Source organism: Pseudomonas sp. WS 5411 (genome assembly GCF_012985595.1).
Classification (GTDB): Bacteria; Pseudomonadota; Gammaproteobacteria; order Pseudomonadales; family Pseudomonadaceae; genus Aquipseudomonas; species Aquipseudomonas shahriarae.
This window is the reverse complement of sequence record NZ_JAARMC010000005.1, coordinates 57672-255524: the sequence shown is the minus strand read 5'-3', so window position 1 is coordinate 255524 and position 197853 is coordinate 57672. Positions and strand designations below refer to the sequence as shown.

General features: G+C 61.0%; 167 protein-coding genes and 2 riboswitches (1 of these 169 cut by a window edge). Of the genes, 63 read left to right on the top strand and 104 right to left on the bottom strand.

The genetic code is table 11. The annotated features are described in order from the left end of the window. Positions 1 to 707: 707 nt before the first annotated feature. The 4 genes from cobM to HBR93_RS11525 form a co-directional block, all read right to left on the bottom strand. The gene (gene cobM, locus HBR93_RS11540; protein WP_169960358.1) at positions 708 to 1454 is read right to left on the bottom strand and encodes a precorrin-4 C(11)-methyltransferase; all 747 of its coding nucleotides are present in this window, start codon (positions 1452 to 1454) and stop codon (positions 708 to 710) included. A gap of 80 nt (positions 1455 to 1534) precedes the next feature. After that, entirely contained in the window at positions 1535 to 1948 is a 414-nt protein-coding gene (locus tag HBR93_RS11535; RefSeq protein WP_057959412.1) for a cobalamin biosynthesis protein, read from the bottom strand. Further along, positions 1945 to 2646 (bottom strand): CbtA family protein, encoded by a 702-nt coding sequence (locus HBR93_RS11530; protein ID WP_128593044.1) that lies wholly within the window; start codon positions 2644 to 2646, stop codon positions 1945 to 1947. The genes HBR93_RS11535 and HBR93_RS11530 overlap by 4 nt, the downstream gene beginning before the upstream one ends. Positions 2647 to 2657: 11 nt before the next feature. After that, positions 2658 to 2846 (bottom strand): CbtB domain-containing protein, encoded by a 189-nt coding sequence (locus HBR93_RS11525; RefSeq protein ID WP_057436758.1) that lies wholly within the window; start codon positions 2844 to 2846, stop codon positions 2658 to 2660. A 95-nt stretch (positions 2847 to 2941) separates the two neighbouring features. Then, positions 2942 to 3149, bottom strand: a riboswitch (cobalamin riboswitch). An 88-nt stretch (positions 3150 to 3237) separates the two neighbouring features. Beyond that, positions 3238 to 3438: riboswitch (cobalamin riboswitch) on the top strand. Between the two features lie 92 nt (positions 3439 to 3530). Between HBR93_RS11525 and cobW the strand changes: the two genes are divergently transcribed. The 4 genes from cobW to HBR93_RS11505 are packed head-to-tail and all read left to right on the top strand — an operon-like array spanning position 3531 to position 10010. Continuing rightward, the gene (cobW, locus tag HBR93_RS11520; RefSeq protein WP_057436756.1) at positions 3531 to 4592 is read left to right on the top strand and encodes a cobalamin biosynthesis protein CobW; all 1062 of its coding nucleotides are present in this window, start codon (positions 3531 to 3533) and stop codon (positions 4590 to 4592) included. A 2-nt stretch (positions 4593 to 4594) separates the two neighbouring features. Further along, on the top strand, positions 4595 to 8356 hold the full coding sequence (gene cobN, locus HBR93_RS11515) for a cobaltochelatase subunit CobN (protein WP_169960357.1): 3762 nt from the start codon (positions 4595 to 4597) through the stop codon (positions 8354 to 8356). After that, positions 8356 to 9354, top strand: a complete 999-nt coding sequence (locus HBR93_RS11510) for an AAA family ATPase (protein ID WP_115128301.1) — start codon at positions 8356 to 8358, stop codon at positions 9352 to 9354. The genes cobN and HBR93_RS11510 overlap by 1 nt, the downstream gene beginning before the upstream one ends. Before the next feature lie 53 nt (positions 9355 to 9407). Continuing rightward, positions 9408 to 10010, top strand: a complete 603-nt coding sequence (locus tag HBR93_RS11505) for a VWA domain-containing protein (protein WP_169960364.1) — start codon at positions 9408 to 9410, stop codon at positions 10008 to 10010. A 125-nt stretch (positions 10011 to 10135) separates the two neighbouring features. Here the strand turns inward: HBR93_RS11505 and HBR93_RS11500 are convergent, their stop codons facing one another. Beyond that, a complete protein-coding gene (locus tag HBR93_RS11500) occupies positions 10136 to 11083 on the bottom strand; it encodes a DUF1853 family protein (RefSeq protein ID WP_120733220.1) in 948 nt (315 codons plus the stop codon). A 154-nt stretch (positions 11084 to 11237) separates the two neighbouring features. Here HBR93_RS11500 and HBR93_RS11495 point away from each other — a divergent pair, with 154 nt between their 5' ends. The 8 genes from HBR93_RS11495 (at position 11238) to HBR93_RS11460 (ending at position 19498) form a co-directional block, all read left to right on the top strand. Further along, positions 11238 to 12128 carry an NAD(+) kinase gene (locus tag HBR93_RS11495; protein ID WP_010210870.1) on the top strand — a complete coding sequence of 297 codons (891 nt, stop codon included), beginning with the start codon at positions 11238 to 11240 and terminating at the stop codon, positions 12126 to 12128. Next, positions 12125 to 13102, top strand: coding sequence for a metallophosphoesterase (locus tag HBR93_RS11490; protein WP_164844814.1), 978 nt, complete (start codon positions 12125 to 12127; stop codon positions 13100 to 13102). The genes HBR93_RS11495 and HBR93_RS11490 overlap by 4 nt, the downstream gene beginning before the upstream one ends. Further along, a complete protein-coding gene (locus HBR93_RS11485; protein WP_169960356.1) occupies positions 13095 to 13964 on the top strand; it encodes a rhomboid family intramembrane serine protease in 870 nt (289 codons plus the stop codon). Before HBR93_RS11490 ends, HBR93_RS11485 begins: the two co-directional genes overlap by 8 nt. A gap of 30 nt (positions 13965 to 13994) precedes the next feature. Next, a complete protein-coding gene (locus HBR93_RS11480) occupies positions 13995 to 14255 on the top strand; it encodes a DUF1315 family protein (protein WP_057436741.1) in 261 nt (86 codons plus the stop codon). Beyond that, positions 14252 to 15082 carry a DUF2797 domain-containing protein gene (locus HBR93_RS11475; RefSeq protein ID WP_057436738.1) on the top strand — a complete coding sequence of 277 codons (831 nt, stop codon included), beginning with the start codon at positions 14252 to 14254 and terminating at the stop codon, positions 15080 to 15082. The genes HBR93_RS11480 and HBR93_RS11475 overlap by 4 nt, the downstream gene beginning before the upstream one ends. 13 nt (positions 15083 to 15095) lie before the next feature. Further along, positions 15096 to 17753, top strand: a complete 2658-nt coding sequence (pepN, locus tag HBR93_RS11470) for an aminopeptidase N (RefSeq protein WP_169960355.1) — start codon at positions 15096 to 15098, stop codon at positions 17751 to 17753. Beyond that, positions 17750 to 18856: a cell division protein ZapE gene (gene zapE / locus HBR93_RS11465; RefSeq protein ID WP_057959421.1), complete on the top strand. Its 1107-nt coding sequence runs from the start codon at positions 17750 to 17752 to the stop codon at positions 18854 to 18856. Before pepN ends, zapE begins: the two co-directional genes overlap by 4 nt. Before the next feature lie 150 nt (positions 18857 to 19006). Continuing rightward, positions 19007 to 19498, top strand: a complete 492-nt coding sequence (locus HBR93_RS11460; RefSeq protein ID WP_169960354.1) for a GNAT family N-acetyltransferase — start codon at positions 19007 to 19009, stop codon at positions 19496 to 19498. Positions 19499 to 19621: 123 nt separating this feature from the next. Here the strand turns inward: HBR93_RS11460 and HBR93_RS11455 are convergent, their stop codons facing one another. The 3 genes from HBR93_RS11455 to HBR93_RS11445 all read right to left on the bottom strand — a co-directional run bounded on the left by HBR93_RS11455 (position 19622) and on the right by HBR93_RS11445 (position 21997). Further along, the gene (locus HBR93_RS11455; RefSeq protein WP_057436731.1) at positions 19622 to 19843 is read right to left on the bottom strand and encodes a hypothetical protein; all 222 of its coding nucleotides are present in this window, start codon (positions 19841 to 19843) and stop codon (positions 19622 to 19624) included. A 150-nt stretch (positions 19844 to 19993) separates the two neighbouring features. Further along, positions 19994 to 21727 carry a phosphoethanolamine transferase CptA gene (locus HBR93_RS11450; RefSeq protein WP_169960353.1) on the bottom strand — a complete coding sequence of 578 codons (1734 nt, stop codon included), beginning with the start codon at positions 21725 to 21727 and terminating at the stop codon, positions 19994 to 19996. A gap of 105 nt (positions 21728 to 21832) precedes the next feature. Further along, positions 21833 to 21997, bottom strand: coding sequence for a DUF6026 family protein (locus tag HBR93_RS11445; RefSeq protein ID WP_157717204.1), 165 nt, complete (start codon positions 21995 to 21997; stop codon positions 21833 to 21835). Positions 21998 to 22260: 263 nt separating this feature from the next. On the opposite strand from HBR93_RS11445, the gene gnd reads away from it, so the two are divergent. Genes gnd through HBR93_RS11430 form a run of 3 tightly spaced genes read left to right on the top strand, consistent with a single transcriptional unit; the run spans position 22261 to position 25582 of the window. Next, entirely contained in the window at positions 22261 to 23241 is a 981-nt protein-coding gene (gene gnd / locus HBR93_RS11440; RefSeq protein WP_057959424.1) for a phosphogluconate dehydrogenase (NAD(+)-dependent, decarboxylating), read from the top strand. Then, positions 23238 to 24761: a glucose-6-phosphate dehydrogenase gene (zwf, locus tag HBR93_RS11435; RefSeq protein WP_115128294.1), complete on the top strand. Its 1524-nt coding sequence runs from the start codon at positions 23238 to 23240 to the stop codon at positions 24759 to 24761. Before gnd ends, zwf begins: the two co-directional genes overlap by 4 nt. Then, positions 24758 to 25582, top strand: coding sequence for an HAD family hydrolase (locus HBR93_RS11430; RefSeq protein ID WP_115128293.1), 825 nt, complete (start codon positions 24758 to 24760; stop codon positions 25580 to 25582). The genes zwf and HBR93_RS11430 overlap by 4 nt, the downstream gene beginning before the upstream one ends. Here the strand turns inward: HBR93_RS11430 and nhaB are convergent. Both nhaB and HBR93_RS11420 read right to left on the bottom strand, forming a co-directional pair. Next, entirely contained in the window at positions 25570 to 27072 is a 1503-nt protein-coding gene (gene nhaB, locus HBR93_RS11425) for a sodium/proton antiporter NhaB (protein ID WP_169960352.1), read from the bottom strand. The genes HBR93_RS11430 and nhaB overlap by 13 nt on opposite strands. Positions 27073 to 27286: 214 nt before the next feature. After that, positions 27287 to 27553 carry a hypothetical protein gene (locus tag HBR93_RS11420; protein ID WP_032861167.1) on the bottom strand — a complete coding sequence of 89 codons (267 nt, stop codon included), beginning with the start codon at positions 27551 to 27553 and terminating at the stop codon, positions 27287 to 27289. 340 nt (positions 27554 to 27893) lie between these two features. Between HBR93_RS11420 and HBR93_RS11415 the strand changes: the two genes are divergently transcribed. Next, complete coding sequence (locus HBR93_RS11415) at positions 27894 to 29219, top strand: sigma-54 dependent transcriptional regulator (protein ID WP_057436720.1); 1326 nt, start codon at positions 27894 to 27896, stop codon at positions 29217 to 29219. 83 nt (positions 29220 to 29302) lie between these two features. Here HBR93_RS11415 and HBR93_RS11410 read toward each other — a convergent pair whose 3' ends face one another. The 7 genes from HBR93_RS11410 to HBR93_RS11380 all read right to left on the bottom strand — a co-directional run bounded on the left by HBR93_RS11410 (position 29303) and on the right by HBR93_RS11380 (position 35348). Further along, the gene (locus tag HBR93_RS11410; protein WP_169960351.1) at positions 29303 to 30589 is read right to left on the bottom strand and encodes a hypothetical protein; all 1287 of its coding nucleotides are present in this window, start codon (positions 30587 to 30589) and stop codon (positions 29303 to 29305) included. A 49-nt stretch (positions 30590 to 30638) separates the two neighbouring features. Further along, complete coding sequence (locus tag HBR93_RS11405; protein WP_057436717.1) at positions 30639 to 31385, bottom strand: hypothetical protein; 747 nt, start codon at positions 31383 to 31385, stop codon at positions 30639 to 30641. 37 nt (positions 31386 to 31422) lie between these two features. Beyond that, entirely contained in the window at positions 31423 to 32103 is a 681-nt protein-coding gene (locus HBR93_RS11400; protein ID WP_057436715.1) for a C39 family peptidase, read from the bottom strand. Positions 32104 to 32168: 65 nt separating this feature from the next. Further along, positions 32169 to 32924, bottom strand: a complete 756-nt coding sequence (locus tag HBR93_RS11395) for a hypothetical protein (protein ID WP_057436713.1) — start codon at positions 32922 to 32924, stop codon at positions 32169 to 32171. Positions 32925 to 32992: 68 nt separating this feature from the next. Next, entirely contained in the window at positions 32993 to 33547 is a 555-nt protein-coding gene (locus HBR93_RS11390) for a hypothetical protein (protein ID WP_057436711.1), read from the bottom strand. Continuing rightward, positions 33544 to 34005, bottom strand: coding sequence for a hypothetical protein (locus tag HBR93_RS11385; protein ID WP_057959431.1), 462 nt, complete (start codon positions 34003 to 34005; stop codon positions 33544 to 33546). Before HBR93_RS11385 ends, HBR93_RS11390 begins: the two co-directional genes overlap by 4 nt. A gap of 344 nt (positions 34006 to 34349) precedes the next feature. Further along, positions 34350 to 35348 (bottom strand): FecR family protein, encoded by a 999-nt coding sequence (locus tag HBR93_RS11380; RefSeq protein WP_057959432.1) that lies wholly within the window; start codon positions 35346 to 35348, stop codon positions 34350 to 34352. Positions 35349 to 35499: 151 nt separating this feature from the next. Here HBR93_RS11380 and HBR93_RS11375 point away from each other — a divergent pair, with 151 nt between their 5' ends. Together HBR93_RS11375 and HBR93_RS11370 are read left to right on the top strand one after the other, a co-directional pair. Continuing rightward, positions 35500 to 35769, top strand: a complete 270-nt coding sequence (locus HBR93_RS11375) for a PepSY domain-containing protein (RefSeq protein WP_057436705.1) — start codon at positions 35500 to 35502, stop codon at positions 35767 to 35769. A 340-nt stretch (positions 35770 to 36109) separates the two neighbouring features. Beyond that, complete coding sequence (locus HBR93_RS11370; RefSeq protein ID WP_115128290.1) at positions 36110 to 37141, top strand: Ldh family oxidoreductase; 1032 nt, start codon at positions 36110 to 36112, stop codon at positions 37139 to 37141. Positions 37142 to 37180: 39 nt separating this feature from the next. Here the strand turns inward: HBR93_RS11370 and HBR93_RS11365 are convergent, their stop codons facing one another. Further along, positions 37181 to 37501: a DUF883 family protein gene (locus tag HBR93_RS11365; RefSeq protein ID WP_057436701.1), complete on the bottom strand. Its 321-nt coding sequence runs from the start codon at positions 37499 to 37501 to the stop codon at positions 37181 to 37183. 164 nt (positions 37502 to 37665) lie between these two features. On the opposite strand from HBR93_RS11365, the gene HBR93_RS11360 reads away from it, so the two are divergent. Beyond that, the gene (locus HBR93_RS11360) at positions 37666 to 37917 is read left to right on the top strand and encodes a hypothetical protein (protein WP_038441493.1); all 252 of its coding nucleotides are present in this window, start codon (positions 37666 to 37668) and stop codon (positions 37915 to 37917) included. An 18-nt stretch (positions 37918 to 37935) separates the two neighbouring features. Here the strand turns inward: HBR93_RS11360 and HBR93_RS11355 are convergent, their stop codons facing one another. From HBR93_RS11355 to HBR93_RS11345, 3 genes are read right to left on the bottom strand one after another with little or no spacing between them, the layout of a single operon-like run. After that, positions 37936 to 38484, bottom strand: coding sequence for a GNAT family N-acetyltransferase (locus tag HBR93_RS11355; RefSeq protein WP_115128289.1), 549 nt, complete (start codon positions 38482 to 38484; stop codon positions 37936 to 37938). 5 nt (positions 38485 to 38489) lie between these two features. Continuing rightward, on the bottom strand, positions 38490 to 38957 hold the full coding sequence (locus tag HBR93_RS11350) for an LEA type 2 family protein (protein ID WP_115128288.1): 468 nt from the start codon (positions 38955 to 38957) through the stop codon (positions 38490 to 38492). Positions 38958 to 38965: 8 nt separating this feature from the next. Then, the gene (locus HBR93_RS11345) at positions 38966 to 40393 is read right to left on the bottom strand and encodes a nucleobase:cation symporter-2 family protein (RefSeq protein WP_057444103.1); all 1428 of its coding nucleotides are present in this window, start codon (positions 40391 to 40393) and stop codon (positions 38966 to 38968) included. Positions 40394 to 40628: 235 nt separating this feature from the next. Here HBR93_RS11345 and HBR93_RS11340 point away from each other — a divergent pair, with 235 nt between their 5' ends. Further along, complete coding sequence (locus tag HBR93_RS11340; protein WP_120733202.1) at positions 40629 to 42254, top strand: methyl-accepting chemotaxis protein; 1626 nt, start codon at positions 40629 to 40631, stop codon at positions 42252 to 42254. A 319-nt stretch (positions 42255 to 42573) separates the two neighbouring features. Here HBR93_RS11340 and HBR93_RS11335 read toward each other — a convergent pair whose 3' ends face one another. The 5 genes from HBR93_RS11335 to HBR93_RS11315 all read right to left on the bottom strand — a co-directional run bounded on the left by HBR93_RS11335 (position 42574) and on the right by HBR93_RS11315 (position 47710). Continuing rightward, complete coding sequence (locus tag HBR93_RS11335) at positions 42574 to 43551, bottom strand: D-glycerate dehydrogenase (RefSeq protein ID WP_169960350.1); 978 nt, start codon at positions 43549 to 43551, stop codon at positions 42574 to 42576. Beyond that, entirely contained in the window at positions 43551 to 44849 is a 1299-nt protein-coding gene (locus HBR93_RS11330) for an MFS transporter (protein WP_057959438.1), read from the bottom strand. Before HBR93_RS11330 ends, HBR93_RS11335 begins: the two co-directional genes overlap by 1 nt. A gap of 57 nt (positions 44850 to 44906) precedes the next feature. Beyond that, positions 44907 to 45851: a sugar kinase gene (locus HBR93_RS11325; protein ID WP_169960349.1), complete on the bottom strand. Its 945-nt coding sequence runs from the start codon at positions 45849 to 45851 to the stop codon at positions 44907 to 44909. After that, a complete protein-coding gene (locus HBR93_RS11320; protein ID WP_115128283.1) occupies positions 45844 to 46626 on the bottom strand; it encodes a TIM barrel protein in 783 nt (260 codons plus the stop codon). The genes HBR93_RS11325 and HBR93_RS11320 overlap by 8 nt, the downstream gene beginning before the upstream one ends. A gap of 64 nt (positions 46627 to 46690) precedes the next feature. Beyond that, positions 46691 to 47710: a LacI family DNA-binding transcriptional regulator gene (locus HBR93_RS11315; RefSeq protein ID WP_115128282.1), complete on the bottom strand. Its 1020-nt coding sequence runs from the start codon at positions 47708 to 47710 to the stop codon at positions 46691 to 46693. A 257-nt stretch (positions 47711 to 47967) separates the two neighbouring features. On the opposite strand from HBR93_RS11315, the gene HBR93_RS11310 reads away from it, so the two are divergent. From HBR93_RS11310 to HBR93_RS11300, 3 genes are all read left to right on the top strand, one after another. After that, complete coding sequence (locus HBR93_RS11310; RefSeq protein ID WP_233092049.1) at positions 47968 to 49194, top strand: hypothetical protein; 1227 nt, start codon at positions 47968 to 47970, stop codon at positions 49192 to 49194. Between the two features lie 247 nt (positions 49195 to 49441). After that, on the top strand, positions 49442 to 51433 hold the full coding sequence (locus tag HBR93_RS11305; protein WP_169960348.1) for a hypothetical protein: 1992 nt from the start codon (positions 49442 to 49444) through the stop codon (positions 51431 to 51433). Positions 51434 to 51721: 288 nt separating this feature from the next. Continuing rightward, entirely contained in the window at positions 51722 to 53986 is a 2265-nt protein-coding gene (locus tag HBR93_RS11300; protein ID WP_169960347.1) for an autotransporter outer membrane beta-barrel domain-containing protein, read from the top strand. 66 nt (positions 53987 to 54052) lie between these two features. On the opposite strand, the gene HBR93_RS11295 is transcribed toward HBR93_RS11300, so the two are convergent. The 4 genes from HBR93_RS11295 to HBR93_RS11280 all read right to left on the bottom strand — a co-directional run bounded on the left by HBR93_RS11295 (position 54053) and on the right by HBR93_RS11280 (position 59765). Further along, positions 54053 to 54514 (bottom strand): hypothetical protein, encoded by a 462-nt coding sequence (locus tag HBR93_RS11295; protein ID WP_057436671.1) that lies wholly within the window; start codon positions 54512 to 54514, stop codon positions 54053 to 54055. Positions 54515 to 54774: 260 nt separating this feature from the next. Then, positions 54775 to 55416: a DUF1345 domain-containing protein gene (locus tag HBR93_RS11290; protein ID WP_057436955.1), complete on the bottom strand. Its 642-nt coding sequence runs from the start codon at positions 55414 to 55416 to the stop codon at positions 54775 to 54777. Positions 55417 to 55496: 80 nt separating this feature from the next. Then, entirely contained in the window at positions 55497 to 58589 is a 3093-nt protein-coding gene (locus HBR93_RS11285) for an efflux RND transporter permease subunit (RefSeq protein ID WP_057436669.1), read from the bottom strand. An 18-nt stretch (positions 58590 to 58607) separates the two neighbouring features. Next, positions 58608 to 59765: an efflux RND transporter periplasmic adaptor subunit gene (locus HBR93_RS11280; protein WP_057436667.1), complete on the bottom strand. Its 1158-nt coding sequence runs from the start codon at positions 59763 to 59765 to the stop codon at positions 58608 to 58610. Between the two features lie 198 nt (positions 59766 to 59963). Here HBR93_RS11280 and HBR93_RS11275 point away from each other — a divergent pair, with 198 nt between their 5' ends. The 4 genes from HBR93_RS11275 to nudC all read left to right on the top strand — a co-directional run bounded on the left by HBR93_RS11275 (position 59964) and on the right by nudC (position 63756). Beyond that, entirely contained in the window at positions 59964 to 60665 is a 702-nt protein-coding gene (locus HBR93_RS11275) for a response regulator transcription factor (protein ID WP_057436665.1), read from the top strand. A 4-nt stretch (positions 60666 to 60669) separates the two neighbouring features. Then, a complete protein-coding gene (locus tag HBR93_RS11270) occupies positions 60670 to 61965 on the top strand; it encodes an ATP-binding protein (RefSeq protein ID WP_169960346.1) in 1296 nt (431 codons plus the stop codon). Between the two features lie 138 nt (positions 61966 to 62103). Continuing rightward, the gene (locus tag HBR93_RS11265; RefSeq protein WP_057959447.1) at positions 62104 to 62916 is read left to right on the top strand and encodes a crotonase/enoyl-CoA hydratase family protein; all 813 of its coding nucleotides are present in this window, start codon (positions 62104 to 62106) and stop codon (positions 62914 to 62916) included. A 6-nt stretch (positions 62917 to 62922) separates the two neighbouring features. Beyond that, complete coding sequence (gene nudC / locus HBR93_RS11260) at positions 62923 to 63756, top strand: NAD(+) diphosphatase (RefSeq protein WP_057436654.1); 834 nt, start codon at positions 62923 to 62925, stop codon at positions 63754 to 63756. On the opposite strand, the gene HBR93_RS11255 is transcribed toward nudC, so the two are convergent. Beyond that, the gene (locus HBR93_RS11255; RefSeq protein ID WP_057436653.1) at positions 63724 to 64503 is read right to left on the bottom strand and encodes a TSUP family transporter; all 780 of its coding nucleotides are present in this window, start codon (positions 64501 to 64503) and stop codon (positions 63724 to 63726) included. The genes nudC and HBR93_RS11255 overlap by 33 nt on opposite strands. 267 nt (positions 64504 to 64770) lie before the next feature. Between HBR93_RS11255 and sfnG the strand changes: the two genes are divergently transcribed. After that, a complete protein-coding gene (sfnG, locus tag HBR93_RS11250) occupies positions 64771 to 65877 on the top strand; it encodes a dimethylsulfone monooxygenase SfnG (protein ID WP_057436652.1) in 1107 nt (368 codons plus the stop codon). On the opposite strand, the gene HBR93_RS11245 is transcribed toward sfnG, so the two are convergent. After that, complete coding sequence (locus HBR93_RS11245) at positions 65866 to 66957, bottom strand: GNAT family N-acetyltransferase/peptidase C39 family protein (protein ID WP_115128274.1); 1092 nt, start codon at positions 66955 to 66957, stop codon at positions 65866 to 65868. The two genes, sfnG and HBR93_RS11245, sit on opposite strands and share 12 nt — an antisense overlap. A 92-nt stretch (positions 66958 to 67049) precedes the next feature. On the opposite strand from HBR93_RS11245, the gene HBR93_RS11240 reads away from it, so the two are divergent. Both HBR93_RS11240 and HBR93_RS11235 read left to right on the top strand, forming a co-directional pair. After that, a complete protein-coding gene (locus HBR93_RS11240; RefSeq protein ID WP_115128273.1) occupies positions 67050 to 68636 on the top strand; it encodes a RimK family protein in 1587 nt (528 codons plus the stop codon). Further along, positions 68630 to 69571 carry a magnesium transporter CorA family protein gene (locus tag HBR93_RS11235; RefSeq protein WP_057959452.1) on the top strand — a complete coding sequence of 314 codons (942 nt, stop codon included), beginning with the start codon at positions 68630 to 68632 and terminating at the stop codon, positions 69569 to 69571. The genes HBR93_RS11240 and HBR93_RS11235 overlap by 7 nt, the downstream gene beginning before the upstream one ends. 33 nt (positions 69572 to 69604) lie before the next feature. On the opposite strand, the gene map is transcribed toward HBR93_RS11235, so the two are convergent. Continuing rightward, positions 69605 to 70360, bottom strand: a complete 756-nt coding sequence (gene map, locus HBR93_RS11230; protein ID WP_057436952.1) for a type I methionyl aminopeptidase — start codon at positions 70358 to 70360, stop codon at positions 69605 to 69607. Continuing rightward, on the bottom strand, positions 70360 to 70560 hold the full coding sequence (locus HBR93_RS11225; RefSeq protein ID WP_057436650.1) for a ParD-like family protein: 201 nt from the start codon (positions 70558 to 70560) through the stop codon (positions 70360 to 70362). Before HBR93_RS11225 ends, map begins: the two co-directional genes overlap by 1 nt. 251 nt (positions 70561 to 70811) lie before the next feature. On the opposite strand from HBR93_RS11225, the gene ilvA reads away from it, so the two are divergent. After that, positions 70812 to 71834 carry a threonine ammonia-lyase, biosynthetic gene (ilvA, locus tag HBR93_RS11220; RefSeq protein ID WP_169960345.1) on the top strand — a complete coding sequence of 341 codons (1023 nt, stop codon included), beginning with the start codon at positions 70812 to 70814 and terminating at the stop codon, positions 71832 to 71834. Between the two features lie 362 nt (positions 71835 to 72196). On the opposite strand, the gene eco is transcribed toward ilvA, so the two are convergent. Next, the gene (gene eco, locus HBR93_RS11215; RefSeq protein WP_057436648.1) at positions 72197 to 72679 is read right to left on the bottom strand and encodes a serine protease inhibitor ecotin; all 483 of its coding nucleotides are present in this window, start codon (positions 72677 to 72679) and stop codon (positions 72197 to 72199) included. Positions 72680 to 72946: 267 nt separating this feature from the next. On the opposite strand from eco, the gene HBR93_RS11210 reads away from it, so the two are divergent. After that, on the top strand, positions 72947 to 73204 hold the full coding sequence (locus HBR93_RS11210) for a DUF1652 domain-containing protein (protein WP_057436646.1): 258 nt from the start codon (positions 72947 to 72949) through the stop codon (positions 73202 to 73204). On the opposite strand, the gene HBR93_RS11205 is transcribed toward HBR93_RS11210, so the two are convergent. Then, the gene (locus HBR93_RS11205) at positions 73205 to 73585 is read right to left on the bottom strand and encodes a hypothetical protein (protein WP_057444094.1); all 381 of its coding nucleotides are present in this window, start codon (positions 73583 to 73585) and stop codon (positions 73205 to 73207) included. Positions 73586 to 73719: 134 nt separating this feature from the next. Between HBR93_RS11205 and aqpZ the strand changes: the two genes are divergently transcribed. Next, on the top strand, positions 73720 to 74406 hold the full coding sequence (gene aqpZ / locus HBR93_RS11200; protein ID WP_120733182.1) for an aquaporin Z: 687 nt from the start codon (positions 73720 to 73722) through the stop codon (positions 74404 to 74406). Positions 74407 to 74412: 6 nt separating this feature from the next. Here aqpZ and HBR93_RS11195 read toward each other — a convergent pair whose 3' ends face one another. The 10 genes from HBR93_RS11195 to HBR93_RS11145 all read right to left on the bottom strand — a co-directional run bounded on the left by HBR93_RS11195 (position 74413) and on the right by HBR93_RS11145 (position 89439). After that, entirely contained in the window at positions 74413 to 75354 is a 942-nt protein-coding gene (locus HBR93_RS11195) for a carbohydrate kinase (protein ID WP_057436644.1), read from the bottom strand. A gap of 12 nt (positions 75355 to 75366) precedes the next feature. Then, positions 75367 to 76848, bottom strand: a complete 1482-nt coding sequence (gene xylB, locus HBR93_RS11190) for a xylulokinase (RefSeq protein ID WP_057436643.1) — start codon at positions 76846 to 76848, stop codon at positions 75367 to 75369. A 51-nt stretch (positions 76849 to 76899) separates the two neighbouring features. Further along, positions 76900 to 78372, bottom strand: coding sequence for a mannitol dehydrogenase family protein (locus HBR93_RS11185; RefSeq protein ID WP_169960344.1), 1473 nt, complete (start codon positions 78370 to 78372; stop codon positions 76900 to 76902). A 17-nt stretch (positions 78373 to 78389) separates the two neighbouring features. Beyond that, positions 78390 to 79493 carry a sn-glycerol-3-phosphate ABC transporter ATP-binding protein UgpC gene (ugpC, locus tag HBR93_RS11180; protein WP_057436638.1) on the bottom strand — a complete coding sequence of 368 codons (1104 nt, stop codon included), beginning with the start codon at positions 79491 to 79493 and terminating at the stop codon, positions 78390 to 78392. A gap of 27 nt (positions 79494 to 79520) precedes the next feature. After that, positions 79521 to 80351, bottom strand: a complete 831-nt coding sequence (locus tag HBR93_RS11175; RefSeq protein ID WP_057436636.1) for a carbohydrate ABC transporter permease — start codon at positions 80349 to 80351, stop codon at positions 79521 to 79523. Positions 80352 to 80361: 10 nt separating this feature from the next. Next, on the bottom strand, positions 80362 to 81249 hold the full coding sequence (locus HBR93_RS11170; protein ID WP_057436634.1) for a sugar ABC transporter permease: 888 nt from the start codon (positions 81247 to 81249) through the stop codon (positions 80362 to 80364). Between the two features lie 100 nt (positions 81250 to 81349). Further along, the gene (locus tag HBR93_RS11165; protein ID WP_057436632.1) at positions 81350 to 82660 is read right to left on the bottom strand and encodes a sugar ABC transporter substrate-binding protein; all 1311 of its coding nucleotides are present in this window, start codon (positions 82658 to 82660) and stop codon (positions 81350 to 81352) included. Between the two features lie 631 nt (positions 82661 to 83291). Next, the gene (locus HBR93_RS11155) at positions 83292 to 87047 is read right to left on the bottom strand and encodes a hypothetical protein (RefSeq protein ID WP_169960343.1); all 3756 of its coding nucleotides are present in this window, start codon (positions 87045 to 87047) and stop codon (positions 83292 to 83294) included. A gap of 121 nt (positions 87048 to 87168) precedes the next feature. Further along, a complete protein-coding gene (locus HBR93_RS11150) occupies positions 87169 to 88074 on the bottom strand; it encodes an AraC family transcriptional regulator (RefSeq protein WP_057436628.1) in 906 nt (301 codons plus the stop codon). 72 nt (positions 88075 to 88146) lie between these two features. Then, positions 88147 to 89439: a glycosyltransferase gene (locus HBR93_RS11145; RefSeq protein ID WP_169960342.1), complete on the bottom strand. Its 1293-nt coding sequence runs from the start codon at positions 89437 to 89439 to the stop codon at positions 88147 to 88149. Between the two features lie 167 nt (positions 89440 to 89606). On the opposite strand from HBR93_RS11145, the gene tpx reads away from it, so the two are divergent. The 7 genes from tpx to HBR93_RS11110 all read left to right on the top strand — a co-directional run bounded on the left by tpx (position 89607) and on the right by HBR93_RS11110 (position 102450). Further along, the gene (tpx, locus tag HBR93_RS11140; protein ID WP_057436626.1) at positions 89607 to 90107 is read left to right on the top strand and encodes a thiol peroxidase; all 501 of its coding nucleotides are present in this window, start codon (positions 89607 to 89609) and stop codon (positions 90105 to 90107) included. 233 nt (positions 90108 to 90340) lie between these two features. Next, entirely contained in the window at positions 90341 to 91645 is a 1305-nt protein-coding gene (locus HBR93_RS11135; RefSeq protein WP_169960341.1) for an MdtA/MuxA family multidrug efflux RND transporter periplasmic adaptor subunit, read from the top strand. Continuing rightward, complete coding sequence (locus HBR93_RS11130; protein ID WP_057436624.1) at positions 91642 to 94740, top strand: MdtB/MuxB family multidrug efflux RND transporter permease subunit; 3099 nt, start codon at positions 91642 to 91644, stop codon at positions 94738 to 94740. Before HBR93_RS11135 ends, HBR93_RS11130 begins: the two co-directional genes overlap by 4 nt. Beyond that, positions 94737 to 97844, top strand: a complete 3108-nt coding sequence (locus tag HBR93_RS11125; protein ID WP_057959463.1) for an efflux RND transporter permease subunit — start codon at positions 94737 to 94739, stop codon at positions 97842 to 97844. Before HBR93_RS11130 ends, HBR93_RS11125 begins: the two co-directional genes overlap by 4 nt. Beyond that, complete coding sequence (locus tag HBR93_RS11120; RefSeq protein WP_169960340.1) at positions 97841 to 99292, top strand: efflux transporter outer membrane subunit; 1452 nt, start codon at positions 97841 to 97843, stop codon at positions 99290 to 99292. The genes HBR93_RS11125 and HBR93_RS11120 overlap by 4 nt, the downstream gene beginning before the upstream one ends. Before the next feature lie 242 nt (positions 99293 to 99534). Further along, a complete protein-coding gene (locus HBR93_RS11115; RefSeq protein WP_169960339.1) occupies positions 99535 to 101616 on the top strand; it encodes an EAL domain-containing protein in 2082 nt (693 codons plus the stop codon). 87 nt (positions 101617 to 101703) lie between these two features. Next, the gene (locus HBR93_RS11110; RefSeq protein WP_169960338.1) at positions 101704 to 102450 is read left to right on the top strand and encodes an SDR family oxidoreductase; all 747 of its coding nucleotides are present in this window, start codon (positions 101704 to 101706) and stop codon (positions 102448 to 102450) included. An 18-nt stretch (positions 102451 to 102468) separates the two neighbouring features. On the opposite strand, the gene HBR93_RS11105 is transcribed toward HBR93_RS11110, so the two are convergent. From HBR93_RS11105 to HBR93_RS11090, 4 genes are all read right to left on the bottom strand, one after another. Then, positions 102469 to 102828: a hypothetical protein gene (locus HBR93_RS11105; RefSeq protein WP_225923789.1), complete on the bottom strand. Its 360-nt coding sequence runs from the start codon at positions 102826 to 102828 to the stop codon at positions 102469 to 102471. A 198-nt stretch (positions 102829 to 103026) separates the two neighbouring features. Further along, positions 103027 to 104436 (bottom strand): GntR family transcriptional regulator MpaR, encoded by a 1410-nt coding sequence (gene mapR, locus HBR93_RS11100; RefSeq protein WP_057436622.1) that lies wholly within the window; start codon positions 104434 to 104436, stop codon positions 103027 to 103029. A 73-nt stretch (positions 104437 to 104509) separates the two neighbouring features. Continuing rightward, positions 104510 to 105925, bottom strand: a complete 1416-nt coding sequence (ccoG, locus tag HBR93_RS11095; RefSeq protein WP_057436620.1) for a cytochrome c oxidase accessory protein CcoG — start codon at positions 105923 to 105925, stop codon at positions 104510 to 104512. A gap of 195 nt (positions 105926 to 106120) precedes the next feature. Beyond that, a complete protein-coding gene (locus HBR93_RS11090; protein WP_057436618.1) occupies positions 106121 to 106360 on the bottom strand; it encodes a DUF3203 family protein in 240 nt (79 codons plus the stop codon). 119 nt (positions 106361 to 106479) lie between these two features. Here HBR93_RS11090 and HBR93_RS11085 point away from each other — a divergent pair, with 119 nt between their 5' ends. Then, complete coding sequence (locus tag HBR93_RS11085; RefSeq protein ID WP_057444089.1) at positions 106480 to 106974, top strand: MgtC/SapB family protein; 495 nt, start codon at positions 106480 to 106482, stop codon at positions 106972 to 106974. A gap of 10 nt (positions 106975 to 106984) precedes the next feature. Here the strand turns inward: HBR93_RS11085 and HBR93_RS11080 are convergent, their stop codons facing one another. Both HBR93_RS11080 and HBR93_RS11075 read right to left on the bottom strand, forming a co-directional pair. Further along, the gene (locus tag HBR93_RS11080; protein ID WP_162947732.1) at positions 106985 to 107143 is read right to left on the bottom strand and encodes a hypothetical protein; all 159 of its coding nucleotides are present in this window, start codon (positions 107141 to 107143) and stop codon (positions 106985 to 106987) included. 321 nt (positions 107144 to 107464) lie between these two features. Further along, positions 107465 to 108601 (bottom strand): M10 family metallopeptidase C-terminal domain-containing protein, encoded by a 1137-nt coding sequence (locus HBR93_RS11075; RefSeq protein ID WP_169960337.1) that lies wholly within the window; start codon positions 108599 to 108601, stop codon positions 107465 to 107467. A 501-nt stretch (positions 108602 to 109102) separates the two neighbouring features. On the opposite strand from HBR93_RS11075, the gene HBR93_RS11070 reads away from it, so the two are divergent. The 4 genes from HBR93_RS11070 to HBR93_RS11055 all read left to right on the top strand — a co-directional run bounded on the left by HBR93_RS11070 (position 109103) and on the right by HBR93_RS11055 (position 121265). Further along, a complete protein-coding gene (locus HBR93_RS11070; RefSeq protein WP_115128257.1) occupies positions 109103 to 111076 on the top strand; it encodes an alpha-1,4-glucan--maltose-1-phosphate maltosyltransferase in 1974 nt (657 codons plus the stop codon). Between the two features lie 153 nt (positions 111077 to 111229). Beyond that, positions 111230 to 114544, top strand: coding sequence for a maltose alpha-D-glucosyltransferase (treS, locus tag HBR93_RS11065; RefSeq protein ID WP_169960336.1), 3315 nt, complete (start codon positions 111230 to 111232; stop codon positions 114542 to 114544). 146 nt (positions 114545 to 114690) lie between these two features. After that, positions 114691 to 116919, top strand: coding sequence for a 1,4-alpha-glucan branching protein GlgB (gene glgB, locus HBR93_RS11060; RefSeq protein ID WP_169960335.1), 2229 nt, complete (start codon positions 114691 to 114693; stop codon positions 116917 to 116919). 608 nt (positions 116920 to 117527) lie between these two features. Next, entirely contained in the window at positions 117528 to 121265 is a 3738-nt protein-coding gene (locus HBR93_RS11055; protein WP_169960334.1) for a hypothetical protein, read from the top strand. A 9-nt stretch (positions 121266 to 121274) separates the two neighbouring features. Here HBR93_RS11055 and HBR93_RS11050 read toward each other — a convergent pair whose 3' ends face one another. From HBR93_RS11050 to HBR93_RS10975, 16 genes are all read right to left on the bottom strand, one after another. Then, positions 121275 to 123851: an autotransporter outer membrane beta-barrel domain-containing protein gene (locus HBR93_RS11050; RefSeq protein ID WP_169960333.1), complete on the bottom strand. Its 2577-nt coding sequence runs from the start codon at positions 123849 to 123851 to the stop codon at positions 121275 to 121277. A gap of 247 nt (positions 123852 to 124098) precedes the next feature. Further along, positions 124099 to 124860: a PIG-L family deacetylase gene (locus HBR93_RS11045; protein WP_169960362.1), complete on the bottom strand. Its 762-nt coding sequence runs from the start codon at positions 124858 to 124860 to the stop codon at positions 124099 to 124101. Positions 124861 to 125043: 183 nt separating this feature from the next. Continuing rightward, the gene (locus tag HBR93_RS11040) at positions 125044 to 125703 is read right to left on the bottom strand and encodes a glycosyltransferase family A protein (protein WP_057436603.1); all 660 of its coding nucleotides are present in this window, start codon (positions 125701 to 125703) and stop codon (positions 125044 to 125046) included. Continuing rightward, the gene (locus HBR93_RS11035; protein WP_169960332.1) at positions 125700 to 126299 is read right to left on the bottom strand and encodes an SAM-dependent methyltransferase; all 600 of its coding nucleotides are present in this window, start codon (positions 126297 to 126299) and stop codon (positions 125700 to 125702) included. Before HBR93_RS11035 ends, HBR93_RS11040 begins: the two co-directional genes overlap by 4 nt. Next, entirely contained in the window at positions 126296 to 127054 is a 759-nt protein-coding gene (locus HBR93_RS11030; RefSeq protein WP_057436599.1) for a PIG-L family deacetylase, read from the bottom strand. Before HBR93_RS11030 ends, HBR93_RS11035 begins: the two co-directional genes overlap by 4 nt. Continuing rightward, entirely contained in the window at positions 127051 to 128052 is a 1002-nt protein-coding gene (locus HBR93_RS11025; RefSeq protein ID WP_169960331.1) for an acyl-CoA dehydrogenase family protein, read from the bottom strand. The genes HBR93_RS11030 and HBR93_RS11025 overlap by 4 nt, the downstream gene beginning before the upstream one ends. A gap of 1 nt (position 128053) precedes the next feature. Then, entirely contained in the window at positions 128054 to 130195 is a 2142-nt protein-coding gene (gene glgX / locus HBR93_RS11020; RefSeq protein WP_057436597.1) for a glycogen debranching protein GlgX, read from the bottom strand. Between the two features lie 112 nt (positions 130196 to 130307). Further along, a complete protein-coding gene (locus HBR93_RS11015; protein WP_057444084.1) occupies positions 130308 to 130538 on the bottom strand; it encodes a DUF2934 domain-containing protein in 231 nt (76 codons plus the stop codon). A 23-nt stretch (positions 130539 to 130561) separates the two neighbouring features. Next, on the bottom strand, positions 130562 to 133315 hold the full coding sequence (locus tag HBR93_RS11010) for a malto-oligosyltrehalose synthase (RefSeq protein ID WP_169960330.1): 2754 nt from the start codon (positions 133313 to 133315) through the stop codon (positions 130562 to 130564). Further along, positions 133312 to 135396: a 4-alpha-glucanotransferase gene (gene malQ, locus HBR93_RS11005; protein ID WP_169960329.1), complete on the bottom strand. Its 2085-nt coding sequence runs from the start codon at positions 135394 to 135396 to the stop codon at positions 133312 to 133314. The genes HBR93_RS11010 and malQ overlap by 4 nt, the downstream gene beginning before the upstream one ends. After that, complete coding sequence (treZ, locus tag HBR93_RS11000) at positions 135393 to 137150, bottom strand: malto-oligosyltrehalose trehalohydrolase (RefSeq protein ID WP_169960328.1); 1758 nt, start codon at positions 137148 to 137150, stop codon at positions 135393 to 135395. The genes malQ and treZ overlap by 4 nt, the downstream gene beginning before the upstream one ends. Positions 137151 to 137164: 14 nt before the next feature. Beyond that, complete coding sequence (gene glgA, locus HBR93_RS10995; protein WP_057436591.1) at positions 137165 to 138724, bottom strand: glycogen synthase GlgA; 1560 nt, start codon at positions 138722 to 138724, stop codon at positions 137165 to 137167. A 558-nt stretch (positions 138725 to 139282) separates the two neighbouring features. After that, positions 139283 to 140236 carry a D-2-hydroxyacid dehydrogenase family protein gene (locus HBR93_RS10990; RefSeq protein WP_115128244.1) on the bottom strand — a complete coding sequence of 318 codons (954 nt, stop codon included), beginning with the start codon at positions 140234 to 140236 and terminating at the stop codon, positions 139283 to 139285. 33 nt (positions 140237 to 140269) lie between these two features. Beyond that, positions 140270 to 140698, bottom strand: a complete 429-nt coding sequence (locus HBR93_RS10985) for a YqaA family protein (RefSeq protein ID WP_057436587.1) — start codon at positions 140696 to 140698, stop codon at positions 140270 to 140272. Between the two features lie 3 nt (positions 140699 to 140701). Further along, complete coding sequence (locus HBR93_RS10980; protein WP_057959482.1) at positions 140702 to 141148, bottom strand: DUF411 domain-containing protein; 447 nt, start codon at positions 141146 to 141148, stop codon at positions 140702 to 140704. A 166-nt stretch (positions 141149 to 141314) separates the two neighbouring features. Further along, the gene (locus HBR93_RS10975; protein ID WP_057436584.1) at positions 141315 to 141764 is read right to left on the bottom strand and encodes an SRPBCC family protein; all 450 of its coding nucleotides are present in this window, start codon (positions 141762 to 141764) and stop codon (positions 141315 to 141317) included. A gap of 263 nt (positions 141765 to 142027) precedes the next feature. On the opposite strand from HBR93_RS10975, the gene HBR93_RS10970 reads away from it, so the two are divergent. After that, complete coding sequence (locus tag HBR93_RS10970) at positions 142028 to 142453, top strand: hypothetical protein (RefSeq protein ID WP_169960327.1); 426 nt, start codon at positions 142028 to 142030, stop codon at positions 142451 to 142453. A gap of 51 nt (positions 142454 to 142504) precedes the next feature. Here the strand turns inward: HBR93_RS10970 and HBR93_RS10965 are convergent, their stop codons facing one another. The 12 genes from HBR93_RS10965 to arnC form a co-directional block, all read right to left on the bottom strand. Further along, on the bottom strand, positions 142505 to 143656 hold the full coding sequence (locus tag HBR93_RS10965) for an acyl-CoA dehydrogenase family protein (protein ID WP_169960326.1): 1152 nt from the start codon (positions 143654 to 143656) through the stop codon (positions 142505 to 142507). A 3-nt stretch (positions 143657 to 143659) separates the two neighbouring features. After that, complete coding sequence (locus tag HBR93_RS10960) at positions 143660 to 144766, bottom strand: enoyl-CoA hydratase/isomerase family protein (protein WP_169960325.1); 1107 nt, start codon at positions 144764 to 144766, stop codon at positions 143660 to 143662. A gap of 158 nt (positions 144767 to 144924) precedes the next feature. Further along, positions 144925 to 145629, bottom strand: coding sequence for an HPP family protein (locus HBR93_RS10955; protein ID WP_115128242.1), 705 nt, complete (start codon positions 145627 to 145629; stop codon positions 144925 to 144927). A gap of 188 nt (positions 145630 to 145817) precedes the next feature. Continuing rightward, positions 145818 to 146036, bottom strand: coding sequence for a type VI secretion system contractile sheath small subunit (locus HBR93_RS10950; protein WP_057436575.1), 219 nt, complete (start codon positions 146034 to 146036; stop codon positions 145818 to 145820). A gap of 190 nt (positions 146037 to 146226) precedes the next feature. Next, positions 146227 to 147834, bottom strand: a complete 1608-nt coding sequence (locus HBR93_RS10945; RefSeq protein WP_115128241.1) for a glycosyltransferase family 39 protein — start codon at positions 147832 to 147834, stop codon at positions 146227 to 146229. 3 nt (positions 147835 to 147837) lie between these two features. Continuing rightward, positions 147838 to 149211 (bottom strand): UDP-glucose/GDP-mannose dehydrogenase family protein, encoded by a 1374-nt coding sequence (locus HBR93_RS10940; RefSeq protein WP_057436571.1) that lies wholly within the window; start codon positions 149209 to 149211, stop codon positions 147838 to 147840. Then, entirely contained in the window at positions 149208 to 149612 is a 405-nt protein-coding gene (arnF, locus tag HBR93_RS10935; protein ID WP_169960324.1) for a 4-amino-4-deoxy-L-arabinose-phosphoundecaprenol flippase subunit ArnF, read from the bottom strand. Before arnF ends, HBR93_RS10940 begins: the two co-directional genes overlap by 4 nt. Beyond that, positions 149609 to 149956 carry a 4-amino-4-deoxy-L-arabinose-phosphoundecaprenol flippase subunit ArnE gene (arnE, locus tag HBR93_RS10930; RefSeq protein ID WP_057959490.1) on the bottom strand — a complete coding sequence of 116 codons (348 nt, stop codon included), beginning with the start codon at positions 149954 to 149956 and terminating at the stop codon, positions 149609 to 149611. Before arnE ends, arnF begins: the two co-directional genes overlap by 4 nt. Then, positions 149953 to 151608: a lipid IV(A) 4-amino-4-deoxy-L-arabinosyltransferase gene (gene arnT, locus HBR93_RS10925; protein WP_169960323.1), complete on the bottom strand. Its 1656-nt coding sequence runs from the start codon at positions 151606 to 151608 to the stop codon at positions 149953 to 149955. The genes arnE and arnT overlap by 4 nt, the downstream gene beginning before the upstream one ends. Then, on the bottom strand, positions 151605 to 152492 hold the full coding sequence (gene arnD, locus HBR93_RS10920) for a 4-deoxy-4-formamido-L-arabinose-phosphoundecaprenol deformylase (protein ID WP_162947795.1): 888 nt from the start codon (positions 152490 to 152492) through the stop codon (positions 151605 to 151607). Before arnD ends, arnT begins: the two co-directional genes overlap by 4 nt. Beyond that, complete coding sequence (gene arnA / locus HBR93_RS10915) at positions 152489 to 154492, bottom strand: bifunctional UDP-4-amino-4-deoxy-L-arabinose formyltransferase/UDP-glucuronic acid oxidase ArnA (RefSeq protein ID WP_120733132.1); 2004 nt, start codon at positions 154490 to 154492, stop codon at positions 152489 to 152491. The genes arnD and arnA overlap by 4 nt, the downstream gene beginning before the upstream one ends. After that, the gene (arnC, locus tag HBR93_RS10910; RefSeq protein ID WP_057436554.1) at positions 154489 to 155523 is read right to left on the bottom strand and encodes an undecaprenyl-phosphate 4-deoxy-4-formamido-L-arabinose transferase; all 1035 of its coding nucleotides are present in this window, start codon (positions 155521 to 155523) and stop codon (positions 154489 to 154491) included. The genes arnA and arnC overlap by 4 nt, the downstream gene beginning before the upstream one ends. Positions 155524 to 155976: 453 nt before the next feature. On the opposite strand from arnC, the gene HBR93_RS10905 reads away from it, so the two are divergent. Both HBR93_RS10905 and HBR93_RS10900 read left to right on the top strand, forming a co-directional pair. After that, positions 155977 to 156762 (top strand): hypothetical protein, encoded by a 786-nt coding sequence (locus tag HBR93_RS10905; protein ID WP_169960322.1) that lies wholly within the window; start codon positions 155977 to 155979, stop codon positions 156760 to 156762. A 108-nt stretch (positions 156763 to 156870) separates the two neighbouring features. Further along, positions 156871 to 157785, top strand: a complete 915-nt coding sequence (locus HBR93_RS10900) for a tyrosine-type recombinase/integrase (protein WP_057436550.1) — start codon at positions 156871 to 156873, stop codon at positions 157783 to 157785. Here the strand turns inward: HBR93_RS10900 and HBR93_RS10895 are convergent, their stop codons facing one another. From HBR93_RS10895 to HBR93_RS10855, 9 genes are all read right to left on the bottom strand, one after another. Next, positions 157786 to 160251: a fimbria/pilus outer membrane usher protein gene (locus HBR93_RS10895; RefSeq protein WP_057959496.1), complete on the bottom strand. Its 2466-nt coding sequence runs from the start codon at positions 160249 to 160251 to the stop codon at positions 157786 to 157788. Between the two features lie 196 nt (positions 160252 to 160447). Further along, complete coding sequence (locus HBR93_RS10890) at positions 160448 to 161194, bottom strand: molecular chaperone (protein WP_169960320.1); 747 nt, start codon at positions 161192 to 161194, stop codon at positions 160448 to 160450. Positions 161195 to 161267: 73 nt separating this feature from the next. Beyond that, positions 161268 to 161870, bottom strand: coding sequence for a fimbrial protein (locus HBR93_RS10885; protein ID WP_057436544.1), 603 nt, complete (start codon positions 161868 to 161870; stop codon positions 161268 to 161270). A 149-nt stretch (positions 161871 to 162019) separates the two neighbouring features. After that, positions 162020 to 162667 (bottom strand): response regulator, encoded by a 648-nt coding sequence (locus HBR93_RS10880; RefSeq protein WP_057436542.1) that lies wholly within the window; start codon positions 162665 to 162667, stop codon positions 162020 to 162022. Between the two features lie 73 nt (positions 162668 to 162740). After that, positions 162741 to 165929, bottom strand: coding sequence for a hybrid sensor histidine kinase/response regulator (locus HBR93_RS10875; protein ID WP_169960319.1), 3189 nt, complete (start codon positions 165927 to 165929; stop codon positions 162741 to 162743). Positions 165930 to 166011: 82 nt separating this feature from the next. Further along, positions 166012 to 167205, bottom strand: a complete 1194-nt coding sequence (locus tag HBR93_RS10870) for an EAL domain-containing protein (RefSeq protein WP_057959499.1) — start codon at positions 167203 to 167205, stop codon at positions 166012 to 166014. Further along, entirely contained in the window at positions 167192 to 170002 is a 2811-nt protein-coding gene (locus tag HBR93_RS10865) for an ATP-binding protein (RefSeq protein WP_169960318.1), read from the bottom strand. Before HBR93_RS10865 ends, HBR93_RS10870 begins: the two co-directional genes overlap by 14 nt. 64 nt (positions 170003 to 170066) lie before the next feature. Further along, complete coding sequence (locus HBR93_RS10860; RefSeq protein ID WP_057959501.1) at positions 170067 to 171053, bottom strand: hypothetical protein; 987 nt, start codon at positions 171051 to 171053, stop codon at positions 170067 to 170069. A 23-nt stretch (positions 171054 to 171076) separates the two neighbouring features. After that, positions 171077 to 171802, bottom strand: coding sequence for a molecular chaperone (locus HBR93_RS10855; protein WP_120733122.1), 726 nt, complete (start codon positions 171800 to 171802; stop codon positions 171077 to 171079). 521 nt (positions 171803 to 172323) lie between these two features. Here HBR93_RS10855 and HBR93_RS10850 point away from each other — a divergent pair. Next, a complete protein-coding gene (locus HBR93_RS10850) occupies positions 172324 to 172728 on the top strand; it encodes a DUF2251 domain-containing protein (protein ID WP_169960317.1) in 405 nt (134 codons plus the stop codon). Positions 172729 to 173329: 601 nt separating this feature from the next. On the opposite strand, the gene HBR93_RS10845 is transcribed toward HBR93_RS10850, so the two are convergent. After that, entirely contained in the window at positions 173330 to 173854 is a 525-nt protein-coding gene (locus HBR93_RS10845; RefSeq protein WP_128593075.1) for a DUF3833 domain-containing protein, read from the bottom strand. A gap of 361 nt (positions 173855 to 174215) precedes the next feature. On the opposite strand from HBR93_RS10845, the gene folE reads away from it, so the two are divergent. The 3 genes from folE (at position 174216) to HBR93_RS10830 (ending at position 176654) form a co-directional block, all read left to right on the top strand. Continuing rightward, the gene (gene folE / locus HBR93_RS10840) at positions 174216 to 174776 is read left to right on the top strand and encodes a GTP cyclohydrolase I FolE (protein WP_057436461.1); all 561 of its coding nucleotides are present in this window, start codon (positions 174216 to 174218) and stop codon (positions 174774 to 174776) included. A gap of 202 nt (positions 174777 to 174978) precedes the next feature. Next, positions 174979 to 176517, top strand: coding sequence for a cryptochrome/photolyase family protein (locus HBR93_RS10835; protein ID WP_169960316.1), 1539 nt, complete (start codon positions 174979 to 174981; stop codon positions 176515 to 176517). Next, positions 176514 to 176654, top strand: coding sequence for a DUF2256 domain-containing protein (locus HBR93_RS10830; RefSeq protein WP_120733116.1), 141 nt, complete (start codon positions 176514 to 176516; stop codon positions 176652 to 176654). Before HBR93_RS10835 ends, HBR93_RS10830 begins: the two co-directional genes overlap by 4 nt. Positions 176655 to 176801: 147 nt before the next feature. Here HBR93_RS10830 and HBR93_RS10825 read toward each other — a convergent pair whose 3' ends face one another. Together HBR93_RS10825 and HBR93_RS10820 are read right to left on the bottom strand one after the other, a co-directional pair. Continuing rightward, on the bottom strand, positions 176802 to 177581 hold the full coding sequence (locus HBR93_RS10825) for an EAL domain-containing protein (RefSeq protein ID WP_169960315.1): 780 nt from the start codon (positions 177579 to 177581) through the stop codon (positions 176802 to 176804). Between the two features lie 319 nt (positions 177582 to 177900). After that, positions 177901 to 178461: a chalcone isomerase family protein gene (locus tag HBR93_RS10820; RefSeq protein ID WP_225923786.1), complete on the bottom strand. Its 561-nt coding sequence runs from the start codon at positions 178459 to 178461 to the stop codon at positions 177901 to 177903. Positions 178462 to 178629: 168 nt separating this feature from the next. Between HBR93_RS10820 and HBR93_RS10815 the strand changes: the two genes are divergently transcribed. Genes HBR93_RS10815 through HBR93_RS10805 form a run of 3 tightly spaced genes read left to right on the top strand, consistent with a single transcriptional unit; the run spans position 178630 to position 180135 of the window. After that, entirely contained in the window at positions 178630 to 179094 is a 465-nt protein-coding gene (locus tag HBR93_RS10815) for a DUF393 domain-containing protein (RefSeq protein WP_169960314.1), read from the top strand. 10 nt (positions 179095 to 179104) lie between these two features. Next, positions 179105 to 179815 (top strand): SDR family NAD(P)-dependent oxidoreductase, encoded by a 711-nt coding sequence (locus HBR93_RS10810; RefSeq protein ID WP_169960313.1) that lies wholly within the window; start codon positions 179105 to 179107, stop codon positions 179813 to 179815. A 14-nt stretch (positions 179816 to 179829) separates the two neighbouring features. Further along, positions 179830 to 180135, top strand: a complete 306-nt coding sequence (locus HBR93_RS10805; RefSeq protein WP_115128216.1) for a DUF6482 family protein — start codon at positions 179830 to 179832, stop codon at positions 180133 to 180135. Here HBR93_RS10805 and HBR93_RS10800 read toward each other — a convergent pair. Both HBR93_RS10800 and HBR93_RS10795 read right to left on the bottom strand, forming a co-directional pair. Then, positions 180130 to 180747 (bottom strand): dTMP kinase, encoded by a 618-nt coding sequence (locus HBR93_RS10800; protein ID WP_169960312.1) that lies wholly within the window; start codon positions 180745 to 180747, stop codon positions 180130 to 180132. The two genes, HBR93_RS10805 and HBR93_RS10800, sit on opposite strands and share 6 nt — an antisense overlap. Continuing rightward, on the bottom strand, positions 180744 to 181073 hold the full coding sequence (locus HBR93_RS10795) for a lysozyme inhibitor LprI family protein (RefSeq protein WP_057438473.1): 330 nt from the start codon (positions 181071 to 181073) through the stop codon (positions 180744 to 180746). The genes HBR93_RS10800 and HBR93_RS10795 overlap by 4 nt, the downstream gene beginning before the upstream one ends. A 112-nt stretch (positions 181074 to 181185) precedes the next feature. Here HBR93_RS10795 and HBR93_RS10790 point away from each other — a divergent pair, with 112 nt between their 5' ends. Further along, complete coding sequence (locus HBR93_RS10790) at positions 181186 to 181839, top strand: TetR/AcrR family transcriptional regulator (RefSeq protein WP_198792122.1); 654 nt, start codon at positions 181186 to 181188, stop codon at positions 181837 to 181839. 10 nt (positions 181840 to 181849) lie between these two features. On the opposite strand, the gene HBR93_RS10785 is transcribed toward HBR93_RS10790, so the two are convergent. Genes HBR93_RS10785 through HBR93_RS10775 form a run of 3 tightly spaced genes read right to left on the bottom strand, consistent with a single transcriptional unit; the run spans position 181850 to position 183714 of the window. Then, positions 181850 to 182317: an Atu1372/SO_1960 family protein gene (locus HBR93_RS10785; RefSeq protein ID WP_057438472.1), complete on the bottom strand. Its 468-nt coding sequence runs from the start codon at positions 182315 to 182317 to the stop codon at positions 181850 to 181852. Positions 182318 to 182341: 24 nt separating this feature from the next. Further along, positions 182342 to 183244 carry a glycine betaine ABC transporter substrate-binding protein gene (locus HBR93_RS10780; protein WP_169960311.1) on the bottom strand — a complete coding sequence of 301 codons (903 nt, stop codon included), beginning with the start codon at positions 183242 to 183244 and terminating at the stop codon, positions 182342 to 182344. Next, entirely contained in the window at positions 183244 to 183714 is a 471-nt protein-coding gene (locus tag HBR93_RS10775; protein ID WP_169960310.1) for a VOC family protein, read from the bottom strand. The genes HBR93_RS10780 and HBR93_RS10775 overlap by 1 nt, the downstream gene beginning before the upstream one ends. A gap of 142 nt (positions 183715 to 183856) precedes the next feature. Between HBR93_RS10775 and HBR93_RS10770 the strand changes: the two genes are divergently transcribed. Both HBR93_RS10770 and HBR93_RS10765 read left to right on the top strand, forming a co-directional pair. Next, positions 183857 to 184237, top strand: a complete 381-nt coding sequence (locus HBR93_RS10770; RefSeq protein ID WP_057438469.1) for a RidA family protein — start codon at positions 183857 to 183859, stop codon at positions 184235 to 184237. Positions 184238 to 184331: 94 nt separating this feature from the next. Further along, a complete protein-coding gene (locus tag HBR93_RS10765; RefSeq protein WP_169960309.1) occupies positions 184332 to 186335 on the top strand; it encodes a U32 family peptidase in 2004 nt (667 codons plus the stop codon). A 34-nt stretch (positions 186336 to 186369) separates the two neighbouring features. Here HBR93_RS10765 and HBR93_RS10760 read toward each other — a convergent pair whose 3' ends face one another. Beyond that, positions 186370 to 187284 (bottom strand): DMT family transporter, encoded by a 915-nt coding sequence (locus HBR93_RS10760; RefSeq protein ID WP_057959662.1) that lies wholly within the window; start codon positions 187282 to 187284, stop codon positions 186370 to 186372. A gap of 131 nt (positions 187285 to 187415) precedes the next feature. On the opposite strand from HBR93_RS10760, the gene HBR93_RS10755 reads away from it, so the two are divergent. Beyond that, complete coding sequence (locus tag HBR93_RS10755) at positions 187416 to 187859, top strand: Lrp/AsnC family transcriptional regulator (RefSeq protein ID WP_057438466.1); 444 nt, start codon at positions 187416 to 187418, stop codon at positions 187857 to 187859. 71 nt (positions 187860 to 187930) lie between these two features. Here HBR93_RS10755 and HBR93_RS26955 read toward each other — a convergent pair whose 3' ends face one another. From HBR93_RS26955 to HBR93_RS10745, 3 genes are all read right to left on the bottom strand, one after another. Continuing rightward, on the bottom strand, positions 187931 to 188062 hold the full coding sequence (locus HBR93_RS26955; RefSeq protein ID WP_258558623.1) for a hypothetical protein: 132 nt from the start codon (positions 188060 to 188062) through the stop codon (positions 187931 to 187933). 4 nt (positions 188063 to 188066) lie between these two features. After that, positions 188067 to 188294, bottom strand: a complete 228-nt coding sequence (locus HBR93_RS10750; protein ID WP_169960308.1) for a hypothetical protein — start codon at positions 188292 to 188294, stop codon at positions 188067 to 188069. 85 nt (positions 188295 to 188379) lie between these two features. Then, positions 188380 to 188925, bottom strand: a complete 546-nt coding sequence (locus tag HBR93_RS10745) for a hypothetical protein (RefSeq protein ID WP_057438464.1) — start codon at positions 188923 to 188925, stop codon at positions 188380 to 188382. A gap of 375 nt (positions 188926 to 189300) precedes the next feature. Here HBR93_RS10745 and HBR93_RS10740 point away from each other — a divergent pair, with 375 nt between their 5' ends. The 3 genes from HBR93_RS10740 (at position 189301) to HBR93_RS10730 (ending at position 192711) form a co-directional block, all read left to right on the top strand. Beyond that, the gene (locus HBR93_RS10740; protein WP_057959664.1) at positions 189301 to 190710 is read left to right on the top strand and encodes a circularly permuted type 2 ATP-grasp protein; all 1410 of its coding nucleotides are present in this window, start codon (positions 189301 to 189303) and stop codon (positions 190708 to 190710) included. Between the two features lie 2 nt (positions 190711 to 190712). After that, positions 190713 to 191663, top strand: coding sequence for an alpha-E domain-containing protein (locus tag HBR93_RS10735; protein WP_029299950.1), 951 nt, complete (start codon positions 190713 to 190715; stop codon positions 191661 to 191663). A gap of 616 nt (positions 191664 to 192279) precedes the next feature. After that, a complete protein-coding gene (locus tag HBR93_RS10730; protein WP_057444786.1) occupies positions 192280 to 192711 on the top strand; it encodes a nuclear transport factor 2 family protein in 432 nt (143 codons plus the stop codon). Positions 192712 to 192714: 3 nt separating this feature from the next. Here the strand turns inward: HBR93_RS10730 and HBR93_RS10725 are convergent, their stop codons facing one another. From HBR93_RS10725 to HBR93_RS10715, 3 genes are all read right to left on the bottom strand, one after another. Then, entirely contained in the window at positions 192715 to 193650 is a 936-nt protein-coding gene (locus HBR93_RS10725; protein WP_169960307.1) for an alpha/beta hydrolase, read from the bottom strand. 80 nt (positions 193651 to 193730) lie between these two features. Beyond that, positions 193731 to 195983 (bottom strand): ATP-dependent DNA helicase, encoded by a 2253-nt coding sequence (locus HBR93_RS10720; protein WP_169960306.1) that lies wholly within the window; start codon positions 195981 to 195983, stop codon positions 193731 to 193733. Then, positions 195980 to 197629: a VRR-NUC domain-containing protein gene (locus tag HBR93_RS10715; RefSeq protein WP_169960305.1), complete on the bottom strand. Its 1650-nt coding sequence runs from the start codon at positions 197627 to 197629 to the stop codon at positions 195980 to 195982. Before HBR93_RS10715 ends, HBR93_RS10720 begins: the two co-directional genes overlap by 4 nt. Before the next feature lie 188 nt (positions 197630 to 197817). On the opposite strand from HBR93_RS10715, the gene HBR93_RS10710 reads away from it, so the two are divergent. Then, a protein-coding gene (locus HBR93_RS10710; protein WP_057438460.1) for a YgdI/YgdR family lipoprotein crosses the window boundary here: on the top strand, positions 197818 to 197853 show its beginning. 189 nt of this gene lie beyond the right edge of the window; only the first 36 of its 225 coding nucleotides appear in the window; the start codon lies at positions 197818 to 197820; its stop codon lies off the right edge, out of view.

The following is a 197853-nucleotide window of genomic DNA, read 5'->3' as shown; positions in this document are numbered from 1 at the left end:
ATTTGGGGGGCCGCCGCGATGGGCCATCCATGGCCCAGCGCGGCTAACCCGGCGTCCTGCCGGGTTACCCCCCAAATCAATATCGGATGACGGCCAGCGTGGTTTAACGGGGCGCCTAAGATCAAAATCAAAGCGAGGCGGCCTGACAGCCGACCTGATCGTCGTGGCGTACGCGGATTCCTGTGGGAGCTGGCTTGCCTGCGAAGGCGGTGTCTCAGTCGATAAATGTATTGGCTGATACACCGCCTTCGCAGGCAAGCCAGCTCCCACAGGGGAGAATGCAGCTTCGCGCCCCGGCTTTGCTGTTGCTCTGCTTTTGATCTTGATCTTGGGCGCCCCGTTAAACCACGATGGCCGCAGGCAGGTATTGCGCAGTGGGCAACCCGGCATGGATGCCGGGGTAGCCGCGACACGGCCAGGGATGGCCGATCGCGGCGGGCCCACGGAGCAATGCCTGACTGCGGGCATGCCGAGCCTAGGCGAGGCACCGAGTGGTGGGGCAAGAGCCCTTTTGGTTACTTTTGGGGCTCTTTTCCAAAAGTGACCCGCCGTAAGGGCGGAACCCTAAGTGGCCGTGACCGCAGCAACGGATATGTATACAAACCCAGAAAAGAGTGGTGTAGATACTCATGCCGCGATGGCGGTATATCAGGTTAGGAATACTTGCCTGACACACCTCTATCGCAGGCAATCCAGCTCCCACACTGTCAGGGTCGGTAGAGGTGGGCGTGCCCTGCGCGATACAGCGAGGATTCGCTGAAGCTGTCACTGGCCAGCACCCGCCCCACCACAATCAGCGCGGTGCGCCTGAACCCCTTGGCTGCCACTTTGCTGACAATATCCGCCAAGGTGCCAATCGCCCAATCCTGATCCGGCCAGGTCGCCCGGTGTACCACGGCAATCGGGCAATCTGCACCGTAATGCGGCAGCAGCTCGGCGACGATGTTCTCCAGGTGATTGACCCCCAGATGCACGGCCATGGTAGTGCCGTGGCTGGCCAGGCTGTCGAAGGACTCCCCCGCAGGCATCGTGGTTTTATCGGCATAGCGGGTCAGGATCACGCTTTGGGCGATATCCGGTAAGGTCAGCTCCGCCTCCAGCAACGCGGCACAGGCGGCCACGGCGGTGACGCCGGGAATGATCTGGAAGGGAATCCCCAGTGCGCGCAAATGGCGGATTTGCTCGCCAATCGCGCCATACAGGCTCGGATCGCCAGAATGCACCCGCGCCACGTCCTGGCCCTGTTCATGGGCATGCTTGATCAACTCAATGATCTGCTCCAGGTGCAGTTCGGCGCTGTTGACCAGGGTTTCGGCCTGATGGCCTTCAAGCACGGCGGCCGGCACCAGAGAGCCGGCGTAGATAATTACCGGGCAACTGCGGATCAGCCGCTGGCCTTTGACGGTGATCAGTTCCGGGTCGCCGGGGCCTGCGCCGATGAAGTAGACGGTCATGGAGGATTCCTGTGAAAAAGCCGGCGAGGCGGGCTGCAGATGAAGACCGCTCATGATCAAGGAAGCGGATTATCGGGAATTCAGCCCGCGCACGCCAATGCAAAGGTGGCTTGCGGGCTTTTCTGGCGGTTGATCAACAGGCGGGCAGGGCGCTGGGCCAAGTGCTCGGCCAGGGCCAGGGCGGCGCTTTCGGCGATGCCGTGGCAGCCGGTATGGGCAAACGCGACAGCAGAGCGGTGGCTCAATTGCGCTTCGTGGATCGCCAGCTGCTCGGCACTGAAAAACTGCAGTGGCAACCTCAAGTGTTCGGCCAGGGCCAGTAACCCTGGCTCATCCTGTTTACGGTCGATACTCGCCAGTGCGCTGATGTGCCGAGGGTCGATTCCCGCGCCAGCCAAGGCTTCATTGAACAGCGCCAATAGCGCCGCGACGCTGCAGCCACGCTGACAACCCAGGCCGACCACCAGGGTCGGCGCGGTGGTGGCTGCTGTCATGCCGAGTGCTGGTCGTCGCGATTGCGCCGGAACAACCAGGCGCTGATCAGGCCCAGGGCCAGCCAGAACGCAACGTTGGTCAGCTGCGACGCGATCTTGAACTGCGCTTCCAGGGCCTGCGGGGCGAGCATCGAGTGCACTTCGGGCTGTGGCGCGCCAATCACATGGGGCACCGCCAGGATCGCCACGCCGAGGATCTTCAGCAGCCAGTTGCGACCAAACACAATCAACGCGATACCGGCGGCGGTGGAGGCTGCCGCGCCGATCCACCAGATCTGCCGTTGCGCCAGGTCCGCCGCAGCGGTGCCGGGCAGTTCCGGTGGCAGGCCGAGGGTCGGTGCCAGCACAAAGGTGGCGTAACCGGCCAGGCCCCAGAGCAGGCCCTGGGCGGTGCGGGTCGGAGCGCGCAGGGTGTACAGGCCGGCGAGCATCAGCGCAAAACCTACGGCGACCACCAGGTTAGCGCCGGTGGTGGACAGCACGCGCTGCCAGCCGTCTTCCGGTTCCCAGGCCTCGGCGTCGTGGCTGTGGGCCGCAGCACCAGGCGCATGCTCATGCACTTCGGTCGTGGCCGGGGCGTTTTCGTAGGTTTCCGCCTGCAGAATCAGCGGAGCCACCCAGAAACTTTGCAGCAGGGTCAGCAGCAGGGCGGCCAACAGGCCGGTGAAACCTGCGGTTTGCGCAATTCGCTTGATCATGGTTGCAGGTCTCAATGGCACGGGAAGGCGGCGCTGTGGCGCGTATCGTGGGCGGCGTTGTGCACGGCCTCGATATGGGAGAACCCGGCGAAATACACCAGGCACGCACCGAGGATCGACGCGCCGATAGCGGCGGTCAGGCGTTGGCTCAAGGTGGCGGAGCGGCTGGCGGTGTGTGAGGTGCTACTGATGATCGACATGGCACGTCCCTTTCGAGTGGCAGGGTGACACGAGCGCATGAAAACCCCGCGAGCCGGGCACGCAGGGTTCTGAACAGCGCCCGCCCACCGCGGGTTTGTTATTTGATTTTTCGGGCCGGTCTCCGGGCTTGCGAGGGGGCTCTTCTGAGTCCTGAAAGCATCGCCTTCCCATGCCAAAAGCACAGTGGCTGTGACGCTTCGCTCGCTTACCGTTGCGGGGGCAGCACCGGATTGGTCATGCATGCATGATTGACCGGTTTCCCGTTTCACCCTGTAAAGGGCACCCGAAACAAGATGTGTAGGAGAGCATGGGCGCGGGACGGTCGTCAATCTGTAGCTGGGCACTGCGGCTCTTCGCATGGTTTTGAATTGACCGTCCCTCAAGCACTGCGTAGCCTTGCACCTTCGAGGTTCTTCGGCTGCGGTCGAAGCTAAGAAGGGAACGCGGTCCAAGCCGCGGCTGCCCCCGCAACTGTAAAGGGTTTATCTGACTGCCACGCCACTGCCAATACGGCGGGAAGGCGCAGCCAGCGCCAGCCGCAAGGCCGGCAAGCCCCAAGCCAGGAGACCTGCCTCGCAACCGATTTTCCATTTCAACCGGGCGGGGTGATCCGGTGACGAATCCAGCACCTGCGCGCCGCCGCAGGGCCAGTCGTCCCGTATGCCCGCCCCAAAGGGCATCCGATGAAAACACTGGCCAAACTCCCCGTCACTATCGTCACCGGCTTTCTCGGCTCGGGCAAAACCACCTTGCTGCGCCACATGCTGGACAACGCCCAGGGTCGGCGCATTGCTGTGATCGTCAACGAATTCGGCGAACTGGGTATCGACGGCGAGATCCTCAAGCAGTGCTCCATCGGTTGCACCGAAGAAGAAGCCAGCGGCCGCGTGTATGAACTGGCCAACGGCTGCCTGTGCTGCACCGTGCAGGAAGAGTTCTTCCCAGTGATGCGCGAACTGGTGGCCCGTCGTGGCGACCTCGACCATATCCTCATCGAAACCTCTGGCCTGGCGCTGCCCAAGCCCCTGGTCCAGGCCTTCCAGTGGCCGGAAATCCGCAGCGCCTGCACGGTTGACGCGGTGATCACCGTGGTCGACAGCCCGGCCGTGGCCGCTGGCACCTTCGCCGCGTTCCCGGACCAGGTCGACGCCCAGCGCAAACTGGACCCGAACCTGGACCACGAATCGCCACTGCACGAGTTGTTCGCCGACCAACTGGCCAGCGCCGACCTGGTGATCCTCAACAAAACCGACCTGATCAGCCCTGAAGACCTGGCCCGTGTACGCCTGGAAGTCGCCGAAGAACTGCCGCCAGCAGTGAAAATCGTCGAAGCCAGCAGCGGCCGCCTGCCTCTGGATGTGCTGATTGGCCTGGGTGCCGGCTCCGAGGAGCATATCGACGGGCGCCATAGCCATCACGATCATCACCACGAAGGTGAAGACGACCACGATCACGATGCGTTTGACTCCATCTCCATCGACCTGCCACAGGCTGATGAAGCGCTGCTGCTGGACGCCCTGACGCAATTGGTGGTGCAGCACGGCATCCTGCGGGTCAAAGGCTTCGCCGCAATCCCCAACAAGCCGATGCGCCTGTTGATCCAAGGTGTGGGCACGCGCTTCGACAAGCATTTCGACCGGGCCTGGGGCGCCGACGAAGCGCGCATCACACGGTTGGTGCTGATCGGCCAGGACCTGGATGCGGCGGGCCTTGAAGCGCAATTGCGCGCCGCGCTCAGCGTTTAACCATGCACCTGCTCAGGACCCAGCCCGGTGGCTTCGTCTCCGATGACAACATCGCCGACCTGGGACAAACCCCCGCCGAGCTGGTGATCCTGTGCAGCGGCGATTCCAGCCTGGCGTTGCTGGCCGAAGCCGCCCAGCAACTGCCCGACGACTACCCGAGCCTGCGCCTGGCCAACCCGATGCAGGTGCAGAACCACGCCTCGGTGGACCTGTATGTGGATGAGGTGCTGCGCCACGCCAAGGTCATCCTGATATCCCTGCACGGCGGCATCGGCTATTGGCGCTACGGCATCCAACGCCTGGTGGAGCTGGCCGAGCAGGGCGTGCAGTTGATCCTGGTGCCGGGGGATGATCGCCCCGATCCCGAACTCAGCGGCCTGAGCACCGTGGGTGTGGTGGAGCGTGACCGCCTGTGGCACTTTCTGCGCCAGGGCGGGCTGGGGAATGCGCTGGATTTCTATCGTTGCCTGGCCAGTAGCTTCCTGGGCCGCGATTACCCGTGGGCCGAGCCGCAAACTCTGCCGCGCACCGCAATCTATCACCCGCGCGCCGCCAATGCGCGTCTCAATGACTGGCAGGCGGACTGGAACGCCGATTGGCCGGTGGCAGCGGTGCTGTTCTACCGCTCGCACTTGCAGGCGGCCAATACCGGTTTTATTGATGTGTTCTGCCAACGCTTGCAGGCGGCGGGCCTTAACCCGCTGCCGATGGCGGTGGCCAGCCTGAAAGAGCCCGGCTGCCTGACAGTGGTCGAGGATTTGCTGGATGAGGTCGGGGCGGCGGTGATTCTGAACACCACCGGCTTTGCCCAATCCAGCCCCGAAGCGCCCCATCTGCGGCCGTTTCGCCGCAATATCCCGGTGATCCAGGCGATCTGCGCCCAGGACAACCAGCCCGGCTGGGAAGCCAGCGAGCAGGGCCTCGGCCCGCGTGACCTGGCGATGCATATTGCTTTGCCGGAGCTGGACGGGCGCATCATCAGCCGCCCGATCAGCTTCAAGGACCTGGCCTGGCGCAGCGAGCGCAGCCAATCGGACGTGGTGTGCTACCGCGCGGCCCCCGAGCGCATGGACTTTGTCGCCGAACTGGCGCGGCGCTGGGTCGAGCTGGCACGGGTGCCGCATGCCAACAAGCGCATTGCGCTGATCCTCGCCAACTACCCGACCCGTGATGGGCGCATCGGTAATGGCGTGGGCCTGGACACCCCGGCCGCGGCCTTGAATATCCTGCGGGCCCTGCAGGCCGAGGGTTATCCGCTGCCGGATGCATTGCCGGCCAGCGGCACTGCGCTGATCCATGACCTGCTCGGCGGTGTCACCAACGACCTGGACAGCCTCGACCTGCGCCCCTGCCATCAAAGCCTGGGCCTGGACGAATACCAGGCGATGTTCAATCGCTTGCCCGAGGCCAACCGCCAGGCCGTGCTGGAACGCTGGGGCACGCCTCATAACGATCCGATGTGCCGCGACGGGCGCATGATGATCGCCGGCCTGCGCCTGGGCCTGACCTTTGTCGGCATCCAGCCGGCGCGGGGCTACCAGGTGGATGCCAGCGCGGTGTACCACGACCCGGACCTGGTGCCGCCCCACGCTTACCTGGCGTTCTATTTCTGGCTGCGCCACACCTACGGCGCCCATGGCGTGATCCACGTCGGCAAGCACGGCAACCTGGAATGGCTGCCGGGTAAAGGCGTCGGGCTGTCCGAGAACTGCTGGCCAGATGCATTGCTGGGACCGCTGCCGAACATCTATCCGTTTATCGTCAATGATCCGGGCGAGGGTGCCCAGGCCAAGCGCCGGACCCAGGCGGTGATCATCGACCATTTGATGCCGCCGCTGACCCGTGCCGAAACCTATGGCCCATTGCGCAATCTGGAACTGTTGGCGGATGAGTATTACGAGGCGCAGTTGCTCGACCCGCGCCGCGCCCTGGAGCTGCAAAAGGACATCCTCAAGCTGGTGCGCGAAACCCGCATCGATCAAGAGCTGGAACTGGATAACGAGGCTGACGCTGCCGTCTGGCTGCCGCGCCTGGACACCTACCTGTGCGATCTGAAGGAGTCGCAGATCCGCGACGGCCTGCATATCTTTGGCGAGTCGCCCGAAGGTCGCCTGCGTATCGACACCTTGCTGGCCCTGCTGCGCATTCCGCGTGGCGATGGGCGGGGTCCGCAATCAAGCCTGCTGCGGGTATTGGCCAAGGCCTTTGAGCTGGGCTTTGACCCGCTGGACTGCGCGCTGGCCGAACCCTGGACCGGGCGCCGCCCCGAGGTGCTGCAGAAGATCGACGGGCAGTTGTGGCGTACCGCTGGCGATACTCGCGAGCGCCTGGAGCTGTATGCGGCGCGGTTGATCGAACAGGCGCTGGAAGGTCCGCTCGAACAGCTTGAGGAGCCGGGCTGGGAGGAGGTGAAATCGGTGATCGAAAGCCTGCGCATCGTCGTCGCACCGCGCCTGGATGCCTGTGGCCCAGCGGAAATGCATGGCTTGCTGGAGGCGTTGAGCGGTCGTTTCGTGCCGGCGGGTCCCAGTGGTGCGCCGAGTCGTGGGCGCCTGGATGTGCTGCCGACCGGGCGCAATTTCTTCACCGTCGACGTGCGTAACCTGCCTACCACGACTGCCTGGCGTATCGGCTTCCAATCCGCAAACCTGATGCTTGAGCGGCACCTGCAGGACCATGGTGACCATCTGCGTCAGTTGGGGCTTTCCGTGTGGGGCACCGCGACCATGCGCACCGGCGGTGACGATATCGCCCAGGCCATGGCACTGATGGGCGTGCGTCCGGTGTGGGCCACGGGCAGCCAGCGTGTCGATGATTTTGAGATATTGCCCATCAGCTTGCTCGACCGCCCGCGAGTTGACGTCACGCTGCGGGTGTCGGGGTTCTTCCGCGATGCGTTCGCCAACCTGATCCGCCTGTTCGATGCTGCGGTGCAGGCGGTCGCGGCGCTGGATGAGCCGGACGACCTGAACCCCCTGGCGGCCAAGGTGCGCAGCGAGCGCGAGGCGCTGCGCAAGTCGGGCCTGGATGAAGAGGCTGCGGCCAAGCAGGCCGGCTGGCGCATTTTCGGCGCCAAGCCTGGGGCCTATGGCGCGGGTGTGCAGGGCGCGATTGACGGTCGCCTGTGGCAAAGCCGCGAAGACCTGGCCGAGGTCTACCTGAATTGGGGGGGCTACGCCTATGGCGGTGCGGATGAAGGCACCGCCGCCCGTGAACAGTTCGCCCAGCGCCTGAGCCAGGTGCAGGCCGTGCTGCAGAACCAGGATAACCACGAGCACGACTTGCTCGACTCCAATGACTATTACCAATTCCAGGGCGGTATGCTCGCCGCCGTGGAAACCCTCAGTGGCGCCAAGGCCGCCAGCTACCATGGCGATCATAGCCAGCCGGACTTGCCGAAAATCCGCACGCTGAAGGAGGAGCTGAACCGGGTGATCCGTTCCCGCGCCGCCAACCCCAAGTGGATCGAAGGGGTCAAGCGCCACGGCTATAAAGGTGCGTTCGAGATGGCGGCGACGGTGGACAATCTGTTCGCCTTCGACGCGACCACGGCGCTGATCGACGACCACCAATATGCATTGCTGGCCGATGCCTACCTGCTCGACCCCGACACCCGGGCGTTTGTGCAACAGCACAACCTCGCGGCCTTGCGCGACATGACCGAGCGCATGCTGGAAGCCCAGCAGCGCGGTATGTGGCAGGCACCGGGGGCGTACCGCGAGGCATTGGAAAACCTGTTGCTGGACATAGAAGAAGACAGTTGATGACTGACATCCCCCATTTCCCACTGTCGGCAGTGGTCGGTGCCGACGACCTGAAGCTTGCCCTGTGCCTGACCGCCATCGACCCGAAGATCGGTGGCGTGCTGATCGAAGGCCCGCGCGGCATGGCCAAGTCTACCCTGGCCCGCGGCCTGGCGGACCTGTTGGCCAGCGGGCAATTCGTCACCTTGCCGTTGGGCGCCACCGAAGAGCGTTTGGTAGGCACTCTGGACCTGGATGCGGCGCTGAGCGAAGGCCGTGCGCAGTTTTCCCCTGGGGTGCTGGCCAAGGCCGATGGCGGGGTACTGTATGTGGATGAGGTCAATCTACTGCCTGATCATCTGGTGGACCTGCTATTGGATGTAGCCGCCAGTGGCACCAACCTGATCGAGCGCGACGGTATATCCCACCGGCACTCGGCGCGTTTTGTGCTGATCGGCACGATGAACCCGGAAGAGGGTGAATTGCGTCCGCAGTTGCTGGATCGGTTCGGTTTCAACGTGGCATTGAGCGGGCAGACTTTGCCGACCGAGCGCGGGCAGATCATCCGTCGGCGCCTGGATTTCGATAGTGATCCTGGGGCGTTCTGTGCGCAGTGGGCTGACCAGCAAGCGGCGCTGCGTGCGCGTTGCACCCAGGCCCGTGCACGCCTGGAAAGCATCGCCCTGGATGACCAGGCCCTGGCGCAGATTACCGAGCGCTGCTTTGCCGCTGGTGTGGATGGCCTGCGCGCCGATCTGGTGTGGTTGCGCGGGGCGCGGGCCCATGCGGCGTGGCGTGGGGCTGCGGCCATCGCTGAAGAGGATATAGAGGCCGTTGCCGAATTTGCCCTGCGCCATCGTCGCCAGGAGCATTCATCTGCCGCCCACCCGCCGGAAAATGCGCCGGCGCCCAAACCCACTGACCCCAGCAGCGGCCAGGGACAGTGGGGTGAAATGCCTCCGTCTACACAAGTAACGGGTGCCCGCCGTGAAATACCCACCTGGCCAAAAAAGCCCTAGGCATTCGCCCCCGACCTGACGCGGGGGCGGATGCCCGGCCCAAGGCGGGTCGACTGGATCAAGGCAGGCAAGGGCGGGCGCGCAACGGCGCCGAGGGGATGGTCAATTGGCCGGGCACCTTGTTGGGCGGGCGACCACAATCGCGTAAAGACCTGGTGTACTGCAACCGCAGCCGTGCCTCCCATGAGCTGTGGCTGGTGATTGTCGATGCCTCGGCGTCCACTCGGCGGCATCAGGCGCTGAGCGATGCCAAGGGCTTGCTCGCGCAGGTGTTCGACGACGCCTATCGGCAGCGGGCGCGACTGGCGTTGTTGACCGCCAGCGGGCAAGTGCCGAGCTGGCAGGTACAAGGCTTTAAAGCGGCCAAGGGCCTGGGGCGTTGGCTGGATGGCCTGGGCGCCGGCGGAGGGACGCCGCTCCTGGCGGCGTTGACCGAGGCCGGGCATTGGCTGGCGGCGCGGCGCAAGCGCTATCCGGCTGAACAGCAGCGGTTGCTGGTGATTACCGATGGCCGGCTCAAGGATATTGGTCAATTGCCGACGTTGGATTGCCTGGGGCTGTTGGTGGATATCGAACGTGGGCCGATCCGGCTGGGGCGGGCGCGGGAGCTGGCCGCCGGGTTGCAGGTGGATTATCGGCATATTGATAGCCTGTAGCGCTGCTGCTATCGCTATCGCGAGCAAGTCCGCTCCCACATGTGGCCGCGTACATCCTTTGGAATGCGCTTGAATGTGGGAGCTGGCTTGCCTGCGATAAGGCCCTCAAACCCACCGCAAAACGATCAGCTAGCCCCCGGCACATTCGGCCAAAGATCCGCCACCAGAAACAGCCGCTCCGCTTCCTCCCAATCCCCGCCGTTCTGCATCATGCGCACCAACAACTGCGCCGGCGCCATCGGGTCCAGGTCGACCAGCCAGCGCTGCATCTGCTCTTCACTCCAGATTTCTTCCGCCGGGTAATGCGCCGGCGCCAGCCAGGCATGGCGCGGCAGGGGCTGCCAGCGGCCCGGCGGGCTGGCCTGGATAAAGTCCTGCCAATCGCGCTGATGCAACCAGCGCCCGCGCAAATGCTGGGGATGGGCGCCGAGGGGCGGGGCGGCCTCGCCGGGCCAGGGGTACAACAGGTAGCCGCCGAGCCACAGATGGGCGGTGAACTCCTGGATATCCAGCGTCGCCAGCACCTCCCGGCTTTGCGCCCTGGCCGAGATGGGCAGTTGGTGGTCTGCCAGATGCGCCAGCTTGCGATCCAGGCGGTCGTGACAACCCGGACCCAGCCATTGCGCGGTGTCCTGGCCGTTGCCGTCCTGGGGGCCGAGGTAAAGCTTGATCGCCAACTCCAGATGATGCACGCCGTCACGGTCGCGCAGCAGCATGTCCAGCTCACCCAGGGTGTGCCCGGCCTGGCGGATCGGCAGGTTGGCCGCCAGCAACTCCACGCCAGGGGCGTGCTGCACGGCAAATTGCCACAGGCGTTCGTAATACAGGCCCAGGCGCCGGGTGCGTGCCAGGCTCAGCCAATGCAGCAGGGCGCTACTGTCCTGGTCCAGGCGCCTGAGCCATTGCTCCAGGGCCGCAGGCTGCTGCACCCAGTCACTGCCGGCCAGGGGGTGACGTTGCGGCCAGGGCGTCTGCGCGAGCATCGGCGGGGCGAGGATCACCCACGCCAGGTCCCGCACTGCGGGATGACGCAATTGACGGGGCAGAGGCTGCAGGTCGGGAAACGGATTCATGGTCCGAGCATAGCTGTTTCCTACTCGCCGCGTGACCCCTGGAAGTGTTGAGAACCGTTGTCGTCTGGGGCCTGGGGCGACAAAGGATTTTGTCTAATGCGGCCTTTCGCCCATAATCGTTCTTTTTGCCAGACCCAAACCCTGCAGGAGCCCCATGGAGCAATTTCGCAATATCGGCATCATCGGTCGCCTGGGCAGTACCCAGGTTCTGGACACGGTCCGCCGGCTGAAAAAGTTTCTGCTTGAGCGCCACCTGCATGTGATCCTCGAAGACACCATCGCCGAGATTCTGCCGGGCCACGGCCTGCAGACCTCGTCGCGCAAAATGCTCGGTGAAGTCTGCGACATGGTGATTGTGGTCGGTGGCGACGGCAGCCTGCTGGGCGCCGCCCGGGCCCTGGCGCGGCATAACGTGCCGGTACTGGGGATCAACCGGGGCAGCCTGGGGTTCCTCACCGATATCCGCCCCGACGACCTGGAAGTTGAAGTGGCCAAGGTTCTGGACGGCCACTACCTGGTGGAAAACCGCTTCCTGCTGCAAGCCGAAGTGCGCCGCCATGGCGAAGCCATCGGCCAGGGCGATGCCCTCAACGATGTGGTGCTGCACCCCGGCAAGTCGACGCGGATGATCGAGTTCGAGCTGTATATCGACGGCCAGTTCGTCTGCAGCCAGAAGGCCGACGGCCTGATTGTCGCCACGCCCACCGGGTCCACGGCCTATGCGCTGTCGGCCGGCGGGCCGATCATGCATCCCAAGCTGGATGCCATTGTGATCGTGCCGATGTACCCCCATATGTTGTCTAGCCGACCGATTGTGGTCGATGGCAACAGTGAGTTGAAAATCGTGGTCTCCAAAGACATGCAGATCTACCCGCAAGTTTCCTGTGACGGGCAGAACCACTTCACCTGCGCCCCCGGTGACACCATCACCGTGAGCAAAAAGGCGCAGAAGCTGCGGTTGATCCACCCACTGGATCACAACTACTACGAAGTGTGCCGCACCAAGCTGGGCTGGGGCAGCCGCTTGGGGGGTGGAGGCGACTGATGCTCGATCCCGCGCGTAGCTACGACCTGATTGGTGACGTGCACGGTTGCGCTCATACCCTTGAGCACCTGCTCGACCAGATGGGTTACCACAAGCAGGGCGGCGTCTGGCGCCACCCATCACGCATGGCGGTGTTCCTCGGCGATATCATCGACCGTGGCCCGCGCATCCGTGAGGCGCTGCATATCGTCCACGACATGGTCGAAGCCGGCCAGGCGCTGTGCATCATGGGCAACCACGAGTTCAACGCCCTGGGCTGGAGCACCCTGGCGCCGCCCGGCAGTGGCAAGCAGTACGTGCGCGAACATTCGCCACGCCACGCGCGGCTGATCCACGAGACCCTGACCCAGTTCGAACACCACCCCGGCGACTGGCATGACTTCCTTGGCTGGTTCTACGACATGCCGTTGTTTGTCGATGCCGGGCGTTTCCGCGTGGTGCACGCCTGCTGGGATTCGGGATTGATCGAGCCGCTGCGCCGACAATTCCCCGACGGCTGCATCGACGAGCATTTCCTGCAGGCGGCGGCGGTGCCGGGCAGTTTTGCCTGCAACGCCTTCGATCGCCTGCTGCGCGGCACCGATATGCGCCTGCCGGACGGCCTGACGCTGACCGGCGGCGATGGTCTGACCCGTTCGTTCTTTCGCACCAAGTTCTGGGAAGACGACCCGAAGACCTACGGCGATATTGTGTTCCAACCGGATGCCTTGCCCGATCCGGTGGCCCGCACGCCGTTGTCTTCGACCGAGAAAAACTCCCTGTTGCGCTATGGCGTCGATGAACCCTTGCTGTTTGTCGGCCATTACTGGCGCAGCGGCAAACCGGCGCCGATCCGCTCGAACCTGGCCTGCCTGGACTACAGCGCAGTGCTCTACGGCAAGCTGGTGGCGTATCGCCTGGATCAGGAAACCTGCCTGGACCCCAACAAGTTCGTGTGGGTCGATGTCGAGCGCCCTGAGGTGATTCATGAGTAACGTGGCCGTTTTACGCTTGCCGCTGACGGTTGACCTGGCTGGCTTCGTCAAACTGTTGCAGCGCATGCAGGTGCCCCATCGCGTCAGTGAAGAGGCAGGCGAGCAGGTGCTGTGGGTGCCGGACGCGATCAGCGAAGACGTGCGCAGCCTGTATCAGCGCTTCCCGGCCGGCGATCCGGACCAGCAGCTGGATATTCCCCAGGAACCGGTAGCCAAGCGTCCCGGCTTCCTCCAGCAACTGCGCCACAGCCCGCTGACCGCGGGTGTGTTGCTGCTGAGCCTGGTCGTCGCTGCGGTCACGATGCTCGGCGACAACCTGCAAGCCATGAGCTGGCTGACGTTCCTGAATTTCCACGTGGCCGGTGAGTACCTGTATTTCACGCCCCTGGCCGACAGCCTGGCGGCAGGGCAGTGGTGGCGGTTGGTCACGCCGATGCTGATCCACTTCGGCATCCTCCACCTGGCTATGAACGGCATGTGGTACTGGGAGCTGGGGCGGCGCATCGAGGCCCGTCAGGGCAGTATCAACCTGCTGGGCCTGACGATGCTGTTCAGCCTGGCCTCCAACTATGCGCAATACACCTTTGGCGGGCCCGGCCTGTTCGGTGGCCTGTCCGGCGTGTTGTACGGCTTGCTCGGCCATTGCTGGATCTACCAATTGCTTGCGCCCAACTCGGCGTATCGCCTGCCGCGCGGCGTGCTGGTGATGATGCTGGTGTGGCTGGTGCTGTGCCTGTCGGGCCTGGTCTCGATGATCGGCTTCGGCGAAATCGCCAATGCGGCCCATGTCGGCGGCCTGGTGGCGGGTTGCATCACCGGTTTGCTCGGCGGGTTGTACAGCCGCCATAAACGTAACGCTTGAATCTCTGCCCATTATTGAAGGAAGAGTCTTATGTCCTCTTTTGCTGAAATGATCGAAAACATCACCCCGGATATCTACCAGAGCCTCAAGCTCGCCGTGGAAATCGGTAAATGGGCCGACGGCCGCAAGCTCACTGCCGAACAGCGCGAGCTGTCGTTGCAGGCCATGATCGCCTGGGAGCTGCAAAACCTGCCGGAAGACCAGCGCACCGGCTATATGGGCCCGCAGGAATGCCAATCGAAGTCGACCCCGGTGGAAAACATCCTGTTCAAGTCGGATGCCATCCATTGATTGAGATTGGCCGTGGTGCAGTCAGCAAGATGTCGGCGCAACTGGGTTCGCCGACCGTTCAATACGCTTTTCGCCTGGGCGACACCGAGGTGCCGGTCAACCCGTTGATTGGCACTCATATACGCCTGGAATACCTCGGTGCGATCCACTGCACCCATTGCGGACGCAAGACCAAGACCAGCTTCAGCCAGGGCTATTGCTACCCGTGCATGACCAAGCTGGCCCAGTGCGACCTGTGCATCATGAGCCCCGAGCGCTGCCATTTCGATGCCGGCACTTGCCGCGATCCGGCCTGGGGCGAGAAATTCTGCATGACCGACCATGTGGTGTACCTGGCGAACTCGTCGGGGATCAAGGTCGGCATCACCCGCGCCACCCAGTTGCCCACGCGCTGGCTGGACCAGGGCGCGAGCCAGGCATTGCCGATCATGCGCGTGGCCACGCGCCAGCAATCGGGCTTTGTCGAAGATGTGCTGCGCAGCCAGGTCGCCGACAAGACCAACTGGCGCGCCTTGCTCAAGGGCGACGCGGCAGCGGTAGACCTTGCGCAGGTACGCGACGAGCTGTTCGTTTCCTGCGCCGACGGCCTGCTGCAATTGCAGGAACGCTTTGGCCTGCAGGCCATCCAACCGGTAACCGATATCGAGCCCCTCGAAATCCGCTACCCGGTGGAGCAATATCCAGCCAAGATCGTCAGTTTCAACCTGGACAAGAACCCGATTGCCGAAGGCACGCTGCTGGGGATCAAGGGCCAATACCTGATCTTCGACACCGGCGTTATCAATATTCGTAAATACACGGCTTACCAGCTCGCCGTGCATCAGTAGAAGGATTTCACGCATGCGCACCGAACAACCGAAGATGATTTACCTGAAGGACTATCAGGCGCCCGAGTACCTGATCGACGAGACTCACCTGACCTTCGAGTTGTTCGAGGACCATAGCCTGGTCCACGCGCAGCTGGTGATGCGCCGCAATCCCGAGCGCGGCACCGGCCTGCCGCCGCTGGTGCTCGATGGCCAGCAGTTGGAACTGCTGAGTGTGGCCCTGGGTGACCAGGAACTGAGCGCCACCGACTACCAATTGAGCGAGAGCCACCTGACGTTGCAGCCGACCAGTGACAGCTTCACGGTCGACACCAGCGTGCGCATCCACCCGCAAACCAACACCGCTCTTGAAGGCTTGTACAAGTCCGGTGGCATGTTCTGTACCCAATGCGAGGCCGAGGGCTTCCGCAAGATCACCTACTACCTTGACCGCCCGGACGTGATGAGCACGTTCACCACCACGGTGATCGCCGAGCAGCACAGCTATCCGGTGCTGCTGTCCAACGGCAACCCGATTGCCAGCGGCCCCGGTGAAGACGGTCGGCACTGGGCGACCTGGGAAGACCCGTTCAAGAAGCCGGCCTACCTGTTCGCCCTGGTGGCCGGCGACCTGTGGTGCGTCGAAGACACGTTCACCACCATGAGCCAGCGCACCGTCGCGCTGCGCATTTATGTCGAGCCGGAAAACATCGACAAGTGCCAGCACGCCATGAACAGCCTGAAGAAGTCCATGCGCTGGGATGAAGAAGTCTATGGTCGTGAATACGACCTGGATATCTTCATGATCGTCGCCGTCAACGACTTCAATATGGGCGCCATGGAAAACAAGGGCCTGAACATCTTCAACTCCAGCGCCGTGCTTGCCCGCGCCGAAACCGCGACCGACGCCGCGCATCAGCGCGTCGAGGCCATCGTCGCCCACGAATACTTCCACAACTGGTCGGGCAACCGCGTGACCTGCCGCGACTGGTTCCAGCTGTCGCTCAAGGAAGGCTTCACGGTGTTCCGCGATTCGCACTTCTCTGCGGATATGAACTCGGCCACCGTCAAGCGTATCCAGGATGTGGCCTACCTGCGCACCCACCAATTCGCCGAAGATGCAGGGCCGATGGCCCACGCTGTGCGCCCGGACAGCTTTATCGAAATCTCCAACTTCTACACCCTGACCGTGTACGAAAAGGGTTCGGAAGTGGTCGGGATGATCCACACCTTGCTCGGCGCCGAGGGCTTTCGCAAAGGCAGTGACCTGTACTTTGAACGCCACGACGGCCAGGCCGTGACCTGTGATGACTTTATCAAGGCCATGGAAGACGCCAACGGTGCCGACCTGACCCAGTTCAAACGCTGGTACAGCCAGGCCGGCACGCCACGCCTGGTAGTGAGCGAGTCCTACGACGCTACCGCCAAGACCTACAGCCTGACCTTGCGCCAGAGCTGCCCGCAAACCCCGGACAACGTAGAAAAACTGCCATTCGTGATTCCGGTGGCCCTGGGCCTGCTGGACGCCAATGGGGCCGACCTGCCGTTGCGTCTGGCCGGTGAAGCGGCGGCGCAGGGCACTTCGCGGGTGTTGTCGGTGATTGAGGCCGAGCAGACGTTCACCTTCGTCGATATCCCTGAACAACCCTTGCCGTCGCTGCTGCGTGGCTTCTCGGCGCCGGTGAAGCTGAGCTTCCCCTACAGCCGTGACCAGTTGATGTTCCTGATGCAGCACGACAGCGATGGCTTCAATCGCTGGGAAGCGGGTCAGCAACTGGCGGTGCAGGTGTTGCAGGACCTGATCGGCCAACACCAGCAGGGCCAGGCCCTGGTGCTGGATCAACGGCTGGTCAATGCGCTGCGCAGCGTGTTGAGCGACGAAAGCCTGGACCAGGCCATGGTCGCCGAAATGTTGTCGTTGCCGGGTGAAGCCTACCTGACCGAAATCAGCGAAGTGGCTGACGTCGATGCGATCCACGCTGCCCGCGAGTTTGCGCGCAAGCAGTTGGCCGATAACCTGTTCGAAGGCCTGTGGCTGCGCTACCAGGCCAACCGCGACCTGTCGCGCAACACGCCTTACGTGGCGTCGGCCGAGCACTTCGCGCGCCGCGCCCTGCAGAACATCGCGCTGTCTTACCTGATGCTCAGCGGCAAGCCCGAAGTACTGGCGGCGACCCTGGAGCAGTTCGACGCGTGTGACAACATGACCGAACGCCTGACGGCATTGGCGGTGCTGGTCAACTCGCCGTTCGATGCCGAGAAGGCCAAGGCCCTGCAAGTGTTTGCCGAGAACTTCAAGGACAACCCCCTGGTCATGGACCAATGGTTCAGCGTCCAGGCCGGGAGCGTGTTGCCGGGCGGGCTTGCACGGGTCAAGGCCCTGATGCAGCACCCGGCGTTCAATATCAAGAACCCGAACAAGGTACGCGCGCTGGTCGGCGCCTTTGCCGGGCAGAACCTGATCAACTTCCATGCAGCCGATGGCTCGGGCTATCGCTTCCTGGCGGACCTGGTGATCGAGCTGAATGCCTTCAACCCGCAGATCGCCTCGCGGCAGTTGGCGCCACTGACCCGCTGGCGCAAATACGACAGCGCCCGTCAGGCGCTGATGAAGGCTGAGCTGGAGCGCATCCGTGGTTCGGGCGAGCTGTCCAGCGATGTGTTCGAGGTGGTCAGCAAAAGCCTCGCATGACGGCCGACTCACCACTGGCCGCCTACCAGCGGGCCCTGGCCGATGGTTTTGTGGCAGACGACGCGCAACGCCGGGCGGTCGAGGCGTTGCAGGCCTGCCATGGGGCATTGCACCAGGGCGCCGACGCACCGGTCACCGGCGTTTATCTGTGGGGGCCGGTGGGGCGGGGCAAGACCTGGCTGATGGATCAGTTCCACCAGAGCCTGCGGGTGCCCGCGCGGCGCCAGCACTTCCATCACTTCATGGGCTGGGTCCATCAACGTCTGTTCCAGTTGACCGGCACCCCGGACCCTTTGCAGGCCCTGGCCCGCGAGTTGGCCGGGGACGTGCGGGTGCTGTGTTTCGACGAACTGTTCGTCAATGACATTGGTGACGCGATCATCCTCGGGCGCCTGTTCCAGGTGATGTTCGACGAAGGGGTGGTAATGGTCTGCACCTCCAACCAGCCACCCGGGCAGTTGTACGCCGACGGTTTCAACCGCGAACGCTTCATGCCGGCTATCGAGGCGATTGAGGCCCATATGCAGGTGGTGGCGGTAGACGGCAGTGAGGATCACCGCTTGCATCCGGGCACCGCCGAGCAGCGCTACTGGGTCGATCAACCACAAGCATTGGCCGCGGTTTTCCAGCGTTTGAGCGCTGGACAAGCCTGCAGTGAGGCGCCGGTTATGGTCGGTTCGCGGCGCATTGTTACGGTGCAGTCCAGCGAAACGGTGTTGTGGTGCCGCTACGCTGATCTGTGCGAACAACCGCTGGCGGCCATGGATTTCATGCAGCTGTGTGATCGCTATAGCGCCATATTGCTCGGCGAAGTGCCCGGGCTGAGCGCCTCGACACGTCCTGGGCGGATTGCCCGTGGTACCGAGGATGGTGCCCAGCGCGTGGAGGCGGGCGACCGCGAGCTGCCGGCGTTGTCGGTGCACGATGACAGTGTGCGCCGGTTTATCGCCCTGGTGGATGAGTGCTACGACCGCAAGGTCCCGCTGTACATCGAAGCCAGGGTGCCCTTGGCCGAGTTGTACACCGAGGGTTACCTGGAGTTTGCGTTCCGCCGCACCCTCAGTCGTTTGCAAGAAATGCAGTTGCAACGCTTTGGTCAGTAGTGGCCATTGGCCCACTGACACAATCATTTGCCTGATGGCTTTTTCCCGCGCCAAGTTGTAGTTAATCTCCTTCATCTAACCCCTACACCCCGCTTACAATCGAGCTTTTGCGGGGAGCTCATCCCTGCCGGGCAGTTATCGAGGAAGGAAATGGAAGCCGCAGAAATATTGGTGCTGCAAGCCAGCTACAGCAACTCCGTGCACGCCGAGGCCATTGGCCTGTTGCTCAACCACTATGCACAAGACCCCATGGGCGGTGGCCATGCCCTGTCCGCCGACCTGCTGCAACAATTGCCGGCGGAATTGGCCAAGCGTCCCCATGCCTTCAGCGTGCTGGCCTTTGTTGGCGGCGAGCCTGCCGGGCTTGTTAACTGTTTTGAAGGGTTTTCGACCTTTGCCTGCCGGCCGCTGGTCAACGTGCATGATGTGGTGGTCAAGGAATCGTTCCGAGGCCTGGGCCTGAGCCAGAAAATGCTGCAAAAGGTCGAGGAAATCGCCCGCCAGCGCGGTTGCTGCAAGATCACCCTGGAAGTGCTGGAAGGTAATCCAGTGGCGCAGGCGTCGTACCGCAAATTTGGCTTCGATGACTCGATCTTCGACCCTGCCCATGGCCGCATGCTGTTCTGGAGCAAGGCCCTCTAAATCCTCAGGTCGTTCCCGCGCTCCCCTTGGGAAGGTTCGACCAGGCAAAAAAAAGCGCCCCGTACAGGGCGCCAAATTGACCTTCACCACCAGAGCATAATGGTGCCGGGTATTACTCGTGCATCAGCCTTTGGGTTGCTCAGCATCCCGCGTGTGTTGGGTGGATCCGGATTCAGCACCCTTGGCGTCGGCAGCCGCCGTCTGTTCGGTGTCGCTGTGGATTTGTTTCTGGGTGAAGCTGAAATTATCGAAGTGCTCCTTCACGCGCTCAGCGCCGCCTTCGGCGAAGGCGGCAGCGGAGGTCAGGCCCAGCAGGCCAGCGAGCATCAAGGTTGAAAGTTTCATCGCAGGTATTCCCATTAAAAGTGATCGTGTCTGCACCGTCCCTGGTCAGATTTATGGGAATAGTCTGTAGGAAGCTAATTAAGTGGGGGTTAACGTCAAGCACATCCAAAGTTAACCGCAGGGGTTAACTCTGGACGGGGCGCGGGTCGTTTACTTCTGGACCACATTCCGGGGTGTGGTACTGGCTTTGGGCTTGATCAGGCTGAAGTCGATCAAGGCCTTCTGCGAACGCTGGTAGGGATCGCCGATCAGCAATGGCCGTGGCTTGAAGCTGTCGCTGACCAGGCTGCGGCTGCGGTCCAGTTCGTCGAAACTCAAGCCGGCCAGGTCGGCCCAGGTATGAATCAACTGCGAGCTGCTGTAGGGCCGTTGTATATCGCCCTGCATGTTCCAGTCGTGGGTGGCGCGCCACTTCGGCGAGGCCCAGGTCATGAAGGGGATGGTGTACATCGGGGCTGTCGGCTTGCCCTCGTTGCGGCCCAGGGTGTCATGGCCCGCCGAGTCGAACACATCCTCGCCGTGGTCGGAGAGGTACAGCAGGAAACCATTGGGGTCGGTCTTGGCGTAGTCCTTGATCAGGCTCGACACCACGAAGTCGTTGTAGCGCACTGCGTTGTCATAGCTGTTGTAGGTCGGCAGTTGGTCGTCACTGACCGCGTCCGGGACACCCTGGCGGTCGGTAAAGGTGTCGAAGCTTGGCGGGTAGCGGTACTGATAGCTCATATGGGTACCCAGCAGGTGCACCACGATCAGCTTGCGCTCGGCCTTGTCGGCCAGGGCCTTGGAGAACGGCTCCAGCACGTCGCCATCGTACTGGCGGGCGTTCTGGTTACGGTTGTTGTTGAGGTACACCTGCTCGTCGGCCTGTTCGGAGAACGTGGTGAGCATGGTGTTGCGCTTGGTCATGGTCTGCTGGTTGGTGATCCAGAAGGTCTTGTAGCCGGCCTGTTTCATCATGCTGACGATGGAAGGGGTCTTCAGATACAGATCCGGATTGTCTTCATCGGCAAAGGTCAGTACCTGTTGCAGCGCCTCGATGGTGTAGGGGCGCGGGGTGATGACGTTGTCGAACACATCCAATTGGTCACGCAGCTTGTCCAGCTCCGGCGTGGTCTTGCGCGGGTAGCCGTAGAGGCTCATGCGCTGCCGGTTGGTGGACTCGCCGATCACCAGCACCAGGGTCGACGGTTGGCCGGCCATGCTGTCCTTGAAGTTGCTCAGGGGCGGGATCTTGCTGACGTTGTCGAGCATGCCCTGCATGTTGTTCAACTGCTGGGTGTAGCGGCGATAGGCAACAATCATCTGCCACGGCACGGCAGGTTCGACTCGGGTTTCGAAGCCGTCGATGGCCCGTTCCAGGGTGTCGTTGGTGGCAATCTGCTTGACCAGCGGATAGCCGACAATCGCCAGCACAATGGCCGTCGCCGCGACCATTGCCCGGCCCCGGGGCAGGTAGACCGGGCGCACACGGGTCCAGAGGAAGACGGCCAGGGCGGTGTGGGCAATAAAGGCCAGCACGATCCACCAGGCAAAGTATTGCGTTGCATACTCGCCGGCTTCAGAGATGTTCGACTCGAACATGATGAAGATGACGCTCTGGGAAAATTCCTGCTGGTAAATAAAGAAGTAGCCCAGGCTGGCCATGGAACAGGCCCACAGCACCACACCGATCAGCGCGGCGAGTAGCCGGGCGCGACGCGGGAACAGCAGCATGGGTGCCAACCACAGCGCACTCATGAAGAACGCCTGGCGGAAACCACTGAAGCCCGAGGTGCCGGTCAGTTGGATCAGCAGTTGGGTAATACCGGAGAAATACCAGAAAAACAGGAACATCCAGCCCAGGCCGGCCCAATCAAACCCTTTTGCAGACTTCGTGCTCGCCATGCAGCGCTCCAACCCGATAATTGCCGCCGCCCATGCGCGAGGCGGCGTTCTGGCGCAGGATTATCGGGAAGGGCGGGTGAAAAGTTTGTGAGTTGGACCTGGGGTTCAGCAGGTAATGGCTTGGTTTGCCAACTGAGCCTGCAACTGCGCCCGCAGACGGATCACTTCCTGCTGCAACTGCTCGCGTTCGTCCTTCAGCTGGCGCAGTTCGTCGCGACGGACGGTGACGTAGAGGGTCTGTGGCGGGCGTGTCATCTGTGCTGTGCGCATTGCTTACCTCGCAAATAGCCGGTGTATCGCGGTGCCAGAGCGCTTGAGTCGAGGCCCTCGGCAGGAGTCTGGGGCGATTCTGATTTCTTTTTGGGCTCAAGGGAACTTTTTTATTTTTCAGGGTCGCTGTGACTTTTCAGCCAGTGATGGTGAAACGATGGCCTCTTTTTGTGATGAAACTAGTGCGATTGGCGCCGGACTAATTCTTCATTGCGCTATAAACTGTGTCACACATTTTTATTTGTAGTTGGGAGCATCAATACATGCAACTGGGGATTATCGGACTAGGCCGCATGGGCGGGAATATTGCGCGCCGCTTGATGCTCAATGGGCATACCACCGTGGTCTACGACCGCAATGAAGCATTCGTCAAAGGCTTGAGTGAAGAGGGCGCGACCGGCGTTGCCGATCTGCCTGCCCTGGTCGCTGGCCTGCAAAAGCCGCGGGCTGTCTGGGTCATGTTACCGGCGGGCGAGCCCACCGAAACCACGATCAACGACCTGAGCGAACTGATGGAACCCGGCGATGTGATCATCGACGGCGGCAACACCTTCTATAAAGATGACGTACGTCGCGGCAAGGCCCTGGCGGAAAAAGGCCTGCACTACATCGACGTCGGCACTTCCGGTGGCGTGTGGGGCCTGGAGCGCGGTTACTGCATGATGATTGGCGGCGACGCCGAGACCGTCAAGCACCTGGACCCGATCTTCGCCACCCTCGCGCCGGGCCTGGGCGATATCCCGCGCACCAAGGACCGTACCGCTACCGACGACCGCGCCGAACGTGGCTATATCCACGCCGGCCCTGCCGGTTCCGGGCACTTCGTGAAGATGATCCACAACGGCATCGAGTACGGCATGATGCAGGCGTTTGCCGAAGGCTTTGACATTCTCAAGACCAAGAACTCGGAAAACCTGCCGCCAGAACAGCGTTTTGACCTGAACGTGGCCGATATCGCTGAAGTCTGGCGTCGCGGCAGCGTTGTGTCCTCCTGGCTGCTCGACCTCACAGCCGATGCCCTGGCGACCGACCCCAAGCTCGACGGTTACTCCGGTTCCGTGGCCGACAGCGGCGAAGGGCGCTGGACCATCGAAGCGGCCATGGAGCAATCGGTACCGGTACCGGTGCTGTCCAACTCGTTGTTTGCCCGGTTCCGCTCGCGCCAGCAAAGCACTTACGGTGACAAGCTGCTGTCGGCCATGCGCTTCGGCTTTGGCGGCCATGTGGAGACTTCCAAAAAATGACGGCCACCGGCAAGAAACCCAAGGCCGAACCCGCTCCACCCACTACCTTGTTCCTGTTCGGCGCCCATGGCGACCTGGTCAAGCGCCTGCTGATGCCGGCGCTGTACAACCTCAGTCGCGATGGCTTGCTGGGTGAGGGGCTGCGAATTGTCGGGGTGGATCACAACGCTATCAGCGATGCAGACTTCGCCAAGAAACTCGAAGACTTCATCCGCACCGAAGCGGCGAGCAAGGTCAAGGGGAATGCCGAACATGCACTGGACCCACAGTTGTGGGCCCAGTTGGCCAAGGGCATCAGCTACGTGCAGGGCGATTTTCTCGATGACGGCACCTATGCCGACATTGCCAGCAAAATCGCCGATAGCGGCACGGGCAACGCGGTGTTCTACCTGGCCACCGCGCCGCGCTTCTTCAGTGAAGTGGTGCAGCGCCTGGGCCGGGCCAACCTGCTGGAGGAAAGCCCCGGGGCTTTCCGCCGCGTGGTCATCGAAAAGCCGTTCGGCTCCGACCTGGCCACCGCCGAGGCGCTCAACGCCTGTCTGCTCAAGGTCATGACTGAGAAGCAGATCTATCGCATCGACCATTACCTGGGCAAGGAAACGGTGCAGAACATTCTGATCAGCCGTTTCTCCAACGTGCTGTTCGAGGCGTTCTGGAACAACCACTACATTGACCACGTGCAGATCACCGCTGCCGAAACGGTCGGTGTGGAAACCCGGGGCAGTTTCTTCGAAAACACCGGCACCCTGCGCGATATGGTGCCCAACCACCTGTTCCAGTTGCTGGCGATGATTGCCATGGAACCGCCGGCAGCCTTTGGCGCCGATGCGGTGCGTGGCGAGAAGGCCAAGGTGATCGGGGCCGTGCGCCCCTGGTCGCTGGAGGATGCACGGGCCAACTCGGTGCGCGGCCAGTACACCGCCGGCGAGATCGGCGGCAAGGCGCTGCCGGGCTATCGGCAGGAGGCCAATGTGGCCCCGGACAGCAGCACCGAAACCTTCGTTGCGCTCAAGGTGATGATTGATAACTGGCGTTGGGTCGGCGTGCCGTTCTACCTGCGCACCGGCAAGCGCATGAGCGTGCGCGACACCGAAATCGTTATCTGCTTCAAACCAGCGCCCTATGCCCAGTTTCGCGATACCGAAGTCGACGAGGTCAAGCCGACGTACCTGAAAATCCAGATCCAGCCCAATGAAGGCATGTGGTTCGACCTGCTGGCGAAAAAGCCCGGGCCGACCCTGGACATGGCCAACATCCAGCTGGGCTTTGCCTACAAGGACTTCTTCGAGATGCAGCCTTCCACCGGCTACGAGACGCTGATCTATGATTGCCTGACCGGCGATCAGACCCTGTTCCAGCGTGCCGATAACATCGAAAACGGCTGGCGTGCGGTGCAACCGTTTCTCGATGCCTGGCAGAAGGATGATGGCATCCAGGCTTACAAGGCCGGGGAAGACGGCCCGGCGGCAGCGGATGCGTTGCTGGCCCGTGATGGCCGCGCCTGGCATAGCCTCGGATGAGTGAGGAGACGATTCACCCCATCCGTTTTTTGTTGAGTGATATGGACGGCACCTTGTTGCTGCCCGATCACAGCCTCAGCCAGCGCACCATCGCTGCCGTGCGTGCGCTGCGCGAAGCCGGGGTGTTTTTCAGCCTGGCCACCGGGCGGCCGCCGAGGGCGATGTTGCAGCAGATCGAAGCCCTGGGCGTCGATGTGCCCACGGCGGGGTTCAACGGCGGCACCCTGGTGAACCCGGACGGCAGCATTCTGGTAGCCCACCACTTGCCGGCAGAGGCAGCGTTGATCACCCTGGCACTGTTGTGCGACCAGCCGGAGGTGGAAATCTGGGTGTTTGCCGATGGTGAGTGGCTGCTGCGTGACCCCTTGGGCCCGATGGTGCCTCGGGAGCAGCATGGCCTCGGTTATGCGCCGGTCGTGGTGGAGAGTTTCGAGCCGTTCCTGGGGCGGATCGACAAGATCGTCGCCGCCAGCGCCAATGCACAGTTGCTGGTCGAGCTGGAAGCGCGCTTGCAGCCCAAGGTTGCAGGCTTGGCTCAGGTTTCGCGTTCGCAGCCGGTCTATCTCGATATCACCGCAATGAAGGCCAACAAGGGCGATGCCCTGAAAACCCTGGCTGCGCACCTTGGGGTAGCGCTGGAGCAGACGGCAGCCATCGGCGATGGTGGCAATGATCCGGCGATGTTTGAAGTGGCCGGGTTGTCGATTGCCATGGGGCAGGCAGAAGAGGTGGTCAAACGTCAGGCCAACCTGGTCACCGGCAGCAATGTCGAGGACGGTGCTGCCGAAGCCATTGAACGATTGATCCTTCACAGCCAGTAACTGACCCCGTACCAGCCCAGCACGCCCATCACCACCGTGTACGGCAGCGCCATCCACACCATGCGCCCGTAGGACAGGCGAATCAGCGGCGCAATCGCCGACGTCAACAAGAACAGGAACGCTGCCTGGCCATTGGGCGTTGCCACGCTGGGCAGGTTGGTCCCGGTATTGATCGCGATGGCCAGGGTCTCGAAATGCTCGCGGCTCATATGCCCGGACACAAACGCCTGCTTGACCTCGGTGATATAGATTGTTGCTACAAACACGTTGTCGCTGATGGCTGACAGCAGGCCGTTGGCAATAAACAGCATGCCTGGCTGCTGGTCGGCGGGCAGGGCCAGCACCCACTGGATCAGTGGGTTGAACAACTGTTGATCATGTATCACCGCGACCACGGCGAAAAACACCACCAGCAGGGCAGTAAAGGGCAGGGCGTCCTTGAAGGCGTTGCCGATGCGATGTTCTTCGGTAATCCCGGTGAAGGCGGTGATCAGTACAATTACCAGCAGGCCGATCAAGCCAACCTCGGCGATATGCAAGGCCAGCCCGGCGATCAGAATCAGTGCAGCCAGGCCTTGGACAATCAGCGCTGCGCGCTGGCGCGGGGTGCGTTCGGCGTTGTCCTCATGGGCGTAGTTGGCCAGCACCTGACGCACGTTGTCCGGCAGCAGGGTGCCATAGCCAAACCAGCGCAGCTTTTCCAGCAGCACGCAGGTCACCAGGCCCGCCGCCAGCACTGGCAACGAGACCGGGGCGATCTGTTGGAAGAACTGGCTGAAGTTCCAGCCCATTTCGTGGCCGATCAACAGATTCTGCGGTTCGCCCACCAAGGTACACACGCCACCCAGAGCAGTGCCGACGGCGCCGTGCATCAACAGGCTGCGCAGGAAGGCGCGGAACTGCTCCAGGTCGGCGTGGTGCAAGGTGGGCAGGTGATGGTCGTCGCTGTACTCGCTGTCCTGGCGTGGATCATTGCCTGAAGCCACCCGGTGATATACCGAATAGAAGCCCACGGCGGCACTGATAATCACCGCAGTAACGGTCAAGGCATCGAGAAAGGCTGACAGGAAGGCCGACAAGAAGCAGAACATCAGCCCCAGCAGCGCTTTGGACCGCACGCCCAGCAGCAGGCGCGAAAACAGGTACAGCAGCAAGTCCTTCATAAAGTAAATGCCGGCCACCATAAACATCAGCAGCAGGATCACCGGGAAGTTATGCAGCAGCTCGTCGTACAGCGCCTGAGGCGTGGTCATGCGCAATAGCAGCGCCTCGACCATCAACAGCCCTCCGGGCATCAACGGGTAGCAGTGCAGCGCCATGGCCAGGGTGAAAATGAACTCTGCCACCAGCAACCAGCCGGCCGCGACCGGACCGAAAGCCCAAAGCACCAGGGGGTTGAGGATCAGGAACGTGAGGATGCTGGCCTTGTACCAACGGGGCGAGTGCCCAAGGAAATTATGGGCGAAGGCCTGGGCCATTGATCCGGACATGGGGTGCTCCTGGGGGCGAGAAGTGCGCAAGGTGCCCGAGGCTCACTAGAAGATCAAGTGATCATGGCATGGCGGCTATATAAAAAGGGCGAGACGAAAGTTTCAGGCACGCAAACCCGTGGCGAGGATCAAACTCACTCGCCACGGGTTTAATAGTCTTAACAAGTTGCAGCCGATATAAGAGGCGACGTTATGTCGCAGTAGCTGCGTTAACTTACTTGGGCATTGCCCAGGACTGTAGCTGATAGCCTTCGCCATTGAGTTCGGCGCGGGCTTGCAGCAGCAGGGTTTCCAATTGTTTTGGATCGGAATAAGTGCTGCAAGGAATCTGTTTGCGCCCGATGCGGTTTTCGGTGCGGTCGATCACGGTCAGGCTCAGCTCGCCAGTACCGTCTTGTGGGGCCCAGGCCACGCAGTGAAAGGGTTGGAAAGCACGGTCTGCGATCAAAAGAGCTTCGTTGATACGGAGCGGGGCGTTCATGGGGTCTTCTCTCTAAGTGCCCAATCAAAAGATGTGCCGTCGGTTGGGCTTACCGTTCGGCTAGTACCTGTACTGATGCACGATGACGGGGTACGGGTCACATGCTAAAACAAGAAAATTCAACTTTTCGTGATTAACGTCATGTAAGCGGCGCTTTTGAGAGGCGTAGAAAGATTCAAATCGCCGCACTAAAGCGGGTTGATCGCCAAATGCCGTATCCCGAGAGCTTTTATCGCGAAACGATACAAGCCTAGTGTCAAGATCTTGCTAGGGTTATGAGCAGCTCACCCAAACTGTTGTTTCTAAATAACTTTAATGTTTTTGACGCCAAGGAATAGTCATGGTTGTTACACCAGCCCTGCGTCGCTTGCTTGTGGTCGATCCCTGTGACGACTGCCACCAGTTATTGCCTGGTTTGCGGGCGGCCGGATGGGCAGTGGACAGCTGTGCCCTGGATGCCTTGGGCGATCGCACCTGTGACGTCGGATTATTGCGACTCCAGGCCAAACACCTGGAGCGACCCGAGGCGGTCAAGGAGCTGATCAGTCGCAGCGGTACCGAATGGATCGCCGTGCTCAGCCCCGAGATGCTGCGCCTGCAGAACGTCGGCGACTTTGTCTGTGAATGGTTTTTTGACTTCCATACCTTGCCGTTCGATGTGGCGCGCGTCCAGGTCACCCTGGGCCGGGCCTTTGGCATGGCGCGCTTGCGGGGTAAAGGCTGCGCCTATGTGGCCGAGCCCGAACATGAACTGTTGGGTGACAGCCGGCCAATCCGCGAACTGCGCAAACTGCTGGCGAAACTGGCCCCTACCGAGTCGCCGATTCTGATCCGTGGCGACAGCGGCACCGGCAAGGAACTGGTGGCCAAGACCTTGCACCGGCAATCCCAGCGGCACGCCAAGCCATTCGTGGCGATCAATTGCGGGGCTATTCCGGAACACCTGATCCAGTCCGAACTGTTTGGCCATGAAAAAGGCGCATTCACCGGCGCCCACCAACGCAAGATCGGGCGCATCGAAGCGGCCAATGGCGGCACCCTGTTCCTCGACGAGATCGGTGACCTGCCGATGGAGTTGCAAGCCAACCTGTTGCGCTTTCTCCAGGAAAAACATATCGAGCGTGTCGGTGGCAGCCAGCCGATCCCGGTGGATGTCAGGGTGTTGGCCGCGACACACGTCGATCTGGAGGCAGCCATCGAGAAGGGCACCTTCCGCGAAGACTTGTACTACCGGCTCAATGTCCTGCAAGTGGTCACCGCGCCGCTGCGTGAGCGCCATGGCGATGTGGGGATGCTGGCCAATCATTTTTCCCGGTTCTACAGCCAGGAAACCGGGCGCCGGCCGCGCAGTTTCAGCGAGGACGCCCTGCTCGCCATGGGCAAGCATGGATGGCCGGGCAATGTGCGTGAGCTGGCCAACCGGGTGCGGCGCGGCCTAGTTCTGGCCGAAGGGCGGCAAATCGAAGCGGCCGACCTGGGATTGCAAAGCCAAAAGGCAATCGCGCTGCCCATGGCTACACTGGAAGACTACAAGCACCGCGCCGAACGCCAGGCGCTGTGCGATGTGCTGAACCGCCATAGCGACAACCTGAGTGTTGCCGCCCGGGTGCTGGGGGTTTCCCGGCCTACCTTCTACCGGTTACTGCACAAGCACCAGATCCGCTAGGGCGGGTAAAAAAAGCCCCGTCGCGACCCTTATCGCGGCGGGGCTTTTCCTTATCTCAAACTCACCATTCCCTGTAGGCGCGTTTAGAAGTAGTACGGGAATTTCAGGCTGAAGGTGAAGTCCGGTGCGTCATCTGTCATGCCGATGGCCAGGTTGGGCACGATGGTCAGGTTTTCGCTGGCGGCAATGGTCATGCCGACGTTGAAGTAGCCCGCGTTGGCGTCACTGGACACAACCGACTGCCAATCGCCACCGTCGGGTTTGAGCTTACTCTTGCGCTGGATCAGGTCAGACACCGAGAACGACATACTCATACGCTCGTTCAAGGCAAATGCCACGCCGACACCGAACTGGAAGCTGTCGCCCAGGCGTACCTTGCCGCCGACTTTTTCGTTGACCGTGGAGCTGATGTCGTCAAACGAATCTTCGAAGTTGTGGGTGTAGGAGAGCGAGCCGAACAGCACGGCTGGATCGAAGGTTTTGACCAGGGAAATCCCCGGGGTCACCGACCATACGCCATTGCCGGTTGGCAGGTTCTCCGGCACATAGAGGTTGGTGTTGGACGGCGAGCGTACCAGCTTGATACCGAACGGCTCCTTGCCGGTCGGCGCCTTGACCCGTACCGAGAGTACGGCGTCCGGCAGGGTGGGGGATTCATCGAGGAACTTGTAGGCAACCCCGAAGTTGACGTCGCCGATGGTCGGGTCGCGACTGACCGACTCCTCTGAAGTCGCCGTCCCCGCGCCACCATTGGCGCCCCCGGACTGATAGGTCGATTCGCGGTACACCACGGGGACGTTGACGTCGAACTGCCAACGGTTATCGACGTTGTAGCGGCCCGTCATGTCCAGGGTCCAGTTATCCGCCTTGATGCGATCCAGGTTGATATTGCCGAGGAAGATCGAGTCCAGTGCCAGGAAGCCATTGAGGGTCAATTGCCGGGCATCGTAGCGAGCGTAGGTAATGCCCGTCTCAAAGCTGAACTTGCCATTGCCAAAGAACCCGCTGGCCTCGTTATAGAGGTTGCTGACACTCTGTGCCGGCGCCGAATCATCCTTGAGTGCCTGCCCATAGGAACTGCCGGTTGCACCGCCGGTGCCACTGGCGGCCACCGTACTGCCGCTTTGCTTGAAATCTGCAGGTGACTTGGCCAGGCGCTTGGGCGCGGGTACTGCGGGCTGGTCTTCGACCTGGCGCACCCGTTGCTCCAGGACCGCCAGGGCTTTTTGCTGTACTTCGTAGCGTTGCTTGAGTTCCAGCAGTTCCTGTTTGAGGGTTTCTATATCGGCGTCTGGCGCTGCGTACAACAAGCTCGCGGGCAAGAGCGTACTTAAACAAACAACGGCGCGTAGCGATAACGTTCGATGCATGAAATAAGCCGTCCTTTTCTAATGCGTAAGTGTCGAGGGTCAGCGTAGTTCAATAACCGAGAGTGCGTAGACCCTTGAGTTGGTCCAGGTTGCAGTTCAGTGCCACGTTGTTTAGTCCGTTGCTACCGAGCACGACATTCAGTTGGGTCATGTTATTAACGAAGTTGCTATTGCCTTGCAGAATCGTGCCTTGCAGCACATTGCCGCCGCCGATCTGCTGCACGGCGCTGCCCTGATTATGGTTGGCCTGGATCGCCATCTGCAGGCCGCCGTTATTGGCAGAAACACTCACCTTGCCAGCGGCGCTATTACCAGAGATCGAACCGCCAGCGACCAGGACCTGGCCCGACTGCACCAGATTGGCGGGCGCCAGGCCGTTCTCACTGACATTGATCCCGACGTTGTTATAGGCCGTATTGCCATCGCCCGCGGCGCGTACGGTTTGTGTCACGCCGGCGCCGGTACCCAGCCCGGAGCCGCCGATGACCGTACCGGTCCCCGTGGGGCGGTCGCTGCCTTTGCCGGTCTCGCCGGTAGTCTGCACATAGAACTGCGGCGTGATGGTGGAGGAGTCGATCTGCATGTTGGCCTTGACGGTGCTGGTATCGCCTGCGGCGTTGGTCCAGGTGGTGCTCATCACAATACCGAAGCTGACAATCCGCCCCGGCATGACGAAGCGGCCGCGCAGTTGGGCCAGTTCAGCATCATTTATTTCAATCGGCTTGAACGCCGAGGCTGCATAAGCGGGCATTGAGGCTGCCAGGCACAGGACCGTCAGCCAACGGTAAGTGTTCATCATCTGCTCCTGGAGCTTCCTGCTCCTTATGGCGCTTCTAGAAGAAGTCGCTCTGGATGAAACCGAAGTCCATCAGCTCGGCGTCGCCCACGGGCCGGAACTCGTTCATTTTGCCCTTGGCGGTCAACGGTATCGGCGGATCGAGCAGGGCGTTGGCCTTGTCGTAGCCTTCACCCAGCACCGCAAACACGATGCCGTTCCATCCGGCGAGGAAGTCGTCCCGCGAGTAGCGTTTGTTGCCCAGTACCGGGTCGCCGATATAGATCCAGTCTTTCTCTGCCCGCTGCATCACCACAAAGTGCTTGTAGCCACGGATATCCAGGAGCACCACCACCGGAATCTTCACCGTTGTCAGGGTGTCCGCCCCGATCTTGTAGCCCCTGGCCCGCATGCCAATGCTTTCGAGGTAGCGCTTCATGTCCAGCATGGAAAAGCCCTGGGTGCGTACCAGGTCCTGGTCGGCGTTGACCAGCATGCCCTTGATGACGTGTTCTTCATCAACATCCAGCCAGTAGCCCTGGCGCAGGATGGTGGCGAGTGCTGCGGCACCGCAGCTGAAATCGGTTTTCTGTTCCACCAGGTTGGCGAACCGTCGCTCGCGGATGCTCTCGACCTTCTTGAAAATCACCGCACCGCCGGGCATGGCGGAAATCGCCATTTGCCCAGCCCAGGAAGGGCCGGTGAGGGTTAACAGCAGGCACAGGGTCGCGAGGCGCATGATCGAATGACCGGGTGGGCACGGGAATAAAAAAGGGCCTTGTTGCCAAGGCCCTCTGCGTCAGGTCAGAAGCGTACGCCGCTGCCAGCTGCGCACTGGGTGCAACCGCTGCCCAGGGACAGGGAGTTGGATTGCTGGTTGCCAGAACCCGCGGACACGTTGATTCCGATGTTGCCGGAAGCATTGTTGCCCGAGTGGTTGATGGAGGCATCGTTGTTGACGTAGGTCTTGCCCCAGTTGCCGTAGCCTTTGCCAGCCGAAGCAGTGTTGAGGAAGGTGTTGTTCAACGATTCCTGGCTGGTGACGGCCGCAGCGCCAATGTTTTTGCCATCGGAGGTTACGATTGCCAGGTTGTTTTTCTGCTGGTTGCCTTGGCCTGCGGTGACGTTGACACCCACGTTACCCGAGCTGTTGTTCGCCGAGTTGTTCAGCGAAGCATCGTTTTGCGTGCCTTTGTTGGTGAACTTGTTGTCTTTGGATGTTTGCTCGACGTCTACGATCGCGAAAACCGCCAGGGCGTCCTTGGCAGCACTGCTGGTGATGGCAGCGCTGTTGTCTTGTTGGTTACCACTGCCTGCGGCAACGTTGGCGCCCAGGTTACCGTCGCTGCTGTTCAGCGAGCGGTTGGCCGAGGCGTCGTTGTTGGTTTTGGTGTCGTCGAACTTGTTGTCTTTGCTCAGTTGAGTGTCGGTCACGACGGCTGCCACGGTGCCGCTAGGGGCAGGGGTTGGCTTCCACTTATCTTCACTAGCTTGTGCAGCAACAGCCATGAGCGCAGCCAGAGCAAAAACCAGTGGTTTGAGAGCCATTGTAGGTTTCATGGTGTATCTCCTTGCTTCTAATTAGTTGGTTAAGTGTTGGTACGGCCTAACAAACACCTATCAAGCAGTTACTTGATAGTGATACCGAGGGTGTTAGCCATGCGGTTCCCCACCCCTGCACTCTGATTCACCTGTACCACTCCACGGCTGCCGGTGAAGGCCTGGTCGCTGGTAACGACCTGGCGGCTGCCAGTGGTAGAGGAGGATCGGGAGTCTGGTAGCAGCGTCATGTTCTGTTGCGACAGGACGCTGTCATCAATGCTTTGCGGGCCTGGGTTGATGCTGATCCGCACCGCATTGATTGTCTGGTTGTTGGCCCCGGCCGACTGGTTGACGCCCAGTACACCGTTGCCATTGCTGAAAGATGAACCCTGGATCGCCGCGCTGGCATTCAGGGACGGGTCGACCTGGCCATCGAGCCGCTGCACCAGTACGTCAGTGGATTGGCCACCGACCGTAATCGCACGGCTATTGATCTGTTGTTGCTGGTTGCCGGCGGCCTGGTTGATTGAAGCAACGCCGCTGTACTGCTGGCCGGAGCTGTCGATAAGCGCGTTGTTATTGCTGTCTGCCATCGCGGCGCAGCTACCCAGCACGGCGAGCATCAGCCACGAGCGCTTCATTGCTGGCCTCCCATCAGGCTGCCGATGTTGTTCAGCGGGGCCATGCCACGCTCAATCGTCCCGCTGATCTGTCCGCCGAGGCTGCTGCCACCGCTATGGCCCGCAGCCGCGCCGGCACCCAGCCCGGAGGCGCTGCTGCCATGGGTGGTGCTCAAGCCAGGGAGGGTGCCATTGGGCAGGATGGATCGAGTGATGCTGGAACCACTGCTGACCCCTGCGAAGTCGTTGTCGCTGAGTTCGCCGTTAGTCGTCGAGCGTAGAATCTGCGCGCCAGGATTGGCATTGGCCGTAGTGGGATAAGGATCCGGTCCGAAGGAAGAACGCCCGGCCATATGGCCTTGGACGTTGCGCCCGGTAACGATGACGCCGTTTTCGGCGAGGGCGGGTACGCTCACACTGGCGCTGAGTACACAGCTGATCAGCAGGAGGCTCAGTGAGCCTTGATTGAGAGTTGCCACGGCATCATTCCTTGTTCTGTGACGCTGACCCTAAACAGCGCTGTAAGGAATAGAGCAGGAGCTGTGCCGCTTTTTATATTGACTTGTTTTTCAATGGCTTGGGGCTTCTGGCGGGGCGGGCGTAGGGCGAGGTGTATCAGGCTTGAGACGGGACGTGGGGGAATGACCGGCACCTGGCATAGGCAGACTGGGGGGAAGAGGGTGTTTCAGCAATGCAACACTATTGATGACGAACCGATGAATCCACAGCCAGAGGGGCGTTGCGCGGTGATGGGTGTTTCAAAAGTGGACAGTGCGGCGCGCACAGTTGCCCGGCAATGCACGCCGTGCTGCCTTGGCGAAGGTCAGGTCTTGGGGACTTTGCGCGGTATCGAGTTGAGGACGGTGTTGCCATCCTGGTTCTGGGTCAGGTAGACCGGCAGTACCTTGGGCAAGGACGACACCAGGTGGGTGACTTCATGGATATCGTAGATCCCGCCAATACGGATATTGCCGGTACCGGTATCGGCCAGCATCACCGGTTTGCTCAGGTAACGGTTGATCAGGGGCAGGGCATCCACCAGTGCCAGGTTGTCGAGGATCAACTTGCCGGTGCGCCAGGCCAGCGCCGGATCATGGGGGTTGAATGCCTGTAGCTGTGGTTGCGCATCGCCCCCGTGGTAACTGGCCTGCATTCCGGGAGTGAGGCTCACGCCGCTGTGGCTGGCATCGCTGCTGATCTTCACCGAACCCTCCAGCAACATGACCCGCACCTGGTCGTCGTATTTCCAGACGTTGAACTGGGTACCTGTCACTCGGATCTGCCCGGTACCGGCGCGCACCACAAACGGGTGTTCGCGGTCATGGCTGACCTTAAAGAACGCTTCACCTTTTTTCAGGGTGGCCCGGCGCTCATCTTTATAGTTGCTGTAGACCAGCTCGGTACCCAGGTTCAGTTCCACTTCGCTGCCATCGGCCAGGGTCACCTGGCGCAAGCCGCCTTCGGCGAGGTAATGCTCATAGGAACTGGGCAGCCAACCCGCTTCCCAGCCCGTGAAAGCGGCCAGGGGCAGGGCCATCAACGAGATGGCGGCAGCCACTGCATAGGTGCGCCAGCGGCTGGGTGGCGGGACCTGCACCGGGGGCGGGGAGGGCACGTTGCTGCGTGGCAAATGGTCGGCCACATCCCAGATTTCCAGCATGGCCGCATATTCGAAAGCATGCAGGGGATGCGCGTCGTGCCACTCTTCGAACGCCTGGCGTTCGGCCGCCGTGCAATCAAAAGCATGCAGGCGCATACACCAATGCGCGGCAGCATCGGTGACGGCGTCATATTCGGCTTCTGAAAGGGGCTGCTGGGTCATTGGTGCTTCCTGATTTCCTACATTCTAACCTTCCGGGCAGGGTGCCGAGAACAGCCATCATGGCGAATGAGCATCAATGTGGAACTAAATCGTCCTGCAAACACCCTAAAAATCTGGATCTGTAAGTCATTCTCTATAACGGAGTAAGAAAATGCTGAAGAAAACCCTCACTGCCATGCTTGCCACTGCCACTTTGCTCGGTGCAGGCGCCGCCCTGGCCGACAAGCCGGGAGCCGGCTGGATTACCATCGAGAAAGCCATTGAAACCGCCAAGACCAAGGCCGGTTACATTGAGGTCTACCAGGCCGAAGCAGACGACAACGGTTACTGGGAAGTAAAAGGTCGCAAGGCGGACGGTGTTGTCTATGAGGTCCGCATCGACGGTGCTTCGGGCAATGTGTTGCGTGACCAGAAAGACTGACCCCCCACCGGATCAGTTCATCGAATCCCTTCGATTGAAGGCGTCGGGTCCCACTGACGTCCCGGGCGACTGATCATGAGCGCCGCCGAGTCAACATTCGCTTGCCAGGCGGCGAACTCAGCACATAGACGGAACCGTCGAGCACCCGCTTGACGGTTTCCCATCGTGCCTTTACGGCCTTTTTCCCATTGTGTGCTAACGCTCTCCGGCACTGCCCGGCGTTTGTTAAATAGCGCTGAAGCCGCGTCGGTGGTTGACAGCCCACTTGTCGCGCGTTGTTAATCAACGAGCGAAATCCAGCAGGCTGTTGCCCCCTCCAATAACAATTCCGGAGCTTCAGATGTCAGCCACACCCACCACTGCCGTGACTACTTCAATTGGCTTCACTGAGCTTGTGACGCTGCTCAAGGATATTTTCAGCCGGCATGGCGCCTCGCCTGAGGTTGCCCGCGTATTGGCCGACAACTGCGCCCGCGCCGAGCGGGATGGGGCGCACAGCCACGGGGTGTTTCGCATACCGGGCTATGTCTCGACCCTGGACAGCGGCTGGGTCAACGGCCAGGCGGTGCCAGTGGTCGAGGATGTGGCCTCGGGTTTCGTGCGTGTGGACGCCGCCAATGGTTTTGCCCAGCCGGCCCTGGCCGCCGCGCGCCCGTTATTGGTGGCCAAGGCCCGCAGCGCCGGTATCGCGGTACTGGCGATCCGTAACTCCCATCACTTTGCCGCGTTATGGCCGGATGTCGAACCGTTTGCCGAAGAAGGTCTGGTGGCCCTCAGCGTGGTCAATAGCATGACTTGCGTGGTGCCACATGGCGCCGATCGCCCGCTGTTCGGCACCAACCCCATCGCGTTCGCCGCACCACGTGCCGATGGGCCGCCGATTGTGTTTGACCTGGCCACCAGCGCCATCGCCCATGGCGATGTGCAGATTGCCGCCCGTCAGGGTGAGCGTGTGCCGCCGGGCACCGGGGTCGACAGCCTGGGGCAGCCGACCCAGGACCCCAAGGCGATCCTTGAAGGCGGCGCGCTGTTGCCGTTTGGCGGGCACAAGGGGTCGGCGTTGTCGATGATGGTGGAGTTGCTGGCGGCGGCCCTGACCGGGGGGAATTTCTCGTTTGAATTCGACTGGTCGAACCACCCGGGCGCCAAGACTCCCTGGACCGGCCAGCTACTGATTGTGATCGACCCCAGTAAAACTGCGGGGCAGGACTTTGCCCAGCGCAGCCAGGAACTGGTGCGACAGATGCATGCGGCAGGGTTGCGGCGCTTGCCCGGCGACCGGCGTCATCGCACACGGGCCAAGGCAGAACGGGAGGGGATTATGCTCGGTGGGGGCGAACTGGCCCGGTTGCGCGAATTAGCGCGGGGCTGAAGGGCGGTGCGGGCTGACCCGCACCGACCCAGGCATCCATCAGTTGCGACGGCCCAGCAGCAAGCCAACCACCAGGCCGAAGCCGGCGGAAATGGCTACGGTCTGCCAAGGGTGGCCACCGATATAGGTTTCGGTGGCATCCACCACCGGCTTGCTGCGCTCACGCACGTTGGACACCGAATCCAGGGCTTGCTTGAGTTTGATCGCGACCTGCTCGCGCAGGGTTTCACCTTCTTCTCCCACCAGCGACGCGCTGCTCTTGAGCAGTTTGTCGGACTCTTCGATCAGGGCCTGGAGTTCGCTGAACGCCTGGTCCTTGATTTGCTCTTCGACAGCTTGGGCGGCGGTTTTACGGGCCATTGAGTAGCTCCTTGCGGGTAAGTGGGCAGTGAACAATGGAGTCTTGCAGCAGGCTAAAAGTTGCAGTTTTTTTTCGCCCGGCATCGGGCCGATGAAAAATCCGAATTCGGACCTTTCGACCTACAGTGTAAGATGTCACCTATTTGTGCAGCAGGTAAATCCACATGAGCTTCAATCTGGCCAACAAGCCCCTCGCCGAGCGCGCCGCGCTTGAAGATGAAAAGTCCCGTCTGTATGACCTGTGGCAAAGCAACCTGGGCAAGGCCAAGGGCGAGGGCGCACGGTTGTTTGGCGAGCGCGCCAAGCGCAAGGGTAAATGGGCCGAATGGGTGCGTTCCGAGCTGGACGGCATGTCACCGCCGGAATTTGCCAACATGGTGCGCAGTGAAGTCAATCGCCTGATGGCCGCCAAGTAAGCACGGGCTGATCGGTGCCTACAGGGGTTGTTTCAACCATTCTTCGCGGGTGATTTCCCAGATGTCCTTGGGGAACGCCCCCTCCACGAACTGCCCTTCTTCCGTGCGGATCAAGCGCATCCCGGTTTTTTCGGAAAGCCTGCGTGAGCCCAGGTTCGGCGCTGCCTTGGGCACCCGCAGCACGGGGCGCCCAAGCACCGTGAACCAATACGCGGTCACTGCCGCGCTGGCTTCGCTCATCAGTCCCTGGCCCTGCCATTGCGGCGCGAGCCAGAAGCCCCGGTTGTTGTCCAGCTCATCCATCAGGCTCACATTGCCGATCAACTGCCCGGGGGCCTCGCGCAGGCGGATCGACCAATGCCACTCGCGGCCCTGGGCCATGGCAGGCAAGACCACCTGTTCCAGGTAACTGCGCGCACCATCGGCCGGGTAGGGCCAGGGCACCAGGGCATTGAGGTAGCGCACCACTTCCCAGTGGGGGAACTGCTGCTGTATGCCCTCGGCGTCGTCCAGGGTCAGCGGTTGCAGGATCAGGCGTTCGGTGTACAGGGTGGGCAAGGTGTCCATGCTATTTACCAGGTCACGGTGTTGGGCAGGTCCAGGGTGCCACGATCGACAAAGCGCATCGTGCCAAACAACCCGCCCGCCAGCTTGCCGCGCAATACATAGGGCAGGTTGTTCAAACCCTGGGTCTGGCTCAGGCCCAGGGTCTGACGCAACACCGAAAACGCTGAAACGCTGACCGGGACGGTCAGAACGGTCTCGGAAAAGCGCGGGATGGATCCCTGTTGATCACTCACCCCAGCCGCCAGCGGCCGGCCATTGACCTCCAGGTCCAGCGCTACGCCGTTGTAGTCGATCGCGGTTTCGTTGGGGTTCTGCACCCGCAACTTGACCGCGAAGCGCACTTCCAGATCCTGGCTTTGCAGCGGCTCGATTCCCACCACATTGATATGCAGCGGGTCGCGGTTGGGGAACAAAGCGCAGGCGCTCAGGCTGAGCAATATCAGAGACAGGGTCAGGCCGATCAATCTGCGCATAAGGGTTCCTATTTCGTGGGTTCCGGATCCTGCATGACCTTGAGGGTAGAGGCTTCCGGGTCAAATTCATCTTCTTCCAGCTCTATGAACTCTTCAGGCAGGAAAATGTTCAGCAGGATCGCACAGAACGCACCGACGGTAATCGGCGACTCGAAGATGTTGTGCAAGGCCTTGGGCAGCTCGCGCAGCACTTCCGGTACTGCCGCCACGCCCAGGCCCATCCCCAGGGAAATCGCCACGATCAGCACATTGCGCCGATGCAGGCCGGCTTCGGCAAGGATCTTGATCCCGGCCACCGCCACCGTGCCGAACATGATCAGGGTCGCGCCACCCAGCACCGGCTTGGGCATCAATTGCAGCACCGCGCCAATCATCGGAAACAGACCCAGCAATACCAGCAGCCCGGCAATGAAATACGCCACATAGCGGCTGGCCACGCCGGTCAACTGGATCACCCCGTTGTTCTGGGCGAAGGTCACCATCGGCAGGCTATTGAAAGTGGCGGCCATTACCGAGTTCAGGCCATCGGCCAGCAGGCCGGACTTGATGCGCTTGATATACAGCGGGCCCTTGACCGGTTGCTGGGAAATCATCGAGTTGGCGGTCAGGTCGCCGGCTGCTTCCAGGGGGGAAATCAGGAAGATCACCGCCACCGGAATAAACGCCACCCAGTCGAACGAGAACCCGTACTTGAATGGCACTGGTACGCTGACCAGCGGCACCTGGGGCAACGCCGCCAGATCGACACGCCCCAGCCACCAGGCCACCACAAAACCCAGGGTCAGGCCGATGACAATCGAGCCCAAACGCAGGAACGGGTTATTGAAGCGGTTAAGTACCACGATAGTCAGCAACACCAGGGCCGCCAGCCCCATATTGCCGGCCGCGCCCAGGTCTGCCGCGCCATAGCCGCCGGCCATGTCGGTCACGGCGACCTTGATCAGCGATAGCCCCATCAAGGTGATGATGGTGCCGGTGACCACCGGCGTGATCAGCTTGCGCAACTTGCCGATGAACTGGCTGAGCACCACTTCGATAAATGCGGCAAAAAAGCAGATGCCAAAGATCGTCGAGAGAATTTCATCGGTACCGCCGCCCCGGGCCTTGACCATGAAGCCGGCACTGAGGATCACGCTGATAAACGAGAAGCTCGTGCCTTGCAGGCACAGCAAGCCCGAACCCACGGGGCCGAAGCGCCGCGCCTGGACAAACGTGCCCAGGCCGGAGACGAACAGCGCCATGCTGACCAGGTAGGGCACTTCGCTTTCCAGGCCCAGCACACCACCGACGATCAGGGTCGGGGTAATGATCCCGACGAAGCTGGCGAGCACGTGCTGCAGGGCGGCAAATACCGCAGCGGTGAAGTGCGGGCGGTCTTCCAGACCGTAGATCAGGTCCGATTTATAACGGGGGCGGGGGGCTTGAGCGTCAGACAAGATACGTGCTCGGGTCAGAAAATGGACGCGCAGGATGCCAGAAAGCGTCCACTGTCAAAAGTGTGAAAAAATATTTCTCCAAGCCCCGCAAAAAAACCTCAAGTCTGCCGATACCTCCTATAGGCCCACACAACCTTTATAACAGTGGCGCCGAACCGTTATCTCCGCGCGTTGACGCTGAGTGACCGTGTCGCGGCAAGGACGCTCGCAGCCATCCCTTCTTGAGAGCTTTCCTATGTCCCTCCGTAATTTGAATATCGCACCTCGGGCGTTTCTCGGTTTTGCGTTTATTGCGTTGCTTGTGATTGTTCTGGGGGTGTTTGCCGTCAACCGTATGACGCTGATTCGCCAGGCCGCGCTGGATATGGGGGCTAACCAACTGCCGAGTGTCGGTTACCTGGCCAATATGACCGAGAACGTGTTGCGCCTGCGCATTCTGTCGTTTCGGGTCCTGGTCAATCGCGAACCGGTCGCCCTGCAGGAGGCCCAGGTGCGCATCGGGGTGCTGGTCGACAAGGCGCGCCAGGCCCAGGCGGGTTATGCCGCGCTGCCGGCCGGCGCTGAAGAAGCCGCGCTGTACAAGACTTTTGCCGCCACGCTGGACAACTACCTCAAGGCCCAGGCTGAAATGCTGACGCTGTCCCAGCAGAACAAAGTCGAGGAGATGCGGGCCCTGATCAATAGCCGGATCAAAGACGGTACGGATCAGATGGGCGAGCAACTCAATAAGCTGATTGCGATCAACGCCGCCAATGCCAAACAGGCCGGAGAAGACGCCGGGCGCAGCTACAGCGATGCCATCAGCGGAATTGTCGCGGTGTCGGTGGTGGCGGCGCTGATGACCGTATTGCTTGCCTGGTTGTTGACCCGCAGCATCGTCACACCGCTGCGCAAGGCGGTGGCCGCCGCCGAAACCATCTCCAGCGGCGACCTGAGCAAGGTCATTGCGGACGACGGCCAGGATGAGCCGGCGCGCCTGATCGGTGCCCTGGCTACCATGCAGAACAACCTGCGCCAGACCATCCAGCATATTGCCGGTTCAGCCACTCAACTGGCGTCGGCGGCCGAAGAGCTGAGCGCGGTGACCGAGGAAGCCTCCAAGGGCTTGCAGCAGCAAAACAATGAAATCGACCAGGCCGCCACTGCCGTCAATGAAATGACCGCGGCCGTGGAAGAAGTCGCGCGCAATGCGGTGTCCACCTCCGAAGCGTCGACCCAGTCGAACCAGGCCGCGCGGGAAGGGCGCGATCGTGTGGTGGAAACCGTGGGCGCGATCCAGACCATGACCCAGGACGTGCAGGATACTTCGGTGCTGATCGAAGGCCTGGCGACCCAGGGCCGGGATATCGGCAAGGTGCTGGACGTGATCCGCGCGATTGCCGAGCAGACCAACTTACTGGCCCTCAATGCCGCCATCGAAGCCGCACGTGCTGGTGAGGCCGGGCGCGGGTTTGCCGTGGTGGCCGACGAAGTGCGTGCCCTGGCCCATCGTACCCAGCAGTCGACCCAGGAGATCGAGAAAATGGTGGCCGGGATCCAGAACGGCACGGGGGAAGCGGTGCAGTCCATGCAGCAGAGCAACCAGCGCACCCAAAGCACCCTGGAAATGGCCCGCGCCGCAGGCGTGGCACTGGAGCAGATCACCCAGTCCATCAGCCTGATCAACGAGCGCAACCTGGTGATTGCCAGCGCGTCCGAAGAGCAGGCCCAAGTGTCCCGCGAAGTGGACCGCAACCTGGTGAATATCCGCGACCTGGCGACGCAGTCGGCGGCCGGAGCCAACCAGACCAGCGCCGCCAGTCATGAACTGTCGCGCCTGGCGGTGGATTTGAATGCGATGGTGGCGCGGTTTGTGATCTAAGCAGGGAGGACTTGGGTGGCTGGCATACCGCTATCGCAGGCAAGCCAGCTCCCACATTTGATTGATGGTGTGGCCCAGACTTCTGCCCCGCCGAACATCCCTGTGGGAGCGGGCTTGCCCGCGATAGCGGTGGTCCAGTCACTGTTTTCGGTGGCCGACACACGGACATTGGATCGGGCTGTCAGGCTCCCACATTTGATTGATGGTGTGGCCCAGACTTCTGCCCCGCCGAACATCCCTGTGGGAGCGGGCTTGCCCGCGATAGCGGTGGTCCGGTCACTGTTTTCGGTGGCCGACACACGGGCGTTGGGTCGGGCTGTCAGGCTTTCCATACGCTGGAATTGACCAGGTTTTTCGGCCGCTCGCCCGCCAACGCCGCCAGCAGATTATCCACCGCACACCGCGCCATCGCTTCACGGGTCTCGTGGGTGGCCGAGCCGATATGCGGGGTCGCCACCACGTTGTTCAAACGCAGCAATGGCGAGTCGTGGTTCAACGGCTCACGCTCAAACACATCCAGCCCCGCCGCGCGGATCGTGCGCTGTTGCAGGGCTTCGATCAGTGCCGCCTCATCCACTACCTTGCCCCGGGAGATATTGATGAAAATCGTCTCCGGGCCCATCTGGGCGAATTCCTTGGCGCCAATCAACCCCTGAGTCTGTGCAGTCAACGGCAACGTCAGGCAAACAAAGTCAGCGTGTTGCAGCAACTCCGGCAAGCTGCAGTACCGCGCGCCGAAACGCTGCTCCACCAAAGGTTTGGGCGAATGGCTGTGGTAAATCACCGGCATGCCAAAGCCAAAGTGCCCACGCTGGGCCAGGGCTTCACCAATGCGCCCCATGCCAATGATGCCCAGGGTCTTGCCGTGCACATCGCTGCCAAAGTGCAGGGGGCCGATGTTCTGGTTCCAGTTGCCGGCGCGCACCATATTGGCCAGCTCCACCACGCGTCGGGCGGTGGCGAGGATCAGTGCAAAGCCGGTATCGGCCGTGGTTTCGGTGAGTACATCCGGGGTGTTGCTGAGCAAAATGCCGCGTTGGGTCAGGTAGTCGATGTCGTAGTTATCGACGCCCACCGAAACACTGGCCACGGCTTCCAGGCGCGGCGCCAGGTCCAGCAGTTGCGCATCCAGGCGCAAGCTGGCCCCCAGCAGGCCGTGGGCAATGGGCAGTGCCTCACGCAGTTGCGCCAGGCCCGCGGGGTCGAGGGATTCGATCAAGGTCACCTGGGCCGCTTCATGCAAACGGGCCATCAACGGTGCGGACAGTTTCTTGTACAGCACGACATGCTTTTTCATCAGGTTCTTACCTTCAAATCCAGGGAGTGCAACGGTGCTGCCGGGGACGGCTCCCGGGCACCGGTCTTGAGGAAAATCGTCAGCACCACCGACAGCAGCAACGCGCCGCTCATCAGCAGGTACGACGCACCGGGCGAGCCGGTGCTGCTATTGAGATAGCCCACCAGGTAGGAGCCGCCAAACGAACCGAGGGCGCCCATGCTGTTGATCAAGGCCATGGCGCCGCCGGCGACGTTGGCCGGGAGAATTTCCGGGACGATGGCAAAAAACGGCCCGTAGGGCGCATACATGCAGGCGCCGGCAATCACCAGCAGGGTGTAGGACCACCAGAAATGCTCGGCCCCCAACAAGTAGGAACCATAAAACGCCACGGAGGCGATCAGCAGCGGTGGCCATACAAAGCGCTTACGCTTTTGCAGCTTGTCCGAGCCCCAGGACACCACCAGCATGCCGATCACCGCCGCCAGGTAGGGCAGCGCCGACAACCAGCCGGCTTCGACCATGTCCATTTTCAGGCCGGCCTTGAGGATCGACGGCAGCCACAGCACAAAGCCGTAGACGCCGATGCTCCAGCAAAAGAATTGCAGCGCGAGGATGATCACCTTGGGCGAACGGAAGGCTTCGGCATAGTTCTTCACAGCCTTGAGCCCGACCTGTTCGGCGGCCAGGGCGGTTTCCAGGTCGTGTTTCTCGCCAGCGCTCAGCCACTTGGCATCGGCTGGGCGCTCATCGGCCAGGCGCCACCAGATAAAGGCCCAGAACACCGCCGGCAGGCCTTCGATGATAAACATCCAGCGCCAGCTGTAATGCTGTACCAGGTAGCCGGATACCACCGACATCCACAGCATGGTCACCGGGTTGCCGAGGATCAGGAAGGTGTTGGCCCGCGAGCGTTCGGCACGGGTAAACCAGTGGCACAGGTACACCAGCATCGCCGGCATCACGGCGGCCTCGACCACCCCGAGCATAAAGCGGATGGCGATCAACATATAGGCGTTGGACACCACCCCGGTGAGGGTCGCCAGGCCGCCCCAGAGGATCAGGCTGACGAAAATCAGTTTCTTCACGCTACGCCGCTGGGCATAGATCGCCCCCGGTACCTGGAAGAAAAAGTAGCCGAGGAAGAACAGCGCACCGAGCAGCGAGGACATGCCCGGGGTGATCATCAGGTCTTCGGCCATCCCGGAGGCGGCGGCGAAGCCGTAGTTGGCACGGTCCAGGTACGCCAGGCTGTAGGTGATAAACACGATGGGCATGATGTACCACCAACGGCGGGTGGCGAGTTTCAGGTTGTTCATGGGGTTGCTCCTGAGCTTGTTGTAGTTGTGGCAACAGGTAACGGTTGTCGGTCCGGATCAGCCGGCTTTTTGCCAGGCGGGCAGGTCGGCGCGCAGGGGCAGGCCTTCCATATCGCCGCGACTCTGTACTGCGCGGCTGCCGATCCAGTTGGCGCGCTGTACCGCCTGGGCCAGGCTGAGGTTTTCCAGGAGGGCGCTGATCAGGCCCACGGCAAAGCCGTCGCCGGCTCCCACCGTATCCACCACCTTGGCCACCGGCACGGCGGCGACAAAGCCCTGGTCCAACTGGCTGCGGTAGTAGGCACCGTGGGCGCCGAGCTTGATGGCTACGGCTTCCACGCCCAGGTCGAGGTAGAAGGCGGCAATATCCCCGGGATCTTCGAAACCGGTCAGCAGCCGACCTTCGCTCAGGCCCGGCAATACCCAATGCGCCAGGCCGGCCAGGGCGTTGACTTCGCGGATCATTTTTTGCTCGCTGGGCCATAGCGAAGGGCGCAGGTTCGGGTCAAAGGACACACTGCGGCCGGCCGCGCGCATCTGACTCATCAACTCGCGCGACAGTTCGGCGGTGGCGTCCGACAGCGCCGGCGGAATCCCGGTGGCGTGCAGATGGCGCGCCGTTAGCAATTCTGGAGTGATTGCGGCGCTGGACAAGTGACTGGCCGCCGAGCCACGCCGGAAATACTCGACCTGGGGATCGTCGCCGCTCTCTTCCCGGGACTTGAGCTGAAAGCCGGTGGGGTGCGCGGGATCCACCGCCACATGCCGGCAATCCAGGCCTTCATGCTCCAGGGCCGCGACCACAAACCGCCCCAATGAGTCATGACCGACCCGGCTCAGCCAGGCGACGTTGAAGCCCAGGCGTGACAACCCGATCGCCACGTTACTGTCGGCCCCGGCGATGCGCTTTTCGAAGTGGCCGACCTGGGCCAGGTCGCCGGTTTGCTCGGCGACAAACATCGCCATGGTTTCGCCGAACGAGAGGATATCGATCTCAGACATGGGCATTCTCCACACGCGGTTGGCCAAGGTGGGCGAGGGCGGCGACCTGCTCGGCGGTGACCGCCACCAAGTCGTCGCCTTGCAGCGGGAATTCCACCGCGCGGCTGATACCTTGGGGCATCAGCTGCAGCAATTGTTCCCATAGATGCAGGTCGGCGCTGCCGGGCGGCAGGGCTACCAACTTGCCGTCGGCGCGGCGGGCCACGGCCTTGCAATGCAGGTAATCCACATGCCGGCCCAGCAAGCGTGCGGCGGTACGTGCGGACTGGTCTTGCCAGTGCCAGTTGCCGATATCGAAGGTCATTTTCACCGGCACCGCCAGGCGCTCGGCTTCATCGAAGAAGCGTTGCATCGGCTCGATGCGCCCGCCGTGCAGGGTCTGGTCGTTCTCCACCAGCAAGCGCACCGGGTGGCGGTTGAGCAGGGCGCTGAGGCTGTGCAGGTCGTTGGTGTCGGTGAAGTAACCCAGCGAAACCTTCAACCAGCGCGCACCGAACGCCTGGGCCCGGTCGAGGGTGGCGGCCAGCTCCGAATTGGCTTGGGCACGCCCGGCGACCCACAGCTCCAGGGGCGACGAAAACACACACTCCAGATCCTGCGCGGCGGCGGCCTGGGCCAGTTCGCCGGGTTGTTCGCTGGTCAGCAGTTCTTCACGCCATTCAATACGCCTGGCCCCGGCAGCGGCCAGCAGCTCGACGAAACTCAACTGGCCGCGCTGGCGAACCAGGTCGGCGCCGTAGCTGGAAAGGCTGATGGAAACGGGATATCTATGCATTTTTATTGATCTCTGAAACCGGTTTCATTTGTAGATAAAAAAATGCCCGTGCAGGCGGTTATGCCTACACGGGTTGGGTTGAGCCTCGCACGATCAGTTGCGGGGAAAAATCCAGGGAACGGGTCGCCGAGGTATCGCCGCGCAACCGCTTGAGCAAGCACTCAAAAGCGCTGGCGCCAATGGCTTCGGTCGGCTGGGCCAGGGCGGTGATGCCGCTGCCTACCAGTGGGTACCACTCCAGGTCATCCAGAGCGATCAAGCCAACGTCCTCGAACAATCGGCAACCCAACTCGCGCAGGGCTTTGCTACAGGCCAGCGCGGCAATGCCGTTGGCACAGAACAAGGCTTTAGGCCCGGCTTGGCCTGCGCCCAGAAACGTCTGCAAACGCTGGGGCAGGTCGAGGTCTATCTCCAGTACAGCGCCGTGCATTTTTTTGCGACGGCTGATCTGGGCCTGGAAACTGTCCATGCGCTCAATCCGCGAGCTGGTGCCATCGGCGGCCTCGCTGATCAGCAAAATATCCCGATAGCCCTGTTGCTCCAGGTGATCCAGGGCCATGCCCACGGCCAGTGGGTTATCCAGGCCCACCAGGTCGCTGTGCAGCGCCTCGACCTTACGGTCCACCAGCACCAGGGGCATTTCCCGTTGCAGCTCGAGTAACTGGTCGCGGTGATGGCCCAGGGTATTCACGATCAGGCCTTCGATGTTATAGGCGCGCAACGCCGCCAGGTGCTGGCGCTCCTGCTCGTCATCGCGGTCGGTGTTGCACACCACCAGGCTATAGCCGTGCTGTCGGCAGGCGGTTTCCACGCCATGCATCACGGCAATCGAATAGGGGTTGCGGATATCCGCTACCAGCATGCCGATCAGGCGCGTGCGTCCACGTTTCAGGCCACGGGCCATCTGGTTGGGGCGGTAGCCCAGGTCATCAATAGCCTGTTCGATACGTTGGGCGATGGCGTCGGACAGCAGGGCGCGGTCGTCGCCGATAAAGCGCGACACGCTGGCCTTGGATACGCCGGCGCGCTGGGCTACATCAAGCATGGTCACGCGGCTGCGCTGGGCGGCGGAGAATGAAGTCACGGCGGGGCCTTTCTTATTAGTGTGAGGTGGCAGTGCGCTGGGCATTGAAACCGGTTTCAGAAAACACCAGTCAGCCAGTCTCGTCAAGAAAATATTTGTTGGGATCGGTATGAAGTCAGGCCGCTCAAACCGACGAGCGGGGAGCGCACCTGTTAGTTCTGACAGTATCCGCAGCACCACAGGAGGTGTTCAATTGCCCCAACAGAGCCGCAAGCGCCGTGATCAGGTGATGCATAGGCGTGTAGAGGGAGGTTTGGATGAGCACCCACAATGCTGGCCAATCGAGCGCGAATGGCCCCCAAGGCCCAGGAGGCAGCCTGGCGATTGACGCGCCCATCGTCGTCGACGCGCTGCCTGATGGGTTGGTGCCGGTGCAATTTTACTTCTCTGATCTACAGCTTTTGATTCCCACTCCCTGGGCGTTTCTACCGGGTCCGGGCAGAGACCAATATGTGGTGTTCGAGTGGAGCGTCCGCGGTGCCCGCCCGGTCGACACGCCACCGGTGTTGCTGCCTAACCCGATGACGGCCGCCGACTTTCCCTACCCGATGCAGATACCCCAGGCATTTTTGCTGAACAGTGCAATTATTGATCTGACGTTTCGCATCCATAACGGCACGCCGAACAGCCCCAGCGTCGATAGCTCTGAGGTTGTGACGATCAGGATCGACCGCGATGCGCCCGGTGGCGGCGCGTTGCTGCCACCGGCCATTTTTCCCATTGATCCGATTACCGAGGCCTACCTGGTCGCCAACCCCCTGGTGCCCATGGAAATCCCGCAGGGATATTTGGGGCGTGAGGTGGGTGATCAGGTGCCGATGTATTTTTCAGACATGAATATCTTGCCAACCGGCGCGCCGACCCTGGTTTCTGCACCGTTGGCCAGCGCCACCGGCCGCATATTCGTGGACGTGCCCAGCGAGGTGTTCCGTCGTTTTCCGGGGGCGCTCTGGATCTTCTGCTTCTATCGCCTGCAAGACCGTGCCGGCAACATCAATCCGATGTTTTCACTGGTGGCGCAAGTCAGGCTGCAAACCGACCTTCCGCCCTCCAACTACCCTCGGCCCCGTTTCCCGCAATCGGAGTTGCATCCTAACGGCTACTTGACCTGCAGCACCCAGCCTCCGATCTGGTTCGGTGTCGAGGTGTTCATAGCCCCTCACGCGGACATCCGTTCTGGTGATCTGATTACGCTGCGGTTCCAGGGGTACGGGCTGTACCCGGATGTCAATCCAGACCCCAATATCGTGGAAACCCTCACGCATTACTGGGATGAGGTCAGCGATGCGTCCGGCTATGCCTTCTGGATACTCGATGTCGAGCGCTTGATTCGGCCCCTGAAAAAAAACGCCGGAGGAGAAGCTCATTACACGGTGTCCAGGGGAGGCGTGATCATTGGCCGGTCTGCTTCTAGGTATGTGCCGTTCGATCGGGTAGTGAATACCTCGCCCCCCCCCGCCAAACCCCATCTACTGCTGGATTGACGGCAATGGCCCAGAACCCTGATTGCGAGTGCTTTGCGTCATGAGTGTTGGAACACCGCGTACGTTTCACTGAACTTCTGACGGGTAAATCCAAAGTTGGTTTGTTTGGCCGCATGTCATACGGCTGGGAAGAGTGTTGCTGCGATTTCAGTCACCTGGCAGTCACTCAAGCAGCGGGGCGATGGCCGTCCGGCCACTTCATGAGTGTTTGTGCGATGCCTACATTAAGTACTAAGGAGAGACTGATATGAGCAGCACCCCTGACGTCACCATTACATCCGAACCTTTGGTTATTGATGCGCCCACGATTGCCGAGGCACTGGATAATGCAACGGGTCTTATTCCAGCGTCCGTTGCTCGTGCGGGTATCACCGTGGAGTGTCGAACCGGGCGGATCTCGGTACCGACCGACTGGCTGGGTATTCAAATTCGCACAACCACCGATCCGGTGCCCACTTGGCGACCCTTTCTGGAGCCATTCCAGATCAACTTGGACCCCGTGCCTGCAATCATCGATAGATACATTCCGGCGCCGTCTCCCGAGTTTGAGTTCCCGCATGGCTTTTATGAGATCAAAGTCGTGCAATACCGCAATTCCAATGGCGCACCAGGTGCTGCGCGGGACGAGTCCAACCCTGCCGCGTTTCGCGTCGATCTGATTGCGCCCTACGCTGTAGCGTCGTCACGTGAACAACCCACCGTTCCGATGCTGGCTAATGCGCCAGCGGGGACCATTATCGACAATGCGTTCCTGATAAATCATGGCGGCGTGGAGATTGTTATCCCCCGCAACACCTTCAGTCCCCAGCCTGGGCGATTCGAAGCGGGGGACATAGCTAACGTTTACTTCAGCCCGGTAATGGACCCACGACCAGAGTATCTGGTGAGCGGCCCAGGTGTGCCTCTGCTACCACCACCCGACAACAGCACCTTCTTCCTGCCCGCCAGCCAGATCATCTTGAGTGGGCTTTATTATTTTTTCTACACCATGGTTGACCGGGCAGGGAATATCAGTCGCCCATCGTTCAATGAGTTTCGCACGGTCTCGTTACTGACCGACCCCGTACTATTGGAGCCATTCCTACCGCTTGCACCGTCCCCACGTGACGGTAGCACTGATGATTTGCTCAGCATTGCGGACTTTGTGCTGGGCATTAATCTCCATATCGAACAGTATCTTAATTTCGCTACAGGACTGGACAAGTTCGAGACGCAATGGGAAAGCCAGCCCTTTGGCCCGCAAACCACTGAACTCACGGGCTTCCCGGTAGTTTTCAGTAATATGAATGATGCGATCAAGGCCGCCTATACCGCGACGCTAGGTCCTCAGGCGGTAAGCGTGCGTTACCGGACTGATCGCAACGGTGTGTTCTTCCTCTCACCCGCTAAAAACGTCCGGCTCGACTTGTCGGTAGAGGGGCCTGTACTGCCGGGCACACTGGAACCAGGCGATATGAACCCTGGGCTGAACCCGGCACAAGTGTTTGGCGAGGACTCACAGGAGTTGAATACCCTGCGCATTGGCGATGCGGACCGACCTGTGACTATTGTGATTCGACTCTGGACCATTGCGGCACTGCCTCACCCAGGCAATCAGTTTTACTTGTATTGGGGCGCCTCCAAAGAGCGTGTCGGGCCTTTCCCTTTAAGCACTACGGTTCCTGGCGAGGACGCGAGGTTTATCATTCCCTGGGCGGTGGTTGCCCGCCACGGGAACAATCTGCAGCCTGTCAGCTATTCTGTCATTGGCCCCGGCACTATCAATGAGAACCCGTCGCCCCTTACCACGGTCAATGTGATCGATGCCGTGACGGTGGAACTGGCGCCGGCAAGGTATGAGAATCTCATAGCTGGCGAATGGACCTGTCAGTCGCTGGTACAACGGATGCCTGGCTCGCCGCCGGTCCTGGCTGCCATGCTTTTCATTCCGGGCGATGTCAGGCTGGTAGTGGGCAATACTGTGGAGGTTACGGTCACTATCACCAACCAGTACCCACAGCTCCCACCGGGCCCCTTTGTAGAGCCTATTACAACTGCGCCCTTGACCGCTGCCGATGTGGCCAACGGTTTTTATGTCGATATCATTTACCGTCCATTCCTGGCTCAAGCGCCGTTCGGCCCTTGCGAGGTCACCTACACCACGAACGTGGCGGGTGGAGGCATCGGTCGCGGGCGGTTGGCCGAAGTATTCACGATATTCTCCAACCCTGACTCTTTCTGTGATGGCATATCTGCTTAACCTACGAATCAACGCCTCCACGTCTACAAACTGCTGAAAGCACAAAAGGGAAGCATGGCTTCCCTTTTGTGCATCTGGTAGCAATGGACTACGGCTTGTGGACGGATCAGTTTGCCAGTTGTGCAGTTTTCCATGCCACTGCGGTGCCTATACCTAAGCTTTGCTCGGATTAGTCCTACAGTCATCAGTACGTTCACTACGTAACCTCTGCGCCTTACAGGTGAGGCTTCATTCCGCGGGAACGAGCCAAGCCGTTTTTACAGGCGCTACCCAGAGAGTGAACCCCCGATGTCATTACCTACCAGATTCGAGCTCAAGCCCTTGAGCAAGATGATGCATGTTCCAGCCATTAGCGTGCTTCTGCTTGCAGCGATGCACACCAGCGTCCAAGCGGATCAACTGATCGGTGAGTCAAGGACCATTGGCCCCCATGAGATGAAAAATGATTGGCAGTTGGATCATAAGTCCGAGCTGACCGTCAACGGTGCTCGCGCCGGAAATATCCTGGCCAACGACTCGACGTTGAATGTCAATACTGGCAGCCGGATCGAAGATATCCGTGCGACGCAGGGCTCCACCGTCAACGTTGACGGCGCCACTGTTGAATCCAACCACTCGATATGGGGGGCGGTGCGCCTGGATGACAGTGCGGCCATCATTCGCAACAGTGCCATCATCAGCCACACAACTTTCGGTTTGCAGGCGTACCAGAGTTTCAATTCCGACAAGGGCGGCATTGCCCAGGTGTTCAACAGCATCATCCGGGGGGAAAAGAGCGGGGCAATAGCCACGGGCAATGCTGAGTTGCACTTCAATCAGAACACTGTGGTCGAAGGCACCGGCGCCGATAGTGATGGCGTGTGGCTCGACGGTGCAACCGCGACTGCCAGCCAAAGCAGCATCATCGGCGGCAAGAATGGCGTGTTGTTTACCAACGAAGCTGGCAGCAGCGATGCCGGCAAACTGGTGCTGGATAACTCCAGCGTCGAAGGGCGCAACGGCTCGGCCATTGTCGTGGAAGGTCACCCTGGCGAGGAGATGGAAGTTGAAATCGACGTGCGCAACGGCTCAACCCTGACCGGTGGCAATGGCGTGCTGCTGGAAGTCAACGGCGGTGCCCAGGCGAGCATGAATGTCGATAGCAGCCGGTTGAAAGGCGACGTCATTGTCGAAGATGGCAGCACGGCACATTTGAACCTGGAAAACAGCTCCGGGCTCAAAGGCCAGCTGCAGAATGTCACCAGCTTGAACGTAGGCAATGGGTCGTACTGGGAGTTGACCGCCGACAGCCAGGTGGGTGCCTTGAACCTGGTGGACGGTACGGTGATATTCGGCCACACCGATGCGTTTTATCAGTTGGACCTGGACAGTCTCGACGGCAACGGCACCTTCGTCATGGGTACCGATTTTGCCAACGGCATCACGGACTTCCTGAACATCAGCGGCGAAGCCAACGGCAGTCACAGCCTGTTGCTCGCAGCCAGCGGTACAGAGCCGGTCAACCCCGAAGCGATTCGTATCGTGCATACCGGCGGGGGTGACGCGCAGTTCTCACTGGCGGGCGATGTCGTCGACGTGGGTGCCTATTCCTATGGTCTGAAAAAGGATGGCACCGATTGGTTCCTCGACCCGAACAACCGCGTGATCAGCCCGGCTACTCGCTCGGTCATGGCGTTGTTCAATACCGCCCCCACGGTCTGGTACGGCGAGGCGACTTCCCTGCGTACGCGCATGGGCGAGCTGCGTTTCGAGCCTGGTCAGGCGGGTGTGTGGATGCGTGGTTATGGCAACAAGTACAAGGTGGCCGAGAGCACTGGGGTTGGCTACAACCAGAACCAGCAGGGCTTTACCCTGGGTGCTGACACACCGTTGGCCGACAGCCAGTGGCTGGTGGGTGTGATGGCCGGCCATAGTACTTCGGGCTTGAACCTCAAGCGCGGTACGTCGGGCACAGTGAAGAGCTACTACGTGGGTGCTTACGCAACCTGGCTGGATGAAGAGAGCGGTCTGTATTTCGACGCCGTGGCCAAGCTCAACCGTTTCCATAACGAGTCCAAGGTCGGCTTGAGTGACGGCACCAAGTCCAAGGGCAAGTACGCCAACACCGGCGGTGGCCTGTCGGCAGAGTTCGGTCGCAATATCAAGCTGGACGACGGTTACTTCGTCGAGCCGTATGCCCAGCTGTCCACCGTGGTGATCCAGGGCGCCAACTACAACATGAAAAATGGCCTGCACGCCGATGGCGAGCGCACCCGCTCGATCATGGCCAAGGCCGGTGCGACGGTGGGGCGTGACATCCAGCTCGACAGTGGCAGCGTACTCCAGCCTTACCTGCGGGCGGCGATGGTGCATGAGTTTGCCAACAACAATAAGGTCGCGGTGAACAACCATGAGTTCAACAACGACCTATCGGGTTCACGCGCCGAGTTCGGTGCGGGCGTCGCGGTTAAGTTGTCGCAAAACCTGCAACTGCACGCCGACCTAGAGCACAGCAGCGGTGGCCGGGTCGAGCAGCCATGGGGCGCCAACATAGGTGTGCGCTACAGTTGGTAAAGACTTGACGCTTATTAACGCCCGTATCGAAAGATACGGGCGTTTTTTTTGCTCTTGCATAATCGATCAACTGGTTACGTTGAAACCGACTTCCAGTGTGTGTGGGTTCCCGTTGACATCTTCATCGGTGGTGCCATTCAGCGTGCCGCTGATTTTGATGATGCCGGCTTCCAGGTTGTTAATGATCAACGTTCCTGTGGAGCAGCGCACGACGTAATGAATCGTAGGCGACTTGACGGCATACCAGACATTGACCTTATTGGACTGCCACTTATCCAGCTCTAATACCTGCCCATTGCGAATGGTGTCGGGCAGTTCAATCGTGATTTTTTCCACGGTGACTGCATTATCAGCATGTCGTGCTAGAAGGCGGTAGATGGCCGCGTCATGGTCATGCACCAGGGTCAAAGTCTGAAAGTGGACCGATATCGTATCGATAAATGCGTCGAATGTACCGGTGGCGCTGAGGGCCTTGGGGTACAGTGCTTTTTGTTGCGCAGGGGACAACTGTTGCGCTTGTACGCTCATGATCGCTTCTCCATCGCTGATGATTGTGCGAGTAACAGAGGTTTCGAGGGCTCTGTTCGAGTCATGAAATAGCAGTGCGCGTGGGCTGTAAACTGTCAGAACTAACAGTATACGAAGGCAGCGACTCATGAGTGATGCGTGGCCTGACTCGGCACCTGGCCTGAAAGCATTAGACGCCTTTGCACGGGATTTTCTACTGTGAGGAGTGACAGTCTAATAACCTGCCATTAATACGCTTTAGTTCTAAGCCCGATGCAACTTCAAGCAAAAAGCCCCGCCGCAATATTGATCGAGAACCCCAATATTGCCGTATTGAACAGAAACCCGATCAACGACTGCCCCAGCACCACTTTGCGCATGGCGCGGGTAGCCACTCCCACATCCGAGGTCTGCACGGCGACGCCGATGGTGAAGGAGAAATACAGAAAGTCCCAGTAGTTGGGGGTCAGCAGCCCCTCGGCAAAGCGCAACGCCGGCGCCTTGCCCTCCCAGGTGTAATACAGGCGAGCATAGTGCACGCTGAAAATCACCCCGATCAGCAGCCACGAACCAATCACCGTCACCCCGGTAAAACCGTAATGCAGCAGGCGTTCGGCAGTGCCCAGGTCCTTGCTGCCGGCCAGGCCAACGGCAATCGTCGCCAGGCTGGCTATCGCCGCAATACACACCATAAATAACACCAGGCCGGCGTTTTCATCCTCGACCTCGGCGATGCGCTTGACGTCCTCGGCCTTGGCACGGATGGTCAGGCGCAGCATCAGCACCAGGTAGGTCCAGACCCCGACGTTCCAGCCGATCAGGATTTTGCTGAGGATTGAATCGAAGGGCGCCAGGATGCCGATTGCCAGGCCCAGGACGGCGGCAGCGGACAGGCGAGGGTGGGTTCGGGCGAGGAAGGGCATAGTGCTCACAAATGCGGGATGTTTGAGCACCATAGCCTATTCCTGCAGGAGCCGGCTTGCCGGCTCCTGCAGGGGGCTGATCAATCTTTGCGTTTGCGCACCAGTTTCATGACGACCACAAAGAACACCGGCACAAACACCACCGCCAGTGTCGCCGTGATCATGCCGCCAATCACCCCGGTCCCAATCGCCTGCTGGCTCGCCGAACTGGCGCCGGTGGCAATCGCCAACGGCACCACGCCCAGAATGAACGCCAGCGAAGTCATGATGATCGGTCGCAGACGCAAGCGTGCGGCCTTCAATGTCGCGTCAATCAGGTCTTCGCCCTGGTCATACAGGTCCTTGGCGAACTCGATGATCAGGATCGCGTTTTTCGCCGACAGCCCGATGATCGTGATCAAGCCGACCTTGAAGAACACGTCGTTGGGCATGCCGCGCAGCGACACCGCCATGACCGCGCCCAACACGCCCAACGGCACCACCAGCAGCACCGAAGTGGGGATCGACCAGCTCTCATACAGCGCCGCCAGGCACAGGAACACCACCAGCAGCGACAGCATCAACAGCAGCGGCGCCTGGGAGCCTGACAAGCGCTCCTGCAAGGACAACCCGGTCCATTCCTGGCCCAGGCCGGCTGGCAATTGGCTGACCAGACGCTGGATTTCTTCCATCGCCTCGCCGGTGCTATGACCGGGTGAGGCTTCACCCGAAATAGCGATGGCCGGGTAACCGTTGTAACGGGTCAACTGCGCCGGGCCCTGGACCCAGCGCGCTTCGACAAATGCCGACAGCGGCACCATCTTCCCGGCGTTGTTGCGCACATGGATCTTCATCAGGTCTTCGACCTGGCTGCGCTGGTCGCCTTCGGCCTGTACCACCACGCGCTGCATGCGGCCCTGGTTGGGGAAGTCGTTGATGTAGGCCGAGCCAACGGCCGAGGACAGGATATTGCCCACATCGGCAAACGACACGCCCAGGGCATTGGCCCGCTTGCGGTCCACCTCCAACTGCACTTGCGGCGCCTCGGCCAGGGCACTTTCGCGCACATTGGCCAGGATCGGGCTTTTTTCCGCAGCCGCCAGCAGTTCGGTACGGGCTGCCATCAACGCGGCATGGCCGACGCCGCCCCGGTCCTGCAAGCGGAACTCAAAGCCGCTGGAGGTACCCAGGCCATCCACCGGTGGTGGCAGCACGGCATAGGCCATCGCATCCTTGAGTTCGGTAAAGGCCATGTTGGCGCGATCGGCAATTGAGGCCGCCGAATCATCGCTGCTGCGCTCGGACCAATCCTTGAGCGTGGTAAACGCCAGCGCCGCGTTCTGCCCGGAACCGGAGAAGCTGAACCCCATGATCATCGTCGTATCACCGACGCCCGGCTCGGTGGCGTTATGCGCTTCGATCTGCTCGGCCACCAGCACCGTACGGTTCTTGCTCGCGCCCGGCGGCAACTGGATATCGGTGATGGTGTAGCCCTGGTCTTCCACCGGCAGGAACGAGGCGGGCAGGCGGCTGAACAGGAAGCCCATGCCCACCAGCAGGACCAGGTAGATCAGCAGGTAGCGGCCGCTGCGCTTGAGGGCATAGGCAACCCAGCCTTCGTAGCGGTCGGTCAGTTGTTCAAAGCGCCGGTTGAACCAGCCGAAGAACCCACCCTTGGTATGGTGCTCGCCCTTGGCAATCGGCTTGAGCAACGTGGCGCACAGGGCCGGGGTCAAGGACAGGGCGAGAAACGCCGAGAACAGGATCGAGGTGGCCATCGACAGCGAGAACTGCTGGTAGATCACTCCCACCGAACCCGACATAAAGGCCATCGGCAGGAACACCGCCACCAGCACCAGGGTAATGCCGATGATCGCCCCGGTAATCTGGCCCATGGCCTTGCGTGTGGCTTCCTTGGGCGACAGGCCCTCAGTCACCATGATCCGCTCGACGTTCTCCACCACCACAATCGCATCGTCCACCAGGATGCCGATGGCCAGCACCATGCCGAACATGGTCAGCACGTTGATCGAGAAACCCAGCAACAGCATGGTGGCGAAGGTGCCCATCAGTGCAATCGGCACCACCAGCGTCGGGATCAGGGTGTAGCGGATGTTTTGCAGGAACAGGAACATCACCGCAAACACCAGCGCCATCGCCTCCAGCAGGGTGTAGATCACCTTGGTGATCGAGACCTTGACGAACGGCGAGGTGTCGTAAGGGATCTTGTACTCGACATTGGCCGGGAAGTAGCGCGACAGCTCATCCATCTTTGCCCGCACCAGGGTCGCGGTGCTCAAGGCATTGGCGCCGGGCGACAGTTGCACGCTGACGGCGGTGGAGGGCTTGCCGTTCAGGCGCGTGGAGAACTGGTATTCCTGGCTGCCGATCTCGACCCGCGCCACATCACCAATACGCACGGTGGAACCGTCCGGGTTGGCCTTGAGCACAATGTCGGCAAACTCGGCCGGCGTGGAGAGCTGGCCCTTGACCAGAATCGACGCGGTGATTTCCTGGGTATTGGTGCCCGGCAGATCACCGATGCTGCCGGCCGAGACCTGGGCGTTCTGCGCGGTAATCGCCGCATTGACGTCGGCCGGGGTCAGGTTGAAACCGATGAGCTTCTGCGGGTCGATCCAGATCCGCATCGCGCGCTCGGCGCCGTACAGCTGGGCCTTGCCCACGCCGTCGAGGCGCTTGAGCTCGTTCATCACGTTGCGCGCCAGGTAATCGCTGAGCGCCACGTCGTCGAGCTTGCCGTCGCTGGAGGTCAAAGTCACCAGCAGCAGGAAGCCGGCGGACACCTTCTCCACCTGCAAGCCCTGCTGGGTCACAGCTTGCGGCAGGCGCGGCTCCACGGCCTTGAGGCGGTTCTGCACATCGACCTGGGCCATTTCCGGGTCGGTGCCCGGCTGGAAGGTCGCGGTGATGGTGGCCGAGCCGAGGCTGCTCTGGGATTCGAAATACAGCAGGTGGTCGGCGCCGTTGAGCTCCTGCTCGATCAGGCTGACCACGCTTTCATCCAGGGTTTGCGCCGAAGCGCCCGGGTACACCGCGTAGATTTCCACTTTCGGCGGCGCGACGTTGGGGTACTGCGCCACCGGCAACTGCGGGATGGCGAGGGCGCCGGCCAGCAGGATAAACAGGGCGACCACCCAGGCGAAGATCGGGCGGTCAATAAAGAACTGCGGCATTGTCTCTGATCCCTTTGATTACTGGCCGGCTGCCTGGGCGACAGGCGCGACGCTGGCATCCACTTCGACTTTTTCGCCGGGGCGTGCGTGTTGCAGGCCTTCGACGATGATGCGGTCCCCGGTCTTCAGGCCGCTGTTGACCACCCAGCGATCATTGATCGCCGCGCCCAACTCCACCGGCTGCTGGCTGACGTTCTGCTCGGCGTCCACGAGCAACACCATGGGGATGCCGGCGCTGTCACGGGTGATTGCGCGCTGCGGCACGCTCAGGCCTTGCTGGTCGACCGCTTGCTCCAGGCGTACGCGGATAAAGCTACCGGGCAACAGGTCGAGGTCCGGGTTGGGGAATTCGCTGCGCAGGATGATCTGCCCGGTACCGGGGTCTACGGAAATCTCCGCGAACAGCAACTTGCCCGGCAGCGGGTAGAGGCTGCCGTCATCCTGGATCAGCGTGGCCTTGGCCTGGTCCTGGCCCACTTGCTTCAAATGCCCGGCGCGGAAAGCGCGGCGCAGGTCATTGAGTTCGCGGGTGGATTGCGTCAGGTCGGCGTGGATCGGGTCCAGTTGCTGGATCAGCGCCATGGGCGTGGCTTCGTTCTGTCCCACCAGGGCGCCTTCGGTCACCAGCGCGCGGCCGATACGCCCGGAGATCGGCGCGGTCACGGTGGCATAGCCAAGGTTGAGCTTGGCGCGTTGCACCGCTGCCTGGTTGGCCGCGACATCCGCGGCGGTTTGCCGGGCGGCGGCGCGGGCGTTGTCGTAGTCCTGGGCGCTGATGGCATTGCCTTCGACCAACTGGCTGTAGCGCTGCTCTTGCAGGCGCGCCTGGAAGGCATTGGCCTCGGCCTTGCGCAGGCTGGCCTGGGCGCTGTCGAGGTCGGCCTTGAACGGCGCCGGGTCAATACGGAACAGCACGTCGCCCTGTTTGACGTCATGGCCTTCCTTGAACACCCGTTGAAGCACCACGCCCGCAACCCGGGCGCGCACTTCGGCGATGCGCGGTGCGACGATCCGCCCACTCAGCTCGCTGCTGATGGACAGGGGCTTGGCTTCGAGGGTTTCGATCCGCACCTTGGCCAGGGGCATTTCGGGGGTGTCGCCTGCGGAGTTGCCACACGCACCCAGGGCCAGGGTCAGTGCCAGCAGGCAAAACGGCGCAAACAGATTCTTTGACATGCTCTTATCCCAATATTGACTGGCGCATCCTACGGGCGCCCCCGACTCGGTGCTGTGAAGCTGTGTAGGTGGTCTGTGAAGAAATGTAAGGTACGGCGCACGCCGAGGCGCGTGCGTATATCCTTCACGGCTGTGGATCCTAACAAGCTCTTCTGATCAATGACGATCTAATGTGAAACTGTATTATTTGGAAACACCATGCCCAACATCCTCCTGGTCGAAGACGACGCCGCGCTGTCCGAGCTGATTGCCAGTTACCTTGAGCGCAATGGCTATCACGTCAATGTGCTCAGCCGTGGCGATCATGTGCGCGAACGGGCGAGGCTCAACCCACCAGACCTGGTGATCCTCGACCTGATGCTGCCCGGCCTCGATGGCCTGCAAGTCTGCCGCCTGCTGCGCGCCGATTCGGCCGGCCTGCCGATCCTGATGCTCACCGCCCGCGATGACAGCCATGACCAGGTGCTGGGCCTGGAAATGGGCGCCGACGACTACGTGACCAAACCCTGCGAGCCACGGGTGCTGCTGGCCCGGGTGCGCACCCTGTTGCGCCGCAGCAGCCTCAGCGAGCCACAGGCGGCCAACGACCAGATCCTGATGGGCAACCTGTGCATTGACCTGTCGGAACGCGCCGTGACTTGGCGCGAGCAGACGGTGGAGCTGTCCAGCGGCGAATACAACCTGTTGGTGGTGCTGGCCCGGCATGCCGGCGAAGTACTCAGTCGCGACCAGATCCTGCAGCGCCTGCGGGGCATCGAGTTCAACGGCACCGACCGCTCGGTGGATGTGGCCATCTCCAAGCTGCGCCGCAAGTTCGACGACCATGCCGGCGAGGCGCGCAAGATCAAGACGGTATGGGGCAAAGGCTACCTGTTCAGCCGCTCCGAGTGGGAATGCTGACACCATGTTCCGCGCCCTGATCCGTCTCTACCTGCTGACCATCGTGACCTACAGCGCAGCGATCTACTTGATCCCCATGGGCATCATCGAGGTCTTCCACGACCGCTACATGAACTACAACATCGAACAGTCTCGTGGCTTGCAGAGCCTGATCGTGCGCCAGTACCACAGCCGGCCGGTGGAGCGCTGGTCCGATGTCACCGACCAATTGGCACGGGATTTTGCGCCGCTGAAGGTGCAACTGATGCATCGCCAGGACGCCCGCTACACACCCGACGAGGAGCGACTGCTGGAGCAGGGCAAGCCGGTGATCCGCCTGGGGGAGTGGGGCTTGATGGAGGAGATCAGCTCGCCGCTCAATGGGCAGTTGGCGGTTAAATTGACCATCCCCCCCGACCCGCTGGACATGAACCTGCTGTACTGGACCATGAACGTACTGATCGGCGCGGCGTTGCTGGGCGGCCTGTTGATCTGGCTGCGCCCGCATTGGCGCGACCTGGAGCGCCTCAAGGTCACCGCCGCGCAGTTGGGCCGGGGCCGCCTGGAGGAGCGTACGCATATTCCCCCCAGCTCCAACATCGGCAGCCTGGCGGCGGTATTCGACACCATGGCCAACGACATCGAGCACCTGCTCAACCAGCAGCGGGACTTGCTCAACGCGGTGTCCCACGAACTGCGCACACCGCTGACCCGCCTGGATTTCGGCCTGGCCCTGGCGTTGTCCGAAGACCAGCCGGCCGCCAGCCGCGAGCGCCTGCAAGGCCTGGTGGCGCATATCCGCGAGTTGGATGAGCTGGTGCTGGAGCTGTTGTCCTACAGCCGCCTGCAAAACCCGGCGCATCTGCCCGAGCGGGTGGAAGTGGTGCTCGATGAGTTTATCGACAGCATCCTGGGCAGCATCGACGACGAGCTGGAGAACCCGGAGATCGTGATTGATGTGGTACTGGAGTGCGCCGTGGAGCGTTTTACCCTCGACCCACGCCTCACCGCCCGCGCCCTGCAAAACCTGCTGCGCAATGCCATGCGCTATTGCGAGCGACGGATCCAGATCGGCGTCAAGGTCTGCGCCAAGGGCTGTGAAATCTGGGTGGATGACGATGGCATCGGCATCCCCGAAGAGCAGCGCGCCCGGATCTTCGAGCCGTTCTACCGCCTGGACCGCAGCCGCGACCGCGCCACCGGCGGCTTCGGCCTGGGCCTGGCGATCAGCCGCCGGGCGGTGGAAGCACAAGGCGGCACACTCACGGCCCAGGCCTCGCCACTGGGCGGCGCACGCCTGCGGCTATGGTTGCCCACCTGAAAACACCGGCAACTGTCTGTCTAGAGCGGGTTTGTGTTTTTATGCAGTCCTGCTTTTGGCACATGCACAGCCTTACCGGCCCTGATACACCCTTGCTATAGTTCGGCCCTTATCAGCCGCCAGTCAAGGATCACTGCCATGTCCGAATACCAAGCCTTTGTCGTCGAACTCCACGGCAACGTCGCCCATGTGCAGATTAATCGCCCGGAAAAGATCAACGCCATGAACGCGGCGTTCTGGAGCGAAATCGTCGAGATTTTCCAATGGATCGACGACACCGACGCTGTACGCGCCGTGGTGTTGAGCGGCGCCGGCAAGCATTTTTCCTCGGGCATCGACCTGATGATGCTGGCCTCGGTGGCCAACGAATTTGGCAAGGACGTGGGACGCAATGCGCGCCTGCTGCGGCGCAAGATCCTGCAACTGCAGGCCTCGTTCAATGCCGTGGATAATTGCCGCAAGCCGGTACTGGCGGCGATCCAGGGCTATTGCATCGGCGGCGCCATCGACCTGATCAGCGCCTGCGACATGCGTTACGCCGCTGACGACGCGCAATTCTCGATCAAGGAAATCGACATCGGTATGGCCGCCGACGTCGGCACCCTGCAACGCCTGCCACGCATCATCGGTGACGGCATGCTGCGCGAACTGGCCTATACCGGGCGCACCTTCGGCGCCGAAGAAGCGCGCAGCATCGGCCTGGTCAACCGCACCTTTGCCGACCACGCCAGCCTGCTGGCCGGGGTGATGGACCTTGCCGCGCAAATCGCCGCCAAATCGCCGATTGCCGTGACCGGCACCAAGGCCATGATCAGCTATATGCGTGACCACAGCATCAACGATGGCCTGGAATACGTTGCCACCTGGAACGCTGCTATGTTGCAATCCAACGACCTGCGCGTGGCCATTGCGGCCCATATGAGCAAGCAGAAACCCGAATTCGTGGATTGACTGAATATGACCCCAGGCTGGATCACCACAACGCTGCTGGACAACGACGCCCCCGGCGGCTGGGCTGTGGCCCGTAGTCGCGAAGGTTTTTTACTCGATGACAACGGGCCGCTGTTTCCCCGGGAATGGCTCAAGCGCCAGGACCTGTCGGTGATGGCCGAACATGGCATCGGCCATCTGGACGGCGAGCCGGTGTACCTGCTGGAGCTGAACAGCCCTGGCGATGTGCCGGGTTGCCGCTGGCAGGGCCTGCGGGCGTTTATGCTGCAGGGCGATCACCGTCTGTACAAAGTCCTGGGTTATGCCGCGCAAATCGGTACCTGGGCCCGCGAGCACCGCTTTTGCGGCAGTTGCGGCCAGGCGATGGTGCAGGTGCCCCGCGAGCGCGCAATGTTCTGCCAGGCCTGCGACCTGCGCAGTTACCCGCGTATCTCACCGAGCATGATTGTGCTGATCACCCGTGGCGATGAGATTCTGCTGGCGCGTTCGCCGCGTTTCGTCACTGGGGTCTACAGCACCCTGGCCGGGTTTGCCGAGCCTGGGGAATCTGCCGAAGACTGCCTGATCCGCGAAGTGCACGAGGAAGTGCAGGTGCAGGTGCAGAACATCCAGTACGTGGGCAGCCAGTGCTGGCCGTTCCCGCACTCCATGATGCTGGGCTTTCACGCCGAGTATGCCGGTGGCGAAATCGTGCCCCAGGCCGACGAGATTGAAGATGCGCAGTGGTTCAACATCCACCAGTTGCCACCGTTGCCGGCCTCGCGCTCGATTGCCCGCTACCTTATCGACCTGTATGTGGCGCGCCGTCTAGGCCACGCTGAACCAGTGCTGCCAGGCTAGGCGCACGGTCAGGCCGAGGACTACGGTGATAAACACCGGGCGAATGAATTTGGCGCCGCCGCTGATGGCACTGCGTGCGCCAAAGAACGCGCCCACCATCACCGACAGGCCCATGCTCAGGCCGACAATCCAGTCCACCGAACCGTTGAAGATAAACACCGACAGCGCCGCCGCGTTGCTGACGAAGTTCATGCTGCGCGCCACGCCGCTGGCCTTGACCAGGTCCACGGGGTACATCAGCAGGGTGCTGACGGTCCAGAATGCGCCGGTGCCGGGACCGGCCACGCCATCGTAGAAGCCCAGGGCCAAACCCTGGGTCGACTGCCACTTCTTCTTGATCGGCGCATCGGCGTCCAGCGGCGCCTTGGGCGTACCGCCAAACAACAGATAGATACCGCAGGCGAAGACGATCACCGGCAGCATCTTGTTCAGCCATTCGGCGGGCAGGTAATGGGCGACGATGGCCCCCAGCAGCGCGCCGACCAGGGTGCCCACGATCGCGTGGACCCACTGACGCGGATGGAACAGCTTGCGCCGGTAGAAGGTAAAACTGGCGGTGGCCGAACCGAAGGTCGAACTCAGTTTATTGGTGCCCAGTACCAAATGGGGCGGCATACCGGCGGTGAGCAGGGCCGGGGTGGTGAGCAAACCACCGCCGCCCGCAATGGCGTCGATAAAACCGGCAATAAAGGCAACCACGGCCAGAATGGCCAGGGTGGTGAGGTCAACGCTGAGTTCAAAAGGCATGGAGGCGACTTATTTTCGGCGAGGCGCAGAAGGGGCTGCGCTAAAGTCCGATAGCTTACCTATAACCGAATGTTACGGCGACTGTTGCACACGCTCCATCCCTCGCCACGGTGTTGCGCTACCAACAGTGATCCAACAAATAGCCCGCCCGGGCAACATGGCCGATAGGTCGGTCGGCACGCAAACGCCCCAGCCCAGGGGCTTTGCCAACCCTGGCACGTTTGCTGCTCTACCCCTGTACATTCCCTGTGTGCGAGGTGCCGAACGATGACTCAGCAAGCCGTGAAATTTGCCTATTGGGTGCCCAATGTCAGTGGTGGCCTGGTGGTCAGCAAGGTTGAACAACGTACCGACTGGGGCATCGACTACAACCGCAAGCTGGCCCAGTTGGCCGAGGCGGCGGGGTTTGAGTATGCCCTGACGCAAATCCGTTTCACCGCCGGCTATGGCGCCGAATACCAACATGAATCCGTGGCCTTCAGCCATGCGTTGCTGGCGGCCACGACCCAACTCAAGGTGATCGCCGCGATCCTGCCGGGGCCCTGGCAGCCGGCGCTGGCGGCCAAGCAGTTGGCGACCATTGATCAACTGACCCAAGGCCGGGTGGCGGTGAACATCGTCAGCGGCTGGTTCAAGGGCGAGTTCCAGGCCATTGGCGAGCACTGGCTGGAGCATGACGAGCGCTATCGGCGCTCCGAAGAGTTTATCCGCGCGTTAAAAGGCATCTGGACCCAGGACGATTTCACCTTCAAGGGGGATTTTTATCGGTTCAACCATTACAGCCTCAAGCCCAAGCCCCTGACTCAGCCGCACCCGGAAATTTTCCAGGGTGGCAGCTCCCGGGCTGCGCGGGATATGGCGGCGCGGGTGTCGGACTGGTATTTCACCAACGGCAACACGCCCGAGGGGATCAAGGCCCAGGTCGATGATATCCGCGCCAAGGCCGCGGCCAATCACCACTCGGTAAAAGTCGGGGTCAACGCGTTTGTGATCGCCCGCGACACCGAGCAAGAGGCCCAGGCGGTGTTGGCTGAGATCATCGACAAGGCCGACCCGCAGGCCGTCAACGCCTTTGGTGATGCCGCCAGGCAGGCGGGCAAGGCCTCGCCCGAAGGTGAGGGCAACTGGGCCAAGTCCAGCTTCGCCGACCTGGTGCAGTACAACGACGGCTTCAAGACCAACCTGATCGGCACCCCTCGGCAGATTGCCGAGCGCATCGTCGCGCTCAAGGCGGTGGGGGTGGACCTGGTGCTGGCGGGCTTCCTGCACTTCCAGGAGGAGGTGGAATATTTCGGCCAGCGCGTATTGCCCCTGGTGCGCGAGCTCGAAGCCAAGGCCGCGGCGACCGGCAGCGCCAGGGCGTTACCGGTATAGCACCACCGCCGCCCGCAGCTGACGGCTGCCAAAACGGCACATCCGCTCGAACTCCCCGTGGCTGACCGGCAAATGCTGGCAGTCCATGGGGCGGCGATGCTGGCTATGGTCCACGTCGGGATCATGCAGGTAGACAAACTCTTGATCGCAGTCGGTCACGATTACCCAGTGCGGTGACTTGGAGCGCGTCAGCCGGTAGCTGCTGATCAGCACCAGTGGCTGGCCGCCATCACCGAGGACCTGCGCCAGGTCCAACGCACCGCCGAATACCTGCTGCACATCACTGTTGGCCAAATCCTCCTCGAACCCCTCATGCACCAGGCGCATCACCTCTTTTTTATGCGGGTCGCGCACCCCATCGAGAAACAGCGGCCCGCGCACGTTGACCTGCATGCGCACCTTAAACCCCCGGCGCCAGGCAGCCAGGGCCAGGCCTTGGGGGCTGCAGCCGCCGTGGCCGGCGGTCATGAACACGGTGGTTGCTTCGCGCCAGATCTGCAGCTCTTCGCGGCGCAGAGACTCACGCCCAGGTAACAGGGCGCCCATGGCCATCAACAGGCAGGCTGCGCCGCAGGTGAAGTCGGTGGTCTGCTGGTAGTAGGGAACACTCAAGGCCCGTGCGTCAGTGTGCTGGAGGATGCGTTTTTCCAGGCGCAGGGCGTCGGTATGGTCGGCGTAATAGTCGTTGATCAGGGCAAAGCGCCGGTAGCCACTGTGTTCATACAGGGCAATAGCGCCAGGGTTGTCGGTGCGCACCTCAAGGCGCAGGTACGCACAGTCGTGCGCCACGGCGCAGGCCTCGATGCGCGCCAGCAATTGCTTGCCCAGGCCCATGCCCCGGGCCGGCGCGGCAATGGCCAGGGAGTACAGGCGCGCCAGCGAGGTGCCGCGATGGAACAGCACCAGGGCATAACCCAGCAATTGCCCGGTATTTTCGGCCACCAGCAGCTGCGCATGGGCGCGGCTGATCATCCACTGGAAACTGCGGGCAGACAGCCGGTCTGTGGTGAAACAGTGCTGTTCCAGGGCCACCAGTGCTGGCAGGTCATCCAGGGTTGCAACGCGAAAGAAAAGAGTCATATAACCGCCGTAAAAGTTGCGTAACTAAACGAGACTTCCGTGAAAGATCGTGCTTAATAGAAAAGGTCAAGTTCTCTAGCGGATCAATCAATATGTCAGCGGTACAAAGTCATTGGCGAGAAGTATCCGAGCAAACCGTCGCGGCGACAATAACTTCCGGCGGATATTTTTCTACACCGCCCAAGAGTGCAAGCCAAGTTGTGATTATTGTAGAACGCAAGGAAGACTGGGCCTCGTACTTCCCCAGTGAAGATATTGTCACTGCCCAGGAATACCTCGAACACCCCCGGGAGAACGAGGCCGGCAAACGGGTCCAGGTCATCAACCTGTGCCGCAGCTACAAGTACCTGGGGCATGGCTATTACTGCTCGCTGCTGGCCGAGGCGCGGGGGCACAAGGTGATTCCGTCGGTGCGCACCATCAGCGAATTGACGAAAAAATCCTTGTATGGCCTGGCCCTGGATGACCTGGATAAAACCCTCGACAAAGCATTGAGTCATCACCTCTACAGTAATACCGAAGGTTTTACCCTGACCCTTTATTTTGGTCGAACCAATATTGAGCCGTTGCAGGATTTGGCCCGGCAGTTGTTTGAAGCGTTTCCTTGTCCGATCTTGTTAGTTGAGTTTCGCAAGAATAACGGCTGGCATATCGAAGGCATCAAGTCCGGGGTGCTGCATAAGTTGCGCGATGATCAGGAAGATCAATTCGCCCACGCCCTGGACAACTTCAGCCGCAGGATCTGGCGTCAACCGCGCTCCCGGCGCCTGGCCCGTTATGACCTGGCAATCCTGCATGATCCCCAGGAGCAGCTGCCGCCGTCCAATGCCAAGGCCCTGGAAAATTTCGTGCGGGTGGGCAGGGGCTTGGGGATTGATGTCGAGCTGATTGAGCGCAAGGACTACGCGCGACTGGCCGAATACGACGCCTTGTTGATCCGCGAAACCACCAGTGTCGACAACCACACCTATCGCTTCGCCAAAAAGGCCGAGAGTGAAGGGCTGGTGGTGATGGACGACCCGGCGTCGATCCTGCGTTGTACCAATAAGGTCTACCTCACGGATCTGCTCAACAGCCATCAATTGGGCATGCCCGCTACCGAAATTCTGTACAAGGAACGACCGGAAGATTTCGAACGGGTTGGCGAGCGCCTGGGCTTCCCCCTGGTGCTGAAAATCCCCGACGGTTGTTTCTCCCGAGGGGTGATCAAAGTGGAAAGCCAGGAGGCGCTGCTGGCCGCCACGGCAGAGTTGTTCGAACACTCGGTGTTGCTGCTGGCCCAGGAGTTTTTCTATACCGAGTACGACTGGCGCATCGGCGTACTCAACCGCAAGCCGATCTTTGCCTGCCAATACTTTATGTCCAAGGGCCATTGGCAGATCTACAACCACAAGGCCATCGGCCAGGATATCAACGGCGAGTGCCGGACCCTGGCGGTGCACGAAGCGCCCAAGGCCGTGGTGGAACTGGCGGTCAAGACCGCTAACCTGATCGGTGATGGGTTGTACGGCGTGGACCTGAAGCAGTCCGGCGACAAGGTGGTGGTGATCGAGGTCAACGACAACCCGAACATGGACGCCGGGATCGAAGACGCCTACTTGCAGGACGACTTGTACTCCCTGGTGCTGGAGGAGTTCGTGCGCCGCCTGGAGCTCAAACGCCAGGGCCAGGTCTGGTGATCTGCTTTGAGCTCAATGAGGGCGCGCTGCGCCGCACCGAGCGCGAAAGTGCCGAGGTCCTGCTGTTCAGCAACCCCGACAGTGATGAGCGTGAATTGCTGCGCGAGCGCTACAAGGTCGATGAGCACGCGCTGGCGTCGGCACTGGATCCGGACGAGGTGTCGCGTATCGAGTTCCATCCAGACAACCTGTTTCTGATCTGGAAGCGCCCGCAAAACTACTCCGGGGGCAGCAACCTGGTGTTTGAAGTGTCGTCCTGTGGCTTGCTGTTTTCACCGGACCGCCTGCTGGTGATCGCCACCGACGACAGCCAACTGTCCGGCCTGGGCGCGCGCCGGCCGCTGCATACACCGTTGGATGTACTGCTGGACCTGCTGCTGAACAACATTCACCACTATCTGGGCCACCTCAAGGTGATCAAGCTGGTCGCCCGGGAATTGCAGCAGCAGTTCAACGCCTCCATGAGTAACCGCCACCTGATGCAAATGTTCAGCCTCAGCGAGAGCCTGATCTATTACATCAACGCGCTGCACAGCAACGGCGCGGTCTTGACGCGTTTGCGCAACCATGGCGAGAAGGAGCATTTCAGCCCGCAGACCCTGGGCTTGATCGACGACCTGATCATCGAGAACAACCAGTGCTACAAGCAGGCGGAGATTTATTCCAATGTGTTCTCCGGGCTGATCGACGCCCGGGGCAACCTGATGAACAACAGCATGAACAACCTGCTGCGCAAGCTGACACTGATCAACGTGGTGTTCCTGCCGCTGAACCTGATCGCCAGCATTGGCGGCATGTCCGAGTTCAGCATGATGACGGCCGGCACGCCGTGGTGGGTGGCGTACCCGCTGTTTTTGCTGGCGATGGCGTTGGGCGCCGCAGGGATGGTGCTGGGGCTCAGGCGGATTGCCAGGGGCGGCGACAAAGCAGGGTGACTGGGCCCCACTTTGCTGCCGGTGTGGAAGGCTTCAGGCACCCGCCTGCAGCGTCAGCACTTCAAAGCCATCCGCAGTGACCGCCACCGTATGTTCCCACTGGGCCGACAGGCTGTTGTCGCGGGTCACCACGGTCCAGCCGTCCTTGAGGCTGCGCACTTTGGCGCTGCCCTGGTTGAGCATCGGTTCGATGGTGAACACCATACCTTCGCGCAGGGTCAGGCCGGTGCCCGGGCGGCCGAAGTGCAGGATTTGTGGCTCTTCATGCATTTCCCGGCCAATCCCGTGGCCGCAATACTCGCGCACCACGCTGTAGCCATTGGCCTGGGCATGGCTTTGAATCGCATGGCCGATATCCCCCAGGCGCGCGCCGGGTTTGACCTGGCGAATACCGGCCCACATCGCCTCGAACGTCTGCTCCACCAGGCGCCGCGCCTTGGGCGCGACAGCGCCGACCATGTACATCTTGCTGGAGTCGGCGATAAACCCGCCTTTTTCCAGGGTGATGTCGATATTGACGATATCGCCGTCCTTCAACACATCCTTGGCATTTGGCATGCCGTGGCACACCACTTCATTGATGGAGGTGTTGATGCAGAAGGGGTAGTCATACTGCCCGAGGCTGGCGGGGCGGGCCTGCAGGTCCTGGCGGATAAACGCCTCGACGGCCGCATCCAGTTCCAGGGTGGTCTGGCCGGCCGCGACCCGGCTGTCGAGCATCGTGAACACCTGGCCCAGCAGGCGCCCGGCTTCGCGCATCACGGCGATCTGTGCAGGGGTCTTGATCATCAGCTGCGCCCCCGGATCAGGTCGGGCTTGTCGAGCAACAGCTTGTTGATCAGATCGTTGTAGGCCAGGTGTGGATTGAGTTCGGCCAACAGGCCGATCTTGATCCAGAACTCCGCCTGGGCGTTGATGGAACGGTCCATGGCGGCGCTGGCCAGACGCAGTTGTTCATGCAGTTGATCGGTGATCTTGACGATGCCCATGAGCTTCACTGTGTAGGATTGATATACAAAGCGTATATGTTTCGTATGTCGCCCGTAAAGCCCTGCAGTTGACTTGCCACAGAGCGCCGGTTAGTTTTGCGCCATGACCGTTCAAACCTATCGTTCCCAGCCAAGCATTATTACCGCCATTCCTCATTTGGCGGGATAGCGTTCGGCTGTACCCAAACCCGCCCTAGAGGCGGGTTTTGTTTTTCCGTCTCCAGGGCCCCGTAAAACGCCAGGAGACACCCATGAGTAGCCCCTTGCTGCTTGAGCAATACGTGAAGAAGATCCTCGCCGCGCCGGTCTACGACCTGGCGGTACGCACCCCCTTGCAGGCGGCACCGGCACTCTCGGTGCTGCTCGGCAATCAGATCCTGCTCAAGCGCGAAGATCTGCAGCCGACGTTCTCCTTCAAGATCCGTGGCGCCTACAACAAACTGGTGCAACTGAGCGATGAGCAAAAAGCCCGCGGCGTGATCACGGCCTCGGCGGGCAACCATGCCCAGGGTGTGGCGCTGGCGGCGCGTGAGTTGGGAATCAAGGCGACGATAGTCATGCCCAGCACCACGCCCGAGTTGAAAGTGCTGGGCGTGCGCTCACGAGGCGCTGAGGCGGTGTTGCAGGGCGCGAGCTTCCCGTTTGCCCTGGCCCATGCATTGCAGTTGGCTGAACAGTCGGGGGGCACCTTTGTATCGCCCTTCGATGATCCCGACGTGATCGCCGGGCAGGGTACCGTGGCCATGGAAATCCTGCGCCAGCAGCAAGGTGCGCTGGACGCGATCTTCGTCCCGGTCGGCGGGGGTGGGTTGATCGCCGGCATCGCGGCCTACATCAAGTATTTGCGCCCGCAAGTGCGGGTGATTGGCGTGGAACCTGAAGGCTCCAGCTGCCTGCTGGCGGCCCTGAATGCCGGTGATCGGGTGATACTGCCCAGCGTGGACAGCTTCGCCGATGGCACCGCAGTGGCGCAGATCGGTGCCCACGCTTTTGAAATCTGCCGTCATTATGTTGATGAGGTCATCACCGTCAGCAACGATGAACTGTGCAGTGCGATCAAGCTGATCTACGACGATACCCGCTCGATCACCGAACCCTCCGGCGCCCTGGCGGTGGCCGGTATCCGCCGCTACGTGACACGTACCGGGGCCCAGGGGCAGACACTGGTGGCGATCAACTCCGGGGCTAACATCAACTTCGACAGTTTGCGCCACGTGGCCGAGCGGGTGGCGGCGCGAGAGCACCGATTGAATGTGGAAGTTGCCGAGCTTTAGCAAAGTCGCCCCTGTGGGAGCTGGCTTGCCCGCGATGGCGGTGGTTCAGTCACTATTCTCGGCGGCTGACAGACCGCCATCGCAGGCAAGCCAGCTCCCACATTGGGTTTGTGGTGGGGCCATACTTTCCTGCTCGCAGAGCCCCCAGTGGGATGGTTCAGTCATTATTTTCGGGGGCTGACAGACCGCCATCGCAGGCTAGCCAGCTCCCACATTGGGTTTGTGGTGGGGCCATACTTTTCTGCCCGCTGAGTTCTCCCTGTGGGAGCGGGCTTGCCCGCGATGGCGGTGGTTCAGTCACAGCAACTGGTGGCTGACGCAGCGCTGTAGCAGGCAAGCCCACACATATTCAGGCTGTGGCGTTACTGCGCGCTTGCCTTCTCGACGGTAGGCGATGCCGACCAGATGCGGTAACGCACTTCGACATCTTTTGGAACATATAAAACGATGGGCAATTTGCTGTTGTAACGCAGCACAAAACCGTCACCGACCACCGGCACAAAACCCTCGTGGGTCTTGCCTTCGGGGCAGGCCATCAGGGTGCTCATGGGGCCGCTGACCTTCTCCAGGCGGTAGAACGGGTAGCCCCAGCCTTCGAGGTTTTTCTCTTCCAGCACACCACCGAGCCGTTGCTGGTTGCAGTCCACCGGCAAGGTTTTACCAGCGAGGATTTCAACCTTGAAGTCCTGTTCCTGGGGCTTTGCCGGCAAGTGGATGACCTGGCGAACCTGACCAGCATCGGCCTTGGGGTAGGGCGCGATATCTTCCAGCTTGGCGGCATTGGCCTGGGCGGCCAGCACGCTCATGGCCAAAACGGAAAACAGAGTGAAGGGCGAAGAAGTCATGGGACGTCCTTATCTTGGGGTCAATAAAACAGTCGCGGCCACGATGCACGCCAACGTCCGGCAATGCAAACCAGCAGCAACGCATATAAGGGTAGCGGGTGCTTATGAGGAAAGGATCCTACGCCGACAGGCACAAGGAGTAGGCTTTGCAGTTGAACGCGCCTGCCAGGGTTGGCAAGGCGTGCAGTCAACCGTCCTGACGCGGCGGTCAGACTATTGATAGCTATAAAAATTCATTGGCGGTCTCAAAAAAGGAGAGGTTTAGCCATGTTTTCGGAATTGGAGTTACGCGGCCTTATTGAAGGAAGCTTCCTGCCCAGACGTTGTGAATGCATCAAGGCCCAGGATGCGTCATTGACCATCAAAATCTATGACGACGATGGTACCGACCTGACTGTCACCGGCATCCAGGCCAATAAACTCGACAGCAGTCGCGCCATCTGCAATCTGATCACCGAGTTGCGTGAGGATCTCAAACACGCCCATGCACCCGCCCCGCGCAGGGCGGGCGCCAGGCTCTACTGATCAGCCGACGGTTGGTTTGCGGGCCTGGATAAACCCCAGGCCCAGCACTAACTCCGTGCCCACGGCCAGCAGAATTCCCGGGCCGGCATGGCCATTGAGCCATTCGCCAATCCCTAGCGCGGCCAATCCCAGACAACCGACAATAAACCCCGATACCAGCGCGCTGCGCGTGGGTGACGGGGCGGTATGGCGCAGGCGATAAAACATGATGCCGATTGCGAGGAACAGCATGGCATTGCGTCGCGCCACCAGGCCGCTGGCATCGGTGTATTCCACTCCCCAGAGCCACAGTAGCAGGTCGGGCCGCACTCCCCAGGCAATCGCAAGGGCCAGGCACAGCACGGCGGTGAAGGTGGAGAGTGCGTGGAAACTGATGCGCATGGCGAGTCCTTTCGGCCGTTTCAGAAGGGCCCAAGCCTACGCTGTGAGGTAAGCCTCAGACAAATCCGATACGGCAGCTTCCCTTCTCACTGCTAGTGTTTCGCCACATTTTTCGCCAGTGGCTGAGGTAGTGCGTGCAGCAAAAAATCGCAGCAGAATTTCTCGGCACCTTTTGGTTAACCTTTGGCGGCTGTGGCAGCGCCATCCTGTCGGCCGCGTTTCCGGGCCTGGGTATTGGGTTTAGCGGGGTCGCCCTGGCGTTTGGCCTGAGCGTGTTGAGCATGTCCTATGCGGTGGGCAGCATCAGTGGCGCGCATTTCAACCCGGCGGTGACTGTCGGCCTGTGGGTCGGTGGGCGGTTGCCGGGGCTGGATGTGCTGCCCTATATCATTGCCCAGGTCGCCGGGGCGACGGTGGCGGCGGCGATTCTCGCACTGGTCGCCAGTGGCCGGCCGGGCTTTGAAATCGGCGAGTTTGCCGCCAATGGCTATGGCGCGCTAAGCCCGGGGCAGTACAGCCTGTTGGCCGCCGTGGTGGTGGAGAGCGTGGGCACCTTCTTCCTGGTGTTTATCGTGATGCGGGTGACTGCCCCCGGTGTGGCGCCGGGGTTTGCGCCGATTGCCATCGGCCTGACGCTGACCCTGATTCACCTGGTGTCGATTCCCGTGACCAATACCTCGGTCAACCCGGCCCGCAGCACCGGGCCGGCATTGTTTGCCGGGCCTGATTACCTGATGCAGCTCTGGCTGTTCTGGCTCGCGCCCCTGGCTGGCGGTGTGATCGGCGCGTGGGTGGCTCGGGCAATACGGGAGCGCCCCTAATCGCGATTACCCGTGCAATTGATGGCGGTAGGGCAGGTCTGGCCCGGTCTTGCCGCAGGTCAGCGCCGCGGCGCTGATGGCAAACCTGAGCATTGTGTCGATCTGTTCCCTGGTCAGGCTGCGCACACCCTCCACGCAATCCAACTGCTGTTCGGTGAGCCAGGCAATCAGGGCGGCCTGGAAGGTATCGCCGGCGCCCACCGTATCAGCCATCACCACCTTGAGCGCCGGCGCCGACCAGTTGCCATGCTGGCGACTGAACACACTCGCGCCATCGCCGCCACGGGTCAGGAAAACCAGCTGGCAACGGTGCTGCAACCAGTCTTGCAGCACGCTTTCGGGGGCCTGGCCTGGGTAGAGCAGGTGCAGGTCTTCATCGCTGACCTTGATCAGGTCGGCATGCTGTACCCACTCGGCCACGCGCTGGCGCCATAGTTCGATATCCGGCTGCGGGTTCAGGCGCACATTCGGATCGAGGCTGATCAAGCGCTTGCCGCTTTCCCGGCGGACCAGGGCTAGCAGGCTGTCGGCGACCGGCTGCACCACCAGGGAAAACGAACCGAAATGCAGGCCGCGTACCCGAGCATCGAGGGCAGGCAGATGCTCGAGCTGCAACTGCCGATCGGCACAGCCTTCACCCCGGAAGCTGTATTGCGGCGAGCCATTGGCCCCCAGGGCGACCATCGCCAGGGTGGTCGGTGCGGCAAACTCCACCAGGTACTCGTCGCTGACCCCTTCATCCCTGAGCACCTGGCGCAGGCGTTGGCCCAGGTAGTCGCTGGACAACCCGGCGAACAGCCCGGCCTCGATCCCCAGGCGGCGCAAACCTACGGCCACATTGAACGGCGAGCCGCCGGCAATCGCCTTGAAATCGACTTTGGAAGCCTGCCCGCCGGCGTCCTCCTGGCTGAAAAAATCAAACAGCGCTTCGCCACACACCAGATACATAGTTACTCGCTCTTAAAGGGTTGCCACATGCTGTTGATAGCGTTCATAGGCCTGCTGGTAAGCCTTGACGCTGGCGGCCACAGGCTGGGTGCGGCTGGCCGGGTCGAGACTGACGCAGCGTGCACACAGTGCCTGCAGGCTTTCGCCGGACTGGCACCACGCGGCCTGGATCGCCGCGCCCAGGGCTGCCGCTTCGCTTTGTTCGGTACAGATCACTTCGGTGTCCATGATATCGGCGACCATCTGCCGCCACACCGGGCTTTTCGAGCCGCCACCGATCAGGCGGATACTGTGGCTTTGCAGGCCGGTCTGGCGCAACAGGTCCAGGCCCTGGCGCAAGCCGAAGGTGGTGCCTTCAACCACCGCGCGGCACAGGTTGGCACGGGTCAGGTTGGTCATGGTCAGGCCGTGCAGGCTGCCGGTTGCGTGGGGCAGGGCGGGCACGCGCTCGCCATTGAGAAACGGCAGCATGCTCACGCCCTCGGCGCCAATCGGCGCCTGGGCCACCAGGGCGTTGAATGCCACCAGGTCCAGCTCGAACAGTTCGCGGATGACCCCGGTGGCATTGGTCAGGTTCATGGTGCAGATCAGCGGCAGCCAACCGCCGCTGGAGGAACAGAATGTCGCTACTGCAGCCTGGGCGCTGACATTCGGTTGGTCGGCAAACGCGTACACGGTGCCCGATGAACCGAGGCTCATGGTAATCACCCCAGGAGCAATATTGCCGGTGCCAATCGCCCCCATCATATTGTCGCCGCCGCCACTGGACACAATGGCACCGGGGTTGATCCCCAGGCGCTCGGCGATCGCCGGCAGCACAGTGCCCAGTGCCTGATTGGCTTCGATCAGGGTTGGCAACGCCGCTTCCAGGCGCCCGCTGGGGTCGATATGCCGCAGCAACGGCAAATCCCATTGCCGGGTGCGCACATTGAAATAACCGGTACCCGAGGCGTCGCCATACTCGGCGCAGGCACGGCCGGTGAGCCAATAGTTGAGGTAGTCGTGGGGCAACAGGAGGTGGGCGATCCGCGCAAACACCTCCGGGTGTTGCTCCAGGGTCCATAACAGCTTGGACACGGTGTAGCCCGGTGCGATCGCTACGCCAAGCCGCTCCAGGGCGCCGCTTTCACCGCCCAGGTGTTGCAGCAGCCGGGCGTTTTCCGCGCTGGTTTCGGTGTCGCACCACAGCTTGGCCGGGCGCAACACCTGGCCCTGATCGTCGAGCAGCACCAGGCCATGTTGCTGGCCGGAAACGCCAATGCCGAGAATGTCCTGGCCGTCCACGCCGGCTTGCTGCAAGGCGCGGTGGGTGGACTCGGTCAAGGCGTCCAGCCATTCCTGGGGGTGTTGCTCGCGACGGCCGTTGGCGCCGCTGATCAGGCTGTGTGCAGCCGCGCCCAGGCCCAGCACCTTGCCGCTGGCGGCATCGAGGACGATGGCTTTGGTGCCTTGGGTGCCGCAGTCGATGCCCAGAAACAGAGATTGGCGAGTCATGGTGGTTACTCAGCAGGCAGTAGGGTGAAAACCCGATCAATGTGGGTTTCTTCAGTGGGTAAGTCGTTTCAGGGTCTCTGTGACACCGTTATCGCGCAAACTGGCAAAACACCGCTCAAACGCTGCCACAAATTCCGCCGAGTTGGGAATCGCCGTGCCAAAAATCTCTTCTACACCCAGCAACCGCTGACTGATCAATGCGTCATCCGCCACCAGCGCCCGGCAGAAATCGGCGCGGGGATCGGGGATTCGGTAGCGCACGCCGTTCTCATCCACGCCCTGCAGGTACAAGGCCCAGGCCGCCACCACCAGTGCCGCCCGCTCGGTGTCGCGGCCCTCGGCAATCAGGCGGTTGATGGTTGGTACGGTGAATTTGGGAAACTTCGACGAACCATCGGAACACACCCGCTCCAACTGATCGGCAATCGCCTGGTTGGAAAAACGCTGCACCAGGGTCTGCTTGTACTCGGTCAGGTCAATGCCCGGCACCGGCGCCAGGTGGGGGGTCACGTCCAGGTCCATGTAGGCACGCATATAGGCGACAAACAGCGGGTCGTTCATGGTCTCGTGGACAAACCGATAGCCCTTGAGAAACCCCAGGTAGGTCAGGGCCAGGTGGCTACCGTTGAGCAGGCCGATCTTCATTTCTTCATAGGGCGTGACGTCATCGGTGAACTGCACGCCCACCTGTTCCCAGGCCGGGCGGCCGTTGACGAACTTGTCTTCCAGCACCCATTGCACAAAGGGTTCGCACACCACTGGCCAGGCATCGTCGACGCCGTGTTCATCATGCAATTGCAGGCGGTGCGCGGTGCTGGTCATCGGTGTGATGCGGTCGACCATGGCGTTGGGAAAACTCACATTGGCCTGGATCCAGTCATGCAGGTCGGCGTCGCGCAACGCGGCGAAGGCCAGCAGCGCCTTGCGGGTCACGGCGCCGTTGTGCGGCAGGTTATCGCAGGACATCACCGTGAACGCCGGGATGCCTGCAGCACGGCGCTGGGTCAGGGCTGCGCAGATAAAGCCGAACACTGTGGTGGGGGTGTCGGGGTGGGCCAGGTCGTGCTGGATCTGCGGCAGATGGGCCATAAACTCGCCGTTGCTGTCGTCGATGCAGTAGCCGCCCTCGGTGATGGTCAGCGAGACGATGCGAATCTGTGGGCTGGCCAGTTTGTCGATCAGCGCCTGGGCCCCGTCTTGCGCCAGCAGCATGTCGCTGATGGCACCGATTACACGCACTTCGGTGTCGTCGGTATCGCCCAGTTCGTACAGGGTGAACAGATAGTCCTGGCCGGCCAGGTCATCCCGCGCCTTGCGGTCTTCGGCGCGCAAGCCAACGCCGCAGATGCTCCAGTCGAGGCTGACCCCGGTGTTCATCAGGGCGTCGGTGTAGTACGCCTGGTGCGCGCGATGGAAACCGCCGACGCCGATATGGGCGATGCCCTGGCGCGTATCGGCGAGGGTGTAGGCGGGCAGGCGCACTTCGGGCGCCAGTTGCGTGAGGTTTTGCTTATTGAGTTTCATCAACGGTTCTCGCGAAATCAGGCGGCGGCGCGCAGTGGGCGAGCCACGGCAACACCGTCGGTGTCGAACAGATGGCAGTGCGCCGGGTTCAGGTGCAGTTGCAGGGTCTCGCCATACTGGCTGGCCATATCGCCACGGATCCGCAGGGTCAGCGGCTCGCCATTGGCGGTGAGCACATGGCAGAAGGTGTCACTGCCCAGGCGTTCGCCAACGTCGGCGGTGACGGTCAGGGTGGTATCGCCCGGTGCCGCCAGCTCCAGGTGTTCGGGGCGAATGCCCAGGGTCACTGCGCTGCCGACGCTCAAACTGGCGCTGCTCAATGGCAGGCTGATCAGGGTCCCGGCCTCCAGTTGCACGTCGCAGCCCTGGCCGTCGACACGGGTCACCTGGCCCTTGAGAAAGCCCATTTTCGGCGTCCCCAGAAAGCCCGCGACAAACAGGTTGGCCGGCTGGTGATACAGCTCCAGCGGCGAGCCGACCTGTTCGATGCGCCCGCTATTGAGCACCACCACCTTGTCCGCCAGGGTCATGGCTTCGACCTGGTCGTGGGTCACGTAAATCATGGTGGCCTGCAGTTCTTTATGCAGGCGCGCCAGTTCCAGGCGCATTTGCACGCGCAAGGCGGCGTCGAGGTTGGACAGCGGCTCGTCGAACAGGAAGATCTTCGGGTTGCGCACAATCGCCCGACCGATGGCCACGCGCTGGCGCTGGCCGCCGGACAGCTGCTTGGGCTTGCGCTCCAGCAGCGGCCCCAGCTCGAGGATGCGTGCCGCTTCACTGACTTTGCTATCGACGATCTGCTTGTCCACACCGGCCAGGTCCAGGGCAAACGACATGTTCTTGCGCACGCTCATATGCGGGTACAGCGCGTAGGTCTGGAACACCATGGCCAGGTCGCGCTTGGCCGGGGTCACTTCGGTGATATCGCGGCCATCGAGCTCGATGGTGCCTTCAGTCACTTCCTCAAGGCCGGCAATCAGGCGCAGCAGGGTTGACTTGCCACAGCCCGACGGCCCGACGAACACCACGAACTCTTTGTCGTTCACTTGCAGGTCGATGCCCTTGATGATGGAGAAACCTTCGAAGCCTTTTTGCAGATTCTTGATTTTCAGGTTGGCCATGATGGGCCTCCTTTTTATAAGGGGTCGTTATTTCACTGCGCCAAAGGACAGGCCGCGCACCAGTTGCTTCTGGCTGATCCAGCCGAAGATCAGGATCGGCGCGCAAGCCAGGGTCGAGACGGCGGACAATTTGGCCCAGAACAAACCTTCCGGGCTGGAGTAGGAGGCGATCAATGCGGTCAACGGCGCGGCATTCGAGGAGGTCAGGTTCAGCGACCAGAACGCCTCGTTCCAGCACAGGATCAGCGACAGCAGCACAGTGGAGGCCAGGCCGCCCTTGGCGATGGGCAGCAGCACCCGCACCATTTCCTGCCACAGGGTGGCACCGTCCAGGCGGGCGGCTTCGAGGATGTCCTTGGGGATGTCCTTGAAGTAGGTGTAAACCATCCACACCACAATCGGCAGGTTGATCAGGGTGTAGATGATGATCAGCGCGATGCGCGTATCCAGAAGGCCCATGCTCTTGGCCAGCAGGTAGATGGGCATCAGCACGCCCACCGGGGGCAGCATCTTGGTCGACAGCATCCACAGCAGCGTGCCCTTGGTGCGCTGGGTTTCGTAGAACGCCATGGAGTAGGCCGCCGGCACCGCAATCAGCAGGCACAAGGCGGTGGCGCTGAAGGAAATCACCACCGAGTTCCAGGCGAAGCTTGCGTAGTTGCTGCGCTCGTTGATGTGCAGGTAGTTCTCAAGGGTGGGCGTGAATATAAATTGCGGCGGTGTGGCAAAGGCGTCGATTTCGGTCTTGAAACTGGTGAGCACCATCCAGAAGATCGGGAAGAAAATCACGATCGCGATGGCCCAGGCCAGGGTGCCGAGCAACAGGCTTTGCAGGCGGCGGGATTGTTGAAGTGTCATGGCGCGGCCCTCAAGGCTTGTCAGTCAGGTTTTTGCCGAGCATCCGCACCAGGATGATCGCCGCGATATTGGCAATGACCACGGCAATCAAGCCGCCGGCCGAGGCCATGCCCACATCGAACTGCACCAGCGCCTGGTTGTAGATCAGGTAGGCGAGGTTGGTCGAGGCGTAGCCAGGGCCGCCGTTGGTGGTGGTGAAGATTTCGGCAAACACCGAGAGCAGGAAGATGGTTTCGATCATCACCACCACGGCGATGGGCCGGGCCAGGTGCGGCAGGGTCAGGTGCCAGAAGATCGCAATCGGGCCGGCACCGTCCAGGCGTGCCGCTTCTTTCTGTTCCTGGTCCAGGGACTGCATGGCAGTCATCAGAATCAGGATGGCGAAGGGCAGCCATTGCCAGGACACGATGATGATGATCGACAGCAGCGGGTAGTGCGCCAGCCAGTCCACCGGCTGCGCGCCAAACAGCTTCCACAGCGCCGCCAGCACGCCGGAAACCGGGTGGAAAATCAGGTTCTTCCAGATCAGCGCACCGACGGTGGGCATGATGAAGAACGGCGAGATCAGCAGCACCCGCACCAGCCCGCGGCCGAAAAACTCGCTGGCCTCCAGTAAGGCACTGATCAACACCCCCAGCACCACGCTGATCAGCAGCACGCTGCCCACCAGCAACAAGGTATTGGTAGCGCCGGGCAGAAAGCCCGAGTCGGTGATGAAGTAAGTGAAGTTCTCCAGGCCCACGAATTGGTTTTCGCCGGGGTAGAGCAGGTTGTAGCGGATCAGCGAAAAGTACAGGGTCATGCCCAGCGGCACGATCATCCACAGCAGCAACAGGGCCACCGAGGGGCTGACCAGGAACCAGCCGGGGTTGCGCAGGCGGCTTTTAGACGTATTCATGACAATCAGAACCCATTGGAGGCAAACAGAATCGGCCTTGGAATGCGGTCAATGTAGGCGCTGGCTTGCCAGCTCCCACATTGACGGTGGTGAGCCTGGGCTATTTGGGGTAGCCGGCGCGCTTCATTTCCCGCTCGGTGGTGGTTTGCGCCGCCGCCAGGGCCTGGTCCACGCTCTGCTGGCCGGTCAGGGCGCCGGAGAAGAACTTGCCCACCTGGGTACCAATGGCCTGGAACTCGGGAATGGTCACCAACTGGATACCGATGTAGGGCACGGGCTTGACGGTCGGTTTGGTCGGGTCCGCGACTTTCAACGACTCCAGCGTCACCTTGGCAAAGGGGGCGGCCTGCATGTATTGCTCGCTGTAGGTCGAGGCGCGGGTGCCTGGCGGCACATTGGCGATGCCATCGGTCTTGGCCACCAGCGCGCCGTACTCCTTGGATGTCGCCCAGGCACTGAAGACCTTGGCGGCGTCCTTGGCCTTGGAGCTGGCCGGGATCGCCAGGGACCAGGAATACAGCCACGAGGTGCCTTTGTCGGTGACCTGCTGCGGGGCAAAGGTGAAGCCCACGTGGTCGGCGACTTTGCTCTGGGTCTTGTCGGTGACAAACGAGCCGGCGACGCTGGCATCCACCCAGATCGCGCATTTGCCGCTGTTGAACAGCGCCAGGTTTTCATTGAAGCCGTTACTCGAGGCGCCGGGTGGGCCGGACTTCTTCATGTTGTCGACATAGAAGTTCAGCGCGTCCTTCCACTCAGGACCATTGAATTCGGGTTGCCACTTCTCATCGAACCAACGCGCGCCATAGCCATTGGCCAGGGTGGTGATCAGGGCCATGTTCTCACCCCAGCCGGCCTTGCCGCGCAGGCACAGGCCGTATTGCTCCTTGCTCTTGTCGGTGAGCTTTTGCGCAAACTCGCCAATCTGCACCCAGGTCGGATGCGCTGGCATGTTCAGCCCGGCAGCCTTGAACAGGTCAGTGCGGTAGTAGGTGATGGAGCTTTCGGCATAGAACGGCAGGGCGTACAGCGAGCCCTTGACCGAAAGGCCGTCGCGCACCGAAGGGAACACGTCGTCCAGGTCGTAGGAGGCCGGCAGATCCTTCATCGGCTCCAGCCAGCCCTTGGCGCCCCAGAGTGCGGCTTCGTACATGCCGATGGTCAGCACATCGAACTGCCCGCCCTGGGTCGCAATGTCAGTCGTCAGGCGTTGGCGCAGCACATTCTCTTCGAGCACCACCCAGTTCAACGTGATGTCCGGATGCTCGGCCTCGAAGGTTTTCGAGAGCTTTTGCATGCGGATCATGTCGCTGTTGTTGACGGTGGCAATGGTCAGGGTTTGCGCGCCAAGGCTGACGGCGCTGAGGGTCATGCAGGTACAGGCAAGCAGAGCTTTTGCTGGGAAATTCATCGCGCACTCCATTTCTGCGCCCAGGGGCTGCAGAAGGACAGTTTTTGTTGTTGTGTCTTCCCAGGCGGCAGGAAGAGTGTGCGTCGATTACAGCCTTCTGCAGGCGCGGTGACAAATCCTTGGGAGCACTTGAAGTGATACTTTTTTGCACTGGGCTGCAAGGCGTTCAATATCTAGCAGGGGAGCGGCGACCTGTTATTTCTGACAGTAGACGGGAAAGAACAGGAGAGGGTTAATAGTTTGGTAAACCTAACCAGGAGATGTTTATGAACTGCTCTCGCGTCAATCCTCAAGGCCACACCCTCTATAAAATCGCATTGGGCTTACTTATGGCGGTTTTTATCGGGGGCTGTAAAACACCACCTCCGGAACCACGCGAACCTCCTTGTACTCAGGCGGGGTATTTTAAAAGTACTGACAGAGTCGGGGGGTTCTACCGATGTGTGTATGACAAAGAGATCCAGCGTTGGATTCAGTATCCTTTTACATGTCCCGTCGGGCTGGAGTTTGACGAGCGTGTGACCGCATGTGTGAGGCCCTGATATTTTCGGAAAGCACTGTCTGTTGGGTGAGCCAACGCATAAAAACCAGGGGATAAGTGCATTGCACCTATCCCCTGGTTTGCTGTAGCTCAACCCGGAAAGTGTCGCTGTTGGATCCAGACGTCATCTATATCGTAGACCCCGCCAGTTGTCGGATTCATAACCGCGATTGAGGCTTGAAAATTACCGCCTTTCCAATAACCCATGTACTCATCGACATAGTTCCATGTATTAAGGTTTGTTACGGTAATGTTGCGCGTCAAATTAGCCAGGTGAATATACATGCTGGTTGGCCCACCAATGCTTGCAAACTTGTTGACCCTGTATTTGAACCTGACTCGATAATACCCATAGTCGACCGGGGTATATATTTTGTAGATTCTGACACCATCCCCTGTCATGGGTCCGTGCCGCAGGTAATAGTTGCCGTCCGCCTCGCGCTGGATGCTTTTCTGTTCGGGGTACTGGCTGATCCAGCCATTCATGAACCCACCGGTAAAGGGCGTTTTGTCTGAGATCAGCAGGCTCAATATGGAATACGTAACCACGGGAAACTCAAGTGCTTGCCACTCATCAGTACTGTGATTGAGGGCCACTTTGAACTGCATTGTCAGTCGAGTGCCGTTCCCCAGGTCTCTCAGGTAGGTATTGAGTACCGTCAGCAATTGATACCCTTGATTCAACCACCCATCACTCACCCGTGCACCCTGGGTACCATCCAGCAGGGTCAAGTTGTGTGCCGTGCCGTCGGGTTTGTTACCGATCAGGCGCAGCCATACGGGCTGGTTCCTGGCAATGAACGGCCAAGTCCCCAACCTTGCTGTTGCATCACCGATCAACTCGTCCACATTGAGTACGCCGTTAGCTGCTTCATCAATACGGATCACGGTTTTGTTCAGTTCGGCCGCAGGAATAGCCTTCAGCGTAACGGTCAACACTGCAGACGAACGGAGTTCGCCATTGCGCCAGACCGTATATTTCAAGGTGAAGGTGGTGTCATGGTTGCCAATATTGGCTGCAATCAGCGCCGCCGGCAGGTCGAAGGTGACCGTTCCATCCGTTTCTCCGTCTTTTGGTCCGATCAGCCCTGAGCCTGCTCCCGGCGCGCCGACCACCTCCAGGGTGAGTCTGTCGGAGGTATACATCGGGCTATACGTCGCGTTTACCTTGGCCCCGTACTGTGCGACAAGTGGCAACAGGGTCACCGAGCTGCCAGAGCCGGTAGCCCCCACCAATTCGGGTAGCGGAAACTGCGCCGGGACGGCCTGGACGGTATACCTGCGTTCCGGGAACCACAGGGCATTGGACTTGTTGTTGGTTTGGTCGAACGTCGCGCCAAAACGCATGAGAAATTGCGAGCCATCCTTGAGCTGGCGCAGTTCAAGTACCGGTGCCGGTGACTGGATACCGTTCTGTTCGCCGGTATAGGTCACCAGGTCGCCGTCGAACAGCACAGCGTAGAACGGTGTGTCATTGGCATACGTGCCACTGAGTTCAAACCACATCCGTTGATAGCGACTGATAAAGCTCCAGCGTTCGACCATGGCGCGTTCAGTACCGATCAACCGGCTGATGTCCAGCACGCTGGTGGTATGGCCTTCGAGGTAGGGCAGGGGCAGCACAGGCGCCAGCAGGTACAGGCTCAGCACCGGCGAAGGTTTTTGATGGACACCTAACAAGACGAAGTACTGCACCTCGATGTAGCGCCCGTAGCCATTGAGGTTGGCCCCAATCACCTCTGGGGGCACCTCAAAGTGCACGGTCTTGGAGGTATTGCCATCCTTCGTTTCACAATGGGTCCCAATCTCCGGGATACCGGTCCAACACGCGAGCACCCGATGGCTGGACAGCATCTGCGGGTAGGTGACGGCAATGGTCGCCCCGTGCAGCGCGGCCTCGGGCACCAGTTGGTCGGGATAGCGCTGGGCTTGCAACACTTCCGGCCGCAGCAGGTCCAGGGCTTCACCGACGGTGACGGTCAACACTTCCGAGTAGCGCGTGGCACCGCCACTGGCAGGCACCAGCGAATAGCTGAAGCGAATTTCGCCATTCCTGCTGGCAACGATCAGCGCCTCATCCAGGTTGAACAACACGGGTTTGCCCGCCGTTGCGGAGTTGAGGGAAATCTCGTCACTGGCCGAACCGTTGCTGGTAGCCCCCAGCAAGGTCCACTTGAACACATCGCCTGGGATCGTTCGTGTGTACGGCAGGGTCGCCTGGACCAGGCCGCCTTTTATGCGCGCCGGGTCCAGATTGTTGAACTCGTCCACATATTGCATCTGCGGCGCTGGGAGATCGGCATAGCGCAGGCCAAAGGTCACTTCCAGTACCTCGGACTTGCGTATGGCCTGGATGGCGGGGTTCATGACCTGTGTCGTGCCGTTATCGACGAGGTAGAACACCCGGACGGGGCCAAGCCCGACGAAACGTTCGAATTTTTCCTGGAGGACAATCCGATACCGCTCTGGCGGCGGCTCGGCGCCTGCCAATAAGGTCTCTTCATAAAACACCAGGCCGCCTCCTGACCGCACCGCCTCCATACGCAGTGTCACGTTGTAGTTGCGGTCGTAAGGGGTGTAGCGCGGAAAGATGACTTTGATATAGGGATGTTCAGGGTCAATGTTGCCGCCTTCGTTCTGCTCGATGGTCATCGCCGGCATCGTGCTTTTCGTACCATGAACCGTAATGTTCCGGCGCTGGGAGCGGGCGAGGAACACACCACCGGCTGTTGTCAGGGTGTATTCGAACTGCATGTGCCCATTGAGCACTGCTTCGAGGTCTTTCAGGTCTATCGGGACGGTGGACGACAGCTCGATTCGCGCTGGAAACGGCGCCAGGGTCCTCTCAAAGGACGCGCCCGCAGCATCGGCCCCGCTCAACGTCACGACAATCAAGGCACCGGCCGGTGTCAGCGTGCCATCAGGCAGCCTTCTGGGCACCACCATTTCCAAGAAGAAGCCTGAACTATGTATATCGAGATTGACGTCAATGACGGAGTACCCGCCTACCACGAAGTGCGCTGCCGGGAGCAGTTTACGATCCAGATTGCTCACCACCGTGACGGCCTGCGACCACTGCTGCAGCTCACCGGAATAGTTGAACACCTTGTCATACAGCCGGAAGCGAATAATGACCTCGCCACTACCGCCCAAATAGATGGTTGACTCAGGGATCACCACGGTAATGGGCTTGATGCCGGCGACATGCTCGTCATCAATCCGCAGCTTCGTCGGATGGCCGTTCCAATGCACTTCGGCAGTGTCACCTACCGTGATGTTGGGGTAGGGGTCGATTGTCAGTTCCACGTTCTCCTTGGCGCGTTCGGGGTCAAGATCATTGCCCACCAGGTCGGGCGGCAGGTGTATCACCAGCTCGGTGTGATAGGACAATGCAGGATCTTTACTGACCCCGCCCGGGCGAGTGGTCTTGACATACCAGGTCTCACGAGGGGAAGTACTGGGGATGTCAGTACCTCTGCGAGTGACCTCGACAAAACAGGGATAGATAAAGTTTTCCGGAATAAGCTCCGGAAAGATGACCAACTGCAAAAGATGTTTGTCCAGATCCTCATCCCTGACCTGATCCGAGGCGATGGCAAAGTGATCGCTGCCCATATAGAACTTGTAGGAGTCACCTACCTCGAGTTTGGTCCAGCGCTGTAAATGCAAGGTCATCCAAGGCCGGGTCGAGCTGATGCCGAGCCCACGCGCAGCTCCCGGCAGCGGGATCACCTGGTCGCTGACAAAGGGTGGGGCCAACTCGTCTGCATCAGTCGGTTGCCCAGGTTCGGGGTTATGCGGCAGGCGAGGCAAAGCGGGCGGAATAGGTGGCGCGGGCTTCTTCATCGAGGGTGCTCCTTGTGCAGGAAAACTGGACAAAGACATCACACACCCAAGGTGGTCGTGCAGGTAACTGTCAAAATTGACAGTGGCGACGGGCGGTTGTGAATGAAGCGTTCTCAGCCGCTCAGGCCAGGTTCTGCTCGGTCAGGCGCTGTACCGCCAGGCGTCGGTAATGCGACGGCGTCATGCCTTTGAGCTGCTGGAAGCGCCGGTTGAAATTGGAGATGTTGTTGAAGCCCGACTCGAAGCACACATCGGTCACTGCCTTATCGCCATCGGCCAGCAGTTCGCAGGACTTGCTGATCCGCAGGCGATTGACGAACTCGATGAAGGTGCGGCCGGTGGCTTGCTTGAACACCCGGGAAAAGTAGGTGGGTTTCATCCCCAGGTAGTGTGCGACTTCTTCCAGGGACAATTCCCGCGCGTAATGGGCAAAAATGTAGTCCACCGCACGGTTGGTCCTGTCGATGCTGTGCTCATCGGCCAACTGCGCGGTGGCTCCTCCCGACAGCACTTGGTAGTCCTCGCAGGCACAGAGCGCCTCCAGCAGCACAAAAAAATGCCCCAGCCGCGCCATCCCATGGGTGTCTTCGATGCGCTGCATCAAGGTCAACGCCTGGGCGATGGTCTTTTGGCAGCGGAACTCAATGCCGTACTGTGCCCGCTCCAACAGCGGCGAGAGGCTCTTGAGTTCAGTGAAGACCTGGCTGCCGCCTTCCAGCAACTCATCGGTGAAATTCACCAACATGTCGCGCTTGGGCACCACTTCGTCTTCCTCCACCTGGCTGATCCAGTTGTGGGGCAAGTTGGGGCCGGTAAGGAACAGGCTTTGCGGGTGGAAGTTGCCGATATAGTCGCCGATAAACACCTTGCCGGAGCTGGCGACAATCAGGTGCAACTCGTACTCCTTGTGGAAGTGCCAGCGCACCAGCGGGCAGGGGAAGCCGTGCTGGCGATAGATGATGGACAGGCCGTTGTGATCGTCCATCAACTCGTAGGAAGGGTCGGTGATGCGCGTTGCTCGGCTCATGCTGGCGTCGCTTTTATTGTGGTTGCGCAGCCGATAATGCCCCGTTGCGCGCCACCTCGCCAGCGTCGGTGTTTAAAGAGCGCGGTTTTTTGCCTCGATCCACTGCGCCATGTACTGGGTACTTTTATGCAGGTGGTGGCGCAACATGCTGCCGGTAAAGTTGTTGCGCCGGTGCTGCGCCAGTTCGCCCAGGCAATGTTGCAGGCGTTCAACCAGTGCGGGCCCGTGGACCTGCGGGGCAAAGCGACGGGCCAGCAGCGCACGGCCATTGGCCTGGGCCTCGGTCCAGGCTTGCCGATCCTCGTATAGCGCCACGGCGGCGGCGGCCAGGGCCGTGGCGCTCTGGGCGACCGTCCCGGGCCAGGGCTGCCCGTCGGTCATGCCTTCGGCACCGATGGGGGTGGTAATGCTCGGGGTGCCGCAGAGCATGCCATCGGCCAGCTTGCCCTTGATCCCGGCACCGAAGCGCAACGGGGCCAGGCAGATGCGCGCAGCCGACATCACTTGCAGGGCGTCCTCGGCCCAGTTCATCACATGAAAACCCTGGGCCGGATTGTGCAGCGCGGTGGCCTTGGGGGGGGGGTAGGCACCATAGATGTGCAACTGGGCGCCGGGGAGCTGCTGGCGAATCAACGGCCAGAGGCTGTTTTTCATCCAGAGCACCGCATCCCAGTTGGGGGCGTGGCGGAAGTTACCGATGCTCAGGAAATGCGCGCGGTCCTCATAGGGGATAAACCCCTCGCTGGGGGCGTCGATCATCAACGGGCACCAGTGGAGCAGGGCGGCGGGCACCTTGAACTGTTCGGTGAGCAGTTGGATCTCCACATCGGAAATCATCAGGCTGATATCACAGCGGTAGATCGCCGCGATCTCGCGCTTGGCCAGGTCGGTATCGGCCATCCTCTGGAACTCTTCGTCCAGGGCCGGGGCGAACACGGGGCTGAAGTCATCCGCGTGTGGCTGCTGCTTCAGGTAGTCTTTCAGGCGCTGCTGGCGGGCATCACGCAGGCTTTGCAAGTCCGAGGTTTCCAGGACGCGCAGGGCATCCGGGCAATGCTTCTCCACCCGCCAGCCGAACTGCTCCTCCATCATAAAGCGATCGAACAACACGATATCCGGGGCCAGTTCACGGATAAAGTCGTCGAAACTGCAGTTATTGAGCTCGATGGCGCATTCGCGGATACCCAGTGCCGCCAGGTCAGCCTTGTGCTCACCGATAGCGGCCGGGCTGCTGAAGGTGATGGCCCAGCCTTGCGCCAGAAAACTTTCCAGGATCTGCATCATATGCCCGCCGGCGGCCGAGGAGCGGGGCTCCGGCCAGACGTAACCGATAACCAGGACGTGGGTGGCAGGCTGACTTTTCAACGGTGAATTCCTTCAAGGGCAGGCAAACGCGACGCAATTAAACCACAGCAGCCCGGCGCGGGCGCAGTCATGACATTTTGTGTTCGGCCATAGGTGTCATTCGCACTTTGTGGTTAACTTCCGCCTCTCGAATTCGTTTCATCTAACCCAGCATAAGGATTCCGTTCATGGCTCAAGTCACCCTCAAAGGCAACCCGGTCCAGGTTGAAGGCCAGTTGCCGCAAATCGGTAGCCAGGCCCTCGACTTTTCCCTGACCGCAGGCGATCTGTCGGACGTCACCCTGGCGACTTTCGCCGGCAAGCGCAAAGTACTGAACATCTTCCCAAGCGTTGACACCCCGACCTGCGCCACGTCGGTACGCAAGTTCAATGCCCAGGCCAACGAGCTGAACAACACCGTTGTACTGTGCATCTCCACCGACCTGCCATTTGCCCAGGCGCGTTTCTGCGGCGCCGAAGGCCTGGAAAACGTGAAGAGCCTGTCGGACTTCCGCAGCGCCGATTTTGCCGTTGACTACGGTGTATCCATTGCCGACGGCGCCCTCAAGGGCCTGACCGCCCGCGCCGTGGTGGTACTGGACGAAAACGACAAGGTGCTGCACAGCGAGCTGGTTGGCGAAATCGCCGAAGAGCCAAACTACGAAGCGGCCCTGGCTGTACTGAAGTAATTGCGGCAGCGCGTTACTGTCGCTTTGCAGTAACACGTATGATGCATGCTTGCGGCCTGGCCTAGTCCAGGCCGTTTTTATTTGTGCTTCAGCGGTTTAGGCCAAATAGCTGATGTTGCCCCACGAAAAGTAAATGTTTGTAAGCCTGAAGGTAAATAGCCGGTAAAGGCGCTTTTCTAAACGCGCCCCAGTGCTTATCTTTCAGCCTCCCACAGTAGAAGCCCTCGCCTCCAATGGTTGATCAATCCATGCAATCGTCCCCCCGTAGTTCCCGCCGCTGGCTGTTTGGCTTGCTCGTCCTGTTGGTTGTTGCCTTCCTGTGCTGGAAATTCTGGCCGACCGGCGCCGCCCAGAAGGAGGCCCCGGCAGCCAGGACCAGCAAGACCGGGATGATGCGTCCCGGCTTCGGCGGCTCGGGTGCTGCGGTGCCGGTACGCGTCGCACCCGCGGTCGCAGGGGATTTCCCGGTGTACTACAAGGCACTGGGGACGGTGACGGCTTTGAATACCATCAATGTGCGCAGCCGGGTCGGGGGAGAGCTGGTCAAGATCGCCTTTGAAGAGGGGCAGATGGTCAAGGCCGGCGACCTGCTGGCGGAAATCGACCCGCGCAGTTATCAGAATGCCTTGCTCCAGGCCCAGGGCACGCTGATGCAAAACCAGGCGCAGTTGAAAAACGCTCAGGTTGACCTTGAGCGTTATCGCGGCCTCTACGAACAGGACAGCATCGCCAAGCAGACCCTGGACACCGCTGCCGCGCTGGTCCTGCAATACCAGGGCACGGTCAAGACCAACCAGGGGGCGGTGGATGACGCCAAGCTCAACCTTGAGTTCACCAAGATCCGTGCGCCGATTTCCGGGCGCGTCGGCTTGCGCCAGTTGGACGTCGGTAACCTGGTGGCGGCTAATGACACCACCGCCCTGGCGATCATCACCCAGACCCAGCCGATCAGCGTGGCGTTCACCTTGCCGGAAAACACCCTGCAAACCGTACTGGCCCGCTATCGCGGTGGCAACAAGCTGCCGGTGCAGGCCTGGGACCGTGGCGACCTGCAACTGCAAGCCACCGGCGTGCTGCAAAGCCTGGACAACCAGATCGACGTCACCACCGGCACCCTGAAATTCAAGGCGCGCTTCGATAACCACGACCAGGTGCTGTTCCCCAACCAGTTCGTCAACGTGCGGCTGCTGGCCGACACCCTGAAAAACGTGGTGCTGGTGCCTTCGGCCGCGATTCAGTTCGGCACCAATGGCACCTTTGTCTACGCCCTGGACGGTGACAAGAAGGTCAAGATTCGCACCCTGGTGATTGGTGAGACCGATGGCCAGAACACCGTGGTCAAGGAAGGCCTGGCCGCCGGCGATCGCGTAGTGCTGGAAGGCACCGATCGCCTGAAAGATGGCACCGATGTGGAAGTGGTCAACGACAGCAACCAGGTGCCCACCGGCCCGACCGAACACTTGCAGGGCAAACCCGCGGCACAAGGCGAAGGCAGCCCGGCGGCTGACGCCGGCAAGGCGCAAAAGGCCGGCGCATGAACCTGTCACGGCTGTTTATCCTCAGGCCCGTTGCCACCACCCTGAGCATGCTGGCCATTGTCCTGGCTGGCCTGATCGCCTATCGCTTGATGCCGGTGTCGGCCTTGCCCCAGGTGGATTACCCGACCATCCGCGTCATGACCCTGTACCCCGGCGCCAGCCCGGACGTGATGACCAGCGCGGTCACCGCGCCCCTGGAACGCCAGTTCGGGCAAATGCCGGGCCTGACGCAGATGGCCTCCACCAGTTCCGGCGGGGCCTCGGTCCTGACCCTGCGCTTCAACCTCGACGTCAATATGGACGTGGCCGAGCAACAGGTGCAGGCGGCGATCAACGCGGCCAGCAACCTGTTGCCCTCGGACCTGCCGGCGCCGCCGGTGTACAACAAGGTCAACCCGGCCGATACCCCGGTACTGACCCTGGCCGTCACCTCCAAGACCATGCTGTTGCCCAAGCTCAATGACCTGGTCGATACGCGCATGGCGCAAAAGATCGCGCAGATCAGCGGCGTGGGCATGGTCAGCATCGCCGGCGGCCAGCGCCAGGCCGTGCGGATCAAGGTCAACCCCGAGGCCCTGGCGGCCAATGGCTTGAACCTGGCCGACGTACGCAGCCTGATCGCCGCCTCCAACGTCAACCAACCCAAGGGCAACTTCGACGGCCCGACACGGGTGTCGATGCTCGATGCCAACGACCAGTTGGTATCGCCCGAGCAGTACGCCGAACTGATCCTGGCCTACAGCAATGGTGCACCGCTGCGCCTCAAAGACGTCGCGCAAATCGTCGATGGCGCAGAAAACGAACGCCTAGCCGCCTGGGCCAATGAAAACCAGGCGGTATTGCTCAATATCCAGCGCCAGCCGGGCGCCAACGTGATCGAGGTGGTGGACCGGATCAAGGCGCTGCTGCCGAGCATCACCGACAACCTGCCAGCCGGCCTCGACGTGACGGTACTCACCGACCGCACCCAGACCATCCGCGCCTCGGTCACCGATGTGCAGCATGAACTGCTGATCGCCATTGCTTTGGTGGTAATGGTGACGTTCCTGTTCCTGCGCCGTTTCAGCGCCACCATCATCCCGTCGATTGCCGTGCCGTTGTCGCTGATCGGCACCTTTGGCGTGATGTACCTGGCTGGCTTCTCCATCAATAACCTGACGCTGATGGCCCTGACCATCGCCACCGGGTTTGTGGTGGACGATGCCATCGTGATGCTGGAGAACATTTCCCGCTATATCGAGGAAGGCGAGACGCCGATGGCGGCTGCGCTCAAGGGCGCCAAGCAGATCGGCTTCACCCTGATTTCCCTGACCCTGTCGCTGATCGCGGTGTTGATCCCGCTACTGTTCATGGCCGATGTGGTCGGGCGGCTGTTCCGCGAATTTGCCATCACCCTGGCGGTGGCGATCCTGATTTCCCTGGTGGTGTCCCTGACCCTGACGCCGATGATGTGCGCACGCCTGCTCAAGCGCGAACCCAAGGAAGCAGAACAAGGGCGTTTCTACAAGGCCAGTGGCGCGTGGATCGACTGGCTGGTTGCCGCCTACGGGCGCAAGCTGCAATGGGTGCTCAAGCATCAGCCGCTGACCCTGTTGGTGGCCATTGCCACCCTGGGCCTGACGGTGGTGTTGTACCTGGTGGTGCCCAAGGGCTTCTTCCCGGTGCAGGACACCGGGGTGATCCAGGGCATTTCCGAGGCACCCCAGTCGATATCCTTTGCGGCCATGAGCCAGCGCCAGCAGGAGCTGGCGAAGATCATCCTCGAAGATCCCGCAGTGGAAAGTCTTTCTTCCTACATTGGCGTCGATGGCGATAACGCCACCCTCAATAGCGGCCGCCTGCTGATCAACCTCAAGCCCCATAAAGAGCGGGACTTGAGCGCCGTCGAGGTGATTGCGCGCCTGCAACCGACACTGGACAAACTGGTGGGCATCCGCCTGTTTATGCAGCCGGTGCAGGACCTGACCATCGAAGACCGTGTCAGCCGCACCCAGTACCAATTCAGCATGTCCTCCCCGGATGCCGACCTGCTGGCCCTGTGGAGCGGCAAGCTGGTACAGGCCCTGAGCCAGTACCCGGAACTCACCGATGTGGCCAGCGACCTGCAGGACAAAGGCTTGCAGGTGTACATGGTGATCGACCGCGATGCGGCCTCGCGCCTGGGCGTGTCGGTGGCCAATATCACCGATGCCCTGTACGACGCCTTCGGCCAGCGGCAGATTTCCACGATCTACACCCAGGCCAGCCAGTACCGCGTGGTGCTGCAGGCCCAGTCCGGCGAAAGCCTGGGGCCGGACGCGCTGAACCAGATCCATGTGAAAACCACCGATGGCGGCCAGGTGCGTCTGTCCAGCCTGGCCCGCATCGAGCAGCGCCAGGCGCAGTTGGCGATTACCCATATCGGCCAGTTCCCCGCAGTAATGATGTCATTCAACCTGGCCCCCGGCGTGGCCCTGGGCAAGGGTGTGGAGCTGATCAACCAGGTGCAGAAGGATATTGGCATGCCGGTCGGCGTGCAGACCCAGTTCCAGGGCGCCGCCCAGGCGTTCGAAGCCTCGCTGTCGAGTACGTTGCTGTTGATCCTGGCGGCAGTGGTGACCATGTATATCGTGCTGGGCGTGCTGTACGAGAGCTATATCCACCCGATCACCATCCTCTCGACCTTGCCATCGGCAGCGGTGGGGGCCTTGCTGGCGTTGCTGCTCACGGGCAATGACCTGGGGATGATCGCGATCATCGGCATCATCCTGCTGATCGGCATCGTGAAGAAGAACGCGATCATGATGATCGACTTCGCCCTCGACGCCGAACGCAACCAGGGCCTGGACCCGCAGACCGCGATCTACCAGGCGGCGTTGCTGCGTTTCAGGCCGATCCTGATGACCACCCTGGCGGCGCTGTTCGGTGCGGTGCCCTTGATGCTGGCCACTGGCTCCGGCGCAGAGTTGCGCCAACCCCTGGGCCTGGTGATGGTCGGTGGCTTGCTGTTGAGTCAGATCCTCACGCTGTTTACCACGCCGGTGATCTATCTGTACTTCGACCGCCTTGGCCGTCGCTGGCGCAAGTCCGAAGCGCTGGAGCCGGTTGAGCCATGAACCTGTCCGGACCTTTTATCCGCCGGCCGGTAGCCACCATGCTGCTGAGCCTGGCGATCATGTTGCTGGGTGGTGTCAGTTTCAGCCTGCTGCCAGTGTCGCCGTTGCCGCAGATCGACTTCCCGGTGATTGTGGTCTCTGCCAGCCTGCCTGGCGCGAGTCCGGAAGTGATGGCGTCTACCGTGGCCACGCCGCTGGAACGGTCCTTTGGCGCGATTGCCGGGGTCACCACCCTCAGCAGTTCGTCCAGCCAGGGCTCGACCCGGGTGATTCTGGCGTTTGACTCCGACCGTGATATCAACGGCGCGGCGCGGGAAGTGCAGGCGGCAATCAACGCCTCGCGCAACCTGTTGCCCAGCGGCATGCGCAGCATGCCCACCTACAGGAAGATCAACCCGTCCCAGGCACCGATCATGGTGCTGTCGCTGACCTCGGACGTGTTGCCCAAGGGCCAGCTCTACGACCTGGCGTCCACCATCCTCTCGCAAAGCCTGTCCCAGGTACCGGGCGTGGGCGAAGTGCAGATCGGCGGCAGCTCCCTGCCGGCGGTGCGCATCGAGCTGGAGCCCAAGGCCCTCGACCAGTACGGCGTGTCCCTGGATGAAGTGCGCGACACCATAGCCAATGCCAACGTGCGCCGGCCCAAGGGCTCGGTGGAAGATGGCGAGCGCAACTGGCAGATCCAGGCCAATGACCAGCTGGAAAAGGCCAAGGATTATGAGCCGCTGCTGATCCGCTACCAGGACGGTGCCGCCTTGCGCCTGAGCGATGTGGCGAAGATCAGCGATGGCGTCGAAGACCGCTACAACAGCGGTTTTTTCAACAATGATGCGGCGGTGTTGCTGGTGATCAACCGCCAGTCCGGCGCCAACATCATCGAGACCGTCAAGCAGATCAAGGCCCAGTTGCCGGCGTTGCAGGCGGTGTTGCCGTCCAGCGTCAAGCTCAACCTGGCCATGGATCGTTCGCCGGTGATCACCGCCACCCTGCATGAGGCAGAAATGACCCTGCTGATTGCCGTGGCCCTGGTGATCCTGGTGGTGTACCTGTTCCTCGGCAACTTCCGCGCCTCGCTGATCCCGACCCTGGCGGTACCGGTGTCGCTGGTGGGCACCTTTGCGATCATGTACCTCTATGGGTTTTCCCTGAACAACCTGTCGCTGATGGCCCTGATCCTCGCCACCGGCCTGGTGGTGGACGATGCCATCGTGGTGCTGGAGAACATTTCCCGGCATATCGACAACGGTATCGCGCCAATGAAGGCTGCGTACCTGGGGGCCAAGGAGGTCGGTTTTACCCTGCTGTCGATGAACGTGTCGCTGGTGGCGGTGTTCCTGTCGATCCTGTTTATGGGCGGTATTGTCACCAGCCTGTTCCGTGAATTTTCCATCACCCTGGCGGCGGCGATCATTGTGTCGCTGGTGGTTTCGCTGACCCTGACCCCGATGCTCTGCGCGCGCTGGCTCAAGCCCCATGTCAAAGGGCAGGAGACCGGTTTGCAGCGCTGGAGCCAGAAGGTCAACGACCATATGGTCGCGGGTTACGCCCGTAGCCTGGACTGGGTGCTGCGGCACAAGCGCCTGACCCTGCTCAGCCTGTTCGTGACCATCGGGGTGAATATCGCGCTGTATGTGGTGGTGCCCAAAACCTTTATGCCGCAACAGGACACCGGGCAATTGATCGGTTTTGTGCGCGGCGATGACGGCCTGTCATTCAGCGTCATGCAGCCGAAGATGGAGATCTTCCGCAAAGCCGTGTTGCAAGACCCAGCAGTGGAAAGCGTGGCGGGTTTTATCGGTGGCAGCAACGGCACCAACAACGCGGTGATGCTGGTACGCCTCAAGCCGATCAAGGAACGCCAGCTGTCGGCCCAGGCGGTGATCGAGCGCTTGCGCAAGAACGTGCCCCTGGTACCCGGTGGCCGCTTGATGCTGATGGCCGACCAGGACCTGCAATTTGGTGGTGGCCGCGACCAGACGTCTTCGCAATATTCCTACATCCTGCAAAGTGGCGACCTGGCGGCCTTGCGCCTGTGGTACCCGAAAGTGGTCGCCGCGCTGCGCGAGCTGCCGGAACTGACCGCCATCGACGCCCGCGAAGGGCGGGGTGCGCAACAAGTGACGCTGATTGTCGATCGCGATCAGGCCAAGCGCCTGGGCGTGGACATGAACATGGTTACCTCGGTGCTGAACAACGCCTACAGCCAGCGGCAGATTTCCACCATTTATGACAGCCTCAACCAGTACCGGGTGGTGATGGAGGTCAATCCGAAATACGCCCAGGACCCGATCACCCTCAATCAGGTGCAGGTGATTACCGCTGACGGCGCGCGAATTCCGCTGTCGACCATTGCCCACTACGAAAACAGCCTGGCCGACGACCGCGTCAGCCACGAAGGGCAGTTTGCCTCCGAAGACATTGCTTTCGACATGGCCCCCGGGGTCACGGTGGAGCAGGGCACGGCCGCCATCGAGCGGGCGATTGCAAAGGTCGGCTTGCCGGAAGACGTGATCGCCAAGATGGCCGGCACCGCCGATGCCTTCGCCGCTACCCAGAAAAGCCAGCCGTTCATGATCCTCGGTGCATTGGTCGCGGTGTATCTGGTGCTGGGGATTCTCTATGAAAGCTACATTCACCCGCTGACCATCCTCTCGACCCTGCCCTCGGCCGGGGTCGGCGCGCTGTTGTCGATCTACGTGCTGGGCGGCGAGTTCAGCCTGATCTCGCTGTTGGGCCTGTTCCTGCTGATTGGCGTGGTGAAGAAAAACGCGATCCTGATGATCGACCTGGCCCTGCAGCTGGAGCGCAAGGAAGGCATGCAGCCCCTGGAATCCATACGCAGTGCTTGTTTGCTGCGCTTGCGGCCGATCCTGATGACCACCCTGGCGGCGATCCTCGGGGCTTTGCCGTTGCTGCTGAGCACCGCCGAAGGCGCGGAAATGCGCCAGCCCCTGGGCTTGACCATTATCGGCGGGCTGGTCTTCAGCCAGATCCTGACCCTTTACACCACCCCGGTGGTTTACCTCTATCTCGACCGCCTGCGCCACCGTTTCAACGGCTGGCGCGGGGTGCGTACCGACGCTGCCCTGGACACTCCGCTATGACCGAATCAATTGTTTTCCGGGCCCCTGCACTGACGATGATGTTTTGCGCCGTGTTCCTCAGCGCCTGCGCCATCGGCCCCGATTACCAGCGCCCGCAAGTTGCCGAGCCGGCGCAGTACAAAGAAGCCCAGGGCTGGCGCCAGGCCGCCCCTAGCGATGCCCTGGCCCGTGGCGCCTGGTGGGAGCTGTATGGCGACCAGCAACTCAACAGCCTGGTGGACAAGCTCAACAACGCCAACCAGACCGTGGCCCAGGCCGAAGCCCGCTACCGCCAGGCCCAGGCCACGGCACGCAGCTCCCGTGGCGCGTTCTTTCCGACCGTCGACCTGAGCGCCGGGAAAACCCGCGCCAGCCAGGGCACGGGTAGCAGTAATGCGAGCTTGAGCAGCTCCAGCAGTGGTATCCGCGACACCCTCAACACTCAGTTGGGGGTGAGCTGGGAAGCCGATATCTGGGGCAAATTACGCCGAGGCCTGGAAGCCAGCGACGCCAGCGCCCAAGCCAGCGCCGCCGACCTGGCGGCCATGCGCCTGAGCCAGCAGTCGGAACTGGTGCAGAACTACCTGCAATTGCGGGTCATGGACGAACAGACGCGCTTGCTGCAAACCACCGTCGAGACCTATCAGCGCTCGCTGCAAATGACCCAGAACCAGTACCGCGCCGGTGTCTCAGGCAAGGACGCCGTCGCCCAGGCCCAGACCCAGCTCAAGAGTACCCAGGCCAGCCTGATCGACCTGATCTGGCAACGGGCGCAACTGGAAAACGCCATCGCGGTGTTGATCGGCGAACCTCCCGCCATGTTCAACCTGGCGGTGAGCAAGGACATACCGGCACTGCCGCAGATTCCTGCCAACCTGCCATCGCAACTGCTGGAGCGCCGCCCGGATATTGCCTCGGCGGAGCGCGCAGTGATTGCCGCCAACGCCAATATTGGCGTGGCGAAAACCGCCTACTACCCCGACCTGACCCTGAGTCTGGCCGGTGGTTACTCCAGCAGCACCTATGCCGACTGGATCAGCCTGCCCAACCGCTTCTGGTCGGTGGGGCCGAAACTGGCGATGACCCTGTTCGACGGTGGGCAGCGCTCGGCAGAAGTTGACCGCGCCGAAGCGTCCTACGACGAAACCGTGGCCAAGTACCGCCAGACCGTACTCGACGGTTTCCGCGAGGTGGAAAACTACATGGTCCAGCTCAAGGTTCTGGAAGACGAGGCGGGCGTGAGCAACGAGGCCCTTGAGTCCGCACGGGAATCCCTGCGCCTGACCCAGAACCAGTACAAGGCCGGCCTGATTGCCTACCTGGATGTGGTCAACGTCCAGGCGACGGCGTTGAGCAACGAACGTACCGTGCTGACCTTGCTGCAAACCCGGCTGGTGGCCAGCGTGCAACTGATTGCGGCGTTGGGCGGTGGTTGGGATGGCCAGTTGGAGCCAAACAAAAAACCCTGACCCTGTCGGCGATGGTCGTCAACGATAACGGATGAACAGCTGATAAACCCTCAGGGGTTATTACTGACGCCATCGCGGGCAAGCCCGCTTCCACAGGCTGTAGTTTCGCCCCTCCCCAGGCCATACATTTTCAGTAATGGCCTTGTGACAATATTCCACCTGTACGAGAATTACTCTCGCTACAATCCCCCGACTTTTCCCCGGCACGGACGCCGTTCGCATTGTCATCCATGAGACGTCACATGCTTACCGGCAGTTATTCCCCCGCGTTGGTCCTGATCTCCCTGTTTGTGGCCATCCTGGCGTCTTATACCGCCCTGGACCTGACCGGTCGGATTGCCACCGCCAAGGGCCGGGCTGTGTACCTGTGGATGGCCGGCGGCGCCCTGGCCATGGGGATTGGCGTGTGGTCGATGCACTTTATCGGGATGTTGGCGTTTAGCCTGCCCATTGCCCTGGGCTACGACATGGGCATAACGGCGCTGTCGCTGTTGATCGCCGTCCTGTCCAGTGGCTTCGCCCTGTGGCTGGTCAACCAACCGCGTCTGCCGGCCTGGCAACTGGGGTTTGGCGCCTTGATCATGGGGGCGGGGATCAGCACCATGCACTACACCGGCATGGCCGCCATGCGCATGATGCCGGGCATCGACTACGACCCCACCTTGTTCACCGCCTCATTGCTGATTGCCGTGGGGGCCTCGGCCGCCGCCTTATGGATTGCCTTCAAACTGCGGCGCAACACCCCCTATGTACGCCTGGCACGGAGCGCTGCGGCGGTGGTGATGGGCGTGGCCATCGTCGGCATGCATTACACCGGCATGGCGGCGGCGCGTTTTGCCGATGGCAGTTTTTGCGGGGCGTCGGTGGATGGCCTGAGCGGCACCGGCCTGGACAATCTAGTGTTGGTGACCACCCTGGCAATCCTGGCCTTCGCGCTATTGACCTCCTTGCTCGATGCGCGCCTGGAAGCACGCACCGCCGTGTTGGCCGACTCCTTGAGCCTGGCCAACCAGGAACTCACCCACCTGGCCCTGCACGACACGCTGACCGGCCTGCCAAACCGTACGCTGCTGGCCGATCGCATTCAGCAGGCTACCCAGTTGGTCGCGGAGCAAGGTGGGTGTTTTGCTCTGATGTTTATCGACCTCGACGGTTTTAAACCGGTCAATGACGCCTTTGGCCATCATCTGGGTGACCAATTGCTGCGCGAGGTGGGCCTGCGCCTGCGCGAAGACCTGCGCAGCCAGGACACCCTGGCGCGGATCGGCGGCGATGAGTTCGTGTTGCTGGTGCAGTTGAGCCAGCCCGACGATGCGCTGCGTCTGGCCGAACGCCAGGTGGGATTGATCAACCAATCGTTCCGCGTAGCCGAGCATGACTTGAGCATCTCCGCCAGTGTCGGCATTGCCCTGTTCCCCGGTAACGGCGCAACGCCCCAGGAACTGTTGATGAATGCCGATGCGGCGATGTATCACGCCAAGAGCATGGGCAAGAACGGCTACAGCTTTTTTGATGTGTCAATGAACACCAATGCGCGCAAGCAACTGCAACTGTTGCAGGATTTGCGCAAGGCGGTTGAGCAACAGCAGCTGCGCCTGTACTACCAGCCCAAGTTCGACGCCCTCAGCGGTCGCGCCATCGGTGCCGAAGCCCTGTTGCGCTGGGAGCACCCACAACACGGCCTGTTGCTGCCGGACAAGTTTATCGAGTTGGCGGAAAAAACCGGGGTGATCATCGCCATCGGCGATTGGGTGCTCAACGAAGCGTGCCGGCAAATGCAGGTGTGGTTTGCCCAGGGGTACCGGGACTGGCGTATTGCGGTGAACCTGTCGGCCCTGCAGTTCTGCCATGCCGGGCTGGTCACCAGTGTGGCCAACGCCCTGCAGCGCCACCAGTTGCCGGCCAATAGCCTGACCCTGGAAATCACCGAAACCACGGCCATGAGCGATGCCGATGCGAGCATGCGGGTGTTGCAGGAACTCTCGGAAATGGGTGTGGATTTGTCCATTGACGACTTTGGCACCGGCTACTCAAGCCTGATGTACCTCAAGCGCCTGCCGGCCAATGAACTGAAAATCGACCGTGGCTTTGTGCGCGACCTGGAGCACGACAGCGACGATGCCGCCATCGTCTCGGCAATTGTCGCCCTGGGCCAGGCCCTGGGCCTGCGCATCGTTGCCGAGGGGGTCGAGACCGACATGCAGCAGGATTTCCTCACGCGCCTGGGCTGTAACTCGCTGCAAGGCTTCCTGCTGGGCCAGCCACTGCCGGCGGATACCTTTATGAGCTCCATCGTGGCCAGGGAGCGCTTGACCCCACCGTGAGATCAATTGACCCCGGTCCATGCAAAACCTGGCAGGCGCAGGTATTCTTGGATCCAACAGCTCAGGTTGAATGGGGAGTCACTACGCATGGACAAAGTCGTCATCATCACCGGTGGCAGTCGTGGGATCGGCGCCGCCACAGCCTTGCTGGCGGCCCGACAGGGCTATCGCATCTGCATCAATTTCCAGTCCGATGAAGCCGCCGCGCTGCGGGTACTGGAGCAAGTGCGCGCACTCGGTGCCCAGGCCATTGCGGTGCGCGCCGATGTCAGCATCGAAGACGAAGTGATCAGCCTGTTCAACCGCGTCGACGCCGAACTGGGGCGCGTCACCGCGCTGGTCAACAATGCCGGGACCGTCGGGCATAAATCACGGGTCGATGAGATGTCCGAATTCCGTATCCTGAAAGTCCTCAAGACCAACGTGCTGGGGCCGATCCTGTGTGCCAAGCATGCGCTGCTGCGTATGTCGCCCAAACATGGCGGGCAGGGTGGCAGCATCGTCAACGTCTCGTCGGTGGCCTCGCGCATTGGCGCGCCCGGTGAGTATGTGGACTATGCGGCGTCCAAGGGCGCGCTGGACAGCTTCACCGTTGGCCTGTCCAAGGAAGTGGCGGGCGAGGGGATTCGTGTCAATGCCGTGCGCCCCGGCTACATCTACACCGAGTTCCATGCCCTGAGCGGCGACCCGGATCGGGTCAGCAAGCTTGAGTCCGGCATTCCCATGGCCCGCGGCGGGCGCCCGGATGAAGTGGCGGAAGCGATTGTCTGGCTGTTGTCGGACAAGGCGTCCTACGCCACCGGGACGTTTATTGACCTGGGGGGCGGCCGCTAGCAGGCCTGCCGTAACGCGTCAAAAGGTGGGCAGCACCGAGTAGCCTTTGCGGGCGAACTGGTCCAGGCGGTCAGCCTCGGAGTTGTGCAGGATGACCACACCCCTTTCGGAAAAACCGTCTATCTTGCCGTTGCGCTCCTCACTACCGTCGAGCTTGCACTCGTCCAGGTTATCAATGAAGCGCAACACCTTATCCAGATCGTAGGCGGCGTTGGCGCGAGCGTCCGGGTCCGGATTGGCTTGTGTCCAGTCGCCCAGATGCCGCTTGAGATCCCGGTCCAATTGCCAGCGATCGTTACCGTCGACGTAGTCCGTCAACACTGCACTCTGTTCGATAATCCTTTCCGCCGAACGGTGATCCCCTGCAGGGCGCCCCATGGGGCCAGTCAGTCGGCGAACTGCGCGCTGTTCTGCGACCCGCATGTAGTTGGGCGGGATGGGCAATGGAAAATGAAAAAATGGTGGTAGGACATTGTTCATGGCACCTCTCTTTTTTGAGTGAAAAGAGGCGAATGCTAAACCGCGCAATCACGCGGTCCAACGGCACCGTTGAGCTGATCTATTTCAAGGCGTTTTTCAAAACGAACGCACAATCCGCCCCAGCGTCTCCATGGCCTTTTCCGCTGTTTCATCCCAGGGGCTGCCGTAATTCAGACGGATACAGTTACGAAAACGCTGGGTCGGCGAAAAGATCGGCCCCGGTGCAATGCTGATGCCCTGGGCCAGGGCCATCTGGAACAGTTTCAGCGAGTCGGTCTGTTCCGGCAGCTCCAGCCACAGGAAATACCCGCCGGCGGGCTGGCTGACCCGGGTCTGCGCCGGAAAGTAACGGGCGATGGCCGCGAGCATGGCACTTTGCTGTTCTTCCAGGGCATAACGCAATTTGCGCAGGTGGCGGTCGTAGCCGCCGTGTTGCAGGTAATCGGCAATGGCCGCCTGGGCCGGCATCGAGGCGCAGAGCGAGGTCATCAGCTTCAGACGTTCAATCTTTTGCGCGTAGCGGCCTGCCGCAACCCAGCCCACGCGATAGCCCGGGGCCAGGCTCTTGGCGAAGGAGCCGCAGTGCATCACCAGGCCTTCAGTGTCGAAGGCCTTGGCCGGCTTGGGCGCCTGTTGGCCGTAGTACAGTTCGGCGTACACATCGTCTTCAATCAGCGGCACCTGGTGCCCGCGCAACAACTCGACCAGCTCCTGCTTCTTGGCCTCGGGCATGGTCGCACCCATGGGGTTCTGGAAGCTGGTCATACACCAGCAGGCCTTGATCGGGTAGCGCTCCAGGGTCTGGGCCAGCACCTTCAGGTCAATGCCATCACGCGGATGCACCGGAATTTCCACGGCCTTGAGCTTCAAGCGCTCCAACACTTGCAGGCAGGCATAAAACGCCGGGGCTTCGATGGCCACCAGATCGCCAGGCTCAGTCACCGCTTGCAGGCACAGGTTCAGCGCTTCCAGGGCGCCGTTGGTGATCAGCAGCTCTTCCATGGGCAGCATCAAGCCACCGACCATGTAGCGCAGGGCGATTTGCCGGCGCAGTTGCGGATTGCCCGGCGACATGTCCGTGACCACCATGCGCGGGTCCATTTCGCGGCTGGCGCTGGCCATGGAGCGGGCCAGGCGTTGCAGGGGGAACAGCGTCGGGCTGGGGAAGGCCGAGCCGAAGGGCACGGTCTGCGGATCCTTGATCGAATCCAGTACCGAGAACACCAGCTCACTGACGTCCACCTCGGTGGATTCGTGAACATGGGCGCTGACTGCCGGCTCCGAAAACGGGCTGGGCGCGTGGGTGTTGACGAAATACCCGGAGCGCGGCCGCGCCCGGATCAGGCCGCGGCGCTCCAGCAGGTAATAGGCCTGGAACACCGTGGAGGGGCTGACGCCATAGGTCTGGCTGGCATAGCGCACCGACGGCACCCGCTGGCCCGGCCCGAGGACGCCGGAGCGGATCAGTTCAGCGATGTCGTCGGCAAATTTCTCGTAGCGTTTCATCGTGATCCTAATGTTCTACAGCGGTCAAAATGTGGGAGAGGGCTAGCCTGCTCCCACAGGGGGATTGCGTGGGTCAGCGGTTCAGCGGCGCGACAAAACGGCTGTCGGCGACACTATAAACACTTGGCTCGTCGATATCCGTTACCTTGAAACGGATGGTTTGCGAGCTGCTGGTCGGCTTGTCACGGGTCAGCGCCACAGACACCGGCACATCCGTGATCTCTCCGGGCGCCAGGCTGATCTCGGTCTTGCCCTGTAGCTGGAAGCCTTCACCATCCACCAGTTGCACGCGGTAATCCTGGCGCTGCTGGGTCTTGTTGATGATCTTCAAACTGTAGATGTTCTCGATCAACCCCTGGCTGTTCTCCCGGAACATGCCACGGTCCTTGGTGACGTCCAGCGAGACCATGGGCCGTTGCACCAGTGCCATCACCAGGGCGGCGATCATCACCAGCAGCACTGCACTGTAGCCGATCAGGCGTGGCCGCAGCAGGTGGGTCTTGCCACCCTGCAACTGATGTTCGGAGGTGTAACTGATCAAGCCCCGGGCATAACCCATTTTATCCATGATCGAATCGCAGGCGTCGATGCAGGCGGCGCAGCCGATGCACTCCATCTGCAGGCCATCGCGGATGTCGATGCCGGTGGGGCAGACCTGCACGCACAAGTGGCAGTCGATGCAGTCGCCCAGACCCACATCGGCCGGGTTCACATCGCGTTTGCGCGGGCCACGGCTTTCGCCACGGGCGGCGTCGTAGGAAATGGTCAGGGTGTCCTTGTCGAACATCACGCTCTGGAACCGTGCATACGGGCACATATGCATGCACACCGCTTCCCGCAGCCAGCCGGCGTTGATGTAGGTGGCGCCGGTAAAGAACAGCACCCAGAACAGGCTGACACCGCCCATCTGCCAGGTCAGCAGCTCCTCGGCCAGGGGCCGGATCGGGGTGAAATAGCCGACAAAGGTCAAGCCGGTCAGCACACTGATTGCCAGCCACAGGGTGTGTTTGGCGGCGCGGCGCGCCAGTTTATTCACGCTCCAGGGCGCGGCCTGCAGCTTGATCCGCTGGTTTCGCTCACCTTCGGTGACTTTCTCGCACCACATGAACAGCCAGGTAAACGAGCTTTGCGGGCAGGTGTAGCCACACCAGACGCGGCCGGCAAATACCGTAATGGCAAACAGCCCGAAGGCACAGATGATCAACAGCGCCGACAACAGGATGAAATCCTGGGGCCAGAAGGTTGCGCCAAAAATATGGAACTTGCTTTCAGCCAGGTCCCACAACACCGCCTGGCGTGAGTCCCAGTTCAGCCACACGGTGCCAAAAAACGCCAGGAACAGAAAGCCTGCACCGCTTATGCGCAAGGTCCGGAACAGGCCGGTGAAACTGCGGGTGTGAATCAGGTTGTCGCTGGATTTGGCCTTCATCTTCTTTGGATGTGCAGGCTCGAAATTTTCTACTAATCGGACGGGGATTCTATCGCTCATGGTCTTTCGCTCATCAGCCTCCATCAGGCGGATGAACTATGGGCCGCGATCTGTTTGCATAACAGACTCAGGTAAAACCATAAAAAGCGGATCAGATGAGTTTTTAGCGCGCCGCTGCGACAATGTGCAGCACCCCGCAAGCCGCGGGGCCGGTGCCTGGATCAACAGCACGCAAGGCATGCTGATCCAGGTCAATCAAATCACCGAATCACCGGTGCTGGCCTTGAGGTGCTTGCGCCCGTCAATGGCACCTGCGACGGTCAAGGCGTCCGCCTCGGCTTCGGTGATGTAGATCCGTTGGCCGTCGATCTCGACCGCCGACATGGATTTGTCGCTGTCGGTAATCACCGTCACCTCCAAAACGCTGCAGCGTTGTTCTTCACCGTTGTCGTCGGTCTTGAAATAGCAGGTCTGGTTTTCGATACGTACGGGCATGGTCTTCTCCTGGTTGTTCGGTGCTGTTCATTAGGTGATGCACGCGGGCCAATGGTTCGGCGCAACTGACTGGCGGTCGTTGCTGTCCATCTTCTATCTCCCATGAAAAGGACAGGACCATGGACGCCTGGTGGCAAGAAGTCTGGCAAACCCTGCAAAGCGAATTCGCCGATATCGGCGATGCGCGGCAACTGACGCAAATCACCCTACGCCTGCTGATCGCCGCGATTCTGGGTGGCATCCTGGGCTTTGAGCGCGAACAGAAAGGCAAGGCCGCCGGTGTGCGCACCCATATGCTGGTGGCGATGGGCGCAGCCTTGTTTGTGCTGGTGCCACAGATGTCCGGCTCCCAGGCAGACGCCATGAGCCGGGTGGTGCAGGGGGTGATCGCCGGTATCGGTTTCCTCGGCGCGGGGACGATTCTCAAGGGCAAGGAGGAGGACACTGGCCAGCACGTCAAGGGCTTGACCACCGCAGCCGGCCTGTGGATGACCGCCGCCATCGGGGTGGCGGCGGGGTTGGGCAAGGAGTCCACTGCGGTACTGAGCACCGTGCTGGCGCTACTGGTGTTCAGCGTGATGCCAAGGATTGTGAAACTACTAGACAAGCCTTAGCTTCGGGCTCCTACACGATAACCGGCGGCATAGTCGTAGGCGGTTCTTCCTTTGCCGGTGGCACGCTTTCCGGCGGTTCCTGTTCGGGAATCGGCGCAGGCTCGGTCGGCGGCAAGGTCGGTGTATCAATATTCGGGTCGGGTGTTTCAGCAGGAATCGGGATGTTCATCGCGGTGGCCTCGTTTGTGTTTTGCTCAATCGGTGGACAACCGCCACGGCCGATTGATTCCCGCCCGGTGGCGGCACATCCCTCTGAACGTTCCGCCGGCCATCGGGCTCGGACCTTATGTGGCCGGTTCAAGAAGAGCCCGCCTGCAGCACTGACAATCACGCACAAGAGCGTTCTACCCGGATTAGCTCATGGTCTTTCGCTCATCAGCCCCCGCAAGCCGCGGGGCCGGTGCCTGGATCAACAGCACGCAGGGCGTGCTGATCCAGGTCAGTCAAATCACCGAATCACCTGTGCGGCCCTTTAATCACCGCCGCCTGCTCAGGTCACCAGATCGCTGTAGGTCACTTCACCAAACACCTTGACCACGAACGGTGGCCTCCCGGGATCGCCGGCGATCATCACCACGCTTGTGTGGGTACCCGGCAGGTAGTGAATCTGCATTTCACCGCTGGCGCCTGAGAAGTTCTCTACCAGGTTAAGGGGTTTATTACCCAGTTGGGCACGAACTCCCGAGACATCGAGCTTGTCACGGCCGTGGGCAAAGTTCATGACTTCGCTCGGCGCTGCCAGGATCGATTCGCCAATATTGCCGAAGGTGAAGGTTTGGCTGCTGCCTTGGGCAGGTGGATTGTCCCTGGGCTGGGGTGTCTGGGTTGTCTGTATCGGCGGGTTATTCTCCGGTGTTGGCTTTGCCTGGGACGGTGTCTCATCCGTTGGCGTGTCCTGGGGGAGTGCGTTCAATGATTGGCCGAGGCCGGAAAGGGCCTTGGCGGTGCCTGCGCTATCGCGCTTGCGCTGCTTGATATTCACTTCCTCCAGACGCAACTCTTGCTCGACTTCCTGGCTGGCCCTGAAATCCGCCTCGGGGTCGCCGGTGTTCATGCGTGATCTGATTTCATTCTTACTCAACCCAGGGACCTCCACGGCTGCCGCAGTATCTTGCAGATGCTCGAGGTTTGTTTGGCTCAAGAATGTCTTGAATTCGTTGAGTTGCCTGATCGTTCCGGCGGCATTGGGGCCATTCTGCATCGTGCGGATATTGGCCGGGCTCAACAACGTGCGCAGTTCGCTGAGACGGCTCCTGGTCTCCATGGAAAACGGCTCGCGCAACATTTGTATGACACTGTCGCGGTTCAATAACTTGCCAACTTTGTCGGCTATTACAGAGCCTGCGTCAGGCGTTTGTGGGCGAGGCTTGGCCTGTGCAGTGGCGGCCTCGGACTGCCGGGAGGGATAGCCACGCTCGGCAGGCTTTGCGTCAGGCTGGCGCGTGGTTTTGAACTGTGAGGTAGGCGTTGGCTGCTGACGCGGTCTGTCAGGCGTTTTTGTTCGTGAGGGGGCACTTGGGCCGGCCTTGAGCAAGCGCAGAATCTCTTGAGAATGATTAAGTGGCACTTTTTCAGGAAGCGACGTGATAGGTCGGTACGGCTGATGATTAGCGGGTTGAATTGACATGATGAGCCCTCGCATGGGTTTGACGTGATGCATGCGCAAGTCAGCCTATCTTCGGGCGAGGGCGATCGACTTCAGTGCTTTCGGGCTGGTTGGTAGGACGTATCTCTAATGCTTGCCCGATCGCGGGCAAGCAGCGACGCTTTTCAGGCGACGACCGGTGGCGCGGTTTGCGGTGGGTCCTCCATCGGTGGTGGCTGGTTTTCAGGTGGCTCCTGCTCGGGAATCGGCACTGGCTCAGTGGGCGGCAGTGGTGGCTTGTCTATATTGGGCTCTGGGGTTCGTGCGGGATCGGGATACTCATCGGTATGGCCTCCTTTGTGCTTTGTTGTATCGGGGACAATCGGCACGACCGATTGATTCCCGCCCGGCGGGCGGCACATCCATCTGAACTTTCCGCGAGCCACCGGGCTCGGACCTTATGTGGCCGGCTCAGGAAGAGCCCGCCTGCAGCACTGACAATCAAGCACAAGAGCGTCCATGGGGCGTAAGGGGAGATGCTCGATGACGGCTGAAATACCCGGATTACCACTGTCCCAGGCACTGTTGCTGCCCAGGATCGCCATTGAAGACACGATGCCGGTGATTGATGCCGGCGCATTCGCCGTCAAGGCCGTGCAAGGGCAATCCATCCACGTTACCAGCAAGGTGTTCGCCGACGGCCATGACCAGTTGGCCGTGTTGATTCGCTGGCGGTCGCTGAGTGAAGACAACTGGCATCGCGAGGTCATGGCAGACAAGGGCAACAACACCTGGGAAGGCACTTTCGACGTCACCCTGCAGGGCCCGCACCAATATTGCATCGAGGCGTGGATCGACCATTTCGCCAGTTTCTGCTACGAACTGGGCAAGAAACACACCGCCGGGGTTCCCGTCAGCCTGGAGCTGCAGGAAGGTCGCCAGCAGGTCTTGCAAGCCGCTGAACGCAGTGAAGGTGAGCTGCAGGAGCACTTGCAGCAATTGCATCAACAATTGTCCGGGCTGCTGGAAACCGAGCAGGTCGCGTTGTTTCTGCACGAACACAGTGCACAGCTGATGGCCGAGGCCGATTTGCGCCCCTACCTGAGTATCAGCCCAGTGTATCCACTGGATGTGGAACGGCCCCAGGCGCTGTTTGCCAGTTGGTACGAGCTGTTTCCGCGCTCGATCACCGACGATGCGGCGCGTCATGGCACTTTCAATGACGTGCATGGGCGCCTGGCGATGATCCACGACATGGGCTTTGACGTGCTGTACTTCCCGCCGATCCACCCGATCGGCCGCAGTCACCGCAAGGGCAAGAACAACTCACTGACCGCCGGCCCCGAGGATCCCGGCAGCCCGTATGCCATCGGCAGCGAGGAGGGCGGCCACGACGCCATCCATTCGCAACTGGGCACCCGCGAGGATTTCCGCCGCCTGGTAGCGGCCGCCGCCGAGCACGGCCTGGAGATCGCCCTGGACTTTGCCATCCAGTGTTCCCAGGACCACCCCTGGCTCAAGCAGCATCCCGGCTGGTTCAACTGGCGCCCGGACGGCACGATCAAATATGCGGAAAACCCGCCGAAGAAATACCAGGACATCGTCAACGTCGACTTCTATGCCGCCGATGCGATCCCCAGCCTGTGGCTGGAGTTGCGTGATGTCGTGCTGGGCTGGGTCGAGGAGGGGGTCAAGACCTTCCGCGTCGACAACCCTCACACCAAGCCGCTGCCATTTTGGCAATGGTTGATCAGCGACGTACGGGCCCAGCACCCCGAAGTGATCTTCCTCGCCGAGGCCTTCACCACCCCGGCGATGATGGCGCGACTGGGCAAGGTCGGTTATTCCCAGAGCTACACCTATTTCACCTGGCGCAACACCAAGGCCGAATTGAGTGAGTACTTCACCCAGTTGAACCAGTCGCCCTGGCGTGAATGCTACCGGCCGAACTTTTTCGTCAACACGCCGGACATCAACCCGGGCTTTCTGCATGAGTCCGGGCGCCCCGGCTTTTTGATCCGTGCCGCGCTGGCCACCATGGGCTCGGGCCTATGGGGCATGTACTCGGGTTTTGAGCTGTGTGAAAGCGCGCCGGTGCCGGGCAAGGAAGAGTACCTGGACTCGGAAAAGTACGAGATCCGCCCCCGGGACTTCAGCGCCCCCGGCAACATCATTGCCGAGATTGCCCAACTCAACCGCATCCGCCGGCAAAACCCGGCGCTGCAGACACACCTGGGCCTGACGCTCTACAACGCGTTCAACGACCACATCTTGTACTTCGGCAAGCGCAGCGAGGATGGCAGCAACTTCATCCTGGTCGCCGTCAACCTCGACCCGTTCAACGCCCAGGAGGCGCATTTCGAGCTGCCGCTGTGGGAGATGGGCCTGCCGGACGATGCCCAGGTGCAGGGCGAAGACCTGATGAACGGCCATCGCTGGACCTGGTACGGCAAGACCCAATGGATGCGCATCGAGCCCCATATGCCATTTGGCATCTGGCGCGTAACCCAGCCTTGAGTCGGATGCAGATCAACTGTGGGAGCGGGCTTGCCCGCGATGGCAGTGTGCCAGTCAAGTATCCATCAACTGATCCAGCGCTATGGCGGGCAAGCCCGCATACATTGATCCAGTCCAGTCTGTAAGTTTTCTTTAATTTCCCAGGAGTTTCCAATGGCGAAGAAACCCAAGGCTGCCACCTTTATCAAAGACCCGCTCTGGTACAAGGACGCGGTGATTTACCAGGTTCACGTCAAATCCTATTTCGACTCCAATAACGACGGCATCGGGGATTTTCCCGGGCTGATCGCCAAACTCGACTACATCGCCGACCTGGGCGTGAACACCATCTGGCTGCTGCCGTTCTACCCTTCGCCACGCCGTGACGACGGCTATGACATTGCCGAATACCGTGGTGTGCACAGCGACTACGGGACCATGGCCGACGCCAAGCGTTTTATCGCCGAGGCGCACAAGCGCGGGCTGCGGGTGATTACGGAGCTGGTGATCAACCACACCTCGGACCAGCATCCGTGGTTCCAGCGCGCGCGCAAGGCCAAGCCTGGCTCCAGTGCCCGGGACTTCTACGTGTGGTCCGATGACGACCAGAAATACGACGGCACCCGCATCATTTTCCTCGACACCGAAAAGTCCAACTGGACCTGGGACCCGGTCGCCGGCCAGTACTTCTGGCACCGCTTCTATTCCCACCAGCCGGACCTCAACTTCGACAACCCGCAAGTCATGAAGGCCGTGCTGTCGGTGATGCGCTACTGGCTGGACATGGGCATCGACGGCCTGCGCCTGGACGCGATTCCTTACCTGATCGAGCGCGACGGCACCAACAACGAGAACCTTCCCGAAACCCACGATGTGCTCAAGCAGATCCGTGCCGAGATCGACGCCAACTACCCCGACCGCATGCTGCTGGCCGAAGCCAACCAATGGCCGGAAGATACCCAGCTGTACTTTGGCGACCAGAAGGGCGACGACGGCGACGAATGCCATATGGCCTTCCATTTCCCGCTGATGCCGCGCATGTACATGGCCCTGGCCCAGGAAGATCGCTTCCCGATCACCGATATTCTGCGCCAGACCCCGGAAATTCCCGCGAACTGCCAATGGGCGATTTTCCTGCGCAACCATGATGAGCTGACCCTGGAAATGGTCACCGACAAGGAACGCGATTACCTGTGGAACTACTACGCCGCCGATCGCCGCGCGCGCATCAACCTGGGGATTCGCCGACGCCTGGCGCCCTTGATGGAGCGCGACCGCCGCCGCATCGAGCTGCTCAACAGCCTGTTGCTGTCCATGCCTGGCACACCGACCCTGTATTACGGTGATGAAATTGGCATGGGCGACAATATCTACCTGGGCGACCGCGACGGCGTGCGCACGCCGATGCAATGGTCCATCGACCGTAACGGTGGTTTTTCCCGCGCCGACCCGGCCAGCCTGGTGCTGCCGCCGATCATGGACCCGCTCTACGGCTACCAGTCGGTCAACGTCGAAACCCAGGCCCAGGACCCCCATTCCCTCCTGAACTGGACGCGGCGCATGCTGGCGATCCGCAAGCAGTCCAAGGCGTTCGGGCGCGGCACCCTGAAAATGCTCTCGCCGAGCAACCGCCGGATCCTCGCTTACACCCGCGAATACACCGGCGTCGACGGCAAACAGGAAATCATCCTGTGTGTGGCCAACGTGTCGCGTACCGCCCAGGCGGCGGAGTTGGACCTGTCGGCCTTTGCCGGCATGGTTCCGGTGGAAATGCTCGGCGGCAATGCCTTCCCGCCCATCGGTCAGCTGAATTTCCTGCTGACCCTGGCGCCGTACGGCTTCTATTGGTTTGTGCTGGCCGCGGAAAACCAGATGCCCAGCTGGCATGTGGAGCCGGCCCAGAGTCTGCCGGACTTCACCACCCTGGTCCTGAAAAAACGCCTCGAAGAATTGCTCGAAGCGCCGTGCCGCACCACTCTGGAGCAGACTTCACTGCCCAGCTGGCTGGCCAATCGGCGTTGGTTCGCCAATAAGGACTCAACCATCGACCGCGTGCATATCGCTTATGGCGTGCGCTTTGGCGATGCCCAGCATCCGGTGCTGCTCAGTGAGATTGAAGTGACCAGCGGCGGGCAGACCAGCCGTTATCAGTTGCCCTTCGGCCTGCTGGGCGAAGATCAGTTCAGCAGCGCCTTGCCGCAGCAACTGGCCCTGGCACGGGTACGCCGGGTGCGCCAGGTGGGCCTGATCACCGATGCGTTCAGCCTCGACAGCTTCATCCGCGCGGTGATCGAGGGCCTGCGCGCCGAGACCGTGCTTACCAGCAGCGATGGGGAGATCCGTTTCGAGCCGACCCCACAATTGCCCGACTTGCCCCTGGGCGACCAGTTGCAAGTGCGTTACCTGGCGGCCGAGCAGTCCAACAGTTCAGTGGTGGTCGGCGAAAGCCTGGTGCTGAAGTTGATCCGCAAGGTCAGCACCGGGATTCATCCGGAACTGGAAATGGGCGCCTACCTGACCGCCGCCGGCTACGCGCATATCTCGCCGTTGCTGGGTTCGGTGATCCGCCGCGATGCCGAAGGCCAGGACAACCTGTTGATGATTGCCCAGGGCTATCTCAGCAATCAGGGCGATGCCTGGGGCTGGACCCAGAACAACCTGGAGCGGGCGATACGCGATGAATTGGCCGAAGCGATTTCCGAACAGGAACAGCACTACAACGCCCTCGGCGAACTGGCGGATTTCGCCGGGCTGCTCGGGCAACGGCTGGGGGAAATGCACAACGTGCTGGCCGCGCCAACCACCAACCCGGACTTCCAGCCCGAAGTCACTACCGTCAAGGACAGCCAGGGCTGGGCCAAGCAGGTGGGCGCGCAGATCGAGCGGGCATTGCAACTGCTCAAACAGCATCAAAACCAATTGAACCCCGCCGACCAGGGGTTGGTCACTCAACTGCTGGCACAGAAAAAGGCGATTGCCAGCCATGTGCAGGCCTTGGCAAAAGCCACGGTGGGCGGCTTGCGCATCCGGGTCCATGGGGATTTGCACCTGGGCCAGGTCCTGGTGGTCAAGGGCGATGCCTATCTGATCGACTTCGAGGGCGAGCCCGCGCGGCCGTTGCACGAGCGTCGGGGCAAGCACAGCCCGTACAAGGACGTCAGCGGCGTACTGCGTTCGTTCGACTACGCCGCCGCCATGGCCCTGAATGTGCAAGGGCAAGGGCTGGATCACTCGGCCGATACCGATGCCTCGCGCCAACGCGTGGTAGATCGCTACCTGACTGAAGCGCGTCAGGCATTTATCCAGGCGTATCAACAGGCTACGTCTACACTGGCGCATGACTGGCAGGATGCCAAAGGGGCAGAAGCGGCTCTCGCATTGTTCAGCCTGGAGAAGGCGGCGTATGAAGTGGCCTACGAGGCAGAGAACCGCCCGACCTGGCTGGCAGTGCCATTGCGCGGATTGCACGGGTTGCTGGACGGGCGTTAAAGGCGTACGTCAAAACAAAGCAGATCGAATGTAGGAGTTGTCGAGCTTTCGCCAGGCTACGATGGCGGCGTTAGCTGACACTGCGCCAGCGCTGGCAAGCCAGCTCCCACATTTGATCCTTAGTGTCACAAGCGGTGGGAGAAATCATGAGCTTTACACATAAAGAACCGCTGCAATCGAAATTCGCGGTCATGCCGGCACCCAAGGATATTGAAGCCCTGGTGCGCGCCGAACATCCGGATCCGTTTGCGCTCCTCGGCCCCCACGATGATGAGCAGGGCGGCCAGGTTATCCGCGCATTCCTGCCTGAGGCCTTGAGTGTCGAGGTGCTGGCCCGTGACAGCGGCGACGGGCTTGGCAGCCTGGATGCCACCCCGGTTCCCGGCTTGTTTGTCGGGCATTTCTCTACACGCCAAAGTTACCTGCTGAAGATCCAGTGGGCCGGCGGCGAGCAAATCACCGAAGACCCCTACAGCTTCGGCCAGTTGCTCGGGGAAATGGACCTGTACCTGTTTGCCGAAGGCAATCACCGTGAGTTGAGCAATTGCCTGGGCGCCCAAGTGACGAGCGTCGATGGCATCCAGGGCGTGCGCTTTGCCGTGTGGGCGCCGAATGCCCGGCGGGTCTCGGTGGTGGGCGACTTCAATATCTGGGACGGGCGCCGCCACCCGATGCGCCTGCGGCATCCCGCCGGGGTCTGGGAGATCTTTATCCCGCGCCTGCAACCGGGCGCGGCCTACAAATACGAAATTCTCGGCGCCACCGGGATCCTGCCGCTCAAGGCCGATCCCATGGCCCTGGCCACCCAGTTACCGCCCGACACGGCGTCGAAGGTCGCCGCGCCATTGCAAGTGGCGTGGTCGGACGAAGCCTGGATGCAGGCCCGGGGCGAACGCCAGGCGCCGAGTGCGCCCCTGTCAATCTACGAACTGCACGTCGGTTCCTGGCAATGCGAGCTGGACGAGTTGGGCGAAGTGTCGCGCCAATACGGCTGGCGCGAGCTGGGGGAGCGGCTGATTCCCTATGTGCAGCAACTGGGTTTTACCCATATCGAACTGATGCCGATCATGGAGCACCCGTTCGGTGGTTCCTGGGGGTACCAGCCGTTGTCGCAATTTGCACCCAGCGCACGCTTTGGTTCGCCCGACGAATTTGGCGCGTTCGTCAACGCCTGCCATCAGGCGGACATCGGCATCATTCTCGACTGGGTGCCGGCGCATTTTCCTACCGATACCCACGGCCTGGCCCAGTTCGACGGCACCGCGCTGTACGAATACGGCAACCCGCTGGAAGGCTTTCATCAGGACTGGGACACGCTGATCTACAACCTGGGGCGTACCGAGGTCCATGGTTTTATGCTGGCGTCGGCATTGCACTGGCTCAAGCACTTCCATATTGATGGCCTGCGGGTGGATGCGGTGGCGTCGATGCTGTATCGCGACTACTCACGCAAGGCTGGGGAGTGGGTGCCTAACCGCCACGGTGGGCGCGAAAACCTCGAAGCCATAGAGTTCCTGCGCCACCTCAACGATGTAGTGGCTCTGGAAGCTCCCGGCGCCTTGGTAATCGCCGAGGAATCCACCGCCTGGCCTGGCGTCAGCCAGCCGACCCAGCAGGGCGGCCTGGGGTTCAACTACAAGTGGAACATGGGCTGGATGCACGATTCGCTGCATTACATCCAGCAGGACCCGGTGTACCGCGCCCATCATCACAATGAGCTGAGTTTCGGCCTGGTGTATGCCTGGTCCGAGCGTTTTGTGCTGCCGATCTCCCATGATGAGGTGGTGCATGGCAAACACTCGCTGATCGACAAGATGCCCGGCGACAGGTGGCAAAAATTCGCCAACCTGCGGGCCTACCTGAGCTTTATGTGGATGCATCCGGGCAAGAAGCTGCTGTTTATGGGCTGCGAGTTTGGTCAATGGCGTGAGTGGAACCACGACCAGCAACTGGATTGGTACCTGCTGCAGTACCCGGAACACCGGGGTGTGCAGAAACTGGTGGGCGACCTCAATCGCCTGTACCGCGAAGAGCCGGCCCTGCACGAGCAAGACGACGCACCGCAAGGCTTCCAGTGGTTGATTGGCGACGATGCAATCAACAGCGTGTATGCCTGGCTGCGCTGGAGCAAGGACGGCAAGCCGGTGCTGGTGGTGGCCAACTTCACCCCGGTGCCCCGCGAGGCGTACAAGGTGGGAGTACCGTTTGCCGGCAGTTGGAAGGAGGTGATCAATAGCGATGCCGACACCTATTCCGGTTCCAACTACGGCAACGGCGGTGAAGTGTTCACCCTCGACGAGCCGCACCATGGGCAGCCGGTGTCGCTGGCGTTGAATCTGCCGCCACTGGGGGTCCTGATTCTGCGCCAGGAGTAAAGGCGCGTCGCATGGCCATCGTGGCTTGACCACGGTGGCCTGACCAACGCTGTTACCAAACCGTCTGGAACATTTTCTTACGTGTGCGCCACACAAGGATGTCAGCGATCAGGCGCAGTTTCCCAGTCCCCCTTCGTTTCGTCGCTGTGCCTGTGTATCACTGCCAGAGACGAACCATCATGACGCCTGTCCACCTCAACACACGATTTGCGCCTGCTGCTGCCACCTTGTCACGCTCCGACACGCCACCACCTAGCGAAGGCAGTGCCGGCCTGACGCTGGTGCAACCGCCTGCGCAAGCGACTCCCTCACACCAGGCGCAAGTGCGGGGAAAGCTCGGTGATCTGGACGAAATACTACGGGTGCTGCACGCGCTGCAAACCCCGAATGCCGTCGTCAATAAAAGCTTGTTTCTCAACAAAGACTCGCCGCTGATACCCGCCAATGGCTCGACCCAACCGGGGACCAATCGGCTGGATAACATGCTCGCGTTTTACGGGATAGTACCCTCCAACCCCAAGACACCCGAGCAGGTGCAAGCGGCGATTGACGCTGCGCAAGATGCGCGTAGCGAAATCAGCCTGGGCCTGGATGATCCGTACAGTGACATGGATGGCTTGCTGGACAAGCGCAATGAGCCCGCTATCCAGGCCTGGGTTGCCGAGCAAGAGGCCAAGTACAAAAAACCGTTGCTCAGCCAGCTGACCGAAGACCTCCCACCCCAGGCCCTGAAAAAAGCCCAGGGCACGCCGGCCGCCGTGCTGGAGCTGCTACTCAAATCGCCCAAGGCCAATGAACGGGTTCAGCAGTTGTTAAAAACCCTGGGCGGGGCCGAGTTCCCCCTGGATGGCGTCATAACGCCCGAAGTCAAGGTCAAGCTGTTGCTCAAGGCCCTGGCCTTGAGTCTGGACCCGCTGCAGACGCGCCAACCCGGGCAGGTTGCCGGCTTTAATCTGGCCTCGAGTGACCAGTGGGGCCAAAGCTACCCGTCGATAAAGTCCGCGTTCAGGAACCACCTGGTCGATTCACGGCAGCTTTCCGGGGATCAGGCCCATCTGGCGGCCTATATTCTGCAACCCCAGTTCCCGCCCGACTTTGCCGTGCGTGATACGCCAGCGGATCTACCTTACCGAGGGTCGGCGGTGTGGGTGAACTTCCAGCAAGGCGTCAGTCTGGCTGAAACGATCGCGCCGGGCTCGTCGCGGCGCATGGGCTTTCAACAACTGGTCGATCTGCCTGGCAAGCTCAGCGAGCAAGCTACAACGGACGGTGAGTGGGCGCTCATAACCTCGACCCGTACCCCGGCGGTTCTGGCGTGGGCGGTGACGCAAGGGGTGCTCCCACAGAAGGAAAGCTATTCGCAGGAAGATATAAATAAGGCAGCCACTGCACTGGACGCCCATATCGATAGCGTGGTCGCGGCAACCCAACAGATGGCGGCCGATGTGCCGATGCGCAAAGACTATTTCGAACGGATGCAGAAGGGCACTTCCCGGACCGAGGTGCTGAGCCTGATCAGTCCTGTTTTTGCCCTGTACAGGCACATGAGTGGTGAGAAAATCACCCCCTCGGACGTCAACTATCAATACCCTGTTTATGATGAAGGCCAGTTCCAGGGGGCGTTTGACAAATACCTGGCCGATACCAAGGTTGCCTACGGAACGCTTGTCCGCAGCCAGTTGACCCAGTTGCCGCTAAAGGACCGCGAGGCGATCGAACGGGGTGACGTAACGCTGTATGCCCTGCGGACAAAACCCGGCGGCCCCAATGAAACCGCCGAGGAGAAAAAGGCCGCTGTCACACGCCCGGCGTTTATTCTCAAAGCCAAATACAAGGGCGAGACAAGCTACTACGAAGTGAATCCGGTCAAGGGTATCGCCCGGCGGCGCGACGACTTGAAGCCGATCCTGGAGTCCTACAACCCCACCGATAAACGCTATGGCAAGGATTTCATTTCAATTGACCATTCCGCTGAGGGTGAGCCTTCTGAAGAATTGGTAGTCCGCCACACCCGCCCCGACAGCAGGGCCGAGTTCAAGCAACAGTGGGCGGATTACAAGGCCGGCAAAGGCCCCAAACCCAAGAGCTTTTCCATCGTGGTCCCGCAACAGCTCGCGCATTTTTCAGCGGCGAGCAATCCATCGACAGGTGCGGTGCCGCACACCCTGGCGTCCGAACGCTCAGTGGAGATCGCCAAGGCCATTACCACGGATCTGTTTTATGTCGATGAAACCACGCTCAAGCAGTGGGCGGAGTCGGACCCGGCCCGGGAAAGCGCGGCCCATAAAAACGACGACGCCTTTTGGGATCGGGTCAAAGGCGTCGGTCAGATGGTTGTTCCGTTCTGGAGTGGCATCGAAAACCTGGTCAAAGGCAATACCAAGGAGGGCATCAAGGATCTGGTGGTCGATGGCCTGCTGACCTTCGCCGGGCCGGCGGGCAAGTTTGCCGCGGGCTCGGTGCGCCTCCTGTCCACGGCCGGCAAGATTGGCGTAAGGGCACTGCTGCCAAAATTTCTGCCCCTGGTGAAGAAGTTCGCGGTGTCCGTGGCGCACAATCTCAACCCGCTTGACCCGGTGATGCCCGCGATCAATGGCCTGGGGGGCAGGCTCATGAAGTCTGGGCGCGCGGGCCTGAGCAATCTCCAGGCCGGTATTGCCAAGGTCAAGCAATCCGGCTTCCTTAAACTGCCCGGCAGAGGCCGCTACGACATTACCCTGAAGATCCCCCTGACCCCCAGGCCCGTCGCGCAAGGCCTGACCTTGCGGGTCCCCGAAGGCCTCTCCGGTGACCAGGTCCGAGTCCTGCATCGGCACACGTACAGCGACCTGGTTATCGGTGATGATGTCTATCGCTACAACCCGAAAAAGCCCGACAGCCTGATCAAACTGGGCGGCCCGGAGGATACCGAGCCGCTTGAAGGGTTGGTGATGACCTGTGGCGGCGGGGGCCGGCGATCCAAGCGGGACCTGAATGACCTGTGCTACACCAAACAGATCGAGCCAGGAGGCACGCCGGTCTTCCAGGACGCACAAGCACTCGAGCATCGACGACTGATTCCGCGGGCCGGCCCAGGAAAAGGGCCGCGCACGGTCATCCATGAGCACCGTCGTTACCGCGTCAATGAGGCGGGCAACCAGGAGCTACTACCGATGGCGAGTGTAGGACCTGTGACCTATAAACCTCGCACGACCGGCAGCGTGGTCAACGAAGCGGATTTTGGCTATGACGATTTTGGTGTGCCCCGGGCGATCAACCAGGAAACGGTGGTGGTCAAGATGGATGCGATCAGCGACCTGAGTAATGACCAGCGTGTCATCAGGGGGGTCAAGGTCAACCATAATGGCCACCAGTACGTGGTGGTCGAGGCTGATACCGGCGTGCACTATTACGCTGAGCTGACAGGCAACGGGCAACTGGATTTTCACCGGATGACCCGCAGTGATGCGCTGGATGTCGAATTCATCAAGTTCTACGACCAATACAAGGATATCTACGGTTTCGCGGCGCAGGGGCTCCCGGACAATCAGTTGGTGGTACTGCCCAGCCTGGAGACGCTGATCAAGAAAATCGTCGCCGACGAGCCTATGTCACCTGCCGAAATCAACCATCTTGCCAGCGTACTGCAAGGCCTGTCCCCCGAGAAACAACGCGAAGTCCTGATGGCGGTGTACGCATCGGGAAACAACCCCGGACATGTGGTAGTGGCGGCCAAACCGATCCGCCTGGCGCCGATCAACAAGCCTGCTGACTTCGCCCAGTTGCCGGCGGAACAACAGAATCGCGTGTATGCAGAAGGTGCGAGAAAAGCGGTTGACGAGCAGTTCCAGGCCACGGGCATTCGCTCAGCCAATCAACAGGTGCCCGGGCTTGCCGGCGAGGCCACGCGCAACGCCACGGCCACAGAAGTGGTGGGTTGGCTGTACACCCGCACGGGTGCGCCCAATTATTCCGAAATGGTCCTGAAGACCGGCGCCGGCAATTGTGACCAGATGGCCAAGGTCGCCGTTGATACGATCAATGCCAGTGGCGGCAATGCCCGTATCGCGCAAGTCAAAGGACATACCTTCGCGGTCGTCGGCGGGCCCCCGGGCCAGCCCCGCAGTAAAGGGTTTGTGGGGCCGGAGTGGGATCAGGCATGGGTCGTCGACCCCTGGGCCGGTATCACCTGCCGGGCGGCAGACTACCCGGCCCAGTTCAAGGCGCGGATGCAGGAGTGGAGCCAGTCTGGCAGGCGCATCCTGATCAGCGATGGAGGAACGCCGCCGCGCTCGGTGTGGAGCGACCCCATGGACCCACGCTGGATAAGCGCCACCGTCGATGGTGAAGCCCAGGTGTTCCAATAATCCGTTGCGCTAGAACTCCATCCTGAGGCCCAGGGTGCCCTTGCGCCCATCCAGTGCGTTGCTGTCGAGGTTGCGCGCATAACCCACCTCGCCATACACGCTGACGCTGTTGGAAACCTGCAGCGTTGCGCCGGCACTCAGGTCCAGGGTGGTGGATTTCTGCTCGGTATCAATGTCCGTGACGTCATTGAATCGCACACGATGGGTCCCGGATGCCCCGTGCCAGAGGTTGGTGCGGATAAAAGGCTGGACTGGCATCGCGGCCAGGGTATAGCTGCCGCGCAATCGGGCCCCGAGCCGGGTGGTGATGGCGGTGTCCGCGGAAAACCCGACCTTGGACACCCCATCATTCTGGCTATCGAGCCTGGTTTTATTGGCGATCAGTTGCACCTGCGGCTCCAACACCCAGTGTTGCCCGACCTGCAGCGGTATGCCGGCTTCCACCGAGCCCAGCACATCGTGACCTTTGGTCCTGAGCTTGAGCCCCCGATCGGATTCGCTGCTGCCATTGAGGCGGGTGCCCATCAGCACCACATCGACGTACCAGCCATACGGGTCAAGCAACGTCCAATACAGGCCCAGGCTGTCGCCGCGTAATGTGGTGTTGCCAGCATCCAGGTGCTGCCATCCGCGGTTGAACCCATCGACATTACCCCTCAGTCGGCTATGCCCGACGAAGAAGCCCAGCCGCTGGGTCTGGCCATTGCCAGTCGCCCAGGCATGGACATCGCTGCCCACCTGGAAGCCGCTGACCGAACCGTCCAACCGAGGGGCGACGGTACCGGCGTAGGCCTGGCGGCTACTGCTGCCGTAAACCCGGCCCCAGCCTGCCGGGAATGAGCCGGTGGCGGTCTGGCGACTCTGATCGCCCATGCGTTCGTGGTAGGTCCCGAGCATGGCCCGGACGGTCTGCTGCGCCGCCGGAAACAGCGTCGAATACACCGGTACCTCGGGGCGGTAGATCGGGATCGGCGGTTCACCGGGCACCGGCGCTGGCAAGTCAACCGGCGTTCCTTCGCCAGGCACCGGCAACGGCACCGGGGGCTGCTCCGGCTCGGGCAGGGGAGGCGCGACAATGGCTGAGCGCAGGTACCACTGTTGTTCGGCGCCGGCACTGACACCGCCCTTGAACAGGAAGTACTCAAAGGCTCCGGCGGACACCGAACCGCCTGCCAGGCTGAAGGCCCGGTCGCTGCCCGTCGCACCGTTGCGCGCTTCGACCACCTGGATGCCGTCGCTCAAGGTCTCGGCGCCGGCCCCGCCCAGATTGCTGACGTTGAGGGTCGTGGTGCCCAGTAGCGAGCCCTGGTTCACCACCAGTTTGTCACTGGCGGCACCATCGCCGGCCAACACACTTTGCAGCGCCATCTGCCCGTTGTTGCCGGTGTAGGTGCCATTCAGCGTCAGGCTGTCGGTGGCGCCGGTACTGCCGGTTGTCATGTCGATCAGGCCGCTGTTGTTGAGGCTCGCCAACTGGCCGGCCGTGAATGGGCTGATGGCCCCCTGGCTGACCAGCAGCACACTGCTGCCGTCGATACTCACGCTGCCGGTACCGGTGCCGCTATCCCCCAGCTTGAAATCCTGCGCCAAGGTAAAGCGCGAGCCGTTGTCGAAGTTGACCGTTTCCCAGTTGACGTAGCGTTCTGCGGTGGCTGCCTGGGTGTTATCGAAGACCAGGGTGTCGGTGCCCACGCCGCCATCGACCAGGGGCGTGGAAGAGAGCAGGGCCTGTGTCAGGTTTTGCAGCAATGCCCTGTCGTTATCCGCGCCCATATTGACCGCTGAATTGACCGTGCCTGCCTCGATCCAGTTGAACTGATCGTTGCCGAAGCTCATCAGCACCTGCCCATTGACCACGCCGCCGGTCAGGGTGAACAGGTCATCGCCACCACTGACACTGACGTTGCCGCCGATATACCCCCCGGAAACAGCGATGGTGTCCAAGCCAAAGCCAGTCACCAGGTTGCCGTTGATCCGTCCGCCGAGCAGGGTGTAGAAGTTGTTGTCGAGCTTCATATCCACCCGGCCGATGGTGCCGGCGGATTGGGTGGCCACGTCGCCATCCTCGAATGCCCCGACGATCTCGCCACCGCTCATATAGAACGTATCGCGGCCATCGCCCTGGGCCACGCTGGCCACGCGCCCGCCGCTTTGCGCATAGTTGTCGATGCCGTTGCCCTGGTTGATCGCGCCCACGGTGCCGCCGCTGATCTGCACCGTGTCGGCACCATCGCCCTGGGTCACTGCACCCACCACCGCATTGAGGTCCGCGCGGAAAATATTCGCGCCATGGCCCATGTTCAAGGCGCCCATGCTGCCTGACTGGGCTTGCACCTGATCATGGCCGTCGCCAAACGTGACAGTGCCGGTGATCGCGCCATTACCACCGCTGGGAAGACTGAGGGCGTTATTGCCATTGAGGTCGGTAAAACCGAGTGCTGTGCCACTGTCGCAGAGGGTGGTGTCGTCACCCGCAGTGATCACCGGGGTACAGGCCGCATAGGTGGCTGGCGGGAAGGTCCCCATCTGGGCCGCGCTGGTTAGCCAGGCGCCCAGGTACCGCCGCACATATCGCCGTGTGCTCATGATCTATCCTCGCTCGATGGAAGATGACGTCCCGCCGCCCCCAAGGGCAGGCACGGTCCGGACCATGACAACGCAAAAAAGCACGATAACGATAAGGGACAACCGGTTTCCTGTTTCGTAAAACATCGCCAATGCAAGGGGTTGGCATGGCTATCTCGACTGCACTTGAACCTGTGCAGTGCTTGTTCCACGTTAGCAACCGCCGGGAGGGGCCGCCACTGTCAGAGTTAACAGGTATAGACCTGTGTCACAGGAACACGATCTCATAGGGCTCACGCATACGCTCCAGCAACACCGGTGGCAGCATGGGCGCCAGGCCGATCAGCGGGTCGCCGAGCAACTGACTGGCGTAGGCGTGGGCGGCATGGCGTTTGCGCGCCACGCTCCAGGTGTCGAGGCGCACCTTGCGCGCGCACTGCCAGGGCATGCGCCCGGCTTCGCGGGCGGGCCAGTGCCAGGCCCAGATCGGCAACTCCAGCAGGCGCGCGCCCGTCAGCGCACAGGCGATGGCGGTGGCACGACCAACCGCATCGTGGTCGTCATTGCCATCATTGCGCCAGGTGGTAAACACCACATCGCCGGGTTGCAGGTAACGCGCAATAAACTGGCTCAAGGGGTGTTCGTGGGCGGCCAAAGCGTTGTCGCAAAAGCCACCACGGATCCATTTCAGGCTGTGCAAGGGCAAGCCCAGGCGGCGCAGGGCCTCGACACTTTCCTGGGGCCGGAACACGCTCAGGCGTTGCGCCGACCATTGGTTGGAGCCTGGATGGCTGGCACTGCCGTCGGTGATCGAGATCAACTTCAGAGGGTAATCCAGGGCACTGAACAGTTGCAGCAAACCGCCGCAGGCCAGCACTTCGTCCCCAGGATGCGGAGCAACTACCACCACGCGTGAGCCAGGGGGCACCAGCAGAGAAGGGCTGATGGTCGGGATTTGCGCCAGCTGCGGCGCACTGTTCCAGATTTGCGCCGGCACGCGGCGCCCGTCGTGCAGGGGGGCGGGTTTGATCAATGTCACGTCCTTGTCCGTTTGATGCAGGTCGTATCCCGTTGACGGGTCGACTCTCCTTTTTGTCGCGCAGGCGCCAGGCCCGTACGGCACGCTGGCGTTCCGAATCCTGGATTGCCATATCTGAGTATTGTTCATTGGCGGGGATTCGTCGCGCTCCGGCCGGGTAAAATCGTATTTATTTCAGGAAGGCTGCATCAGCCCCTTCAAATAGTCGCCAAATCCTCCTTGCGCACGGCACTCCAGGCGCGCACTGGTGATGACCTGGGGCGCGTGGCTCCAGGCAATGGTTGCGCCGCAACGCTCCAACTGGCGTACCAGTTGCACATCTTCATGACAGGGCAGGGGCTCGAACCCGCCAGCCCGCACATAGGCGCCGGCGCTGACCCCCAGATTGGCCCCATGGATGTGCCGATGCCCGTCACAGGCCTGGTAGGACTGGTGATAGCGGATCTGCGCCGCCTGGTCGAAACCATCGCTCCAGGCGTCCACCGTGACGGTGCCGCACACCGCATCCACGCCCAGCGCCAGTTGCGCCACCAGCCAATCGGTGGCAACACGACTGTCGGCATCGGTACAGGAGATCCAGCGGGCGCCATTGTTAAGCAGGTGCCGAGCGCCCATGCCCCGCACCTGGCCGACATTGCGCGCCTCGACGCTCAGGCTGTGTACGCCGAACGTCTCGGCAATGGCCGCACTGCGGTCGGTACAACTGTCGAGCACCACCAGTATCTGCACTTCTTCACCGAGCAACCCGGGATGGCTGGCGGCGATCAACGCGGCCTTCAGACATTCAGGCAGCAGCGCCTCTTCGTTATGCACCGGGATCAGAATGCCGATCATCGCAAGCCCTCGAGATGGGCGACCGAGGCGCTTTCGCGAGACCACAGGTCGAGTAGGAAATCACTGTCAGCCACCTGCGCCAGGCGCGACATACCCAGGCGTTGGTGCAACACCTGGTGGACCTGTTCCGCAGTTTGCGGGCAACCGTCGATAGCTGGGCGCCAGTGACAGGCCAGGACCTGGCCATCGTCGGTCAGCGCGGCCAGGATCTGTTCGACGAGCAGGCACAGGTCGTCATGGTCGAGGTAATAGCACCACTCGCTCAGCACGATCAGTTCGAACCTGCCGCCCGGCCATTGGGCAGGCAAGCGACGTTGCTCGACCTGGGCATGGGCGAACCCTTGCAGGCGCGCTTGCGCCAGGCTCACTGCGGCAGCGGCGGTGTCGCAGCACAGCAGACGCGCGCAACGTGGCGCCAGTTCGGCGCTCAACTCGCCATTGGCGCAGCCGGGTTCGAAAATCGAGGCATAGCGGGGTTTGGTCAGCAGCCCCAGGGTCAAGGCGCGCTTACGTTGCTCGTACCAGCGCTGGCGGAAGGCCCAGGGATCGTCGCTATCCACAAACAATTGGTCGAAGTAAGCCGTGGCCACACTCATACAAACACCACTTCAAAAGGTTGTAACAGCCGCTCCAGCACGTGGGGCGGCAAGACGGGCGGTAAGTCGATCTGGGGGTCGCCTTCCAGCTGGCTGGTGAAGGCGTGCAGGGCATGACGCTTGCGCGCGACGGCGGCGGGCGCCAGGGCAATCTTGCGTGCGCGCTGCCACGGCACCCGTGGGTCTTCGGGGGTTGCCCAATGCCACGTCCACACCGGCAGTTCAATCAAGCGCGCACCGACCGCCAAGGCTGCCTGGGCACTGGCACGGCCCACCGCTTCGTGGTCGCAATGCCCGTCTTCGCGCCAGGTGGTGAACACCACATCGTCCGGTTGCAGGTGCCGCTGGATAAATTCAGTCAGCGCCGATTCCCGGGCCTGCACCTGACTGTCGCTAAAACCGCCGCGCAGCCAGGTCAGGCGTTGCTGATGCCAACCCAGGCGTTGCAAGGCCTCGGCCGACTCCTGCGGGCGCACCTCGCGCAAACGCTGCTGCGGCCAACGGGGCGAGCCGGGGTGGCTGGCACAGCCATCCGTCACCGAGATCAGCAGCAGTTCGCGGCCCAGCGCGGCCAAGCCTTGCAACAGGCCGCCGCAGCCGAGCACTTCATCATCCGGATGGGGCGCGATTATCACGGCGCGGCAACCATCAGGCACCAGTTGCGCCACATTGACCTCGGGCAGGCCGGCGACCCGGGCTGAACCTTGCCAGGCCCGCAGCGGGGTGCCCTGGCCGACAATGGGGTTGGCTTTCATAATTGCCACGTCCCTCCGGACTGGATCGCCACCTTCTTGCCAAGGGCCGCCAGGTCACGCTCGGCATGGCTTTGGCGCAAGTACACCGGCAAGTCGGCCATCAACCGGGCGAAGTGTTCATCCTTGCAGTAAGGCCCGGCGCCCAAAGCCCGGCCTGTGTGATGGATGACCTGGTTGGCGGCCGCCTCAATCACCGCCCGCGCGCGGCGTGCCAGCAGTTGGGCATTGGCCTGGGGCTGATCGTCGATTTGCCGCGCAGCCGTGCGCAGCACCGTAGCGGCCGCGTACAAGGCCATGTCCACCGCGCCCAGATGCGCCAGCGCATGGGGCTCTTCGCGTTGATCGCAGTGTTCACGCAGGGCCTCGGCCAAGCGCTGCGCCGCGCCGTACCAACAGGCGGCAATACCAACCCCGCCGTGCCAGAAGCCGGGGCGTTGCAGGTAATCCCCTGGGGCGCCTACGGCCAGCGCCACGGCGTTCTCGAACGTCACATCGACACTCGCGCAAGCGCCCATGCCCACGGCGTTCCAGCCTTCGGCGGTCACTGTTACCCCCGGCTGGTCCATTGGCACCGCGACCAACTGCTGGCGCTCCTGCGCATCCCAGGCGGTCAATAACCCGTGGCTGACCACCCCGGCCCCGGAACACCAGGCCTTGCGGCCATGCAGCAGGTACTGCGAGCCCTCACGCCTGACCTGCACCCGTGCCGTCAGCGGTTCGGCGGCCCACATGCCCCAGGTGCTGCCCGCCGGCGGCGCCGCGCTGTTGAGGTCGGCCATGATTGCCAGCGCGTCGGTGTGCCCTTCGAACAGCTTGCACAGGCTCAGGTTGTGCCCGGCCACCTGGGCCAGCAGGCTGAAGCGCAGCAGGGTCTGCCCGCCACCCGGCAATGGCAATTGATCCAGGCCAGCCGCCACCATGGCACTCAGGGTCTGACCAAGGCCCTCGGTATCGGCCAGACCCTGACGATTGCGTTGCAGAAAACCGTGTAAATCCATTTCACACCTCTTCCTCGTGTTGCAGCTCGAACAGCAGCAGCGAGCGCCCGGTCACGGCATATTCATGGTCAAAATCGAAACGTTCCTGGCCGCGCACGGCCGGCTGGTTGGTATCGACCATGCAGGTCCAGAAACCGCCATCCGGCACCTGGGGCAAGCGGAAGTTCACCAGGTCATGGTGCGCATTGACCACCAACAGCAGCGTAGCATCGGCCCCCGGCCGGCGGATCCCGGTTTCCTGGGCGCGCCCATCCATCAACATGCCCAGGCAACGGCCCTGGCTGTCTTCCCATTGCTCGATGGTCATTTCATTGCCATCGGGGGCCAGCCAGGTCACGTCCTTGACCCCGATGTCCTCGTTATAGTCGCCCACCAGGAAGCGCCCGCGACGCAGGATGGGGTAGGCCAGGCGCAACTTGATCAGGCGTTTGACGAACTTGAGCAGGGACTTGCCATCCTCATCCAGCTCCCAGTTGACCCAGCCGATTTCGCTGTCCTGGCAGTAGGCGTTGTTATTGCCGTGTTGGGTGCGGGCGAACTCATCCCCGGCCACCAGCATCGGCGTGCCCTGGGCCAGCAGCAGGGTGGCGAAGAAGTTGCGCATCTGGCGCAGGCGCAGCGCGTTGATCTCCGGGTCTTCGGTCGGGCCTTCGACGCCGTGGTTCCACGACAGGTTGTTATTGCTGCCGTCCTGGTTGTTCTCGTCGTTGGCTTCGTTGTGCTTGTCGTTGTAGGACACCAGGTCATGCAGGGTGAAGCCATCGTGGGCGGTGATGAAGTTCACCGAGCTGTAGGGGCGGCGCCCGCGCTGGTTGAACATCTCGCCGGAGGCGGTCATGCGCCCGGCAAAGTCCGCCAACTGGCCGTCATCGCCTTTCCAGAACGCGCGCACGGTGTCGCGGAAACGGTCATTCCACTCCACCCAGCCCGGCGGGAAGTTGCCCACCTGATAACCGCCGGGGCCCACATCCCAAGGCTCGGCGATCATTTTTACCTGGCGCAGCACCGGGTCCTGGCGGCAGGCCACAAGGAAGCTGTGACGCTCGTCGAAACCGTCGTGATAACGCCCGAGGATGGTCGCCAGGTCAAAGCGGAAGCCATCCACATGCATCTCGGTGGCCCAGTAACGCAGGGAGTCGGTCACCATTTGCAGTACACAAGGGTGGCTCAGGTCCAGGGTGTTGCCGGTGCCCGAGTCATTGATATAGAAGCGCTTGTCGTCAGGCATCAGGCGGTAGTAGGAGGCGTTGTCGATGCCGCGCATCGACAGGGTCGGGCCTTGCTCGTTGCCTTCGGCGGTGTGGTTGTAGACCACATCGAGGATCACTTCCAGCTTGGCCTCGTGCAGGTGCGCGACCATTTCCTTGAACTCGGCGATCTTGCCGCTGGCCAGGTAGCGCGGGTCAGGGGCAAAGAAGGCGATGCTGTTGTAACCCCAGTAGTTGGTCATGCCTTTTTGCAGCAAATGCTGGTCATTGACGAAGGCATGCACCGGCAGCAACTCCACCGAGGACACCCCCAGTTGGCGGATGTGCTTGAGCACATCGTCCACCATCAACCCGGCGCAGGTACCGCGCACCGCTTCAGGGACAGAAGGATGGCGCATGCTGATGCCGCGCAGATGGGTTTCGTAGATGATCGTGCGATCCCACGGGGTGCGCACCGGCTGGTCGTTGCCCCAGGTATGGGCCGGGTCGATGACTTTGCATTTGGGCACGAAGGGCGCGCTGTCGCGCTCATCGAAACTCAGGTCGGCATCCGGGTGGCCGATGGTGTAGCCAAACAACGCTTCGGACCATTTGAGCTCGCCCACCAATTGCTTGGCATAGGGGTCGATCAGCAATTTATGGTGGTTGAAGCGATGGCCGTTGGCGGGATCGTAAGCCCCGTATACCCGGTAGCCATAGATCAGCCCGGGGTGGGCATCGGGCAAGTAGCCGTGGAAGGTCTCGTCGGTGTATTCCGGCAGTTCGATACGTTCCAGCTCGACTTCGCCGGTATCGTCGAACAGGCACAACTCAACCTTGGTGGCGTTGGCCGAGAACAGCGCGAAATTGACCCCCAGACCATCCCAGGTCGCGCCGAGGGGGAAGGGCAAGCCTTCACGAATGCGCGATGGCTCGGTAGCGGGTGTCTTGCTCATGGTGTTGCTCCTGCAGGGTTTTTCAGGCCGAACGGGGCCGTGCTGACATCAGGTCAGATCAATCGTTGAGTGTGCTGCAGGAGCCGGTGGCCGGCTCCTGTGGGAAGGTGGATCAGCCGGCAGGCTTACGCGCCGCCCGTGGTTTTTTGGCGACCGCCGGTTTTTCCGCAGCCGGCTTTGCCTTGGCCTTGGTGCCTGTCTTGGGTTTACTCGGGGTCAGGGCCTCGGCTTCGGCCAGCTTGCGGGCCATTTCCCAATGACGGGCTTCCTGGCCCTCAGGTTTACCTTCGGACTCCCATATCTGATACGCGAATTCACGAACGCGTTTGTCTTCGGTGCTCATCGCAATGCTCCTCACAGAAAATTTCAGCTTTCTTGATCGTCAGAATGGATAAAGACATTTACCGGGAGTACCCCCAGGGCAGCGCTGATCAGTAGCTCCTTGTTGGGTGTGACTGCGCCTGTTTGCAAAAGTCCCTTCCAATTTTGCTGCGTGGCGTCGAACGGTAATGTGATCCGGGTATCGCCCCAAACCTGCGCATCCACCCGGGGCTGGGCGCTGTTTTCAAGCAGAGCGTGGGTCCAGCGTGGCACCACCACCAACAGCCACTGGCCTTGATATTCGCGGCTGAAGGCGACAATCCGTTGGGCATGCCGGCCCAGCACTTGCAGCGGTACATAGCGTCCCCTGGCAAACAACAGCGGGTAGGCCTTGCGCAGGTTCAACACCTGGGCAATCAGCGCCTGCTTCAAGTGCCCGTCACGCCAGCGCTCAAGCAAGGCGCCGGGTGCTGCCGCCAATGCCTGTTGCCGGGCATTGAAATCCACCGGCCGCCGGTTGTCCGGATCCACCAGGCTCAAGTCCCAGAATTCGTCGCCCTGGTACAGGTCCGGCACGCCTGGCACGGTGTTGCGCAGCAAGGACTGCGCCAGCCCGTTCAACGCGCCAGCGGGGGCGATGGCCTCGGCCGCCGCGTGGATCGCGGTGCGCAAGGTCAGACCGGCGGGCTCGAGCAGCAAGCGCCTGAGGAAGGCTTCGACACCTTGCTCATACACATCGTTGGGGGCGCTCCAGCTGCTGTGTAGTTTGGCTTCGCGCAGGGCTTTTTGCTGCCATTGCCAGAGGCGCTGCTGATAGTCGTCGGTGTTCTCAATGCCCAGGTCCAGGGGCCAACTGCCCAGCAGCACCTGATACAGGATCAGCTCATCACCGGCCGAGGGGATGGCCGGATCATCGCGCAAGGGCGCCGCCAGCCTGCGCCACTGTTGCACCTGCTCGGCATACCAGGGCGCGCACTCGCTGAGCACCGCCAGGCGCGCACGGCTGTCTTCACCGCGTTTGTGGTCATGGGTGGCGGTGGCCAGCAGGTTATCGGGGAAGGCCTGCAGGCGCTGCTGGTTGGCGGCATGGAACTCGGCCAGGGGCGCGCTGAACTGTTCGGTACTGAAGCCCACGTCATTGCGCGAGAGCAGCACTGCCGAGCGATAGAAAGCGGTGTCTTCCACGGCCTTGGCGGCTGCCGGCGAGGTCAGTTGCTGGAAGCGCACGCAGGCATGCTTGAGGATCTTGCGCGGCTGCCCCACCGGGCGTTCGCGCCAGAGTTGGCCGCCGAGCCACTGTTGCAGGTAGTCGAGCACTGGCCAGTCGGCTTCGCTCAAAGTCCCACGGGCACCGGCCAGCGCCTGCTGGAACAGCGCCTCGTCAGCGGCGCTGCGGCCACAGGCGCTGATGTAGGTGCGGTACACCGGGAAGTGCACGATCAGCTCCTGCAAGGCGCGGCGGATCGCGCCCAGGGTCAGGTCACGGCTCATCACATCTGCGCGGGCCACTTGCAGCAGGGCCTGGGCCACGCTCTCAAAATCCCCGGCCAGGGAGCCGTTGAGGATTTGTTGCCGGGCCAGCCAGGCTTCCTCGATAAACGCCGACGGCCGCTCGCTGGCCTCGCTCCACAGCTGGGCCAACGCCTCGAACCCCTGGGGGTCGTGCTGTACCAGCGACACCTGGTTCATGAACTCATAGCCGGTGGTGCCATCCACCCGCCAGTCTTCGCGCAGGGTTTCCCCGGTGCCGAGGATTTTCTCGACAAAGATCGGCAAGTGCCGGCTCGGCGACAATCCATCCACCCGGCGCCGCAACTTGCGGCAGTAGCCACGGGGATCGGCCAGGCCGTCGATATGGTCGATGCGCAGGCCATCCACCAGGCCCTCGCGGATCAGCTGGAAAATCTTGCGGTGGGTGGCCTCGAAGACCGTGGCCCGCTCCACCCGCAGGCCGCCCAACTCGTTGACGTCGAAAAAGCGCCGCCAGTTGATGTCATCCGCCGCCGTGCGCCAACTGGCGAGGCGGTAGGCTTGCTGCTCCAGCAGTTGGTGCAACCGGGAAAACCCCTCGGGCTGGCGCGCATCAAACAGCGCCAGGATGTGCTCGATGGCTGTCAGGTTCAGGGGCTCGCGCGCCTGTACGGCCAGTTCCTGTTTCAGGCTGGCGGCCAGGGGCCAGGCATCAGCCTGATAGGCCAGGGCGCTGAAGCGGTCGGCCAGCTCTTTGAGGGGCGGATGCAGGCGCAGGATATCGCCGTAGTCCCTGGGGCAGATCGGGAAGCGGTGCTCGTAGTGCTCGACAAAGAAGCTGCCCTGGGCCGGGTCAAACCGCAGGGGCAGGTTGCCGCTTTGCAAGGCCTCGCCGTAATCGCTGCCGAGGAAGGGCATCAGCAGTTGGCCCTTGAGCAGCGGGTCGGGGGAGTGCCACTGGATATCGAAGAATTCGCAGTAAGGGCTCAGGCGCCCCCATTCCAGCAGATCCAGCCACCAGGGGTTGTCGCTGCCACCGACGGCCATGTGGTTGGACACGATATCCAGAATCAGCCCCATCTCATGGGCGCGCAGGGCCGCCACCAGGCGACGCAAGGCGGGTTCGCCGCCCAGTTCCGGGTTGACGGTGGTCGGGTCGACCACGTCGTAGCCATGCATTGAACCGGCGCGGGCCTTGAGCAGGGGCGACGCATACAGGTGGCTGATGCCCAGGCGGGCAAAATACGGCACCAGCGGCACCGCATCGTCGAGGGTAAAGCCTTTGTGAAATTGCAGGCGCTGGGTGGCTCGTAGCAAGACGCTGTTCATCGGTCACGCTCTAGGGCTTGATTACGGGCGACCGCCAGTAACTCCAGGCGGCGCGCAGCGTTTTCATCGTCGAGCAGGTGCGCGGCGTCCCCCGGCAAGCGCCGTCGCCAGTTGGGATGGGTGTCGGTGGTGCCAGGCAGGTTGGCTTGCTCTTCGACGCCCAGGGCATCTTCCAGAGGCAGCAACACCAGCGGCGCACGGGTGTGGCCGAGGTAGCGCACGCTGGCATCGAGCATGTGGTCGGTTTCGTTGCGCAGTTCATCGAGGAAGTTCTGCGGGTCTTGAACCAGGGCCTGGCGCAGTGCTTCACGCTCGCGCTGGCGGTGCTCGCTCCATTGCTCCACCGTCGGCGCGTCGATCAACCCCAGTTGCACATTCCAGTCGATATCGCGGCTGTGCCACCAGCCATTGAGCGTCGGCAGGTCATGGGTACTGGTGGTGGCCAGGGCGTTATCCGGCCAGTCGAGGATCGGCGTGAAGCGCCCGCCGTGGTCCTGTTCGAACAGCAATACGCGCATGCCCAGCATGGCCCGGGCGCTGAGCTTTTCCCGCAGGCCCTCGGGCACCGTGCCCAGGTCTTCGCCGAGCACAATCGCTTGGTGTCGGCTGGATTCCAGGGCCAGCAGGCGCAGCAGGTCGTCCACCGGGTAATACAGATAAGCGCCTTGTTTGGGCGAAGCGTCCCTGGGGATCACCCACAGCCGTTGCAGGCCCATCACATGGTCGATACGCAAGCCGCCAGCATGGGCGAAGTTGGCCCGCAGCATTTCGATAAAGGCGCGAAAACCGTTGCGTTTCAGGCCTTCGGGGGAGAACGCGGAGATGCCCCAGCCCTGGCCGGCACGGTTGAGGATATCCGGTGGCGCACCCACCGTCAGGTCGGCCAGCAGTTCATCCTGACGGCTCCAGGCCTGGCTGCCGGCGCCATCGGCACCCACGGCCAGGTCGGCAATCAGGCCGATGCCCATGCCACTGCCGCGGGCGGCTTGTTGCGCACGTTCAAGGCAGCGGGCGATCAGCCATTGGTTGAAGGCATAAAAGCCAATGGCCTCGCCTTGCTCGGCGGCGAATTGTGCCAGCGCGGCGCTGCCCGGATCGCGCCACTCCTCGGGCCACTGGCGCCAGTCGAGGCTTTCGCCGGTGGCGGCGCGCTCGGCCTGGATGGCTTCGAAGCGGCAGTGGTTTTCCAGGGCCTCACCGCCGGCTTGGCGAAAGCTCAGGAAGTCCGCCTGCTGCGGGTGCTCGCCCTGGCGGAAGTCCTCATACAGGGCACGCAGCAGGCGTTGCTTGGCCTTGGCGGCGGCAGGCCAGTCGATCAGGCTTTGTTGTTCCAGTTCGTGCAGCTCATCGGCCAACCCGGTGGACTCGATAGCGCTGCGCACTGCGCGCTCGCCGAGGATGCACCCCGGCGAGGCGTACAAGCTATTGAGGAACAGCCGGCTGGACGGCGAGTAGGGGCTGTAGCGCGTGGTATCGGCGCTGAACATCGCGTGCAGCGGGCTGATGGCCAGGGCATCGACGCCCCGTTCCGCGGCGGCGCGGGCCAGTTGTTCCAGGGCCTGGGTGTCGCCAAAACCGCCGTCGCCGCTACGGCGCAACGCATACAACTGGGCGCTCAGGCCCCACGCACGGGCAGGCTGGCTGTCCACCGCCTCGGCCACGCTGAAACAGCGCAGGGGCGCGACAGCCAGGGTGAAGGACTGGCCGCCGATCTGCACCCGCTGGTAGCCCACGGGCAGGGTACCGGGCAGGTTGGCCTCGGCGTCCAGCTCGAGGCTCTGGGTACTGCCATCCTCCAGGTAAACCTGGCACGGCGTGCCGGGAGCAAAGTATGCGGCCAGGTCGAGGCTGCTGCCGACGTCCACCGTCAGCAGTGGCGCCAGATGGCGGTCTTGTTGCACACGCTCCAGGTCTTGCAGGCTGGCAGCGATGGCTTCATCGGTGTCGGCGGGGTGGCCAAGACCATTGAGCACGGCGCGCAAGGCGTCGGCGCTGACATGTTGCGGGCGGCCATTGGCGTCGATCCAATCCACCGCTAGGCCCGCGCGGCTGGCGAGTATTTCCAATTGCGCTTCGCTCAAGGGTGCTCTCCAACAGGTGATGAGGTGTCGCCCGGCGTCAGGCTGACGCGGGCGCAGAAGGGCGTGAGTGACCCAGGGTCGCTGCTGGTGCTGAACAGCTCAGTGATGCCGGCCGGATGATGCAGGGTGGCCGCACTCAGGTTGAGGTCGATCTGCAGGATGCTGCCATTGCCCATCCGCCAGCGGGCCGATACCGCGCCCTGGCCCAGGACCTGCGCGCCGAGGGCCATGCTGCCGGGCAGGTGGGGCACGATATGTTGCCGGCGCAGGCCCAGCAGCTGGCGATACAGCGCCGCAGGCGCCTGGCTAAACTGCGGGATGCAGCGTTCGAAGGTCTGCAGCGCGTTGGGGTCGGGAATCTGCGCGCGGCGCTCGGGGTCGCTGAAGGCGGCGAAGTCAGCAAACTCATTGCGTCGGCCTTCGCGCACGGCCTCGGCCAGTTCGCCGTGATGGTCGGTAAAGAACAGGAAGGGCTGCTCGGCGGCGATCTCATCACCCATGAACAGCAGCGGGATCATCGGCGACATCAGCAGCAAGGTGGTCGCCGCCTGCAACGCCTGGGGCGAACACAGTTGATGCAAGCGCTCGCCAAGGGCGCGGTTGCCGATCTGGTCGTGGTTCTGCAAAAACAGCACAAAGGCACTGGGCGGCAAGTGCTCGCTGGATTCGCCACGCCGGGTACCGTGGCGCGTGGTCTCACCCTGATAGATAAAGCCTTCGCCCAGGCAGCGCGCCAGTTTGGCCGTGGGTTCGTCGGCAAAGTCGGCGTAATAGGCGTCGGTCTCGCCGGTTAACAGCACGTGCAGGGCGTTATGCCCGTCGTCGTTCCATTGCGCATCGAAACCCTGCTGCAACAGGCTGGCCTGGTTGAATTCGTTTTCCAGCACCAGCCATACATGGCGGTCCGGGTCCACCTGCTCACGCACCCGTCGGGCCAGCTCCTTGAGGAACGACGGGTCGTCGATGGCATGCACCGCATCCAGACGCAGGCCGTCGAAGCGGTATTCGAGGAGCCACATCAGCGCATTGTCGATAAAGAAGTCGCGCACTTCGCGGCGGCGAAAGTCGATCCCGGCGCCCCAGGGGGTGTGGGTGTCTTCGCGGAAAAAGCCTTTGGCGTACTGGCCCAGGTAGTTACCGTCGGGGCCGAAGTGGTTGTAGACCACATCCAGAATCACCGCCAGGCCATGCTCATGGGCCCTGTCGATCAGCTGTTTCAACTGATCCGGCGTGCCCAGGGACGCTTGCGGCGCGTAGGGCAGCACCCCGTCGTAGCCCCAGTTACGCTCGCCGGGGCACTGCGCCAGCGGCATCAGCTCAATGGCGGTGATGCCCAACTCGGCCAAGCGTGGCAGGTGTTGCTCTACAGCGGTGTAGCCTCCCAGGACCCCCACATGCAGCTCGTAGATCACCGCTTCATGCCAGGGTCGGCCCTGCCAGGCGCTGTGGCGCCAGGGGTAGGCCAAGGGATCGACCACCACGCTGTCGCCATGTACATCCGCGTGCTGGAGGCGCGATGCCGGGTCCGGCACATCGCGCTCGCCATCAATATTAAAGTGGTAGCGGGTACCGGCCCCACAGCGCACGTCAGCCACAAACCAGCCTGCTGCCTGGGGCAGCATGGGCACCGACTGCCCCCCTTGCAGCTCGACGCTGACATAAAACGCATCAGGCGCCCACAGGGCGAAGCGGGTGTGTTGCGCATCCTGCATGATCGCGCCGTGGGGCCATGTTTCCAGAGTCCGTGACGGCATCTATCCTAACCTCTTTATACTTTTCCTGATTTTCCCAGCGCTTTCGCTACCAGTTGTTCGTAAAGTTCGGCATAGGGCTCCACCGCCTGGCACCAGTTGAATGGCGCGGACATGGCCCGGCAACGCATGGCGTTGAGCAGGCCGGGGAAGGCAAACACCTTGAAGGCACGGGCGAGGGCGGCTTCGTAACTTTCGACGGTAGATTCGTCGAACAGAAAGCCGGTCACGCCATCTTCGATGGTGTCAGCCAGGCCGCCGGTATTGCGCGCCACCGGCAGCGAACCGAAGCGCTGGGCGTACATCTGGCTCAGGCCGCAGGGCTCGTAGCGCGAGGGCATCAATAAAAAGTCGCTGCCGGCAAACATGCGGCGCGCATCGGTCTCGTTAAAGCCGATCCGCACGCCGATGCGGCCGGGGAAGCGCAGGGCCAAAGCGCGCATGGCTTGTTCTTCTTCCGGCTCGCCACGGCCGATAATGGCAATTTGCCCACCATTTTCGACAATAAAGCCGGCGACGGCTTCGGTCAGGTCCAGACCTTTTTGGTAGACCAGGCGTGACACCACGGCAAACAGCGGGCCGCTGGACGCGTCCAGGCCGAACAGCTTGCGTACGTGGCTGGCGTTGACCGCCTTGCCTTGCCAGTCGCCGATATTGAACGGGTGGTCCAGGTGTGGGTCGGTGGACGACTCCCAGCTTTCATCAATGCCGTTGGGGATGCCACTGAGCAGGCCTTGCTGGGTCTTGCTGGCAAGGAAGCCATCCAGGCCGCAGCCGAACTCGGGGGTGGTGATCTCCCGGGCGTAGGTGGCGCTGACCGTGGTGATATGGCTGGAATAGGCCATGCCGGCCTTGAGGAACGACATCTTGCCGTAGAACTCCATGCCTTCCTGTTGCAAGGCATGTTCGGGAATCCCCAGCTCCGGGCACGAGGCCAGGCTGACCACGCCCTGATAGGCCAGGTTATGGATGGTAAACAGCGTGGGGGTGCGCGAACCCCGCCAGTGCATGTAGGCCGGCGCCAGGCCGGCTGGCCAGTCGTGGGCATGCACCAGGTCCGGGCACCAGTGGATTTGCGCGAGGTTGGCGGCGATATCGGCGGCGGCCAGGCCCAGGCGGGCGAAGCGGATATGGTTGTCGGGCCAGTCGCGGCCGTTGTTGGCGCCATAGGGCGTGCCTTCACGCTCGTACAGTTCGGGGCAGATCAGCACATAGATGACCAGGCCGTCCTTGAGGTCCATGCGCCCGATCTTGCACGGTGGCAGCGCGGCATGCCCGCCCAGTTCGCCGATGATATGGATCGGGTTGTCGCTGTCCAACACCTGGCGGTAGCCCGGAATCAGCACCCGTACATCGTGCAGGTGGGCCATGGCTCGGGGCAGGGCAGCGGACACATCCCCCAGGCCGCCGGTTTTCACCAGATCAGCCAGCTCCGAGGTCACAAACAGTACTTTCTTACGATTGGGATTTTGCGACGACACCGACCGCACTGGGCCGGGAAGGTCAACCAAGGTGGTTGGTCCATCGACCGGCTGACTAAAACGCTGTCCCTGAGTTCCCGAAGCGGCACTTATCATTGTTCTCTCCCATGTGTTGGTCAACTGAGCGCCTGAGGCCCCAGCGAAAATCAACCGCGTCCTGCGGTCACGCGCACTAGCACTGCACAGACTGGCAAGGCTTATGCCAATTGCACCGAACTGATAAATAGATTGGATGGGCGGACGTCCGGCTGGCGCCGGTGGCGTGCGTCCTACCTTAAACCTGACCTACGGCAGAGTTGGAAAGTTTCGATTTATTGCGGGGGCTTTTGTTCTGATCGTGACCCATCGGTCATCAGTCTAGGACACAGCCCAGAGCCTGCAAGGGCTGTGGGAAAAATTTGTAGGACAATATCTTTTTTGCGGCGGTGTGGTGGGTGGGCATCGTATCGATGGCTGGGTGTGTAGAGGCACGAGAGGGGGACTGCTGCGCAGTCCAACGCGGGCAAGCCCGCTCGCCACAGGGGATGGGTGCCTCTTGGCGGGGCGCCGAGGCAGTGCTGCTCGATAGTGGTGCGCGGTCGTGCTTAAAGTGATTTATTAAGAGTTAATATAGTTATATATCAATGAGTTATAGGTGATATCTAATGTTTTGTATCAGTTCAGGCCGCGCCGTATCTCCCCCGCAGCCCATGCCTGGATGTCTTCAATCATCTGCCCATAGAACTGCCGGTAGTTCTGCTCGCTGACGTAGCCGACATGGGGTGTGGCCAATACATTGGGCAGATGGCGGAATTCATGGTCCGCCGGCAATGGCTCCTGCCCGAACACATCCAGCGCTGCGCCGGCCAATCGGCCATGGCGCAGTGCATCGACCAGCGCCGCTTCATCAACGATCGGTCCGCGTGCCGTGTTGACCAGGCGTGCACTGGGCTTCATCCAGGCCAGGGCCTGGGCATCCACCAGTCCACGGCTGCGCTCGCTGAGCACCAGGTGAATCGACAGCACATCGGCTTGCTCGAACAATTGGCGCTTGCTGACCCAAGTTACCCCCACGGCGGCGGCGCGTTCCGGGGTAAGGTTTTCGCTCCAGGCAATCACACGCATGCCAAACACCTGGCCAAACTGCGCCACGCGTTGGCCAATACTGCCCAGGCCGAGGATGCCCAGGGTCTTGCCATGCAGATCGCCGCCCAGCCCTTGTTGCCACTGGCCGGCGCGCAGGGCGTTGGCTTCAGCCAGCAGATTGCGCGTGGACGCCATGATCAACGCCCAGGTCAACTCCGGCGCCGCGTGCTTGTAGCTGTCGGTGCCGCACACCTGGATGCCCAGGGCCTTGGCCGCGGCCAGGTCGATGGCCGCATTGCGCATGCCGCCGGTGACCAGCAGTTTAAGCGCCGGCAACCCTTGCAACAGCGCCTGATCGAAAAGCGTGCGCTCACGCATCACGCAAATCACCTCAAACCCCTGCAAGCGGGCGATCAGGGTGGCGGTATCGGCCGGATAGTCATGCAGGAAATGCACCTGGCCGACCGTCTCCAGCACCGACCAATCCACCACGTCCCGTGCGACGTCTTGCCAATCATCTATGACTGCGATCTGTACTGACATACACACCTGCCTTGCGTTAACTGGGGATGACCGTTACACCCAATGCACAGCCATTGCCACCACCGCGTAACGGGCCGCCTTGGCCAGGCTGACGATCAATATAAAACGCCAGAGCGGCTCCCGCATCACGCCGGCCACCAGGGTCAGTGGGTCGCCGATGATCGGCAGCCAACTGAGCAGCAGTGACCAATGGCCCCAACGACGATAATGGCCGCGGGACTTTTCCAACTGTGCAGCGCTCACAGGAAACCAGCGACGGTCCTTGAACAGCTCGACCGAACGGCCCAGCAACCAATTGACCAACGAGCCCAATACGTTGCCCAGGGTCGCGATGCCGAGCAGTAGCCACAGCGAGTAGCTGCCATTGAGCAGCAGCGCCACCAGCACCGCTTCCGATTGCAGCGGTAGCAGCGTAGCCGCCCCGAAAGCGCTGAGAAACAGCCCGGCATAGCCTGCAAACATAGATCAGTGGGCCGGGTATTCGGCTACCACCACGTCTTTGCCGGCGCGGGTCAGGCCAATGACTTGATAGGCATCGCTCATGCCCTGGGTTTCCATCCCTGGCGAGCCCATGGGCATGCCTGGTGCGGCGATGCCCAACAGATCGTCGCGCTTGCGCAGGGCCAACACTTGATCAGCCGGCACATGGCCTTCGACGAACTTGCCGTCGATCACCGCGGTATGGCAGGACGCCAGGCGCGGAGCCACGCCCAGGCGCTGCTTGACCGAACTCATGTCGGCTTCCACATGATCGTTGACCTTGAACCCGTTGGCTTCGAGGTGGCTGATCCATTTTTTGCAGCAGCCGCAGTTGGCATCGCGATGCACGTCAATCGGGATCAGTTCGGCGGCCTGGGCCAGGCTGGTCATGAACAGGGCGGACAGTAAAGTCAGGCGCAGGGTGGTTTTCATAGACAGGTCCCATCGGTTACGGAGTGCGCAAAGAGCGCGCATTGTCCGCGCTTTTGCGAAGCAGGTGAGGTGGTTATGTTTCGAAATTATACGCGCACGCGACAGTCTCGGAGCTTAGCGTCCGCTGCTGTCAGCAAACTGAGAGAAAGATGACAAGTTTGTCAGCTCAGAACGATTCCAGGCGTTGCTTGAGTTGGTCCATGGCCTGGTTCGACAGCGCCACCATGCGCGCTTGCAAGGTATCGAGCTGCAGCTCGGTCTCATAGCTGAGCACCCGGGTAAACAGGGTGCCGCTGCCGCGCGTCTGGAGAAAGTAGTGAATGCTGCCATCCACGGCGAGGGAAGTGAACACGGTCTTGAACTCCCGGGGCGGCACGGCGATCTGCACCCGGTAGCTCATGGGCACTCGTACCCCCAGCAGGTCGATCATTTCGGTGAAGCGCTGGCCAACGGGCAGTGAACCGCTGGTACCGGTGTCTGCGCTCAACGAGGTGGGGTGCCATTCGTGCCAGCGGTCGGGCTGGGTCACATAGTCGTAGACGGTTTCGATAGGGGCTTGGATGTAGCGCTCCTGGCTGATCCGCTCGGCGCGGATCCGGTGATCGACGACACTCATGACACACCTCCTGTGTGGCGAGAACGGGCACTAGGAGCTAGACAGATTAGTCGGACTTACGGGCATTGCACTGGGTGATCAATCTTATAAGCAGGCTAGCCACGGGGCATCACCCGCAGAGGGACCGTCATGCACTCATTACACGGGGTAAAAAGAAATAAAAGCCAACGTTTTAGACTGTCAGATTTGACAGTTTTTAATATTCACGACTCGTTATCTAATGAGCACACAACTTATTAATCAGTCATTTGGATGGCGAGAAAATGTCTAACAGTACGCGCACAAGAGTTGTAAAAGGCAATGCCCGCTCAACCGGCACCATGCAAGCGACAGTCACCATAGACAATACGCCCGGCACAGACTTTGTTGCGGACTTTGTTTGGTATGGCCGTCTCCAGGATTCAGTTCACCTATACGGTGACCACGGGACTGCACCCAACCCCACGGCCATCGAAGCGGCTTTGCAGGCTGGCACTCCCTCCGGTAAGTATCAGCTTGGAGACGCGGAGCTGCGCGTCCTGGACTTTTACACGCTGGATTCATCCACGCCATGGATCACAAGAGAGGGCCACGTTGATGTTACGTTTTCTCCAGACGGAAAACGTGCTGAAGGAACGATGTTTATCAAGGCCATACGAGAAAGAAAAACACTGACGGCGTCTGTGAAGTTCGACATGAAAAACCTATGACAGTCTCTTGTTTGCCGATTGCTCCCCTACAAAGGGAGCAATCGTTAGTGATCAGAGCTGATAGTGCTTCAGTTCCCGTGCAATCACCATGCGCTGGATCTCACTGGTACCCTCATAAATCTGCGTAATCCGCGCATCCCGGTAGTAGCGTTCCACCGGGTAGTCTTCCAGGTAGCCATAGCCGCCATGGATCTGCATCGCCGAAGAGCAGACTTTCTCGGCCATTTCCGAAGCAAACAGCTTGGCCTGGGAGGCTTCGGACAGGCACGGCTTGCCCGCACTGCGCAACCGTGCGGCATGCAGGATCAGCAAGCGTGCGGCATTGAGGCGGGTCTGCATGTCGGCCAGCAGGTTGGCCACGCTCTGGTGCTCAATAATGGCCTTGTCGAACTGCACCCGGTCACGGGCGTAGGCCAACGCCGCTTCAAAGGCCGCGCGGGCAATGCCCAGGGCCTGGGCGGCGATACCGATGCGCCCACCCTCCAGGTTGGACAGGGCAATGGCCAGACCCTTGCCGCGTTCGCCCAGCAGGTTGGCTTCGGGCACGCTGCACTGGCTGAGGGTCACGGCGCAGGTGTCCGAGGCGCGGATGCCCATCTTGTGTTCGGTACGGTCCACGGTAAAACCTGGGGTGTCGGTGGGCACCAGGAACGCCGAAATGCCCTTTTTGCCCAACTCCGGGTCGGTCACTGCAAATACAATCGCTAATTTGGCCCGTTTGCCATTGCTGACAAACTGCTTGGCGCCGTTGATCACCCACTGACCATCACGCAATTCGGCGCGGGTGCGCAGGTTGTGGGCTTCGGAGCCGGCCTGGGGCTCGGTCAGGCAAAAGCAGCCGATGGCCTGGCCGCTGGCCAGTTCGGCCAGCCAGGTTTCTTTCTGTGCTTGTGTGCCGTAGTTGAGGATCGGCCCGCAACCCACTGAATTATGGATACTCATCAGCGCGCCTACCGCGCCGTCACCCGCAGAAATCTCCTCGACGGCCAGGGCGTAGGCCACGTAATCCACATAGGTGCCCCCCCATTCTTCCGGCACTACCATGCCCAGCAGGCCCAGTTCTCCCATCTTGGCGACCAGGCCGTCGTCGATCCAGCCGGCCTTTTCCCAGGCCTGGGCATGGGGCGCGATTTCGCCACGGGCAAAGTCGCGCGCCATGTCGCGAATCATGACTTGTTCTTCTGTAAATTCAATATCTCGCATGAGTTAGTTCCCGTTCTTCGCGAAGTCTTGGAAGAAGCTGTCGACGTGGTGCTGGTCCAATGCCGAGAGCGTTGGCGGGTTCCAGCGCGGGGCTTTGTCCTTGTCGATCAACAACGCGCGCACGCCTTCGATCAGGTCGCCCAGGGCGAACCACTGGCGGTCCAGGTGCAGTTCCAGGGCGAAGCAATCTTCCAGTGCCAGGTGGCGACCGCGTCGCAGCATCTGCAGGGTGACGGCCATGGCCAAGGGGGAGCGGGTCTGCATCAACTGCGCGGTGCTCAGCGCCCATTCATGGCTATCGGCGACGGTCACTTGTTGCAGTTGTTCGACAATGCTCGGCACATCCGGCTGGGCAAAGAAGTGGTCGATGGCCGGGCGCAGGGCGGCCAGTGGCGCATCCGGCAATTGTTGCACCGCAAGCTTGGCCAGCAAGCCTTGCAGGTCCTTGAGTGGCGAATCGTGCCATTGCAGGTGGTCGAGTTTCTGATCCAGTTCCGCCAGCCTGGCGCTGTCCAGGTACCAGTCGGCGAGCCCGCAGTACAGGGCGTCGGCGGCGCGGATTTGCACCCCGGTCACCCCCAGGTAAATCCCCAGCTCGCCAGGAATGCGCGGCAGGAAGTAGCTGCCGCCCACATCCGGGAAGTAACCGATGGCCACTTCCGGCATGGCCAGGCGGCTGCGTTCGGTGACAACCCGCAGGTCGGCCCCCTGGACCAGGCCCATGCCGCCGCCCAGGACAAAGCCGTCCATCAGGGCGAGGACCGGCTTGCGGTAATGATGAATGGCCAGGTCGAGGGCGTATTCTTCGACGAAGAAGTCTTCATGCAGGGTGTCGCCACCCTTGAAGCTGTCGTATAGCGAGCGGATATCGCCACCGGCGCAGAAGGCTTTCTCGCCGGCGCCGCGCAACACCACGGCATGCACCTGGGCATCCTCGGCCCAGGCGCGCAAACGCGCCGAAAGGCTGCGGACCATGTCCAGGGTGATGGCATTGAGGCCGGCGGGGCGGTTGAGGGTCAGGTGGCCGATATGGTTGCGTACTTCGGCCAGGACGCTGTCCTGGGAGGACTGGGTGCTGCATGTCGCCTGGGACTGAGCCTGAGCAGTCATCTGTAACTCCCTGCTTTTATTGTTCTTTATCAAAATGTTCGCGGGCGAACCATCTCCGGATCGTACCAGTGCAAATTTGCCCAGTACAAGCCGGAATCCTGCAGGTCATCTTTGCATTTATGCAGGGGGTATTCGATAAAAAACCAGGGTGGGTGCGCCTACACCCGGCTGGCCAGCACTTGGCCAATGCTGCGGCGGCGCGCATGGTCTTCGGCGATGTGGATCAGCTCTTCCAGTTCGCTGGGGGTGACGTCGAAAAACTGCTCCATTTGCGCCAACGCCTGCTCCAGGTCCACGGCGGTGATTTTGGCGTCCACCTCCCGAGCGTGCGGTTGCACCATCACCGGCACCTCGGCGGGGCCCTTGGGGTAACGGGTGCGGGTCAGGTTGTTATAGGCCAGGGCCGAGAGCAGCAGGGTGCCAGCCCCCAGCATGACCGGCCCGACTTCCTGCCAGCCCAGGGCGATGCTGGCCGGGTCGGCAAGGACCAGGGTCATGGCCAGGCCACCCGAGGGCGGGTGCAGGCAACGCAGCCAGCACATCAGCATCAACGCCATGCCCGCCGCGAGGCAGGCGCTGCCCAGGGTCCGGCCCAAGACCCGGGCTACCAGCAAGGCCACCACACTGGCGCATAGATAGCTGCCAATAATCGACCATGGCTGGGCGAGGGCCCCCGATGACACCGCAAACAACAGCACGGCAGAGGCCCCCAGCGGACCCAGCAGGTGCATGGCCACTTCCAGGCCATACACCTGGGCGCAGAGCCATACGGTAAACAGGGTGCCCAGGGCCATGCCGATGGCGGCGCGGCTCCATTCGGCGGGACGGGTATTGATAGCAGCGGGTAACCAACGAGCGAGCATTGCGGGGCAGTCCAATCTTCAAAGGCGAGCAGGAAATAATGCGGGATCAGGCAAAAAGAAGGGCTTTGCGGTTTCCCGCAAAGCCCAACGAAAGTTCCAACATTTGGGGGAGGAACCGGCGCAGTGTGCCGATCAATCAAAACCCTCGCCAATGCATATTAATGCAGGTTAAGTGCAGTATTTTTGCATCAACACCGCTCATACCCCAGGCTGACCTTGCCCAGCACCCGCTCGTGGTTCTCGGCATTGATCAACGACTTCTGCACACTTTCCCGCAGCCGTGGGTCATTGGCCAGCGGCCCCTTGAGCGCGACCAGGGCGTCGCGCAGCTCCATCAGCCGATCAAGGGTGGGCATGGGGATATAGCCGACATGTACCTGCTCAATAGGCAATTGCTCTTTAACCATGGCGGCGATCCTCTGAGGCGTCTTTTGAACGTTTGGCGGTAACTATGCAGCACAGATGTAAAACCAGTTTAGCGCCGGGGTTATGGGGCTGATAGGGGCGCTGGTACCGGCATTTACGGATACAAACGTAGGAGCTTTCTTGATAGTGCGTGTGGCGCTTATGACCACCCCACAGGGCTTTAAATGCCTGCTATGGCCCAGCCCGCTCCAGACGCAGCAGCACATAGGTGTTTTTATCGAATGACCCCGTCAGTACCGGCGTCAACCCGCGCCAGCGTGGTTCATCGAGGCGCTGGAAATCAGCCTGGTCCATCACCAGCCACGCCGGCGTCGGCAACGAGGCCAGGTCGGCAGGTGCCTGGGTAAACAGCGGCACCCGGTCACATTCCACATTGACCATGAACTTAATGGCCTTGGCGTCTTTACCCAAGCCATGCAATACCAGCGGCGCCGGGTCCTGCTGGATCAGCGCATGGGCCTCGCGGGCAAAGGTGCGGGTGTCGTAGAGGCGGCGCTCCACGGGTTCGACCACCAGGATGTACAGGCCCCATACCGCCAGCACCGCGCAAAACGCCGGCCCCACCGGGCGCCAGCGCCACTTGAGGAGCATCCCCACACTCAGGAGCTGCAAGCCAATCAACAGGCCCAACACGCCCTGGAAATGCTCCAGCTGCGCAGCAAAGCGCTGGCGCGCCACCAGCAGCGCGCCGATTAACAGCCCCGGGGTCAGCGCCCACAGCCCCAGCATCAAGCCCCGCAGCCCCTTGAACAGCCGCCCGTCCACCCTGTGGAACGGGTACGCGGCGATAATCGCCACCATCGGCATCATCGGTAACACATAGCGGGCTTTTTTCGCCTCGGGGATCGACAGGCCAAGCAGCACGATCAAACCCGCAGCCGTGCACCCCAGCAACAACTGCCATGCGCTATCAGCGGTGCGCCGGGCACTGAACAGCACCGCCAGTAGCACCAGCAGGGCCAACGGGTAGGCCGGGGCGTAGTTGCCCAGGGAGCTGCTGAAGTAATACCAGACGCTGCTGGAGCCTTCGCGGCCGTCCATGCGCCCGAGGAACTGCATGCGGATCACGTCCTGCATAAAGCTTTCGCCACCACTGACCTTGGCCAGCAACAGCAGCAAGCCGACACACGCCAGCAGCAGCGCCAAGGCCAGCACGCCGAAGCTGAACAACCGGCGCCACTGACGGTTGAGCAGGTAATAGCTGCACAACACCCCGGTGGGGATGACCAGGCCGATGGGCCCGCGAATCGCAAAGCCGAGCAATAACAGGAGCAATAGCCAGGGCAGGCGCCGAGGGCTGGCGAAGTGATCGTGGGCGTAGCCCAGGTAAAACAGCGCCAGGGTCACCGCCGCCAGCATCTGATCCAGGGAAACCGCGCGGGTCTCGCTGATAAATGTGCTGCTGAGCAACAACAACGCGATGCTCAGCAGCGCCCAGCGCTGGGAGTAGGGCGCGGTCAGGCGGTAGACCAGGGCGACGATGACCGCCGAGGCAACGGCGGTCGGCAGCCAGGCACTGAAGCTGGTGACCCGCCCCAGGGGCAGCGACAACAGCCAGGTCAGCAGGGTTGAGGTCGACAGGTAATCGGCATACGGCTGGCCATAGGTGGTGGGGAAAAACCCCGGCCCGTGGCGCAACATCTCCTGGGCGAACAGCACAAAGCGCGAGTCAAAACCGATAATTGCCTGGTCCCAGTTGCCGGCGACAAACAGCAGCAGCGCCAGGAGCCCGACGCCCCAGGATTGGCGGTGCAGGGCCGGGCTGGCTAGCTTGTCCACGCCTCAGGCCTCCAGCAGCCGGGGTACCCACTGTTGCTGGGGGATCGGCAAGTCGCAGGACTGCCCACGCCCTATCGGGAAGTAGTGGAAGCCCTTGCGCGCCAGGCGCTCGGCGTCATACAGGTTGCGCCCGTCAAAGATCACCGGCGCCTTGAGGCGTGCGTGCAGCAGGTCGAAATCCGGGGCTTTGAACTGCTGCCACTCAGTGCAGATGATCAAGGCATCGGCGCCGCCCAGGGTCGATTCCGGGGTGCCCATCAGCATCAGGCGCGGGTCATCGCCGTACAGCTTCTGGGTTTCCTGCATGGCCTCAGGGTCGAAGGCCCGCACGTTGGCCCCGGCGGCCCACAGCGATTCCATCAGCACCCGGCTGGGGGCGTCGCGCATGTCATCGGTGTTGGGCTTGAACGCCAGGCCCCACAAGGCGAAGGTCTTGCCACGCAGTTCGCCTTTGTAGAACGCCCGGATCCGCTCGAACAGTTTGCTTTTCTGCCGCTGGTTGATGGCTTCCACCGCTTCGAGCAGGTCACTGGAGCAATTGGCTTGGCGAGCGCTGTGGATCAGCGCGCGCATGTCCTTGGGGAAGCACGAGCCGCCGTAGCCGCAGCCCGGGTAGATGAAGTGGTAGCCGATCCGCGAGTCGGCGCCGATGCCCAGGCGCACCGATTCGATATCGGCCCCCAGGTGCTCGGCCAGCTCGGCGATCTGGTTGATAAAGCTGATCTTGGTCGCCAGCATGCAGTTGGCGGCGTACTTGGTCAGCTCGGCGCTGCGCACATCCATAAAGATAATGCGGTCGTGGTTGCGATTGAACGGCGCGTACAGGTCGCGCATCACCTCACGCACTTCTTCGCGCTCGCAACCGATGATGATCCGGTCGGGGCGTCGGCAGTCGGCCACCGCAGAGCCTTCCTTGAGGAATTCCGGGTTGGAGACAATATCGAACACCAGGCTGCGACCGGCCAGGGCCTTGTCGATATGGGCGCGCAGGGTGTCGCCGGTGCCCACCGGGACCGTGGATTTTTCCACCAGGATAACCGGCTCGACGCGATGACGGGCCACCGCATCGCCCACCGACAGCACATACTTCAAGTCCGCCGAGCCGTCTTCGTCAGAAGGCGTGCCAACCGCGATAAACAACACTTCGCCATGCTCGACCGCGAGTTTTTCCTGGCTGGTAAAGGTCAACCGGCCGTTTTCCAGGTTTTCCCGGACCAGGCTGGCAAGCCCCGGCTCGAAAATGCTCACATGGCCCTGTTGCAGCAGGCGCACCTTGTTTTCGTCAACGTCCATGCAGATCACATCGTGACCGACCTCGGCCAATACGGTGGCCTGTACCAGGCCAACGTAACCACTACCAAATACGCTGATTTTCATGGGGTATTCCTGGGGCTTGTGTTGCCGATACGACGGGAGTTGATGGTCAGCACACCCAGGATGACCAGAGCCACCCCCAAGGTCCGTGACAGGGAAAAGGGTTCGTTGAAGCCCGGCAAGCTGGCCGCCAGCAGGTACACCAGGACGTAGCTGATACTCAGCAACGAATAGGCGCGACCCAGGGGCAGGTGCTGCAGCGCGCCGAGCCAGCACAGCATCGACAGGGCGTAGGCCACGATGGCCAGGGCGACCACGCCCAAGGCCACGGGATCAACCATGGGCACGGCGAGCCACTCCGCCGGCAATGGCAGGCGCGTCATGCTCCAGCGCATGCCCAACTGGGCCGCGCTGACCAGTACCACGCTGGATAACGCCAGGGTGAAACCGCGCAACCGGCTCATACCTGGCCTCCCAGCAGCAGCACGCCGGCCATCACCAGGGCCACGCCCACCCAGTGGCGGCGATCCACCGGCTCATGGAACACAAAGCGCGCCACCAGGGTGATCAATACAAAATTCAGGCTGAGCATCGGGTAGGCAATCCCCACTTCCAGGCGTTGCAGCACCAGCAGCCACACCAGCAGGCCCAGGCCCAGGCACAGCAGGGCCGACCAGAGCCAGGGCGAGCGCAGCTTCAAGGCCCAGCCCGCAGGCTGGCCGCGCCAGCCTTCCACGGCATACTTTTGCGCGATCTGGCCCATGCAGGTCAGCAGGCACGCGGCCAGGAGCAGCAGCAGGGTGATCAAGGCGCCACCTGCGGGAACAGCAGAATCACCATATTGCCTTGCTCGTAGCGCTTGCCGTCTGCGGGCAGCAATGCCAGTTCGCGTTGCTCAGATGCGCCCTTCACGCGCATTACCACGCCCACCGAACCCTGTTTGCGCGCGTCGCCCAGCCACTGCTGGACGCTTGCGAGGTCGACCCGGCGGGCGCTGCTGTCGGCATAGGCCAGGCCGTATTTGACTTCGCCGATGGTGTTGTACAGCGCCACGTCCGGGCGCTTGAGCCGCCACGCCAGGGCCGAGGCTGCGCCCAGGTCGTTGCTCAGCAGGCGCTGGGTAGCCGCCAGTTCTACGGCGTGGTCGATAATGAACTGGTCCGGAGTCTTGTTATTGACCACCGAGTGCGGCAACGCCGCCGGCACCAGGGCCACCAGTAACCAACTGCCCAGTGCCGGCGCCGCCCACAAACGCAACGGGCGTACCGCCTGCAGCAGGTTGGCGATGATCCAGCCCAGCAGCACGCTGAACACCAGCACCAGGCTCAGCAGTTCCTGCTGCGGGGCATAAATCGGCTTCTTCAACTGGAAGTACACGATTGCCAGCAGGCCCAGCACCCCGATAATCAGATTGAGCCAGCCATTGACTTGCAGCACCCGGCCACGGGCCTGGGCCAGCTTGTCGGTCAGGGTATGGCCCATCAGCAATGCCAAAGGCAGCAGGCACGGCAGGATATAGGCCGGCAGCTTGCCCTTGCTCAGGCTGAAAAACGCCAGGGGCATCAGCAGCCACAACAACAGGAAACCGATCTTGTGCGTGCGTTTTTCCTGCCACGCCTGTTTCAGGGTGGAGGGCAGCAGGGCCAGCCACGGCAAGCTGAACGCGGCCAGCAACGGCAGGTAGTACCACCAGGCTTCTTCGTGCTGGGCATCTTCACCGGCAAAACGCTGGATGTGTTCGTGCCAGAAGAAGAAGTTCCAGTAGTCGGGCTCCTGGGCATGCACCATCAGCGCCCAGGGCAGGCTGACCGCAATCGCCACCGCCACGGCAACCAGGCCATAGGCCAACAGCTCACGCAAACGCTTTTGCCAGACCATATAGGGCAGGGCGATCAATACCGGCAGCAGCCACGCCAGAAAACCCTTGGTCATGAAGCCCATGGCGCAAGCAAACCCCAGCAAGGCCCAGGCCGCCAGGCGGGCGCGTCGGGTCTGGCTGTCGATACATAGCCACAAGGCCACGCCGCTGAGGTTGACCCAGAAACTGAACTGCGGGTCGAGGTTGGCGTAGCCACCGGACATCGCCACGCTGATAAAACTCATGTACAGCACGCTGCTGACCAGGCTCTTGCGCGGATCGTTCCACAGGCGCCGGGCCATGAAGTACACCAGCAATATGCTCAAGCCCGTGGCCAGCGCAGAGGCTACGCGCACGCCGAACAGGTTCTGCCCGAACAGCGCCTGGCCGAGGGCGATCATCCAGTAGCCGGCCGCCGGTTTTTCGAAATAACGGATGCCCATAAAGTGCGGCGACGCCCATTTGCCGGTCAGCAGCATTTCCTGGCTGATCTGCGCATAGCGGGTTTCGTCCGGGATCCACAGGCCATGGGTGACCATCGGCAACAGATAGCACAGGCCGAAGACCAACAGGAGCAGGGGCAGGGCCCAACGTCGGATCATGCCTGTTGCACTCCCAGCCAGCCTTCGCGGCCGCCGAGTACGCCGCGTGTCAGATGCGCCAGGGGCAGGCTGGCCGGATCGGCCGGCAGCAGGTTGCCCAAGGGTTGGAACTGGATGCCGCGCTGTCCTGCCTGGGCGAGCAGCTGGCGAAATTCATTGGCCATCAGAATCCCTTCTACTTCTGCGTGGATCGTATAGACGTTGAGTGTCGATTCGGTGAACCGATCAAGAATGAAGCGATTGAAGTCCTTGGCCGCGACCTGTGGCCCGACCACCTCGTCGAAGGTCGGCAAGTCCACCGGGACCTGTGGCGTGCCAGCGCTGCCATCGGCGAGGACCGGGCGGAACAGGCTGGTGCCACGACAATCGCTGTTGTAGCGCAAGCCAAAGCCTTGCTTGGCCTGCACCACACGCTCATCGGCCCGCCAGCCGGCGGCGGCAGAACACTGCACCGGGGCGCCGAGGATATCGCCCAGGGTGTCGAGCCCACGGCGTACCTGCTCCACCAACTGCGTATCGCTCCAGCGCCCGGCATTGGCTTGCCAGCCATGGTGATCCCAGGCGTGCAGGCCCACTTCGTGCCCGGCGGCCTTGGCCTGGCGCATCAGGTGCCCGAGGTCGCGGCCAATCGGCTTGCCCGGCCAGGCAGTGCCGGCCAGCAGAATGTCCCAGCCATACAGCCCGGCAGCGTTGGAGCGCAGCATCTTCCACAGGAACTGCGGGCGGATCAGGCGCCACAAGTGGCGGCCCATGTTGTCCGGGCCGACACTGAAGAAGAACGTCGCCTTGATGCCGGCCTCATCCAGCAACTCCAGCAACCGTGGCACGCCATCACGGGTGCCGCGGTAGGTGTCGACGTCGATGCGCAGACCTGCCTTCATTATTTGCCTGCTTCGCTGGACTGGGCGATTTCCAGCATTGCTTCACGCAGGAAGAAGTCCAGGGTGTTGCCGATGGTTTCGCTCATCGCCACGCTCGGCTCCCAGTTCAACAGGCGCTTGGCGTTGGCAATGCTCGGCTTGCGGTGCGCCACATCCTGATAACCGGCGCCGTAGAACGCCTTGCTTTCCACTTCGCGAAAGCCCGCGAATGGCGGGAAGTTACCGCGCAACGGGTGGGCCTCGAACTGACGCAGCAGTTCTTCGCCCAACTGGCGGATGCTGGCTTCGTTGTCCGGGTTGCCGATATTGATGATCTGGCCGTTGCACGCGTCGTTATCGTTGTCGATGATCCGCGCCAGGGCCTCGATGCCGTCGGCAATGTCGGTGAAGCAGCGCTTCTGCTCGCCGCCGTCAAACAGGCGGATCGGCGTGCCTTCCACCAGGTTGAGGATCAACTGGGTAATGGCCCGGGAGCTGCCGATGCGTGCCGAGTCCAGGCGATCCAGGCGCGGGCCCATCCAGTTGAATGGGCGGAACAGGGTAAAATTCAGACCCTTGGCGCCATAGGCCCAGATCACCCGGTCCAGCAACTGCTTGGAGACCGAGTAGATCCAGCGCTGTTTGTTGATCGGGCCGACCACCAGGTTGGAGGTGTCTTCGTCGAAGTTCTGGTCCTGGCACATGCCATAGACTTCAGAGGTCGACGGGAAAATCACGCGTTTGTTGTACTTGACGCAGTAGCGCACCAGCTTGAGGTTTTCTTCGAAGTCCAGCTCGAACACGCGCAGCGGGTTGCGGGTGTATTCGATTGGCGTGGCGATGGCCACCAGCGGCAGGACCACGTCGCATTTCTTGATGTGGTACTCGATCCACTCGGAGTGAATGCTGATATCGCCTTCCACATAATGGAAGTTGGGGTGGCTGCGCAGGCGCTCGATGGCGTCGGAGCCGATATCCAGGCCGTAGACTTCGTAGCGATCGTCGCGCAACAGGCGCTCGGACAGGTGGTTGCCGATAAAGCCGTTGACCCCCAGGATCAGCACGCGGGTACGCCGTGGTTTACCGCCCGATTCGGCACCGCGCAGGATCGAGCCATCCACCAGGCCCAGCTCATCGGCCAGGGCCGGGCCGGTCAGGTACAGGCCATGGTCATTGCGCTGGCCGAAGTGGATGACCAGAGAGTCTTCACCGCAGGCAATGCGCAGCGGGTTGACGCTGATCACACGGCCGGGCGCCTGGCCTTCGTTGCCCTTGAGTACTTCGGCTTGCCATACGATCAGCTTGTGTTCGCCCACGGCACAGAAGGCGCCAGGGTACGGCTGGGTCACGGCCCGCACCAGGTTGAACAGCTGTTCTGCAGGTTTGCTCCAGACGAGCTTGCCGTCCGCCGGGGTACGGCGGCCAAAGCAGGTGGCCTGGCTTTCGTCCTGGGCGGTTTCGCTCAACGTGCCCTTGGCCAGTTGCGGCAGCGCGTCACGCAGCAACTGGGTGGCCGCCTCGCGCAGCTTGGCGTGGAGTGTCAGGCCGGTGTCGCTGCGTTCGATCATGACTTTTTGCTGGGCGAGAATCGCGCCGGCGTCGGCACGCTTGACCATACGGTGCAGGGTCACGCCGGTTTCGGTTTCGCCGTTGACCAGCACCCAGTTGGCCGGCGCGCGGCCACGGTATTTGGGCAGCAGCGAACCGTGCAGGTTGAACGCGCCCTGGCGCGCGGTGGCCAACAACGCCTCGCCCAGCAGGTTGCGGTAGTAGAACGAGAAGATGAAGTCCGGGTTCAGCTTGGCCACACGCTCGACCCACAGCGGGTGGTTGGCGTCTTCCGGCGCGTGCACCGGGATGCCGTGGCGGGCGCACAGCTGGGCGACCGAGCCGTAGAAGGTGTTTTCCTTGGGGTCATCGGCATGGGTGAACACGGCAGCAATCTGGTAGCCCGTAGCGAGCAGGGCTTCGATGCCTGCACAGCCAATGTCGTGGTAAGCAAAAACAACAGCTTTAGAACTCATGACGAAACCTGACTGGAAGAGGAAGTGGACGATTGGGAAGAGGGCAGGCCATCGACGATGACCGCTGGCGCTGGGGCTGTCGGCTCGTTGCGCAGCACCTTTTCAATAAAAAAGCGGGGGCGGGCACGCACATCGCTGTACATCCGCCCGAGGTATTCGCCCAACAGGCCCATGCCGATGAACTGCCCGCCAGTAAACACAAACAGCACGGCGAACAGTACGAACAGGCCATCGCCGGCCCAATCGGCACCAAAGGCCAGGCGCAGCACGATCAAGGCAAAGGCAAACAGCATGCCCAGGGCTGCCAGGCTGAAGCCGACGATGGACAGCAGACGCAGAGGGGTGGTGGTCATGCAGGTCAACAAGTCGAACATCAGGCTGATCAGGCGCATGGCGCTGTATTTGGACTCGCCGTGTTCGCGCTCGGCGTGGTGCACCAGAATCTCCGTGGTATGGCGCGCAAAGCCGTTGGCCAGGATCGGGATAAAGGTGCTGCGCTCACGGCAGGCGAGCATGGCATCGACGATGGTGCGCCGGTAAGCGCGCAGCATGCAGCCATAGTCGGTCATGGCCACGCCGGTGGAGCGCTGTACGGCCAGGTTGATCAGGCGCGAAGGCCAGCGGCGAAAGGCCGAGTCCTGGCGGTTGTTACGCACGGTGGCGACCACGTCGTAGCCCAGGGCGGCTTGCTCGACCAGGCGTGGAATCTCTTCGGGCGGGTTTTGCAGGTCGGCATCGAGGGTAATCACCACCTCGCCCCGGCATTGTTCGAAACCGGCCATGATTGCCGCGTGCTGGCCGTAGTTACGGTTGAGGATCACGGCCACCACATGGCTGCCGGCCTCGCTTGCCGCGTCTTCGAGCAGTTGGGCGGAACTGTCGCGGCTGCCGTCGTCTACCAGGATGATTTCATACTCATAGGCCAACTGCTCGCACGCCGCACGGGTACGGCGCAGCAGTTCGGGCAGGCTCTGTTCTTCGTTGTAGACCGGGATAACGATCGACACGCAATGAATAGGGTAGGGTTTCAAAGATTCATGACCTCGGATTAGAGCAACTTTGAGCGTAGAGATGACAACAAACATGGGATTAAAGTGCAGGCGACTCAATAAAAAATGGCCGATAGCATACCCATCCTGAGTAAAGCCCATTACGGCCAAAGATAAAGCATTATCAAGGGGTTAGTCAGCAAAGCAGGGCATTCCCTCAAGTATTGCGGCCAAGATTAAGCGCAAATTTGTCCAGCGAATATGAAAGGCGGATGAAAAACTCGTTTATTTGGTGGGCAGACAGCTAGTGTTCAGCTAGACAATAAGGAACGCAGACAAACGATAACTGTTTGCGCTGTAGTCATTATCTGTAAGTGCTTTAGTGCGTATTCACGCTGAATCACCCCGTTTGTTAATCCGTGGCGCCTGAAGAATCTTCTCTGCAACCCTCTGCAAGTCCCGGTAAAGTAAGCGATCTCTTGCCTGGGTAGTCGGATGAACAGCGTGCAGATACGGCCAGTCTTGATGATGTTGTGGATGACGCTAGGCGCGGCCCATGCCGCCCGGGCGGAAGAGGGGCTGAGCCTGACGCCGGTCGCTCAGGTTCCCGCCGGGGTCGAAGTCAGGGGCCGGCAGGTCGCCGCGTATAGCTGGGATGACCGGCAGGGCCACAACCTGTTGGTGTTGGCCGAGCAGGAAGCCGGCGAGCGCGATGACGACGGCACACAATCGGCGGCGATCTATGCTGCGCAGTACCTGCTGGAGGGTGACCGGCCCAAGCGTCTGTGGATGCTGCATGACGATGTGCAGCGTTGCGAATTCGACGCCGGCCTGCATTTCGATAGCGCCGCGACTCACGTCACCGACCTGCTGGGGGATGGCCCCAGCCAAGTGACCGTGGGCTATTCGCGCACCTGCACCAGTGATGTCAGCCCCCGTGAATTCAAGCTGATCATGCATATCGGCAAATCACACAAATACGGACTGCGCGGGGTTGACCGCTATGGCGCCAGTTGGTGGGACGAGGAAGCCGGCGCCCTGCGCGGCATGCCGCTGCCCACCGATTGCAGTGTTGCCGGGCAGCAGGCATTGCTCAGTCAATACCAGGAGCAGGGCACCGACCTGCCATTGCCAGGCTGCTACAACGACGAGCAGGACTTCGCCAAGGCGCCCACCAAGCTGTTGGCTTTCATGCGTCAGCAATGGTTTGCGTTGATGCAAAAACAGAACGCCGACTGGAGCCAGCAGCAAAGCCCGGCACCCGCCGAGGATGAGCCCTAGTTTGGTATGCAGCGCCGACCTGGGTTAGACTCGGCGCTCGCCAAACCACTAAATACTGAGATTAAACAGAGGCTTAGTCTCTATATTTAATCTCAAGGCTGATCTATTTTGACCGAGATTTCCCGCAACCCCCTGACCCTGTATCTCGCGCGCCTGGCGCCTTCCAGCCAACTGACCATGCGCTACGTGCTGCAAGATGCCGCCGACCGCCTGGGTTTCGAAGAGATCAACCTCGAAGATATCGACTGGCACCTGTTGCAACCGGAACACGTAATGGCCCTGGTCGCCGTGTTGCGCGAAGACGGGTATGCACCCAACACCTCATCGCTGTACGTCAACGCCGTACGCGGGGTAATGAACGAAGCCTGGCGCATCAGCCTGATCAGCCAGGAACACCTGCTGAAGATGCGTTCGGTCAAAGCCACCGCCGGCACGCGCTTGAGCCAGGGGCGTAACCTGCGTCGCACCTTGATTCGCGAACTGATGGATGTCTGCGCCGCCGACCCACGGCCACAGGGCCTGCGGGACGCGGCGGTGATCGGGATCCTCTACGGTTCGGGGATGCGCAAGTCAGAGTCGGTCAACCTCGACCTGGCCCAGGTGAACTTTGCCGAACGCAGCCTGCGGGTGACGGGCAAGGGCAACAAGGAACTGCTCAAGTACGCACCGGCCTGGGCGTTTGCCAAATTGCAGGCATGGCTGGAGTTTCGCCGCGAGCAGTTAAAGGAAGGGGAGCAGGACGATAGCTTCCTGTTCAACCGCATCCGCCGCGGCAGCCATATCACCCGCGAACGCATCACCAAACATGCGATTTACTACATCGCCCGCCAGCGTGGTGAACAGGTCGGTGTGAAGATCATGCCCCATGATTTCCGCCGCTCGTTTATTACCCGGGTGATTGAAGAACATGACTTGTCCATTGCGCAGAAACTGGCGCACCACACCAATATCCAGACCACCGCCAGCTACGACGTGCGCGATGACAACGAGCGGCGGCGGGCGATTGATCGGTTTGATCTTTGATCAACGGTCACCAGCGGGTTCGCTGCTACACACCAACGCCTGGCGCTCGTAGTTCAGCGCCTTGTCTTGCGCGGGCAGTGCATACGCCGCAGTACATTGCTGGCCCCCCCACTTGATCGTCAGGCTGCCCTGGTCTTCTTCAACCAGCACCAAGGCGTTACCGCTGGGGTCGGCGATGGCCAACTGCTTGCCGCTGGCGTCTTCCAGTGAGGCGCCAAACGTCAGGCGCTGGTGCTGTGCATCAAACAGCTCAAACAGCACGCGACGCCCGGTTTTGCCGCTGTAGCGGGCCAATACCACCGCCCCACGGCGCGGCACCACTTGCTGTGTGGCCTGGGTGATTTCTACATCACCGCCCAGGTCACGGGTGTCGAGACTGATCCAGTTCACTCGATAAGGTTGCGCCGAGGGGATGACGGCATAGCCGTTGCGCCCGGTTTCGACGCCGCTGTAGCTGCTGATTTTTGCCCCACTGATGCCCGGTACCTGTACCAGGGCGAAGGTCTCGCTGACGGTCTGCCCCAAGTTGATGCCACCCGCATGCGCCACTACCGAGCCGGAAACGTTGAGGTTTTGTGAGTCATAACCACGCCCCTGGCTGTACCCCAGGCTGATATCGGCCATGGAGGTGCGGCTGTTGATGTTGGCCGATCCCGATTGGCCGCCGGTGCTGCTATGGCCGGCCTGGACTGAATAGAACACATCGCTGGTATCTGCCACATAACCGTTGATACCGGCCTGGGTGCTGGTGTCGCCTTGCTGCGTACTGGTGGTGACAAAAGCGCGGGGTGCCCGAGGCTGGCTGCCCAAGGGAAACGAAACAGACAGGTTGAACTGGGTGTCGGAGTCGGGTGCGCCCCAACTGGCGATCTGCTTGGTGCGTGTCACGCCCAGGTTGTAGCTCAGGTCCCCCCAGTTGTTGTTATAGCCGGCCGAAAAGCTCTGGGAGCCGCCACGGTTCCAATAGCGCTGATCGCTGGCGTTCACATACAGGCTACCGAACTCACGGTTGCGCCCGAGACTTTGGTTGATCGTCAGGTCGGTACGGGTTTTCGAGTTACCGGTACGTTTGACTGCATCTTCGCTGGTGTCCTCGACGTGGTCGGTCAGGGTGCGGTAACCCTCGGTCGAATACCGATACGCCGCCAGCGTAAAGTTGGTGTCGGTGCCAGCAAATGTCTTGGCATACAACGCACGCACACTGTTGCCCTGGGTGGTTTGCCCCTGGGCGGCGCTCGACGAGTGCGTGACGTCCATGGACACGGCACCCAGCGATGTGTTGCGGCCCACCCCCAGGGAGAACGCCTTGTAGTCTTCACTGACTTGCAGGCCGACAATCCCGCTGAGGTTGCTGGTGAGGCCGTAGGCGAGGGTGCTGCTGACAAATTGCGGGCTCGCCAAACCGTCAGCATTGCTGCTGAATTTACCGGCCGAAACGCTGTATTTGACCTGCCCTTCACGCACCATGATCGGCAGGCTGGAGAACGCCTGCGTGGTCACACGCCGACGGCCATCGGCCTCGATGATGGTGATTTCCAGGTCGCCGTTCGAACCGCTGGGGTAGATATCGTTGATCTCGAAAGGCCCGGGTGCGACGTTGGCGGTGTACAGGATGTAGTCGTTCTGGCGGATTTCCACCGTGGCGTTGGTCTGCGCCACGCCACGAATCACCGGCGCATAACCACGCTCGCTGTCGGCGCGCATGCCTTCGTCGGACGCCAGCTTCAGGCCCCGGTAGCGCACGCTGTCGAACAGGTCGGTATCGGAAAAAATCTCGCCGGCACTGAACTGCCCCTTAAGCGCGGTCACGTCATGCTGCACGTAGCTGCGGTTGCTGGTGAAGGTGCTCGGCCGACCGGTGCCGCTACTCAGGTTCGACTCATTGCGCAGCCGCCAGGCGCCCAGGTTAATGCCGTTGCGCAGCCCCAGGTTGTTGTTGATGCGCGTTTCATAGTCGCCGGCAGTGCGGCTGCTGTTGAGTTGATAGTTGATAAACGCCGCCGGCACACCATCCTCCCACAGCTGGGGATCGACATAGCCACGCATGCCACGTTGCATCGCGACCTGCGGAATGCTCGCCGCCAGGCGCAGGCGACTGGCGTCATAGCGCAAGGTCGCCTGGTCGATCAGTGTCGGCAGGTCGTAGCAGTCCTGGGGCTGGTTGGGGTCGAGCTTGCCCTGGGCCTGCAACAGGCTCATGTCGATGCCCAGTTGCTTGAGCAGGTCCAGGGTCAGGCACGGATCGACCCGGCCGGTCTGTGGGTTGCGCTTGAAGTCGATGTCGCGCCGGCCCACCAGGACCTCGTTGCTGTACAGGTCGACCCGGTAGTTGCCGGGCAGCACGCTGTTGGCCGAGAGCAATTGCTGCAGGTCTACCGACGATTGCGCACCCTGCAAGAAGGTGGTGTTGAAGACGTTCACGGCGGGCTCATCGGCAATCGCCAAAGACGGCGAACCGGCAAGCATGGCCAGTGATAGCGTGCTCAACTTGAGTGATGTGCAAGTTGTCGACACGCGTGAAGTGCGCTCGCTTGATATGTAATGATTGGGCCTGCTGCCTAAAAGAAAAAACATGCAAAGAACCTATATCATTCCTGTTTATCGAACAGGCGAGGCACGCGAGTACGCACTCGAATCGAACCTGAGGGTTTAAGGGAGCTACTTATGGCTTGGCGCGAGTACCCGTAGCCTTGGCCGCCAAGTGCGGTACAAGTTGGGCACTGTATTTATCTTGTGCGCCATAGTCGTTAATACTGGAAAAAGACAGTTGTACTGAATCCTGGCGACTCAGTTGTTTAATGCTGAACTGTTTCTCGGCACCTGGCGCAATCATTGTCGAGTCGGCAGCCAGTTCCGTTTGTTGCCCGGCCTGTAGTTTTATATCGGCCATGGACACGTGATACAGCGTCGGGTTTTTTACTGTCAGTAATGACCCGGCATCGCGCTTGACCAGTTGCCACTCCAATTGCGCGGGTGCCGACAGGGCATCGCCAGGCAACCCGGATGGGCGGAAGAAAATCTTGATGCGCTGGCGTACGGCCAGTTGCAACGTGTTGTCGGAGGCGGCGGCTTGCGGGATCTCCTGCACATTGAGCCAGACCACGGACTCACGATCCGTTGGCATTCCGGCACCCTGGTAGAGAACTCGCAGTAACTGTTGCTCCTTGGCGAATATGCGTGCCAGTGGTGGGGTTACGGCGAACGGCGCGGCACTGTCTTGTGCATCGCTGGTATCGACCCAAGACTGAATCAAGACGTCCTGATTACCGTTGCGCACGGTGATATTGGCCTCCTTGTGATCGCCATCGAAGACGATACGGGTGGCACTCAGTGAAATGCTGGCGGCAGCCTGGGTCGCCATAAGCAGGGTCAGCAGCCCCAGGCCTGTGGCAATGGAACGAGGTAACATGATGTCTACCGTTTAGTGGTCGGATAAGTGGCGAGGTCCGAAGACCTCGCACGTGACAGGCGCTGCGTGTCGTTTATTCGTATTGCAGGATGAACGGCAGGGTAGCGTCACCGCGACCCGCGGTGGAGGCGCCGGCTGCACCGGTGGTGACGTAGGCTGCGGCAAAGCTCAAGGTTGCGTCGCCGCCGTCGCTGCCTTGGCCGTGCATGGCGCTTTCGATACGGGCGGTGGCCGGGGAGCTGAGGTCGATCAGCGCGCCAGTGCTGTCGAGCAGGGCGATACCGACGTTGCTTGCGCTGCCGTTACCAGGGGTCAGGGCGAGGACTTTTTTACCGGTAACCAGGCCTGAACCGCCACTTTTGGCGTCAAAGATCATTGCCACTTTAGTGCCCAGGTTGCAGTTCACGCTGAGGTTGAAGTCCTTGGCGGTCACACGGCCCGAAGCTGGGTTTTCAGCGGTGCCCATGTCTTTGATAGAGACAGTGCCCATGTCGACGGAGATCACGCGATCGGCGTTGGCACCATCAACCGAGCAAGCGTCGTTGTTGATCAAACCGGTGAAGGTGATTTTGCCGCCGCCGCCCGGGGTACCCGTACCCGGGGTAGTTTCGGCAAACGCACTGCTGCTGGCGGCGATAACTGACACAGCGATAAGGGCCAGGGAAAACTTCTTCATGATGATGTCCGTTAGTGTTGGTTGTGGTGATGGGTTGAAACTGCCAACGAACAATAGTTAATCTGGGCCTTATAGAGAATAAGACGATTCTTATAAAGCACTTAAAGTGAGGGGGTAATCGGTTTTATAGCGAGCTAAATAAAAGGAGCTTAGTTAAAAATATTGTATTCCAGGCAGTAGGCCAACAAGTCCTGATCGCTGCTTACTTCAAGTTTTCGCATGGCGGAAATCTTCTGCGCGCTGATGGTTTTTGAACTTCTATTTTGGCTGCGCGCGATATCACTGACACTTTTTCCTGAAATAAATAAGCGCAATATTTCAAATTCTTTGGGCGACAGCGTAGAGAAGCGTTCATCAATAGCGGTCAACGACTCGATAACCGAGGTCTTGGCCGGCTCCAGGCTCCGGTAATGCGCCTGCTGGGCAATGGACTTGAGGGCGACCTGGATTTCCGTATGCAACTGACTTTTCTGGATCACGCCCACCACGCCCAATTCCTGCAGGCGGGTAAGAATCAGGTGATTGGAGATCATGGTCAGAATCAGGATTTGCACGTCGGGGAAATGCCGCTTCAGGTACTCCACCAGCTTCAAGCCATCGCCGTAGGGCGAATCACCGGGCATGTTGTAATCGGTGATCACAATGTCGATGGGCTGCTGCTCAAGCAATTTGATGAGGCCCGCCGAACAGATCGCTTCGCCGATGACTTGAAAACGCTCGTCCCTCTCGACGAGTTCACGTACCCCCAGAAGCACGATGGGGTGATCGTCTGCAATTACCACAGTGAATGTCTTCATAGGGGGGAGCCGTAATCCTGGTTCAGTAAGTGAGGTGATCCCATGCGCGTGTACACAAGGGCGTGCGGTGCGCTCATAGCTGCGCCCCGAGCAAGGCCGACAGCCTGCCGATAACCTGCTTTATCCGCAGTTCCAGCCCGGCATTGAGCCGACCGACTGCCAACTGGCTTTCCAGCTCGATGCACGCCTGGGCCAGGTCGAGTGCCTGCACGGCACCCAATGCGCCGGCAACCGAGTGCAGGGTTTCAGCCAGGCACCGGCAATCACGCTGCTCAAGAGCGGCACTGATGCGCTGCAAGTCTTGCTGCACGCTGCTGATAAACAACGGGCGCATTTTGTCCGACAGCTGCACCGTGTCAATCACCAGCAGCTCAGCGCGCAATGTCGGTTTGCACAGTTTGATCAATTGCGCACGCAGGGTTTGCAGGCTCAAGGGTTTTACCAACCAGGCATTCATCCCGACCGCCAGACAACGAATGCCTTCCTCGCGCATGGCATTGGCGGTGACACCGATGATAGGCAATTGAGGATCATGCTCCCTGAGGATGCGGGCCAGTTCATAGCCGTTCATCAACGGCATATTGATATCCGTCAGCACCAGGTCAAAGGCCTGGGGTTGCCACAGGTGCATCGCTTGCTCGCCATTGTCTGCCAGCGTCACCGTGCAGCCGAGGGCCTCGAGTTGCTCCTTGATGATTTCCTGGTTCACCGGATTGTCTTCGGCGACCAGAATGCGCAGCTCCAACTGCCCCGCGCTCTGTTGCTCGACACGCAGCGCTGACGCCTGTTTACCTTGCTGTGCCAGGGCAACCACTGACGCAATGGCGCGCACATCATGCATATCCACTTCCCAGCCCTGCGCGGTGCACAGAGGCGGGCTATGCGCGCCCGGCACACACAGCACCCGCGGTCCATCCCATGGCTGCAGGGGGCCGGCAGGCAGCATATCCACCAGCACCGCCTGCGCACTCTGTTGCTCCAGGGGCAGCGCCGCCAACGTGGCCTGGATACCCAAGCGGTTGAGCCAGTCGCACAGGGACTCCGCCAACTCGCGCACGGGTGCCTGCACATACACAGGTGAAGTACTCGGTTCAATGGGCGTGAGGCCCGGCAGCTCGCTGGTGCCGAGCGGCAAGCGCATCTTCAAGGTAAAACTGCTGCCCAGGCCGGGTTCGCTGACGACCTTGATCTGGCCGTCCATCATCTCGGCCAGCCAGCGACAAATTGGCAGCCCCAACCCTGCGCCGCCTTGGCCGGCGGTGTCCGGGGCCTGGTAAAACAAATCGAACAGCTTGGCTTGCTGCGCCTGGCTGATGCCCACGCCAGAATCGGTCACCTGCCATTCGAGGTCGACGCGATCGTCGCCGCGACGCACGGCCCTGGCCCGAATCACCACGCGCCCGATGTCGGTGAACTTGACGGCATTGCTCACCAGATTGTTGAGGATCTGGCGGATACGCATGGGGTCGCCGACTACGCAGTCCGGCAGTTGCGCGTCAATGCAGCCATACAGTTGCAGGCCCTTGCGCTGGGCGAAGGCGGTGTAGGTGTGCAGCGTGTCTTCCAACATGTCCAGGGGGCAGAACTCGATGGATTCGATTGCCATCTGCCCGGATTCTATTTTCGACACATCCAGCACGTCGCTGATCAGTTGGAACAACGTCGCAGATGAGCGCTGGATCGTGTGCAGGTAGGTTTTCTGGCGTGGGTCCAGGGGCGTCAACCCGAGCAATTCCAGGGTGCCCAGCACGCCATACAAAGGCGTGCGAATTTCATGGCTCATGGTCGCCAGGAACAGCGTCTTGGCTTCGTTGGCCGCGTCGGCGGCCCGCCTGGCATCTTCCAGGGCCAAGGCATCCTCGACATGGCGGGTGACGTCGCTGAACGCATACAGGCGCACATCCTGGCCCTGGTAACGGGTCGAGACAAAGCCAACCTGCAAATGCCGGCCCTCGATCTCCAGGTAGGTTTCGCCGCTCTCGGCACTTTCTTGGATGCGGCCGAGGGCAGCCACCAGCCTGGTCGTGCCCGGCCATTGCTGCGCCCGCTGGTTCTCGATCAACACCTGGCCATCTGCGCGGCCCACCACACACAGCCCAGTGGGCGCGGTGTCGATGATCACACGGCTAAAGGCCACGCTCTCTGCGATGCGTTCATGGGCCTGGCGCGCCGGGCGAATGACTTGCTTGCGATACCAGCGGGTGCCGGCCCAGGAGATCGCCAGCACCGCACAGATAAACAGCGCCAGGCTGGTCAGCGGCCAAAAGGCATAGCGAAAAAAATGCTTGTAGCTGATCCCATAGATCGCGGTCCACTGCTGCTCGGTGTCGTGGGTAATTTTGAACTCCAGGCCGTTGGCCCGAAAGTTGAGTCCCTCACTCAGCGAAGAGGCCAGGACAGACGGCCCCGCCAGCGTCTGGCCGCTGGGTGAGAGCAGGGTGAAGCGGTCGTAGACGGACGACTCGATCGTGCGCTCCACATCGTTGACTTGCGCCATATCCAGCAGGGTGGCCACCAGCACCTGTTTATTGCCTTCATGCCTGCGCATCACCTGGGGGTTCAGGGTAATGCCGATGTAGGCCAGCAGACGCGGAGGCGCAGGGTCTTCGCCGGACGTGACGTAGGCTTCCCAGTAAAGCTGATTGTCCGCCAGAGGCTGAGGCAGTTGCCCCAGCCTTTGTTGCACGGCGTCGGCCCGCTCGGCGGAGGGGCCGTTGTAGGCGGTCTTCCCGCCGCGCTGGTAGCCGACCGCCGGCACCGTTATGTAGTAGTTGACGAGCCTATTGAAGACAAACGCATGGGGTGAAGGGTAGGGCGACGATGACCAGAATGCGCTGTAGTAACTGGCCAGGTGGGTCCCCAGGGCAAATATCTTCTGCTGCTCGCCAGCGCTGACCCGTTGCTCATCGAATCGGCTGCTGAAGGGCACCGAAAAGGCGAACTCGCGGCCTTCAAAACGCGTGTTGTACGCATCCAGCCTTTGCCCCTTGAGGCTGGCCTGGGTGTTTTTGTCACTGATCAGATCGCGCTGGATAGCGGGCTGCGCCAGGGTTCTCAAGAACGTTTCCTGTTCCTGGATATTTTCCATCAGCCGGGCAAAATGAAAACGCACGGCGGCGTACTGCTCGTCGATCACTCGCTGCAGTGCCCAGTAACTGGTGCCCGCCAACAGCAATGCGAGACCGAGCACCACCATCAGCCCTTTATTCAGGCGCAGTGAGCTGCGGGTGAATGCTTCAAGGATGGCGTCGTTGTGCTTCATTAAGGGTTTTCGCAGGCGGATGAGAAATCGGCACTGAATGGAGCTTACTCCTGATAGAGGTTAGACAAATTCGGGCCGCAGGCTAATGAGATGTCGCGGGGCCATCATTGTTCAACAGTTGCTGAAATTGTTCCGAGGAGACTGCCTGAGAGATCAGGAAACCCTGAACTTGAGTGCAATCAATTTTGCGCAGCAGGGCCAGCTGCTGGGGCGTTTCGACGCCTTCGGCAACCACGGTCAGCCCCAGTTTACGGCCCAGTGCGATGATACTGGCCAGGGCCGACGTCATGCCTTCGTTATCGTGGCAGCCTTGTACCAGCGCCTGGTCGATCTTGAGCTCGGTAAAAGGGGTCGAGACCAGGTTCAGGTATGAGCTGTAGCCTTTGCCGAAATCGTCCTGGGACAGGCCAAACCCCTTGATACGCAGGCGGCAGGCTCCGGCATAGAAGTTACTGATGTCCTGGGGCACCGAGCACTCCATCAGTTCGAAGCAGATCATCCCCGGAATACCCTGGTTATCCAGGACAAAATCCAGCAGGCGGTCTGCCAAGTCATGGCTATTGAGCAGGTGGGTCGGCAGGTTGATCGACACTGGAACATCGTATCCGCGCTGACGCCATCGCTCCTGCGCATGAATGGCCTGCTTGAGCACCAGCCACAACAAACGCTCCTCCAGTTCGAAGGTCTTGATTGCCGGCAAAAACGCCGCGGGCAACATTAGCCCTTGCTCGGGGTGCATCCAGCGCACCAGTGCTTCAGCGGCGACGATACGGCCGTTGGCCAAGGATTTCTTGGGTTGGAACCACGCCTGGATTTGCCCGTTACCCATGGCCTGGAGCAGCGTATGCCGACCAATTTCCGCTGCGGCGGGGAGCGACGGGTCAGGGCTGCGATCCTTGTGATTGAGTTGGCCGACCAGGCTGCGCAGCGCGTCGGCGGCGACGGGTTTTGAGATCAGACCGATGACTTTCACATCAAGGTTTTTCGCCACCAGGCTGGCCGCCATCAACATGCGCCGCGACGCGGCACTCATAATGGCCAGGGCGGGCTTGCAGCGCAGGGTTGCCAGGCTCTGGATAAACTGCACGCCATCCATGCCCGGCATCAGCAGATCAGTCAGCACCAGGTCGAAATCCCGCTGGCGCAAACGCTCCAGTGCCTCGTTCCCATCCTGGGCGGCTTCAAGCATGAAGTCTCCCAATTCATTGAGCAGGTTCTGCAGGTACAAGTGCTGCAGAGGATGGTCCTCGACGATCAAAATACTATAGCGCTTCATGGGGGATCCGTGCGTAAGGCTCCAGGTAATTAAAGAGGGCCCGCAACGCAAAGGGTTTGACCAGGCAATAGTTCATACCTGCGGCCAGGCACAAGTCGGCCTCGCCGCGCATGGCGTTGGCGGTAGCCCCGATGATGGGCAGCGAGCAACCTTGGCTGCGTAACTCCCTGGCTAATTCATAGCCGTTGACTCTGGGCATATTCACATCCGTCAGTACCACATCGAAGTGTGAGGCCTTGCACAGCAGCAGCGCTTCATGACCATCGCAGGCCAACTCCACGGTGCAGCCAAGTTCCTCAAGCTGATCGCGCAAAATCAATTGATTGATAACGTTGTCCTCGGCCACCAGCACATGCAGGTTGAGCTTGCGCAGTTCACGCTTGTGCGCCTGCTCGTCGACCCTGGCCACCCACAACCCTTGCGCCTGGCTGACAGCCTGGTGAATCGCGCTCAACTGATTGAGGTTGGCATGCCACGCGCCGGTCTCGCTCTGCTGGCCATTGCTGCTGTTGCTGCTCACCAGGATTACCGGCCCCGGCCAGGCGGGCACCAGTGGCTGTTCGAAACTGCCTGGATGCAGTTCCAACAGTAACTGGCCCTCGGGGTGGGTCGGCTGGCCGATCTGTGCGCGGGCGCCCCAACGGCGCAACCAGCCGCCGATGGATTGAGCGAGTTCGGGGATCGGCGAAACCACATAGATCGTCTCTGCCAACAGGCTGCTCATGGGCGTACAGGGCGCCTCTTCCAGAGGCAGGGTCAGGCTGAAACTGCTGCCCAGGCCCAGTTCGCTGACCATACGGATATGCCCGTTCATCAATTGCGTCAGGCGCTGGCAAATCGGCAAGCCGAGCCCGGTCCCGGCCACCACGTTGGTGTTGCCTTCGGTTTGGTAGAAAGGTTCGAAAATCATCGCCTGGTCTTCCTGGGCAATCCCTTTGCCGGTGTCGGACACTTGCCACAGAACGCTGGAGCGCTCGTCGTCGCGGTCCAGCAACTTGACCCTTAGCACCACGCGCCCGTAGTCGGTGAACTTCACGGCGTTGTTCAGCAGGTTATTGAGGATCTGGCGAATGCGCGTGACATCCCCGATCAACCGCTCGGGCAACTTGGGGTCAAAGCAGGCGTAGAGCTGCAAGCCCTTGCCCATGGCAGCGGCGGCATAGCCCTGGATGATTTCATTGACCAGGTCCAGCGGCGAGAACTCACTCAGTTCCAGAGCCAGTTGCCCGGCCTCGATCTTCGACACGTCGAGTACGTCGCAGATCAGTTGCAACAAGGTGGCCGAAGAGCCTTCTATTGCATGCAGATAGTCTTTTTGCTGGTTGTCGAGCTGGGTGCGGGCCAACAGCTCCAGGGTGCCCAGTACGCCATACAGCGGCGTGCGTATTTCATGGCTCATGGTCGCCAGAAACAGGGTTTTCGCGGCATTCGCTGCGTCGGCCGACTGCCGGGCCTCTTCCAGGGCGGCTTCAACTTGCTTGCGCGCACTGATATCACTGAAGGCGCAAAACAGCACGTCCTCGCCTCTATAGCGGGTAGGCGCGCTGCTGAGGTAAAGGTGGCGGCCGTCGAGGGTCTCGAAGTAGTCGCAATGCCCGGACGGAGCGCTATCGAACGCCTGGCGGATCCAGCCGGTGCACAGCGCTTCGCGCTCCAGGCCGTTACCCAGCCAATGCTGGGCCAGGGTGTTTTCCAGCACAACCTGGCCATCGGTGCGACGCAGCACGCACAAGGCGACCGGCGCGGTCTGGATCACGTCGCGACTGAAGGCCTCGCTTTCAATCAGTGCCTGAATCCCGTTGATCGAGGGGATGATGAAGCGCTGGTTGACCCGGCGCATCACCAGCCAGATCAGCGTCACACTGAACAGGCAAAACACCAGCGAACCGAGCAGTTCGCGCCACAATCCGCGGACCACATCCCGCAGGTTGATCGAGTACATCAGTTGCCAGTCCGACGACTTGAGTTGCTTGCGAATGACCAGATGATCCGGCAGCAGGCCACTGCCGACAAAACCGAAAAAGTTCGCACCCTGGGGCTCGAGCAATGACTGGTTCAACTGGGGTTCGTGGCTATTGGTAAAGACCAGCATGCCCTTGGAATTGAGCATCATGAACTCGCCCGCACTCTGGTCATTGAGGGTCATGGACACTTCGTGGCTTTCCATTTCCAGGCCCAGCCAGCCGGAATTGGGGTCACGCTCATCCAGCAGAATGAATAGATACAAATGTGAATGCCCTTCGCTCTGGTCACTCAGCCAGAGTTCGCCTGGGTCCACTGGGTTGCGTTTCTTCAGCGTCCTGAGGCGATTGAGCATGCATTGGGAGAACGGTAATACCTGCGCCGTTGAATCGTAGAGTCGGGTTAATTGCGGGTTGGGGCCGGTGGTCACGTAAAGCAGGTTGACCTGTTTGACCTTCAGGTAGTTGCGCATGCGTGAGGTCAGCCAGATGCTCCACTGGTTGCCCGGTGTACTGCCCAACTGCAGGCGCTGCTCTTCGCTGGAAGCCGGGTACGCTTGCGCTTTGGCCTGCATGGATTTGCGCACCGCCGACAGGCTCAGGCTTTCGAGCAAGGCTTCGCGGGTAGTGAAAAACGTATGGGCTTCGGCAATCGCGCTGCTCATGTAGCCGCGCCGCTGAGAGATGTCATTGTTGAACGTGGACAGCAGAAACGTGTAGACACCGCTAAAGATGCCAATCAATAACACGATGGCGAAAAGACGAAGCAGCCTTCTGGCTGCTTCGGGTCGGGACAGGACGGGATTGATCTGGAGCAGATAACTTTTAAATCGCATCGGCGGATTTTAATGAGCCATCCGCCGCCTGGGCATAAGACGATCCTTAAAAGCGCCCATGGGCTTACTTGTAGAACATATCGACAACCACCGCGGCATCGAACGCACCAGGCTGAGGCAGGGCGCGCCACTTCAAATCAGCCCTGAAGTCTTGGCGGAAGGTCTGGTTGGCACCATTCATTTTGGCCAAGGGGAACCATTCATTGAATGGCAGGTTTTGATGGGTGTAGTCCCAGGATAACGCGATGCCCACGGAGCTGTTATTAGCGGGCACCAACAAACCATTGATCACGCTCCCGCCGCCCGGTGTCGTGGCGAAGCGAGCGCTCACCGTGTACGGAGTGTCACAGGCTTTGCGCAGGCTCAGATTGAAGGTAGCGGTGCTCGCCACTTCACCGACCTTTGCCAGGCGCGAGGGTTTGGGAAAGTTGACGACACTGGGGGTAATCGTCAGGTCTGGCGTGCAGGGCACAAAGCGAATGTCGTTCACGCCGGTGACGATATAATTGAGGTTGCTGTTGGGCCGGCTGTTGAGCCCCGTAATCCCGTCCAGTTGAAAGACCCGGTATTGCGACAGGGTGCTGGCCTGGCCGTTTTGCGGCGTGCTACCAAACTTCTCGATAAACACGCTGAAGTTGAGGGTGAACCGGGCCTTGTCCCAACCGACGCAATTTGACAGGTTGCAACCGCGGTCGGAGTAGAACCCTGTACCGTACTTGCCACTGCTTTGGGTGATGGGCACTGAGTTATAGCGGATCCCGGCGCGAATGCCCTTGCCGATACTGACGCTTGCCGGGTTCAGGTAAAAAAACACTTCTTCGCGGCCGTGCTCAAAGTCATCCTTGCAAATCACGTTGACCGAGCGTGGGCCCGACTCCCAGATAATCGTGCCATCCGGCGCATCGGCCGCCACCGCCAATGCGGTACCCAGCGGTGCGGTGTCGGCGACCGAGCCGCTACCGTCCACCCGGCAGGCCAGCGCATAGCTGGTAGCGGGGAGGGCAGCGCTGACAAGCAGGGTGGCCACGAGTAGGTATTTAAGAGGTGACATAGGTCGGTATTCCCCGCGTTCCATCACTTGAGAACCGCGCGATGGCGGGCCTGCAAGCCGATATCGGTGATTTCGGTAAAGTTGATTTGGCTCCCGACGCTAATGGGGGCCTGGGTGCTGAAGACTTTGCGCTCACCGGGCTTGAGCAATAGGTAGTCATCCAGCACTTGAACCTGGCCGCCTTTGTCGACTTGCACATCCACCAGGGACAGATGAAACGCACTGGGATTGGTGACGGTCAGGGTTTGCCCATCGGTGCGGCTCCATACCAGTTGCGGCACGGCCTCTGACGAACTGCCTGCCAGCCCGGCCGGGCGATAGAACAGCTTGAGGCGCTGGCGCACGGCAAATTGCACACTGTCGGCGGCTTCCGGCTTCAGCGGGATTTCCATGACGTTAAGCAAGAACATCGACTCCACATCGCTGGGCAAGCCTGCGCCGGCGTACAGAATGCGCAGCAGGTGATGCTGTTGAGCATCCAGGCGAACCAGCGGCTGAACCACGGCAAAGGGCACCGGCGACGTTGCATCATCGTCCTCGCGGGTGACCCAGCTTTGCACCGCCAGTTCGCTGGAGGACTGATTGACGATATTGATGCTGGCTTCTTTATATTGGCCAAAGTAGATCAGGCGCGTGCCTTCAATCTTGACCGTCGCCTGCGCACAGGGCGCCAGGGCCAGCAACGCTGCAATCAGCGCACTGATCCAGAGCAGGGAGCGGCAGAATGGCAAGTGGTTGAGAGGTGACATGAGGGCCCGTAGCTTTCCTGGGTGTGTTGGAGTGGCTTCGGGGTCCATGGTAGGAGGTGGGCGTCAGGGATTCTCTCAGGCGATTCTTAAAAGGGAAAATTGCTGGCTCAGGGCTGGGGGCTTTGTGTTTGTCACCGCCGAAAGTGACGCCCTTGTTAAAGAAATACACCACCACATGCCAGTGCTGGTCATGGGCCAGGTTAAAACCTGATATCAGCTTGAGCTGCCTTGAGTCGAGCGTGCCTGCCAATTGCGCAGCCACTTCATACAGTGCCGGCTGGGGCAGGGGAGTCGGTGGTGGAAGGGGCACCACAGCGCGAGCCGGGACGTTCATAGGCGATCAGCGGCGGCAGGATCGTATCCTACTGTACATTCATATAACTAAACTAAACAGTTATTTAGTTTAGTTATTCATTTTTTGTTTTTTTTGACAGGCATAGGGCAGGTTAACAGTTGTCACCCAGCCGTGGGCTGTTGGTATTCTTGATGTCTGAAACATTCAACTCGTAAAGGAATACCCGATGCCAATATACCTCGCTGCCGAATCAGAACTGCACGTGGGCCAAAACTCGGTCACAGAAGCACCCGCGGAAGAAGGAACTTACGTTGTCGTATTCGAAGACGACGAAGACACCGGCTATTTCTACGCCCTGGATACAGCAGCAGAAAGCAACCCGATTCAAGACGCGCTGCATATCTACAACGTCGCGGACGTTTCAGACAAACATAAACCCTCCAGTTTGAAGATCGGTTGGTCAGTTGATCACAGCAAGGCCGTGTTGCTAATCAACGATTATCCGCATGCCATATTCGATTTCACGGCGAAACAAGGCTATTGCCGTACCGGGTTTCCACCGCACACTGGCAATGGTAGGTCTGAACATGGCCACGACTGGGATGATGCTGCGCTTGAACTGTTCGCATGAGTACGAGCCTGGGTTAGCCAGGCTTTTTCTTCTGCGCAAAGGATCCACCAGGTTTAACGGGTAGGCAGCGCCACAGCGAGTTTCAGCATCGTGTTTTTCCAGCAGGCGAGAAACACGGGGGGCCGCTTGGTGAAAAGCGTCAAGCAGAGCCCAACGAGGATATTCCATCGGTTCGCATAATGTATATTATGTTAAACCAGATGCTATGTCAGATATGTTTATAAGCCACGTAAGTCACTGATTCGACGAATCCGTATTTGACGTCTACTCTCTCAACGGGCTATGTGTTTCGTGTTCATGGCGAGTCCTTGAATGAGGTAGCTTTCGATGAAACTGATTCAGTGCAGGTTCTCTTCAGGTCAACGACTACCGCTGCTTGTACAAGCTGGTGATGCGGCGCTGTTGCCCATACTTGCCCATTCATCTACACCCAACTTAAACCCAGGCACCGTGCTTACAACACGGCTGCGGCACATCTGCGTGCGATCCTCGCTTTCTACTCCTATGCCAGAACCCGAGATCTGGATCAGGCTGGAGTTACTTCCACAGTGGGTTGAACACCGGAAACGTGGAGGATGTACCTGCCGCCGGCCCTGACTACTCAAGGTTGCTTACGGAAGAACAAAGTGATCTGGCCTACCTCCACTCCGAATTTGGTCATGAACGAGCGATTGATCATGGTGTTCTTGTCCATAAGGTACATCCAGTCGTCTAATTCAACCTGATACTCCTTACCATCCACAGGAAGGCTAAGTACGTATTTCCAGCGCAGGGTATTGCCTGCCATCTCACCACGCGCCTCCCCCACCACGTCGGCAGCGGTTCCGCGCCATTGGTTATGGCCAACTGGCGTTAGCGTCCACACCCGTTTTTGTTTAGTACCATCGCTGTAAGTAAATGACTCATCGAGTATTAACTTATTGCCTTCGGACTGGCCATTGATCTCCACGTGGAAGCGCTTGACTACCTCACCTGAACGCTTTTGAAACATGCCCCAAGCTTCGACCCGCCCCTCGAAAAAATCGCGTAGCTCAAGGGTGGGCATCTCCTGGCGGTAAGTATGCACATCTACCCGGCTGCAACTCGCGAGACCAATGCTTAGCAGAACTATCAATACCTTTAACATGTGCAACTCCTCAACGGTCTCAGGGGTTTAGAACCGCCCAGCAATTGGGATCACAGCTGCGGGCACGCCAAAAGCTATACAAAACAATTAATCTGTACAGCTGAATCCTCAGGTCGGTGTTACAGCCACACAAACGGACTCCGACGGCCTGTCCAACGGGGGGGGCACGCGCATCGCGCAGAAATGGTGCCTGCGGCAGCCACCCATACGCATCACGCCTAGGAATGGCGCACATTGTCAGGTGGTTTTTTTAGGCTTACCCTATACAGAACCTATACAGCGCATTAGATAATGTACAATAAAAACCGACCACTGGCGCTGCAATTTGACGGTGAGAGCAGCATGGCTTCGAGGAATCTTAATGAACACATCAATAGCCGAGCATTACCGTGAAATTCTCGTCGGCGTCGGCGAGAACCCTGAGCGTGAAGGACTGCTGGATACTCCCAAGCGTGCAGCCAAAGCGATGCAGTACCTGTGCAATGGCTACACGATCAGTCTAGAGGATTTGATCAACGGCGCATTGTTCGAATCGCAAAACGACGAAATGGTCATCGTGCGCGACATCGAACTGTATTCGTTGTGTGAGCATCACCTGCTCCCCTTCATCGGCAAGGCTCATGTCGCCTACATCCCCACTGGGCGGGTGCTGGGCCTGTCAAAAGTCGCCCGGGTCGTCGATATGTTCGCCCGCCGCTTACAGATCCAGGAAAACCTTACAAAGCAAATTGCCGACGCTATTGCACACATCACTGATGCGGCCGGCGTGGCCGTGGTCATTGAGGCAAAGCACATGTGCATGATGATGCGGGGCGTGGAGAAACAAAACTCGGTGATGACCACCTCAGTGATGCTGGGCGCCTTTCGCGAGTCGTCCGCTACGCGGCTGGAGTTCCTGCAACTGATTGGGCAACGCAGTTAACGCTCGGAGCTCGCGCAGGCTTGCAGGAGAGACTCAATGAACAGTTCCTTTGAAATGAACGCCTTGGTGATAGGCGCCAGCGGTGCGCTTGGCGCAGCGTTTGGAATGGCTGAAAGCAGATCCATGACGATATCGAGTCGTTACGCATTCCTTTCTCGTTGGCGGCACCCTGGTGAGTCACGTTGCGCCGGGGGCCTGGCAAATGAGTAAGATTCGCCGACTGTGCCTGGTGCTGGGCGACCAACTGTCTTGGGACTTGGCTTCATTGCAGGGGCTGGATCCCCAGCGCGATGCGGTGTTGCTGGTCGAGGTGATGGAGGAAGCAAGCCATGTGCCCCATCACCCACAAAAAATCGCGCTGATCTTCAGTGCGATGCGCCATTTTGCCGAGGCGCTGAAGCAGCGCGGTATCCGCGTGCACTACGTCAGCCTGGATGATCCACACAACAGTGGATCGGTGCCCGGCGAGTTACGGCGCTGGCACTCACTGCTTCAACCGCAGCAACTGCACCTGACTGAGTGCGGTGACTGGCGCCTGGAGCAGTCGCTCAAGGACTGTCGCTTAACGATCCAGTGGCATAGCGATAGCCGTTTTCTCTGCACCCGCGGCGAATTTTCGTCTTGGGCCGAGGGCAAAAAGCAGCTGCGCATGGAGTTCTTCTACCGCGAGATGCGGCGCAAAAGTGGCTTGTTGCTTAATGGCGACCGCAGCCCGGTCGGTGGCGCCTGGAACTTTGATGCCGAAAACCGCAAGGCGTTGCCCAAAGGGGCGAGAGCGCCCTCACCCATGCGCTTTTCGGCCGATGCCATCACCCAGGAAGTGCTGGCGCTGGTGGCAAAAAACTTCTCCGGCCACTATGGCGCCCTCGACACCTTCGACTACCCGGTAACCCACGCCGATGCCCAAGCCTTGTGGGATTACTTTCTCGATTGGGGCCTGGCTGCGTTCGGCGACTACCAGGATGCGATGGCCAGTGACGAACCCTTCCTGTTTCATGCGCGGATCAGCGCCGCGCTAAATATCGGCCTGCTGGGTCTGCGCCAGTTGTGCAGCGACGTCGAAGCCGCGTACTGGGCGCAGCGGATTCCGCTGAACGCTGCCGAAGGCTTCATTCGTCAACTGATCGGTTGGCGGGAATACGTCCGAGGCATCTACTGGTTGAAGATGCCTGAATATGCCGACGGAAATGAATTCAGCAACACAAGGTTGCTTCCAGAGTTCTACTGGACAGGCGAAACGAAGATGAACTGCATGCGCCAAGCCATTAACCAAAGCCTTAAGCATGCCTACGCTCATCACATCCAACGGCTAATGGTTACCGGCAATTTCGCTTTGCTCGCAGGTATCGCGCCGAGTCAAATATGTGAGTGGTACCTGGCAATCTACATGGACGCGTTCGACTGGGTGGAGTTGCCCAACACACTTGGTATGGTCATGCATGCAGACGGCGGCTACATGGGATCTAAGCCTTACTGTGCGAGCGGCCAATACATCAAGCGCATGTCCGATTATTGTCGTGGCTGCGCCTACAAGGTGAGCGAAAGCACCACAGATGACGCCTGCCCTTTCAATGCGCTTTATTGGCACTTCCTGATACGTCACAGCGACCGCCTGCGCAGCAATCACCGTATGGGCATGCAGTATAAAAACCTCGACCGAATGCCTGAATCAAAGCAGCAAGCGCTCTGGCAACGTGGTCAATTGTTGCTCGCAAACTTAGATAACGGTGAATCATTTTGAAAAAGAGTGAACTCCCGGTCAAAACCTGCATGACTTGCGGCCTTCCCTTCCTATGGAGGAAAAAATGGGCACGCTGCTGGGAGGAAGTTCGTTACTGTTCTGAGCGCTGCCGGCGTAGTAAACCTGCCCAGTGCTGAGCCAAAAAATGGCCATCACAGGCCCTCTTGGACTCAAACCAAAATCACTTGCTTAGCCAGGATGTCGGTGTGATGTTAGGCGTTTTAGAACGTTACACCAAAAATCACAACCTGAGCCTACAACGATGTGCGCTATGAAATTTTCAATTAGGAATAAATTGGAAGCGGTAGTAGAAATGTATCAGGTCGTGCGAAGAGGTACCCTTGCATAAGATCTATGCCTAAGCGGAGTAATGCATCACTCTCATCACGGGTTTCAATACCTTCGGCCACAACCACTATATTTAAACGGTTTGCGACTAAAACAATACCTTCGACTATTGCAGTTTTAACCGGGTCTTTGTCAATGTTTCTTGTGAGAGCCATGTCAATTTTTAGCACATGAGGTTGGAACATCGCCAATAAATTCAACCCCGAGTAACCCGAGCCGAAATCGTCGATAGATGTAGTGAAACCTTGACGCTTGTACTCTTCGAAAATCCCCTTTAGATGCATAGGGTCATCAACACGTTCACCTTCGGTCACTTCGAACATTAGTCTCTCTGGAGGGAACCCAAACAGTCTGGCAGCCTCCAGAGTGGCTCGAATGCAGGTTTCGGGTCGATACACAGCATTTGGCAAAAAATTGATACTGAGCTTGCAGTCTGGAATGCCCAGCAAACCTAGTTCCGTCGCTCTCTCGATAGCCTTGACTCGGCATGCTTGGTCAAAGCGGTATCGGTTGTCGTCATTAACCTGATCCAAGATGCTCGCCGCCGACTCACCGTTCACCCCACGTACAAGGGCTTCATAGGCGAAGGTTGTGCGCGTTCTTACGTTAACGATTGGCTGGAATGCCATTATGAAATCGAACCCCAACCCTTCTAGATTTCGGCACTCTGCGCAGCCGACTGATACGAACGTAGAGAACGTAATATTACGGGGCATGGCTGATCCTCCAGATTTTTAGCAACCCTAACCTATAATTTTCGAGCTTTCAGTATGTATCGGCACTGATCTGGCTTCGTTGAAGGCGCATGTTCATCGCGTGCAACGCGCCAGCCTAATAGTGAGGTGTCGTTCGCCATAATATTGATGAGAAGCAGGCCGAAAACCAACATGGATAAAGGCAATGCCCGTTTTTCGCCACGCCAATATCTTGTTTTGCGCATTTCCAAGCAGAGCCAGCATCACTGGCACCAGCGCGATGAATGCCGGCGTCAGGACACCGATTCGACAAACCCGGCTTATTCAATTGTGCAATGCCTCAACGCCCCCCGGGTTTAGATCCACCCAGCAACTGGGCTCGCAGCTCCGGGTTGCGTGTTCGGGGGTCAAGCCAGATGGCAAAAAAGGCTTTGGCGAAAGCTTCATCCCTCACCACGCGCCTTAGGTTGTCGCCGAAGTAAAACCGTACGCCCTCTCCAGGAACATAAACGCCCGTGATGCGGTCGCCTGCGCGCACATTGACGAACGCGTGCTGCATTTCCCGCTCCCAGCGGCCCATCAGCTCTGAGTTCAGGCCGTAGGGGGACAAGCGACGGATTTCCTTGATGCTGGCCTCGACTAGATCATCGCGGCTAATAGCGCGGCTGTAGGTGAGTTCAAGCGCAAAAGGTGCATCTGCAACCAGCGGCTCACCGGCGATCAGGCGTGGGCTCCAGAACTGCGCGCTGTAGACCGAGAAACCGAATACTCGCATATCCCCGCTGCCCAACAGATGGGCATTGGGGACCGCCTCACGCCAATCGGCAAATATGTCCGCGCTCTGGAGCATAAGAGCAATACAGATAAGGTGGCGGACCAAGCTATCGTTGCGCGTAGCCATGCAAATACCTCGATAAGACTCTTGGATACCTATGCGCTCGCCACGCGTCAATTACGGGCGCGTAGTCGGATGGCATTGGCCCGTGGTTAACACGCATAAGCATTGCGCACATTTTCAGGTGGTTACTTTAGGCCTATCTTAGATAAAACTTATACAAGGTATAGCGCAATGTACAACAAAAATCCTTGGCCACTGACGCTGTACTTTGACGGTAACTGTCCATTGTGCGCGCGGGAAATCAAGATCCTGCGCCGACACGCCACAGAGGGCCGACTGCTATTTATTGACTTAAACAGCGCTGAATTTGACGCCAAGGCCCTTGGCTTTACGTTCGAGCGCATGCAGTCCGTACTTCATGCCCGTTTCGCCGACGGCCGCTGGGTTGACGGCTTGGACGCCACCCTATGGAGCTGGCGTGCCGCCGGCCTGGGATTCTGGGCCAGACCCCTGACCTGGCGTGCACTTCGACCGCTGCTGGCGTTCGGTTATAAGCTGTTCTGCCGCTTGCGCCCCCATTTGGCGTGGTTGCCTCACCCGGATGGGCGACGTCGATGTGTCGATAACCGTTGCGCAGTGCCGGAATCACAACACGCACCCGACGCGTCGGACACCTTGAAAACGAGGCAGCCTTAGAGCGCTACTCATGAACAGCCCCTTCGAAATGAACTCACTTGGCGACGGCTATCGCGCCTTAGTGATAGGCGCCAGTGGAGCCCTTGGCACGGCGTTTTGTCAGTTGCTCAAAGAAGATCCACGCTGCTCGGTTGTTCGCGAACTGACGCGTCTTAGTCTTCCGGGGTTGGACCTGGAAGAGCCCGAGAGTATCGCCAAAGCCGCCGCCGAATTAGCTGAAGAAGCCCCGTACCATTTAATACTGCATGCTGCAGGCCTGCTCCATCGCAAAGAAATCAAGCCGGAAAAGAGTTACTCCGCCATTGAGGCGGATGCGTTTCAGGCAGTGTTCCAGGTCAACACCCTGGGACCAGCGCTTGTTTTGCGTCACTTTTTGCCACTGCTCGACCCTCTTGGCGCGATGGCGGTGCTTTCGGCCAAGGTTGGCAGCATCGGCGATAACCGTTTGGGCGGCTGGTATGCATATCGCGCCTCCAAGGCCGCGTTGAACATGTTGATTAAAACCGCGGCGATCGAACTGGCGCGAACCCGCCCGCAAACCCGCTTGCTGAGCCTGCATCCAGGCACCGTTATTTCAGGCCTTTCACAGCCCTTTCGTGGTGCCTCGGAAGCCAGGCCGGCACACATTGCTGCCCGCGAGTTGTTATCGCTGATTGACCGTCTGACTGCTGCCGACAGCGGCAATTTTTTTGCTTATAACGGCGAGCGCCTACCCTGGTAGGCAAGGAGTAAACCTTGAATTTGCAAGCACTGACCGAACGGGCCGCGAAGGGCGAAATACGCGAGCTGGAGTTGCTGTCACTCGAAGGTGGTTTTTATCTGGCACGAATCCGCCTGGATCACGGCCAGTTCACCCTGCTTGATGATGCGGCCAAGCCGATGCGCCTGCGGTCGACCACCCACCTGCGCGACTTGCTGCAGACCGTGCCGGCATTTCCTTGCGTGCTGGTGCAGCAATGCGCGCACGACGAAATGTGCGGCCGGGATTCAGGGCCTGTCGAGGAGCTGCGTATCCCGTTTTCGCTCACCACGCCATTATGAGCAGGCAAGCACGCGATAAATATCAGAAACCACCTGCAGTGTTGCCTCTTCAAGCGTTCCCTCGTTGCGGCATAAAACCCAGCCTTGATCTGCAACCGCTCGCTCGAACGCCTGGGTACAGGCAACATGTTCTTCCAGCGTATGCATCACAGTACTGCTCAGCCCGCGCCGTCGTGCTGCGGCCCTCGCCCATGAAATTTCAGGGGCGGTGACAATCCCGACGTGCAGGTCTGGCACTTGCACGTTGCGATCAATATTCAACTGGAGAATGTCTGCAAACGGGACTATGCGCCGAAACGCGGCATCAGACGGGTACCAGCGATCAATCAACACAATGCTGCCCGGAGGTTGTTTAGTCAGCACCTGTCGGGAAATCCATGCACGGCTATCCGCGAGGCGTTCACACACCTGCAACTCCAGATCCCGGCAGGGATTTCTGACCAGCTTGTTAACGAGGGTCATTGTTTCCCGTCTAAAGGGATCGCTTTTTTTCTCGCAAAGTCGGATTACCGTTTTGGCGTCTGCCCTCAGTACTTTCGTAACGGCTTCCAACAGTGTGGTTTTGCCGGTGCCCTTGGGCCCATCCATAGAAACAAACAGCGGAGGATTCATTGTTGCAGTTCAACCAACCGCTGGTTGTAACTGTCACGAATGCAGGCCTGTTTGTCGTCAGCCTTCCAACAGTCGTTGCGCCCCTTGATCCAGCCACGTTGCTCGGCCTTGAGCATCTTGGCCTGGCTGCCGGCCTTTTTCAGCGCGGTGTTGTAGGTGCTCGCCATCTGGCGATCCAGGGCGGAAAGCGCTTCGCTGCCGCAAATCAGCGTCTCCACGGAGCTGGCCATGTTTGCGCTGCACTTGAACGAAGGTCCGGTCTGGGCGTGTGCGCTGATGGCGAAAATGGCCACTGGCAACAGCGCCGCGCGGATGAATGAATGCATAGGAGTCTTCCTGTAAAGGTGTCGATGGCCACATCGATGCGGGCCCACGTTGACCGCTGCAACGCGTATGATTCTGTCACGCTTTCTAGATGTGGCACTGCATAGGTCAACAATGGCAAAAATCAGCGTTAGCAACAAGGCGACCACGCCAGGCCGAAAAAATCTCACGGCCGCCGATCGTCAGCAGCAGATGGTCGAACGGGCGATCACCCTCTTCGCCCAGAAAGGCTTTGCGCTGACCACCCGCGAGCTGGCCGAGGGGCTACAGGTCACCCAGCCCCTGCTCTACCGCTACTTTCCCAGTAAGCAATTACTCATCGAACAGGTGTACCAGCAGGTGTTCATGAACCGCTGGGACCCTGAGCTGGAGCAGCAGCTCAAGGACCGCACGCGTCCTTTAAGGGAACGGCTGATTGATTACTTTATCGGTTATACCCGCACCATCCTGAGCAATGAATGGGTGCGGATATTTCTGTACGCCGGCCTGCAGGACCCCGAGTTGAACCAGCGCTATCTCAAACAATTACACGAGACGGTGTTCCTGACGATCATCGAAGAGCTGCGTCATCAGAAGCAACTGACCGCCCCGCTGGATAAACACGCGCTGAGTCTTGAGATCGAAGTGCTGTGGGGCTTCCACAGCAGCTTCTTTTACCTGGGGGTGCGCAAGTGGGTGTATCAGATGCCCGTCCCTGAGAATCTGACCGAACTGATTACCCTGCGGGTCAATGCCTTCCTCGATGGCGCCCTGCATAACGAGGCGTAGTGAAGGCCGTTTACGGGGCGTCGATTTCCGCAAAGAGATACACCAGGCAAAAGCCATCCATGGGTATGACCGGATTGGTCCAGATCATGCGCGAATGCCGGGCCTGTTCGGCGAAGACTTCGACCAGCACGTCAGACGCGCCGTCCAGGGCTTTGGGGTGCTCATGGAAATCCTCCGCCACATTCAGTACGCCTTCCAGCCGATAGACCTGGCGAATACGGCTCAAATCCCCCACTGCATCCTTGAGCTGGGCAATTGCATTCAATGCCGCCAGGCGACAGGCCGCATACCCTTGCTCCAGGTTCAGGTCGCGGCCCAGGCGCCCACGGTACAGCAGCCGGCCATCAATCCAGGGGAATTGCCCGGAGGTCATCAAGGTATTGCCAACAATGCTCCAGGGCACGTAGTTACCCAGGGCTGGGGCGGGAACAGGCAAGGTGATGCCGGCGGCCTGCAGACGCGATTCAGGGGTGGTCATGATCGGTTCCTGTTTTGATTGTGTTCAGGCCAATGGCGCCAGCCAGGAGGCGAGAGTCTGCGGGTTGTTCAGTAGCCAGCCCTCAGCCGCCTGGTCCGCACTTTTACCCTGGCGATTGAGGGCGTAATCCAACTCGGCGACAATCGCATTGCTCAGACGGATGTTATCGAGCACCTGCAATTGCGCCTCGCTGAACCGCCCCAGGCGATCAACCCGCGCCAACAGCACCGCACGGTCGACACTGCCCAGCAGCCCCTTGGGATCCTTGAGATCACGGATACGATGGCGGAAATGCAGGAACTGCGGATGCCAAAGTGGCACCACGCCCCATCTGCCCTCCTCGACCAGCGCCTCGAACGCCGCCACGCATTGTTCCTGGGTGCCGGTGCGAAACTGGTAGCCCGCCGCCGCAAGGCCGTAGTCCTCCATCATCCGCAGCGAAAACCGGGTAATCCCGGCGCCCGGGCCAATCCCCTGGATCAGCGTGTGCATACGGGCGAGAATCTCCGGCTTGCGCAGGTCATCCACGGAGTCCACCTGCGACACCGGCACATAGTCGGGCACACCCCACAACGCATACGGGGTGTAATGCAGGCCCAATTCGCGGGTGGCGACCACCTCTTCCACCCGGGCTTTGTACATCCCATGGCTGGACGGGATCCATGCGGAGGCAATCATGTCGATGCTGCCAGCACGCAACTGCTCGAAATTGGCCTCGTGCAGCGCATACGAAGGCTCCACCCCAAAGCCCATGCGCTGCAATACCGAAGCAACCACCGCGGCTGTCGCACGATGAAAGGACAGATCAGTCACACCGAGTCGTACCATGGTTGGGCTCCTCTCAGGGTTATTGCCACGGGCCAGCAGCGGCGCCAATAACGCTGCGCTGCCCAGGGCTTGAATCACACGTCGACGTTTGAAGTCCATCAGCGACCTTCCGCAGACGGGCCAATGGCAAGGCTCGCCATGGCCTCGCCGACAATCCGGGTTCCCGGCACATAGTCAAAGATCATTTCGATGGTGATGCCGTTGGGGTCTTCAAGAAACAGTTGGTGCTCGCCAATCTGCGGAATCACCCGTTCGCGAAAGGCGATGCCCAGGGATTGCAGGCGGTTCTGCACGGTTTCCAGCCCTTCACAACGCAGCGAGACATGGTCAAGGGCGCCCGACCCGTAGCCGCCTGGCTTCTCGCCCAGATAGGCCTGCAGATCCTCGTCACCGCCCACGATACTGGCGATGTGCAAGAGCGGACGGCCGCCGGCGTACATCCAGCAGCCAGGGAAACGAAAATCCGGGCGCGGCCCAGGTGACAGGCCAACCACTTGTTCAAAAAACTCGGCGGTCTTGCCCCATTGTTCGGTGCGAATGGTGAAATGGTCGAGCGCTAGGACTCCCATGTTCTCTCCTGACAGTGCGGATTAGAGACGGTACAGCTGCATATTTTATCATTCGATAATTTATTTCAAGGGATAATTTATCGACCGATAACTAGTGCGTAGCGTTTACTATCCAAGCTGTTCCATTCACCTAGGGCTCCCCATGAGCAACCACGACCTCAGCTTCACCCCCGACCTCGACCCGGATTCGATTTCCTCCGACGTCATCGGCTTCAACGGCATCCTGGTCTCCACACAAATCCCGGTACGCGCCGATGGCAGCCTGGAATTGGGCGATGTCACTGCGCAAAGCGAATGCACCCTGCAAGCCCTCAAAGTCGCCCTCGAACGCGCCGGCAGCAGCATGGACCGGGTCATGCACTTGACCATCTACCTCACTGACATGGCCGACCGCGCCGCATTCAACGAGGTGTACAAGCGCTTCTTCGCCAAACCCTGGCCGGTACGCGCGGCGGTTGGCGTGGCGTCGTTGGCGGTCGAAGGCATGCGGGTTGAAGTCACGGCGATGGCCGCCAAGGGCTGAGCCCGGCGCGTCATTGGGCATCCAGCGGGTGCCCGCCAGGCGATTCACGGCTACAATGCTCGCCTCAACCGTGACAAGCCTGACTAAAAAAACTATGTCCTTGCCCAAGCATCATCTGGAATTGCTCAGCCCTGCCCGCGATGTCGCCATCGCGCGCGAGGCCATCCTGCACGGCGCCGACGCCGTGTACATCGGCGGCCCAAGCTTCGGTGCGCGCCACAATGCCTGCAACGACGTGAGCGAGATCGCCCAACTGGTGGAATTCGCCCGTCGTTACCACGCCCGGGTGTTCACCACCATCAACACCATCCTGCACGACGACGAACTGGAGCCGGCCCGCAAGCTGATCCACCAGTTGTACGATGCCGGCGTTGATGCGCTGATCGTCCAGGACCTGGGGGTGATGGAGCTGGATATCCCGCCGATCGAGCTGCATGCCAGCACCCAGACCGACATCCGCACCTTGAACCGGGCCAAGTTCCTCGACCAGGCCGGGTTCTCCCAACTGGTGCTGGCCCGCGAGCTGAACCTCCAGGAAATCCGCGCGATTGCCGATGAAACCGATGCCGCCATCGAGTTCTTCATCCATGGCGCGTTGTGCGTAGCGTTCTCCGGGCAATGCAATATTTCCCACGCGCAAAACGGCCGCAGCGCCAACCGTGGCGACTGCTCCCAGGCCTGCCGCCTGCCCTACACCCTCAAGGATGACCAGGGCCGCGTCGTGGCCTTTGAAAAGCACCTGCTGTCGATGAAAGACAACAACCAGAGCGCCAACCTGCGCGCTTTGGTAGACGCCGGCGTGCGCTCGTTCAAGATCGAGGGCCGCTACAAAGACATGGGTTATGTGAAGAACATCACCGCCTATTACCGCCAGCGCCTGGACGAGATCCTCGAAGACCGCCCGGACCTGGCTCGCGCTTCCAGCGGGCGTACCGCGCATTTCTTCCTGCCAGACCCGGAAAAAACCTTCCACCGTGGCAGCACCGACTACTTCGTCAGTGACCGCAAGATTGATATCGGCGCCTTCGACACCCCAACCTTTACCGGCCTGCCGGTAGGCGTCGTGGAAAAAGCCTGCAAGCGCGACTTGCAGGTGATCACCCATGAGCCGCTGTCCAACGGCGATGGCCTCAACGTGCTGATCAAGCGTGAAGTCGTGGGTTTTCGCGCCAATATCGCCGAGCCTAAAGGTGAGTTCGAAGAAGACGGCGAAAAGCGCTACCGCTACCGTGTCGAGCCCAACGAAATGCCGGCGGGCCTGCACCAACTACGACCGAATCACCCGCTCAACCGCAACCTCGACCATAACTGGCAGCAAGCGTTGCTCAAGACCTCCGCCGAGCGGCGGGTTGGCGTGTCGTGGCAGGCCACCCTGCGCGAAGACCAATTGCAACTGACCGCCACCAGTGAAGAAGGCGTGAGTGTCAGCACCACCCTGCCCGGCCCATTCGGCGTGGCCAACAAGCCGGAACAGGCGCTGGACACCTTGCGCGACCTGCTTGGCCAACTGGGCACCACCCAGTATCACGCCACCGCAATCGAGCTGGACGCCCCCCAGGCGTTTTTCATTCCCAATTCGCAACTCAAGGCACTGCGCCGCGACTTAATCGAAGCGCTGACGGTTGCGCGTGTCGAGGCCCACCCCCGTGGTGGTCGCAAGGCCGAAACCACACCGCCGCCGGTGTACCCGGAGTCGCACCTGTCGTTCCTGGCCAACGTCTACAACCAGAAGGCCCGCGACTTCTACCATCGCCATGGCGTGAAGTTGATCGATGCGGCCTACGAGGCCCACGAAGAAACCGGTGAAGTGCCGGTGATGATCACCAAGCACTGCCTGCGTTTCTCCTTCAACCTGTGCCCCAAGCAGGCCAAGGGCGTGACCGGCGTACGCACCAAGGTCGCACCGATGCAGTTGATTCACGGCGACGAAGTACTGACCCTGAAATTCGACTGCAAACCGTGCGAAATGCATGTGGTGGGCAAGATCAAGGGGCATATCCTCGATCTGCCGCTGCCGGGCAGTGGTGTGCAACAGCAAGTCGTGGGGCATATCAGCCCGGCGGACTTGCTCAAGACCATTCCCCGCGCACCACACTGAGTCCCCCTCTGTAGGAGCTGGCTTTGGCTGGCTCCTACAAGGGGCGCTTAGCATGAGAGGGCGAAACATCCGACTTCCAGCGCCACCACCATCCCCGCTGCAACCCCGCCGCCGCCAGCAGAATCGCCGCAACACCCAGCCATTGCGTCCAACCCAGACGATGCCCATAGGCCATCCAATCAACCAGGATCGCCGCAATCGGGTAGATGAACGACAACGCCCCAGTCAATGCCGTCGGCAGTTTTTGGATCGCGCCATACAGCAGCACATACATCAGGCCGGTGTGCACCATACCCAGTGTCAACAGCGCCGCCCAGGCATCAACCGGTGCTGAAAGGCTGTGCCATGAAACCAGTGGCACCAACAGCACCGCACCGGTACTCACTTGAATCAGCGCCAGCAGATGGGGCGGCACAGCCTTCAGGCGCTTGATAATCAGTGCAGCGATGGCATACAAAAGAGCCGCGCCCAGCGCCTGGGCCACGCCCCACAGGTATTGATCACCGCTGCCCTGCTGCTCGCCATGGGCGGTGACGATAGCCAACATGCCCATGAATGACACGCTCAGCCACGCCAGCTTCTGTACGGTGATTTTCTCGCCAAGCAACAGCGCCGCGAGAATCACCAGCATAAATGGCTGAACGTTATAGACCGCCGTGCTGATGGCAATCGACGCTTTTGAATAGGACGCAAACAGCAACAGCCAGTTACCCACGATGGCCACGCCGCTCAACATGGCCCAGCCGAGTGTCGAATAACTCAACCAGGCACTGCGCAGATACCCCAGGTGCCAGCACACCAGCAACAAGGTCAAGGCGCCAATGACGCAACGCCAGAACACCACCTCAATGACCGGCACCCCAGACACCAGCACAAACCAGCCGATCGTGCCGGAGATCAGCATGGCGCCAACCATTTCCCATGAGCCGCGACGTATGGATTTGTCCATGATTAAGCTCCTCGAATGAGGCTAAATTATGGCAATCTGCGTCGATCAGGCTCCAGCGCCTGAGAAAGGCCAATGGCGGTGTTTGCCTATTCTTATTAGGCAAAAATTCAGGTTTACCTAAGGAGCCCAGGATGATTGACGTTATCGACCAGCAACTGCTCGCTGCCTTGATGGACGACTCGCGTTGCTCGCTCAAGACCTTGGCCGGCATAACCGGCCTGTCCTCGCCCAGTGTCGGCGAACGCTTGCGCCGCCTGGAAGAGCGCGGGGTGCTCAAGGGCTATACCGTGGAGGTCGACCCCAAACATTTTGGCTACTTGCTGCAAGCCATCGTGCGCATCCGCCCCCTGCCCGGCCAATTGCAGGAGGTTGAACGGCAGATCCAGGCGATCCCGGAATTCACCGAGTGTGACAAGGTGACCGGCGACGACTGCTTTATCGCGCGGCTGCACGTGCGCACCATGGATCAGTTGGACACCTTGCTTGACCGCCTCAACGGCTATGCCGAAACCAACACCGCCATCGTCAAGAAAACCCCGGTCAAGCGCCGGCTGCCGCCGTTGGCAGGTGGGTGATGCCAGGGTTGATGCACGCTCCTCTCGCTTTGGATCACATAACAAGCTGGCTAGCTGATGCGGCGCTGACGCTAGGCACCAGCACTGCTCTCGTCAGCCACCTCATCCTCCTCAATCAGCGGCACTTGCGCATCATCCATCAACGATCCGGGGTCTTCATTGCCCGGATCATTGATCGGTTCCTCTTCGGCTGGAATGTGCATGGCCTTAGCCGCCCGGGGTATCAATGTCAGCGTCGGTCTCCGGCTTGTGCTCGCGCTCTGGCTTGAAGTCCGGGCTGTACTCATTGTCCCTGGCCACCTTGTCGGTGGCGGGTTGTGGGTCCTTGGGGGCGGCGGCTGCGGTGCCGGGAGCGGGCACTTGGCGAGTCTCGTCATCGATGGCCGGATCGTTCCTGCCGCTGACTTGTGGGTCTGGGCTGTGACGGGTGCTCATGGGAACCTCTTTATCCGATGGTGTAAGGTTAAGGTGCCGCACTGGTGGATGAAGTTCAGTCCGGATGACCTGTACTGATCAATGGTCACGCCCCCGGATTGTCCACCTGGATATAGAACGCAAACGCCGCCAGCAGTATCCAGAACACCATGAACAGCCACGGCGTGCGCACCGAAAACAGCAAGGACTTGCGATAACCCTTGTGCGACGACTCGGTCTCGCAGAACAGCGGTGACTCATCGTAGGCCATGCCCATCACCGGCTCGCTGCGCAACAACTCGCTCTGCTTGAAGTGCCAGTGATCAATGATGTCGTAGGCTGCGCGGATGCCCGGCCAGGCATTGAGCGAGCTGAACACCCCAAGCATCGACAGCAGCAGCGGAACCACCAGGGTAAACAGCTTGCCCCACTCCGGGTTGAGGTTGCCCATGCACGACACAAAGGCAATCACCAAAAACGACTGCGCCGTCAGGTAGGCATCGGTGCGGTTGGCGAGGATGGTGGTTTCGTACTGGATTTCCCGGCGATAGAAGTCCAGTCGGTCCTTGGGCGAGCCGAAAATCTTGGCGTTGTGTTCGGTGTGGTCAGTCAGCGCCGATTCCGGGCTGTGCGGGGAGATGATTCTGGGCACAATCGTTGATCCTCAGAGTGCTTAATCTCCTTAGAAGAACCGCCCATGGCCGAAGTTCAGGTCAATCGCCTGCACCGTTATAGGGCGCAGACTGCGCATATCACGCACTGGACTTGCGCAGGCTGCTCCAGTAACGGGCTGATACACCGTGTAATCCCCATAAACGCGGTTCCGGCACAGCCATTGCTTTACTCCTGTAACCCCCTGCCTGCCCAGGTGAACACAGGAGCAACTGTTACCCCCCGACTCAGAGCCGACTCCAAAAGAAAGTAAGGACCCGGTCCGTTGGCGCCAAAAGCCACGGGCTCATAACAATGCGTTTTCTAAAGCGGCAGTGCCTGCAGCCTTTCACCCGGCACTGACAAGGTAATTGGAATGGCTCGATCTTTCTTTGATGAGATGAATGACGCAAACGGCGTATGCCGTGCGCACTACCAGGATTTTTCCCGCTGGCTGGCCAACACCCCGCCGGAACTGCTGGCCCAGCGCCGCCGTGAGGCCGACCTGCTGTTCCACCGCGCCGGCATCACCTTCACCCTGTACGGTGACGAGCAGGACACCGAGCGCCTGATCCCCTTCGATATCATCCCGCGCAGCATCCCCGCCAGTGAGTGGAGCGTGATCGAACGCGGCTGTATCCAGCGGGTCAATGCGTTGAACATGTTCCTCGCCGATATCTACCACGACCAGCGCATTATCAAGGCCGGGATCATTCCCGCCGACCAGGTGCTGGGCAATGAAGGCTATCAGAAGGCCATGGTCGGCCTGGACCTGCACCGCAATATCTACTCCCATATCTCCGGTGTCGACCTGGTGCGCGATGGCGATGGCACCTACTACGTCCTCGAAGACAACCTGCGCACCCCCAGCGGCGTGAGCTACATGCTCGAAGACCGCAAGATGATGATGCGCCTGTTCCCGGAAGTGTTTGCCAAGCAGCGCATCGCGCCGGTGGATCACTACCCCAACCTGCTGCTCAAGACCCTGAAAAGCGCCAGCCGCCTGGACAACCCCAATGTCGTAGTACTGACCCCGGGGCGCTTTAACAGCGCGTTCTTCGAACATGCGTTCCTGGCCCGGGAAATGGGGGTGGAGCTGGTCGAAGGCGCCGACCTGTTCGTGCACGACCTCAAAGTGTTCATGCGCACCACCGACGGCCCGAAAGCCGTGGATGTGATCTACCGGCGCATCGACGATGCCTTCCTCGACCCCCAGGCGTTCAACCCCGAATCCATGCTCGGCGTGCCAGGCCTGGTGGCCGCCTACTGCGCCGGCAATGTGGTACTGGCCAATGCCATCGGCACCGGGGTGGCCGACGACAAATCCATCTACCCCTATGTGCCGGAGATGATTCGCTTCTATCTGGATGAAGAACCGGTGTTGCAAAACGTGCCGACGTTCCAGTGCCGCAAGCCTGAAGAACTGTCCCATGTACTGGCGCACTTGCCCGAGCTGGTGGTCAAGGAAACCCAGGGTTCCGGCGGCTACGGCATGCTGGTGGGCCCCGCCGCCTCGGCGGCCGAGATCGAGGACTTCCGCCAACGCATCAAGGCCCGGCCCCATGCCTATATCGCCCAGCCAACCTTGAGCCTGTCGACCTGCCCGACCTTTGTCGAAAACGGCATCGCGCCACGGCATATCGACCTGCGTCCGTTTGTGCTGTCGGGCAAGGAAACCCGCCTGGTGCCAGGCGGCCTGACCCGGGTGGCATTGCGTGAAGGCTCATTGATCGTCAACTCGTCGCAAGGCGGCGGAACCAAGGACACCTGGGTGGTGGAGGGCTGAGTATGCTGAGTAGAACCGCCGCAGATCTGTATTGGATGTCGCGCTACCTGGAACGCGCGGAAAACCTGGCGCGCATGCTGGAGGTCAGCTACTCGCTGTCGCTGATGCCCCAGGCCGGGCGCAGTGATGGCCTGGACGAACTGGCGATGTCGCTGCTCAGCAGTGGCACCCTCGACAGCTACCTGGAGCGCCATCAACAACTGGACGCCGAGCGCATGTTGCACTTCTTCGCCCTCGACGAAGAAAACCCGGCCAGTATCTACAACTGCCTGCGCGCCGCCCGGGGCAATGCCCATGCGGTACGTGGGCGGATCACCGCCGACATGTGGGAAAACCTCAACGCCACCTGGCTGGAAATGCGCAGCATCGCCGCCGGCGGCCTGGCGCGCCATGGCATCAGCCACTTCTGTGACTGGGTCAAGCAACGCTCGCACCTGTTCCGGGGGGCCACGTCCGGCACCATCATGCGCAACGATGCCTATCGGTTTATCCGCCTGGGTACCTTTGTCGAGCGCGCCGACAACACCCTGCGCCTGCTGGATGCACGCTACGAGATGTTTGGCGAAGAGTCCGAAGAAGTCAGCGACCTGTCCGCCCGCGGCTACTACCAGTGGAGCGCTCTGCTGCGTGCCTTGTCGTCGTTCGAGGCCTACACCGAGCTGTACCCCAATGCGCTGAATGCGCGTTCGGTGTCGGAACTGCTGCTGTTGCGCAGCGACGTACCGCGCTCGTTGCATGCATGTATCGAGGAGTTGAGCCATATCCTCGCCGACCTGCCGGGCAGTTACGGCCGTACGGCCCAGCGCTTGGCAGCCGAGTTTGAGGCGCGGCTGCGTTACACCGGTATTGATGAGATTCTCGAAGAAGGCTTGCACAGCCGGCTGACCGAATTTATCGACACCGTGCGCGAACTGGCGCGGGCGATTCACAGTTCCTACCTGGAGGTGGTTTGACCCCCCATATCCCGCTGTAGAGGTGGGCCCGTTATAGCCATAGGTATCTATTTTTTTAGTGTTTCTTGGGTTTGTGTACATATCCGTTGCTGCGGTTACGGCGGCTATTGGTTCCGCCCTTACGGCGGCTCACTTTTGTAGAGCGCCAAAGTAAGCAAAACGCTCTTGCCCCACCACTCGGTGCCTCGCCTAGGCTCGACATGCCCGCAGTCAGGCATTGCTTCGTGGGCCCGCCGCGATCGGCCATCCATGGCCGTGTCGCGGCTACCCCGGCATCCATGCCGGGGTGCCCACTGCGCAATACCTGCCTGCGGCCATCGTGGTTTAACGGGGCGCCTGAGATCAAGATCAAAAGCCAGATCAAAAGCAGAGCAACAGCAAAGCCGGGGTGCGAAGCTGCATTCCCCTGTGGGAGCTGGCTTGCCTGCGATGGCGGTGTATCAGTCGATAAATGTATTGGCCGGTACACCGCCATCGCAGCGATGCGGCGACCCGACAAGCCCGCTCCCACAGGTGTGGTGTTTGCTCCAGACATATAACTGTCAGTTTGGATCATTGATCCCACCTCGCGGCTGCTCTTATGGTTGTTCGACACTCATAAGAACAGGTACAGACCATGTCCGACGCTCTGCAATTAGCCACCCCGGCCGCCCATACCCTGAAACGCTGGCACACCATGCTGGCCACTGCCGATCTCAAAGCCCTGCCCGAACTGCTGGCGCCGGAGGCGGTGTTTCGCTCGCCCATGGCGCATACGCCCTACCCCGGCGCACCCGTGGTGTCGATGATCCTCAACACCGTGTTTACCGTGTTTGAAGACTTCCAGTACCACCGCGAACTGGCCAGCGCCGACGGGCACAGTGTGGTGCTGGAGTTCAGCGCGCGGGTGGGCGATAAGCAGCTCAAGGGTATCGACCTGATCCGCTTCAACGAACAGGGGCAGATCATCGAGTTTGAGGTGATGGTCCGCCCCCTGAGCGGGCTACAGGCTCTCGGTGAAGAAATGGGCCGGCGCCTGGCGCCGTTCCTGGCCAAGGCCAAGGGTTGATACTCAACGCCCGAGGAATTCCAGCAACCGGGCGTTGACCTGCGCCCCTTGCTCCACCTGGATCCAGTGCCCGCAGTTGGCCAGTACCTGCTGTTCCAACTGCGGTACCACCTCGGGCATGCGCTTGAGCGTATGTGCCTCGAATACCCCCACCGGATCGCGGTCGCCGATCAGGAACAGCGTCGGTTGTAACACCTGCCGCCCGGCCAGGAACTCGGTGCGCTGCCAGTTGCGCTCGAAGTTGCGGTACCAGTTCAACGGCCCGCGAAAACCCTGGGCGAAGGTTTGCACATAGATCTCCAGGTCGTGCTGGCTGCACCAGGCCGGCAAGGCGCCCGGCAGCGCGACACCCTCGAGCAAGGTCGCCGTGGCCGGCTTTTGCTGCAGGAATACATCCTGGTCCTGCATAAACAGGCGCAAGGTGCGTTCGATGTCCGCTTCCAGCTCCTGTTCGGCCACGCCGGGCTCCTGGAAGTACAGGATGTAGTTGAACCGCTCGGCGTACAGCTCGCGCATGATCTCGATCACCGGCCTGCGGGAGCGACCGGCAAAGGGCACCGACATTGTGACCAGGGCGCAGATGCGCTGCGGTTCCAGCAAGGCCAGGTGCCAGGCCACCACGGCGCCCCAGTCATGGCCGACCATCGCCACCCGACGATGCCCGAACAGGTCCATGGCGCCCTGGATATCTGCGCACAGGGTCAGCAGGTCGTAGTCAGCAATGTCTGCAGGGGCACTGCTTGGCCCGTAGCCGCGCATCTGCGGGGCGAACACCCGATAGCCGGCTGCCGCCAGCGCCGGTATCTGCAGTCGCCAGGAGTGCCAACACTCGGGAAAGCCATGGAGCAACCACACCGGCGGGCCGGTCTCGGGGCCGGCGATATGCAGGCTCAATTGAATACCGTTGACCTGGATCGTCTGTTGCTCGATAGCACTCATCACGCGGCTCCATCAGAGGGACTGCTGCAGACTGCCCCAGCAGCACGGCCTGCGCCAGCATCATTGATCGGGCAAATACCTCAGGTCACCGACCACCAGCGCGGCAGCAGTGGCCGCACCTTGGGCTCGGCAAAACGGTCATCAATCAGCATCACTACCCCCTGGTCCTGCCGGGTGCGAATAACCCGGCCGGCCGCCTGCACCACCTTCTGGATCCCGGGATACAGGTAGGTGTAGTCATACCCCGAACCGAAGATCGCGCCCATGCGCAGCTTCATCTGCTCGTTGACCGGATTAAGCTGCGCCAGGCCCAGGGTGGCGATAAAGGCCCCGATCAGACGCGCCCCCGGCAGGTCGATACCCTCGCCGAACGCCCCGCCCAGCACGGCAAACCCCACGCCCTGGCTATGCTGGGTGAACTGCTCAAGGAAGGCCTGGCGCTCGGCCTCGGCCATGCCCCGTGATTGATGCCAGGTCGGGATCGCCGGATGCCGCTCGGCCAGTAATTGCGCCACTTGCTGCTGGTAATCGAAACTGCTGAAAAACGCCAGGTAGTTGCCCGGGGTACGCGCAAATTGCTCGGCGATCAACGCCACGATGGGCTCCAGAGACGCCTGGCGATGCACAAACCGCGTGGAGATGCGATCGATGATGCGCACCTGCAACTGCGCGGCCTCGAACGGTGATTCGACGTCAATCCACGCGGTATCCGCCGGTAGCCCCAGCAGGTCGGCGTAGTAATGCCGGGGGCTGAGGGTCGCGGAAAACAGCACGCTGCTGCGGGCTGCGGTCAAACGTGGGCGGATAAATTCGGCCGGCACCACGTTGCGCAGGCTCAAGCGCGAGAAGCGGCGCTTGGCCAGCGGGTCGCGCTGGCTGATATCAAAAATAAACTGCTCGTTGAACAGCTCCGCCACCTTGGCGAACTGCAAGGCCTCGAAGTAAAAGCTTTGCAGTTCGCCCGTGAGCGCCTGCGGGTGGTCGTTGAAATACTCGCCCATGGCGCTGGTGCAAAGGGCCAGGGCCTGCAACAGCTTGTCCGGTTTGCTGGCATAGGCCTGGTACACCGTGACCTGTTCCTTGTGCAGCGCATTCCATTCACGGTTGAGCCGCTGCAATGGCTTGTGCAAAGGCTCGGGGGCGCTATCGCGCACGCTCTTCAGGGCAAATTGATCAAGGTCGGCGCTGTACATCGCCCGGCCCCGCTCCACCAGGTTATGGGCCTCGTCCACCAGCACCGCGACCCGCCATTGGTTGAGTTGGGCGAGGCCAAACAGCATCGCGCCAAAATCGAAGTAATAGTTGTAGTCGGCGACCACCATGTCGCACCAGCGCGCCATCTCCTGGCTCATGTAATACGGGCACACCTCATGGGCCAGTGCCACCTCGCGCAGCGTGGGTTGATCCAGCAGGCGCACCTTGGCTGCGGCCTCGCGCGCGGCGGGCAGGCGATCATAAAAGCCTTTGGCCAGTGGGCAGGAATCACCGTGACAGGCTTTGTCCAGGTGTTCGCAGGCCTTGTCCCGCGCCACCAGCTCCAGCACCCGCAATGGCAGGTCGGCGCTGGCGTGCAGCACTCGCACCGCGTCCAGCGCCAGTTTGCGGCCGGGGGTCTTGGCCGTGAGAAAGAACAGCTTGTCCAACTGTTGTGGCGCCAGGGCCTTGAGCATCGGAAACACCGTGCCAATAGTTTTGCCGATCCCCGTGGGTGCCTGCGCCATCAGGCAGCGCCCGGTACTGACGGCCTTGTACACCGACTCGGCGAGGGTGCGCTGGCCCAGGCGAAAGTCCGCGTGGGGAAAAGCCAGGGCCCTGGCTGCGGTATCACGGGCCAGGCGCTGCTGCGCCTGCTGCTCGGCCCAGCCGAGAAACAACGCGCACTGCTGATTGAAGAACTTCTCCAGCTCATCCGCAGGGCACAGCTGGTTGATCACGGTTTCGCGCTCGCTGACAATATCGAAATACACCAGCGCCAGCCCGATCTCAGGCAACCCCAGCTTGCGGCACATCAGCCAGCCATAGACCTTGGCCTGGGCCCAGTGCAGTTGCCGGTGGTTGGCCGGCTGGGCATCCAGGTCGCCACGGTAGGTCTTGACCTCTTCCAGCACGTTGCGATCCGGATCATAACCATCGGCGCGGCCGCGCACGCTCAGCTGTTGGTAGCCCCCTTCCAGGGCCACCTCACTCTGGTAATGCGCGCTTCGGCGGGACGCCACCGTGCGGTGGCCGAGCATGCCTTCCTGGGCACTGGGCGAAGGGGTAAACCGCAGGTCGAGGTCACCGACCTTGGCCGTGAACTCGCACAATGCCCGCACGGCGACCGTATAACTCAAGCGCCCTGCTCCGCCCAGCGGACATAACAGACGGTGACCGGCATCTGGTGCTCGCCACAGAACTCCAGCCAGCGCAATTGGTTGTCCTGCAGGCGGTCGCCCGGGCCTTTGACTTCGATCATGCGATAGGTTTTTTGCGCCGGCCAGAACTGGATCAGGTCCGGCATCCCGGCGCGGTTGGCGCGGATATCCAGCAACAGGCGGTCGAACCAGTGCCGCAGGTGCTCGGCTGGCAGGCAATCGAGGGCCTGCTCGAGCAACTCTTCGCTCAATACATTCCAGAACACAAAGGGTGACTGGATCCCCCATTTTTCGGCGTAGCGCTGGCGGATCGTGGTTTTGTAGCGCTGGTCGTGCAGTTGATCCAGGCAGGCGGCAAACAGTTCGGCGCGGCGCTGCTGGAAGTCCTCACTGTGCAAGTCCACCGGCCCGCGCTGGAACGGGTGAAAAAACGAGCCGGGCAACGGCGCGAAGATCGCTGGCCAGCACAACAGGCCGAACAGCGAGTTGATCAGGGTGTTTTCGACGTAGTGCACCGGCCCCGCGTCATCTCCCAGATGCGCCTGCACGCAGAACTCCACGGCGGCCAGCGGTTGCGGGAATGGCAGTTCCAGGTCCAGGCGCTGGATCACCGGGGGTTTGGCCTTGGGCAGCGCCGGTTCGCCCAGCTTGCGCCGCAACCGCGGCAGCACCCGCAACAGGTGCTGCTGCTCGGCCGCACTGTGGGGCGCTGCCTGGGCCTCCAGGGCCAGGTCCATGGCCTGGGCGAACGCCTCTTGACGCTCCAGCACCCGGATCAGCCGTGCACGCGCGCCGGGGTAGGCACAATCGCGGTAGATCGCCTCGGCCAGGGCCAGTTCGGCGAGCCGTTCGCAATGCTGGCCGACCTGGAACAGCAGCTTGGCCCGGCGCTTTTCCAGCCAGGGGTTATCAGTGGTCAGCGTGGCGATCTGCGCCAGCACCTCCGCCAACGGTTCACCGGCCTCGAAGGCCTGCTGGCATTGGTGCAGGAACAGCAGGCCAGACACATCGTCGCGATGGCGCAGGCCACGGGATTCGGCACAGAACTCAACCTTTTCGTAGGTGTAGATCCCCAGGTCCGCCAGTACAAACTCCGACCAGTCCTGGTACAGGTTGCCGAAAAACATCAGCCGCAGGCGGTCACACAGGTCCATCACCGTAAGGCTGTACAGCCGGTCGTCCAACTGCGGGCACCACTGCGCAAACGTCCGCGGCTCGGTAAATTGGCTGGATAAACCGGGCAGCCAATCGGACTTCTTGCCCCTGGGCTGCTCGATCCACGGCTTGAACGCTTGCAGCACCTCGCCTTTTTGCAGTTGCCCCCACACCTCATCAAGCGCCAGCAGGCCCTGCTCATTCACCCAACCGTGAGCCAACAGTGGCTGCACGGCCACGTCGACCGGGCCGATCTCGAGGTAATTGAGCTTGCTCGCCCGAAAATGCAGGCCCTTGCGCATCACCATGCGCACCAGCAACGCCTGGGCCGGTTGCGGCAGCTGGGCGAACTGCGTAACGAAGCGCTGCTCTTCATCGTCCAGCACATCCGCATAGCGCTGCTCCAGCCAGTCGAGCACTTGCTGGAAATTATGCAGGTAGTAAAACGGGTCTTCGAGGGGATTGGACATGACGGGCACTTGGGCAAACACTGGTTATGCATACAGATTGCCGCTGCCAGGCCTGCGTTGCAATCGCTAATAGATCAGTGGCGCACGCAACTTTTTGCATAAAAGTGATCAGATGGGGGTGGATCCGCGTAACATTTGTTGCCCGCAGCCGTTGAGCACGGGGTTTTCGAAGGATGAGAGTAAGGGTTATGAACATGAAGAACTGGGGCCTGCCGCTGGCTGCA

What these genes read in the sequence shown, in the direction of transcription:
- cobM (WP_169960358.1), bottom strand. Translation starts at nt 1,454, where the DNA reads ATGACCGTCTACTTCATCGGCGCAGGCCCCGGCGACCCGGAACTGATC.
- HBR93_RS11535 (WP_057959412.1), bottom strand. Translation starts at nt 1,948, where the DNA reads ATGACAGCAGCCACCACCGCGCCGACCCTGGTGGTCGGCCTGGGTTGT.
- HBR93_RS11530 (WP_128593044.1), bottom strand. Translation starts at nt 2,646, where the DNA reads ATGATCAAGCGAATTGCGCAAACCGCAGGTTTCACCGGCCTGTTGGCC.
- HBR93_RS11525 (WP_057436758.1), bottom strand. Translation starts at nt 2,846, where the DNA reads ATGTCGATCATCAGTAGCACCTCACACACCGCCAGCCGCTCCGCCACC.
- cobW (WP_057436756.1), top strand. Translation starts at nt 3,531, where the DNA reads ATGAAAACACTGGCCAAACTCCCCGTCACTATCGTCACCGGCTTTCTC.
- cobN (WP_169960357.1), top strand. Translation starts at nt 4,595, where the DNA reads ATGCACCTGCTCAGGACCCAGCCCGGTGGCTTCGTCTCCGATGACAAC.
- HBR93_RS11510 (WP_115128301.1), top strand. Translation starts at nt 8,356, where the DNA reads ATGACTGACATCCCCCATTTCCCACTGTCGGCAGTGGTCGGTGCCGAC.
- HBR93_RS11500 (WP_120733220.1), bottom strand. Translation starts at nt 11,083, where the DNA reads ATGAATCCGTTTCCCGACCTGCAGCCTCTGCCCCGTCAATTGCGTCAT.
- HBR93_RS11495 (WP_010210870.1), top strand. Translation starts at nt 11,238, where the DNA reads ATGGAGCAATTTCGCAATATCGGCATCATCGGTCGCCTGGGCAGTACC.
- HBR93_RS11485 (WP_169960356.1), top strand. Translation starts at nt 13,095, where the DNA reads ATGAGTAACGTGGCCGTTTTACGCTTGCCGCTGACGGTTGACCTGGCT.
- HBR93_RS11480 (WP_057436741.1), top strand. Translation starts at nt 13,995, where the DNA reads ATGTCCTCTTTTGCTGAAATGATCGAAAACATCACCCCGGATATCTAC.
- pepN (WP_169960355.1), top strand. Translation starts at nt 15,096, where the DNA reads ATGCGCACCGAACAACCGAAGATGATTTACCTGAAGGACTATCAGGCG.
- zapE (WP_057959421.1), top strand. Translation starts at nt 17,750, where the DNA reads ATGACGGCCGACTCACCACTGGCCGCCTACCAGCGGGCCCTGGCCGAT.
- HBR93_RS11460 (WP_169960354.1), top strand. Translation starts at nt 19,007, where the DNA reads ATGGAAGCCGCAGAAATATTGGTGCTGCAAGCCAGCTACAGCAACTCC.
- HBR93_RS11455 (WP_057436731.1), bottom strand. Translation starts at nt 19,843, where the DNA reads ATGAAACTTTCAACCTTGATGCTCGCTGGCCTGCTGGGCCTGACCTCC.
- HBR93_RS11450 (WP_169960353.1), bottom strand. Translation starts at nt 21,727, where the DNA reads ATGGCGAGCACGAAGTCTGCAAAAGGGTTTGATTGGGCCGGCCTGGGC.
- HBR93_RS11445 (WP_157717204.1), bottom strand. Translation starts at nt 21,997, where the DNA reads ATGCGCACAGCACAGATGACACGCCCGCCACAGACCCTCTACGTCACC.
- gnd (WP_057959424.1), top strand. Translation starts at nt 22,261, where the DNA reads ATGCAACTGGGGATTATCGGACTAGGCCGCATGGGCGGGAATATTGCG.
- zwf (WP_115128294.1), top strand. Translation starts at nt 23,238, where the DNA reads ATGACGGCCACCGGCAAGAAACCCAAGGCCGAACCCGCTCCACCCACT.
- HBR93_RS11430 (WP_115128293.1), top strand. Translation starts at nt 24,758, where the DNA reads ATGAGTGAGGAGACGATTCACCCCATCCGTTTTTTGTTGAGTGATATG.
- nhaB (WP_169960352.1), bottom strand. Translation starts at nt 27,072, where the DNA reads ATGTCCGGATCAATGGCCCAGGCCTTCGCCCATAATTTCCTTGGGCAC.
- HBR93_RS11420 (WP_032861167.1), bottom strand. Translation starts at nt 27,553, where the DNA reads ATGAACGCCCCGCTCCGTATCAACGAAGCTCTTTTGATCGCAGACCGT.
- HBR93_RS11415 (WP_057436720.1), top strand. Translation starts at nt 27,894, where the DNA reads ATGGTTGTTACACCAGCCCTGCGTCGCTTGCTTGTGGTCGATCCCTGT.
- HBR93_RS11410 (WP_169960351.1), bottom strand. Translation starts at nt 30,589, where the DNA reads ATGCATCGAACGTTATCGCTACGCGCCGTTGTTTGTTTAAGTACGCTC.
- HBR93_RS11405 (WP_057436717.1), bottom strand. Translation starts at nt 31,385, where the DNA reads ATGAACACTTACCGTTGGCTGACGGTCCTGTGCCTGGCAGCCTCAATG.
- HBR93_RS11400 (WP_057436715.1), bottom strand. Translation starts at nt 32,103, where the DNA reads ATGCGCCTCGCGACCCTGTGCCTGCTGTTAACCCTCACCGGCCCTTCC.
- HBR93_RS11395 (WP_057436713.1), bottom strand. Translation starts at nt 32,924, where the DNA reads ATGAAACCTACAATGGCTCTCAAACCACTGGTTTTTGCTCTGGCTGCG.
- HBR93_RS11390 (WP_057436711.1), bottom strand. Translation starts at nt 33,547, where the DNA reads ATGAAGCGCTCGTGGCTGATGCTCGCCGTGCTGGGTAGCTGCGCCGCG.
- HBR93_RS11380 (WP_057959432.1), bottom strand. Translation starts at nt 35,348, where the DNA reads ATGACCCAGCAGCCCCTTTCAGAAGCCGAATATGACGCCGTCACCGAT.
- HBR93_RS11375 (WP_057436705.1), top strand. Translation starts at nt 35,500, where the DNA reads ATGCTGAAGAAAACCCTCACTGCCATGCTTGCCACTGCCACTTTGCTC.
- HBR93_RS11370 (WP_115128290.1), top strand. Translation starts at nt 36,110, where the DNA reads ATGTCAGCCACACCCACCACTGCCGTGACTACTTCAATTGGCTTCACT.
- HBR93_RS11365 (WP_057436701.1), bottom strand. Translation starts at nt 37,501, where the DNA reads ATGGCCCGTAAAACCGCCGCCCAAGCTGTCGAAGAGCAAATCAAGGAC.
- HBR93_RS11360 (WP_038441493.1), top strand. Translation starts at nt 37,666, where the DNA reads ATGAGCTTCAATCTGGCCAACAAGCCCCTCGCCGAGCGCGCCGCGCTT.
- HBR93_RS11355 (WP_115128289.1), bottom strand. Translation starts at nt 38,484, where the DNA reads ATGGACACCTTGCCCACCCTGTACACCGAACGCCTGATCCTGCAACCG.
- HBR93_RS11350 (WP_115128288.1), bottom strand. Translation starts at nt 38,957, where the DNA reads ATGCGCAGATTGATCGGCCTGACCCTGTCTCTGATATTGCTCAGCCTG.
- HBR93_RS11340 (WP_120733202.1), top strand. Translation starts at nt 40,629, where the DNA reads ATGTCCCTCCGTAATTTGAATATCGCACCTCGGGCGTTTCTCGGTTTT.
- HBR93_RS11335 (WP_169960350.1), bottom strand. Translation starts at nt 43,551, where the DNA reads ATGAAAAAGCATGTCGTGCTGTACAAGAAACTGTCCGCACCGTTGATG.
- HBR93_RS11330 (WP_057959438.1), bottom strand. Translation starts at nt 44,849, where the DNA reads ATGAACAACCTGAAACTCGCCACCCGCCGTTGGTGGTACATCATGCCC.
- HBR93_RS11325 (WP_169960349.1), bottom strand. Translation starts at nt 45,851, where the DNA reads ATGTCTGAGATCGATATCCTCTCGTTCGGCGAAACCATGGCGATGTTT.
- HBR93_RS11320 (WP_115128283.1), bottom strand. Translation starts at nt 46,626, where the DNA reads ATGCATAGATATCCCGTTTCCATCAGCCTTTCCAGCTACGGCGCCGAC.
- HBR93_RS11310 (WP_233092049.1), top strand. Translation starts at nt 47,968, where the DNA reads ATGAGCACCCACAATGCTGGCCAATCGAGCGCGAATGGCCCCCAAGGC.
- HBR93_RS11305 (WP_169960348.1), top strand. Translation starts at nt 49,442, where the DNA reads ATGAGCAGCACCCCTGACGTCACCATTACATCCGAACCTTTGGTTATT.
- HBR93_RS11300 (WP_169960347.1), top strand. Translation starts at nt 51,722, where the DNA reads ATGTCATTACCTACCAGATTCGAGCTCAAGCCCTTGAGCAAGATGATG.
- HBR93_RS11295 (WP_057436671.1), bottom strand. Translation starts at nt 54,514, where the DNA reads ATGAGCGTACAAGCGCAACAGTTGTCCCCTGCGCAACAAAAAGCACTG.
- HBR93_RS11290 (WP_057436955.1), bottom strand. Translation starts at nt 55,416, where the DNA reads ATGCCCTTCCTCGCCCGAACCCACCCTCGCCTGTCCGCTGCCGCCGTC.
- HBR93_RS11285 (WP_057436669.1), bottom strand. Translation starts at nt 58,589, where the DNA reads ATGCCGCAGTTCTTTATTGACCGCCCGATCTTCGCCTGGGTGGTCGCC.
- HBR93_RS11280 (WP_057436667.1), bottom strand. Translation starts at nt 59,765, where the DNA reads ATGTCAAAGAATCTGTTTGCGCCGTTTTGCCTGCTGGCACTGACCCTG.
- HBR93_RS11275 (WP_057436665.1), top strand. Translation starts at nt 59,964, where the DNA reads ATGCCCAACATCCTCCTGGTCGAAGACGACGCCGCGCTGTCCGAGCTG.
- HBR93_RS11270 (WP_169960346.1), top strand. Translation starts at nt 60,670, where the DNA reads ATGTTCCGCGCCCTGATCCGTCTCTACCTGCTGACCATCGTGACCTAC.
- HBR93_RS11265 (WP_057959447.1), top strand. Translation starts at nt 62,104, where the DNA reads ATGTCCGAATACCAAGCCTTTGTCGTCGAACTCCACGGCAACGTCGCC.
- nudC (WP_057436654.1), top strand. Translation starts at nt 62,923, where the DNA reads ATGACCCCAGGCTGGATCACCACAACGCTGCTGGACAACGACGCCCCC.
- HBR93_RS11255 (WP_057436653.1), bottom strand. Translation starts at nt 64,503, where the DNA reads ATGCCTTTTGAACTCAGCGTTGACCTCACCACCCTGGCCATTCTGGCC.
- sfnG (WP_057436652.1), top strand. Translation starts at nt 64,771, where the DNA reads ATGACTCAGCAAGCCGTGAAATTTGCCTATTGGGTGCCCAATGTCAGT.
- HBR93_RS11245 (WP_115128274.1), bottom strand. Translation starts at nt 66,957, where the DNA reads ATGACTCTTTTCTTTCGCGTTGCAACCCTGGATGACCTGCCAGCACTG.
- HBR93_RS11240 (WP_115128273.1), top strand. Translation starts at nt 67,050, where the DNA reads ATGTCAGCGGTACAAAGTCATTGGCGAGAAGTATCCGAGCAAACCGTC.
- map (WP_057436952.1), bottom strand. Translation starts at nt 70,360, where the DNA reads ATGATCAAGACCCCTGCACAGATCGCCGTGATGCGCGAAGCCGGGCGC.
- HBR93_RS11225 (WP_057436650.1), bottom strand. Translation starts at nt 70,560, where the DNA reads ATGGGCATCGTCAAGATCACCGATCAACTGCATGAACAACTGCGTCTG.
- ilvA (WP_169960345.1), top strand. Translation starts at nt 70,812, where the DNA reads ATGAGTAGCCCCTTGCTGCTTGAGCAATACGTGAAGAAGATCCTCGCC.
- eco (WP_057436648.1), bottom strand. Translation starts at nt 72,679, where the DNA reads ATGACTTCTTCGCCCTTCACTCTGTTTTCCGTTTTGGCCATGAGCGTG.
- HBR93_RS11210 (WP_057436646.1), top strand. Translation starts at nt 72,947, where the DNA reads ATGTTTTCGGAATTGGAGTTACGCGGCCTTATTGAAGGAAGCTTCCTG.
- HBR93_RS11205 (WP_057444094.1), bottom strand. Translation starts at nt 73,585, where the DNA reads ATGCGCATCAGTTTCCACGCACTCTCCACCTTCACCGCCGTGCTGTGC.
- HBR93_RS11195 (WP_057436644.1), bottom strand. Translation starts at nt 75,354, where the DNA reads ATGTATCTGGTGTGTGGCGAAGCGCTGTTTGATTTTTTCAGCCAGGAG.
- xylB (WP_057436643.1), bottom strand. Translation starts at nt 76,848, where the DNA reads ATGACTCGCCAATCTCTGTTTCTGGGCATCGACTGCGGCACCCAAGGC.
- HBR93_RS11185 (WP_169960344.1), bottom strand. Translation starts at nt 78,372, where the DNA reads ATGAAACTCAATAAGCAAAACCTCACGCAACTGGCGCCCGAAGTGCGC.
- ugpC (WP_057436638.1), bottom strand. Translation starts at nt 79,493, where the DNA reads ATGGCCAACCTGAAAATCAAGAATCTGCAAAAAGGCTTCGAAGGTTTC.
- HBR93_RS11175 (WP_057436636.1), bottom strand. Translation starts at nt 80,351, where the DNA reads ATGACACTTCAACAATCCCGCCGCCTGCAAAGCCTGTTGCTCGGCACC.
- HBR93_RS11170 (WP_057436634.1), bottom strand. Translation starts at nt 81,249, where the DNA reads ATGAATACGTCTAAAAGCCGCCTGCGCAACCCCGGCTGGTTCCTGGTC.
- HBR93_RS11165 (WP_057436632.1), bottom strand. Translation starts at nt 82,660, where the DNA reads ATGAATTTCCCAGCAAAAGCTCTGCTTGCCTGTACCTGCATGACCCTC.
- HBR93_RS11155 (WP_169960343.1), bottom strand. Translation starts at nt 87,047, where the DNA reads ATGAAGAAGCCCGCGCCACCTATTCCGCCCGCTTTGCCTCGCCTGCCG.
- HBR93_RS11150 (WP_057436628.1), bottom strand. Translation starts at nt 88,074, where the DNA reads ATGAGCCGAGCAACGCGCATCACCGACCCTTCCTACGAGTTGATGGAC.
- tpx (WP_057436626.1), top strand. Translation starts at nt 89,607, where the DNA reads ATGGCTCAAGTCACCCTCAAAGGCAACCCGGTCCAGGTTGAAGGCCAG.
- HBR93_RS11135 (WP_169960341.1), top strand. Translation starts at nt 90,341, where the DNA reads ATGGTTGATCAATCCATGCAATCGTCCCCCCGTAGTTCCCGCCGCTGG.
- HBR93_RS11130 (WP_057436624.1), top strand. Translation starts at nt 91,642, where the DNA reads ATGAACCTGTCACGGCTGTTTATCCTCAGGCCCGTTGCCACCACCCTG.
- HBR93_RS11125 (WP_057959463.1), top strand. Translation starts at nt 94,737, where the DNA reads ATGAACCTGTCCGGACCTTTTATCCGCCGGCCGGTAGCCACCATGCTG.
- HBR93_RS11120 (WP_169960340.1), top strand. Translation starts at nt 97,841, where the DNA reads ATGACCGAATCAATTGTTTTCCGGGCCCCTGCACTGACGATGATGTTT.
- HBR93_RS11115 (WP_169960339.1), top strand. Translation starts at nt 99,535, where the DNA reads ATGCTTACCGGCAGTTATTCCCCCGCGTTGGTCCTGATCTCCCTGTTT.
- HBR93_RS11110 (WP_169960338.1), top strand. Translation starts at nt 101,704, where the DNA reads ATGGACAAAGTCGTCATCATCACCGGTGGCAGTCGTGGGATCGGCGCC.
- HBR93_RS11105 (WP_225923789.1), bottom strand. Translation starts at nt 102,828, where the DNA reads ATGGGGCGCCCTGCAGGGGATCACCGTTCGGCGGAAAGGATTATCGAA.
- mapR (WP_057436622.1), bottom strand. Translation starts at nt 104,436, where the DNA reads ATGAAACGCTACGAGAAATTTGCCGACGACATCGCTGAACTGATCCGC.
- ccoG (WP_057436620.1), bottom strand. Translation starts at nt 105,925, where the DNA reads ATGAGCGATAGAATCCCCGTCCGATTAGTAGAAAATTTCGAGCCTGCA.
- HBR93_RS11090 (WP_057436618.1), bottom strand. Translation starts at nt 106,360, where the DNA reads ATGCCCGTACGTATCGAAAACCAGACCTGCTATTTCAAGACCGACGAC.
- HBR93_RS11085 (WP_057444089.1), top strand. Translation starts at nt 106,480, where the DNA reads ATGGACGCCTGGTGGCAAGAAGTCTGGCAAACCCTGCAAAGCGAATTC.
- HBR93_RS11080 (WP_162947732.1), bottom strand. Translation starts at nt 107,143, where the DNA reads ATGAACATCCCGATTCCTGCTGAAACACCCGACCCGAATATTGATACA.
- HBR93_RS11075 (WP_169960337.1), bottom strand. Translation starts at nt 108,601, where the DNA reads ATGTCAATTCAACCCGCTAATCATCAGCCGTACCGACCTATCACGTCG.
- HBR93_RS11070 (WP_115128257.1), top strand. Translation starts at nt 109,103, where the DNA reads ATGACGGCTGAAATACCCGGATTACCACTGTCCCAGGCACTGTTGCTG.
- treS (WP_169960336.1), top strand. Translation starts at nt 111,230, where the DNA reads ATGGCGAAGAAACCCAAGGCTGCCACCTTTATCAAAGACCCGCTCTGG.
- glgB (WP_169960335.1), top strand. Translation starts at nt 114,691, where the DNA reads ATGAGCTTTACACATAAAGAACCGCTGCAATCGAAATTCGCGGTCATG.
- HBR93_RS11055 (WP_169960334.1), top strand. Translation starts at nt 117,528, where the DNA reads ATGGATGGCTTGCTGGACAAGCGCAATGAGCCCGCTATCCAGGCCTGG.
- HBR93_RS11050 (WP_169960333.1), bottom strand. Translation starts at nt 123,851, where the DNA reads ATGAGCACACGGCGATATGTGCGGCGGTACCTGGGCGCCTGGCTAACC.
- HBR93_RS11040 (WP_057436603.1), bottom strand. Translation starts at nt 125,703, where the DNA reads ATGATCGGCATTCTGATCCCGGTGCATAACGAAGAGGCGCTGCTGCCT.
- HBR93_RS11035 (WP_169960332.1), bottom strand. Translation starts at nt 126,299, where the DNA reads ATGAGTGTGGCCACGGCTTACTTCGACCAATTGTTTGTGGATAGCGAC.
- HBR93_RS11030 (WP_057436599.1), bottom strand. Translation starts at nt 127,054, where the DNA reads ATGAAAGCCAACCCCATTGTCGGCCAGGGCACCCCGCTGCGGGCCTGG.
- HBR93_RS11025 (WP_169960331.1), bottom strand. Translation starts at nt 128,052, where the DNA reads ATGGATTTACACGGTTTTCTGCAACGCAATCGTCAGGGTCTGGCCGAT.
- glgX (WP_057436597.1), bottom strand. Translation starts at nt 130,195, where the DNA reads ATGAGCAAGACACCCGCTACCGAGCCATCGCGCATTCGTGAAGGCTTG.
- HBR93_RS11015 (WP_057444084.1), bottom strand. Translation starts at nt 130,538, where the DNA reads ATGAGCACCGAAGACAAACGCGTTCGTGAATTCGCGTATCAGATATGG.
- HBR93_RS11010 (WP_169960330.1), bottom strand. Translation starts at nt 133,315, where the DNA reads ATGAACAGCGTCTTGCTACGAGCCACCCAGCGCCTGCAATTTCACAAA.
- treZ (WP_169960328.1), bottom strand. Translation starts at nt 137,150, where the DNA reads ATGCCGTCACGGACTCTGGAAACATGGCCCCACGGCGCGATCATGCAG.
- glgA (WP_057436591.1), bottom strand. Translation starts at nt 138,724, where the DNA reads ATGATAAGTGCCGCTTCGGGAACTCAGGGACAGCGTTTTAGTCAGCCG.
- HBR93_RS10990 (WP_115128244.1), bottom strand. Translation starts at nt 140,236, where the DNA reads ATGTCAGTACAGATCGCAGTCATAGATGATTGGCAAGACGTCGCACGG.
- HBR93_RS10985 (WP_057436587.1), bottom strand. Translation starts at nt 140,698, where the DNA reads ATGTTTGCAGGCTATGCCGGGCTGTTTCTCAGCGCTTTCGGGGCGGCT.
- HBR93_RS10980 (WP_057959482.1), bottom strand. Translation starts at nt 141,148, where the DNA reads ATGAAAACCACCCTGCGCCTGACTTTACTGTCCGCCCTGTTCATGACC.
- HBR93_RS10975 (WP_057436584.1), bottom strand. Translation starts at nt 141,764, where the DNA reads ATGAGTGTCGTCGATCACCGGATCCGCGCCGAGCGGATCAGCCAGGAG.
- HBR93_RS10970 (WP_169960327.1), top strand. Translation starts at nt 142,028, where the DNA reads ATGTCTAACAGTACGCGCACAAGAGTTGTAAAAGGCAATGCCCGCTCA.
- HBR93_RS10965 (WP_169960326.1), bottom strand. Translation starts at nt 143,656, where the DNA reads ATGCGAGATATTGAATTTACAGAAGAACAAGTCATGATTCGCGACATG.
- HBR93_RS10960 (WP_169960325.1), bottom strand. Translation starts at nt 144,766, where the DNA reads ATGACTGCTCAGGCTCAGTCCCAGGCGACATGCAGCACCCAGTCCTCC.
- HBR93_RS10955 (WP_115128242.1), bottom strand. Translation starts at nt 145,629, where the DNA reads ATGCTCGCTCGTTGGTTACCCGCTGCTATCAATACCCGTCCCGCCGAA.
- HBR93_RS10950 (WP_057436575.1), bottom strand. Translation starts at nt 146,036, where the DNA reads ATGGTTAAAGAGCAATTGCCTATTGAGCAGGTACATGTCGGCTATATC.
- HBR93_RS10940 (WP_057436571.1), bottom strand. Translation starts at nt 149,211, where the DNA reads ATGAAAATCAGCGTATTTGGTAGTGGTTACGTTGGCCTGGTACAGGCC.
- arnF (WP_169960324.1), bottom strand. Translation starts at nt 149,612, where the DNA reads ATGAGCCGGTTGCGCGGTTTCACCCTGGCGTTATCCAGCGTGGTACTG.
- arnT (WP_169960323.1), bottom strand. Translation starts at nt 151,608, where the DNA reads ATGATCCGACGTTGGGCCCTGCCCCTGCTCCTGTTGGTCTTCGGCCTG.
- arnA (WP_120733132.1), bottom strand. Translation starts at nt 154,492, where the DNA reads ATGAGTTCTAAAGCTGTTGTTTTTGCTTACCACGACATTGGCTGTGCA.
- HBR93_RS10905 (WP_169960322.1), top strand. Translation starts at nt 155,977, where the DNA reads ATGAACAGCGTGCAGATACGGCCAGTCTTGATGATGTTGTGGATGACG.
- HBR93_RS10895 (WP_057959496.1), bottom strand. Translation starts at nt 160,251, where the DNA reads ATGCTTGCCGGTTCGCCGTCTTTGGCGATTGCCGATGAGCCCGCCGTG.
- HBR93_RS10890 (WP_169960320.1), bottom strand. Translation starts at nt 161,194, where the DNA reads ATGTTACCTCGTTCCATTGCCACAGGCCTGGGGCTGCTGACCCTGCTT.
- HBR93_RS10885 (WP_057436544.1), bottom strand. Translation starts at nt 161,870, where the DNA reads ATGAAGAAGTTTTCCCTGGCCCTTATCGCTGTGTCAGTTATCGCCGCC.
- HBR93_RS10880 (WP_057436542.1), bottom strand. Translation starts at nt 162,667, where the DNA reads ATGAAGACATTCACTGTGGTAATTGCAGACGATCACCCCATCGTGCTT.
- HBR93_RS10875 (WP_169960319.1), bottom strand. Translation starts at nt 165,929, where the DNA reads ATGAAGCACAACGACGCCATCCTTGAAGCATTCACCCGCAGCTCACTG.
- HBR93_RS10870 (WP_057959499.1), bottom strand. Translation starts at nt 167,205, where the DNA reads ATGAAGCGCTATAGTATTTTGATCGTCGAGGACCATCCTCTGCAGCAC.
- HBR93_RS10865 (WP_169960318.1), bottom strand. Translation starts at nt 170,002, where the DNA reads ATGCGATTTAAAAGTTATCTGCTCCAGATCAATCCCGTCCTGTCCCGA.
- HBR93_RS10860 (WP_057959501.1), bottom strand. Translation starts at nt 171,053, where the DNA reads ATGTCACCTCTTAAATACCTACTCGTGGCCACCCTGCTTGTCAGCGCT.
- HBR93_RS10855 (WP_120733122.1), bottom strand. Translation starts at nt 171,802, where the DNA reads ATGTCACCTCTCAACCACTTGCCATTCTGCCGCTCCCTGCTCTGGATC.
- HBR93_RS10850 (WP_169960317.1), top strand. Translation starts at nt 172,324, where the DNA reads ATGCCAATATACCTCGCTGCCGAATCAGAACTGCACGTGGGCCAAAAC.
- HBR93_RS10845 (WP_128593075.1), bottom strand. Translation starts at nt 173,854, where the DNA reads ATGTTAAAGGTATTGATAGTTCTGCTAAGCATTGGTCTCGCGAGTTGC.
- folE (WP_057436461.1), top strand. Translation starts at nt 174,216, where the DNA reads ATGAACACATCAATAGCCGAGCATTACCGTGAAATTCTCGTCGGCGTC.
- HBR93_RS10835 (WP_169960316.1), top strand. Translation starts at nt 174,979, where the DNA reads ATGAGTAAGATTCGCCGACTGTGCCTGGTGCTGGGCGACCAACTGTCT.
- HBR93_RS10825 (WP_169960315.1), bottom strand. Translation starts at nt 177,581, where the DNA reads ATGCCCCGTAATATTACGTTCTCTACGTTCGTATCAGTCGGCTGCGCA.
- HBR93_RS10820 (WP_225923786.1), bottom strand. Translation starts at nt 178,461, where the DNA reads ATGGCTACGCGCAACGATAGCTTGGTCCGCCACCTTATCTGTATTGCT.
- HBR93_RS10815 (WP_169960314.1), top strand. Translation starts at nt 178,630, where the DNA reads ATGTACAACAAAAATCCTTGGCCACTGACGCTGTACTTTGACGGTAAC.
- HBR93_RS10810 (WP_169960313.1), top strand. Translation starts at nt 179,105, where the DNA reads ATGAACAGCCCCTTCGAAATGAACTCACTTGGCGACGGCTATCGCGCC.
- HBR93_RS10800 (WP_169960312.1), bottom strand. Translation starts at nt 180,747, where the DNA reads ATGAATCCTCCGCTGTTTGTTTCTATGGATGGGCCCAAGGGCACCGGC.
- HBR93_RS10795 (WP_057438473.1), bottom strand. Translation starts at nt 181,073, where the DNA reads ATGCATTCATTCATCCGCGCGGCGCTGTTGCCAGTGGCCATTTTCGCC.
- HBR93_RS10790 (WP_198792122.1), top strand. Translation starts at nt 181,186, where the DNA reads ATGGCAAAAATCAGCGTTAGCAACAAGGCGACCACGCCAGGCCGAAAA.
- HBR93_RS10785 (WP_057438472.1), bottom strand. Translation starts at nt 182,317, where the DNA reads ATGACCACCCCTGAATCGCGTCTGCAGGCCGCCGGCATCACCTTGCCT.
- HBR93_RS10780 (WP_169960311.1), bottom strand. Translation starts at nt 183,244, where the DNA reads ATGGACTTCAAACGTCGACGTGTGATTCAAGCCCTGGGCAGCGCAGCG.
- HBR93_RS10775 (WP_169960310.1), bottom strand. Translation starts at nt 183,714, where the DNA reads ATGGGAGTCCTAGCGCTCGACCATTTCACCATTCGCACCGAACAATGG.
- HBR93_RS10770 (WP_057438469.1), top strand. Translation starts at nt 183,857, where the DNA reads ATGAGCAACCACGACCTCAGCTTCACCCCCGACCTCGACCCGGATTCG.
- HBR93_RS10765 (WP_169960309.1), top strand. Translation starts at nt 184,332, where the DNA reads ATGTCCTTGCCCAAGCATCATCTGGAATTGCTCAGCCCTGCCCGCGAT.
- HBR93_RS10760 (WP_057959662.1), bottom strand. Translation starts at nt 187,284, where the DNA reads ATGGACAAATCCATACGTCGCGGCTCATGGGAAATGGTTGGCGCCATG.
- HBR93_RS10755 (WP_057438466.1), top strand. Translation starts at nt 187,416, where the DNA reads ATGATTGACGTTATCGACCAGCAACTGCTCGCTGCCTTGATGGACGAC.
- HBR93_RS26955 (WP_258558623.1), bottom strand. Translation starts at nt 188,062, where the DNA reads ATGCACATTCCAGCCGAAGAGGAACCGATCAATGATCCGGGCAATGAA.
- HBR93_RS10750 (WP_169960308.1), bottom strand. Translation starts at nt 188,294, where the DNA reads ATGAGCACCCGTCACAGCCCAGACCCACAAGTCAGCGGCAGGAACGAT.
- HBR93_RS10740 (WP_057959664.1), top strand. Translation starts at nt 189,301, where the DNA reads ATGGCTCGATCTTTCTTTGATGAGATGAATGACGCAAACGGCGTATGC.
- HBR93_RS10735 (WP_029299950.1), top strand. Translation starts at nt 190,713, where the DNA reads ATGCTGAGTAGAACCGCCGCAGATCTGTATTGGATGTCGCGCTACCTG.
- HBR93_RS10730 (WP_057444786.1), top strand. Translation starts at nt 192,280, where the DNA reads ATGTCCGACGCTCTGCAATTAGCCACCCCGGCCGCCCATACCCTGAAA.
- HBR93_RS10725 (WP_169960307.1), bottom strand. Translation starts at nt 193,650, where the DNA reads ATGAGTGCTATCGAGCAACAGACGATCCAGGTCAACGGTATTCAATTG.
- HBR93_RS10715 (WP_169960305.1), bottom strand. Translation starts at nt 197,629, where the DNA reads ATGTCCAATCCCCTCGAAGACCCGTTTTACTACCTGCATAATTTCCAG.